The sequence below is a fragment of the Streptomyces sp. NPDC030814 genome, assembly GCF_055572155.1.
Window position 1 is genome coordinate 171,758 of record NZ_JBVIDX010000007.1, and the last position, 230,686, is coordinate 402,443.

A 230,686-nucleotide genomic window follows, 5' to 3' on the forward strand; every position below is an offset into this window, starting at 1 on the left:
CGCCGCACGTCCGCGAGGAACTCCGTCGACGTCAGATGCGCCGGGGTGCGTGCCCCGCTGAACACATCCGCGATGACCAGATCCGCCCAGCCGTCCGGCACCTTGGCCAGGCCCTCACGCGCGTCCGTCGACCGCACCCGAACCCGCGCGTTCGGATCCAACGGCAGCTCACGCCGTACGAGTTGCACGAGTGCCGCGTCGCGTTCGACGATCTGCTGGGTGGACCGGGGCCGGGTGGCGGCGACATACCGGGCGAGCGTGAAGCCGCCCCCGCCGAGATGCACGGCGTGCACGGGCCGCCCGGCCGGGGCGACGAGATCGATGACGTGCCCGAGCCGCCGCTGGTACTCGAACGACAGATACGCGGGGTCGTCGAGGTCGACGTGCGACTGCGGGGCCCCGTCCACGAGCAGCGTCCAGCCCCGCGGCCGGTCGGGATCCGGCACCAACTCGGCGAGCCCCCCGTCGACCGCTTCCACGACGACGTCGGCTCCCCGTCCCCGCCCCTTCTTGGACCTGCCCATACGGCCATTATCGACGGTGAGGAGCGGGGTGCGCTGCGACGGACCGCGGGCCCCGAGGAAGGGCCGCGGGGACGGCATGCCCGACCACCGCGAACCGTCGGCCGCCACGGCACGGACACTCCGGGAGGACGGAGGCCCGCCGCCTCTCAGCGGCAGTTGTCCGCGGCCTCGATGAGCCGCGCCGCCTCGCCCAGCGCCGCCCGAAGGACCGCCGGATCCGTCGCCAGGTCCGCCTCCCCCGGCGGCAGCAACCAGTCCGCGCCGTCCGCGGGAGCCAGTACCGCCCCCTGCCCGTCGCTCTGCGTGCACGTACTGCCCGGCACGTCCCACGCGTCGGCCGTACCGGGCGGGACGACGAACCCGAGGGTGTCGCAGGAGTCGTCGTGCAGGACGGGCCCCACCGTCATGACCGGCCCCACGACGTCGAGGGCACCGCGCCGGAGGATGTCGACAGCCTCCAGGCCCTGCCGCGCCGGGACGGTCACGACGTCGCACTCGGAGGCCGGCTGCGCTTCCGGGACGGCCTGCTCGGGAGCCGGCCGGCGCCCCGCGACGGGCACGTCGCACATCGGCGTACGGGGTTCGACGTTCTTCATCCGGGCCTCCAACACGTACAACCCCCTCCTCCGGCAGACGGCGTCGGGAGTTCGGGCGCTCCCGGTCCACGCTGCCCAACGCGCGGACCCGTCAAGGGCTACGGCGAAACCGGACCACAAAGGATGGCAGTTCATGGCAGATCAAGGATGAGATATCCGGTTTGTAGCCAAACCTCGCGTCGCGGCGTCGGCAGGGCGGGTACGTTCTTGCCCCGCCGGACACAGAGGAACCAATCGTCCAGGACGCGGACAACTCGGCGTGGACAAAGCCTCTGGTTCCGGCACGGTTCGACGGTTCGCGAGAGAGGGCCCGACCATGGCGTCGTCATCGGTGACCTCATCCCAGTCCCCCCGGCCACAGCGGCCGAACCTCGCCTTTCGGCGGCTGCGCGGGCAGCGCTCGCCGGGTGAGTTCGCCGCGGCGGTACGGCGGGCGGCGCATGAGATCGGTGAGCGTGTGAGCTGTGACGCGCGCTACGTCGGACGGGTCGAGTCAGGAGAGATCCGCTGCCCCAACTACGCCTACGAACGGGTGTTCCTGCATATGTTCCCGGGCCGGACCCTGACCGACCTGGGGTTCATGCCCCGCGCGGAGGTACGCGGTCGGGGGGCGCGCCCCACCGAGGAGGCGCCCTCTCCTCACACCAAGAGCCGCTCGCGCTCCTCGCTCGGTGCGAGGGGTGAGACGGAAGAGGCGTACGAGCCGTATGACACGCAAGAGACGTACGACATGCAGGACCCGCGGGGCGACACGGGCCATGTGCGCGGTCGGCGGGACACGCACCACACGTACCAGGACCACGAGGAGAGCGACGTGCAACGTCGCGCATTCATGACCGGGGGTACCGCCGCGATGGCGGCCGCCTCCTTCGGCCCCTTCGCCCTCGGCGGCACGGCCTCGGCCGCGGGCCGTCCCGCGCACCGCGCGGGTTCGTCGGAGGCGGGGGCCCTCGAAGCGGCCGTACGCAAGATCCGGCTGCTCGACGACCGCCATGGGGCCGACGGGCTGTACCGCAGGGCCTCGGCGCCGCTGCGGGCCGCGTACGCGCTGCTCGACGCGGGCACCACACGGCAGGCCAGCGCCGACCGGCTGTACGCGGGGGCCGGTGAACTCGCCATCTCCGTGGGCTGGCTGGCCCATGACTCGGGGCGCTTCGACGACGCCCGCTCGCACTACGCGGAGGCGCTCGCCACGGCCCGGATGTCCGGCGACCCGGCCCTGGAGGCCCACGCGTTCTGCAACACGGCGTTCCTCGCGCGGGACGCGGGCCGGCCCCGGGAGGCGGTACGGGCGGCACAGGCCGCGCAGCGGGTGGCGCGGCCCCTCGGTTCACCGCGGCTGATGTCCCTGCTGGCGCTGCGGGAGGCGGGCGGCTGGGCGGGGATCGCCGACCGCACCGGGTGCGAGCAGGCGCTGGCCCGGGCGCACGCCCTGTTCGGGCGGGGGGCGTCCGACGCCGACCCGGAGTGGATGACCTTCTACGGGGAGGCCGAGCTGGAGGCACTGGAGGCGCAGTGCTGGTCCACGCTCGGCGACTGGACCCGGGCGGCCCGGCACGCCCGGCGGGCCGCGCAGCTCCAGAACCCGCACTTCACCCGCAACATCGCGCTCTACACCGCCGAGCTGGCCGACGACCTCGCGCGCGGGGGGCGGCCCGACGAGGCCGCGGCGGCCGGGATGCGGGTCCTCGACCTGCTGGACGAGGTCCAGTCCTCCCGGGTCCAGCAGATGCTCGCGGGGACGGCCCGGGTGCTGCTGCCGCACCGCCGGGCCGCGGGCGTGTCGGCGTTCCTGGAGCGGCACGCGGGGGTCGCGCGCACCGCCTGAGCGCGGTCCCGGTCGTGGGCGCCCGCCCACCGCGCGCCCCGCCGATCAGCCCGCCAGGTGCCCCGTGTCGTTCCACGACTCGATCGCCGGGTCTCCGTAGGCCCAGCCGAGGACCGACAGGGAGGTCGGGTTGAGGCGGACGCGGGCGGCGAAGTCGATGTCCTGGCCGAGCCAGCGGGCGGCTATCGACCGCAGGATGTGGCCGTGAGCGAAGACCAGCACATCGCGCTCCTCGCTCCGCGCCCACTCCACCACCTCGTCCGCGCGCGCGGTGAGCTGCTGGAGGGTCTCCCCCTCCGGGACGCCGTCGCGCCACATGAGCCAGCCGGGCCGTCCGGAGTGGATGTCGGCGGGGGTGAGCCCTTCGTACGCCCCGTAGTCGACCTCCATCAGCGTGTCCCACTCGGTGGCGCGTTCGCCGAACCCGGCCAGTTCACAGGTCTCCCGCGCGCGGGAGAGGGGGCTCGTGCGGACCTCGGCACCGGGGAGCCCGTCCAGGGGCGCCCGGTGGAGGCGCTCGCCGAGCAGCTTGGCACCGCGTCGGCCCTCTTCGAGGAGGGGAACGTCCGTCCTGCCGGTGTGCTTCCCGAGCCGGGACCATTCCGTCTGTCCGTGCCGGGCCAGCAGGATGCGCGGTGCCATGGGTGACCTTCCAGGTGTCTTCCGGGAGAAGGGAGAATTACGGAGGCGGATGCGTCCATCATCGCTCACACTGCCGGGGGGCAACCCGAGGGGCGATCTCAGCGTCTTGGACAACGTCCTGCACACGGGACGACGTCCCGCGCACGACGCACAGATGAACACAGTGGACGCAGATGGGGGAGGGCGATCGGATGCCGCAGACCGAGGCGGCCGAAGCACCGGTCACCGAGAGGGCCGACGCACCGGTTACCGAGGCAGTGCCAGGCACGCACACGCGGCTCCGCTGGTGGACCGAGCTGCCGCTGATCCTGCTGGTGTACGGGGCGTACTCGGGCGGCCGGCTGCTCGCCCGGGGCGACACGTCGAGCGCCGTCGAGCACGGTCTGGCGATCCTGCGCTTCGAGAAGGCGCTGAGCCTCAACGCCGAGCATCCGCTGAACCGCCTGTTCACGCGGGAGCCCTGGATAGGGATACCCGCCGACTTCTGGTACGCGTCCCTGCACTACCTGGTCACGCCCGTGCTCCTGGTGTGGCTCTTCCGGTCCCACGCCGTGCGCTACCGCGCGGCCCGCACCTGGCTGATGACGTCCACGTTCATCGGCCTGATCGGCTTCACCCTGCTCCCGACCTGCCCGCCCCGGCTGCTCGACCCGGTGCACGGCTTCGTCGACACGATGGCCCACTACAGCTCCTGGGGCTGGTGGGGCGGCGAGGCCAGCGCGCCCCGGGGTCTGGGCGGCATGACGAACCAGTACGCGGCGATGCCGAGCCTGCACGTCGGCTGGGCGCTGTGGTGCGGGGTGGTCCTGTGGCGCTTCGGCGGCGGCTCGCGCCTGGTCAGGGTCGCGGCCGTCGGGTACCCCGTGATCACCACCGTCGTGGTGATGGGCACCGCGAACCACTACTTCCTCGACGCGGCGGCGGGCGCCGCCGTGATGGGTGTGGGTCTGCTGCTGACGCCGCTGGTGCTGCGGACCGCGGACCGGTGCCGGGCCGCGCTCGGGCCGGCGGCGTTGTCCGGCGGCCAGGTCGACCCGGGCCGCGGGGGCCAGAGCGAGGGCGTGGGCGGGCCGCGCCAGGAGGAGCGGACGAACGAGGCCGTCACCTCCGTCACGGTCGCCTCTCACGGCGCCGTGTCCCCGATTGTCAGTCCCGGATGCCAGACTTCGCCGGGTGAGCGAATTCCACGGCAGCGGATCACCGAACCCGGGCCGGGTGCCGCCCCCTCGGAAGCAGGGGACGGCGCTCCGGCAGCAGCTCGCTGAGCTGCGCGGACCCGAGGTCCCACCGAAGGCGCTGGACGCGCGCGCCCTCGCCGCGCTCGCGGCCAACCCGGGCTGCGAGCGCCGCGCGCTGCTCGACGGCGCCGGGGTGAACAAGGCGGTGCTGGCCGACGCGCTCGGCTCGCCCTCCGCCTTCGGCCAGTCCCAGTTCGCCTTCATGCGGGGCAACGCCTTCGAGGCACGGGTGAAGGCGGACGGCGGCGCGGAGCTGCTGAGACTCGTGCACGAGCAGCTGGACCCGGGCGCCGAGCCACCGGCCGGCGCGTCCGTCCCCGACCTCGCCGCCGTCGGCCCCGAGGGCCGCGCCGCCCGTACGGCGCTGGCCCTCAAGGAGGCCACCGACGCGGGCGGCTGGGCGCTGCTCGACCACCCTCTGCTCGCGCTGGACGTCGCGGGCTCCCCCGCCTTTCTGGAACCGGACGCGGTGGTGGTGCACCCGGACGGCAGTTGGACGGTCGTCGAGATCAAGTCCTTCCCGATGCTGGACGGTTCGGCGGACCCGGCGAAGGTGGGCGCCGCCGCCCGCCAGTCCGCCGTCTACGTCCTGGCGTTGGAGGAGGTGGCGGCCCGGCTCGACCCCGCGCCCCCCGTCCACCACCGGGTGCTGCTGGTGTGCCCCAAGGACTTCACCAACCTCCCGACGGCCGCCGCGGTGGACATCCGCAAGCAACGCGCGGTCACCCGGCGCCAGTTGACCCGGCTCACCCGGATCGAGGACATCGCCCGGTCCCTCCCCGAGGGCACCTGCTTCGCCCCCGGCCTCCCCCGGGACGAGCTGACGGCCGCCGTCGAGTCCCTCTCCGCCACCTATGCCCCCGAGTGCCTCGCCGCCTGCGAGCTGGCCTTCCACTGCCGGGCCCGCTCCCGCGCGGAGGGCGCGGTGACGTCCCTGGGGCGCGCCGCGAGGGCCGAGTTGGGCGGGCTCACCACGGTCGAGGACGTCCTGGCGGCGGCCCACGGCACGGCGGGTGACCCCGACGACCCGACGGTGGCGGCGCTGCGCCGGGCGGCGGAGCTGCGGGCGGAGGCCCTGGCGGCGGCCGGCGTGACCGGCCCGGTCACCGAGGGGACCGCATGTCGCTGATCGCCACCCTCGCCCGGCTCGAAGCCATCAGCACGGGCCGCGCCCAGCCCGCCGCCACCGTCCTGCACCGGCATCTGTCCGCACACCCGCTGGTGTTCGTGCCGCTCACCACCGCCGGTGAGGCCGGGGCCCCGCTCGGGGCGCTCGTCGGCACCGACCGGGACGCGCCCCGGCTGCTGGTCGTCCCCCAGCCCCGCGACCGCGACCTGCGGTTCGCGTTCCTCGCCGAGCTGGCGGACATCGTGCTGCCGTACGTGGACGCGTACGCCGACGCCGTGGAGGCGGCGGAGCGCAGCGAGACCGACCCGGAGACCGGCAGGCGCGTCAAGGTCGAGGTCGAGCTGTGCGCGGACGCCCCGCAGCTGATCGTGCCGAGCCGCACCGGCATCGACTTCGTCCGGCTCCTCGGGCGCTCCATGCGGTTCCGGCGGACGGCAGAGCAGGACCCGGAGGCGCCCTTTCCGGCCCCGCCGCGGGTGCCGTTGCTCGGGCGATGGCTCACCCACTTCGGGGAGCGCGCCCGGGTGCCCGGCTCCTCGCTGCTGCTCGCCCTGACCGATCTGCTGTCGCGGCACTGGGCGACCGGGCAGTCCGGCGTCGAGGACCAGCACCTCGCCTCGCTGCTCGCCTGGATCGACCCGCCCGAGGGCGAGTCGGGCGAGGCGGCGGCGCGGCGGGCCGAGCTGGCGCGGGACGCCGAGGGCCAGTTGCTGTGCCCGCCCGCCGGTCCCGCGACGGACCCGGCGTTCGACAACAGGCTGCTGGCCCCGGCCATCGAGCGGTACGACCGGGCGCGGCTCGCGCTGGCCGCCGCCGAGGACGGGCTGGAGGCAGACGCTCGGCTGGGCGCGCTGACCGCCGCCGAGCGCGAGATCCGTGCCCTCGTCGAGAGCCGCACCCGGCCCACCTGGGACGCCGTCTGGCACGGCCTCGACCTGCTGCGCGCCCTGCCGGAGGGCGTCCACGCGGCCGACCGGTGGACCCGCGACCGCTGGTCCTTCACCGGCCACCGGGACCGGATCGCCGCCGGGGAGCCCCCGCAGCCCCGTGTCGACGACGCGGTCACCGCCGCGAACAAACTGGCCGCGCGCGAGCGGGAACAGGCCCGGCTCGACGCCCAGGAGGCCCTCGACGACCCGCTGGTCATGGCCGGGCGGCGGCTGTCCGGGGAGGCGTTCGCCGGTGAGGTCACGGATGTCGTGATGGCGTACAGCGAGGGCAGGCGGCCGAGCCCCCGGCCGCTGGTCACCGTACGGACGCAGGACCGGCCGCATCTCGGGGAGCGTGTGAAGGTGCACCGCTCGCTGGGCGGGAGGCCGCAGACCGCCGAGTTCGTGGCGGCCGAGGAGGACGCGGAGGGCGGCGGGGTGCTCCTCGTGCTGCGGATCATGGACAAGATGGGGCGGGGCAAGGAGCCCGAGGTCGGGTCGGTCCCGGAGAAGGGCGACCGGGTCTGCTTCACCCTCTTCGAACACGACCAGCGGGGCGGCGCGAAGCTGCCCGAGCCCGAGGACACCCCGTGGACGCATGGCGGGCCGCCGGGCGAGCCCGACGCGGTACCCCTGCCGGACCCGGTGACCGAGGAGGACGTCCTGTGACCCGCGCCGAGGCAGTGCTCGACCCGGGGGCGGCGGCCGGCCGGGCCACCGAGGCGATCCTGCGCGACACCCTGCACGGCACGCACCGCGGGGTCGTGGTGGACTCGCCGCCCGGAGCCGGCAAGTCCACGCTCGTCGTCCGCGCCGCGCTGGAGCTCGCCTCTGCCGGACGCCCGCTGATGATCATCGCGCAGACGAACGCGCAGGTGGACGACCTGGTCGTCCGGCTCGCGGAGAAGGACCCCGAGCTGCCGGTGGGCCGGCTGCACAGCAGTGACTCCGACCCGTACGACAAGGCGCTCGACGCCCTGCCGAACGTGAAGAAGTCGACGAAGGCGGCCGAGCTGGCGGGCCTCGACGTCGTGATCTCCACGGCCGCCAAGTGGGCCCATGTCAAGGGTGTCGAACCGTGGCGGCACGCGATCGTCGACGAGGCGTACCAGATGCGGTCGGACGCGCTGCTGGCCGTCGCGGGGCTGTTCGAGCGGGCGCTGTTCGTGGGCGATCCCGGGCAGCTGGACCCGTTCTCGATCGTGGGCAGCGAGCAGTGGGCGGGGCTGTCGTACGACCCGTCGGCCTCGGCGGTGACGACCCTGCTCGCGCACAACCCCGAGCTGCCCCAGCACCGGCTGCCGGTGTCGTGGCGGCTCCCGGCGTCGGCCGCGCCGCTCGTCTCCGACGCGTTCTACCCGTTCACGCCGTTCCGCAGCGGTACGGGGCACGGGGACCGGCGGCTCGCCTTCGCGGTGCCGTCCGACGGCTCCGGCCCGGACCGGGTCATCGACGAGGCCGCCGAGTCGGGTTGGGGGCTGCTGGAGCTGCCGGCCCGGCACACGCCCAGGACCGACCCCGAGGCGGTACGGGCGGTCGCCCAGGTCGTACGGCGGCTGCTGGACCGGGGCGGGGCGGCGACGTCCGAGCGGGCCGAGGAGCCGGTACCGCTGACCGCCGACCGGATCGCCGTGGGCACGGCCCACCGGGACCAGGCCGCCGCGGTGCGCTCCGCGCTGGCCGAGCTGGGGGTGTCCGACGTGGTGGTCGACACCGCGAACCGGCTCCAGGGCCGGGAGTACGACATGACCGTCGTCCTGCATCCGCTCTCCGGTCGCCCCGACGCGACCGCCTTCCACCTGGAGACCGGCCGCCTGTGCGTCCTCGCCTCCCGCCACCGGCACGCCTGCATCGTGGTCTGCCGGGCGGGCGTGACCGGCCTCCTGGACGACCACCCGTCCACCGAGCCGGTGCAGCTCGGGGTGACCGTCAAGTTCCCGGACGGCTGGGAGGCGAACCACGCGGTGCTGGCGGAGCTGGGGGAGCACCGGGTGGTGTGGCGTCCCTGACCGCCGCGCCCCCGCGCGCGTGCGGTCCGGTTCCAGGGCGGGGCGCGGCGGGGTCAGGCAGGGCAGGGGCGCGTGCTGGGGCTTGGCTCATTCCTATGCCTACTTGCGCGCTCACGTGACAATGGACGGTGGCCCTCCTGGGGACACTCCCGGGGACAGGCCCAGTGCACCGTCGTACGAGGAGGAGAAGACATGGCGGAGCCCACGCCGCGTCGGCACGAACCGCGGCTACGCCCCGCGCCCCTGCTCTTCGAGCCGGCGGAGGCGGCCGGAGACCCCGAGCACTTCTTCGATCTCGAGTCGATCGACGATCCGCGGGCGTTGCTGTCACGGGCGACGGAGCTGGCGCAGGCGTTCCGGGCGGCCGCCGACCGGGCCGTGGAGTTCCAGGCGATCGCGGCGGCCCAGTTGGCCGATCCCCGGCGGTTCGACAGCCTGACCGCTACGGACATCGGGGACAGGGCGGAGTGGACCGAGGACTACGCGAAGAAGATGATCGACTTCGGCCGGGATCTGCTGCGGGGTCGGGACGCGAGCGGGCCGGACACCCTCTGAGCCACTGAACCCCGCCGGCCCGGCATGTCGCGAAACCCCTCCTGGCATATGCCGGGTGGGCAAGATACCCCACTTGCCTCGCTCGCGTACCACATTTCCGCAACCCTGGGGAATCGCATGGTGACAGGCGGTAGATCTGGGGCATGAGCGCTGGAGCTGATGCGGGCAGGTATCCACAGGACCGGGGCGACGTCACGGGGGTGACGGCGGAGGGAGCCGAGTGGCTGGCCTCGGCAGGAACGTATCCGCGGCGCTCCCCGACGGTGGGGCGGGAGGAGCGGCCGACCGCGCCGCTGGTGCTGTCGTGCGGGACGGTGTTCGACGTGGTCAGCGCGCCGGCGGTCTTCGGGCGGCGGATGCTCGACCGGTTGTGGGCCGAGGGACCGGGATCCGGTCCGGTGGCAGCACACCACGGACGCATGCTGCTCTTCGCCTCCCCCGGCACCGCCCACCGGCTGCCCACCCTCCTGGAGTGGGAGGAATGGGGTTCCCCCGGCCGCACGGACGCCGTCCCGCCGCTCCTGTGCCACGGCACCGGCGACACGGTCACCGTCCCGGCCCTCCCCGCCCCGAACCCCCACCGCGACCGAAGCGGCAAAGGCGCCGCCGAGGGCGGCAACGGCGGCCGCGCCCGCCCCGGCGGCGGCCCTGATCGCGAGGGCGGCACCCTGCCCGCCACCCGGGCCGGGTCCCGTTGGGTCGTCGCCCCCGACACGCGGCTGCCGTGGCTTCCGGGGCCCGAGGTTCTGCTCTGGGCGGCCGTGCGGGCGGCGCGGGCGAGCACCTCCGGCGCCGTGCGGATATCGATTTTTCCTCCCGCCGACCAGGGTGCTAAGGTCTACGACGTCAGCAGGCGCCGCTAGCTCAGTTGGTTAGAGCAGCTGACTCTTAATCAGCGGGTCCGGGGTTCGAGTCCCTGGCGGCGCACGACACGAAGAAGCCCCTCGCGCAAGCGAGGGGCTTCTTCGTTGCCGCCCGCCCCCTTCCCCCGCCCCACTACGTCCCCGTCGTCGTGATCTTCACCGTCCACGCCCCGGACGGCGTGCGATCCTCCACCTCGACGCGGACGCCCTCCCCGGGCACCGTGAAACTCTCGCCCGGCCGCATCGGCGCGTCCGCGAGGGGCGGGTAGACCGACCCGTCCCAGCAGCCCTCGGTGAGCGGGTGGGCGTCGAGGACCTCGATGGGGCCGCTGCCGGACTCGGCGCCGCTGCGGACCCGGTAGACGAGCACGCCCTCCGCGCAGACCGAGGAGTCGTTGCCGACGGCTCCCCGCACTTCGACGCCGAGGGCGCTGTCGGGGCCCGTACGGACGACCGCCAGCTTCTGACCGCGGCCGGCACCGAACCCGCCCGGCGCACCGGCCGACGCGGCACCCCCAAAGGCCCCGCCGCCTCCGGATGCCGCGCCGCCGTCAGCCGAGGCGAGCCACCGGCCATCGCCGGGGGCGTCCACCTCCCACCCCGCGTCCCCGGCCTGCACCGTGCCCTCCGGTGCGCGCGACGGCCCCGCTCCCACCGCCTCCAGCGTCAGACGGGTGACGCCGGCACCCCGCACGCACGCCACCTGGTGCCGTTCGAGCCACCCCAGCTTCCACTTGTGCCAGGCGAAGAAGTCCGGGGCGAGAGCGAACTGGCTGCCCATGAGGTCCCAGTCGCCGACGTGCGTGTCCCAGTCGCCCTTGCCGTCATCGGGACGGTGGTAGAGGTCGGGCAGGTCGAAGACATGGCCGGTCTCATGGGCGAGGACGAGGCGGTCCGGCGGATGCTTCTCGAACACGGTGACGACGCGACGCAGACCCTCCCCGTCGACCTCCAGCGGTGCCTCCAGGTTCACCACCTTCGTCGCGTCCGAGTCGACTCCGGGCGCGTTCGGGTCGGCGATGAAGTACACGATGTCGTAGCGGGAGAAGTCGATGTGCGGGTCGGCGGTCGCGAGGGCGTCCTCCAGATAGGCGGCCCGGTGCGGCGCATTCCAGTCACGCCGTATGGCGTAGGACGTGGAGGACCGCGGCATCTCCAGCCACTCACGACGCGGATGTGGGCGGAGTACGAACTTTCCGTAGGACGCACGTTCGAAGAACTGACTGGTGACCGGGAAGTGATCGGCGGTCAGCTGGGCCGGAGTGGTGACGGGGACGGAGTCCGGAAAGGAGAGGAACACCAGTACGGCGTCGAGGTCGCGAGTGGGGCGCGGATAGGCGGAGTTCCAGCTGTCGAGGCCCTCCGAGTGATGCGCCTGGGTCCGCCGCAGGGCGCAGGCCTCCGACAGGGGGACGGCGACTGAGGGGGCCGCGATCAGGGAGGTCGCGGCCAGGGCGGTCAGCGAGGTCAGCATGGCCGCCGCACTGCGCAGCGTGGGCACGTGGCCGTCGAGGAGCCCCTGCCGGAGAGGCCCCTTGCGGGGGTGCGGACACTGCACGGGGACCTCCGAACGCGAGTCTTGGGACACCGCGTCCAGATTTTCCGAATTGTTAACGCTTTGCCCTGTTTCTCTGCACCAGAAGAGTGAAGAACGGTCGCACAGTCCCCCGGTCCGACACCACGCGTACTCACGGAACGTCACAACTGGTCGACGATTCGGGGCAGCCGTTCAGCTCGGGGCAGAAACGATCTGTCAGATCAGGTCGTTGTTCAGGGAGACTGGAGAGTGGCTAGAAGGCCCTGAGGGCAGCCTCTATGATCGGCACACTTTCCTGCACGGACACGGCCAGAGCGCCCTTCGCACTTAGTTCGGCCGCTCCGACGACACACATGAGATCCGTACGAAAAACGAGTGCACTGCGGGAGCGAACGGTGAGCGGAACGTCCCAAGGGCCGGCGCCCGCGGCAGACCTCGTCCGGTCAGCGACTACAGAGCGTCATGCCGAAGCGTCAGATGCGTCAGCCGCGTCGGGCACGGCGGACGCGTCGTCCAGGGCGGTCGAGAGCACTCCTTCCGCCTTCTCCGCGGCGCCGCTGGCCATGGCCGTCGTCGACCGGGAGGGGCGGGTCGTCACCGCCAACGCGGCGATGGAGACGCTGCTGCGGAGCGGGGCCGGGTCCCTGACGGGGCGCGCCGCTGCCGAGTTGGTCGACCTGGCCGCGGACACCCGCACCTGGCACGCGTATCGCGAGGTGCTGCGCGGGCGGCAGGCACGGCTGCGCTGTACCCGTCGGCTCAAACGGCCCGACGGGACCTCGCTCTGGGTCCAGGTGTCGGTGGCGCCACTGCCCGAGGAGGAGGGCGCGGTCCTGCTCTCGGTGACCGACATCAGCGCAAACCGTCAACTTCAAGCCAGGTTGCAGCACTTGCAGCTGCACGATCCGGTGACCCGGCTGCCCAACCGCACCCTCTTCTTCGAACGACTGGCCGCCGCCCTGGAGCGGGACGCCTACGAGGAGTCCCGCACCGGCCGGATCGGCCTGGTCTATCTGGACCTCGACGGGTTCAAGGCGGTCAACGACACCCTCGGCCATCGTGTCGGCGACCGGCTGCTCGCGGCCGTCGCCGAGCGGCTCACCCGGTGCGCCGAGGCGGCGGCTTACAGCCGGCCGGCGGGCACGGCGGCCGCGACCCCGCTGGTGGCCCGGCTCGGCGGCGACGAGTTCGCGCTGCTGGTCGAGGACTCCACCGGCACGGAGCAACTCGCCGATCTGGCCGAGTCCGTGCTCAGGACCCTTCAGGCACCCTTCGACCTGGCCGGGCAGCGGCTGTCCGTGTCGGCGTCGATCGGGGTCGTCGAACGGCAGTCGGCGAGCACCACCGCGACGGGGCTGATGCAGGCCGCCGACACCACGTTGTACTGGGCGAAAGCCGACGGCAAGTCCCGCTGGACGCTGTTCGATCCGGAGCGCAACGCCCACCGGATGACCCGTCAGGCGCTGTCGTCCACGCTGCGGGCGGCCGTCGGGCGGGGCGAGTTCGTCCTGGAGTACCAGCCGCTGGTGGGGATGGCGCAGGGCGAGGTGCGCGGGGTCGAGGCGCTGGTGCGCTGGCATCACCCGCAGTTCGGCCTGTTGACGCCGAATCGGTTCATCTCACTGGCGGAGGAGGACGGTTCGATCGTCCAGCTCGGCCGTTGGGTCCTCGCCACCGCCTGCCGGCAGGCCCGCCGCTGGCAGCTCGACCACCCCGGCCGAGCGCCGATCTTCGTCAGCGTCAACGTCGCCGTGCGCCAGGTCTGGGACTCCGACCTCGTCGCCGATGTCGCCGAAATCCTCTCGGAGACGGGTCTCGCCCCGCATCTGCTCCAGCTCGAACTCACCGAGTCCGCGCTGATGGGCTCCGCCGGCCGCCCGTTGCAGGCTCTCAAGGCCCTCAGCGACATGGGGGTCCGCATCGCCATCGACGACTTCGGCACGGGCTACTCCAACCTCGCGTACCTGAGCCGACTGCCGGTGTCGGTGCTGAAGCTGGACGGGGCGTTCGTCCGGGGCTTCCAGTACGAGACGCCGCAGGAGGGCGGGGCCGGGGACGACGGGGTGCCCAACCCCGCCGACGAGATCATCGTCGAGGCCCTCGTCCAGCTCGCCCACCGGCTCGGGCTGACCGTCACCGCGGAGGGCGTGGAGACCGACGCCCAGGCCTCCCGGCTGCGCAGGCTCGGCTGCGACACCGGGCAGGGGTGGCTCTACTCGCGCGCGGTGTCGCCCGAACGGATCGGCGAGCTGCTGGGCGCCGCGGCCTGCCCTCAGGCCTGAGGGGTTACTTCGCCGCGGGGGACGCGCGGCAGGTCGTAGGCGTCCGCGATCAGTTCGTAGGAGCGCAGGCGCAGGTCGGGGCTGTGGGCGTGGGTGGTGAGCATCAGTTCGTCCGCGCCGGTGCGCTTGTGGAGGTCGTCGAGGCGGGTGCGGACCTCGTCGACGGTGCCGTGCACGACGTCGGCGTTCCAGGAGTCGATGAAGTCCTGTTCGACCGCGCTGAACCGATACGCCTCCGCCTCCTCGGGAGTCGGGACGAGGCCGGGCCGGCCGGTGCGCAGGCGGACCATGTTCAGGGCGGCTGCCCTGACCTGGCGGCGGGCCTCCTTCTCCTCGTCGGCGGCGAGGGCCGAGACACCGATCAGCGCGTACGGGGTGTCGAGGACGGCGGAGGGGCGGAACGTCGCCCGGTACAGGTCGAGGGCCGGGATCGTGTTCCGCGCGGAGAAGTGGTGCGCGAAGGCGAAGGGCAGGCCGAGTTCGCCGGCCAGACGGGCGCTGAAGCCGGAGGAGCCGAGCAGCCAGACCGGGGGGCGGTGCGGGGACTGCACGCCGCCGGGTGAGGTGCCCTGGATCGGGCCCGGGACCGCGTGGACACGGCGGTAGGGGTGGCCGTCGGGGAAGTCGTCGTCCAGGAAGCGGGTCAGCTCCGCGAGTTGCTCGGGGAAGTCGTCGGCGCCCGCGTGGAGGAGGTCCGAGCGGCGGAGGGCGGCCGCGGTGGCGCCGTCCGTGCCGGGGGCGCGGCCGAGGCCGAGGTCGACGCGGCCGGGGGCCATGGCCTCCAGGGTGCCGAACTGCTCCGCGATGACCAGGGGGGCGTGGTTGGGGAGCATCACGCCGCCGGAGCCGAGGCGGATGCGGGTGGTGTGGGCCGCGAGGTGGGCGAGGATCACGGCCGGGGAGGAGGAGGCCACACCGGGCATGGAGTGGTGTTCCGCGACCCAGTAGCGGTGGTAGCCGCGGTCCTCCGCCTGGCGGGCGAGGGTGACGCTCGTGCGGAGGGCGTCGGTGGCGGTGCGGCCGACGCCGACCGTGACCAGGTCGAGGACGGAGAGCGGGACCGGGGCGGTGCCCTGTGTCTTGCCTCGGATCTCGTCTGCGGTCACGGGGGGCCTCCTGCTGGTACGGCTGTTCTCGGGCTGGGCCCAGGGTTAACAGGAGGGTGTCTCCGGTTATTCCGCGCGGGTCCGGGGAGCGGGTGCGGTCGAACTCGGGGGTGCGGCTCTCATCGGCGGGTGCGGGTGATTCGTGGTTTCTCGCGCAGTTCCCCGCGCCCCTGAAGGGACGAGCCTGCGGCCCGCCCTTCATCCCACCCACCCGCACCCGTCATACGAACCCGCACCCCCGAGCTCCAAGGCGCCCCCCTCAGGGCCCGGGTACGTACCCCCGCCGCTTGTCCACCACGTGGGGGAACCGCTTGCCCGTCTCCCACAGGCCGTACAACTCCACGAACTGCGCGGCCAGCGCATCGCGCCAACCGACCGTGTCGCCACTCATGTGGGGCGAGACGATCAGGCCGGGGACGTCCCACAGCGGGTCGTCCGGGCCCAGCGGTTCACGCTCGAAGACGTCCAGGGCCGCGCCCGCGATCCATCGTCTGCGCAGGGCGTCGACGAGGGCGTCCTCGACCACGAGCTGTCCGCGGCCCACGTTGACGAAGCGCGCGGAGGGCTGCATGACGCCGAAGCGGCGGGCGTCGAACATGCCGCGGGTCTCCTCGGTCAGCGGCGCCGCCGCGATCACCCAGTCGGCACGGGCGAGCAGCCGGTCGAGGTCCTCGGGGCCGTGGACGCCGGCCCGCGCCACCCGGCCGACGAGGGCGCTGTGCACGCCGATCGCCTTCAGCGACCGTACGATCGCCCGCCCGATGGGGCCCGACCCGACCACACAGGCGCGGCTTCCCGCGACGCGCAGCGTCTCGCGGTGCCGCCACTCCCGGCGCCCCTGGAGCTCCCAGCTGCGCGGCAGGTCCTTCGCCATGCTCAGGACGAGCGCGGCGACGTACTCGGCGATGGGCTCGTCGAAGATGCCTCGGGCGTTCGTCACCACCGTGTCGGAGACGGCGAGTTCGGGGCACAGGAGGTGGTCGACGCCGGCGCTCGCCGTGTGCACCCAGCGGGGGCGGGGGCCCTCGCCCGGCCAGGCGTCCCGTACCGCGTGGGAGGTGAAGTCCCACACGAGCAGCACATCGGCGTGCGGCAGCCGCTCGGGCAGCGTCGACGCGTCGGTGTACTCGACGGTCACCCGTCCGGTGAGACGCCCGAGCCGCGGGCGCGGCTCGGCGTCGAGGACGAGGAGCGTCGGTCTGCGCGTTGCGGTCATATCGGTGGGAAACCGTCCGTCGTGCGGCCGGAGCCGAGCCCGAACCGCGGAGGGAAGCGGTTCGACGGCCCCATGGGGTGCGTGTGACACGCACTGATTGACCACGCTCGCACCCGAACCCATGGCCGTCAACACGGACTTGCGTACGTTCTGTCGAGCGTCCGTCTCATTGCGTGACGGGGGTGGGTGGCCGGAGACCTGCACCCGAGCATCCCCTCACCCGGCGCGGAACCGCGCAGCCCCGTTCTCTCGGCCAACCAGGTGAGGATGGGGGCGGCACCGCGTCACCTGGGTACCCGGGCGGTGGGTCCGTACCAGGCTCTGCTCGACGAGTCGGCCAGGCAGTCGTCCGGTGCGGGACCCGTACCGCCACCGCCGGTACTGCCGGAAGAACAGGAAGGTTGGGCATGACCGCTCTTGGATTCCTCCACCCGGGCCACTCCGCCGAGGACGACTATCCACGCATAGAGCAACTCCTGGGCAGCGACATCCGGGTCGACCTCGCGCACACCGACGTCGGCGAGGACGCGCACGGGGTGGACGCCCTGCGTGAGATGGGCGCGCCCGAGCGGCTGGCCGCGGGCTGCGAGGCCCTCCGGCTGTCCGGCGCGGAGGCGGTCGTCTGGGCGAGTACCAGCGGCAGCTTCGTCCACGGCTTCGAAGGCGCCCATGAACAGATCCGCGCCCTGGCCCGCAGCGCGGGCCTGCCCGCCTCCTCCACGTCGTTCGCGTTCCTCCACGCGGCGCGGGAGGTGCGCGCGGCCCGGGTCGCCGTCGCCGCGACCTATCCGGACGACGTGGCCCGGCTCTTCGTGGAGTTCCTGACGGCGGGCGGGCTGGAGGTGGTCTCCGTACGCGGGGCCGGTGTCGTCACGGCGGCGGAGGTGGGGACCTGGACCGTCGACGACATCCTCGCCCTCGCCCGGGACGCCGATCACCCCGACGCCGAGGCGCTCCTCCTGCCCGACACGGCCCTGCACACCGCCTCCCACATCCCCGCTCTGGAGAAGGAGCTGGGCAAGCCGGTGCTCACCGCCAACCAGGTCAGCGTCTGGGAGGCCCTGCGCCTGGCCGACCGAAGGGTGAACGCCCCAGAACTGGGCGCCCTGTTCACCAGGGAACCGATCGTGCAGGCGTGACCCGACGGAACAACCCAACGGCGCCGCGCACCGCACCAGAAGGACCCCACGCCCCACCCCCCAGGGGCGCGGGGAACTGCGCGAGCTGCCACCACGAACCCACAGTCGCCCAAAAAACCCCAACCCCAAGCCATAAGGCGCCCCACCACCCGAGGCACCCCGCGACGCCACACCTACGCGAACACGCCTCCCCCCGGCCCCCACCCACGCCACCCACGCCACCCACGCCACCCACGCCACCCAGCGCACGATCCCGCCGCAGGCGCACTCATGACCCGACGGAACAACCCAACGGCGCCGCGCACCGCACGAGAAAGACCCCACGCCCCACCCCTCAGGGGCGCGGGGAACTGCGCGAGCTGCCACCACGAACCCACAGCCGCCAAGAATCCCCATCCCCAAGCCCTGAGGCGCCCCACTGCCGGGGGCGACCCGCGGCGTTGATTCCGGCGCTCGACCAGCGATGACTCCGGGTGGCGATCGGTCATGACCCGCGGGGGCCCGCCGAGTTCGAGGGCGCACGGGCCCCCGCCCGGTGTGTGCGGGGGTCGTGAAGGGGCCACGGGTGGCCCGAATACATCGCATGGGGTCGGGTAGCCGCGCGCCCATGGCTCCAGCAACGAAGACTTCCGGAAGAACCGGCACCTCACGTGATCCCAGCCGCCGGACGCTGCTCGCCGGCGCGTCCGTGCTCGCGACGGCGGGCGTGCTGGGCGCCTCCGGGTGCAGCCGGGTCGCCTCTGCCTCCGGTGTGAAGGGGGGTGACCTGCTGGACCGACTGCGCGCACAGGGCGTCGCACGCCTCGGAATCGCCGGGGAGATCCCGTTCGGCTACATCGACACGAACGGCGAACTGACCGGCGAGGGGCCGGAAGTGGCCAGAATCATCTTCAAGCGGCTGGGGGTGGAACGGGTCCAGCCCGTGCCGACCGAGTTCGGTTCGCTCATACCTGGCCTGAACTCCCAGCAGTTCGACGTGGTGTCCGCCGGGATGTACATCAACCCCGAGCGCTGCGGGCAGGTCATCTTCTCCGAGCCGGACCACCAGATGCTCGACGCGTTCGTGGTCCGCAAGGGCAACCCCAAGGGCCTGAACGACTACGCGGACGTGATCCGCGCCAAGGCCAGGTTCGCCACCGGCTCCGGGTACGCGCAGATCGAGCACGCGGTCGAGGCCGGTTATCCCGAGAGCGACATCGTGATCGTCCCCGACCAGGTCGCGGGCATGAACGCCGTCGAGGCCGGACGTGTCGACGTCTTCGCGGGAACGTCCCTGACCACCCGTGAGGTCGTCAAGAAGTCCCGCGGGACCGAGGCCACCAAGCCCTTCGCCGCGCGCGTCGACGGCAGGCCGCGGGTGGACGGCGCGGGCTTCGCCTTCCGGCGGACCGAGACGAAGCTGCGGGACGCCTTCGACGCCGAGCTGCGGAAGATGAAGGAGAGCGGCGAACTGCTCAGGGTTCTGCGGCCGTTCGGCTTCACGGAGGTCGAGATGACCGACCTCACGATGCGGGAGCTCTGTCGCGCATGACCTCGGGCCTCTGGGAACTCGTCCTGCGCGGTGTCTGGGTCACCGTCCAACTGCTGGTGTTCGGCGCGCTGCTGGCCACGGCCGTCTCCTTCGCCGTGGGGGTCGCGCGCGTCCACCGCCGGTGGATCGTCCGCTTCCTCGCGGGCGTCTACACCGAGGTGTTCCGGGGCACCTCCGCGCTGATCATGATCTTCTGGGTGTACTTCGTGCTGCCGCTCGCCTTCGGCTGGCAGCTCGTGCCGATGTGGGCGGCCGTCCTCGCCCTCGGGCTGACCTACGGGGCGTACGGCGCCGAGATCGTGCGCGGCGCCCTGAACTCCGTGGACCCGGCGCAGCGCGAGGGCGGGATCGCGCTGAGCTTCTCCCCGTGGCAGCGGATGCGGCTGATCCTGCTGCCCCAGGCGGTCCCGGAGATGATCCCGCCCTTCGCCAACCTGCTGGTCGAACTGCTCAAGGGCACGGCACTGGTGTCGATCATGGGCATGGGCGACCTCGCCTTCAGCGGCAGCCTGGTGCGGCTGGCGCTCCAGGAGAGCGTAGAGATCTACTCGTACATCCTGGTCATCTACTTCGTGATCGCCTTCCTGCTCACCCGGGCCATGCGGTTGCTGGAGCGGCGGCTGAAGGCCGGGGTCGGCAGGGCCCCGGCGAAGAAGACGGGCGCGGCACCGGTGCGCGTACCCGAGTCGGCGGGCGCCGGAGGTGGTGCGTGATGAACTGGGACTGGAACGCGGTCGTCGACTTCCTCCCGCACTTCCGGGACGGCCTGATCGTCACCCTTCAGGCGCTGGCCCTGGGCTCGGTGGTGTCGTTCGCGCTCGGACTGGTGTGGGCGCTGCTGGTGCGGACGCCGACCCGATGGGTGAGCTGGCCGGTGGGCGTCTTCACGGAGTTCGTCCGGAACACCCCGCTGCTGGTGCAGCTGTTCTTCCTCTTCTATGTGCTGCCCGAGTGGGGCCTGACGTTCTCGGCGCTGACCACGGGCGTCTTCGCGATCGGGCTGCACTACTCGACGTACACGATGCAGGTGTACCGGGCCGGCATCGAGGCGGTCCCCGCCAGCCAGTGGGAGGCGGCCACGGCGCTGAACCTGCCGCTGGGGCGCACCTGGACGGTGGTGATCCTGCCGCAGGCGGTCCGCCGGGTGGTGCCCGCGCTGGGCAACTACGTGATCTCGATGCTCAAGGACACCCCGATCCTCATGGTGATCACCGTTCCGGAGATGCTCGGCGAGGCACGGCTCTACGCACAGGAGACCTTCCGCTTCACCGAGCCCCTGACCGTCATCGGAGTGGCCTTCATCGTCATCTCCTATCTCGCCTCCGTCCTCCTGCGAACCCTGGAGCGTCGTCTTGTCCGCTGACACCCCGCTGATGAAGGAAACCGGCTCCCGCGTCGACCGTGCCGCGGGCCACGCCGAGCTGATCCGCTTCGAGAACGTGACCAAACGATTCGGCAGCAATACGGTGCTGGACCGGCTCGACTTCTCCGTCGACGCTGGCAAGCACGTCACGCTGATCGGCCCGTCCGGATCCGGCAAGACGACGATCCTGCGGCTGCTGATGACCCTGACCAAGCCCGACGAGGGCACGATCACCGTCGGCGGACAGCGGCTGTTCCCGGCGAGCGACAAACAGTGCCGCGAGGTCCGCAAGAACATCGGGATGGTGTTCCAGCAGTTCAACCTCTTCCCCAACATGAAGGTGCTGCGCAACATCACCGAGGCCCCGGTCACCGTCCTCGGCCTGTCCAAGGACGAGGCCGAGGCACGCGCCCGGGAACTGCTGGACATGGTCGGGCTCGCCGACAAGTGCGACTCCTACCCGACCCAGCTCTCGGGTGGCCAGCAGCAGCGGGTGGCCATCGCCCGCGCCCTGGCGATGCGCCCGCAGGTGCTCCTGCTCGACGAGGTGACGTCGGCGCTCGACCCCGAACTGGTCGCGGGTGTGCTCGATCTCCTCCGGGACATCGCCCGCACCACCGACATCACGATGCTCTGTGTGACCCACGAGATGAACTTCGCCCGGGACATCTCGGATCAAGTTCTGATGTTCGATTCCGGCCAGGTCATCGAGTCGGGCAGCCCCGAGAAGATCTTCGGCGAACCCGAGCACGAACGCACGCGGGAGTTCCTCGGCGCGGTCCTCTGATTACCTGGCGTGAGCACTCGAACACGGCGGAACGTCCGAGGTAGACCCTCCGGGCCATGACTCGGGCATATGCCAGAGTGCTGATCCACCAGCTGAGAGGCCCGCAGGCGCGCGGATTTTCTCGCGAACAACCCCTGCACGTAAGCCCCTTGGGCCGTATCGTGGGACACGGCAAGCTGTCCGAAAAACGGCCCGAGAAGCGCAGGGGGAAACCGTGGCGCTCAAGCACGAGCCGACCGCGCCGAACCACTCGGCCCAGGACGCGCTGCGCGTCCTGGAGACAGTGGCACGGCACGCAGGCGGCGTCACCGACGCCGAGATAGCCCTCCGGACCGGCGTCAGCAGCGAGCGGTTGACCGCGCTCCTGCTGATGCTGCGCCGCGAGGGATACGTCGAGCAGACCATCGACGGCGCCTATGTCACCGGAGTCGCACTCGCCAGGCTGGGCTCCGCCCAGGGCCATGACCAGGCCCTGCGCGAGCAGCTCCAGCGCACCCTGGACCGACTGCGCGACTCGGTGGGCGCCGCCGTCTACATCAGCCGCTACGAGGACGGGGAGATCAAGGTCACCGGCTGCGCCGAGGGGCCGGGCACGCCCGCCGTGCACCAGTGGGTCGACTTCCGTTCCGCGGCCCATGCCACCGCGATGGGCAAGAGCCTGCTGGGCCAGCTCGACCTCAACGCCCGGCGGGACCACCTGGCCCGCCACCGGCCGGCCCGGCTCACGTCCCACACGATCACCAACGAAAGGGTGCTGCTGAGCAAACTCGACGCACAGTCGCCGACGGTCCCGGTCCTCGACCTCCAGGAGTACGCGCCGGGCACGGTCTGCGCGGCCGTCCCCATCTCCGCGGGCTCCTCCGTCGGCAGCCTGGCCCTGTCCCTACCCCTGGAACACGCGCACCGGCTCCGCCAGGCGGCGCACACCCTGAACCGCGGGGCGGCACAGGTACTGCTGTCGCTGGCGATCTGACGGTCACCGCCAGGCCAGAGATCCACGTCACGTTTACGTGGTCGAAGGCACCCCCGAGGACCAGGTAGTATTTTCTCTGTCGCCGGCCGCGAAAGCGAAAAGCGACAGAGTCTGCGCCGCTAGCTCAGTTGGTTAGAGCAGCTGACTCTTAATCAGCGGGTCCGGGGTTCGAGTCCCTGGCGGCGCACGATGACGATGGCGAGGCATGTTCGCGGAAAGCGCGAAGGTGCCTCGCCATCGCCGTTTCCGCGCGGTTTCCCCGCGCACCGTGGGGGCGTCGCCACCCTCACCCCCCCTTCCGCCGTGCGGGACTCAGGCCCGCAGATAGGCCAGTACGGCCAGCACCCGGCGGTGGGTGTTCTCGGCCGGGGGCAGGTCGAGCTTTCCGAGGATGTTGCCGATGTGTTTGCCGACGGCGGCCTCGGTGACGACCAGATCGCGGGCGACTGCGGCGTTGGACTTGCCCTCGGCGACCAGGGCGAGGACCTCGCGCTCGCGCGGGGTCAGCGCGGCCAGCGGATCACGCCGTCGGCGCAGCAGCTGCCGTACGACCTCGGGGTCGACGACCGTGCCGCCGGCCGCGACCCGTTCGACGGCGTCCGCGAAGTGCTCGACCTGGCCGATGCGGTCCTTGAGGAGATAGCCGACGCCGGTGCCGTCCCCGGTGTCAAGGAGCTCGGCGGCGTAAGCACGTTGCACGTACTGGCTGAGGACGAGGACGGGCAGGGACGGGTCCGCGGCGCGCAGGTCGAGGGCGGCACGCAGCCCCTCGTCGGTCAGCCCGGGCGGCATCCGGACGTCGGTGACGACGAGGTCGGGGCCGTACGAGACCACCGCCGCCTCGAGGGCCTCCGCGTCCCCGACCGCCGCGACGACCTCGTGCCCGAAGCGGGCCAGCACCCCGACGAGTCCCTCGCGGAGCAGCACACTGTCCTCCGCGAGCACGATCTTCAGCGCGTCGGGCACGGGATCTCCAGGGACAGGACGGTCGGGCCGCCGGCCGGGCTGTGGACGGTCAGTGTCCCATCGAGGACCGCGAGCCGGTCGGCGAGCCCGGTGAGGCCGGTGCCCGCGGCGGGGTCGGCACCGCCGTGCCCGTCGTCACGCACCTCCACACACAACCTCCCATCCGCGTACCGGCCGGTGATCCACGCCCGTCCCGCCCCGCTGTGCCTGCCGATGTTGGCGAGCGCCTCGCGGACCGCGAAGTACGCGGCGGACTCCACCGGCTCGGCGAACCGCGGCAGATCGGCGTCGACCGTGACGGGGACGGCGGACCGGTCGGCCGCGTCGGCGAGGGCGTCCGGCAGACCGTAGTCGGCGAGAACCTGGGGGTGGATGCCGTGGATCAGCTCCCGCAGCTCGCCGAGCACCTGGTCCGCCTCCCGGTGTGCCGCGGCGAGCCGGTCGGCCAGCTCCGGCGAGGCGTCCAGCCGGACCAGGCCCAGCGTCATGCTCAGGGACACCAGCCGCTGCTGGGCACCGTCGTGCAGATCGCGTTCGATGCGCCGCCGCTCCGCCTCGAAGGCGGCGACCAGCCGGGCCCGCGAGCGGGTCACCTCCGCGAGCCGCCGCTCCCCCTCCGCCTCACCGGGCGCGAGCAGCAGCCTGGCCACGGCGGCGCGGCCCCGGGCGTACAGGGTGAGCGGCCACAGCAGCGCGAGGAGGAGGACGAGTCCGGCGGCCGCGCACAGCAGGGCCTGGCCGTGGGTGCCGATCAGCCAGAGTTTGGCGATCCGGGTGTCGCCGCCCGAGAGGGCCAGCTGCACGGGCGCCCCGATCATCGCGCCGGGGACGGCCACCGCCGCGCACAGCGCCAGCGCGTCCAGCGGCCACAGCGCGAACCCGAGGAGCAGGGTGTACGCCAGCTCCCGCCACGTCGCCCGCTCCGTGAACCGCAGCCGGGCCCAGGCGGCGAGCCCGGGTTCGGCCGGGGTGGCGTGCGGGCCGGGCGGCGGGGGTGTGCGGGCCAGGCGCAGCCGCCGTCGCTCCAGGGCGCCGACGGGCACCCCGGACAGGGCGAGCAGGGCCAGCAGCGGAAGGCCCACGAGGAGGGGGGCCAGGGCGAGGCCGAGAGCGCCCAGGACGAGGAGGCCCGGGAACAGGGGCGCGCCCACGAGCACACCGCTCAGCAGATACACCACCGCGCCCGGTGTGTCCCGTACGGCCGTTCGGATCATGGGCTCACGGTAGGCGGCGGCGCCGGACAACGGCCATATGGGCAGGGGGCGTTCCGGGGTGGGACCAGCACTACCTCCCTGAGCGTCCGCCTGCCCGCCTACCGGGTCAGCAGTTCCTCCCGCCCCCGTGCTCGGTACTCGGTGACCAGGACCGCGAGGTCCACCGCGGTGAACCTGCGGTACGCCCACCTGCCCGGGGGCCGCCACCAGACGGGATCGGGGCAGCGGAAGCCCTCACGGCGCAGGGCGGCGCGCTGGATCTTGTTGGTGGCGGTGACCGGCATGCGGGGCACCACGCGGACGAAACGGGGGGTCATCTTGGTGCCGAGGTCGGGCTGGGCGAGGAGGAACTCGGTGAAGCGGAACGGGTCGAAGGTGCCGGCGACGGTCGCCATCACCTGGTCACCGGCGACCGGGTCCGGGACGGCGTACACGGCGACGGCGTCGGCACCCTCGTACCGGGCGAGGATGTTCTCGATGACGGCGGCGGCGAGGTTCTCGCTGTCGACGCGGAGGCGGTCGTCGGTACGGCCCGCGAAGTAGAGGAAGCCGTCCGCGTCGCGGTAGAACAGGTCGCCGGTCCAGTACCAGCCGTCGTGGCGGCGGGCCGCGTCCGCCTCGGGGTTGCGCCAGTAGCCCTCGAACGGGTTGGGGCCACGGTTGACCAACTCGCCTATCGCCTCGGTGCCGTTGAGGAGGCGGCCGTCCTCGGCGAAGACGGCCGGCGGGCACTCCTTGCGGCTGTCGGGGTCGACCACGGCGAGGTCGTCGCCGGGTGCCGCCCGCCCGATCGCGCCCGGCGGGGTCCCCGGTGTGCGCTGGATCGCGGCCCCGCCCTCGGAGGAGCCGTACCCCTCCACGAGCCGCACCCCGAAACGCCGCTCGAAGGCCGCCGCGTCCACGGCCCCCGCCTCCGTGCCGAAGCCCGTGCGCAGGGGATTGTCGTGGTCGTCGGGGCGGGGCCCGGTGGCGAGGACGTACTGCACGGCCCGGCCGACATAGGTGAAGTACGTGGCGCCGTACGTCCGCACGTCGTCCAGGAAGCCGGAGGCGGAGAACCGGCGGCGGAGCGCGACGCCCGCCCCGGCGACCAGGGCGGGTGCCCAGTCGGCGATCACGGCGTTGCCGTGGAACATCGGCATGCAGACGTAGTGCACGTCGTCCTGCCGCACGCCGAAACGGTCGACCAGGGCCCGGCCGGCCGCCGCGAGCCGCCCCTGCGAGCAGATCGCGGCCTTGGGGGCGCCGGTGGAGCCGGAGGTGAAGTAGAGGAGGAGGCGGTGGGCCGGGGTGGCCCCGGCCGGGTCGGGTTCGGCGCCCGCGTAGGGGGCGAGGAGGGCGGCGTACTCCTCGGTGTCCGTCACGAGGAGCCGTACGCCGGGCAGGGCGAGACCGTCGAGCAGCGGCAGGTGGGCGCGTTCCGTGACGAGGACCCGGCACTCGGTGTGGAGGATGTCGCGGGCCAGGTCCGGGCCCCGGCGGGTGGGGTTGATCCCGGCGACGGCAGCGCCCGCGAGGGCGGCCGCGCTCAGCCACAGGGGGTACTCGGGAGTGTTGTCGAGGAGGACGCCGAGGTGCGGCTCGGCGCCGGGTGGCAGCAGGTCGGCCAGGAGTGCCGCGCGGGCGGCGGCCTGGGCGGCGACCTCGTGGTGGGTGAGCACCTCGTCCTCGAACCACAGCCCCGGCCGGTGGTCGCCCCACCGGTCGGCGACGAGCTGTGCGACCGTACGCCTCGTGGACTCCATACGGGCGCACGGTAGTTGACGTACCGTCAGATAGGGAGACGCATGTCGGTCACGGGGTCGGGAACGAGGCGTCGGTGGAAAACTGGTGGAACGTGACCATGAAGCCGACACAGAAGACGAAGACCACCGCGAAGAAGGCGAGGAGACCCAGGCCGGCGGCGGCGTGCTTCACCCTGCCCGGCTCGTGGGCCGTGGCCGCCACCGTGTGACCCTCGGCGTAGTAGACCGTGACGAAGTCGCCCTCGATCGTCGTCATCGGGCCGTCCTGCTCCTCGAAACGGATGGCGCGACCGTCGCGTGTCGTGAACTCGTACACGTGATGGATCGTGGTGTGCACGGCGCTGCTCTCACCCGCGCCCTTGCTGACCGTCGTGAACGCCTTCAGACAGCGGCCCTCCGCCGTGAGCCCGCTGTTCCAGGCCCTGCGGATCCGCAGCCAGCGGCGCAGCACGTGGTACGCCATGACGGCGACGACGGCCATGATGATGACGGGAATGATGTAGAAGAACAGGTTCACGGCGGTCCCCCCGCTTTCGGCATACGCCCGGGTCAGTGGCGCGTGGGCAACCTACCCGTGCGGGGGCCCCGCGCAGCTCAAGGGATGCTCAGAACTCGCGGGGCCGGGTGCGCTGTCGGTCAGAACGTGACGTCCGAGCAGGCGTAGAACGCGTTACCGGTGTCGGCGATCGTCCACACCGCGAGGATCACGTGGTGGCCGCTCAGACCGGACGGCAGGCGGCCGGTGTGGGAGAGCGTGGACGGGGGGCGCTGACCGTTGTAGGGGACGGTGAAGAACGGGGTGAGGTTGAGGTCGGAACGAGCCAGGGCGTGGTTCTGGTTCCAGCCCGGTTTGGTGACGTAGTACTTGAAGTCGGTGGTGGCGTGCATGGCGGTGAACTGCCAGCGGAACGTGTAGTTCTGGCCGCCTGTCACCCTGGTCGTGGGCCAGGCGCCGCCGCCCGGCCTGGTGGGCGAGTCGAGCTGGGCGAACCGGCTGTGCCCGGCGGAACAGATCCGGCCGTCAGCCGGCCCTGAGCCCGGGAAGCCCTTCGGGCCCTCCACGCTCTGCGGCTCCCACTGGATGTCACCGCAGTTCGTGACGGTGCCGTTCTGACAGAGCTTCTGCCGGCTGACGGGAAGATCGGTGTAGCCGTGACCGGAGGCGCCGCCGCTGGAGAGGACGAGGGCCCCGGTGGTGGCGAGGCCGACGCCGGCGGCGTACCACCTGGCGCGTTTTCGGGTGAGGGTCCTTGGACGCATGCTGCCGCTCCCTGGAGTACGTGGGGATGTTCCAGGTCTAGACCAAGCATCAGAGTAGGAGCGGCAGTTGGCTGTGTCCATATCAAAGACGGGTCCCTCCCGTCGCCGGGTTACGAGGACACTTCGCGCCGTCCCGTGTAGAACGCCACCGTCAGGTCCTTCACCAGCGCCTTGCGCTCGTAGTCGTCGAGTTCGACCAGGCCGCGCATCGTCAGCCGGGCCACCGTGTCCTCCACGGAGTCGACGACCGAGGTGAGCACGGTGTCGCGATGCTGGGCGTCGAGCGCCGCGATCCGCCGGCGCTGCATCACCGCGGCGACCTCGGGCGCGTACTCGATCCGGACCGGCTGCACGGAGAACACCTCCAGGCCGACCGGTGCCGCGTCCGCGACCAGCAGCCGGGTCAGCGCCTCGCCGACCGCCTCCGTGTTGCGCAGGGTCGAGTCCCTGACCAGGGCGCCTGGGGGTACATCGGCGGGGAGCCCGGACAGCACACGGGAGAGAGCCGCCTCCACGCACTCCCGCAGGTACCGCTCGTGGTCCTCGACCCCCAGCACGGCCCGCGCGGTGTCCCGCACCCGCCAGGCGACCAGGACGACGGCCCGCAGCGCCACCCCGTTCGCGTCGACCGCCGGGATCGGCTCGCTCCGCCAGTGCCGCAGCCGCACGTCCACCCGTCGGCGCAGCATGAACGGGTTCACCCAGAGCAGCCCGGTGCGCCGGACGGTCCCCCGGTACCGCCCGAACAGCTTCAGCACGCAGGCCCGCCCGGTCCGCCCCCGTGCCAGCCCGCCGAACCCGAACAGGGTCAGGGCCCCGGCGCCGGCGTACGCGGCCCACTGCGCCGGTCCGAGTCCCCCCGCGTACGCGTCCGGCAGCCCCAACGCCCCTGCGGCCGACCCCGGCAGCACTCCGGCCCACCACGACGTCAGCACACATCCGGCCACCCCGCAGACCCCGCCCAGCACGCCCACCGCGCCGGGCAGCACCCGCGCGGGCCGCTCGGCCAGGTCGGGGTCGACCTCGACGGCGGGCCGCGGCTTCACCGAGCCGGGCCCCTGCCGCACCCGCGGCTGCTCCCCCGTCCCCCGCCGACGGCCCACGACCGCGGGAGCGACCGGCACGGGCACCGGGGCCGGGTCGTCCCGGAACAGCAGATGGACGGGGATCTCGGTGGTCGTCTCGTTCTGGATGAGCCGCGCGGGCCGCGCGACCCCTTCCGGCTCCGGTGTGGGTGAGGGGGTCGTACTCATTCGTGCCTCCATGCCTCCGCGCGGGAAGAACCGTGGTGAGAGGTGGTGAGGGGGCGAGCGCCGGGTGGGCGGCGGCCGGGCCGGGGACGAGGGGACGGGCGAGGGTGCGCGGGTGGCGCGGGGCGGTGTCAGGAGAACAGGCGGCGCCAGGTCTCGGGGCCCGGGTAGCCGTCCGCCGCGCCGCCGCGCCAGCCCTGGGCCCGCTGGAACGCCTCCACGTTCCGCCGGTCCGCCTCACTCCAGCGCGGCCCCGGCCCCGTGGTGTAGTACTTGCCGAAACCCTTCTCCACCAGCCGCTTCCCGAGCAGGGTGACATGCTCGTTGTTCGCGCCCGGCCGGAACGCGCCCCGTCCCGGATAGCCGGGCACCCCGTGCGAGGCGGGCGGCTCGGCCGGGGGGATGTCCCTGCCTTTCCCGTTCACCAGATACGACCAGGTCAAGGGCCCGGGCAGGCCGTCCGCGCCCGCGCCGGTCCAGCCCTGGGCCCGCTGGAACGCCTGGGTGGCCCTGCGGTCCGCCTCCGTCCAGCGCGGCCCCGGACCCGTGGAGTAGAAGCGGGCCCCGCCGCGTTCCACCAGCATCTGGCCGAGCCGTGTGACGTACCCGTTGTCCGCGCCGGGCCCGAAGTACGCGGCACCCGGGTACGTGTCGCCGCTCGGCGTACCGCTTCCCCCGGGGGATCCGGGGGTAGTGCCGTCCGTCCCCCCGCCCGGGGAACCCCTGACGTCGTCGACCAGGCCCTTGTAGCGGTAGGGAACATAGCGGGTCGGGGAGGTCCAGTAGGCGTACGGGGTGACCTGTCGACGGGCATGCGGGAAGGTCAGCTCGTAGGCGACGTAGTTGGTGTGCGCGGAGTTCGTCCAGCCACCGAAGATGACCACATGCGATCCGTTGTGCGGGTCGCTCGGATTGTGGAAGAGAAGCATGTCGCCGGGCTGGAGCAGCTCCTCGGAGATGCGGTCGCCGAACGCGGCCAGGCTGCCCGTCCACTCGTTTCCGGGCAGATGCCAGGCCATGGAGACGAATCCCGAACAGTCCTGGCGGTATCCGTCCGTCCAGTACTTGGTCGTGCTGTACGGCACCTTGGCGGTGACCCAGGTCATGGCCCGCCGGATGATCTCCGCCCGGGTGATGGGCGGCGTCCTCACCTCTTCGGACAGCGTCTGCCCGTCACCCGGCCGCGCCGCCGGTCCGTACAGCGGGGCCTTCTCCCCCTGCGGCGTGTCGGACCCCTCACCTGCCGGAACGTCTCCGGGGAGCGTGGGGGCGTGGGCCGCCGCGAGCACCGGTGCGGCATGCCCGACGCCGAGCGCGGCGCCGGCCGCCGTGGCCACGACGAGAGCGCGCCTGGCCGCTGTGGCGGCGGGGTGGCCGAGGTCGTATACGGCCGAGAACGGCATCACTCGTCGCCAGTGGACACAGCCGGGGCATGCGCAGGCGTCCCCCGGATCGATCTCCTCGAATGCCGGAGCGTCCATGCGGTTCCCCTCGCGGGCGGGGCGGAGTTTTCCACGGTTCTGCACAACGTCAATTTTCCCAAGTGTCACGTAATGTCGCATGCTGACGGTCCAAACGATGTACGGGGCGATGCCGGGAGAGACGACGGCCCGGCGGCGGCCGCGAGCGAGCGGGGGTCGTTCGCACGGTTCCCCGCACCCCTGGAAAGCAGGGGGCGCTCGATGCTTCACAGGGGCGCGCGCAACCGCGCATGCAACCACTCGCGTCCCGCACACCACGATCGACGACGCACCGGCACCCGGGCCCGGCACGGTGGTCAGAAGCACCCTGGCCCCTCCGGTAAACTTTCATCGCACGCGCCGCTAGCTCAGTTGGTTAGAGCAGCTGACTCTTAATCAGCGGGTCCGGGGTTCGAGTCCCTGGCGGCGCACCACCGAAGAGGCCCCTCGCAGCAGCGAGGGGCCTCTTCGTGTCCTCCGGCACCCCCGTTGAGCACCACTGTTTCACCGATCCTCCACCAATGCCCCAATCACCGTGTATGACCGGTAAACGCCGCGTTTCGCATCTTGCGATCAAGATGGGCGCCATAGAACCCTGCCGGTAAGAGGCTGCGCGTTCATGGCAGTTGGGGGACTGTGGGCGATTTGCGCCCGGGGATGGGGATCATAGCCTCCCGCCTTCGCCGCGTTGCGCACTCTCTCGAACGGATGCCTGGGGGGCACCAAAAGAACCGGAAGGCCGCCGCCCTGTGTCCCCATGGTGTAGATCACATGGTGGCGGCGATCCGCCACTGATGCGTCCGTAACGGTCGAGGGGGACCGAAGCGGGCGGAAGACCGACTAACACACACGAACGTGTGTGCGGGGGGAATGACTCATGACGCCGACGGGCGCCCGGCATAACTCCGACCCGTCCGACACGCCGCATCCGAAGGTTCCGTCGCACCGGACCGGCACCTTCCGAAAGTTGAGGAAGACGCTTCCCAGATACGACTACGAGCACTACAGCCGACTCGCGGGGCCACTCACTCAGCCCGATCCGAGCAAGCCCTACACGGTGCAGTACCGCTCCCTGATCTCCCAGGAGCCGCACCGCATGAGGGTCGCCCTGATGCTGGCCGCCGCCCCGCTGCTCTCGCTGGTCCTGCTCACCTGGCTGCTCCAGCCCGAGCACTGGACCAGGCGCGACTACGTCGAGTACGAGTTCCTGCCCGCTCTCGACATGGTCATGCTGGTCTCGATCGGCCTGATCGAGTTCTTCCGCTGCATGAACGTGCTGTCCAACGCGCACGCCACCCTGGTCGCCCGCGACCCGGTCCCCGTGGTGCCCGAGGTCGGCACCAGAGTCGCCTTCCTCACCTCCTTCGTGCCCGGCAAGGAGCCGCTGGAGATGGTGACCAAGACCCTGGAGGCCGCGGTCAGGCTCCGCCACCGAGGACTGCTGCACGTGTGGCTCCTCGACGAGGGCGACGACCCGGAGGTGAAGGCCGTCTGCGCACGCCTCGGCGTGCACCACTTCTCCCGCAAGGGCATCGCGAAGTGGAACCAGCCCAAGGGCCCGCACCGCGCCAGGACCAAACACGGCAACTACAACGCCTGGCTCGACGCACACGGCGACGACTACGACTACTTCGCCTCCGTCGACACCGACCACGTACCGCTGCCCAACTACCTGGAGCGGATGCTCGGCTTCTTCCGTGACCCGGACGTCGGCTTCGTCATCGGCCCCCAGGTGTACGGCAACTACGACAACTTCGTCACCAAGGCGGCCGAGTCGCAGCAGTTCCTCTTCCACGCGCTCATCCAGCGCGCCGGCAACCGCTACGGCGCCCCGATGTTCGTGGGCACGTCGAACGCCGTGCGCATCAAGGCCCTCAAGCAGATCGGGGGGCTCTACGACTCGATCACCGAGGACATGGCCACCGGCTTCGAGATCCACCGCCACAAGAACCCCGCGACGGGCCGGAAGTGGCGCTCGGTGTACACACCGGACGTGCTCGCGGTGGGCGAGGGGCCGAGCGCCTGGACGGACTTCTTCACCCAGCAGATGCGCTGGTCGCGAGGGACGTACGAGACGATCCTCAAGCAGTACTGGAAGGGCTGGTACTCGCTGCCGCCGACCAAGCTCTTCAACTACACCATGATGATCATCTTCTACCCGATGTCGGCCCTCAACTGGATCCTCGCCGCGCTGAGTTGTGCGCTGTTCCTGGGCCTCGGCGCCTCGGGCGTGAACATCGACCCGACGGTGTGGCTGATGCTCTACGGGAACGCCTCGGCGCTCCAGATAGGCCTGTACGTCTGGAACCGCAGGCACAACGTCTCCCCGCACGAACCCGAGGGCTCCGGCGGTGTGGCCGGCATGGTGATGTCCGCGCTGTCCGCGCCGCTGTACGCGAAGGCGCTGATCGACTCGGCGCTGCGCCGCAAGAGCAAGTTCGTGGTCACGCCCAAGGGCGACTCGGCGAGCCCCGACCGGTGGTTCGGCACCTTCCGGTACCACTGGTACTTCATCGTGATCTTCGGTGGCTCGATCGTCGCCGGCTTCGTCTACGGGCACGCGCATCCGGCGATGATCATCTGGGCCACGTTCGCCATGCTGATCACCGCCCTGCCCATCTTCGTCTGGCGTCACATGCTGCGCCAGGACAAGAAGAAGGCCGCCGCCGCGGCCGCACTGCAGGGGTCGATGGTGGCCCCGCCCGAGTCGGCCCCCACTCTGTCCACGCCGCCCCACGCACCGCACACCGCACAAGGGCCGCACGCTCCCCAGCACAAGCCGAGCTGGGCCGCGTCCGGTTCGGGGGGCGGGGGTGGCGACCAGACCATGCAGATCGCACTGGGCGGACACGGGGGACGTAAGGAATGAGCGACCGTGCAGGCCGCCGTCGCGCCCGTCGCCTCGCGATCGGCGGGGCGGTGGTCCTCGCGCTGGCCGGGATGAACGGGCCGTGGCTGTACCGCTTCGGTACCGAGCAATACCACCAGTACAAGATCAACAGACCTGAGTACAAGGCCGCCAACGGGCACTGGCAGATCGTGGAGTTCCCCGAGGAGTACCGGCAGAACACCATCCACGCCGCGCTCCTGCACACCGGCAAGGTCCTGTTGATCGCGGGGTCGGGCAACGACCAGGACAACTTCGACAAGAAGAAGTTCGACACCCGCATCTGGGACCCGGTCAAGCAGACGATCAAGCGTGTGCCGACCCCGGCCGACCTGTTCTGCACCGGGCACACCCAGCTGTCCAGCGGCCGGCTGCTGATCGCGGGCGGCACCAAGCGCTACGAGAAGCTCAAGGGTGATGTCACCAAGGCCGGCGGCCTGATGATCATCCACAACGAGAACCCCGACAAGACGATGGAGTTGAGACCGGGGACGAGGTTCGTCGGCAAGGAGAACGGCAAGACGTTCGTCCTGAAGGACGAGGTCGAGATCAAGAAGGCCACCAAGACCTTCGACCCGGACGGGAAGTTCACCGGCAACAAGCCGGGGATCGCGCGCGCCTACGTCGAGGCCGAGAAGAGCGGCAAGCGCTACGAGACCGGCACCGAGGACAACTACCGGATCATGGGCCTGAAGGGCGCGGACGCCCGCAACACCTACGGCATCGCGCAGAAGCTCGCCCTCGACAAGAAGGACTTCCAGGGCATCAGGGACGCCTACGAGTTCGATCCGGTCGCCGAGCGGTACATCAAGGTCGACCCGATGAACGAGGCCCGCTGGTACCCGACGCTGACGACCCTCACCGACGGCACGGTCCTCAGCCTCTCCGGGCTGGACGAGATCGGCCAGCTGGTCCCGGGCAAGAACGAGATCTACGACCCCGCGACGAGGAAGTGGACGTACGCCAAGGGCGTCCAGCAGTTCCCGACGTACCCGGCGATCTCCCTGATGCAGAACGGCAAGCTGTTCTACTCGGGCGCGAACGCCGGGTACGGCCCGGACGACGTGGGCCGTCAGCCGGGCGTCTGGGACCTGAAGACCAACAAGTTCACCAAGGTTCCCGGCATGAGCGACAGCACCTTGCTGGAGACCGCCGGCACGGTGCTGCTGCCGCCGGCACAGAAAGAGAAGTACATGGTGATCGGCGGCGGCGGGGTCGGCGAGTCGGAGAGGTCCAGCAGGAAGACACGGATCGTCGACCTGCTGGACGAGAACCCGCGCTTCGTGGACGGCCCGGAGCTCGACAAGGGCACCCGGTATCCGCAGGCCTCGATCCTGCCCGACGACACGGTCCTCATCTCCGGCGGTTCGCAGGACTACCGGGGCCGTGGCGACTCCGACATCCTGGAGTCACGCATCTACGACGCGCGCACCGGCGAGATGCGACGGGTCGCCGATCCGCTGGTCGGCCGCAACTACCACTCCGGGTCGATCCTGCTGCCCGACGGGCGGGTCGTCTTCTTCGGCTCGGACTCCCTCTACGCCGACAAGGCCAACACCAAACCGGGGGAGTTCGAGCAGCGGATCGAGATCTACACCCCGCCGTACCTGTACCGGGACGCGCGGCCGACGCTGTCGGGCGGGCCGAAGACGGTCGCGCGCGGCCAGAAGGCGACGTTCGGGACGCGGCACGCGTCGTCCGTCAAGTCGGCGCGGCTGATCCGGCCGAGTGCGTCGACGCATGTCACCGATGTCGACCAGAAGTCCATCGCGGTGGACTTCACGACGTCCGGTGACAGGATCACGGTGAAGGTGCCGAAGAACCGGAACCTCGTGCAGTCCGGGTGGTACATGCTGTTCGTGACGGACGAGGCGGGGACACCGAGCAAGGCGCGGTGGGTGAAGGTGCCGTAGGGCTCCGCCGGGTTCTGTGGTCCGGGTGCGGGTGAGTGGGGGCTGGTCGCGCAGTTCCCCACGCCCCTGAAAAGCGACCGGGGCTGCGCCCCGTGCGTTTCATGAAGGGGCGGGCCGCAGGCCCGCTCCCTTCATGAAACGCACGGGGCGCGGGGAACTGCGCGAGAAACCACGACGGACCCGCACCCGCCCACGAACCCCGGGCCCCGAGCTATGAGGCGCCCGACGCTCAGTCAGACGCCTTGGCCAACGCCAGCGCGTACTCCGGCCACCACTCCCCCGCCTTCGGCCCGCCCTTGCACTCCCCGTCCGACTCGCCCGGCCGCTTGACCCACAGATACGCGTCCACCAGCGGATCCGCCGTCTTCGTCGTCGGCGTCTCCCCCAGCGCCCGCCCCGGCGGGTTGCACCACTGTTCGTCCTTCCGGCCCCCGGTGTAGGGGCCGTTGCCGTTGCGGCTGGTGTCGACGACGAACGGCTTGTCGCCGATCTTCGCGGAGAGCTGCTTGCCGTAGGCGATGGAGTCCTCGGTGGTGTAGAAGTTCGAGACGTTGACGGCGAAACCGTCGGCTTTGTCGACGCCGGCCCACTTCAGCGGCTCGGCGATCTTGTCGGCCTCGCTCCACCCCGCGTTCCCGGCGTCCAGATACACCTTCGTGTTCTTCAACGCGCCGAGCTTGTCGATCGCGCCCTTGAGCAGGTCGTACCGCTCCTCGTGGAACTCGCCCGGGGTGCAGCCGTCCACCACGTGGAGGACCGCGTCGGGTTCGAGGACGACCGTGGCCGGACGGTCGCCGATGCCCTGGGCCACGCCGTCGATCCACGCCCGGTACGCGTCGCCGTCGGCCGCGCCGCCACCGGAGTACTGGCCGCAGTCGCGGTGCGGGATGTTGTAGAGGACGAGGATGGCGTCCCGGTCGGCCTTCTCCGCCGCCTCGGTGAAGCCCCTGGCCTCCCGCTGAGGGTTCTCGGGGCCGATCCACTCGCCCGTGGGCTGTTCGGCGATCTTGCGGATCAGCTCGGCGTCCTCGTCCTTGCCCGCCTTCTCGTAGGCGGCCACCTGGGCCGCCGCGTTCCCCTCCGGATTGACCCAGAACGGGCCCTTGCCGCTTGGCTGTTGGGTGATCCCGGAGTCCGTGGTCTTGTCGTCCTCGCCGTCACCGTCTCCCCCGAAACAGCCTGCGAGCAGCAGCGTGGCCCCCGCCACCGCCACGGACGCCCGGACTCCGGCCCCCCTGCTGGCGTACATCCAACTCCCCCTTGGGTGCACCGTGTCGTAAGCCTCAATCCTGGCATATTTCCCGCCTCGCCCACGCGGATGGTGCCCCCTTGACCGAGAGCTGTTGTCTCCTGATCGCGTCGGACGGAAACCACGTACCAACGGGGGCGCGAGCTGCCCGGATGGCCGGGCCCCATGAACTGACTTCACGTCACATCACCTCTGGCCCATCCCGTCCATCCGGTCTACAGTCGCTTCTCCCTCCCGCGCGGCGCCGGGTTACTCCCGCGGCCCGGGCGCGCGCGGTCGAGGACCGGCCCGGTCGGCGGCTCCCGGGGGAGCGGGCCGCCGACCGGGCCGGCATGCCGTACCGGGTCGCAACACCCCTCGACGGCTCAGGGTCGGGTGCCGCTGAGGTACGCGGAGACGACGACGTTCGCCGTGTAGGTGCGGCTCCGCTTGTCGAAGGTCCCGCCGCAGGTGACCAGGCGGAGTTCGGCGCGGCCCGACTGCCGTACGCCGTACGCCTGTCGGGCGTCGAAGTCGTCGCGGCCGACGACCTGCACGTCGTCCACGGTGAACTCGGCGACCGTACCGTCGTCCCGGGCCACCCGGATCAGCTGGCCGAGTTTGAGGGCGCTGAGCTTGTAGAAGACGGCGGGGCGGGTCTCGGTGTCGACGTGCCCGACGAACAGCGCGGTCCCGGTGGCGCCGGGCCGGGTTCCGGCGGCGTACCAGCCGACGACGCCGGGCTGGTCGTAGGAGGGCGGGTCGATCGCCCCGTCGGCGTCGAGGCCGCGTGCCACGACAGGGGCCTGCACCCCCATGGCGGGGATGTCGAGGCGCTGCGGGCGGGCGCCCCGCAACGGCTCGACGGCGGGCGGGAGTTCGGCCTGCGCCGGCCTTCCGACGGCGGCCACGTCGCCGGTGGTCGGCGCCGATATGCCGTGCCGGACGTCGGTGGCCTCGCGGCCCCAGAGCCACAGGCCGAGCAGCAGTACGGCCCAGGCGACACCGGTGGTGAACCGGCCGGCGCTCGTACTGCCGCCGCTCTCGCCGATGTCGGAGTAGTCCTGACCGGACACGGCGTCCCCTTACTCCGTGCCCCGGCGTCGGCGGGCGCCGCGCACCACCACGACCGCGGCCGCGACACCGGCGAGGACCAGGCCCACGACCGCGTGCCGGGCGCCGGGACCGGTGCGCCGGGCGTCCATGGAGTTGACGCCGTCCGCCGAGGCGGCGGCGTCCGCGGATGCCGCCGGTTCCGCCGCCAGCCGGGCGGCCGCTCCGCCGCCGCCCGCACGTACGGGGGCGACCGGGGAGGCGGGTGCCGATGGCCGCTCGGTGGGCCGGGACGAGGCGGAGGGCCGCCACGAGGCGGAGGGCCGGGCCGGGGACGACTTGCCGTCGCCGACCTTGATCACGCCCTTGACCTTGTCCTCCTTGCCGTCGCAGGAGACCCGTACGTCGTACTTCCCGGGTTTCAGCGTGGACCGGACCCTGGTCTCGCCGGACACGGTGCCGGCATCCCGGCCGTCGAGTGCGGTCAGCTGCGCGTCCGCGACGAACGCCTTCGAGGCGGCGGTGCCCGACTTGCCCCCGCAGCCCTTGGCCCGCACCTGGATGTCGGTGCCGGGTGCCGGCGCGGCCGGCACCACCGAGATGTCTCCGGAGTCGGCCGCGTGGACCGTGGATGGCGAAGCGGTCAGCGCGGCGGCGACCACCGCACCGGCACACAGAGTGAGTCGCAGTGAGCCCATGGTGAACCTCCAGACTCCCTGAGACTCCCCCGCCGGGAGCCGGGCCGCATCCGGGGCGGGCCGCTGACTGCTCCGTCCGGGTGTCCGGGGGTTTACCGCCGGGGCCGCCCCCCGCATGGGGGCATGGGAGGCGGGCGTCAGATGCGGTCGACCAGGTCCGCGATGGAGTCCACGATCTTCGACGGCCGGTAGGGGAACTTCTCCACCTGGTCGGGGGTGGTCAGACCGGTGAGCACCAGGAAGGTCTGCATCCCGGCCTCCATACCGGCGAGGACATCGGTGTCCATGCGGTCGCCGATCATGGCGCTGGTCTCGGAGTGGGCGCCGATCGCGTTGAGGCCGGTGCGCATCATCAGCGGGTTCGGCTTGCCCGCGAAGTACGGCTTCTGCCCGGTCGCCTTGGTGATCAGCGCGGCCACGGCACCGGTCGCGGGCAGCGGGCCCTCGGTGGAGGGGCCGGTCTCGTCCGGGTTGGTGGCGATGAAGCGGGCGCCGGCGTTGATCAGCCGAACCGCCTTGGTCATGGCCTCGAAGGAGTAGGTGCGGGTCTCGCCGAGGACCACGTAGTCGGGGTCGTGGTCGGTGAGGACGTAACCGATGTCGTGCAGGGCGGTGGTCAGACCGGCTTCGCCGATGACGTACGCCGTGCCGCCGGGTCGCTGGTCGTCCAGGAACTGGGCGGTGGCGAGGGCCGAGGTCCAGATGTGGTCGACGGGGACGTCCAAGCCCATGCGGGACAGCCGGGCGTGCAGATCGCGCGGCGTGTAGATCGAGTTGTTGGTGAGCACCAGGAAGGGCCGGCCGGACTCCCGCAGCTTCTTTATGAAGGCGTCGGCGCCGGGAATCGGCACGCCCTCGTGGATGAGCACCCCGTCCATGTCGGTGAGCCACGACTCGATGGGCTTGCGCTCTGCCATGTGCGATCTCCTGCCGTACGTGCGGATCCGCTCCCAACCCTAGTGAGACATGGCTGGAAAGAGGAGGGCGGTCCTGGCCGCTGAGACCGCCCGCCCGCTCACCGCCGACGTCGGCGCGCCCCGGCCGCCAGTGCCCCTCCGGCACCGAGGACCAACACCCCGACGGCGTACGGCAGGACGTGTCCGGCGCCGCTCTCGGCCAGCTCCCCGGGGTACGGCCCGGCGCCCCGCGCTCCCTCGGGCTCCGCGCTCGCCCGGCCACCGTCGGCCCGCTCGCTCTCACGCGTCCCCGGGGACTCGCCCCTGGCCTTGCGCCCGCCTTCGCCTTCGCCCTTTGTCCTGCCCTCGCCCCGGTCCGCGTTCTCGCGCTCGCGCTCGTCCTCGCCCTCGTCCGTGTCCTCGTCGGTGATCCGGAAGCGGTAGTCGTTCGACTCCCCCACCCACTCGCTGTCGTCGCCGCGCCGCTGGACGACGGCCGCGTTGGCCACGACGTCGTTGGGAACCGCCGCGTCCGAGGTGACGGAGAGTCGGACCTTGACGGTGAGGGTGCGGCCGGCGGGCACGGTGAAGCCGTCGCCGTCCTCATCGAGCACCCCGACCAGTTCGTCCGCGTCGGTCTCCTCGAAGGTGACCGGCCGGGAGGTGGTCTCCTTGGCGTCCTCGAAGTACTCCATCTGCGGCTGCCACCGCTTGAGCGCCCGCCCGTCGTCGACCAGCACGACCACCGGGTGGATGCCCCGGCACGTCCGGTCCGTGGTGTTGGTGAGCTCCACCGCCCAGTTCCGGAAGCCCCCGCCGGCGACATACGTGGCCGGTCCCCCGTCGATACGGGTCCGGATCGGGAACTCCGCGCGGTCGGCTCCCACGCAGCCGGGGGCCGCACTCACCGCCGCGACCGCCGCTCCCGGACCACCGCCGAGGCCGGCTCCGAGGGCGAGGACAAGGACCAGACAAGTAGACAGTCGCATGAACACATGACCGTGCCAGCGCCTCCGGCGCAGCCGAGAAGCCACGCCCAGGGCCGGCGAGAAGACCGGGAAACTCCGCTCGATCAGCGGAGGAGGGGCACCTGTGCGGCTCCGCCCGGCCGGTCTTCACCCGGGGCGCCCCTGCGGCCCGGCGGACCTACCCGTCGGCCCGCCCGAACAACGGCGCCAGCAACAACTGAGCCGCCCCCTCGGCAACTCCCAACGCCCCGCCGGAGGCGACCCGCACCGGCACATACGGCTCCTCCCCCTGCAGTCGGGCCCACTCGTCCAGTACGGCCCCGACCCCCCGGACGAAAACATCGGGCCGCTGCTCGACCGTGCGCCCCCCGAGCAGCACCAGCTCGATGTCCAGCAGCCCGACGAGGTTCGCGGCCCCCGCCCCCAGCACGCGCGCGGCCTCGTCCACGTCCCCCCGCGCGACGGCAGCGAGGCACAGCGCCTCGATGCACCCGCGGTTCCCGCAGCCGCACAGGGGCCCGTCCAGCTGGATGATCTGGTGCCCGAACTCCCCGGCGCGGGTCCGCGCCCCCCGGTGGACGGCCCCGCCGAACACGAGTCCGGCACCGAGGCCCGTACCGAGGTGGATGTACGCGAAGGAGCCGTGCGTCCCGAGAGCCACGGCGAGCCGCAGCGCCGCCGCGTTGGTGTCCTTGTCGACGACCACGGGGGTCCGCAGCCGCCGGGCGAGGGCCGCCCGCAGAGGGAACCCCTCCCATTCCGGGAACCCGGTGACCCGGTGGAGGATGCCGTGCAGATGGTCGAGCGGGCCGGGCAGGGCGACACCGACGCCGAGGAGGGGGGCGTCCTCCCCGGCGAGCAGTCCCTCCACCTCCCGCGCCGCGCTCTCGACGACGGCGTCCGCGCCGGCCCCCAGGTACAGCGGGGCGCGCCGCTCGCCGACCACCGTGCCGGTGAGGTCGCAGACCACGGCGGTGAGCGCGTCGCGGTCCAGGTGGAGCCCGACCGCGTGACCGGCCTCGGGGACGAGCCGCAGGACGGTGCGCGGTTTGCCTCCGGTGGAGGCGCGGTAGCCCGCCTCCGTCACGAGTCCGTCGACGCGCAGCCGGGCGATGATCTTGCTGACGGCCTGCGGGGTGAGCCCCGTCCGGTCGGCCAGTTCGAGGCGGCTTATCCCCGCCGCCCCCGCGGTCCGCAGCAGGTCGAGCACCAGCGCCCCGTTGTGGCTGCGCAGCGCCAGGAGGTTTACGCCCGTCGCTCCCGCGGCGCGCCCGTTCCGGTTGCCGGTGCCGTTCCCATTGCCGTTCACACTCCCATTGTCCCCCGTGCTTGCACTTAAGCAACAGCGTTGCTTAAGTGGGTGCATGACTGGCACCACGAACGGCACGGACTTCACCGGTACGGCCCCCTCGGCCCTCCACGCGCCCGGTGCGGCCCCCGCCGCTCCCCTGCGCGTGGCCCTGGTCGGCTACGGCCTCGCCGGCTCCGTCTTCCACGCCCCGCTGATCGCCGCGACAAAGGGCCTGGCCCTCGACACGGTCGTCACCTCGAACCCGGAGCGGCAGGCGCAGGCCCGCGCCGAGTTCCCGGACGTACGGCTCGCGGCCTCCGCGGACGAGTTGTGGGACCGGGCGGACGACCTGGACCTGGTCGTCGTCGCCTCCCCCAACAGGACGCACGTGCCGCTCGCGACCGCCGCCCTGGAGGCGGGCCTCGCGGTCGTCGTCGACAAGCCGATCGCCGGCACGGCGGCCGAGGCCCGCGGGCTGGCCGCCCTCGCCGACTCCCGCGGCCTGCTCCTGTCCGTCTTCCAGAACCGCCGCTGGGACAACGACTTCCTGACCCTGCGCAAGCTGCTCGACGACGGCGAACTGGGCGAGGTCCGCCGCTTCGAGTCCCGCTTCGAACGCTGGCGCCCCCAACTGAAGGGCGGCTGGCGCGAGTCCGGCGACCCCGCAGAGATCGGAGGTCTCCTGTACGATCTGGGCAGCCATCTGGTCGACCAGGCCCTCACCCTCTTCGGCCCCGCCACCCTCGTCTACGCCGAGTCCGATCTGCGCCGCCCCGGCGCCGAGGCCGACGACGACACGTTCATCGCTGTCACTCACGCGAGCGGCGTCCGCTCCCACTTCCACGCCTCCGCCGTCACCCCCCAACTCGGCCCCCGCTTCCGCGTGCTGGGCTCGGAAGCCGGCTATGTGAAGTACGGCCTCGACCCGCAGGAGGCCGACCTCCGCGACGGCGCACGCCCCACGCCGGGCACCCCCTGGGGTGTGGAGCCCGAGGAGATGTGGGGCCGCGCCGGCGCCGGCGAGTCCCCCGCCACCGGCGGCGGCAGCCCGGTCCCGACCGTGCCCGGCGACTACCCCGCGTACTACGCGGCCGTGGCCGCCGCCCTGCGCGGCACCGGCGAGAACCCGGTGACGGCGTACGAGGCGGCCGCCGCGCTGGACGTCCTGGAAGCGGCCCGGAAGTCGGCGGCCGAGGGAGTGGCGGTGAAGCTCGCATGACGAACACCCCGAGCACCGAGACACCGAGCACCGAGACCCCGGGCATCGCGGAACTGCAGGCGCAGGAACGCCGCCTGGTCCTCCCGCGGTTCACCTTCGAGGACGCGTGGGCGCTGGGTTCCCTGCTGGTGGAGATGGCCCGCGAGCGCGGCGCCCCCGTCGCCATCGACATCCGCCGCGGCCCCCAACAGCTCTTCCACGCCGCCCTGCCCGGCTCGACCCCGGACAACGACGCCTGGATCGACCGCAAACGCCGGGTCGTGGAGCGCTACGGCGCCTCCTCCTACCTCGTCGGGGCCCGCTTCCGCGCCAAGGGCACCTCCTTCGAGGCCTCGTCCCGCCTGGACCCCGAGCACTACGCGGCCCACGGCGGCTCGTTCCCCCTGGCGGTCGAGGGCACCGGCGTCATCGGCACGGTGACGGTCTCGGGCCTCCCCCAACTGCAGGACCACCAGATGGTGGTGGAGGCACTGGAGCGCTTCAAGGGCGCGTAACCGCCGGCGACTCCTCAGGGGTGCGGGGAACCGCACGGCCGGCCACAACCAGCCCCCGGCCGACGACGAACCGCGGTCCCCCGCCCCTCACGCCTGTGCGAACTCCTGCCGCTGCCGCCCCAGCCCCTCGATCTCCAGTTCCACCACGTCCCCGGCCCTCAGGAACGGCTTGGGATCGGGCGCGCCCAGGGCCACCCCCGCCGGCGTGCCCGTGTTGATGACGTCGCCGGGGTGGAGCGTCATGAACTGACTGACGTACCGCACGACCTCGCCGACGGAGAAGATCTGCTCGGCGGTCGTCCCGTCCTGCTTCAGCTCGCCGTTGACCCACAGCCGGAGCCCGAGCTTCTGCGGGTCCGGCACCTCGTCCGCCGTGACCAGCCACGGCCCCAGCGGGTTGAACGTCTCGCAGTTCTTGCCCTTGTCCCAGGTCCCGCCGCGCTCCAGCTGGAACTCCCGCTCGGACACGTCGTGCGAGACGGTGTACCCGGCGACATGCGTGAGCGCGTCCTCGCGGGACTCGACATAGCGCGCCGTACGGCCGATGACGACCGCGAGCTCGACCTCCCAGTCCGTCTTGGCCGACCCACGGGGCACCAGCACCGTGTCGTGCGGCCCGACGACGGTGTCCGCCGCCTTGAAGAAGATCACCGGCTCGGCGGGCGGCTCGGCTCCCGTCTCACGGGCGTGGTCGTGGTAGTTGAGCCCGATGCAGACGATCTTGCCGATCCGGGCGAGCGGCGGCCCCACGCGCAGTCCGGCCGCGTCCAGCTCCGGAAGCTCTCCCGCCCCGGCCGCCTGCCGGATCCGGCCGAGCGCCGCCTCGTCCGCGAGCAGCGCGCCGTCGATGTCCGGCACGACCCCCGAGAGGTCCCGCAGGACACCCTCGGCGTCGAGCAGCGCGGGCCGTTCGGCACCCGCCTCACCGACGCGCAGCAGCTTCATGATCACCATCTCCCTCGATCGCCGACCGCCCGACCGACGGGTGCAGCCATCGGAGGACTGGTCGATCGTCCAAGGGCCACCATCCACTCCGCAAGACCCGGTTCACGGACTGGACTTGCTACTCGACGGTAGGGGGCGTGGGCTCCTCGGCGGCGCTCCGCAACGGGTGGCTACCTGGCGCTGGGGGCCGGGGTGGCCGCGGGGGGCACCGGGTAGAGCGCCGCCCGCTCGATCGCGCTCCACGTCGTGCTGGTCACCACGTACAGCGCGGCCGCGAGCGGTACCACCGCCACGGTGAGGAGGGTGAAGAAGGACATGAACGGCATGATCTTGCCGACGGCTCCCATGCTCGTCGCCAGCCCCGGCACCTGGTCGTCCCCGACGGCCGGCATCCCGGCCGTCCCCGCCGCCATCATCCGCTTCGTACGGCGGAAGTTGAAGGCGGCGACCCCGGTGACGATCACGAACAGCCCCACGTAGACGAGGCCCTGCGCCCCGAGGAGGCCGCCCGCGCCCAGCGCGTCGGCGAAGCGGTCGCCGAGCGGTGCCGCGAAGAGCCGGTGGGTGAGGAGTTCGTTGGCCTCACCGCCGATCTCCGTGTTGGAGAACAGGTGGTAGAGCAGGAAGAACGCGGGGAGCTGAAGGAGGCTGGGCAGGCACCCGGACAGCGGTGACACCTTCTCCGCGGCGTGCAGTTCCAGCACCGCCTTCTGCAGTTCCTCCGGGTTCTTCGCGTGCTTCTTCCGCAGCTCGGCGATCTTCGGCTGCAACGCGATCCGGGCCCGCTGCCCCCGTGCCGCCGCCCTGGACAGCGGGTGCACGAGCAGCCGTACGAGCGCGGTGAACAAGATGATCGCGACGGCCGTGGCGGAGGCGTGGAACAGCGGGTCGAGCAGATCGGCGAGACGCGCGACAAGGTCGGCGAAAACGGACATGGGTGGGAGCCCTCCAGGGGTCTCGTCGTGCCAGGAGTGGTCCGGAACAGCCCGGTGACCGGGACGTCCGATGACGGGGAACTCGGCGCGACGGCCCGCGTGAGGGGCACGGGGTCGTTCGAAAAGGAGGTGGCGTGCCCTACGCGGTGACCGTCAGGAGGGCATGTCCGGGCGCCCGGGGTCGCGTACGGCCGCGGGCGTCGGGATCACGTTGGGCGAGGAACGCCGTACGGCGCTCCCGGTCTCTGATCGCCGTCCGTACGCGCGTACGCGGGACGACGGGTGCGCAGCGCGAGGCGATGACCGCGCAGGCGGCGAAGGCGGACCCGGCTGCGGCGGTGGCCGCGAAGGCGACGGCGGCGGAGAGGGTACCGGCGTCCAGCACGGACAGCTCGAAGAGGACGAGGAGCAGGACGGCGACCGGACGCAGAGGTGCCCAGGCACGGATCACAGCTACTCACTCCCCCTTCCGGTGTGGTGCGGGCTCCCTCCCGTTTATACAGGACGCCCCGGACGGCGATGCCGATCCGGGGCGCCCGGTACGACTCACCCGGTCCCGAGCGGGGCTCGACGGGACGTCACCGGACGTCAACGGGCCTCGCCGGCGTCCCGCCGGGAGCCCGGCCCGGGGTCACTGGACAGGGGAGTCGGGTGGGGGCAACCGGACGGACCGCTCCCGGTCGAGGGCCTCGACGCCGTCGACGGCCTGCAGGGCCGCGATCCGGTCCTGCGGGACCGTTCCGGAGAGCGTGCCGAGGACGGGCTGTTCACTGGTGACCGTCAGTCCGGCGCGCCGCAACGCCTCGACGATCTCCGCGAACCGGTCGGGGTCGACCGCGAGGATGACCCCGACCGGCGCCGACGCGGCGGGCTCGCTCACGGGGCCTGGAGCAGACCGTGGCCGACGTCCCGGACGGGCTGCGCCAGCGGGAACGCGCCCGCCTTGAGGCGGGCCACGAGGTCGGCCGCGGACACGTTCGGGTGCGCCTCGCCGAGCAGGGCGAGGACGCCCGCGACATGCGGTGTGGCCATGCTCGTGCCGCTCAGGTTCTGGTAGCCGCCGCCGGGGGCCGCCGAGCGTACGTCCCTGCCGGGCGCGGCGAGGTTGATCTCGCCGCCCTGGCCGTTGATACCGCCGTTGGAGAAGAACGACGGGGTCAGCGCCCGGTCGAGGGCGGCGACGGCGAGGATGGAGGGACAGTTGGCGGGCCGGCCGACGGGCCGGATGACCGGGGGCCGGTCGCTCTCGTTGCCCGCCGCGGCGACGATCACCGTCCCGCGCTCCAACGCACGCTGGGCCAGGATCTCGTACGTCTGCGGGAACAGTTCGCCCGGCCGGACCGGGGCACCGAGCGACATGGAGATCACCCGCGCGCCCCGGGCGACGGCCCAGGCCATGCCCGCCAGGATCTGGCCGTCCGCGCCGCTGCCCCGGTTGCTGAGGACCTTGCCGGCGAGGATCCGGGCGTCACAGGCGACGCCGTAGCGCGGGCCCTGCTGAGGCCTGGCCGGGCCGGCGACGGTGCCGATGCAGTGGGTGCCGTGGCCGTTGCCGTCCTCGACGGTCTCGCCGAGCACGAAGGACATGGTCTCCTCGATGCAGCCGACCAGGTCGGGGTGGTCGGTGTCCACACCGGTGTCGAGGACGGCGACCTTCACACCGCGTCCGGTCAGGTGGGACAGGTTCGCCCGGATCGCCTGGAGACCCCAGGTGAAGCTCTGCTCGTCCATGGCCGGGCCCTGCGCGGCGGCGATCTCGGCCCTGGTGTGGCGGTCGACGACCTCCTCGTCGCTGCGGTAGGCCGGGAAGAACTCCGTCGGCGCCTGCGTCGGGGCGGTGATCGGCATGGCGTACACCATGCGCTCGGGCTCCGCCGCGATGATCGCCGGGTCGGCCTCGGCCGCGGTGACCAGCGCGTGGCGCTGCTCGGGCCGCACCTCGACGACGGCGGCGGCGAGCTCCTCGAAGTGCACGGAGACGTCGGGGCGCTCCAGCAGTTCGGAGATGTTGCCCACGTCGCCGCCGCGGACGCGTTCGACGGAGGCGATGTCGGCGGAGGAACGCAGTGCGTTCAGTCCGCTCTCCTGGTTGCCCGGATCGAGCAGGACCACGTACCGCCCGGTGTACTCCGCGTCCTGGGGGGCGGCGGAGCCGTTGGTCCGATAGGGCTGCCCGTCGTGGCCACGCCTGTCCATGGGGCCGTTCGCCATTGAATTTCCCGCTTTCTGTGCACTGCCCCCGAGGGTTCGTGGACGCGCGTCGGTTCACGGAGCGCTGGTGGCCGAGACGGCACGCTGATGTGCCGGGACGGCGCAGAGTCGTGTGGGTGCGGCCGGAAGAGCCGCATGCCGACGCGCGGCGGCCTCGCCTGTGGCAAAGCGGTCCCGTACCGGGCCGTCGCCTGTGCGGGGCGCCTCGAACACCGTCGCACCGGGTGCGGGGGTCGGCAACACAGCGCAGCCGCCCGGGGCAGCCACCGGGGCAGCCGTGGCCGCCGACCCGGGAGACCACGCCCGCCGCCACCCCGCCTCATCCGAGCCGCACGGACCGGAGCTTTCCCCACACCACGAGGCGGTAGGTGGAGGTGTAGGCGGGGGTGCAGGTGGTGAGCGTCAGGTAGTGCCCGGGCGTGTCGTACCCGTACGACGGCAGCACACCGCTGCGCGGCACGGCCCGCAGGACGCCCCCGTCGCCGGGTGTGGTCCGCGGGAGCGTCCGGTCGACGACGTACGTGTAGAGGGCGTCCCGCGTCTCGACCCGTATCTCGTCGCCCCGGTCCAGTCGGTCGAGGTGACGGAAGGGCTCACCGTGGGTGTTGCGATGCCCGGCGAGGGCGAAGTTCCCGGGCCGCCCCGGCTGCGCGGTCCTCGGGTAGTGGCCGACGTAGCCCTTGTCCAGGACGTCCGCCCGCCCGACCCCCTCGGCGACGGGCACCCGGAGGCCGAGGCGGGGGATGGCGAGGACGGCGTAGGCCTCGGTGGGGCGGGGCCGGGTGGGGGCGGGGGTGACCGTGGGGGCGGAGGGGCGCACGGGCGCCGTGTCGAGCTCCGGCGCCGAGGCACCTGGGCTCGACGCCGACCCTTCCCCGGGCCCGGCGGCCCACTCTCTCTCCAACGCCTCGACCTGACGCCGCGCGCCCTCCTGGGCCTGCCGGTTGGTCCACCACAACTGGTGCACGACGAAGAGGAGGAGGACCAGGCCGACGGTGACGGCGAGTTCGGCGGCGGTCCAGAGCGCGCGGGCGTACGCGGCACGACGGCGCCGGCCGCGGTGGTGGACGACCCGGGGTGTCCTCACGGCCCGAACGATAGGGCGGGGCCCGCGAAGTGGCCAGGCCGCACGGTGCGGCACGTGAACCTCCGCGCCCGGCGCCCCCAGGCACCCGACCCCTTTCGCATCCGCATCCGCATCCGCCACCGCATCCGCATCCGCCACCACATCCGCATCCGCATCCGCATCCGCATCCGGACGATCACGGACCCGCAAGGCTTTTATCTGCCCTTCTCACAACCCCTGAAGGAAATCGGAGAAAGCGCTGTCAGACCTCTCGACAACCCCATGGTTCACCCCTGACTCTTCCGTTGGCCCTCATTACGTCTCTCCACCTCCCCTGGGGTCTCCCCGCCCCGCACCCGCATCCCGGAGCTGACATGACCGCTTCCTCACCTTCCTCACCCGAACCGCAGAACCCCAGGAACGCCCACCGCCCCGAACCACGCACCCATGCCTCCCCGGTGCTCGGCCGCAGAGCCCTGCTGGCCGCGGCCGGCGGCGCGGTCGCGGGCACCGCCCTCGCCACGGGCACCGCGCACGCGGACGCGACCATTGCGATCAACCCGGCGATGAAGTACGGCACCTGGGAGGGCTGGGGCACCTCGCTCGCCTGGTGGGCGAACGTGTTCGGCGCGCGGGACGACTTCGCCGACCTGTGGTTCACGACGAAGACGACGACGTACAACGGCACGGCGCTGCCGGGCCTCGGCATGAACATCGCCCGCTACAACCTGGGCGCCTGCAGCTGGAACACGGTGAACGGCGAGGCGATGGTCAAGTCGCCCAACATCCCCGCGTTCAAGCAGATCGAGGGCTACTGGCAGGACTGGAACAACGAGGACCCGGCGTCCTCGGCCTGGAACTGGACGGCGGACGCCAACCAGCGAGCCGCGCTCACCAAGGCGGTCGCCCGGGGCGCGACCACCGAACTCTTCGCGAACTCGCCGATGTGGTGGATGTGCAGCAACCACAACCCGTCGGGCGCGTCGGGCGGCGGCAACAACCTCCAGACGTGGAACTACCGCCAGCACGCCTCCCACCTGGCGGCGGTGGCCCTGCGCGCGAAGAACAACTGGGGCGTGAACTTCGCGACGGTCGACCCCTTCAACGAGCCGGCGTCGACGTGGTGGACGGCCACCGGCACCCAGGAGGGCTGCCATATGGACCCGTCGGTCCAGGCAGCCGTACTCCCGTACATGCGAAGCGAGTTGGACAAGCGCGGCCTGCAGTCGGTCCGTATCTCCGCGTCCGACGAGACGAACTACGACACGGCCCGCTCGACCTGGAACTCCTTCAACGCCACGACGAAGGGCCTGGTCAGCCAGGTGAACGTGCACGGCTACCAGGGCGCGAACGGCCGTCGCGACCTCCTCTACACGGACGTCGTGACGACCGCGGGCAAGAAGCTGTGGAACTCGGAGACGGGCGACAGCGACGGCACGGGCTGGACCCTCGCCCGCAACCTCTGTTACGACTTCCGCTGGCTGCACCCGACGGCCTGGGTCTACTGGCAGGTGATGGACCCGACGGCGGGCTGGGGCATGATCAAGTACGACGCGAACACGCTCCAGCCGGGCGCGATCGAGACGAAGCACTACGTGATGGCGCAGTTCAGCCGTCACATCCGACCGGGGATGACGATCCTGGACGCGGGCTCCAGCTACACGGCGGCGGCGTACGACGCGGCGGCCCGCCGCCTGGTGATCGTCGCGATCAACACCGCCACGTCCGCCCAGACCCTGACGTTCGACCTCTCCCGCTTCACTACGGTCACGGGCGGCACCAACGGCCTGGTCCCCCGCTGGAACACCCACACCTCGGGCGGCACCGACCGCTACCGCGCCTACTCCGACATCCGCCTGAACGGCAAGTCGGTGGCGGTCCCGTTCGCGGCGGGCGCGGTCCAGACGCTGCAGATCGACGGGGTGACGATCTAGGGGGTGTTGTGAATGTCCAGTGCGGTGCCCGCGGTGTCCGGTGCGTGGCCTCGGCGTGCCGGACGAAGGCCCTCGTAGCGGCGCTACGTGGGTCTTGGCCGGTGCGGCGAGGGTGCGTGCCGGGCGCCGCGGGTGCTGTGCGGGACATTCACAGCACCCCCTAGGCGCCGCCTACGGCACCCGGAGACGGTCCGCGCCGGGGCGCGAACGACGAAAGCCGCGCCCTGGCCCGCACCCCCACCCGCAACCGGCCGGAAGCACGGCGCACCACGAGCCGTGCCTCCCCCCTGGGCAGTACGGTGTCGTCCATGCGCCCCGACACGCCTGCCGAGAACGTCGACCACCCCGCCGAGGCGGCCCGCCTGGAGCGGACCGCGGACCTCTATCCGGAGGACGCGGAACACCTCCTCATCCAGGCCGCCGCCCACCGCGAACTCTCCGGCGACCGCCCCACGGCGACCGCCCTCTACGACCGTCTGCTCTCCTCCACCACCCCCCTGGAGAACCCCCACCTCGTACGGGCCCTGAAGGCGTCGAACCTCTGGGAGTACGGCCACGAGGCCGAGGCGAGGGCGATCATCGACGGCATCCGAGCGGCCGCTCCCCGGGACCCGGCGCCCTGGGTGATCGTGGCGGAGGCGCTGGAGGCCCACGACGAGCTGGAAGCGGCCCAGGACACGTTCACGGCGGCCGCGCTGCTCCTGCTGACGGACGTGGCGGAGCCCCCGTACGCGACCCGCCCCCTCCTCTTCGGCCGCCACCGGGTGCGTCGGATGCTGGGCGCCCCGCACGACGACTGGGACGCCCTGGCGGACACCCTCCACTCGTCGTCGGTGTCCTTGGACGAACTGCACGACCCGAAACGGGTCTGGTCCCTCGGCTCGGACAACCCGGCGGAGCTCCAGGCGGAAATCTCCCGCCTGCGCGCGGAGTTGGGCACGTACAGGGAGGCCCTGTCCCGCCCGTTCCCGGTGGCGGTCCTCCACTGGCCGGCGGCTGAGCTGGCGGAACTGGTGGCGGCGTACCCGGGCCTCCTCTCGGAGTACCCGTCGCACGAAGATCACCTGGCGACGATAGAGGCGTCGCTGAGGGAACTGGCCTCCTCCGGCACCCCGAACCTGGGCATCGTGACGGGCACGGTCCCGTCCTACGAGGCCTTCGCAGCCTCGGAGGGCTCCTCCCCGGACGACGCGACCCTCCTCCCCCAGTACGCGACGACGCTGGCGGCGCGGGGGCTGGCGGTGGAGTGGCCGCCGCAGAGGGGAAGCGCGTGCTGGTGCGGGTCGGGCGAGGTGTATGAGGGGTGCCACGGGGGGAGGTAACCCAGGTATCCAAGGCTGAAACCGGACCACCCACCGCCTCCGGCCGCTGAGGAAACCCGGCGTGCGGGCGAGCCGTGACCACGCCCGCACACCACCGGCCGACAGCCGAGCCGACTGAGTGCCGACCCCGTCCCGGCCACCCACCCCTCCGGACCGCCCGCTCGCTTCTCCCCCGTGCCGGAGCGGCCCGGGTCATGGGTGGCCCAGAGGACGCCGCAGGCGACGCGCAGCGCCCTTGACGCCGGCCACGGGAGCACCTGCCGAGAAGCGAGTGGCCCTACCACAACGAGGCCGAGCGCACGGTCGGCATCGCAACAGCCTGACCGTTGCCGCCGGCCGTGGCTGCCACTGCCGGCGAGGCCGTACTGCGGGATCACCAAGCAGAAACACCCGAAGAGCCGCGGGACGAGGGCTGGCACAATTTGCTTGTGTCCAACGCTGTCCCGTCCTCTGCCGCCGTCTCCGCCCGCATGAGTCGACAAGGCTCCCGTGACACGGCACCCGAGGTGGCGGTCCGAAAACTCCTGCACGCTGCAGGGATGCGCTACCGAGTCAATGTGCCGGTGCCCGGTATGTCCCGGCGGACAATCGACATCGTCTTCACCAAGGCCAAGATCGCGATCTTCATGGACGGGTGTTTCTGGCACGGCTGCCCAGAACACGCCACCCACCCCAGGGCCAACGCGGAGTGGTGGCGCGCAAAGCTGGACAGAAACATCGTGCGTGATCGCGAGACGACCGCGCACCTCGAAGCGGAGGGGTGGACGGTGCTGCGCTTCTGGGAGCACGAATCTCCGGAACAGGTGGCAAATGCCGTCGCGCAAGCCCGGAGACTGGCGAGCGGATGAGCCGCTGGTCGAGGGCCGGTGACGGACGGACGCTCGCGAGCGCGAGCCAGCCACGAGCATGGCCGCGCGATCCACAACTTCCACCCACCCAGGCGCATTCCCTAGAGCAAACAAAAATCGTCGCTCAGCATGATTTATGCAGATCAAGAACGGAAGTTGTAGCGACTTCAGCCTGAAAAGAGTTTGCGATCGTGATTCCATGACCTCTTGAACGGTAGTCCACCGCCCACTCGACCACCTACCGGACCGCCCCCTCCTCACCTTCCTCACCCACGACGCCATCAAAGACGTCAGCGACACCGAGATTGAGCTCGCCACCCTCGGTGGTGATCCTCACCAAAGTCCCCGACGGATTGACGACAAACTCGACCGAAAAGGACTTGTCGTCGGGATACTCCGCGAAGATCTGGCGCTTGGGGGACACGGAACCTCCATGATTCCAAGATCGGCCAGGCGAGCGCCGACCGGTTGAGCTGCGGAAACGAGCAGAGCACACCACCAACACCCAAAGGTGGGCGGCACTTACGACGGGACGCGCTGAACGATCGGAGCGGGTGCCCGTGACGGGAGGGCGGCCAGCGTGCATCGAACTGGCCACCACGAACGACAGTTCAGAGCACCCGCACGGATCACAACGTCATGCTACGGTACCACCACACAACCCGATCGAGTGAATAGTATGGGCGGTATGCCCGAATCTTCTTAAGAAATGTTAAACAGCCGAAGGTCAATTAACTGATTCGGAACGGTGGACACGGGGATCGTGAGAGAGTTCAGCGACTGGCTTGGCGAGATGCTGAGGCAGCGTGGGATGAGCCAGAAGAGGCTTGCCGAGCTGACCGAAGTAACCGGGGCCGCGGTGAACGGGTGGGTGAACGGCCGGTCGGAGCCCCGTTACGAGAAGATCTCGGCCATCGCCGAAGCCCTGGGCGTCGACATTGAGGATGCCGTCAACCGCAGGACACCGCTAGCCACGTCCAACGATGTGAAGTGGATCTTCCGCGTAGCTCCGGAGGACGGCGGCCGGGAAGGCGGCAACGCCGCCACCTTCGCTTTCTCCCCGAGTCTGGAGGTGCTGGCGCGCGAGGCAACACAGAACAGCCTCGACGAGCAACTGCGGGACAACGAACCGGTGATCGCTCGGTATGTACTGCACGAGTTGACCGGACAGCCCCTGCGGGACTTCATGATCGCCATCGGTTGGGAGTCCATCGAGAGGCATGTCGAAGCTGCCGCAGACGTTCGGCAGAAGGTCGGCCGTGTACTGCGGGACGGGCTCCAGGAGCTGCAACGCACTCAGCGGCTCATTCTGCTTCGGGTGGACGACTACAACGCCACCGGGCTGACAGGACCCGAGTTCGACGACGGGCGCTTCGCACGCGTCGTTCGCCGAACGCTGGACAGCGGAAAGGCGGGCGCTCAGGGCGGTTCGTACGGTTTGGGGAAGGCTGCACTGTGGGCAACCAGTAGATTCGGTCTGGTGCTTGTGAACAGCACGCTGTCCGTACCCGAGGGCGGGCGTACACAGCGTCGCATGGCTGGGCGTCTCGAACTTCCCTGGCACAGGCTGGACGGTGTGGAATACGCCGGTCCCGGTTGGTTCGGCACGGTCGACCCCGAGCGCCAGAACACCGCGCAGTCGTGGTGGGGGGACAGAGCAGCAGCGGAAGCGCTGTACCTGGAACGCGACAACCCGAGCCCCGGAACGACGTTTCTCGTCGTCGGTGCCTTCGACGGCACGGGGGAGACCGAAGACCTTGAGGACATGCACGACCGACTGGTCACGAGTCTTGCACGCAATTTCTGGGGCTCGATGGTAGGGGGAAGGCATGAGGAGGCGAAGCTTCGCGTCTCGGTGGCGGCCTTCCGTAACGGCGAGCGCGTGAAGCCGGAGAAGTTCATCGATCCCCACGTCCACGAGCCTGCGCGCTCAAGGGCCGTGCAGGCCTTCCTCGATGGGCAGACGGTTGAAGAACTCACGGACCGAACCCAAGTGCTCCGCGCTTCGGTGCCCCTGGAATTGCGTCGCCGTAAAGACGATCCGAGCCCCGACGATCCCGGAACACACGACGCTGTGCTCCTCGTCACGCCAGCCGATGACGAGGACGACCAGCCCGACTGCATCGCCTATATGCGCGCCACGCGGATGGTTGTGAAGTACAAACGCGTCGGCGATCTACCTCTCGGTCATCGGCCGTTCCAAGCGGTACTCCTTGCCGGCGCCGCGACGCGCAGTGGGACTCCGGACGCCGCTGCGGCCGAGCAACTCCTACGTACCGCGGAGCCGCCGGACCACAACGACTGGGAAGGCACCGAGGATCTCACGGCAACCTATGAGCGCGGAGCACGCCAGAAGATCATCGACTTCAAGAGGCTGGCCGAGCAAAGAGTGCGGGAAATTCTGCGCGGCCAGCAGGACGAAGCGTCCGCGGACGATGGGCCGGAGGTCCTACGCGAGTTGCTGCGCCTGGATCCGCCAAAGACAACACGCGCGCAGGGCTTCCCCACTGTCAAGGGCATCGTTGGAGCCATTGATGACTTGGGCGCGTGGGACGTGACCGTGACGGTGAAGCTTCCGAAAAGGGAGGAGCCCTGGTTGCTCACTGCTGTGCCCAGGTTCCTCACCCGCTCATCGGGGCCAGTGAGTGTCGAGTGGAGCAAGGTGATTCCCATGGAGGGCTGCGAATTGACGCCCCATGGCAACCTCGTGTTCCGCGGCGGAGCGGTCCACGGAAAGTTCCGTGGCATCACCGATATTTCGAGTCATCCTGTGTCGGCCGCCATGTCGCAGGTGATGGTGGATGTGCGGCGGGCCAAGGAGGAGCTGTCGTGAAAACCGTCTTCCCCTACGAGGTGCTCAGCGGTGACATCACCCTTCGAGTAGAAAGACTGTTTGTCGACAACAAACCCAAAGCATTGGACAGGATCAACGATCGGGCTCAGGTAGTAGCTCTTGAGGACATCGATGAGACGAATCGACGCTGGTCCGAGATTCGACTCAATGTGTCTGTGAGTGCCGATGCCGCCGAACTCACTTCCGGCCCGTGGGAGACCCCGCAGTGCGTTGTCGTACTCGCCAACCGGCGGACCAACGTTTATCAAGCCTTCCCTCTGCATCTTCAAAGCGACGGAATGTGGGCCGGCGATGTCGAACTCCGACGTGAGGAGCACGTCGGCCGCAGTCAGTTGACTGCGCGGATCGCCGCCTCCGTCGACGGTGTGGAAGGGCGACTGATCGGGACCTCCGAAGCGGCTTGGGACATAGACTTCGAGGCCAAGGTGCCAGCCACGGAACGCTCCGTGAAGATGCGCTGGATCGACTTCTCCGAGCAGGACCATCTCAAGGAATACCGTGACGACCCCTGGTTGCTCGACTCCGAGGCCGGCGAGCCCGTACTCCTCCTCAACTCCTCGGTGGACGGTCTTCGGGGCGTGTTGGAGAACGCCGCAAGCGCCGAGCAGAAGCTGGTGCGGGAGATCATGGCATCCCAGGTTGCATCCGAGTCATGGAGTGCCATGTTCAACGCAGCCGTCTACGCATGCGACGTGATCGATGGCGAGCCGCAGTGGCCGGGGGGGTGGCATGAGGATGTGCTGCGCAGGATGATCCCTGACCTCTACCCCGACCTATCACCGGAGGAAGCGCTCATAGAACTTGTGGAGGCACGCTCACAAGGTGAGAACGGAAGCGATCTGCAGAGGCGCCTGATGCATGGCTCCGGGGTGCAGTCGCGCAAGCCGAGAAAGGTGTCCACTGCCCTGCGCGATCTGCGGCGCATGGCAAGCAAGAGGGAGACGCAGTGACCACAGGGAACCAGTTCGAGACTCCGGCGAGGCTGGGCCGAATCTCGGACTCCGTTGCCGCCAAGGTGCTGACTCCAAGTGTGGTGAATGGTGCTCCCCTGCCGCAGACGATCCTGGTCAGCAACTCGATTGAGCCTGTTGATGATTCCCCTCGGTGGAATGCTCATGAACTGCGCGCGCTCATAGAGGAAGCCAAGGATCGATTCATGAGCGAGCGTCCCACAGCCTCTGACGCCTGGCTCGCCCCGCGCCTGCACTACACGCTGCGGATGACTCGTGCAGAAGCCACCGACTCGGGGCTATGGAACTTCGTCGCCCTCCGAGTCGCACCGGACTATGTGCGTTGGCGTTGGGGCCAGGAGAAGGACGGCCGAATGGCCGTGGGTCAAGCAGCTCGATTCAGCGGCCGTTGGGACATCCAGTGCTTCTCGCGCCTGTGGTGGGCTGCCGAGCTCTTCCGAGACGGCGAGGACTATCGCCCCGTATTTACCGCATGCAGCAACCAGGACGTACTCAATACCGCCCTTCGTCTGGACATGAACCACCATCGACCGACTGCCCAGGCTCTGGTGGAACTCCTCGAGAAGGGGACTATCCGTACGGGGCGAGACGTGAACGGTCTGGTCAAGGCAGCCGGAGCAGCGGGCAGCACTCTGGTGTACGAGGTCATCGCCAACGACGAGCCTAGGGACTACGAAGCGCTCCACCAGTGGATCGAATCCGTTGAATCGGATCCTGTTTGGAACCCGAACACTCTGCCCCAAGGTCCCGTTGATGGAAGCGTTCCCCATCACTCCGTACAACGCCTAACAGAGTGGTTCGAGCAACTTTTCGAGACAGCGCCAGTACGCGGCAAAGAACTAGGGGAAGAGGCTTAGAAGGACTTCGTCAGCTCCTAAGCGCCTTGTACACCATTCCGGCCAGCGCACGGGATAGGCCAACGGGAACGGCGTTGCCGATCTGTCGACCGATTTGAATCTTGCTGCCGCTCCACCTGAAGGTGGGCGGGAATCCCTGGATGAGGGCGGCCTCATAGTGGGTGATCGGGCGATGCGCCCGAGGGTGGAGGTACCGCCCTTTTTCGGGCTTGTAGAACTCGGTCCTGATGGTGACGGATGGCCTGTCCCAGTACATGCGGCCCATAACATCGTGAGAACCAGTCCTGTGCGCCATCCACTTCGCCGTGGATAGTTCCGGCGGAAGGTCGTGACGGTTCCCCCCTTCTGGAATGGCCCGGTACCGCCTCTTGGACAAGTCCGTCGGATTTCGACCGAAGTGCAGATCCGTTGTGAGGAATTCCCCAGGGAGGGTCATCTTCAGCGGGTCGCAGGTTCTTCCTTCCGGAAGTTCTGTGGTGAGCGTTTCCGCAGGCGTGTGCTCGAAGACAGTCGGCCCTACAGCCAACCACTCCTTGGGGCCCGCACCGGGAAGAAAATCGTTGGCATTCTTGGAGTGAGTCGCTTCCGGGTAGTCCAACTCGGCAAGGTGCTCGAGGTCGCGACGCACGGCGACCACAATCGCTCGACGTCTGGCTTGCGGAACTCCGTAGTCAGCGGCGTTCAGAACAGAATGCCGGACCAGCATGTAGTCACGCAACATTCCATCCGGCTTCTCTGTGGCCTCATAAAGCAAGGTGAACTCCGGAGACCGCAGAAAGCGATCGACATTCTCAATAATGAAAAGCTTGGGCTTGATCGTATTGACGACCCGCGCATACTCTCGCCACAGCTTGTTGCGCGGATCGCTCTTGTCCTCTTTCCCCAAGCCCGAGAAGCCCTGGCACGGGGGGCCTCCCAGGACGACCTCGGCCTGCACCTCATGCGCGTCGGGCTCCCAGGCCTCGATGTCCTTGGCATGGATGTGATCCACGCCTCCGGCCTCATCCGCGAAGTTCAAGGCATAGGTGGACGCGGCAGCGATGTCGTGTTCCACTGCCGCCACCGTGCGGAATACGGATGAATCGACACCATCCGGTCGGAACTCGTGAAAGCCTTGCGTGAAGCCACCGCAACCAGCAAATAGATCAACGATGTTGATGGGCGCTGTGTGTTCGGTGGCGTTCATGCGGCCCGATCTTAGACGGCAGGTCGAGGTTGCGGCGAACCGGACACCGAGCCGGTCAGCGCAGCAGCGATCTGTAGGCCAACGGCCGCAGCAAGGGGCGGAGGCACCGCCTGGCCAACCTGTCGATATCCCCGCGTCTTCCTGCCGGCGATCTTCCATGTCGGAGGGAACCCCTGAAGCAGGGCTGTTTGGGCCACAGTCAGGGCAGGAAGGCCCTTCCTGTCGCCCCCCAGTGCCCAACCGTCCTCAGGCCCGGGTGGCGCGTCGGCGAGTGTGCCGCCATTGATGCCGATCTTCTCCCAGATGGCCTTGGCGCGTTCGGGGCCCAGGTCGGGCCCCCCACGCTTGTCGGACCCACCGACCAGCGTCGGCGCCACGATCCTGGCTTGCTGAGCCCATGCCTGCGCTTGCGGCCAGCCCCGACTGGCCATGGACGGATAGAGGACTTCTCCAACATGGGGCGTTGGCACAGCAGATGGTTGCGGCCATACAAACGACTCAGCGTAGGGCTCCCGCAATGCGACGAAGAAACCATGCGGTCGATTTTGCGCAACGCCAAAATCTTTCGCGTTCAGGACATGACTGAAGAGCCGGAACCCAAGATGGCTCAACTCGTCTTCGATCTCGGTGCGAACCGCGGAGAACTCATCCTTGTTGACCAGTCCGGGAACATTCTCCAACAGCACCGCTCGCGGCCTGACCACACCTACGAGATAGAGGGCAGCCTTGACCAGCCCTCTCTCAGAATGATCATCCTTGCGATTAATGGTCGCCATCGACTTCACCCGAGGTGTACCAGCGGATAGCAGGTCCACATCGTAGGTCTCAGGGTAGTGCTCCGGGTCGAAGGTGTTGAGGTCCTCCTCCACAAGGTTCCACTCGGGCCGGTTGGCGAAGAGCGTGGCGAGTGCCTTCTCGTCGGTGTCCAACAGTGCGACCGGTGAGAACCCGGCAGACTCCAGTCCGAGAGCAAGCCCTCCCGCGCCGGCGCAGATCTCGACAGAACGGAGGGACTGTGAGGACGACATTCGGCTCCTTGGTCGACGATACGTATTCGTAAGGTACGCCAAGTGACGCCGTAGGGTTACGGCTCGTCGGCCATCACTTCGGGATGAAGGTGAACTCCCTCCGCCAGGGAGCCGCCCCTTGAATCCTCGACATGACCGTCGACGGACGAGACGAGTCCTGGGACAACTTTCACCGGTTGACCAGTAGTTCGACAAGGACACGGCCCACGGGGCAAGGGGCGCGGTCCGCCGCCGGCCACGACGACATCCACGGCGAACAGCCCGGGACGGGTACGACAAGCGCGGGCTGCTCGGGCCGTGACCCCATCCACACGGCCGCCGCTACGAAGCGACGGCCGCCTCAGCGGCTCGGTGCAGGGCCGATGGTCTTACGGAGGAGTCACCTCGGTGTTGTGAGAGCCTCTCGAAGCCTCCGGTTCGCGAGGGCAGCCACGAGCAGAGCAAGTGCCTGCCGGACGGAGACCGGTTGCGGTGCTGAGCAGCATCCAATCCGCAGCGGCAGAGGACAGTGTGTGCCAGGCCTGTAGGCGGGCCGAGCTGCTGCATCTGGTGACCATGCGGCACCGCACCGGAGGAACTGGCACAGATGTGCGTGCCAATGTGGTTGTCCCCCAACCTGGCTCACGTGGAGCGTGCACCGTCTCCACCGCTACACCCCTCATATCTCGTTACGGTCCTGTTCTCACTGGCGTCCGGCGAGCGAGCTGGACGTGACATCCGTCGGCGTGACGGCGCAGTCCCGGTGAAGGCGCGAAGCGCCGTTTGTGGCTCCTTCTACGTCACCAACGCCCCCGCCTCCCCCAATCGCCCCGCCGCCGTACGCCAAGCCGCCGTCACCGCGCCGTGCGCCTGCTTCGTGCTCGCGGTGTGCTCACCGATCAGCCTCAGCGGCGCGCCCACGTGGACGTGGAGGTTCGGGCGGCGGAGCGGGGCCGTGGCGAGGCCCGCCAGTTGTTTCGCCGGGTTGCCCGAGGTGATGCGGCGGGCGCCGGCCTGGCCCACCGGGATGACCGGGGCGCCGGTGCGTTGGGCGAGGCGGGAGAGGCCGGTGCGGAAGGGGGCCGGGGCCGCTTCGGACGCGTCCTTGCGGGTGGGGATGCCGCCCTCGGCGTAGATGAGGATCAGGCGGCCCTCCCGCAGCGCGGCTGCGGCGCGGTCCAGGGCCTGGGCGGCGCGGGGGTCGTTGCGGTGGACGGGTATGTGCCCCTCGCTGGCGAGGGCGCGGCCCAGCAGGGGGATGCGCCACAAGCCCGCCGCTGCCATGACGACCGGGTGGACGTCGAGGCGGTGCAGCGCGGCCAGGACGACGGCCGGGTCGGCGAGCGACGTGTGGTTCGCGACGATGACGCTGCCCGGTGCCAGCACGGCGTCGGCGTCGGTGGTCACCGTGAGGCGTCCCACGGTCGGTACGAGGACGTCGGCGAGGCGGCTGAGCATGCGGGTCTCCCGGACTTCGGCGATGGTGGTCCTCATCGTCGGCGGTGACCCCGCGGCCGGACTTGAGTGCTTGTACTCAACTGCCGGTGTGCGGTACCCAGATGGCCCGCGGTACCCGAGCGGTGCCCGGACGGGCCGGCCTCCCGGGTTCGGGGTTCGGTCGTCGGTGTTCGAGGTGCTGAGCACTCCCGTCGTACGGACCCGCGGGGCCCGGCGTCAATTCGGTAGCGGGACGCCGCCCGCTCCGCCACGCTCACCCGCATGACCTCGGTACTGGAGAACGTGGCGATCGACTGTGCGGACGCCTACGAGTTGGCTCGGTTCTGGAGCGCGGTGACCGGTTGCCCGGTACATCCTGATGTGCGGCCGGGCGACCACGAGACTCAAGTGATGCTGCCCGAGGGGCCGGTCCTCTACTTCAACCAGGTGCCGGAGCCCAAGATTGTCAAGAACAGGCTGCATCTGTGCCTGCGGCCGACGACTTCGCGGGAGGCGGAGATCGAGCGGCTGGTGGGCCTCGGAGCGACGTTCGTCGACGATCACCGGAAGCCGGACGGTGCCGGCTGGGCCGTCCTCGCGGATCCGGAGGGCAATGAGTTCTGCGTCCTGCGCAGCGAGTCCGAGCGCGCCGCGATGAGCGAGGGGGGTTCGGTGACGGGAGCGGATTCCGCGGCGCACGCGGAGCTCGGCTCCATGCCCACCGCCGAGTTCGCCTTTCCCGGTCCGTTGCGGGATCGGCTCGTCGCCGCCATCCTCGACGGGGCCAAGACCTCCACCACCGGGCTCGTCGTCGACTACGAGAACGAGGGGGAGGCCCTGCCGGCCGTCGGGGACCGTTCCGTGGTCGTGGACTCCGACGAGCGGCCCGTCGCCGTCATCGAGGTGACCGGTGTACGGGTCGTGCCGCTGGCGGACGTGGACCTCGCCCATGTGGTGGACGAAGGGGAGGGGCACGCCAGCGTGGCCGCATGGCGGGAGGGCCACGAGCGGTTCTGGCACAGCGAGGAGATGCGTGCCGCGTTGGGGGATCCCGGGTTCACCGTGGACGACACGACGCCGGTCGTCCTGGAACGGTTCCGGCTCGTCGCCGACCTTCGACCCGACCACCTTCGTCCCGACCACCTTCGTCCCGACCACCTTCGTCCCGACCACCCTCGACCCGACCACCTTCGCCCCGCCGAGCCGCGGCCCACGTGACCCGTCGGTATCCCCCTGGCTCCCGCGGGGGAACGGCCCCTACCAGTCCCTCAAGTCCACCCGACGCCAACAATGCGGGTCCCCCTGTCCTTCCGTCGGCGTTCCTTCTCGCGGAGCAGGGAAGGGAGCACCGCCTCGATCGCCGTCAGGGGGCCGGAGAGGCGTACGTCCGCTGCCACGATGCCCGGCGCCGAGGGCGGGGCCAGGTAGAGGCGGACGGTGCCGGGGGTCGTGGGAAGGAAGCCGACCAGGGGCAGGAAGGCAGGTCGTCCGTCGCGGGGCAGGTCAGGGACGTGAGAAGGGAGAGCCGGCGGTGGGCGGCGGGTTCCTTCGCCGTCGGGTCTTCCGACGGGGCCAGGTGGATCACCGTCATGCCCATCGTCTCCTCGATGCGGCTCGACGAGTACAGGCGGGTGCCTCGGTGGGCCGCGCGGAGGAGCGCGAGCATGTGGTGCGGGGTGATGGGCTCCCCGGCCTGGGTCAGCGGGATCTCGTAGAGGCGGAAGTCGGGGGGCGCGGCCTTGCGGCGGCCCGTCGCGAGGCGGAGCGCGGGGCGGCCTTCGGGGGCGGGGAGGACGCCTCGTACGTAGTGCTGGAGCCGAAGGGGAGGTGGAGGTAGTGGAGGAGGGTGCGGACCGTGGAGGCCTGGGCCTCCGCCGTCTCGGGGGTGGGGCGGGTCACCGTTTCGTCCGGGGGGCGTTCTGGCGCATGGCGTCACCGTAGTCAAGCCGTCAGGAAGCGGTGAGCCGTCGACGGTCCGCGTGGACCGACCCCGCTCCACGGCCGACCCGAAGTCGGCAGCGCGCGAGGGCTCTTGGCCGACGCCCCCGGATGTCCCCCACCATCCGATCGGCACACACCACGGCCAAGAGCCCCCTTGGAGGCAGGCGGACGAAGGCTTACGCCGTCGCCACCTCGCCCTTCGTCAGCAGCCACTCCTTGTGCAGGGCACCGAGCGGGATCTTCTTCTGGAAGATCGGGGTGCCGAAGATGGAGAGTTGGAGGTTGAGGGTGCCGGTGAGGTCCACGCCGCCGTGGAGGGCCCAGGAGCCCTTCGCCGAGCCGGTGCCGGTCGCGGAGCCCTCGGCCGTGGCGTCGGCCTCGGCGCGCAGGTACGGGGCGAGGTCGGCGGTGACGCCCACCGTGCCGTACAGGCCGATGGTGGCCTCGGCGCCCAGGGCCGCCTTGACCTTGCCGGTGGCGGTGACGGTCGCCTTCAGGGGCTCACCGGTCATGTCGGACTCGCTCACGCCTGTCCAGCCCTTGGCCCAGGTGAAGTTGCCGCCGACGCGGAAGTCGCCCTTCAGGTCCTGTTCGACGTCGACGGTGACGCGGCCGTCGGCGTCCACCTGGAAGTAGCAGACGAGGTCCAGGTTGACGACGATCGGGACGGGGCCGACCTGGATGACGGGGTCGGCGTGGAGTTCGGCGAACGGGACGCGGACCGGCTTGCCGTCGGTCGTACCGGCCGCGCGGCCCTTGAGTGACCACTTCGACGCCCACTCGCCGGTCAGGCCGAGGAACGCACCGCCGGGCGCGGCACCCGTACCGGCTCCGGAGCCGTCGTACGAGAAGGCGACCTCGGGGGCGAGCTGCACGAAGCCCTGGACGGACGCGGCGGCCGAGGCGGGGGCGCCGGCCGCGGTTTCCACGGCGGCGCCCACGTCGATGCGCAGGCTGCCGAGCGGGAGTTTCGCGCCCTTCGGGCCGAAGGTGAGGTCGCCGGTCTTCGCCCAGGAGACCTTCACGCCCTGGACGAGCGGGTCGACGTCCATGGTGGAGGGGTCGACGGGGACCGTGCCGTCCGCCTTGCTCTCGCCCAGGACGGAGTTGAGCTCGGCCGGTTCGGTCTGGACGGTCGTACCGTTGCCGTCCTCCGTCGTGCCGACGATGTCCGTCACCTTGGCGAGCAGACCGTCGGGGGCGCCGGGGGCGGGGGCGCTGGCGATGACATCGCCCACGGCGACGGAGCGCGTACCGGCCGCCGGGGCCGTAGCCGACTGGGAGCCCCGATCCGAGCCCGAGTCCTGCTCCGAACCGGAGTCCGGGTCCTGCTCCGACCCCGAGTCCTGCCCTGACCCCGGGTTCTGCGCCGACCCCGGGTCCCTCTCCGCTCCCGAGTCCCTCTCCGCCCCGGGTCGCGTGGCGTCCGACTTCGACGGTGACGGGCCCGCCGTCGGCTCGGTGTCCTGCGCGGGCGGTGCCGCGATGACCGCGCGGCCGGTCTTCCTGTCGTAGGACGCGACCTTGAGCGTGGACTTCTTCGCCTTGCCCTGGTCTGCGGCGTTCCCGTCGGCCACGGCGGTGGGGGTGGCCCCGTCGGTCGGGGCGGAGACGACGGCGAGTTGTTCCTCGGCCGCCGCGGCCTCGGGGGTCTCGGCCACCGCCGCGCGGGCCTTGTCTGCGGTGGAGGACGAGTCGTGGGAGCAGCCGGTGGCCACCAGGGTGGCGACGGTGATCGCCGAGAGGGCCGAGAGCAGGGCATGTCGTCTGAGCTTGTGCACGCGTGATCCTCGGGATCGGTGTGGTGGGGGGTGCGCTTACACGGGGGCGGCATGACGGCAGGGCCGCGCGCATGACACGGCGACGGCAGATGACCGACGGTTACCGCCCAGTAGCTAAGCATGAGCATGCCAGTCCTGGCGGACGCCGCCATCCACTTCCGGCGGCTCCATGCAGTGATGTGAGTCACACTCGCTGGACAGGGCGGCCCGCACCCTGCCGGATGCCTGGAAATCGGCCGTGAAACGTCTGTCCCCGGTTCCTCACCGCCCTGTTTCCTGAACGGTGGACCCACACGACCAAGGGGACGCAGGGGGACGGACGTATGAGTGAGCTGATAGCCGGGGAGATGCGCAGGCTGAAGAAACAGTCGGGACTCAGCTTCGCCAAGTTGGCGGCGCGGACGCACTACAGCCGGTCGTCCTGGGAGCGGTTCCTCAACGGCAAGAAGCCGGTACCCAGGGAAGCCGTCGAGCAGTTCGCCTCCGTGATGGGGGACGGGGCGGGGGCCCTGCTCTTGATGGAGGGACCCGAGGACGCCGGGCAGGCTGCACAGGCCGGGCCGGCCGCACCGGCCGCACCGGCCGGAGGGCTCTGGCAGTTCGCCGGGTCCGGGGAGTCCCCGGAGTCCGTCGCCGCCGAGGCGGGGTCGGCAGGGGCACGGGTCCACGCGTTGGGGCGGTGGCCGTCCTCCCGTCGGCCGTCACCGGCGGAGTGGTTCGCCGCGGGGATGGCCGTGGGGGCGTTGGCCGTGGCGGCGGCCGGGTGGTGGGCGGAGCGTGCGGGCGGGGCCCGTGGGGCGTTCGGGCGCTGTGCATGTGCCGCCGACGCGGCGGGAGTTCCCCCCGTCGTGTCCCACCGTGTCCCGCATGCCGTCCCCGGCGTCCCGAAGTGGTGGGACGGCGCGTACGACAGGTGAGGCGGGCGGGGTCGCCGTGTCCCACGCCGTCCTGTCCCCTTCCTCTCCTCTGACGGGACGCCTGGTCCCTGCGTGAGGCTGCTGCCGCATGAGCGCCACAGGCCCGGTGGTCACCGGGTGGTGGCGTGGCGCCGCCGCGACGAGTTCGACGCGGGGGTGCGCAACGAGTCCCAGCAGTGCTTCGCAGAGTGGAGGAACTCGGAATGCATCGGATGCTCGTCCGGGGCGGCATCGCCCTCGGTGGCCTGGCGATGGCCGCCGTCGGCACGCTGGCCACGGCCGGCCCCGCGAACGCGGCGTGGTCGGACTGTCCCGCCGGGGCGTTGTGCGCGTACCTCGGCACCAACGGCGCGGGGGACCCCGGCACCGTGTACGGGGACAACAACAACCTGCTCCAGTACAACAAGTTCAACAACGCCGAGTCGCTCTACAACCACGGCAACAACTGCAACGTCCGCATCTTCTCCGGCCTCAACAAGACGGGCTCCAGCTACGTCCTCGACCGCGGCTGGACGAACCCGACCCTCGCCAACACCGTCTGGTGGCACAACGTGGCCTCCAACGACTGGTGCGTGTGAACCACGACGCCGACGCGCCCCGCGAGCGCCGTGGACTCCGCACCGCGGACGCCGTACGGGCCACACGTCTCGTGCACGCCGCGGTGTTCGTGGCGCTGACCGTGGCCGGCTGCTCCCTCCCGGGGGCGGCCGGTCACACCCCGGCGCGTGCGCCGGAGCCGCCCGATGTGCGGCCGCTGTCGGGGGCCGCGTCCTTCCGTCACAGCGAGGCCGTACGCCTGCACGACCTCCAGGAGAAGGCGATCGTGCGGTGCATGGCGGAGCGTGGCCTGCGGTACACGGCGCGGCCCCGGACGGCGTCCGCGCGCGGCGAGGAGACCAACCCGTACGGGCTGCTGGGCGCCCGGCGGGCGAGCACCGACGGGTACGGCATCGTCGGGGAGTTCCTGCATCTGCGGTCCTCGCCGCCCCCGGACGACGAGCCCCGTGACCCGGCCTGGCAGCGGGCCCTTCTCGGGACCGCCGAGCACAAGGTGTCGGTGACGCTCCCGGACGGCTCCCGGCTGGAGTATTCGTCGGACGGCTGCGTCAACGAGGCCCGCGTCGGTGTCTACGGCGCCGGCTGGAACCGGACGGAGCCGGTGGTCGCCGCGCTGTCGGCACGCGTACTGACCGCCGTGGAGAAGCATCCCGACTACCGTGCGGCTGTGCGGCGTTGGTCCTCCTGCATGAGGGAGGCGGGGTATCGGGCGGCCGATCTCCAAGCGGTGCGGAAGCGGTTGAACGACCGGCTGCCGAAGGTCTCCGGCGATCCCTCCGCCCTGAGGGCGCTCGCCCGCGAGGAGATCCGTACGGCGGAGGCGGACGCGCGGTGCCAGGCGGAGACGAAGCTCGCGAGGACCGTGGGCGACGTGCAGCGCGCGGTGGAGAAACGAGTCCTGGGAGCCGACGACCGCAGGGTGGTCGAGCGTCATCTCGCGGCGAAGCGCGCGGTGCTGGGAAAGGTGGGCGCCGGCGGGTCCCACCGGAGGTCAGGAACCGGCGCGCCGGACGTCGACCCGTAGCAGGCGACGCCCGCTCACGGGAAGGGAAGGCGGGGGCACCGGACGACCGTGCCGTCAGGCGGCACGGACCGGTGCCCCCGTGGTCGGGCCGGTCAGCGGTCGAGCTGGCGCCGTTCGGACCCGCCGCTGATCTGGATCTTGCGCGGCTTGGCCTTCTCCGCGATGGGGATGCGCAGCGTGAGGACGCCGGACTCATAGGAGGCGTCGACACGGTCGGCGTCGAGGGTGTCACCGAGGAAGAGCTGACGGGTGAACGTCCCCGTCGGACGCTCGGCGGCGATCAGCTCGGCCCCCTCGGGAGCCGGGGAGCGGCGCTCGGCCCGGACGTTCAGGACGTTGCGCTCCACGTCCAGGTCGATGGTCTCCGGGTCCACGCCCGGGAGGTCGAAGTGGACGATGAAGTCGTCGCCGGCCCGGTAGGCGTCCATCGGCATGACGGCCGGCCGGTTCTCGGTCCCGAACACCTGCTGCGCGAGCCGGTCGAACTCACGGAACGGGTCGGTACGCATGAGCATCACGGGTCACTCCTCTCATCAGGCGCTGGATGCGATGCCCGGAGATGTCCTACACCTTCTTATATAACTCCGGAGAGGAAAGTTGACAAGCCACGACTCAGGTTCAGCGAGCGGAGTGTTAGAAGGGTTAGCCTCGGGGCGGCAGCGGACACAGCTGACGGTGCGACGAGCCAGGAGGCAGAGGATGGCGAAGGTTCCTGCGGCGGCGGTGGCCGCGAGCGGGCTCATCGGCGGGTACGCGGTGGCCCGCTGGACGAAGAAGCGGCAGCTGGGCGGGGCCGTGCTGGCGGTCGCCGGCGTGGCCGCGGCCCAGCAGTGGCAGCGCGCCGCCGGGGGCAGGGCCGCGGGCGCCCTGACCGCCGGGTACGTCGCGGCGTTCGCCGGGTCGCATCCGCTGGCGAAGAAGGTGGGCGCCTGGCCGGCGGTGTTCGGGGTGGCCGGGGCGATGGCGCTGGCGTCCTGGGTGGTGGCCGACCGCCGGGGCTGACGCGAAGCCGCGGAGACGCCGCACAGCAACACACGGAGCCGCGGAGACGCCGCCACGGCGCCACGGCGCCACGGCGCCACGCGGAGCCGCGGAGACCGGAGGGGGGCCGTGCGGGCCGTCGGCTGAGTCGCCTCGTCGTGCGGCTACTCCCCCCGAAAGGCGCGCCGGTACGCGTACGGGCTCGTGCCGACCACCCTCTTGAAACGGTCACGGAAGGCGGTGGGGGAGCCGAAGCCCGCCTGGGTGGCGATGCGGTCGACCGTGTGGTCGGTGGACTCCAGGAGGTACTGGGCCCGGCGGACCCGCGCCCGGTGCAGCCACTGCAGCGGCGTCGTGCCCGTCTGCTCCCGGAAGCGGCGGTTCAGCGTACGGGCGCTGGTGCCGGCGTGGGCGGCGATGTCGTCCAGCGTGAGATCCCGCTCCACGTTCGCCTCCAGCCAGCGCAACAGCGGCTCCAGGGTCGCGCCGGCGGGGGCCGGGGGCTGGTCCTGGACGATGAACTGGGCCTGGCCGCCCTCGCGCTCCAGGGGCATGACGCACATCCGCGCGGTGAACGCGGCGACCGCCGAACCGTAGTCCTTCCTGATCATGTGCAGACACATGTCCAGCGCCGCGGCGGCGCCCGCCGAGGTCAGGAACTGGCCGTTGTCGACGTAGAGGACGTTCGCGTCGACGGTCACCGCGGGGTGCCGGGCGGCCAGGTCGGGGGCCGCGATCCAGTGGGTCGTCGCGCGCAACCCGTCCAGCAGGCCCGTGGCCGCGAAGATGAACGCGCCGACACAGACCGAGGCGATGCGCGTACCGTTCGCCGCCGCCGCGTGCAGCGCCTCCGTCACCCCCGGCGGAAGCGGCGCGGTCGGGTCCGCCGTCCCCGGCAGGATGATCGTGTCGGCCTCCGTCAGCGCCTCCAGCCCGTACGGCGCCCGCACGGTGAACGGCCCCGCCGGCACCTCCGCCTCCCCCGTCGGCGAGCACACCCGCACCCGGTACGCCTCGCGGCCGTCCGGCAGCCGAGCCCACCCGAAGGTGTCGATCGGGGCGGAGAGGTCGAACGGGATGACCTGGTCGAGCGCCAGTACGGCCACGGCGTGCATGGCGGAAGCGTAGGGTTCCGCCGGATTCTCGCCAAGCAGAGGCCCACTGTCCCCGTTCATCACGCGCATCCCTGACGAGAATCCGTTGAGCCCTGGCAATCCCGCCACTTCTACCGGCTCGCCGCGCCCCCTAAGGGCTGTCCCGTAATCCGCGGTGGATCAGCGCACGGCGTCGGATGCGGTGCATCGCAAGGCGGAGGGGCGTCCGCATACTGGATGTATGCGGGCGTTCCGACAACGCGGCGAGGTGCCGTAGCCGGCGTCGTGCGCCCGCCGGGGATTACGGGACAGCCCTTAGCGTCCCAGCGTGACCAAGTTGCTGCTCTCCCTCCACGTCCTCGCCGCGATCGTCGCCGTCGGGCCGATCACGGTCGCTGCCAGCATGTTCCCGCCGAGCGCGCGCAAGGCGCTGGCCGAGCCCGGCAGCGAGCGGGCGGTGTCGTCCCTGCGGCTGCTGCACCGGATCTGCCGGGTGTACGGCGGTGTCGGCATCGCGGTGCCCGCGCTCGGGTTCGCCACGGCGATGAGCATGGGGGTGCTCGGCGACGCCTGGCTGATCGCGTCGATGCTGCTGACGGCGCTCGCGGCGATGGTGCTGCTGGCGCTGGTCCTGCCTCGGCAGGAGGAGATCCTGGAGGAGGTGGCGGCGGCCGAGCCCGTGACCGGCGACAAGGCGGAGGGCAGGAGCGAGGCGGGGCTCGTGGTCGAGGGTGCGGTCACCGTCGGGTCGACGGTGAGCGTGAGGACCACGGCGCGACTCGCCATGTTCACCGGTGTGTTCAACCTGCTGTGGGCCACCGTGACCGTGCTGATGATCGTGCGGCCCGGTTCCACGACGGGGCCCTAGGGGGTCGTGAGAGCCCCGCACAGCCCCCTGGCTCAACCTTGGCCTCACCCCGGCCTTTCGCGATCCGGCCAGGTCGGGGCATGATCCGGCCATGCATCCACAGCAGTCCGCCTCGCAGGCCTACCTCGCCTCCCTGGGGGCCCGTCTCGCCGCCGATGAATGCCGTACCTGGTGGGAGGACTGGGCCGGAGTGCCCGTGCTCGTCGGGCGGCGGGCCGATTTCAAGTGGAGGTGGATGGGGACGAAGCTCCACCTGTTCACCGTGGCGGCGGCCGTCCCGGAGATAACCATCCCGACGATCGCGACGTTCACCGATCAAGTGCTGTCGTACGCGAAGAAGACGAAGGGCGGGCTGCCGGCCGGGCTGCAGAACGGGGTCGCCGCGTTTCCCGTGCTGGTCAGCGATCGGGTGGATCCGGCGGCCGTGCGGTGGGCGGAGGCCGAGCAGCGCAACAAGTGGGCGTGCATGGCCCGCCCGGTCGTGGTGGACAGCGCGCAGCAGTACGTCGGCACGTACCGGGGGACGCCGGCGATCGGGCTGGTGTACTCGTCGCACTTCGAGCGCAAGGCGGCGCAGTACTTCTACGGGTGAAGACTTCTACGGGTGAGCCGGGGGCGCCTGGTAGCTCGGGGGTGCGCGGTTCGTCGGCGGCTACGGGTCCTTCGTGGTTTCTCGCGCAGTTCCCCGCGCCCCTGAAGGCATGGGCCTGGCGGCCCAGCCTTCATCCCTAAAAGCGCCCGGGGCTGCGCCCCGTGCTTTTCAACGGCGCCATCCGGCCGCAGGCCCACCCCTTCCGGGGGAGGGCGGGCCGCAGGCCCGTCCCTCCAGGGGCGCGGGGGGCGCGGGGAACTGCGCGAGAAACCACAGCGCACCCGCACCCGCCGACGAACCGCGCCCCCACGAGCTATAAGGCGCCCGGCCCTCACCCCGCCGCGGACAGCGGCTGCGCGATGTCCTCCAACGACTTCCGCTCCGCCCGCACCGCGAGGAACGCCGCCACCAACCCCGCCGCGCACATCAGCCCCGCGCCGATCTGGAACGCGAGAACCGTGTCGCCGACGGCGCCGGACTCCGTCAGGCCGGCGAAGATGAGCGGCCCGCTGATGCCGCCCGCCGCCGTGCCGATCGCGTAGAAGAAGGCGATGGCCATGGCCCGCGTCTCCATGGGGAAGACCTCCGAGACCGTCAGGTACGCGCTGCTCGCGCCCGCCGACGCGAAGAACAGCACCACGCACCAGCACGCCGTGAGTGTGACCGCGTCCAGGGCACCCCGGTCGAACAGCCAGGCCGTGCCGAAGAGGAGCACGCCCGACAGCAGATACGTCGACGAGATCATCACCCGGCGGCCGACCGTGTCGAAGAGCTTGCCGAGGAGCAGCGGGCCGAGGAAGTTGCCGGCGGCGATGAAGGCGAAGTAGTAGCCGGTGTCGGAGGTCGGGACGTCGTAGAACGTGGTGAGGATCGCGCCGAAGCCGAAGGTGATCGCGTTGTAGAGGAACGCCTGGCCGATGAAGAGGGAGAAGCCGAGGACGGCGCGGCGGCGGTAGCGGGAGAAGACGGTACGGGCGATGGTGCCGAAGCCGACGGTCTCGCGCTGGTGGATCGTCATTTCCCGGGTGGCCGACGGCAGTCGCCGGCCCTTCTCGCCCTCGACCTGCCGCTCGACGTCCGCCACCAGCCGTTCCGCCTCCTGTTCCCGGCCGTGGATCAGCAGCCAGCGGGGGCTCTCCGGCACGTTCCGGCGGACCAGCAGGATCACCAGGCCGAGCACCACACCGAGCGCGAACGTCAGCCGCCAGCCGACGTTCGCCGCGAACAGGTCCGTGTTCAGGGCGACGATCGACAGCAGTGAGCCGCCGATCGCGCCGAGCCAGAAGCTGCCGTTGATGACGATGTCGACGCGGCCCCGGTACTTGGACGGGATCAGCTCGTCGATCGCGGAGTTGATGGCCGCGTACTCGCCGCCGATACCGAAGCCGGTGAGGAAGCGGAAGAGGAAGAACCACCAGGAGGAGAAGGAGACGGCCGTGAGCGCGGTGGCGCCGAGATAGACCGCCAGTGTCACCATGAACAGCTTCTTGCGGCCGAAGCGGTCGGTGAGACGGCCGAAGAAGAGGGCGCCCGCGCAGGCGCCCGCGACGTACAGGGCCGCCGCCGTGCCCGTGACCTGCGCGGAGCTGATCGGCAGACCGCTGCCCCGCTCGGAGAGCCGCCCGGCGATATTGCCGACGACGGTGACCTCCAGGCCGTCGAGGATCCACACCGTGCCGAGTCCGATCACCACCATCCAGTGCCAGCGCGACCAGGGCAGACGGTCCAGGCGTGCGGGTACGGCGGTGGTGATGGTGCCGGATCCCCGCGCTGACTTCCGGTCGGTTACGGCCATCTGTGCGGCTCCCTCCTCCTCGAGCGAACCGCGTTCGAGTGCCCGCCCGAGGGGGGACTACGCACCGCAGCCGGACGTCACACCAACGGTGCACACCCCCCGCTCCCCGCCCGGCGGTTGGCGCCACCCGGCCGGGTTACGCCGCCCGGCGGTTTGCGCCACCCGGCCGGGTCACGCCCCCAGAGCCCGCGACACCGTGTAGATCAGCAACCCGGCCAGCGAACCCACCACCGTGCCGTTGATGCGGATGAACTGCAGGTCACGGCCGATGTTGGCCTCGATCTTCCTCGTGGTGTGCTCGGGGTCCCACGCGGCGACCGTGTCGGTGATCAGGGAGGTGATCTCCTTGCGGTAGGTGGTGACGACGTGGACGGCCGCGTCCTCGATCCACTTGTCGACCTTGGCCTGCGCCGACGGCTCGGTGGCCATCCGCGTGCCCAGCGACAGCAGCGACGCCCGTACCCGCAGCCGCAGTTCGCTGCGCTCGTCCTCGGCCGCGGACACCACCATGGAGCGTACGGCGGTCCAGGCTGAGGCGATGAGATCCTGGACCTCGCCCCGGTCGAGCGCCTCGCTCTTCAGGCGTTCCACCCGCGCGCGGGTGTCGGTGTCGGACTGGAGGTCGGTCGCGAAGTCGGTGAGGAAGCGGTCGAGGGCGCCGCGCGCCGGGTGCGTGGGCGAGTCGCGCATCTCGGTGACGAATCGGAGCAGTTCCTTGTAGACCCGCTCGCCGATCCGCCTGTCGACGAAGCGCGGGGTCCAGCCGGGAGCGCCGCCCTCGACCGCGTCCATGACCTGGTCGTCGTGGAGGATCAGCCAGTTCTGGGCGCGGGCGCAGATCAGATCCACGGCCCGTCTGTGGCCGCCGTCGGCGACGAACCGCTCCAGCATCTTGCCTATGCCGGGCCCGATCTCCTGACCGCTGACCCGCCGGGTGATGGCCTCGCTGACCACGGCCTGGACGTCGGTGTCGCGCAGCACGGTGAGGGCGCCGCGCAGCGCGGTCGCCAGCTCCGCCGTCACCCGGTCGGCGTTCTGCGGCTCGGCGAGCCAGGCGCCGAGACGGCTGCTGATGCCGACGGCCCGCAGCCGCTGCCGTACGACATCCTCGGAGAGGAAGTTCTCCCCGACGAACTCACCGAGGGTGACGCCCAGTTGGTCCTTCTTCCTGGGGATGATGGCGGTGTGCGGGATGGGCAGGCCGAGGGGGTGGCGGAACAGGGCCGTGACGGCGAACCAGTCCGCCAGCGCACCCACCATGCCCGCCTCGGCCGCCGCCGCGACATAGTCCGCCCAGGCTCCCGCGCCCGCGTGCGAGGCCCACTTCGCCAGGACGTACACCACGGCCACGAACAGCAGCAGTCCGGCGGCGGTCACCTTCATCCGCCGGACGCCCCGCTGTTTCTCCTCGTCGGCTGGGCTGAACGTGGTCATCGTGCGATGCGACACACGGGACCCGCCGGAACCGCCCGGAGCGTGCGTCGACGCCCGCGCGCCCGGCGTGGTGTCCGTCACCTGGTTCACGGGGGCGCCAGGGAGGCCACGCCGCCCTGGCGTTCCGTTGTCTTCCGGTTTCGTACGGTCCATTCACTCCACCCGTTCCTGTCCCCCGTACACATTGTCCCTTTCTCGGTCCCTTGGTGACCTACTGCACGATCTACTCCTGGAACGCAACAGGAGTTCCCCGCGTCTGTCCGGACGGGGGAACCGATGGGGGTTCTCACTGACCGCCCCCATCCCATGCCGCATCATGGGGTGATCACATCGGAGCCTCGGGGCTCCACTGCCCGAGGAGCCACACACCGCATGACCAAGCGTCACGGTTATGCACTGCTGGCGGCCATGGCCGCCCTGATCGTCGCCATCTCGGCGGCCATATACGCCGGAGTCGGCATCGACGACGGCACCCGGCAGCGGGAGACCTACACCCGCGCCGAGCGCAACCCCGTCGCCCCCGCCTCCACCGGAGTGTGGGTGGGCGCCTGGTCGGCCTCGCCGAGCGGGGCGGAGCCGGGCACCGAGACAGCGGGCCTCGCGGGCCGCTCGGTGCGCAACGTGGTGCACACCTCCGCCGCCGGTACGAGTGCCCGCGTCACGCTGTCCAATCTCTACGGCCAGCAGCCGCTGACCGTCACCCACGCCTCGCTCGCGCTCGCCGCCGCCGTGAACAGCCCGGCCGCAGCGGCCGACACCATGCGCCGGCTCACCTTCGGCGGACGTACGACCGTGGTCATCGCCGCCGGTCAGCAGGTGGTCAGCGATGTCGTACGGATCGCGATCCCGCACGACAGCGATGTCCTGATCACCACCTACTCGCCCACCCCGTCCGGGCCCACCACCTATCACGCGCACGCCCGGCAGATCTCGTACACCGCCGAGGGCAACCAGGCCGCGGACGTCACCGGGACGCCGTACACCACGCAGACCATGCACTGGCGGTACGTCACCGCGCTGGATGTGCTGAGCAAGGAGTCCGAGGGCACCGTCGTCGTCCTCGGCGACTCGCTGACCGACGGGATCACCTCGACCGTCGGCGAGAACCGCCGCTGGACGGACGTCCTCGCCGGCCGGCTCCGGGCCGCCGCCGGTTCCTCCGACGTGCCCCGCTACAGCGTCGTCAACCAGGGCATCAGCGGCAACCAGGTCCTCGCCAACGGGCGCGGCCGTCCGGCCGACAACCCCAGCGGCCTGTCCCGCTTCCCGCGTGACGTGCTCGGCCGTACCGGCGTCAAGGCCGTCGTCATCGACCTCGGCGTCAACGACATCCTGAAGAACCCCGGCCAGGCCGACCCCGACGCGATCGTCGCCGGCCTGCGTGACCTCGTCGAGCAGGCCCACGCCCGCGGCCTGCGCGTCGTCGGCGCCACCCTCATGCCGTTCCACGGCCACCGCGGCTACACCGAGCAGCGGGACGCCGTGCGCCAGGCCGTCAACGACCGCATCCGCTCCGGCAAGGTCTTCGACGCGGTCGTCGACTTCGACAAGGCGCTCGGCGACCCGTACGCCCCCCGCCGCCTGCGTTCCGACTACGACTCGGGGGACCACCTCCACCCGAGCGACAAGGGGTACGAGCGGATGGGGCAGGTCTTCGACCTGAAGACACTGAAGGGCGCGGTGCCGGCGGAGCTGTAGGCCGGCCGCCTCCCCGGTGCGGGGCGGCCCGGTCGCCTCAGTGCCCCCTGCCCAGCTCTCGACGGGCCTGGCGGCGCTCCAGCCGTTCCTGTCGCCGGGCCTCCTTCAGCCGTTGCCGCTCGGCCTTGGGGAGCTTGCGCTCGACGCCGACGCCGCCCCAGAAGGCGAACCCGGTGATGATCACGCGAGGGGCGCCTGGCTGGCCCGGTTCGCCCTCCTCGCGGTGGTCGAAACCGCCCATGATGCCGATGCCCCGGACGACGACCTCGACACCGGGCGGCACGATCACATTGATCCCGCCCATGACGGCCACGCAGTTGATGGTGACCTCACGCTCGGCGAAGCAGGCGTCCCGCAGGTCGAGTTCACCGCCGCCCCAGAACGCCAGACAGTCGAACCGCGCGGGCACCGTCCAGCTGCCCTTGCGTTCGAAGCCGGACATGATCGCCACGCCCCACGTGGACGAGCCCTGCCCGCCGACGATCCGCTCGGCCCAACCGCCGCTCTCCGCGGTCCCCTTCACCAGGGAGACCGACGGCGGCGCGACCGTCCCGGCGCCCGGCAGGTCACGGGTGATCGGCGCCAGCTCGCCATAGGTGCGCGCCTTGTAGGTCGCGTCCAGCCGCTCCCCGAACTCCTCCATGTCGAGCCGCCCCTCCGCGAGGGCGTCCCGCAACTGCTCGGCGACCCGTTCGCGGTCGGCGTCGGAGGCACGAAGGTCCGCGGCGGCAGGCAGGTCCGGGAGATCGTCCGTCATACGCCTCAGCCTACGAGGAACCCCGGCCCCCGGCTACGAGACCGACTGCCCCGTCTCCCCCACCCGCTCCGCCTGCTGCGCGTACATCTGGGCGATCACCGCCTCGATGTCCGGCTCCCGGACCGACAGGTCCACCAGCGGATACTCGGACGCGATCCGCGCCACCAGCGGCGCCGCCGACTCCGACGCCGGGAACGCCAGCCACTGCCGGGGCCCCTCCACCCGTACGACACGGGCGGGCGCCGCCTCGATCGGGGGCAGCTCACGCTCCAGGTCGACGACGAGGGTCCGCTCGCTCTCCCCCACCTCGTGCAGCCCCGTCAGCGGACCGTCGTACATCAGACGGCCGTGGTCGATGACCATCACCCGGCGGCACAGCTGCTCGATGTCCTGGAGGTCGTGCGTGGTGAGAAGCACGGTCGTGCCACGCTCGGTGTTGAGGTCCCTGAGGAACTCACGGACCTTCGCCTTGCTGATGACGTCGAGCCCGATCGTCGGCTCGTCCAGGTACAGCACCTCGGGGTCGTGCAGCAGCGCGGCCGCGATGTCGCCGCGCATGCGCTGGCCGAGGGAGAGCTGCCGGACGGGCACGTCCAGCAGGGCGCCGAGTTCGAGGAGTTCGACACAGCGGTCGAGGTTCTCCCGGTAACGGGCGTCGGGGACCCGGTACATACGGTGCATCAGCCGGTACGAGTCGATGAGCGGGAGATCCCACCAGAGGGTCGTGCGCTGCCCGAAGACGACACCGATCCGGCGGGCGAGGCGCGTCCGTTCACGGGACGGGTCGATGCCCGCGACCCGCAGCCGGCCGCCGCTCGGGGTCAGGATGCCCGTCAGCATCTTGATGGTGGTCGACTTCCCGGCGCCGTTCGGGCCGATGTACCCGACCATCTCGCCGCGCGGCACGGTGAAGGAGATCGAGTCCACGGCCCGCACCTCGCGCCGCTCCCGCCGCAGGAACCCGGTCTTCCTGCGGACGTCGAAGACCTTCTCGACCCGGTCGAGTTCGATGAACCGGTCATTCATGTCGGGTGCGTGCCCCTGTCGCTCGTCGGTGTGCTCGCGCCGGTACCCGTCCTTGTCCCGGCCCCTGTCCACATGTCCTCAACTCCCCGTGCTCCGGTACGAACGCAGCCCCGCCCGCCACGCCGCTCCGGCGAGCGCGCAGCAGCCCGCCGCCACCAGCACAGGCGCGAACGCCAGCCAGTGGGGCACGTCCAGCGGGTAGGGGCGGCCCAGGACGTACAGCCCGGGCAGCCAGTTGACGAAGGCGAGCGGCAGCACGAACGTCACCCCGCGCACCAGGTCCTTGGCGAAGAGGGCCGGCGGGTACTGCAGGAGCGTGGCACCGCCGTACGTGAAGGCGTTCTGCACCTCGGAGGCGTCCTGCGCGACGAACTGGAAGGCCGCGCCCCCGACGAACACCGCCGCGAAGATGGCCCCGCCGCTGACCACCATCATCGGCAGCATCAGCACCTTCAGCGGCGTCCAGGCGATGTCGAGCGTGGCCAGGGCGTAGCCGAGGACCAGGGCACCCTGGGTGACCCGGCCGAGGCGCCGCAGCGCGAACTTGTCGGCGGCGACCTGGGCGAGCACCGGAGCGGGCCGGACGAGCAGGGTGTCCAGCGTGCCGTCCCGGACCCGGCGCCCGAGCCGGTCCATGGAACCGATCATCAGGTCGGCGAGACCGAAGGCCATCGCGGAGGTGCCGTACAGCAGGGCGATCTCGGACAGGGCGAAGCCGCCCAACTCGTCGACCTGGGAGAACATCAGCAGGATCGCGACGAAGTCGAAGGCGGTGGCGGCGAAGTTGCCGAAGGCCGTCATCGCGAAGGAGGCGCGGTAGGCCATCGTGGAGCGGATCCACATGGCGGCGATCATGCGATAGACGCGCAGCCCGTCCCGTAGACGGCTGTACGGGCCGTACGCGCCGAACGGGTCCTCCGCGGCCCTCGTCACCGGGCGCTCGTCGAGGTCAGCCACCCTGGACCACCACCTTCCGAGTCGCCGCCGACTGGATCAGCCGCCCCACCGCCAGCAGGACGACCGCCCAGCCGGCCTGGAACGCGAACGTTCCCCACGCGTCGGCCTCGCCCAGCAGCACGTCGGCGGGCGCCTGGAGCAGCGCGGACCACGGCAGGAGGCGGGCGAGGTCGCCGAGGACGCCGGGGAAGACGTTCAGCGGGAGCAGCATGCCGGAGAAGAAGACGCCCGTGAGCCAGGTGATCTGCATCGCTCCGGCGCCGTCGAGGAGCCAGAACGCCCACAGGGCGACGATGTATCGGATCGCGAAGCTGACGAGGGCACCGAGGGCGACCGCGACGAGGCAGGCGAGCCAGGGCAGGGCACTGGACGGCAGCGCGAGATCGAAGAAGAGGGCGCCGCACAGCATGGGGACGACACCGCGTCCGAGCAGTTGGAACAGGGCCCGGCCCAGGTCGGCGGCGAGCCACCACAGCTGGAGGTCGGCGGGCCGGTACAGGTCGACCGCGATGTCGCCCGTACGGATTCGCTCGATGAGCTCCTCCTCGAAACCGGCGCTTCCCAGCACCATGACCGCGAACATCGCCTGGCCGACCCACACATAGGTGAGTGCCTGCGCCTGGTCGTAACCGCCCAGGTGGGGCTTCTCGTGCCAGAGGGCGATGTAGGTGTATGCGAGGATGAAGCCGAAGACGGTGTTGGTGAACACCCCAGCCGCGGTGGCCACCCGATACGTCGCGTACCGCCTGAAGCCACCGGCGGCGACGGCGGCGTACAACCGCCCAGTGCCCACGAGGAAACCCCCATCCGCTGCGAGAAGTCAGGCGAAAGACCCAGGCCACGGCCGATCCGGGCCGAAGCGCGAAAGCCTAGTCCGCGGCCGGAGCGGTGTGCCAGGCGTTTTCGGGCCGGGTGGTGGTGCCCCCGGGGCGTACGGGGCGCGTGCCGGCATTCGGGAACGGATCGGCCGGTACGAGAGTCTTCACTCAGGGGCGCAGAACTTGCCCGGAGCGGGCGCAAAGCGTACGAGGCCGTACGGAAATGAACGTACGACGCGGAAACAGGAGCACGGCAGCACGATGAGCGACGAGCCGCAGCCGAAGCGGAACGGCCCGGGCTGGGCACCGAGAGAACCGGAGCGCCGGACCCCGGGCACGCCCCCGGACCCGGCCCGGCCCCGCCCGGGTACGACACCGGAGCCCACGACGCCCGGCCCCAGGCCCGGCCCGGCCAGCGGCGGACAGCCGGCCTCGGCACCCGGCGACAACCGCTCGACGGCAAGCGACGCGAAGCCCGGCCGCCAGCCCGGCGACGGACCGACCCCGGCCTCGGACGACGACCGCAGTGACGGGCCGTCGGCGACGAGCGGCGCATCCGGCGGACGGCCGGACTCCACGGACGGCGGGCGCCCCGGCCGGCCCACCGGCAGTCGGCCGGACTCGGCTTCGGCCAACGGCCCCTCCCGGCCCTCGGGCGGACGACCGGACTCAGCACCGGGCGGACGCTCCGGCTCGGCGAGCGACGGAAGGCCCGGCGGCGTGGACTCCGCGACGCCCGCAGGCGGACGGCCGGGCTCAGCACCGGGCAAGCAGTCCGGCTCGGCGAGCGACGGACAGCAGACCTCGGCAACGCAGGGCGGCCCCGGCCGCCCCTCAGCCGCACGGCCGAACCCGGCGGCAGACGGCCGGCCCGGCCGTCAGACCGACGGACGGCCGGACTCCGCGGACGGCGGACGCCTCGGCGGCCCCGCCGGCACACGCCCCGACCCGGCAGCGGGCAGCGCGCCAGGCGGACAGACCGGCGGACGGCCGGACTCGGCGGACGGCGGGCGTACCGGCCGGCAGACCGGCGGACAGCCCGACTCGACGAACGGCGGGCGTACCGGCCGGCAGACCGGCGGACAGCCCGACTCGGCGGACGGCGGGCGTACCGGCCGGCAGACCGGCGGTTCACCGGTCTCCGGGGCCGAGGGTGGCGACGGCGGCCGGCGGGGCGGCTCCGCGGGCCGGGGGAAGTCGCTCTCGCCCGGCGCCGGGGCATCCGCAGGCGGCGCGGCCGCCCGGACCTCCGGCGGGGCCGGGGCCCCGGAGAGTGACGCCGAGCTCACCATGCCGCTGAGCCTCACGCGTCCCGGGAAGTCCGGTTCTGCGCCCGGCGGGAAGCCCGGCGCCGCGGGCGGTGGCAAGTCCGGTGCCGCGGGCGCCGGGGCATCCGGCGCAGCCGGTTCCAAGGCTTCCGGCGCCACCGGTGCCGGCACCTCCGGTGCCGCGGCGGCCGCGCGTACGGCCGGTGGCCCGGCGGCGGGCGACGCCGAGATGACCATGACCCTGGGTGTCACGCGCCCGGGTGCGAAGCCCGGCGGCAAGCGGCCCGGAAAGCCCGGTGACGCGGCGGCAGCCGGCGCGACCGGGACGGCTGCCGCAGCCGGTGCGGCCTCGGCGGCGGCCGGCGGTGTGCGTGGGGGGAAGACCGGTGTCACCAGTGGCCTGGCGGCAGCCGGGGCCACGGGCGGCGCCGCCGGCGCGGCAACCGGTGGCGGCACGGCGACCGCCGTCATCCCCGCTGTCGCACCCGAAGCCACCCCGGCCGGCGGCGGCAAGGGGAAGAAGCCGAAGCGGCCCAAGCGGACCGGATGGCGGCGGCTGTTCCCGACCTGGCGCATGGTGCTCGGCAGCTTCGTGATCGTGACCATGCTGATCATCGGCGGTTTCGTGCTGGGCTACAACCTGGTCCACATCCCGAAGCCGCAGGAACTCGCGACCAAGCAGAGCAACGTGTACCTGTACGCGGACGGCTCCCAGATCGCCCGTGACGGCGAGGTCAACCGCGAGAACGTCCCCCTGTCGAAGGTCTCCAAGGCCGCCCAGCACGCCGTACTGGCCGCCGAGGACCGCGACTTCTACACCGAGTCCGCCGTCGATCCCAAGGCGATGATCCGCGCCGCCTGGAACACCGCGACCGGCAAGGGCAAGCAGTCCGGGTCGACGATCACCCAGCAGTACGTGAAGAACTACTACCTGGCCCAGGACCAGACCGTCACCCGCAAGGTGAAGGAGTTCTTCATCGCGATCAAGCTGGACCGCGAGGTCACCAAGGACGAGATCCTGGAGGGCTACCTCAACACCAGCTTCTTCGGCCGCAACGCCTACGGCATCCAGGCAGCGGCCCAGGCCTACTACGGCGTCGACGCCGACGAACTCACCCCCCAGCAGGGCGCCTACCTCGCCGCGCTCGTCAACGCGCCGAGCATGTACGACGTCGTCGCCCACCCGGAGAACAAGGGCGCGGCCGTCGCCCGCTGGAACTACGTCCTCGACGGCATGGTCAAGGAGGGCTGGCTCAAGCAGTCCGAGCGCACCGGCATGAAGTTCGAGATGCCGAAGCAGACCACCACGTCGACCGCCTTCTCCGGGCAGCGCGGCTACCTGGTCGAGGCCATCAAGTCGTACCTCATCGAGCACAAGATCATCGACGAGGAGGCGCTGGAGAACGGCGGTGGCTACCGCATCACCACCACCATCCAGCCGAAGATGCAGGACGCGTTCATCAAGGCCGTCGACGACAACCTGATGGACAAGCTCGACAAGAAGAACCGCAAGGCCGACAACTACGTCCGCGCCGGCGGTGTCTCCATAGACCCGAAGACCGGCAAGGTCATCGCGATGTACGGCGGCATCGACTACACCAAGCAGTACGTCAACAACGCCACCCGGCGTGACTACCAGGTCGGTTCGACGTTCAAGCCGTTCGTGTTCACCGCGGCCGTGGAGAACAACTCCAACACCCAGTCCGGTCAGGCGATCACCCCGAACACCATCTACGACGGCTCCAGCGAGCGCCCGGTGGTCGGCTGGCCCGGCGAGGCGTACGCCCCCGAGAACGAGGACTACGTCGACTACGGCAACATCACGGTCCGCCAGGCCACCGACAAGTCCGTGAACTCGGTGTACGCGCAGATGGCCGTGGACGTCGGCCCGGACAAGGTCAAGCAGACCGCGATCGACCTGGGCGTGCCGAAGAGCACCCCGGACCTGAACCCGTACCCGTCCATCGCGCTGGGCACGGCCACCGCGAGCGTGCTCGACATGGCGGAGGCGTACGCCACCCTCGCCAACCACGGCCGGCACGGCACGTACACGATGATCGAGCGGATCAGCAAGGACGGCCAGCAGATAAAGCTCCCCTCGACGGACCCACAGCAGGCCGTCAGCCGTCAGGCCGCCGACACCACCACGTCCGTCCTGCGGAGCGTGGTCCAGGGCGGTACGGCCACCGCCGCGCAGGCGTCCGGCCACCCGGCCGCCGGCAAGACCGGTACGGCCGAGGAGGACAAGGCGGCCTGGTTCGCCGGCTACACCCCGGACCTCGCCACCGTCGTCTCCGTGATGGGCCAGGACCCCAAGACGGGCGTCCACAAGCCGCTGTACGGGGCCATGGGCCTGCAACGCATCAACGGCGGCGGGGCGCCCACGGAGATCTGGGCGCAGTTCACCAAGGCGGCCCTGAAGGGCAAGAAGGTCAAGGACTTCGACCTGGAGCTCCAGGAGGGCGCGGACGTGGTCGTGGTGCCGCCGAGCACCCCGCCGGACGAGCCCGGCGCCACCGGTGACGAGGGAGACGGCGGCACCACGGGCGGCGAGGAGACGGCCGGCCAGACGGACGGCGGCACCACGGGCGCCCCCACCGACCCGGGCGCCACCACGGGCGGCGCCGACACGACGACGACCGGCGGCGCGACCACCGGCGGCGGAACCACGACCGGAGGCGGAACCACCGACGGCGGTACGGACACCGGGGGCGGAGGCACGACGGACGGCGGGACCGCCACCGGAGGGGGCCCGACCACCGGGGGCGGCACGACCGACGGCGGTGGAGCGGCCAACGGAGGCGGTACGTCGGAGGGGACGATCCCATGACGGCGGGCCGCCGGGGCCGATAGCGGCGGGAGGGGGCTGGTGACGTGGTCACCAGCCCCCTCCCGTGTGTCGCGGGTGCCCGCCGGGTGCGCTACAGATACAGGCCGGTGGAGTCCTCCGAGCCCTCGAACCGGTCCGCGGCCACGGCGTGCAGGTCGCGCTCGCGCATCAGGACGTACGCGACGCCCCTGACCTCGACCTCGGCCCGGTCCTCGGGGTCGAAGAGGACACGGTCGCCCGGCTCGACCGTCCGGACGTTCTGACCGACCGCGACGACCTCGGCCCAGGCGAGCCGCCGGCCGACCGCCGCCGTCGCGGGGATCAGGATGCCGCCGCCCGAACGCCGCTCGCCCTCGGCGGTGTCCTGCCGCACGAGCACCCGGTCGTGCAGCATCCTGATGGGCAACTTGTCGTGTTGGCTCTTCTCGCTCACGCCCCCGAACCTACCTGTCTTCGTCAGCCCCTGCGGCGTCGAGTGCCGAGGGCGAGCAGGCCCACGACGCCGACGACGACGAGCGCGACCGGGACGATGCGCTCCAGCCGGGGCGCCCCGTCCTGGTCGACGAACCGGCCCTTCGCATCGCTGACCACCCGGTTGACCGAGACGTAGGCCTTGCCGAGGGTGTGGTCGATGTTGGAGACGACCTTCGCCCGGGCGTCACCGACGATGGTCTTCGGGTGCACCCGGACGCCGATCTCGTCGAGCGTCTCGGCGAGGGTGTCGCGGCGGCGCTTGATGTCCGCCTCGATCTCGGCCGGGGTTCTGGTGTCCGAGGTGTCCGCCACCGCGCTGCCTCCCGCTGTCCGTCATTCACTGTTTGCGGACAGTCTGTCAGCTCCGCCGAGGACCGCGGCGTCAGGGCCCACGGTTACGCTGGTCCGATGAGCGAGCGACTCCAGCCCGGGGACGTGGCCCCCGCCTTCACCCTCCCGGACGCCGACGGCAACGAGGTGTCCCTGTCCGACCACAAGGGCCGCAAGGTCATCGTCTACTTCTACCCGGCCGCCCTGACCCCCGGCTGCACGAAGCAGGCCTGCGACTTCACCGACAACCTGGACCTGCTGGCCGGCGCCGGGTACGACGTCATCGGCATCTCCCCCGACAAGCCGGAGAAGCTGGCCAGGTTCCGCGAGAAGGAGTCCCTGAAGGTCACCCTCCTCGGCGACCCCGACAAGGCGGTCCTGGAGGCGTACGGCGCCTTCGGCGAGAAGAAGCTCTACGGCAAGGTCGTCACCGGCGTCATCCGCTCGACGATCGTCGTCGACGAGGAGGGCAAGGTCGAGCGCGCCCTCTACAACGTGAAGGCGACCGGCCACGTGGCGAAGATCATCAAGGACCTGGGCATCTGAGCCCACCCGACCGCCCGGGAACGGCTCGCACCGGAACCCCCGGTACGAGCCGTTCCGCATATCGGTCGTGACTGTGCGATGAGCGGTTCGTTACTCCGTACGAGGTCACGAACAGGTGGCCGGAACGGAGGGGACGCGGACGTGCCGAGCACATCGCAACGATCGGACGCATACAGCAAGGAACGGCTTGAGCCGGAGGTTGCCGCGGCCCGTAACTGGGTCGATCTGATGCGGCGGCTCGGCCTCAAGCCGAGTGGCGGCCAACGGCGGGTGCTGCAGGAGCACGTGGCCCGCCACGGATTTGACACAAGCCACTTCACCAAGCGCAGCCCTTGGCGCAAGTACCCCGACGCCGCCATCGCGGAAGCAGCCGCGTCATCGTCCTCGCTGCGGGAAGTAGCCCTGAAGCTCGGCGCCACACCGGCCACAGGGACTCTGTCCCACATCCGGCGCCGCATCCACGCCGCCGGCATCGACATCGGTCATTTCCCCGGCATTCATCGCCCCGAATTGGACCTGCCCTTCACCCCGGAAGAACTTCGGACGGCCGCAGCCGCAGTCACGAGCTTGCGTGGCCTGGCACGGACGCTCGGCGTTCCCGATGACAGCCGCTCCCGGGCGACACTGAGTCGCATACTGGCGGACCAACATATCGACATCGGTCACTTCTCTTACCGACGGGCAGTCATTCCCGAGGACGAGTTGGCGAACCTGGTACGGACTGCCACCAGTTACGCCGACGTCATGCGCGGTCTCGGCATGGAGGTCAACGACACGAATCACCGACGTGTACGACGCGCCGCCTCCCGCCTCAATCTCGACACCAGCCACTTCAAGCGCCGGTCCTGGGGACAGCCCGATCGCCCGGCGCCCGCACCCACCGCGCATCGGGTGCTGGTAGTCCTGCCCGAGCAAGCTGGACGGACGAACAGGACCCGCCTCCACCAGGCTCTGTCTGAGATCGGGGTGCCCTACGCATGCATGGAGTGCGGTAACAGCGGGGAGTGGCGGGGACGCCCCATCACCCTGCAGATCGACCATGTCAACGGGAATTGGCGGGACAATCGCCGGGAGAACCTGCGCTACCTCTGCCCCAACTGCCATGCCCTGACAGAAACGTGGTGTCGCCAGAAGAGCAGAGTCCCCCTCGCCGGGCAGCCCGACAGCCCCGTACACTGAGTGCCGCCGGTCGAGCATGATGACCGTTTTTGAGCGGCCGTGATGGAATTGGCAGTCATGCTGGGTTTAGGTCCCAGTGGGTTCATACCCGTGTGGGTTCGAGTCCCACCGGCCGCACACGCAGAGAGGACCGCCCAACCGGGCGGTCCTCTCGTGCCATCAGCCCAGCAGCTCCCGCACCACCGGCACCAGCGCCCTGAACGCCTTGCCGCGGTGGCTGATCGCGTTCTTCTCCTCGGGTGTCAGCTCGGCGCAGGTGCGGGTGTCGCCGTCCGGCTGGAGGATCGGGTCGTAGCCGAAGCCGTTCGTGCCGGTGGGGGTGTGCCGCAGTACGCCCCTCAGCCGTCCTTCGACGACTCGTTCCGTGCCGTCCGGCAGGGCGAGGGCGGCGGCGCAGGCGAAGTGGGCGCCGCGGTGCTCCTCGGCGATGTCCGAGAGCTGGGCGAGGAGCAGTTCGAGGTTGGCTCGGTCGTCGCCGTGCCGGCCGGCCCAGCGGGCGGAGAGGATGCCGGGGGCGCCGCCCAGGACGTCCACGCAGAGACCGGAGTCGTCGGCGACGGCCGGGAGGCCGGTGGCCTGTGCGAGGGCGTGCGCCTTGAGCAGGGCGTTCTCGGCGAAGGTGACGCCGGTCTCCTTGACGTCGGGGATGTCCGGGTAGGCGTCCGCGCCGACGAGGTCGTGGGTCAGACCTGCGTCGGCGAGGATCGCCTTCAGCTCGGTGATCTTTCCGGCGTTGCGGGTGGCGAGGATCAGGCGGGTCATGCTCTCAGTATCCCGGCCCCCGTCGCCTCGCCGGTCACCGGTCGCGGGCCGGCAGGTCAGGAGGTGCAGACGTTCGTCAGTTCCTTGGCCGCGTCCGTGATCCCGCTGATGTCGGGGGTGGCGTCGCCCTTGTCGACGGAGGTCTGGACGTTCTCCACGGCCTTCTGGAGGTCGTCGACGGCCTTGTTGACGTCGGCGTCGTCGGTCTTGTCGCCGATCTCCTTGAGGTTCTCGTCGATGGAGTTGAGCGACTCCTCCAGCTGTGCCGGGTCGTTGGACGCGTTCTCGACGGCCTGCTGGAGGTCGGACACGCTGCTGGCGATGGCCTCGGCGGTCTGGACGCAGTCCAGGGCCTTGTTCACGGCGTCGCAGCCGGTGGTGAGGCCGGCGGTCAGCGCGACGGCTGCAACGGCTCCGGCGATGGCGGTCGTACGACGTCGGCGGCTCGCGGCCATGGAACGGTCCTCCTACTGTCTGCAGGCCTGACGGCCTCCGGTGGTGGTGCGGATACGGCTTGCGCCGGTGTGGCCGGGCGCACGGTGGTGTGCCGTGCGCCCGTACTCCTAGGGACGCGGCCGGGTGCGGTGTGGTTGCGGCCGACGGACGGTGTCCTTGGGGTGCCCTTTACCTTTCGAGGACCGAGTCGAGCGTCTTGCTCTGCAGGGCGGCCAGGTCCGTGCAGCCTGCGACGGCGAGGTCCAGCAGGGCGTTGAGCTCCTCGCGGGCGAAGGGTTCGGCCTCGGCGGTGCCCTGGACCTCGACGAAGCGGCCGTCGCCGGTGCAGACGACGTTCATGTCGGTGTCCGCCTTGACGTCCTCCTCGTAGCAGAGGTCGAGCAGCGGGACGCCGCCGACGATGCCCACGGAGACGGCGCTCACGGTGCCGGTCAGCGGTCGGCGGCCGGCCTTGACGAGCTTCTTGCGCTGGGCCCAGGCGACGGCGTCGGCCAACGCCACGTACGCGCCGGTGATCGCCGCCGTTCGCGTGCCGCCGTCGGCCTGCAACACGTCGCAGTCGAGGACGATGGTGTTCTCGCCGAGCGCCTTGTAGTCGATGACGGCGCGCAGGGAGCGGCCGATGAGGCGGGAGATCTCGTGGGTACGGCCGCCGATCTTGCCGCGTACGGACTCGCGGTCGCCGCGGGTGTTGGTGGAGCGGGGCAGCATGGAGTACTCGGCGGTGACCCAGCCCTCGCCGGTGCCCTTGCGCCAGCGCGGGACGCCTTCGGTGACGGAGGCCGTGCAGAAGACCTTGGTGTCGCCGAAGGAGATGAGGACGGAGCCCTCGGCGTGCTTGCTCCAGCCGCGTTCGATGGTGACAGGGCGGAGCTGTTCGGGCGTGCGGCCGTCGATTCGAGACATGGCGATGAGCCTAGCCGCATGGGCGGAAGGGGCCGCTCCCGCATCGGGAGGGCCCCGGCGCATGCGCCGACGGGGACCGTCGTGGGCGGTCCCCGGGTCGGCGGTGGATCACATCATGTCCTCGATCTCCGCGGCGATCGGGTCGGCGTCCGTGCCGATGACGACCTGGACGGCCGTGCCCATCTTGACGACGCCGTGGGCGCCGGCGGCCTTGAGGGCGGCCTCGTCCACGAGGGAGGGGTCGCTGACCTCGGTGCGCAGCCGGGTGATGCAGCCCTCGATCTCTTCGATGTTGTCGAGGCCGCCGAGCCCGGCGACGATCTTCTCAGCCTTACTGGCCATGGCGATTCTCCCTGATATGCCTGATCCATGCCGCTTTGCCGTGCGGGATCGTTCGCGACTGGTCTACACCACCTTGCGGGTCCTCGCCAAGCGGAGAGCGGCGGCGACGGTCGGGCGAACGCCGGATGCCCGCCGGACGGGCCTGACATCACGAAGGCATAAAACGGGAATCGCGGGTTCCTAGGCCCACCTCCAGCGTGCTACAACAGGTCTACACCACTGACTGGTGTAGACCTCTCCCGTGCTGCCCTCCCCCACACTCCCGTCCCTGGGCGGCGCCCTGCCTACTGGAGGAAGTTGTGACCACGGCCAGCGCCGCTCCCGCGGCCGCAGAGAACAAGGGCCCGACCTGGGGCTCCCGCACCATGGCGGTGCTGCAGCGCATCGGGCGCAGCCTGATGCTGCCGGTCGCCGTCCTGCCGGCCGCCGCGCTGCTCGTCCGGCTCGGCAACACGGACATGCTCGGGCGCGAGTCGTTCCCCGAGTTCATCACCAAGTTCGCGAGCTTCATGTCGGCGGGCGGCGGCGCCATCCTCGACAACATGCCGCTGCTGTTCGCCGTCGGCATCGCGATCGGCTTCGCCAAGAAGTCGGACGGCTCGACCGCCCTCGCCGCGGTCGTCGGCTACCTCGTCTTCCAGAAGGTGCTCGGCACCTTCACCGACCCGAACCTGCCCCAGGTGGCCACCGTCGTCGACAACAAGGTCGTGATGGTGGACAAGGCGGTCAACGCCGGGGTCCTCGGCGGCGTGGTCATGGGCCTGGTCGTGGCCCTGCTCTACCAGCGCTTCTACCGCACCAAGCTGCCCGACTGGGCCGGCTTCTTCGGCGGTCGCCGTCTGGTGCCCATCCTGGCCGCCTTCGCGGGCCTGTTCATCGGCATCGTCTTCGGCTACATCTGGCCGGTCCTCGGTGCGGGTCTGCACAACTTCGGTGAGTGGCTGGTCGGTTCGGGCGCCGCCGGGGCGGGCATCTTCGGTGTCGCCAACCGCGCGCTGATCCCGGTCGGCATGCACCACCTGCTGAACTCGTTCCCGTGGCTCCAGGCCGGCTCGTACGAGGGCAAGAGCGGTGACATCGCGCGCTTCCTCGCCGGTGACCCGACCGCCGGGCAGTTCATGACCGGCTTCTTCCCGATCATGATGTTCGGTCTGCCGGCCGTCTGCCTCGCGATCTACCACACGGCCCGCCCCGAGCGCCGCAAGGTCGTCGGCGGCATGATGTTCTCTCTCGCACTGACCTCGTTCATCACGGGTGTGACCGAGCCCATCGAGTTCACGTTCATGTTCATCGCCCCGGTGCTGTACGCCCTGCACGCCGTCCTCACCGGCCTTTCCATGGCCCTGACCTGGGCCTTCGGCATGAAGGACGGCTTCGGCTTCTCGGCCGGCGCCATCGACTTCGCCCTCAACCTGGGTATCGCCACCAAGCCGTGGCTGCTGCTTCTGGTGGGCGTGTGCTTCGGCGCCGTGTACTACGTGGTCTTCCGTTTCGCGATCATCCGCTTCAACCTGCCGACCCCTGGCAGGGAGTCCGACGAGGAGCTGGCCGAGCTCCAGAAGGCGGAGGCCAAGTAGCGGAGGCAGCGGTTCGGCTCGGCACATGAGAGGCCCCCGGGGATCATCGCGATCCTCCGGGGGCCCTCTCGTGCGTACGTGCGGGTGTCAGATCACCGTGCGGGTGTCAGATCTCGTACGTCGTCCGGGGCGCGGCGAGCTCCACGGGGCCGTCGTACACCGCGCGGGCGTCGTCGAGGTTGACCCGGGGGTCCGTCCACGGCGGGATGTGGGTGAGCACGAGGCGGCGGGCGCCGGCGCGGGCGGCCGTCTCACCGGCCTCGCGGCCGTTGAGGTGGAGGTCCGGGATGTTCTCCTTGCCATGGGTGAACGCGGCCTCGCACAGGAAGAGATCGGCGTCGCGGGCCAGTTCGTCCAGGGTGGCGGTCACGCCGGTGTCCCCGGAGTACGTCAGGGTCCGGCCGCCGTGTTCGATGCGGATGCCGTACGCCTCCACGGGGTGGGCGACCCGTTCGGTGTGGACGGTGAAGGGGCCGATGTCGAAGGTGCTCGGCTTGACCGTGTGGAAGTCGAAGACCTCGCTCATGGAGGAGGCGGACGGGGTGTCGGCGTACGCCGTGGTCAGGCGCTGCTCGGTGCCCTCGGGGCCGTAGACCGGGATCGGGTCGCAGCGGCCGCCGTCGTGCCGGTAGTAGCGTGCGACGAAGTACGCGCACATGTCGATGCAGTGGTCGGCGTGCAGATGGCTGAGAAAGATCGCGTCGAGGTCGTAGAGACCGCAGTGGCGCTGCAGCTCGCCGAGGGCACCGTTGCCCATGTCGAGAAGCAGCCGGAAGCCGTCGGCCTCTACGAGGTAGCTCGAACAGGCCGATTCCGCGGAGGGGAACGACCCCGAGCAGCCGACGACGGTGAGCTTCATGAGAGCTGGAACCTCCGCGCTGGCGTGAAGTCGTGACAGTCGTGTTGGTCAGTCGTGTCAGTCGGTCGTGACGTACGGACGGGGCGCGCCGACCACGTTGTGCAGTCAGCGGGCTTGCGGATGGCGGACGGGGGTGCAGGAAGGTGGTGCGGTCCGTCGAGCGTAAGGCGCAAAAGGACGGGTCGCTCCTCCGCCAGGGGCCGTTGTGGGCGAACTCACCTGTGCTGTCACCGGTTCGGCTGGTGGGAAGGCCGTTGGGCCGCGCGTGAGCCGGGGTGAGGCTATACAGGGGGGCGCAGGGGCGCGCGGCAGGGCGGGCTTCGACTGGAGTGCGCCGGTACGGTCGTGCTCATGGACATGTCCTGGTGGTCGGCGCTCGCGGTGGTGGTGGCGCTCGCGCTCGTCGCGACGCTGGTCGACGGGTGGGGCCGGTCCCGTCGACCGGGTCGGCGGACGAGCGGACCGAAGGGGCGTACCCGGCCGCCCGGACGGCCGGGTGACCGGGCCGGTGCGCGGGCGCCGCTGCCGCGGCCGTCGGAGATCTGGTGGGCGAGCGTGCCCTTCGAGGACGGGCCCGGAGGCAAGGACCGGCCCTGTCTCGTGCTGGCGGTACGGGGCGACCGGGCGCGGGTCGTCAAGATCACCAGCAAGTACCGTGACGCTCGGTTCGGGGTGATTCCGCTGCCGCCGGGGGCCGTGGGGGACGCGCGGGGGCGGCCCAGCTTCCTGGAGACGGAGGAACTCCGGGAGGTGCCGGTACGGGACTTCCGCCGGAAGGCGGGGGTGGTGGATCCGGTGCTGTGGGACCAGGTACGGCACCTGTCCGGCTGACGGAGGTTCGTGGTACGTACGGGTGGCTGGGGGCTGGTCGCGCAGTTCCCCGCGCCCCGGAAAACCGACCGGGGCTGCGCCCCGTGCTCTTCGACGGCGGCACCCGGTGAAGGCAGGGCCGCAGGCCCAAGCCTTCAGGGGCGCGCGGGGAAGCGCGAGAAAACTACTCCCCCCCGCACCCGCCCACGCACCCTTCGGCCCCGACTCACCAGGCGCCCGGCCCTAAGGGGTCCTCGGGTCCTTTCCCTATGCCCAGAGCTGCCCCTGCAACGTCTCGATGGCCTCCTCCGTCGTCGCGGCCGTGTACACGCCCGTCGACAGGTACTTCCAGCCTCCGTCGGCCACCACGAAGACGATGTCCGCGGGCTCCCCCGCCTTCACCGCCTTCCTGCCGACGCCGATCGCCGCGTGCAGCGCCGCTCCGGTGGAGACGCCGGCGAAGATGCCCTCCTGCTGGAGCAGCTCCCTCGTCCGCGTCACCGCGTCGGCGGAGCCGACGGAGAAGCGGGTGGTGAGGACGGACGCGTCGTACAGTTCCGGCACGAACCCCTCGTCGAGGTTGCGCAGGCCGTAGACGAGGTCGTCGTAGCGGGGTTCCGCCGCCACGATCTTGACGTCCGGCTTGTGCTCGCGCAGATAGCGGCCCACGCCCATCAGCGTGCCCGTGGTGCCGAGACCCGCCACGAAGTGGGTGATGGAGGGGAGGTCCGCGAGGATCTCCGGACCCGTGGTGGCGTAGTGCGCGCCCGCGTTGTCGGGGTTGCCGTACTGGTAGAGCATCACCCAGTCGGGGTGCTCGGCGGAGAGCTCCTTCGCGACGCGTACGGCCGTGTTGGAGCCGCCCGCCGCCGGGGAGGAGATGATCTCCGCGCCCCACATGGCCAGCAGGTCACGCCGCTCCTGGGAGGTGTTCTCGGGCATGACGCACACGATGCGGTAACCCTTGAGCTTGGCCGCCATGGCCAGGGAGATTCCCGTGTTGCCCGAGGTGGGCTCCAGGATCGTGCAGCCCGGGGTCAGCCGGCCCTCCTTCTCCGCCTGTTCGATCATGTGCAGGGCAGGGCGGTCCTTGACCGAGCCGGTGGGGTTGCGGTCCTCCAGCTTGGCCCAGATCCGGACGTCCTCGGACGGCGAGAGCCGCGGCAGGCGCACCAGAGGGGTGTTGCCCACCGCGGCGAGCGGGGAGTCGTAGCGCATGGGTGGTCAGCGGGCCTCAGGCCATGCCGCCGGCCACGGCCGGCAGGATCGTCACGTTGTCGCCGTCGGAGAGCTTGGTGTTGATGCCCTCCAGGAAGCGCACGTCCTCGTCGTTCAGGTAGACGTTGACGAAGCGGCGCAGCTCGCCGCCGTCCACGATGCGGGCCTGGATGCCCGTGTGCCGGGTCTCGAGGTCGGCGAACAGGTCGGCGAGGGTGTCGCCGGCTCCCTCCACCGCCTTCTGACCGTCGGTGTACTGGCGGAGGATGGTGGGGATGCGGACCTCGATGGCCATGGTGTGCGGCTCCTGTCGGGAGTAGTCAGGTCGGTGGGCGCGCGGCAGCGCGGAGTGCGGGGTCACACGGGTGAGGGCGCCGCGGCTCACGGCCGTACGGCGGCAGGGTCGGCGTCAACAGATGGCGCTGGCAAGCCTGCACAGGTCGACGTGCAGCCGCGCCACGAGCAGTGCGCCCGGCGTCTTCTCGCTCACGTCGTCAAGAACCATGGGCTCATCGTATCGATTCCCGGTCCGGGTCCCGGAATGTGATCCCACATGCCGGACGGTTTCGGGCCGGGGAGTGAGACCGCACAGGTCAGCCGGACCCGCACCGGCTCCCTGCCGGGCCGGCGCCGGTGGCGGCAGGGGTGCGACACGGGGGCGGCACGGGGGCGTTCAGGCCGAGTGCCGGGCCACCAGGCGGGTGGGCATGACCACCGACGACAGGGCACCCGGCTCCGGTGCGCGCGGCTCGGGCACGGCCGCATCCTCCGTGCGGCTGAACAGCAGGCGGGCCATCAGCCGGCCCATGCCCTCGATGTCCTGGTGCACGGTGGTCAGCGGCGGGTCGGTGTGTTCGGCGATCGGGGCGAGGTCGTCGAAGCCGACCACGGCGATGTCGTCCGGGACCCGCAGTCCGCGCTCGCGCAGCACCTGAAGGGCTCCTGAGGCCATGAGGTCGGAGGCGACGAACACGGCGTCGAGGTCGGGGCGCCGGTCCAGGAGCGCGGCCATGGCCCGGGCGCCGCCCTGCCGGGTGTAGTCGGCCCGTTCGATCAGCTCGGGCGAGGCGCCGTCGAGGAGGACGTCCCGGTAGCCGTCCAGGCGGTCCACCGCCGAGGCCTCCTGGTCGTACGGGCCGGTGACGGTGGCGATGCGCTCGCGGCCGAGGGAGACCAGATGGCGGACGGCCTCGCGGGCGCCGCCCCGGTTGTCGGCGTCGACGTAGACGCACTCCCGTACGGTCTCGCCGCCGCGGACCAGGGGGCGGCCGCCGAAGACGGCGGGCAGGCCGAGGCGCTCGATCATGCCGGGCAGCGGGTCGCAGGCGCGCAGCGAGAAGAGCAGGGCGCCGTCGACGTGGCCGCCGCCGAGGAAGTCGCCGACGCGCGGGTACTCCTCCTCTTCCTCCAGGAAGAGGAGGACCGGCTGGGCGCCGTGGGCCACCAGTTCCTTGCGGATGCCCCGCAGATGGAGGTCGAAGAAGGGATCGATGAAGAGACGGTTCTGCGGCTGGCTGGCGACGACCGCGATGGCGTTGTTGCGGCGGGTGACCAGTTGCCGGGCCGCGGAGTTCGGTACGTAGCCCAGTTCGGCGACGACCTCCCGGACGCGTTCGACGACCTCCGCGCGCACCTTCCCCTCGCCGTTGATCACCCGTGACACGGTGGACTTGGAGACCCCCGAGCCGCGTGCGACGTCCTCCAGGGTGGGCCGCTGTCCGTTCATTCGTCGTGTCCGTGCCGTCGGCTGCGTCAACACCGTCTCCGTAGTGGGCAGTTGAGTTGGGTGGGCCTGCCCGGCCACGGTAACGTCGAAAGCTTTCAGTACGCCTCCACGATATGGACTTCCTCCTCCGTCACCTCGCCCTCGACGATGCGGTACGAGCGGAACTGGAAGTCGCCGAGCCCGTCGGTGTCGGCGGTGGAGACGAGGACGTAGTGGGCGCCCGGCTCGTTCGCGTAGGAGATGTCGGTACGGGAGGGGTAGGCCTCGGTGGCGGTGTGGGAGTGGTAGATGACCACCGGCTCCTCGTCGCGGTCGTCCATCTCGCGGTAGAGCTTGAGCAGGTCGCCCGAGTCGAACTCGTAGAAGGTGGGCGACATGGCCGCGTTCAGCATCGGGATGAAGCGCTCGGGGCGGTCCGAACCCGCCGGGCCCGCTACGACGCCGCACGCCTCGTCCGGGTGGTCCTTGCGCGCGTGGGCGACGATCTGGTCGACGAGGGCCTGGGTGATGGTCAGCATGCTCGTCAGGATAAGCAGAGGGCCGCCGCGTACCGAAGGGTGGTACGGGGCGGCCCACATGCCGGGCAGGAGGCCGGTGGGCCTCCCGGGCGGAGCGGTCAGCCGACCTTCTCCAGGTCCGGGTCGCGGCGGGCCGTGACCTCGGGGTTGCGGGACTTCAGCACCAGCCAGCCGACGCCGAGGGCGGCCGCCCAGCCGGCCATGACGTAGAGGCTGACGCGGGCCTCGTGGTCGTAGGCGATGAGGCCGGTGACGAAGAGGAGGAAGACGATGGCGATCCAGCTGCCCGTCGCGCCGCCCGGGGCGGGGAAGGAGGAGGCGGGCAGTCGGCCAGCGTCGACCGCGCGGCGGTAGCGGACGTGGCTGACCAGGATCATCAGCCAGGTCCAGATGCCGGCGCCGGTGGCGACGGAGACGACGTACTCGAAGGCCTTGTCGGGGACGACGTAGTTGAGGACCACGCCGATGCCCATGAAGAGCACCGAGACCCCGATGGCGAGCGCGGGCGTCTTGGTGACGGACAGCTTGTTGAAGGCCTTGGGGGCCTCGCCGCTGTCGGCCAGGGTGCGCAGCATGCGGCCCGTGGAGTACATGCCGGAGTTGCAGGAGGACAGGGCCGCGGTCAGGACCACGAAGTTGACGATCGCGGCGCCCGCCGGGATGCCGATCTTCGCGAAGGCGGCGACGAACGGGCTCACGCCCGGCGCGAACTCGGTCCACTTCACCACGCACAGGATGACGGTGAGGGCGCCGACGTAGAACAGCGCGATACGCCAGGGCAGGGTGTTGATCGCCTTGGGGAGGGTCTTCTCCGGGTTCTCGGACTCACCGGCGGTGACGCCGACCAGTTCGACGGCGAGGTAGGCGAACATCACGCCCTGGAGGGTCATCAGGGACGAGCCGATGCCCTTGGGGAAGAACCCGTCGAAGGCCCACAGGTTGGAGACGGCGGCGGTGTCGCCGGCGGCGCTGAAGCCGAAGGTGAGGACGCCGAGGCCGATCACGATCATGCCGATGATGGCGGTGACCTTGACCATCGAGAACCAGAACTCGATCTCGCCGAACAGCTTCACCGAGATCAGGTTGGCCACGAACAGGACGACCAGGAAGACCAGCGCCGAGACCCACCGCGGGATCTCCGGGAACCAGTAGTTGATGTAGATCGCGGCGGCGGTCAGCTCCGCCATGCCGGTGACGACCCACAGCAGCCAGTACGTCCAGCCGGTGAAGTAGCCGAAGAACGGGCCGAGGAACTCGCGGGAGTACTCCGCGAAGGAGCCCGAGACCGGGCGGTACAGGAGCAGCTCGCCGAGCGCCCGCATGATGAAGAAGATGATGACGCCGGCGACGGCGTACATCAGGATGAGGCTCGGTCCGGCCTTGGCGATGTTCGCACCTGCGTTGAGGAAGAGCCCGACGCCGATGGCGCCGCCGATCGCGATCATCTGGACCTGGCGGCTGCCGAGCCCGCGCTCGTACCCCTCTTCGGAGGCCTCGCCGCGCACGGCGTCACTGCCGTTGTTGTCGACCTGAGCGGAGGTCATGTGTTGTGCGCCTTTCTCCACGCTGGGCCGATCCGAGCCGTTCGTCGACCCCGGATCGGGTTCCGATCCCCCCGGATGTGATGGAGCTGAGCTGGTTCGCTCGTGCCTGGCCGACGGTCGTCGGCTGGTGGCGCACCCGGCGGACAAGGGTGGCGTCCGGCGGGCGGTCGTGAAGATCTATCACGGCCGCAATCTTGATCGGCGAGGCGTTTTGTGGCGCACAACACAGGAAGAAGCGGACAAAGAACACCCCTGAGGGCATCCCTCACCGCTGTGGTGACACGATCGTTATCCGGATTTGAGTGTCCTCTGAGCGAACACGAAGCCAACCCGGAGGGGCTCCGGAGGGAACTCGGGGTTCCGTCCGGGCCCCCTGCGCTCATGGCATCAGCGTCGCGACCAGCGTCTCCTGAAGTCCGCCCAGCCACAGGTACGCCATCACCATGGGCTTGCGCGGGTCCTCGTCCGGCAGCCGGTAGAGGAGGTCAGTGTCCTCCTCGTCGACGACGTCGAGCCGGGACCCGATGGCGAGGCGCAGGTCGTTGAGGCAGCCGAGCCAGCGCCGGGACTCCTCCGCCGACAGCTTGAGCACGGCCCCGCCCTCACCGGCCGCCGACAGGCCGTCCAGCGAGTGGATCACCGCGAGGGCGTTGTCACGTTTGGCGGCCCGCAGGTCGTTCTCGGTGAAGCGCCGGAACTCGGCGGAGTACGCCCGCTGCTCCTCGGCCTCGGCGGCCGTCGGGGTGCCCTCGGGGTCGCTGTAGGCGTCCGGGAAGAGCCGCCTGAGCACGGGGTCCTTGGGGGGCTCGCTCGGCCCCTCTGCGAACAGCTCGGCGAGCGGGTCGTCGGGGGCGTCCTCGGCGGGGCCCGGACCGATCAGCTCCAGCAGCTGGACCGCGAGCGAACGGATGATGGAGATCTCGACCTCGTCGAGCGCGACGGCCGCGCCGCCGCCGGGAAGCGGTTCGAAGGTTCCTGGCATCGGGTAGGTCGTTCACTCCGGTCCTGTTACGTCAGGCCAGGTCTCCCGGCCTGCGACTGCCGTCCGTGGCTACTTCCGGTCCTGCTGGAGCGTGGCCCACAGACCGTAGCCGTGCATGGCCTGTACGTCGCGCTCCATCTCCTCGCGTGTTCCGCTGGAGACGACCGCGCGACCCTTGTGGTGGACGTCGAGCATGAGCTTGGTGGCCTTGTCCTTCGAGTACCCGAAATAGGCCTGGAAGACATAGGTCACGTAGCTCATGAGGTTCACCGGGTCGTTGTGGACGATCGTCACCCACGGCACGTCGGGTTCGGGTACGGCGAAGACCTCCTCCGCCGACTCGGTCTTCTCGATCTCCATGGGTGCGGCTGCCGTCACACGGCCCATGCTGCCACCACAGGGGGGTCCGCGCACAAACGGGGACCCGTGCGACGGAGGGTCCGTCAGATAAGGGACCCGGAAATCGTCAGATTGACGAAATGGGAGTACGATCCCCTGCCATGAACACAGCGGACCTTGGTTTGCCGGTGGATGTCCCCTCGACCGCGCTCTTCACGGACCACTACGAACTCACGATGCTGCAGGCCGCGCTGAAGGCGGGCACGGCCGAGCGGCGGTCGGTGTTCGAGGTCTTCACGCGGCGGCTGCCGGAGGGGCGGCGGTACGGCGTGGTGGCCGGAACCGGGCGGGTGCTGGACGCGGTGGAGAACTTCCGCTTCGACCCCGGCGTGCTCGGCTTCCTGCGCGAGCGCTCCGTCGTCAACGCGGAGACCCTCGACTGGCTGGCCGGCTACCGCTTCGGCGGCGACGTCTGGGGCTACCGGGAGGGCGAGGTGTACTTCCCCGGCTCGCCGATCATGCGGGTCGAGGGCACCTTCGCGGAGTGCGTGCTCCTGGAGACGGTGATCCTCTCCGTCCTCAACCACGACTCGGCGATCGCCGCCGCCGCCTCCCGGATGGCCAGCGCCGCCGGGGAGCGCCCGCTGATCGAGATGGGCGCCCGGCGCACCCACGAGCTCGCCGCGGTGGCCGCCTCGCGCGCCGCGTACGTGGGCGGCTTCACCTCCACCTCCGACCTGGCGGCGGGCTTCCGCTACGGCATCCCCACGGTCGGCACCTCCGCCCATGCCTTCACCCTGCTCCACGACCGCGAGCGGGACGCCTTCCAGGCGCAGGTGGACTCCCTCGGCCGCAACACCACGCTGCTCGTCGACACCTACGACGTCGCCGAGGCCGTACGGACGGCCGTGGAGATCGCCGGCCCCGAGCTCGGCGCGGTCCGCATCGACTCCGGTGACCTGCTGCTGGTGGCCCACCGGGTGCGGCAGCAGCTGGACGAGCTGGGGGCGACCGACACCCGGATCATCGTGACCTCCGACCTCGACGAGTACGCGATCGCCTCCCTGGCGGCGGCGCCCGTGGACGCGTACGGGGTGGGCACCCAGCTGGTGACCGGCTCCGGTCACCCGACCGCCTCCATGGTCTACAAGCTGGTGGCCCGGGCGGAGTCCGCCGACCCCACGGCCCCGCTGGTGCCGGTGGCGAAGAAGTCCAGCGGTGGCAAGACGTCCGTCGGGGGCCGCAAGTGGGCGGCCCGGCGCATGGACGAGCACGGTGTCGCGGAGGCCGAGGTCGTCGGCACCGGGCCCGTCCCGGCGGAGCTGGAGGAGCACCAGCTCCTGGTCCCGCTGATCAGGGACGGCCGCGTCCTCGCCCGCGAGCCCCTTGACGTCGTACGGGACCGCCACACGGCCGCCCGCGCGAGGCTGCCGCTGTCCGCGACCCAGCTGTCACGCGGGGAGCCGGTCCTTCCGACGGAGTACGTCTGAGAGCGGGCGGATGCGGGCGCACACTGGGAGCGGGCGGGTGCGGGGGCGCCCCCTGTGCCCGGGTGTGAGCCGGTCGGCGCCCGCGTGCTCGGCCCGTGCCCCGGTCCGCGCCTCGGCCGAGCGCCTGATGCCCCCTCCCGAACGCCTCCGGAAGTCTCTAGGCTCGGAAGTTCGTAGTCCAGCAGATCGGCCGGGCCCGCACGCTCCCCGCGTCAGAACCCACCCCACACCGACCCAGCGTCGAAGAGTCGAAGGACACCGACACCATGCGCCGCGCCTTGATCGTCGTTGACGTGCAGAACGACTTCTGCGAGGGGGGCAGCCTCGCGGTGGCCGGCGGTGCCGATGTGGCCGCCGCCATCACCGAGCTGATCGGCCAGGCGGCCGGCCCCGGCTACCGGCATGTGGTCGCGACCCGCGACCATCACATCGCTCCCGGCGGCCACTTCGCCGACAACCCGGACTACGTCCACTCCTGGCCGGCGCACTGCGTCGCCGGCACCGAGGGCGTGGGCTTCCACCCGAACTTCGCCCCCGCGATCGCCTCCGGCGCGGTCGACGCCGTGTTCGACAAGGGCGCGTACGCCGCCGCGTACAGCGGTTTCGAGGGCGCCGACGAGAACGGCGTCTCCCTGGCCGACTGGCTGCGCGCCCGTGACATCGAAGAGGTCGACGTCGTAGGTATCGCCACCGACCACTGCGTGCGGGCCACCGCCCTGGACGCCGCGAGAGAGGGCTTCCGCACCCAGGTCCTGCTGGACCTGACCGCGGGCGTCGCCGAGGAGACGACGGAGCGGGCCCTGGAAGAGCTCAGGGAGGCGGGCGTGGAGCTGTCGGGCAAGCCGGTGGTGTGAGCCGCGCGCGCCCCGCTTCCAGCCCGCGCGCCCTCGCTCGCGGCATTCCCGGCCGGCTCGCACACTCCCGGTGCTCCCCGCAGGCTCAGACGTGTGCCCGGGGCCTCCTCAGAAGCGCCCGGATCGGGTGCCAGAGTTCCGGGGTCGTGGACGTGGCACAGACCGCCGAGGTGCGCCATATCAGCCCGTCGGGGTGGTGCAGCACCGCCGTGATCTCGTCCGGCGTCGGAGGCGCCGCGTTGCCGCGGAGGTAGATCGCGCGCAGCCCCAGGTTGCGCAGCCGGGTGAGGGCACGGGCCCGGTTGGCGGCCAGCACCAGCACCCGGACCGAGCCGTCGTGCGCCGGGGAGACCCCGGAGAGCCCCGCCGGCGGGGCCGGCACGGCCCGCGCGGGTGCCTCCAGCCGGGTGGTCGGACCGGCCGGGACGGGGTCCCGGGGCGCCGGTGCGGGCAGGTTCAGGGCGACGACGACATTGCCGTCCGGCAGCTTGCAAAAACCTCCTGCGGCCATGCAGGTCACACCCCCGTGCGCGTCAGTGTCAATAAGAAGGCCACAGCACGCACCTAAACACGTCCGGCCGCGACCCGCCAAGGGGGTCGCGGCCGGATATGGTCTGACCTGCGGAAATGCTGGTTACTTCACCGCGGGGCCGACCAGGAGCGAGATCGTGGAGCCGTCCTTGGCCTCCTTGACGATCTTGATCTTGGTGTTGGTGTCAGTGATCTTGACACCGCCCGTCGGGTTGGTCTCGTCGTAGTAGGAGCCGGTGTGGTCGTTGAACGTCGACACACCCTTCGACGACGGGATCGTGGTCAGCACGTCGGCCTTGTGCAGCTTGAGGCCGTCGGTGCGGTACAGGCTGAACGGCGAGTCGTAGGACTGGATGCGGTTGCGCATCAGCGTGCCGTCGGCCCACTTGAGCGCCTTCGGGTGGGAGTCGATCGGGAGGACCAGACCGACACCCGGGTGGACGCTGGTGTTGTTGTCCGCCTGCGAGGTGTCCCACTTCCAGATCAGCAGACCGTTCTGGTACGGGTAGTGCTCCACCCAGTCCGGACGCGTGGTCGAGAAGCCGAAGTTGTACGGGCCGACCTTGAGGGTCTTGTCGTACGAGACGTACTGGCGGTTCTCCGCGATGTAGTACTGGGCGTAGTCGTCCGTGATGGACGCGCCGATGCGGGAGAAGCCCTTCGCGGCCCAGGCCGCGTCCGTGCTCTCCGCGTTGTCGGTGAACAGCGCGCCGCCGTCGGCGACCACGGAGATACGGTCGGCCGCGAAGCCCTTGGGGGCCACGCCGCCGTCCGTCTGGTAGCGGAAGCGGAGGTCGAACTTCTTGCCCGCGTAGGCGTCCAGCGAGTACGAGAGCTTCTTGTAGGCGCCGGAGGAACCGGTCAGCGCCGGCTTGCCGCTGGCGTCCTTCGGGATCGCCGCACCGTCCACCGTGCCGTCGACGGCGGTCCAGTTGGCGCCGCCGTCCGTCGACACCTCGGTGTAGAGGTAGTCGTACTCGGCCTCGATGTCGTACCAGCCGTCGAGGGTGAGCGCGGCGGACGACTTGCCCGTGAGGTCCACGGAACGGGTCAGGGTGTTGGAGAGGTTGTCACCGCTGCCGCTCCACCACTGACCGGAGCCCTCGGCGGGCTGGACGATCTCGGTGGTGACCTTCTTCCGGGGCAGCTCGACCACGAGGGCCTGCTTGTCCCAGGTGTTGTACTCGGCGAGGCCCAGCTTGTGCGTGGACTGCTTGCCGGCCTTGGCGGTGTCGTAGTTGAGCCAGCCCAGCTGCAGCTTGTCCCAGGCGGTCATGTCGCCGGGCAGGTCACCGATCTCGTTCTTGCCGGTGCCGAGCCAGGAGCCGGACGACATCAGGGTCCAGAAACCGGTGGAGTTGTCGCCGTTTCCGGTGGTGTCGTAGTGGTCCGGCAGACCGAGGTCGTGGCCGTACTCGTGGGCGAAGACACCGAGGCCGCCGTTCTCCGGCTGGATGGTGTAGTCGCCGACCCAGATACCCGTGTCGCCGACCTTGGCGCCGCCGAGCTTGTTGCCCTCGGGGCCGCTCACACCGGCGTCGGTGCCGAACGCGTACCAGCGGTGGGCCCAGATGGCGTCCGTGCCCTGCGCGCCGCCGCCGGCGGACTCGTCCTCACCGGCGTGCACGATCTGGAAGTGGTCGACGTAGCCGTCGGGCTCGTTGAAGTCGCCGTCGCCGTCGAAGTCGTAACGGTCCCATTGGTCGTACTTGGCGACCTCGGCCTTGATCTGCGCGTCGGTGCGTCCGGCCGCCTTCTGCTGGGCGACCCAGGAGCTCAGACCATCGCTGACGACGTTCCACACGCTGGTGCAGTTCGACTGGCCGCACTTGTTGTTGCCGTAGCGGGCCTCGTTGTAAGGGACCTTCACCCAGTCCGAGACCGTGCCGTCGACGGAGTAGCGGCCCGAGGACTGCTTCTCGTAGTACTTCTTCATCGACTCGGTCTTCTTGCCGGTGCCGAAGTACATGTCCTGGAAGTGCTTGCGGTTGTAGTCCGCCTGCCAGGCCGTGGAGTTGTCCTTCTTGCGGTTGGGCTTGGCTATCTGGTTGTGCAGCGGGCCGGGCGTGCCGCCGAAGCGGCTGTCGATCTGGTCGCCGAACTCGACGAGGATCGTGAAGATCTTGTCGGTCTTCTCGCGGCCGAGCTCGACGTACTTGCTCTGGCCCTTCTTGCTCTTGAGCTTCACGACCTTCGAGCCGTCACGGTTCTTGACCGCGGCATCGCCGGATATGACCTGCTCAAGGGCTTCCTCGCGCTGGGCTTCCTGGGTCTTGCTCAGGGGGCCGTCGAGGTCATGGTCGAGCTCGCCACGCCCGGCGGGGTCCGCCGGGTCCTGACGGTTCGCGGCGGCCGCCGACTTGCCGTCCCCGTCCTGCGCCATCGCGTAGGTCGAGAAGGTGGCCGCGGCCGTCGCAACGGCGACACTGATCGCCGCTGCCCTGAACGTCCAGGGTCTACTGGTCACTTGAGGTCCTCCCCCGCGCCCGTCCGCGCGGAGGGGATGTCCTGGTCGTGGAGGAAGTCCGCGCGCGGTATACGCGTGTAGTCAAGTGACGACATTCGACTGGAGTTTCGAAAGAAAAAACAGATCTTGACTTGCACAGATCAAGGCGCTAACGCCGTCCAGGGGAAGCGCTTGTTCGTTATACGGACGTTATGTGCACCCACCAACCGGCGCGCATATGCGTCCACTTCGTGGACCTCATGACTCGGTGCGCCCCCCGTGCCCCGTCCCCGTGGGTCAGGTCACGCTTACCCGTCGTTCCCCTCGGGCACCCTGGCGAATAGAGTCGATTGGCGGAGCGCCGGACGTCGGCGGAAGTCAAGCCGACAGCACTGCTTCACCTTTGATTCGTATCCGTAACCTCCCCTCAGCGCGAGAGGCACGGGGAGACCCCACCCGAGGACACGATTGCCATGCCTCGTCCGACGACCGCACAGCTCGCCTACGGCTCCTGCACCGTGATCCTGTCCACCCTCGCCATGCTGCTGCTGTCACAGACGAGTTCCGGCGTGGGGATCGCGGTGATCGCCCTCTCCGCCCTCGCCCTCGGCCTGCTCGTCTCGCTGACCGTGCCGCTGCCCGGACCGGCCTCCGCCAGGGCCTCAAGGGTCACCGCGGCCGGCCGGGCCCAGGCCCCGGCGCCCGTTTCGGCCGTCGCCGCACCCGAGCCGGTACGGGAGCGGGAACCGGTGCACGAGCCGACGGCTTCCTGAACACGGCCACGGGGCCGCCCGGCCCGCCGCCTCAGCCGGTGCTGACCACCACCGTCTTGGCCGCCTTGTCGTGCAGGCCCTGCTTGTAGGGCTTGTCGAAGAAGCTCCAGCCGCCCGCGATCGCCGTCCAGACACAGGCGCAGCAGAAGGCGAAGGGGATCCACAGCACCGCCGCGCGCAGCAGCGCGGTCTGCGTCGAGGGCGTGGAACCGTCGTTGAGGTTCGCCACCCGCAGCTTCATCAGCCGCTTGCCGAGGGTCTGGCCGTTCCTGACCGTGAGAATGGTGTCGTACGCGATGTAGAGGACCGCGGCGAGCACCTCCTGGCCCAGGGAGCGGCTGAACTCGATGTCGTCCGTGTCGACCGTGTACTGGCTGACCCGGAAGGCCCACGCCAGCAGACCCACCACGATGCCGACGAGGATCATGTCGATGAGGCGGGCGAGCACCCGTTTGCCGCTGTCGGCGAGCGGCGGCATCCCCATGAGCGGGTCGTTGGGAAAGGGTCCGCCGCCGTAGGGGTCGCCCCCGAGGGGTCCGCCGCCGTAGGGCGGCGGTTCGTTCCCGTACGGGGACTGCCCGGGCGGGGTGCCGTACGGGGAGCCGCCGCCCTGGTCCGGCGGGGGCTGCTTCCTGAACGGGTCGTCGTCCGGGGACTGACCGGAGCCGTAGGGCGGCGGTTCGGTGCTCATGGCCCGAGTCGACCGCGAACCCCCCGGCTCCGCATCCGGCGCGGGGCCGTCCGGAGTACCGCGAGACCGTGCACCTTTCCGGTCACAGGATCAGGGGCCGGCCACGAACGTGCGCGCCGCCTTGTCGTGCCAGCACTGGCGCCACGGCTTGTCGATCACACACCACAGGACGCCGATGACGCCGATGCCGAGCAGACCGGGGACGGTGTGGGCGAGCCAGCGGCGCAGCGACCCGCCGAACGACGGCGGTTCGTGGCCCTCGATGTCCCGGACGTCCAGGCCGAGCAGCTTCTTGCCGAGGGTGCGGCCCCATTTGGCGGTGGGCAGGACCTCGTAGAGGGCGCTGACGACGAACAGCACGCCCAGGACGATGCCCAGGTACACCGAGGTCGTGCCGTCGAGCAGCCAGACGGTGACCTTCTCACCGGAGAGCCTGGCCGCGTCGATCTTCTCGTTGATGTGGTCGAGCGCCCTGGTGCCGTACGGGACGGCGGCCACGGCCGTGACGGAACCGACGATCGCGCTGTCGACGAGCCGTGCCACCAGCCGTCTGCCGAGTCCGGCGGGTCTGGCCTCCGCCTGCCGTCGGGCGGCCGCCTGGAAGGGGTCCTCCACCACCGGCTTCCACGGTGCGACCGGCTGCTCGCTCTCCCCGCCGGCCAGCCGGTGCACCTGCTGCGCCCAGGAGGGCTGTCCGCCGCCGGCCCCGACGGCCATGGGGGTGTCGGTCGACTGCCGGGGCGCGGTGGGCTGCTGGGGCAGGCCCGCGGCGGGCTGCCCGGTCGGCGGGACCTGCGGTGTCTGCGCGAAGGAGCCGCCGACCGCCGGTTGCTGCGGCTGTCGCGGGGGCGGGGCGGTCGGGGTGAGAGGGGCCGCGGGGGCGGCGGCCGCCGAAGGCGCGGCGGGCGACTGCGGGGGCGGGGCGGCCTGCGGGCCCTGCTGTGGCCCGAAGGGCGGCGTGGGCGTCGGGGCGGGGGCCGGCGGTGCGGCCGGTGCGGTCGGGGACGATGCCTGCGGGGCGAGCCCCAGGGCCTGTTGGGCGGCGGCCTGGGCGCTGGTCAGCGGCGCGCCGAAGACACCGGGGGCCGGGCTCGGGCCCTGTTGTCCCGCGCCCGGGGGGTCCTTACGGAACGCCATGGTGCCGTCGGGCCGCGACGGCTCGGCGCCCCCGGCCGCGCCGGTACGGGGGCGGCGGAAGACCACCGTGCCCTCGGGCGCGCCGGTGTCGTCGTCCGCCGGGGGGATCGTCGCGGTGCCGTCCGTGCTCGCCGTGCGCCCGGACTCGCCCGCCTGGTCGCCCGTGTCCGCCGCGAGCGAGACCCGCGGGTCGGGGCCCTGGGCGGCCGGGGTCGCCGGCCGGGGCGAACCCCAGGAGACCCGGCGGTCGTTGTCGCCGCCGAAGCCGGTCTGCCGGGAGCGGTCGGCGCCCCACGCGGAGGCGGGTTCGGGTCGGTTGCCGTGCAGGGAGTCGGCGGCCGGCCGGCCGGCGGAGGCACCCGGCTGGTCGGCGGGCTCGGGGTCCTCGTCGAAGAAGTGCGGGCCCGTCTCCTCCACGGCGGCGGGGGAGCCTGGTGGCGGGGCGAGCGGTTCGCCGTCGGTGGGCGCCGGACGGCTCGTACCCGGCACCCAGGCGGCACCGTTCCAGTACCGGACATATCCAGGAATGGACGGGTCCGGGTAATACCCTTCGCGGGGCCTGTCGTCGCCGGGGGCCGGGGTTGGGGCGCTCATGTCCGTCGTCCCGTATCTGCTCGGGGGTTGATGAGGGGGCATCCACATCTACCAGACGGGGGCAAGTCCCATGACCGCTGCCGCCGGACCCGCCCCTTTCGAGCACGCGATCTGCTAGGGGGTGGCGTGGAAGTCCAGTGCGGTGCCCGCGGTCTCCGGTGCGTGGCCTCGGCGTGCCGGACGAAGGCCCTCGTAGCGGCGCTACGTGGGTCTTTGGCCGGTGCGGCGGGGGTGCGTGCCGGGCGCCGCGGGTGCTGTGCGGGACTTTCACACCACCCCCTACGGGCCGAGGGCTCCGCGCCAGGGCCGGCCACCGGTCGGCGGGCGCTCGGGGACCTCCGACGGCCGGGTACGAGACCCCGTGTTCGGGCGCCCCGTGACTCCGTCGGCGAACCCGTCGGAAAAAGTTCCGCGAACCCGCGTAATGAATCGGGGCCCGCTGCCCTCTCACTCGTACGGGCCCGCATCCGGGCCCCCGTACCGGAGAGGAATGACCACCATGAGGCACACCGTCGTGGAACGCGAACTGGAGCTGCGGCTCGTCCTGTCGCCCGAGCGCAGCATCCCCGTACCGGCCAAGCTGGGCTACCGCAGCGACGACCCGTACGCCGTCCACATCACCTTCCACATCAACTCCGAACGGCCGGTGCACTGGACGTTCGCGCGGGAGCTGCTGGTGGAAGGGGTGTTCCGGCCGTGCGGGAACGGGGACGTACGGGTGTGGCCGACGAAGGTGTCGGGGCGCAGCGTCGTGCTGATGGCGCTCAGCTCACCGGACGGGGACGCGCTCCTCGAGGCGCCGGCCGCCGCCGTGTCGGCCTGGCTGGAGCGCACGCTGCGGATCGTGCCGCCGGGCTCGGAGTTCGACATGCTGCGGATCGACGACGGGCTGGCCGAACTGCTCGCCCAGTGAGGCGGGTGTCTCAGAACAGCTTGCCCGGGTTGAGGATGCCCAGCGGGTCGAAGACGGCCTTCACCGCCCGCTGCATCTCCATGCCCACGGGGCCGATCTCCCGCGCCAGCCACTCCTTCTTCAGGATGCCCACGCCGTGCTCGCCGGTGATGGTGCCGCCGAGTTCCAGGCCGAGGGCCATGATCTCGTCGAAGGACTCGCGGGCGCGCCGGGACTCGTCGGGGTCTGTCGCGTCGAAGCAGACGGTCGGGTGCGTGTTGCCGTCGCCGGCGTGCGCGCAGACCCCGATGGTCAGGTCGTACTTCTCGGCGATGCGCTCCACGCCGTCGAGCATCTCGCCGAGCCGGGAGCGCGGCACGCACACATCGTCGATCATCGTCGTGCCCTTGACCGCCTCCAGCGCGGTCAGCGACATCCGCCGCGCCCTGAGCAGGAGTTCGGACTCCGCCGCGTCGTCCGCCGGTACGACCTCGGTGGCGCCCGCGGCCTCGCACAGCTCCGCGACCGCGGCGAGGTCGGCGGCCGGGTCCGGGGTGTCGAAGGCGGCCAGCAGCAGCGCCTCCGTGGTCTCCGGCAGGCCCATGTGGCCCAGCTCGTTGACGGCCCTCACCGTCGTACGGTCCATCAGTTCGAGCAGCGAGGGGACGTGTCCGCCGGCCATGATCCGGCACACCGCGTCGCACGCGGCCGCCGCCGACGCGAACTCCGCGGCGAGCACCAACTGCCGGGGCGGCTTGGGCTTGAGGGCGAGGACCGCGCGGACCACGATGCCGAGCGAGCCCTCCGAGCCGACGAAGAGCCGCGTGAGGTCGTACCCGGCGACGCCCTTGGCGGTGCGCCTGCCCGTCGACATCAGCCGCCCGTCGGCCAGCACGACGTCCAGGCCGAGGACGTACTCGGCGGTCACCCCGTACTTCACACAGCACAGGCCGCCGGAGGCCGTGCCGATGTTGCCGCCGATGGTGCACATCTCCCAGCTGGAGGGGTCCGGCGGGTAGGAGAGCCCGTGTTCGCCGACCGCGCGGGAGAGGGCGGCGTTGACGACGCCCGGCTCGACGACCGCGATCCGGTCCACGGGGTTGATCTCCAGGATGCGGTCCATCTTGGTGAGGGACAGCACGACGCCGCCCTCGGAGGCGTTGGCTCCGCCCGACAGGCCCGTACGGGCGCCCTGCGGGACCACCGGGACGCGCAGCTCGGTGGCGGTGCGCATCACATGCTGCACCTGCTCGACCGTCCGCGGCAGCACCACGACCGCCGGGGCACCGGCCTCGCAGAAGCTCGCCATGTCGTTCGCGTACGAGGCCGTGACGTCCGGGTCGGTGAGCACGGCCTCCGGCGGCAGGCCGCTGAGCAGTCGGTCGACGAGGTTGCCGGTCGCTTCGTCGCGCGGGGCTTCGATACGGCTCATGATCACAGGTTCGCACTCGCGGCCATCGGTGTGAAGGCCGTCGCCGCGAGCCGCCGGGTACGGGATGTGGTCGTCATATCGACGCACAGTGATCGATATGAGCGGTGTGAAGAACGGGAAGTCGGTGCTGCCGGGGGCGGACCGGGTGCGAGGGAGCGGCGAGGACGGGCGGGCCGGGCGGGCCGGGCGGTGGTGGAACGCCGATCGACTCCGTCTGGCACGGTGGCGGGACGGCAGGGCCGGCCGGGTGACGCGGAGGTGGGGGCGTCGGGTGGTCGGGGCGGCCGTCGGGGGCTTCGCCCTCGGCGGCGCGCTGTTGGTGGTGGCGCCGGACGTGGGCCGGGGCGGCGGCGGGGTGGCCGCGCGGGACGGCGGAGACGCGGGGCGAGGGGCGCGGGTCGTGGGCGCACCGGGCGCCGAGGCGCGCGCCGGGGCGCGTGGGGCGGGGGCGGAGGTGCGGGCTCGGGCGGGGGCCGGGGTGCTGGCGGCCGGGGTGCCGGTCGGCTCGGACGAGCTGGCGGTGCTCATCACTGACCGGGAGGAACGGGTGAGGGCGCGGCCCCGGGACAGCGGGGCGTGGGCAGTGCTGGGGGCGGCGTACGTCGAGCGGGCGCGGCGGACGGGCCGCGTCCTGGACTACCCGAAGGCGGAGAAGGCCCTGCGTGCCTCGCTGCGCCTGCGCCCGCGCGGCAACGCCGACGCGCTCGACGGCATGACCGCGCTCGCGAACGCCCGGCGCGACTTCCCGGCGGCGCGGGTCTGGGGCGAGCGGGCCGTGGCGGAGTCGCCGGGGCGCTGGACCTCGTACGCGCTGCTCCTCGACGCGTACGACGGGCTCGGCCGCTACGACGCCGTGCGCAGCACCCTGGAGCGGCTTCTGGAGGCCGACGCGGGCCCGGCGGCACAGGCCTGGGCCGCCCGTGTCTACTGGGACCAGGGCCGACGTGAGGATGCGGCCGTCACGCTCGCCGACGCGGCCGCCGCCGCGGGGCCACCGGCTGAGGAGGCCGCGTTGTGGGTGCGGGCCGGGGAGTTGGCCCGGGAGCGGGGGGAGCCCGCCGAGGCGTTGCGCTACTTCACGGCGGCGACACGAGCCGACGCCGGCGCCGCCGACGCGCTCGCGGGACGTGCGCGGGTGCTGGCGGCGGTGGGGCGGACGGCCGAGGGGGTACGGGCGTACCGGGCGGCGCTCACCCGGCGGCCGTCGGCCCGAGTCGCTCTGGAACTGGGCGAGTTGTACCAGTCGCAGGGGCGGGCCGGGGCGGCGGCGAAGCAGTACGGGGTGGTGCGGGAGCTGGTCCGGCGGTCCGCCTCCGCCGGGGTGAACGAGGCGCTCGTCCTCGGCGCGCTGGAGGCGGACCACGGCGATCCGGGGAAGGCGGTTCGGCTGCTGCGCGCGGAGTGGCAGCGGCAGCCGGGGCTGCGGGTCGCCGACGCGCTGGGGTGGGCCCTGCACCGGGCGGGCGCGGACGAGGAGGCACTGGGGTACGCGAGGCGGGCGACAGATCCTGCGCGGGGTGGGGAGGTGCGGTCGGCGGTGTACATGCACCACCGGGCGGAGATCGAGCGGGCGCTGGGGTTGTCGGCGTCGGCTCGGCGGCACGCGGAGGAAGCGCGGCGGATCAATCCCCACGTCGTGCCGGGGGGCGGGGCGCGTTAGAGCTCGGGGGGTGCGGGTGCGCTCCGCGGGTGCGGGTGGGTGGGGGCTGGTCGCGCGGTTCCCCGCGCCCCTGAAGGAAACGGCCCAGCGGCCCGCCCTTCATCCTGAAAAGGACGGGGCGCAGCCCCGGCCGCTTTTCAGGGGCACGGCGAACTGCGCGAGAAACCACAACGCACCCGCACCCGCCAACGAACCAGTACCCCCGAGCTATGAGGCGCCCTAAAGGTTGCCGCGCTTCTCCTGCTCCCTCTCGATCGCCTCGAACAGCGCCTTGAAGTTGCCCTTGCCGAAGCCCATGGAGCCATGCCGCTCGATGATCTCGAAGAAGACCGTCGGCCGGTCCTGGACCGGCTTGGTGAAGATCTGCAGCAGGTACCCGTCCTCGTCCCGGTCCGCGAGGATCTTCAGTTCGCGCAGGGTCTCGATGGGCACCCGGGTGTCGCCGACCCACTCGCCGAGCGTGTCGTAGTACGAGTCGGGCGTGTTGAGGAACTCGACCCCGGCCGCCCGCATCGTCCGTACGGTCCGCACGATGTCGTTCGTGTTGAGGGCGATGTGCTGGACGCCCGCGCCGCCGTAGAACTCCAGGTACTCGTCGATCTGGGACTTCTTCTTGGCGATGGCGGGCTCGTTGATGGGGAACTTGACCTTGAGCGTGCCGTCCGCCACGACCTTCGACATCAGCGCGCTGTACTCGGTGGCGATGTCGTCGCCCACGAACTCCTTCATGTTCGTGAAGCCCATGACGCGGTGGTAGAACTCCACCCACTCGTTCATGCGGCCGAGTTCGACGTTGCCGACGCAGTGGTCGATGGCCTGGAACGTGCGGTGGGCGGGCGGCTCGACGATGGGGTCGGCGGCGACGTAACCGGGGAGGTAGGGGCCGTCGTAGCCGATGCGCTCCACCAGGGTGTGCCGGGTCGTGCCGTACGTGGCGATCGAGGCCAGGACGACCGTGCCGTGCTCGTCCTTCACCTCGTGGGGCTCGGCGACGGAACGGGCGCCGTGCTCGATGGCGTAGGCGTAGGCGCGGCGGGCGTCGGGAACCTCGATCGCGAGGTCGATGACGCCGTCGCCGTGCTCGGCGACATGCTCGGCGAGGAAGTGGCCCCACGGGGTGGCGGCCTTGACGACCGAGGTGAGGACGAACCGGGCCGAGCCGTTCTCCAGGACGTAGCTGGCCGTCTCACGGTTGCCGGTCTCGGGGCCGGAGTAGGCGACGAGCCGCATGCCGAAGGCGGTGGAGTAGTAGTGGGCGGCCTGTTTGGCGTTGCCCACGGCGAAGACGACAGCGTCCATTCCCTTGACCGGGAAGGGGTCGGCCTGCCGGGCGGTGTCCGGGACGGGGTGCGTGTGCGCAGAGGTAGCTGCCATGGCCGCAGGCTCCCTCTGATCCCGCAAGGTGCGCAATAGTTCGCTTGTGTGCTGGACAATCTGCACAGACGAGGGCCCATACTCGGGCTGGTTCTGTACAGGATGCTCACCTCGGGAGGGCTCATGGCGATCGATCATCTGGACGGGCGGCTGATCGTGCTGCTGGCGCGCGAGCCGCGCATCGGGGTGCTGGAGATGTCGCGGCGGCTGGGGGTCGCGCGGGGCACGGTGCAGGCGCGGCTGGACCGGCTTCAGTCGAATGGAGTCATCCGGGGGTTCGGTCCCCAGGTGGACCCGGCGGCGCTCGGCTACCCGGTGACGGCGTTCGCGACGCTGCAGATCCGGCAGGGTCAAGGCGCTGATGTGCGGGCGCACTTGGCGACCGTGCCGGAGGTGCTGGAGCTGCACACGACGACCGGCAGCGGCGACATGCTGTGCCGGCTGGTGGCCCGTTCGAACGCCGATCTCCAGCGGGTGATCGACCGGGTCGTCGGTTTTGATGGCATCGTCCGGGCCGCCACGGCGATCGTCATGGAGAACCCCGTTCCGCTGCGGATCATCCCGCTGGTGGAGCAGGCGGCGGAGGACCGGGAGACGACGACGTAGCCGACCTGGGGGTACGTGCGGTGAGTTTCTGGGACTACGTGGACAGCTACCGCGAGAAGTTGCTGTTCGACGCCTACCAACACGCGAGCGCCGTTCTTCAGTGCATGGTCGTGGCGACGGTCGTCGGGGTGTCGATCGGGGTCGTCACCCATCGGCGGGAGTGGGCCGCGGGCCTCGCCACCGCCACGACCTCCGCCGTGCTCACCGTTCCCTCCCTCGCCATGATCGGCCTGCTGGTCCCGGTGGTGGGGCTGGGCGTGGCCCCCACGGTGATCGCGCTGACGCTGTACGGGCTGCTGCCGGTCACACGGAACACGATCGTGGGGCTCCGCCGGGTCGATCCGACACTGGTGGACGCGGCGAAGGGCGTCGGGATGTCCCGGTTCCACCGGCTGCTGCGGGTGGAGCTGCCGCTGGCCTGGCCGCCGATCCTCACCGGCATCCGGGTCGCCACGCAGATGCTGATGGGTATCGCCGCCATCGCCGCGTACGCCTCCGGGCCGGGCCTCGGCAACGAGATCTTCCGTGGCATCGCCTCCCTGGGCAGCGCCAACGCCCTCAACCAGGTGCTCGCGGGCACCCTCGGCATCGTCGTCCTCGCGTTGCTGTTCGACGCCGCGTACGTGCTGCTCGGGCGGCTGACGATTCCGAGGGGGATCCGTGGCTGACACCGGCGCGACCATTGAGCTGGTCAACCTCACCAAGCGCTATCCGGGCAGCCGTCATCCCAGCGTCGACGGCGTCAGCATGCGCATCGACGCCGGCGAGACGGTCGTGTTCGTGGGGCCGTCGGGGTGCGGCAAGTCGACAACACTCAAGATGATCAACAGGTTGGTCGAGCCGTCCAGCGGGTCCATCCTGATCGACGACGAGGACGTCACCGGACTTGATCCGGTCGGGCTGCGCCGCAGGACCGGCTATGCGATCCAGTCGTCCGGCCTCTTCCCGCACATGACGGTCGCCCAGAACATCGCCCTCGTGCCGCGGATGGCGGGCTGGTCCGCGCAGCGGGTCAGGGCGCGGGTCGCGGAGATGCTGGAGCTGGTCGGGCTCGATCCCGGCGAGTTCCGCGACCGGTATCCGCGCAGCCTCTCCGGTGGTCAGCAGCAGCGGGTGGGCGTGGCACGGGCGCTGGCCGCCGATCCGCCCGTGCTGCTGATGGACGAGCCGTTCGGCGCGGTGGACCCGATCACCCGCGGGCACCTCCAGGACGAACTGCTCCGGCTCCAGCGCGAGCTGCGCCGGACCATCGTGTTCGTCACCCATGACATCGACGAGGCGATCAAGCTCGGCGACCGGATCGCGGTCCTCAGGGAGCGGTCGCACATCGCCCAGTTCGACACCCCGGAGGCGATCCTCGCCCGCCCCGCCGACGACTTCGTCTCCGGCTTCGTGGCGGGCGCCTCCCTGAAGCGGCTCGACCTCACCCGCTTGAGCGACATGGGGGTCACCGGCTGCCCGACGGCGCATCAGGGTGAGCCGATCCAGCAGATCCGCAACCGGCTGCGGGCGAACGCCACCGACGAGGTGCTGCTGCTGGACCGGCGCGGGCGGCCGATCAGATGGCTGCGTGACGCCGACCTGCTGCGCGCCGAGGGGTCGCTCGCGGAGGCCGGGACACCGGTCGACGGGACGGTGAGCAGGGACGCCACGCTTCGGGAGGCTCTGGAGGCCGTACTGACCGACAGCGCGGACCGGGTCGTGGTCACCGGCCCGAACGGCGTGTACGCGGGCGCCGTCCACCTGGCGGGCCTGCTCGACTCCGTGCGCGGACTGCTGGCGGCCGACCGGAGGCGCGCGCTGGAACACCAGCACGAGCTGGAGGCGGCCAGGACCGGTCTCACGCACCCAGAGCAGGAGCGTGCCCCGGCGCAGGGACCGGAGGGTGACCCGTCGGGCCGGCCGGAGCGTGACCCGGCGGGGAGGGCGGGGTGAGCGCGCCGCCGGACGCGGCCCCGGAGGCGGACGCGTCGTCCACCGCCGCCGGGACCCCGGTCCCGCCCGCGTCACCCCACGCGTCCCGGTCCCCGGACGGGCCCCCGGGCGGAACTCCTTCCCCGTACGGGGCCCACGCGCCCAAGATCACCTGGCGGAAGCTCACCCTGCTCCCGAGTCTCCTCGTGGTGGTGCTCCTCGGGACCCTGGTCTGGTTCCGGCAGGCGGAGCTGGACGCGATCTCCGCGAACGCCCTGGCCGACGGGCAGGTGTGGCTGGCCCTGCGGCAGCACATCGCGCTGACCGCCGTGTCCACGTTCTTCGTGCTGGTCATCGCGGTCCCGCTGGGCGTCCTGCTGACCCGGCGGAGGTTCCGCGCGGCCACGCCCGTCGTGAGGGCCGTCGCCAACGCGGGCCAGGCCACCCCGGCCATCGGTCTGCTGGCGCTGCTGGTGATCTGGCTCGGCGTCGGACGCCGGGCGGCGCTGATCGGCATGATCGCCTACGCCGTCCTGCCGGTCCTGTCGAACACGATCGCCGGCCTCGGGGCGAACGACCCGACGCTCCTCGAAGCCGCCCGGGGCATCGGCATGTCACCGGCGGAGATGCTCGCCCGCGTCGAACTCCCGCTGGCGGTACCGCTGATCCTCGCGGGCGTCCGCACGGCCCTCGTCCTGAACGTCGGCACGGCCACCCTCGCCGCCTTCGGCGGAGGCGGCGGCCTCGGCGTACTGATCACCACCGGCATCACCAACCAGCGCATGCCCGTGCTCGTCCTGGGTTCGGTCCTGACGGTCGCCCTGGCCCTGCTGGTGGACTGGCTCGCCTCGCTCGCGGAGGTACTGCTCGTGCCGCGGGGCCTGCAGGAGGGCCCGTGAGACCGGTCGGGTCGCCGCCGCGGACGGCCCTCCTGCTCTGCGGGCTGCTGGCCGCCACCGGTTGCGGGCTGACCAGCGGCTCCCCCATGACGGACGACGTGCTGCCGGGCTCCGTCGGACGGGGCCGGCCCCTCGAGGGCGCCGAGCTGACCGTGACGTCCAAGGACTTCACCGAGAATCTGATCCTCGGCGCAATCATGGGCATCGCCTTCCAGGCGGCCGGCGCGGAGGTGCTCGACCGCACCGGCATCCAGGGGTCCTTCGGCGCCCGGGAGGCGGTCAGGAGCGGGGAGGCGGACGCCATGTACGAGTACACGGGCACCGCCTGGATCACGTACCAGGGCAACAGCGCCCCCATCGCCGACCCGCGCCGGCAGTGGAAGGCGGTGCGCGACGCCGACCTGCGGAACGGCGTGACCTGGCTGCCGCCCTCGGCCCTGGACAACACGTACGCCCTCGCCCTGAACCGCGCCAACGCCGCCAGGTACGGCACGAGGAACCTCTCCGAGGTGGCCGTCCTCGCGGCGCGGGACCCCGGCGCCGTCTCCCTCTGCGTGGAGGGCGAGTTCGCCAACCGCGCGGACGGGCTGCCGGGCCTGCAGAAGGCGTACGGGATGGACCTGCCCGCCGGGAACATCACGCAGATGGACACCGGGATCATCTACACCCAGGCGGCGAAGGGGAGTTGCGTCTACGGGGAGGTCTTCACCACCGACGGGCGCATCGCGTCGATGCGGCTCACGGTGATGGACGACGACCGGCGGTTCTTCCCGCACTACAACGCGGCCCCCGAGATCAACTCGGCGACCCTGAGGAAGTGGCCGGAGATCGCCGACGTCCTCGCCCCCGTCACGGCCGAGCTGAACAACGAGGTGGCCCGGAAACTGAACTCCGCGGTGGACGTGGACGGTGAGGATCCGCACCGGGTGGCGCTGGAGTGGATGGTGGAGCGGGGGCTCGTGAAGTCGCCGGAGTGAGCGGACCACGCCATCACGTCGCGGTCAGCAGCTCGGAACCGACCCCTTGCCCGACTCCAGGGCCACCAGGGAGCTGACCGCGTTCTTCAGCGTGGTCACCGGGATGAGCCTGAGCCCCTTCGGCAGCTCGGCCTTGGCGTCGGCGCACTCGGCCTTGGGGACCAGGAAGACCGTGGCGCCGTCACGGCGGGCGGCCTGCGTCTTGAGGGGCACTCCGCCGACGGCGCCGACCTTGCCGGAGCCGTCGATGGTCCCCGTACCGGCGATGACCCGGCCGCCGGTGAGGTCGCCGCCGCTGCCGTCGCCGTCGAGCTTGTCGATGATGCCGAGGGAGAAGAGCAGACCGGCGCTGGGACCACCGACGTCGGCGAGCCGCAGGGTGACCTCGACGTCGTCGGCGTCCTCACCGAGGTACGCGAGGGCCGCCTCGGTGGCCGTGTCCTGGGACTCCTTCATCTCGGCCGCGTTGTACTCCTCGATCTCCTTCACGGTCTCGCCGCTCGGGTAGACGGCGTCGCGGGGCATGACGGCCCGGTCGGTGCGGAACCAGTTGTCCAGCACGTCGCCGAGGCCGACGTCGGCGTCCGGGCCCGTCGCCACGATGGTCGTCATGCGCAGTTCGCCGCTGGTCCGCCGCGTTTCCGCGCCGGAAACGGTGATCACCGGCTCGCCCTTGTTCTCTCCGAGGACGTTCGCCGTCATTCCCGGCTGCGCGATGGTGAACGGCAGCGGTGCGAACGCGACCGTCGCGAGCAGACCCACGACGGGCACGGCCCAGGCGGCTACGGCGACGGGACGCGAAAGACGGGAGAGGCGAGAGAGCACGGGGTCAATCTAACGCGACGGTCGGTTTTGGCCAGGGGGCGGTGGGGGCCGACCGGGCCCGGGTGCCGAACGTCACTTCCCGTCCGCGTCCTCGAAGACCGCCAGCATATGGGTGAGCACATGGACGCAGGTGTCGATGTCCGCGCCGGTGATGTCGCCCCCGACCCGCGCCATCAGCCGGCTCTCGCGGGCGATGAGGTCGTCGATGGCTGTGCGGCCCGTGTCCGTCAGCCGGATCAGGGACGACCGCTGGTGCGCCGGGTTGGGGACGGCCTCCACGAGCTCGCCGTCCGCCGCCTCGTTGACCATCCGCTGCACGAACTGCCGGCTCACCGCGAGGGCCCGCCCCATCTGCGGAACGGTCAGCGGCCCTCTGGCACGCAGCAGCTCCAGCACGGCCCGTACGCCGATGGAGAGCCCCACGGTCGGCGCCTTCAGCTCCACGGCCTTGGTCACCCGGCGGTAGAGGGGGCCGAGGACGGCGAACACCTCGTACAGGCGCCCGGCCAGGACCTCGGGCGGAAGTGGCCGGTCCTTGTCGGTGCCGTGGGTGGCCGGGTCGGTGTCGTGGGCGGCCTGGTCGGTCTCGTTGTCGCTCTCGTTCTGCGTCACCGGACCAGGATGACACCTGGGTTGCCATTCCACCCGCATGATGACACCTTAGTTGTCATGACTGATGCCTCGCAGGTGTTCATGTTCACGTCCGACGACGGCCCGCTCGCCTATGGCGACACCGGCACGGGCCTCCCTCTGGTCCTGCTGCACGGCGGCTTCACCGACCGCCGCATGTGGCGCGACCTCGTCCCGCCGCTCGCGGCCCACCACCGCGTGATCACACCGGACGCCCGCGGCCACGGGGCCTCCGCCAACGCGAGCGGGCCGTTCCGGTTCACCGACGACCTCGCCGCGCTGCTGCGCCACCTGGACACCGGCCCGGCCGTGCTGATCGGCATGTCGATGGGCGGGGGCATCGCGGTCGACACCGCGCTGGAGCACCCCGACCTCGTACGCGCCCTCGTCGTCAGCAACGTCGGCACCAGCGAACCGGAGTTCACCGACCCCTGGACCAAGGACTCGGTCACCCGCTACTACGGCGCGCTGATGTCCGGGGACATCGAGACCTGGCTCGACGTCGCCGCCGAGGCGGTCATCGGCCCGTACCGCACGGCGGACGACGTGGACGCCGAGATCGTGCACCGTGTGCGGGAGATGAACCGCGACACCGTCTCCAAGCACACCCTCGGCGAAACGGACTGGCACGTCCCGGTGACGGACACCTGGGCCCGCGCCGCCGCCATCACCGCCCCGGTCCTCGCGATCAACGGCGCCTTGGACGCCCCCGACCTCATCGGTATGGCTGAACGCCTCACCACCACCACCGCCGGCCCAGGCCGCGCCACGTCCATCGAGGGCACGGCCCACTACGCCAACATGGAACAGCCGGAGACCTTCGCGAAGCTGGTCCTGGAGTGGCTGGAGACCCTGGAGGACGAGCGCCTGTCGTAGGAGAAGCGGGGGCGTGGCCCGGCAAGGCGCATCTGTTGCGGCGCCGCGGGGCACGGCGTTGCGGTCAGCTGGGGCCGCGGGGGTGCCTCAGCTCGCCCCCTCAGCCCCGCCCGGGCCCTCACCGGCGTCAGCGGAGCGCGTCGGCCACCTCCCGGGCCGCGTCCATCACGCGCGGCCCCACCCGCTCCGGCACCGCGTCCGCCAGCATGACGACGCCGACACTGCCCTCGACACCGTTCACCCCGAGCAACGGGGCCGCGGCCCCGCTCGCCCCGGCCTCCAGTTCACCGTGCGTGAGGGCGTACCCGGGCCAGTCCCCCGGCTGCTGGCGGGCCGACAGGATCGCGCGCCCGGCGGCCCCGCGGTCCAGCGCGTGCCGGAATCCGGCCCGGTAGGCGACGTGATAGTCGGTCCATGTCGGCTCGACGACAGCCACGGCCAGTGCCTCGGTGCCGTCGACGAGGGTGAGATGCGCGGTGGCGCCTATGTCCTCCGCCAGGGACCGCAGCGCGGGCAGCGCGGCCTCCCGCACCAGCGGATGCACCTGGCGCCCCAACCGGAGCACACCCAGCCCGACCCGGGCACGTCCGCCCAGGTCACGTCGTACGAGGGAGTGCTGCTCCAGCGTGGCGAGCAGGCGGTACACAACGGTCCGGTTGACCCCGAGCTTGGTGGACAGCTCGGTGACGGTCAGCCCGTGGTCGGTGTCGGCGAGAAGTTTGAGGACACGCAGTCCCCGGTCAAGCGTCTGAGAGGTCTCCGCGGTCACGACGCCCACTCCTTCGTGGTGAGGGCGGCGGCCCCCTTCGCGAGGGATGCGTCACCGGTCCCGTCGACGACGCGCTACAGAGGCCGCCGATCGGCTGGACCCGGTTGGCTTCCCGGGCGGAGTCGCTTCACGGCTGCGCTCCGCGGCGGCGCTGCCACGGGGCGTTTGCGTAGCGGGACAGTAGACGAGCGGGTTCGCTGAGCGGAAGACTCCGTCCAGAATCCGGTCAAGGACCGATACGGGCTACTTGGATTTGTCGCGAAATGTAGGGGCGCACCGCACCCGGCACACACAGCGCGCCGCCCGGCGCGCGGGCACCCCCACGCGCCGTCCGGGCGGCCCTACCCTCCTGGGCGAGGCCGTCACCTCACAGGGGCGGCCGTCACCTCATACGGGTGGCCCACTCCTGCACCTTGGCGATCCGCTGCCGCAGTTGCCCCGCCGTGGCCTCGGCGCTCGGCGGTCCGCCGCACACCCGCCGTACCTCGGTGTGGATGACGCCGTGCGGCTTGCCGCTCTGGTGGGAGTAGGCACCGACCATGCTGTTGAGCTGCTTGCGCAGTTCGAGGAGTTCCTTGTGGGTGACGACGGGCCGCCGGTCGGCCGGGAGCTCGACGAGGTCGGCCTCCGCGTCCGGCTTCTTGCGGCTGTGCGCGATCTGCCGGGCCTGCCGCTTCTGCAGCAGCAACTGCACCTGGTCGGGTTCGAGGAGCCCCGGGATCCCGAGGTAGTCCTGCTCCTCCTCGCTGCCGGGGTGGGCCTGCATACCGAACTCGGCGCCGTTGTACATGACCCGGTCGAAGACCGCGTCGGACTCGAGCGCCTCGAACGGCAGCATGTCCTGCTCGCCGGTGTCCTCGTCCTGCTGCCGCTCCGCCTCCTGTAGGAGCTTCTCCTCCTCGGCGTACGGGTCCTCCTCGCCGCCCTTCTTGGGCTTGTCGAGGACGTGGTCCCGTTCGCGCTCCATCTCGTTGGCGAAGCCGAGCAGGTCGGGCACGGTCGGCAGGAACACGGACGCGGTCTCGCCGCGCCGCCGGGACCGTACGAAACGACCGACGGCCTGGGCGAAGAACAGCGGCGTGGAGATCGTGGTGGCGTACACGCCGACCGCGAGGCGGGGCACGTCCACGCCCTCGGACACCATGCGGACGGCGACCATCCACCGGTCGGTGTTGTGGCTGAACTCGTCGATGCGGTCCGAGGCACCGGCGTCGTCGGACAGGACGAGGGTCGCCGAGTGACCGGTGATCTCCCGGATGAGCTTGGCGTAGGCGCGCGCCGAGTCCTGGTCGGAGGCGATGACGAGCGCACCGGCGTCCGGGATGGACTTCCTGACCTCGGTGAGCCGCTGGTCGGCGGCGCGCAGCACGCTGGGCATCCACTCACCGCGCGGGTCGAGAGCGGTGCGCCAGGCCTGCGAGATGGCGTCCTTGGTCATGGGCTCGCCGAGCCGCGCGGCGATCTCGTCGCCCGCCTTGGTCCGCCAGCGCATGTTGCCGCTGTAGGAGAGGAAGATGACGGGCCGCACGACGTGGTCGGCGAGCGCGTTGCCGTAGCCGTAGGTGTAGTCGGCGGAGGACCTCCGGATGCCGTCCTGGCCCTCCTCGTACGTCACGAACGGGATGGGGTTGGTGTCGGACCTGAAGGGCGTACCGGTGAGGGCGAGCCGCCGTGTGGCCGGTTCGAACGCCTCCAGGCATGCCTCGCCCCAGGACTTGCTGTCACCGGCGTGATGGATCTCGTCGAGGATGACGAGGGTCTTGCGCTGTTCGCTGCGGTTGCGGTGCAGCATGGGCCGCACGCCCACACCCGCGTAGGTGACGGCGACCCCGTCGTACTCCCGGCCGAGCGGCCCTGCGCTGTACTCGGGGTCCAGCTTGATCCCTATCCGCGCCGCCGCCTCCGCCCACTGCTTCTTCAGGTGCTCGGTCGGCGCCACGACGGTCACCTGCTGCACGACATGGTGGTGCAGCAGCCAGGACGCGAGCGTCAGCGCGAAGGTGGTCTTCCCGGCGCCGGGGGTCGCGACCGCGAGGAAGTCCCGCGGCTGTTCCTGGATGTACTTCTCCATCGCCCCCTGCTGCCAGGCACGCAGCTTGCTGGCGGTACCCCAGGGGGCGCGGCCGGGAAAGGCGGGCGAGAGGTGGTGGTTCGAGGAAGCGATCATCGAAGCGGGCCCGGAGGGCCCTCCGTTGAGGGTGGTGGTGAGCGACGGGCGGGAGGTAGTCACGATCTCCGGTCTGTGGTCTGTGGTCGGGCGGCTCGGCGGAGTAGCGGCGAGCCGGCCCTGCCACAGCGGCTCGGCCGGCTCGGCTACGTATGACAACCGGGCCACCCTACCGGCGCCGGGACCGGGTCAACGCGCGTACGACACCCACTCCCCCGGCGATGGGACCCACCTCACAGAGACCTCAGCGGCCCCGCGATCACCTCGACGTCTCCCTCGTCCCCGGAGGCGACATCGATGACCAGGTCGTACGCCCGGTCCTGGTCCACGTCCGCGAGATCGACGCCGTTGACGGCGAGGAACGTGGCCGCCGCGAGCCAGGCCGTGCGCTTGTCCCCGTCGACCAGGGGGTGGTTCGTGGCGAGGGCGTGCAGCAGCGCGGCCGCCTGGTCGTTGAGGTGCGTGTAGGCGGCGGTCCCGAACAACCGGGAGCGCGGCCGGTGGACGGCCGACTCCAGCAGGCCGGGGCTCCCGCTGCTCGGGCGCCCGCCCGCCGAAGGCGGCCTCGGCGACGGCGGTGACGGTCAGATGACGGCTCACTCCCCCAGCCTCCGCAGCAACTCGGCGTGCGCCGAGGCGAGCCGCTCGGCATGCCCCCGCACGAGCGCCCCCTGCGCCCGCACATATGCCTCCAGGGCCTCCCTCACCACATCCTCCGGCCCGCGCCCCTGTGCATCGGCGAGGTCGGCGAGGTCGGCGAGGGCCCGTCGGCGTACGGGGTCGAGTCGGAGGGTGATCTCGGTCATGGGGCGAGGGCAGAGGGAGAACTCATCACGGTCCCACCGGTTTGCGAGCCGCCAGCCACGACCTGCGTGAGGGGGTCCGGCGACGGCCCATCCCCCCGCAACCGCCCTTCCTCGCCCTGTCATCCCTCACACAGCCGCGTCACCGCTCCCGCAGACGCGTCGTCACCCAGGCCCCCAGGAGCGCCACGCCCGCCATCGGCAGGAACACCGCGGTGAAGGCGGACGGGTGGGAGACGGCGCCGGAGGCGGTGGTGGCGGCGTGGCCGGCCGCGCCGCCACCGAGCGCGGCGAAGGCCGCGCCGCCGGCGGCGAGCAACAGCGCGTTGGAGAGGCCGTCGGAGATCTGCAGCGCGGCGGAGTTGGAGCCGGCCTCCTCCGGCGCGGAGAGCTTGAGCAGCAGGACGCCGGTGGAGGAGATGACAAGGCCCATCCCGAAGCACCCGAAGGCCCACGCGACGGCCACGGTCCATACCGGCACCGTCTCGACCAGCACACTCGGCACCGTGGCGATCGCCGCCGCGACCACCACCATCCCGGCCGTCATCAACCGCTCCCGGTACGGCTCCACACGCGCCCGCGCCTGCACCCACGACCCCAGCGCCCAGGCCCCGCCGCCCGCCGCGAGCGAGAACCCGGCGAGCGTCGGCGACAGACCGCGCTCGGTGACCAGCATCAACGGCACGAACGACTCGGCCGCGATGAACGACCCCGCCGCGACCCCGCGCAGCAGCACCACGGACGGCAGCCCGCGCACCGCCCGGTACGTCCCCCTCGGCAACAGTCCCAGCACCGCCGGCACCAGCAGCCCCGCCCCGACCGCCGCCGGTACGACCGACAGCCACCGCAGGTCCTGGGCCGCGTACTGCAGGAACCCGGCACCCAGCGAGATGCCGAATGCGAGCCGAATACGGCGGCGGTCCCAGGAAGGGGACACGGCAGAGCCCGCCTCGGCAGGGGAGCCCTCCGGGGAGGGGGACACCCCGGAGCGAGCCTCGTTCGGGGAGCCCTCGGTCACCGCGCCGCCGACCGGCCCCGCCGCCCGCCTCCGTATCTGGGGCAGCGCCAGCCCCAGCGGCAGCACGACCAGGACCGGTATGCCCACGAAGACCCAGCGCCAGCCCAGCTGTTCGGTGACCGCGCCCGCGGCGAGCGGGCCGACGACGGAGGGGATGATCCAGCTCGCGGCGAACCCCGCCATGATGGACGGCCGCAGCCGCTCCGGGTACGCCCGCCCCACCACCACGTACAGCGCGACGATGACCAGACCGCCGCCGAGTCCCTGGACGGCCCGGCCGAGGATGAACAGCCACATCGCGCCCGCGGTGCCGGACAGCAGCAGTCCCGCGGCGAAGGCGGCGATGCCGGTGGTCAGCGGTCCCAGCGGCCCCCTCAGGTCCGACCACTGCCCGGACAGCACCATCCCGAACAGGCTGGTCGTGAAGTACGCCGAGAACACGAAACCGTACGCCGAGACCCCGTCCAACTCGCGTGCGGCGACCGGCATCGCCGTCCCGACGGCCATCGCCTCGAACGCGATCAGCAGCACCACGGAGACGATGCCGACGCTCAACGCCCGGTAGGAGCGCCCCAACACCCCCTCCGCACGCTCGTCGACGACAACCGGATCAGCGTCCTGCGCAACGCCCGTACCACGCGGCCTCAGAGCACCCATGCCCGCCAGCGTAAGGGGCATGCCTGATATTGACCCCTGTCCGGAGTCCCGCACTCCTTGCGACCTTGGTCGTACGCCCCATCCCCTTTCATGAACGGCACATGGCAGTCCCATTGCAGCCCCGGCCCACCCCTTGAGCCCCGCCCCACCCCCCGCCTACGGTCTACACATCGAGTTCGGAGCAATCCCCCAAAGCACCACGATTGCCCCGACCCGGCCGTGTGCCCGAGTGGTTCAGGGGCTCGCCTGCAAAGCGAGTTACGCGGGTTCGAATCCCGCCATGGCCTCCACTGCTTCACCCCGGAAAGGAAAAGGCGGCCTCCTCCCGAAAGGAGACCGCCCTTTTCTTGTGAGGACCCGTCACCGAATTCATCTCTGCGACGACGTTCAGCCTCAGAAGGCGTTGACGCTGTCGATCAGAAGATCGGCACTCGGGTTGTCCAGGTAGAACTCGACCCGCACCGTTTTACTGGCGTTCACGTCCGTGAGATCCAGCGTGGATGTCACAAGCGTCCAGTCGGAACTGCCGGCCCTGAAGCGCGCGGGCATTGCCCGGTCCGGAGGACCCAGCTGCCACAGTGCGAGCGTGCCGCTCACCGGACCCACTCGACCGCGCACCCAGGCGAACGCCGAGATGCTCCTGACACCCTGCACCGTGAAGTCCTGGGCGATCGAGCCGCCCGGCACCGTCGATCGAACGGCGAGATAGTGGTCCCCCGACCTCGCTGGAACCTGCGCGGAACCGAGAATGATTTCGAAGCTGACAGCCTCCTCGATATTCACACGCTTCCAGTTGGCCTTGTCTGTCTCAAAGCTCGGATTCAGCAGATACGACACAGGCCCCCCTTCCTGTTCGGCGTGACGCGGAAGTTACTCTGCCGATCAACCCCCAACAACCCCCGGAACCGCATCGAACTACAGTTCAGCTGTGGTGGTTGCCGGCATTCCGTCACGGAAGAACAGTCGCGGAACGCCCGCCACAGAAGAGCGGATTCTCACTTGCCATGTCGCGGAATGCGTACGACGAGCTTCGTAGGCTCATCTCAGGCGTCGAAGCCAGGCGAGCGCGACCGTCAGAGACCCGCGCACGCCTCGTTGCGCAGCGTTTCCACCCAGCAGCCCGTCGCCGTCTTCTCGCGCTTCTCCCGCTGGAGCAGCCAGAGGGTGAAGGCGAAGGTGGAGATGTCGGCGTTGAGCGGGCAGAGGGTGGATTCGGGCTCGCTCCAGTTGAGGGCGGCGCCCGTCATGCCGTCGAGGACGACGCTGTTGCCCTCGACGAAGTGGCCGAGGCGGATCAGGCGGGTGGCGTCGGCGGGGAGTCGGTCCGCCGGGAAGCCGGGGCGTTCGTGCGCGTAGTACTCGGCGAGGGTCGGCAGCGGGACGTCCGTGTCGAGCTGGAAGAGCGCGTGCTCCTCGGGCAGGCCCATGTCGCGCAGGAAGCGGCGGGTCGGCTCGTGCGTGAGCGTCGCCGGGAAGTCGAAGTCCTCGAAGCGCCACACCTTGCTCTGGCCGAACTCCTCGTCCAGCAGCAGGGCGGGCAGGTCCAGCGCCAGTCCCGACAGTGTCGCCGGTCCGGCGGTCACGGTCAGGTCCGTCAGGTCCGTCAGGTCTTTCAGCTCGTTCAGGTCCGTCAGGCCCATGTTCCCCATCGTCATCGTGTTCTTGGCTCCCCCGGCACATGGTTCGCAGCGTGCTTCCCCCCGGAAAGGGACAACACCCCGCCGCTCAGCGGCCGTTGTCGTCCCACTGCCAGAACCATACGCCGCCCCACTGACAACGCCCGCCTTACACGCGAACACACATGCCGACGGGCGTGAGGGGTCCTTTCACCGGTCCCCTGAGGGGACCGCTACGCCCCCGTCACCACCGCCGCCTGCGGGCGGATCGGCAGGCGGTTCACGGGACGGCCCGTCGCCGCCCGCACCGCCGACGCGATGGCCGCCGGGGAGGTGACCACCGGCACCGCGCTGGCCGCCTTCGCGCCGAACGGGGCCACCACGTCCCGCTCCTCCACCAGCTTGACGATCTGGATGTCGGGGGTGTCGAGGGCGGTCGGCAGCGAGTATCCGGTCAGGTCGGGGTGGCGGATCAGACCGCGCGGGGTGCGGAGGTTCTCCGTCAACGCGATGCCCACGCCCTGGGTGACGCCCGCCTCGATCCGCGCCGCGAGCTGGGCGGGGTTGAGGACCCGGCCGACGTCCTGGGCGACCGCCAGCTCCACGACCCGTACGGAGCCGAGTTCGATGTCGACGTCCACGACCGCGCGGATCGCGCAGAAGGCCATGCCCACGAACGCGTCGCCCTGACCCGCGCCGTCCAGTGGCTCGGTGGGGTGCGGACGGCACTGCGCGGTGGCCCACAGTTCCTTGCCGTCCAGCGCCTCGGCGACCGTCGTCGACAGGACACCGTCGTACGACGTGATCTTGCCGTCGGTGATCTGGAGCAGCTCCGTGGACATGCCGAACTTGTGGGCGAGGGGCTGGAGCAGCTGTGTGCGGACCATCTTCGCCGCGCGTTCCACCGCGCCGCCCGAGACCCAGGTGTGGCGGCCCCGGCAACCGGCGCCGGCGGGTGGCTGGTCGGTGTCGACCTGGGCGATGTGGACCTCGTCGATGCCGAGGGTCTCCTGGACGATCTGCCGGGCGAGGGTGGAGAAGCCCTGGCCGGTGTCGACGGCCGCGCACAGCACGGTCGCGATGCCGTCGTGGACCTTCACGGTGGCGGTGGAGACCTCGTCCGCGCCCTCCGCTCCGAGCATGTGGACCATGCCGAGGCCGTAGCCGACGCCGCGCCGGACCGCGCCCGGCTCGCCCGCGCCCTCGGGGCCGCCCGGCAGCAGCCAGTCCTCCTCGGGGGTGTCCTTCGGCAGTGGCGGGAGCGGGAACTCCCGGACCGCCTCGAGGAGTTCGGCGACCGGGGCCGGGCAGGTCACGGACTGCCCGGTCGGCAGCACGTCACCCGTGGACATCACGTTGCGCATGCGCAGTTCGGCCGGGTCGAGGCCGAGCTTCTTGGCGAGCTTGTCCATCTGCGCCTCGTACGCGGCGCACACCTGCATGGCGCCCTCGCCGCGGACATGGCCGGAGGGCGGGTTGTTGGTGCGGACCGCCCAGCCCTCGATGAAGGCGTTGGGGACGATGTACGGGCCGCAGGCGAACGACACGGCCGCCGCCAGCGCCTCGGACGAGGTGTCGGCGTACGCGCCCGCGTCCAGCAGGATCTGGGCCTCGACCTTCACCAGTCTGCCCTCGGCGTCCGCGTGGTGGCGGTATCGCAGGAGCGTCGGATGCCGGTGCGCGTGGCCCAGGAAGGACTCCTCGCGCGTGGCGGTCAGCTTGACCGGGCAGCCGGTCTTCAGCGCCAGCAGGCCGAGCGGGAGCTGGAAGCCCTGGTCCTCGCGGTCCGCGGTGGCTCCGGGCACACCGGTGACGACGATCTTCACGCGGTCGGGGGCCAGGCCGTACACGGCGGCGGCGGTGTCGCGGTCGGTGTGCGGGTCGGTGGAGCCGAGATACAGCTCGACACCGCCGTCGGGGCGGGGCACGGCGAGGCCGGCCTCGGCGCCGATGGGTGCCGGGTCCTGACGGCCGATGCGGTACTGCCCCTCGACGACGATCTCGCCGGAGGCGTTGGGGTCGCCGTGGCGCAGGGGGATGTGCCGGATCAGGTTGCCGTCGGGGTGCAGGGGCTCGGCCTCGAAGGCCTGCTCCGGGTCGATCACCGGGTCGAGCACCTCGTACTCGACGATGACGGCGGCTGCGGCCATCCGCGCGGTGTCGGGGTGGTCGGCGGCGACGGCCGCGATGGGTTCGCCGTGGTGGCGGACGACCTCGGAGGCGAACACCGGCCGGTCGATCCTGCCGCGGCCGTGCAGCGGGGTGCCCGGCACGTCCTCGTGCGTGACGACGGCCCGGACGCCGGGCATCTCGCGCGCGTGGGAGGTGTCGATGGACACGATGCGCGCGTGGGGGTGCGGTGAGCGCAGGACGGCGGCCCACAGCAGGCCCTCGGCCCACAGGTCGGCCGCGTACGGGAACGTGCCCTCGGACTTCGCGCGGGCGTCGGCGGACGGCAGGGACGCGCCGAGCCCGTGCGGCAGTGGCTCCGGGGCGGGCGCGGCCTCCCCCGCGCCTCCGGCGACCGCGGGCGTCGCGGTGGCTGCTTCGTTGCTCACGCCTGGCCTCCGTCCTGGCCGAACGACTGGTCCTGATTGCCGAAGGTCTGGCCGTGACCGCCGTAGGTGTCGTCGTGCCCCCCGAAGGTCTGGCCCTGACCGCCGTACGTGTCGTCGTGACCCCCGAACGACTGCCCCTGACCGCCGTAGGAGTCGTCGTGACCCCCGAACGACTGCCCCTGACCGCCGTACGTGTCGTCCTGCCCCCCGAACGACTGCCCCTGACCGCCGTACGTGTCGTCCTGACCGCCGAAGGACAGCCCCTGACCGCCGTACGACTGGCCGGGATCGTGGGGGGCCGTGGGCGGTGCTCCCTGGGCCTCGTATGCCGCCGGGTTGACGCCGCCCGCGCCGGGGGCCGCCTGGTGCGGGATGCGCGCGGCATCGGTGTCGGCGCCGGTCTCGCCGTCGGCGCCCGCGTGCGCCTCGCGTTCGGCGACGACCTCGCGTACGGCCGCGAGCACGCCGCGGTAGCCGGAGCAGCGGCAGAGGTTGCCGCACAGCGCCTGGCGGGCCTCCAGCTCGGTGGGCGCCGGGTTGCCCTCCAGGAGGTCGTGCACGGTCATCGCCATGCCGGGCACGCAGAAACCGCACTGGACGGCACCGCAGCGGGCGAGCGCGCGCTGCACGTCGGAGGGCTGTCCGTCGACGGCGAGGCCCTCGACGGTGCGCACCTCGCTGCTCGCGGCGGTGACGGCGGGCACCAGGCAGGAGGCCACGAGCCGGCCGTCGACCTGGACGTTGCACGCGCCGCACTCGCCCTGCGAGCAGCCGTCCTTGGCGCCCGCGAGGCCGAGCCGCTCGCGCAGCACGTAGAGCAGCGACTCGCCGATCCAGGCGTCGGTGACGGGCCGGTCGGCGCCGTTGACGCGCAGGACGTACGAGGCGAGGGGGTGGTCGTCGTGCGGGGGCGGGGTGGGTTCGGCGGCCGGGTCCGCGTCGCCCGCGTCCTCGGCCTCGGGGGACTCGGCGTCGGCCGCCTCGGCGGGCGTCCGTGCCTCCTGCGGGCCCGCGGGGTCGCCGTCGGCCTCGACGTCCGGCTCGGCGGCCTCGGCGGCCTCGGCGGGCTCCTGGGCGGCCTCGGGGGCCTCTTCGGCGGTCTCGGGAGCCGGAGCCTCCCCGGTGGCGCCGGAGGGCTCTCCGGGGGCCCCTGCGGGCTCCGCGGCGGGCTCCTCGGGCCGTGCCGCGGGCGGCGGCGCGGTCCACGCCGTGCCGATCTGCTCGGTCGCCCAGGGCGCGGGGGCGCCGCCGGGCAGAGTGGCGGGCGGGGTGCCGCCCCACTGCTCGACCAGGGCGGATGTGCTGAACTCGCCCGACTCGTCCGGGAGGTCGCCCCCGGCGACCGGAATCGACCACTCGCCGGTCACGTCGTGACCGGGTGCGGTGCCTTCCTGGGCGGCCGGGTCCTCGAACGTCCACTGCCCGGTCGAGTCGGGGTTGTACGTGAACCCGTGCTGCGTCTCGGGCTGCTGCTGACCGGCGTTCGGGTCGTGCCACTGGGCGCCCTCGGCCGGCATGGCCCAGGAGCCCGTGCCGGACGGGTCGGTCCCGGCGGAGGTGGCCGGGTTGACCGCTATGGGCGGCGGCACATAGCCGTGGCCGGGCGCGGCGAGCGGGGTGTCGGCGGCGAGCAGGGCGTCGATGCCCCCCTCGGGGAGCTGGACGAAGGTGGTGGCGCCGTCGTCGTAGTCGCCCGGCAGTCGCTCCCAGCCGCTCTGGCCCCCCTGCTGCGGGGTGCCCTCTCCGTGCTGGTCGTCGGTCACGACAGCGCCCTCCCCAGTGCTCGTCGGGCCAGCGCGGCGACGGTGCGCCGCAGGTGCAGTACGGCGGGCGGAAGCGGTGGCACGGTGCCGTCCACCTCGGGGGCCGGGTCCGGGATGCAGGCGGCGGCGACGTACTCGCCGAAGGCCTGCAGCGCCTCGGGGACCAGGGTGCGCTCGCCGTCCCAGTCGATCAGCCCGGCGACCCACGCCTCGGCGTCCAGCGGGCGCAGCGGCATCGGCGCTATGGCTCCGACGGCGCACCGCACCCCGCGCCGGGCGGGATCGAGGACGAGCGCGACCGAGGCGGCCGCGCGGCCGGGGCCGGTCCGCCCGGTGGCCTTCAGGAAGACCTGGGGGGCGTGCAGGAGCGGCACGCGCACGTACCCGATCAGTTCGCCGGGGCGCAGCATCTCCATCCCGGCCAGCAGGTGCGAGACGGGCATCTCACGGCGGGCCCCGCCCGGGCCCGCGATGATCAGCGTGGCCTCCAGGGCGGCCAGCACCGGCAGCGCGTCGCCCGTGGGAGCGGCCGTCGCGATGTTGCCGCCCAGGGTGCCCGCGTTGCGGATCTGCGGTGGCCCGGCGGCACGCGCGGCGGCGGCGAGCGCCGGGATGAGCGCCGCGAAGTCGGGGCGCCCCATCCGGGCGTGCGTCAGTCCGGCGCCGAGCAGGGCGTGTCCGTCCTGGTACTGCCAGCCGCGGATCTCGCTGATCCTGCCCAGCCCGACCAGCGCGGCCGGCCTGAGCTGCCCGGAGTTGACCGCGGTCATGAGGTCCGTGCCGCCCGCCACCGGAACCGCCCAGGGCATGGCGGCGAGGGCCGCCACGGCCTCGTCGAGCGAGCCGGGCAGGGTCACGGCCTGCGCCGCCTGCGGTGCGTGCGTGGTCAAACCGGCTGCCCCTTCCCGCTGCCCCACTGAGGACCTGTTGTTCGGATCACGCCGGGGTCGCGGGGGCCCGGTCCGCGCACCTGCGGCGTTGTCGTCGGTCGCCGACGCTCCGCGTCGACGCCCTCCTGCGCCTTCAGTTGCACGTACCAAGCCCCGCTCGCCGGCATTCATCCAGCACCGTTACCCGAAGCCGGCATGATCCCAACGACAGGTCCCTGGTCCGCCTGTGTTGCCGTACGGTACGTGCTGACAGGGCGGACGTGGCAACTCTGGCACATTCTCGCGAGACCCGAACGCGGGGGTCCGCTAGGAGGCATTCGCCCACCTCAGACCGGGGATAGTCCGTTTTGACGCGACTTCTCCCACAGGCACGTTTTGACGGCCTTCGGCGTTTCTTGCGCCTCTTGTTCCAGGTGGGGGCCACGGTCGCGGGGCACCCGCTTTCGGACGCGCGGTGCGCCGACGCCTCACACGTTCGGGGGCGCCCCCTCGATCGGGCGTCCGATCACTCCGGGGCGCCGCTGCCACGGACGGGGTCCGCCGGGCGGCCGATAACCGACTCCCAGGGCGTCAAGTCGGCGATAGTGGACGGTCATCCGGCGTTCGAAGCCGGCGAAGTCCCGTTCGGCCGGCGGGGGCAGCCGGCTCCAGGCCACCTCCGCGAAGGCCGCGAGCCGGGGAAACGCCTGGTAGTCCACGCGCGCGGGGTCCTCCATCGTCTCGGTCCACACGTTGGCCTGCGTGCCCAGCACGTGCCGCGCCTCCTCGGGCGTCAACTGCGGTGGAACCGGCTCGAACCGGAAGACGTCCTCCAGGGTGCGCACATGGCCGATCGGCACCGGTTCGTCGGGACCGTCGTGCTGCCGGTGGTCCAGGTACACGTGCTGCTCGGGGCACATGACCACGTCGTGGCCCGCGCGGGCAGCCGTGACGCCGCCCGCGTAGCCCCGCCAGGACGACACGGCCGCACCCGGCGCGAGGCCGCCTTCCAGGATCTCGTCCCATCCGATCAGGCGACGCCCGCGCGCCGTCAGCCAGTTGTCGAAGTGCCGGACGAACCACGACTGCAGGCCGTCCTCGTCCCTGAGCCCGAGCTCCCGGATGCGCGCCTGTGCCGTGGCCGACCGCTTCCACTGGTCCTTGACGCACTCGTCACCGCCGAGGTGCACAAAGGCCGACGGAAAGAGTTCCAGGACTTCCTCCAGGACCCCCTCGTAGAAGCGCAGGGTGTTGTCCGTGGGGGCGAGTACGTTCTCGTTGATGCCCCAGGTGTCCCAGACGGTGAGGGCGGTCGTGTCGATGACATCGGTGTTGCCCAGTTCCGGATACGCGGCGATCGCGGCCTGGCTGTGTCCCGGGATGTCGATCTCGGGGACCACGGTGATATGCCGCTCGGCGGCGTAGGCGACGATCTCGCGGATGTCGTCATGTGCGTAGTGACCGCCGTGCGGTTTCTCCTCCCACAGGGGTGACGCCCTATGGCCGAATTTCGTGCGGGCCCGCCATGATCCGACCTCCGTCAGCCTCGGGTATCGCTCGATCTCCAGGCGCCATCCCTGGTCGTCCGTCAAGTGGAAGTGGAGGACATTGAGTTTGTGCGCGGCCATCAGATCCAGATAGCGCAGCACCTGGTCCTTGGACAGGAAGTGACGGGCGACGTCGAGCATGAGGCCGCGCCAGGCGAAGCGGGGGGCGTCCTCGACGGTGACCTCGGGGAGGTCCCAGTCCTGGCCGGGCCGCACGGGGGCCCGCCGGTAGGCGTCGGGCCCGAGCAGCTGCCGGAAGGTCTGCGCGCCCCAGAAGACGCCTGCCGCACTGCCGCCCTGGATCAGGTGGTCGGCGCTGCCGAGGACCATGCGATAGCCCTCCGGCGGCAGGTCCGGCTCGATGCTCAGGGCGAGCCGGCAGCCGGACCCGCCGCCCTCCGGAAGCGGGTAACCGGTCGCCGCGCCGACCGCCGCCCGCAGCCAGCGCGCGACGCCCTCGGTACCGGGGCCGGCGACCAGCTGTGTCTCCTCGTCGAGGCGACCGCGGCCGGGGTGGTTCCGGAAGAGGCGGCCGGGGGCCGGAATCAGTTCCGTTCCGTCGAGATCAGTCATGTCAGTCCTTGACCGCTCCGCCCAGTCCGGAGACCAGCCGTCGCTGCACGAGTACGAAGAAGACCAGAACCGGAATCGTCATCACGGTGGACGCCGCCATCACACCGCCCCAGTCCGGCTCTTCCGGCTTGAAGAACACGAGCAGGGCCATCGGCAGCGTCGACCGGGAGGTGTCGCTGATGATGAAGGACTTGGCGAACAGGAAGTCGTTCCAGGCCGAGATGAAGGAGAAGACGCTGGTGGCGACCAGCCCCGGCAGCACGAGCGGGAAAAGGATCTGCCACAGGAACCGGGAACGGCTCGCCCCGTCGAGATGAGCCGCCTCCTCCAGGGACTCGGGTACGGCCTTCACAAAGCCCCGCAGCATCCAGATCGCGAAGGGCAGGGAGAAGGCGATGTGGGGCAGGATCAGCGCACCTAGGGTGTTCAGTTGACCGGTGTCCCGCATCAGGAAGAACAAGGGGATGGCCAGTGCCTCCACGGGCACCATCTGCGCGATCAGGAACATGATCAACAAGGTGGTCCGGAAACGGAAGCGGAATCGTGTCACCGCCGTCGCCGCGAGAAACGCGATGAGCGCGGAGACGATCACTACGGCACAGGCGACGACAAGGCTGTTGAGGAAGTAGCGGCCGAATTCCTGCTGCCCGAGGACCCGGCGGAAGGAATCCAGTGTCGGCTTGAGCGTCCAGGGCCGGACCACGACCGACTCGATCTCGCCCGCGGGTCTGACGGCGCTCAATACCATCCAGTACAGCGGGAACGCCACCACGGCCGCGATGACCAGGGCGGACGCCTCCGCCGCGAGCCGCCAGGGGCGCCGCGGGAAACCTGGCGAATTCACAGTTCCTCCCCCTGCCCGCGGAGCAGTCGCACATGGACCAGGGTGATCGCCAGCAGAATCACCAGCGTCACCACGCCGATCGCCGAGCCGAGGCTGTACTGGGAGGACGCGAAGGCCTTTTGGTAGGCGTACACGTTCAGTACGAGGTTCTGGCCCGCGATACCGCCGCCGCCCGTCATCACATAGATCTGGGTGAAGACCTTGAAGTCCCAGATGATCGACTGAATGGTGACGACGACCAGGATCGGGCGGAGCATCGGCGCGAGCACCGACCGCCAGATCCGCCACTGCGAGGCGCCGTCGAGGGCCGCCGCCTCCAGGACCTCGGACGGCACGGCCCGGATGCCCGCGTAGACCGTCACCATCACGAACGGGAAGGAGCACCACACCACTTCCAGCAGGACGAGGAGGAAGGCGCTGTACCGCCCGTACGTCCACGAGTGGTCGCCCAGTCCGAGCATCCGGTTGACGGGCCCGAAGTCGGGGTCGAACAGCAGCAGCCACACCGTCGAGCCGGTGACCGCCGGGGTGGCCCACGCGCCCAGCGCGGCCAGCATCAACGCCAGCCGGGGTACGACCCGCACCCGGGTCAGCAGGACGGCCAGGGCGCAGCCGACGGCCAGTGTGGACACCACGCAGGCCGCCGCGAAGACGACGGTGGCGAGCAGCACCCGCCAGAACTGGGCGTCCCCGAAGAGTTCGGCGTAGTTCCCGGCTCCCCGGAAGGAGGTCGGTTCACCGCCGCTGACCTGCGCCTGGGTGTACTCCAACAGCGAGATCAGGCCGAGCTGGTAGACGGGATAGACCAGCAGCCCGCCGAGCACGGCAAGCGCGGGGGCGAGGTAGAGCCAGGGAGTCCACGCCGCGGCTCCGCGACCCCGCGGGCCGGCACAGAGGGTGCGCGGGGAACCGAGCGCGGGACCAGGAACGCCGCGCTTCCGTGAACGCGCGCCGCCCGACCTGGTGGGCACAGGCGTCACCCGACGGAGGTGAACGCGTCGTTCATCCGCTCCGCCGCGTCCTCGGACGCCTCCTCCACGTCCTTCTTGCCGCTGACGACCTCCTGGAACATCGTCGGCAGCACCAGCGACGCGTCGATCCGGGCCCACGCCGGCGAGACGGGCACGAACCTGGTCCCCGAGGACAGCGTCTTCACGAACGGCTCGATGAACGGCTCCTTCTTCGCCGCCTCGGCCCGTACGTCGGTATAGGTGGGCAGGAAGCCCATCGCGTCGAAGAGTTGGCCCTGCGTCTGCTTGGACGCCAGCCGCTTCATGAGGTCGACGGCGAGCGTGCGGTGCGTGGTGCTCTTCAGTACGCCGATGTTGTTGCCGCCCGCGAAGGCCGGCGCGACCGAACCGGACTTCACACCCGGCAGCGGGACGACCGCGTACTTGCCCTTGACCTTCCCGGCCTCCACGGCGGCATGACTGAAGTCACCGCCGATGGCCATGCCGGCCTTGCCCGCGGCGAACGCGGTGACCGTGTCGTTGCCGCCCATGCCCGCGCACTTGGCGGCGGGGCAGTTGTCGTCGCCGAACAGCGAGGTGTACGCCCTGATGCCCTTCTGGGCGGCCGCGCTGTCGATGGTGGCGGAGTACGAGCCTCCCTTGCCCTCGGCCATGTCACCGCCGTTGGCCCAGACGAACGGCATCGCGCCGTAGGTGTAGGCGCCGCCGACGGCGAGGCCGTACAGCTCGGGCCTGGCCGCGCGTATCCGCTGGGCGGCGGTCGTCAGCTCGTCCAGCGTCCTGGGGGGTTCGAGGCCGAGTTCCTCGAAGACGTCCGTGCGGTAGTACAGGGCGCGGACGCCCACGAAGAAGGGCGCGCCGTAGACCTTGCCGTCGACGGTGACGGAGGTCCTGGCGGTCGGGTCGGAGTCCTTGGAGTCGGACCAGCCGTGGAAGTCGGCGGTGACGTCGGCGAGCCCGCCGTCCTTGACGTAGCCGGCCGTGTCCGTGTTGCCGTACTCGATGACGTCGGGGGCGCTCTTCGGGTCGTTGAAGGCGGCCTTCATCCGTTCGGCGCGGGTCTCGACGGGGATGTACTCGACCTTGGCCTTCGCGCCCTCATGCGCCTTCTCGAAGCCCTCGACGACCTTGCCGACGACCTTCTCCTTCGGCTCGTTGCTCACCTCCTGGAAGAGCCAGACCCGCAGGGTGCCGGTCCTGTCGTCCTTGGCGGCGGAAGAGTTGTCGGAAGTCTCGGGGGCGCAGGCGGTCAGTCCCGCGAGTGCGAGGGCCGCCACGGGGGCGACGAGTCGTGCGGCGAGCTTCATGGCGCGGGGTCCTCCGGAGGGGGGAGCGGAGTGTTGCATTCTCTGCAACGGGCGTTCTGCTCTCTACAACACAACCGGAGGCTATGGAGTACATGGACATGACCACAAGAGGTCTCGACCACGTTGTGGCCGAGACCGGGCGCCCATTGACTCGGAGGCCCCTGTTGTCGGGCGACTGCGGTCGGGTGGGGGTTGTTCGCGCAGTTCCCCCGCGCCCCTGGAAAGCGACCAGGGCTGCGCCCCGTGCTTTTCAACGGTGCCTGTCCGATCACAACGGTGCCACCCGATGAAGGCCGGGCCGCAGCCCCATGCCTTCAGGGGCGCGGGGAACTGCGCGAGAAAGCACGCACCACCCGCACCCGCAGACGAACACCAACCCCCGAGCTACTAGGCGCCCGGCGCAGCAAAGACCGCGGTACCCGCTTCCGGGGTACCGCGGTCACATCATCCGGCCGCTACTTCTTGCCGCCGCCGTCGTCGTCCCCGCCGCCCGCGCCGAGCGAGTCGAAGATCTCCTTGCACATGGGGCACACGGGGTACTTCTTCGGGTCACGACCCGGTACCCACACCTTGCCGCACAACGCCACGACGGGCGTGCCGTCGAGCGCGCTCGCCATGATCTTGTCCTTCTGGACGTAGTGGGCGAAGCGCTCGTGGTCACCGTCGCCGTGCGACACCTGCGGCGTCGGCTCGACGAGGGTCCCCGTACCAGTACCGCGCTCGGGCTCAAGAGTGCTCATGACGCCAAGGGTACTGGGGCACGCACGCATCAGTTGAGCGAAGGGTCGTCCGGGTACGTGGCCACCATCGCGAGTTCGCTGCGCTGGCGGCGCAGGACCTCCCGCCACAGCCGTTCGGGTGACGGGGACGACACGTCGCCGGGTTCCGACTCGACGACGTACCAGGCACCCTCGACCAGTTCGTCCTCCAACTGGCCCGGACCCCAGCCGGCGTATCCGGCGAAGATGCGCAGCGAGCCGAGCGCGGAGGCGAGGAGCTCCGGCGGGGCCTCCAGGTCGACGAGCCCGATCGCGCCGTGGACACGCCGCCAGCCGAGCGGGGCCCGGTCGACGGGGCCGCCGCCGGGTATCACCGCGACACCGAGCGCCGAGTCCAGGGACACCGGGCCGCCCTGGAAGACGACCCCGGGTTCACCGGCGAGTTCCGCCCAGCCCTCCAGGATGTCTTTGACGTCCACGGGCGTGGGGCGGTTGAGGACCACCCCGAGCGAGCCCTCCTCGTCGTGGTCGAGGAGCAGCACCACAGCGCGGTCGAAGTTCGGGTCCGCCAGGGCGGGCGTGGCCACGAGCAGCCGCCCTGTGAGCGAGGACACCTCGGTCATGCCTGACATGATCCCGCATCCTGCCCCCGCGCGGGGAGCCAATCCCGGGAGCGGTGTGCGCGCAGCTCAGGGCGCACCGGTGCGGACCCCGCGCACGGCCGGGGTCGGTGACCCCATGTGCCCGGCGGTGAACCGTTCGTGTTGTGGCGAACCCATGACGTGGCTGAGAAGTACTCGGGCTTACGGAAGGGGGGTGGGCGGCGTTTACGCTAGCCCTTCCGGCCCACGCCGAAACGGCTCCCGCACAACGGGAAACCGGTCGGTCCCCCACGCCGTAAAGCCCTGCCCTACTCCACGGAACGCGAGATTCATGACCGTCAACGGCTCTGACGACGTACTGCTTGTACACGGCGGCACCCCGCTCAGTGGCGAGATCCGTGTCCGCGGTGCGAAGAACCTCGTACCCAAGGCCATGGTCGCCGCACTGCTCGGCAGTGGTCCGAGCCGGCTGCGCAACGTCCCCGACATCCGCGATGTGCGGGTGGTGCGCGGGCTGCTGCAGCTGCATGGCGTGACGGTCCGCCCGGGGGACGAACCGGGCGAGCTGGTGATGGACCCGACGAACGTGGAGAGCGCGAACGTCGCCGACATCGACGCCCACGCGGGTTCCTCGCGCATCCCGATCCTGTTCTGCGGTCCGCTGCTGCACCGGCTCGGCCATGCCTTCATACCCGGTCTCGGCGGCTGCGACATCGGCGGCCGGCCGATCGACTTCCACTTCGAGGTGCTGCGGCAGTTCGGCGCGAAGATCGAGAAGCGGGAGGACGGCCAGTACCTGGAGGCGCCGCGGCGGCTGCGCGGTACGAAGATCCGGCTGCCGTACCCGTCGGTCGGCGCGACCGAGCAGGTGCTGCTCACGGCCGTCCTCGCGGAGGGCGTGACGGAGCTGTCGAACGCGGCGATCGAGCCGGAGATCGAGGACCTCATCTGCGTCCTGCAGAAGATGGGCTCCATCATCGCGATGGACACCGACCGCACGATCCGCATCACCGGTGTGGACTCGCTCGGCGGTTACACCCACAAGGCCCTCCCGGACCGTCTGGAGGCCGCCTCCTGGGCGTCCGCCGCGCTGGCGACCGAGGGTGACATCTACGTCCGGGGCGCCCAGCAGCGCTCGATGATGACGTTCCTGAACACCTACCGGAAGGTGGGTGGCGCGTTCGAGATCGACGACGAGGGCATCCGCTTCTGGCACCCCGGCGGCCAGCTGAAGTCGATCGCCCTGGAGACGGACGTCCACCCCGGCTTCCAGACCGACTGGCAGCAGCCCCTCGTGGTGGCCCTGACGCAGGCCACGGGTCTGTCGATCATCCACGAGACGGTCTACGAGTCCCGGTTGGGCTTCACGTCCGCGCTGAACCAGATGGGCGCGCACATCCAGCTCTACCGCGAGTGCCTCGGCGGCTCCGACTGCCGCTTCGGACAGCGGAACTTCCTGCACTCCGCGGTCGTGTCGGGCCCGACGAAGCTCCAGGGCGCCGACCTGGTCATCCCCGACCTCCGTGGCGGCTTCTCCTACCTCATCGCCGCCCTCGCGGCCCAGGGGACGTCCCGCGTCCACGGCATCGACCTCATCAACCGAGGCTACGAGAACTTCATGGAGAAGCTCATGGAGCTCGGCGCGAAGGTCGAACTGCCGGGCAAGGCCCTCGGCTGACCCGACGCCCGGCAAGGCCCTCGGCCTGGGTGGGCGGACCCGTGATACGCCGATGGGGCGGTCTCCCGAAAATCGGGGAGACCGCCCCATTGGCGTCACCGGGCCTCGTGCGCCGTCCCGCGGCGTACGGGCGGCGGGGTCACTTGCCCTTGGCGGCTTCCTTGAGCTTGCTGCCCGCGGAGACCTTCACGCTGTAGCCGGCCGGGATCTGGATCGGGTCGCCGGTCTGCGGGTTGCGCGCGGTGCGAGCGGCACGGTGGGTGCGCTCGAAGGTCAGGAAACCGGGGATGGTGACCTTCTCGTCGCCCTTGGAGACGATGTCACCGACGACGTCGGCGAACGCGGCCAGCACGGCGTCGGCGTCCTTGCGGGTCACCTCGGCGCGGTCGGCCAGCGCGGCCACCAGCTCACTGCGGTTCATGTTGTTACTCCCGTGTTCTTCTTGCCGTTGAGGCGGACCCGGGTCCGTCGTCAGACCCTCGCGCCCAGGGACGCATCCTGCACTCACCTGCGGCGGGAAAGCCAATCCGGCACCCATGGGAGTCACACGAACACCCATGGGAGTCACACGAAAAGCGCCATGTCCACGCCGGTCCCGCTCGGGCCCGCCTCGGCGGCGGACTGGCCGCCACCCTAGGCGTACGTACGGCCCTGACCCCCGCGACGCGCCGGGGCCCGGGCCCATCGTGGTGACCGTCACAGTCGGCCGGAGCCGCTGCCGGGCCCCCGCCCGCCGGGGGTCAGGCCGTGGCGCCGGCGGCCTTCGCGGCCTCGCGGACCGCTCCGGCGACCGCTCCCGCGACCTTGTCGTTGAAGACGCTCGGGATGATGTAGTTCGGGTTCAGCTCGTCCTCGGTGACGACGTCGGCGAGGGCCTTCGCGGCGGCGAGCATCATCTCCGTGTTGACCGTGCGGGACTGGGCGTCGAGGAGACCGCGGAAGACGCCCGGGAAGACCAGCACGTTGTTGATCTGGTTCGGGAAGTCGGAGCGGCCGGTGGCCACGACGGCCGCCGTCTGACGGGCCACCGCCGGGTCGACCTCGGGGTCCGGGTTCGCGAGCGCGAACACGATCGCGTTGTCGGCCATGGCGGCCACGTCGTCGCCGTCGAGGACGTTCGGGGCGGAGACGCCGATGAAGACGTCCGCGTCGCGCACGGCCTCCTTCAGCGTGCCGGTGAGACCCTCGGGGTTGGTGTTGTCGGCGATCCAGCGCAGCGGGGAGTCGGCGGCGGCGTCGACCAGGTCCTCGCGGTCGCAGTGCACGACACCGTGGATGTCGGCGACGACGGCGTTCTTCACACCGGCCGCGATGAGCAGCTTGAGGATGGCCGTACCGGCCGCGCCGGCGCCGGACATGACGACGCGGATGTCGCCGATTCCCTTGCCCGCCACGCGAAGTGCGTTGGTGAGCGCGGCGAGCACCACGATCGCCGTGCCGTGCTGGTCGTCGTGGAAGACGGGGATGTCGAGGGCCTCGCGCAGCCGGGCCTCGATCTCGAAGCAGCGGGGCGCGGAGATGTCCTCCAGGTTGATGCCGGCGAAGCCGGGGGCGATCGCCTTGACGATCTCCACGATCGCGTCGGTGTCCTGGGTGTCGAGGCAGATCGGCCAGGCGTCGATGCCGGCGAACCGCTTGAAGAGGGCCGCCTTGCCCTCCATGACGGGCAGCGCGGCCTTGGGGCCGATGTTGCCGAGGCCCAGCACGGCGGAGCCGTCCGTCACGACCGCAACGGAGTTGCGCTTGATGGTGAGACGGCGGGCGTCCTCGGGGTTCTCGGCGATCGCCATGCAGACGCGGGCCACACCGGGTGTGTAGACCATGGACAGGTCGTCACGGTTGCGGATGGGGTGTTTCGACGCCATCTCGATCTTGCCGCCGAGGTGCATCAGGAAGGTACGGTCGGAGACCTTGCCGAGCGTGACGCCCTCGATGTGGCGCAGCTGCTCGACGATCTCGTCGGCGTGCGCGGTGGAGGTGGCCGCGATGGTGACGTCGATGCGGAGCTTCTCGTGACCGGAGGCGGTCACGTCGAGGCCGGTCACCGAGCCTCCGTTGGACTCGACGGCCGTGGTGAGCTGGGAGACCGCGGTTCCGCTCGCGGGCACCTCCAGGCGGACCGTCATCGAGTAGGAGACGCTGGGCGCCGTTGCCATGGCCGACTTCCTCTGCTTTCGCTACTGCGTTTGCTGCATTTTGCCGTCCGATCGTCGCACCTACCGCCCAGTAGGCGTTAGCCCGGCGGGATTGAGAACGTTTTGTTCTCAACAGAAAGAGGCCCACGTCACAGCGACGTGGACCTCTTCGTGAAGCTGACGTTCAAGTGGCACCGACCCGCCATGCTCGCCTCGCGGCAAGTGGTCGCTCTAAGCGACGAAGGTTGGGCCCGGGGGCTTGGATCGAGCCGGTGCCATCACCCAGGCTAACAGGCGCCCAGGCGTTCTGGGAGTTGACGATGCGTCGGCGGGTGCGGGTGGTTCGTGGTCGCTCGCGCGGTTCCCCGCGCCCCTGCAAAGCAGGGGCTGCGGCCCGTGCTTTTCGCCTCAGTCCCGCAGCAGGTCCGGCACTCCCGTCGCGTCCGGGTCGTCCCTCTCCGCCGATACGACCGTCAGCTGCTGTGTCGCCCGGGTCAGGGCCACGTACAGAACCCTGAGGCCCGCCGGTGACTCGTCCGCGATCTCCGCCGGGGAGACGACCACCGTCGCGTCGTACTCCAGGCCCTTCGCCTCCAGGCTGCCGAGGGCCACGACGCGGTCCCCGAGGCCGGCCAGCCAGCGCGTGGCCTCCTCGCGGCGGTTCATCGCGACGACGACACCCACCGTCCCGTCGACGAGGTCCAGCAGCCGCGCGGCCTCCGCGCGGACCGTGCGGGCCAGGGTGTCGCGCTGGGCGGTGACGAAGCGGGGCCGGACGCCGGTGGAGCGGACCGCGGAGGGGGACTGGGAGCCCGGCATCGCGAGCGCCAGCACTTTCGCCGCCAGCTCGGCGATCTCTGCCGGGTTGCGGTAGTTGACGGTCAGGGTGAAGCGGCGGCGGGGCCGGGTGCCGAGTGCCTCGTCCCGCGCCTCGGCCGCCTCGTCCGGGTCCGACCAGGACGACTGCGCGGGGTCGCCGACCACCGTCCAGGTGGCGTGCCGGCCGCGGCGGCCCACCATGCGCCACTGCATCGGGGTGAGGTCCTGCGCCTCGTCGACGATGATGTGCGCGTACTCGGTGCGTTCCTGGGCCAGCCGCTCGGCTCGCTCGCGCTGGGTCTCCTCCCGCACGGGCATCAGCTCCTCCAGGCCCGTGAGCTGGTCGAGCGGGTCGAGTTCGCGCTTTTTGCGGGGGCGGGCGGGCAGGCCGAGGATGGCCTGGAGCTCGTCCAGCATGGCGACGTCGTGGACCGAGAGCCCGTCCCGCTTGAGGGAGCGGGCGACCCGGCGGACCTCGCCCGGGTTGAGGATGCGCCGGGCCCAGCGCCCGAGCCGGCGCTCGTCGGCCATGGCGGTGAGGACCGCGCGCGGTGTCAGCTCGGGCCACCAGGCGTCGAGGAAGGCGATGAAGGCGTCCTCGCTCGTGATGTCCTCGTCGAAGGAGGAGCGGAGTTCGGCGGCGAGTTCGGGGTCCGTGTGGCGGCCGGCGGCGCCGGAACGGTCCCACAGGGCGTCGAGCAGGAGCTTGCGGGCGCGGGGGCGCAGCAGGTTGACGGGGGCCGTGCCGCCGAGCGCGTTGCGGCGGATGCGGTCCAGTTCCCCGGCCTCCAGCTCCAGCCGGCGGCCGAACGCGACGACGCGCAGGCGGGTGGGCGCGTCGCTCAGCTCCAGGGCGCCCCGGGCGGCCTTCCGCAGCACCTTGAGCATGCGGTACGAGCCCTTGGCGCGGGCCACGGCCGGGGAGTCGTACAGCGTGGCCTCGGCCCCGTCGACGAGGGACCCGATCGCGCGGATGGCGACCTGGCCCTCCTCGCCGAGGGAGGGGAGGACGCCCTCGGTGTACGCGACGAGCAGCGGCGTCGGGGAGACGATCAGGATGCCGCCCGCGTACCGGCGCCGGTCCTGGTAGAGGAGGTACGCGGCGCGGTGCAGGGCGACGGCCGTCTTGCCCGTGCCGGGCCCGCCCTCGACGTATGTGACGGAGGCGGCGGGGGCGCGGATCACCAGGTCCTGCTCGGCCTGGATGGAGGCGACGATGTCCCGCATGGTGTGGCTGCGGGCCTGGCCGAGGGCGGCCATGAGGGCGCCGTCGCCGATGACGGGCAGTTCGTGGCCGTCGAGGTACGCCGTCAGCTCGGGGCGCATCAGGTCGTCCTCGACGCCGAGCACCTTGCGGCCCTTGGAGCGGATGACGCGGCGGCGGACGACGCGCCCGGGGTCGACCGGGGTCGAACGGTAGAAGGGGGCGGCGGCGGGGGCCCGCCAGTCGATGACCAGCGGCGCGTACTCGGCGTCGAGGACACCGATGCGGCCGATGTGCAGGGTCTCGGCGATGTCGGCGGTGTTGTCGGGGCGGACGGCGCCCTCGGCGGGTTCGACGGCCGTGTACGCGCCGTCCGGGCCCTTCTTGCCGTCCTTGCCGAGGAGCAGGTCGATCCGGCCGAAGAGGAAGTCCTCGAACTCGTTGTTCAGCCGGTTCAGGTGGATGCCCGCGCGGAAGACCTGGGCGTCCCGCTCGGCGAGTGCGCCCGGGGTGCCGACCTGGCCGCGCTTGGCCGCGTCGTTCATCAGGAACTCCGCCTCGTGGATCTTCTCCTCGAGGCGCCGGTACACCCGGTCCAGATGTTCCTGTTCGACGCCGATCTCCCGCTCACGGACGGAGTCATGAGCGGAGTCGAGCGTTTCCTGCTGAACCTGAGCGGCCACCCGGGCCCCCTTCTGACGTGCTGGGCAGCCGTCCACCGTACGCGACGGTGGCCCTCCGGGGGAACAGCCGGTGCCCCGCGCCCCCGAAAGACGGGGGACGCGGGGCACCGGTCGGTTACGCCTCGACCTGGACCAGCTTCTTGCCGGAGAAGGTCAGGACCTCGAAGTGGTCGATCTCGTCCGGGGTGAAGGCGGCGCCGCCCTCGACGTAGAGCGGGTTCTTGGCCTGCTCCGTCTTGGCGTCCTTGATGCCGTAACCCCAGGTCGGGACGGACCAGGAAGTGACCGTCTCCCGCTCGCCGTTCTTGCCGACGGCGATCAGCGAGCACTTCTCCGGGCCCTTGACGTTCTTCAGTTCCAGGACGGCGTGGGTGCCCCACGCCTTCTCCTGGGTGGCGACCGTCGCGCTGACCTGGCTGGCCGCGTCCGTGGACGAGACCTTGTCCTTGGCCCTGATCCCCATGAAGGCGTCCTTGGCCGGGTTGTCGATGACCGTCCGGTTCGCCTGCGCCTTGCCGTCGTCACCCCCGCCGGTCGTCGCGAACACCGCGCTGGGACCCGCGACGATCGCGGCGATACCGGCCGCCAGCATGAAGAAGTTGCGCCGGCTCTTCTTGGCCCGGTGCTGGACGACCTCGCCGACCAGCCGGTCCGAGAGCTTCGGGCTCGGTTTCGCCGCCAGGGACTCACCGATCGCCGGTGTCCCCTGGGCCGCGGGCAGATCGGCGAGGGCGGCCAGCATCGGTTCCATGCCGGCCAGTTCGTCGAGCTGCTGACCGCACCATTCGCACGTGGCGAGATGGGCCTCGAATTGTGTGGCCTCGGCGTCGTCCAGTATCCCGAGGGCGTACGCGCCGACGGTTTCGTGGATGTTGTCGCCGGAACCTTGGGCTCCTTGCACAGACCCGGGCATTCCCGGTCCATACCCCCCGTAGATGTTGCTCATGCCGTCACCCCGCGCTCCTCCAGAGCCAGCTTCATCGACCGCAGGGCGTAGAACACCCGGGAGCGGACGGTTCCACTGGGGATGCCAAGCGTCTCGGCCGCCTCATTGACCGTACGCCCTTTGAAATAGGTCTCGACCAGGACTTCCCTGTGGGCAGGGGTCAGGTCGTCCAGCGCGTCCGACAGTGTCATCAGCCACAACGCCTTGTCGATCTCGTCCTCCGCGGGGATGACCTCCAGCGGCGACGGGTCGACCTCCTGCGGCCGGGCCTGCCGGCTGCGGTGGCCGTCGATGACGATGCGGCGTGCGACCGTCACCAGCCAGGGGCGTACCGATCCGGTCGCTCGATTGAGCTGACCGGCGTTCTTCCAGGCCCTGATGAGAGTTTCCTGCACGACGTCCTCAGCGCGTTGGCGGTCGCCCGCGACCAGACGCAGCACGTACGCGAGCAAGGGTCCAGCATGCTCGCGGTACAGCGCGCGCATCAGCTCCTCGTCTGGCTCTGAGGGCTGTGATGCGCGATGTCGTGCCCTGTGCGGGCGGTCATCGGCCACAGCGGAATCCTTGCGCACGGCTACCTCCGGTGTCCGGGGGTTCCCCCAGTCGGTCGCTCACATCGGGATACGTAGGTAATCAGTTGTGTGTTCAGAGTTGAGCCACAACTTTCTCGATTCAACTTGGGGTTGGTGGGACTCCTGAGGGACAAGCGCACCCAAATCGGTTTCAAAACCGGCACGGGAGGGCGGGAATTGTGAAGATGTGGATCTCACGGTGTGAAAAACAGCACTGCTGCTTCTTTACGGGAGCGGGGCCGTTGCCCAACTGCTAGGCACCGCAGGGGAGATGGGCAATACGCTGCCAAGCGGGGGGAATCGGGGCGGAAGGTACGCGGTCTACGCGCGTGAAAGGGCCGCGCGGCGGCGGTGGCGGGCCACACGCTCGCGGTTGCCGCAGATCTCGCTGGAGCACCAGCGGCGGCGTCGGCCCCGGGACGTGTCGACGTACACGAGGGGGCAGTTGTCGCCGGCGCACTGGCGCAGGCTCGCGCAGGCGACGGGGTCGGTGAGCAACTCCACGGTGTCGCGGGCGATGACGGCCACGAGGGCGACGCGGTCGGGGGTGTCCGCGAGGACGCGGGTGAGGGTGCCGGTGTCCGTGCGGACGGCTCGGGGGGCGGGGGGTGCGGGTCTCGCCAGGTCGTTGATCCTGGCGAGGGAGGCGTCGTATGCGTGGGGGTCGGGCCGGGTGGTGGGGGACGCGGCCGGGTGGACCAACCGGGCTATGTGGCCGCGTACTTCCTGGAAGGCGGGGAGCCAGTCGGGGGTGATGTGGTCGAGGGGGGTGTCCTCGGGGACGAGGGCGGCGGCGGTGATCCAGCGGCGCAGGTGCGCCGGGGAGGTGAGTTGTTCCTCGGGGTGGGTGGTGGCGAGGAGGTCGAGGCAGCGATGGCCGCAGTCGAAGCGGGGGGTGTAGGACATGGGCCTGTCACCGCCTAGGGGTTCACCGCGTCGGGGGGCTCAGGTGTTCGTACCCGTTACGGTGCCGGGTCGCACGTGGCCGGGCGCCTCATAGCTCGGGGGTGCGCGTGGTTCGGCGGCTGCGGGTGGTGTGTGGCTATTGCGCAGTTCCCCGCGCCCCTGAAGGCATGGGCCTGCGGCCGGCCTTCATCGCACGGCGCCGTTGACATCGGATGGGCGCCCCTGAAAAGCACGGGGCGCAGCCCCGGTCGCTTTGCAGGGGCGCGGGGAACTGCGCGAGAAACCACGAACCACCCGGACCCGCCGAACCACGCGCACCCCGAGCTACTGGGCGCCCGGCGACGCGTCGCCGTACTTCGTGTCCGCCGCCGGGTCCAGAGCCAGCCGGTAGCCGCGTTTGACGACCGTCTGGATGAGTTTGGGCGCGCCCAGCGCCGTGCGCAGGCGGGCCATGGCCGTTTCGACGGCGTGTTCGTCGCGGCCGGCGCCGGGCAGGGCCTTGAGGAGTTCGGAGCGGGGGACGACCCAGCCGGGGCGGCGGCACAGGGAACGGAGCAGGGACATGCCGGCGGGCGGGACGGGGCGCAGGGCGCCGTCGACCAGGACCGCGTGGCCGCGGATCTCCACACGGTGGCCGGCGATGGGGAGGGTGCGGGCGCGGGAGGGGAGTTCCTGGCAGAGGAGTTGGACCAGAGGGCCGAGGCGGAACCGCTCGGGCTGGACGGTGTCGATGCCGCGGGCCTGGAGGGGAAGGGCCGTCACCGGGCCGACGCAGGCGGGGAGTACGTCGTGGTTGAGGGCGTTCAGCAGTTCCGGGAGGAGTCCCCTGTCCTCCGCGCGGGACAGCAGGGACGCCGCCGCGGGCGCGCTCGTGAAGGTGAGCGCGTCGACGCCGCGGCCGACTGTCGCTTCGAGGAGGCGGTCGACCGGGGTGAGGTCCTCCGGCGGCAGCCAGCGGTAGACGGGGACGCCCACGACCTCCGCTCCCGCCTCCCGGAGGGACTCCACGAAGCCGGGCAGGGGTTCGCCGTGGAGCTGGACGGCGATGCGGCGGCCCTCGACACCGTGGTCCAGCAGGCGGTCCAGGACCTCCGCCATCGACTCGGAGGAGGGCGACCACTCCTCGGTGAGGCCCGCGGCTCGCACCGCGCCCTTCACCTTCGGTCCGCGCGCCAGGACTTCGACGCCCCGCAGGCGGTCCAGGAGTGCCTCGCCGAGGCCCCAGCCGTCGGCCGCCTCGATCCAGCCGCGGAAACCGATGGCGGTGGTGGCCACCACGATGTCGGGCGCCTGGGCGAGAAGCTCCTTGGTGGCCGCGAGCAGTTCGCTGTCGTCGGAGAGCGGCACGATGCGCAGGGCCGGCGCGTGGAGGACGGACGCCCCGCGACGCTGGAGCAACGCCCCCAGTTCGTCGGCGCGGCGCGCGGCTGTCACGCCCACCGTGAACCCCGCCAGTGGGCCGTGTTCTGGTCGCTGCTGTTCGTCGTACATGGTTCTCGTCCCGCCCGAGTCGTAGTACCTGGCTCTGGCACCTACATGCCGAACGAGCCTGTCAACGCTGCGTGACAGGCTCGGTTCGGGTTGATGTCGCTGGTGTTACGTCACTCGTGTCACGCCATGGGCGATGTCACACCTCGGCGTAGCTGAGCTGCGGCTTCGCCTCCGTCTCGGCCGTCGCCGTGACCGCCTTGGCGGCCGGCCTGCGAAGGTATACGGCCCAGGTCACCGCGAAGCAGAGCCCGTAGAAGGCGAGGAAGCTGACGAAGGCGCCGGTGCCGGAGCCGACCGTGAGGAAGGACTGGCGGAAGGCCAGGTTGATGCCGAGGCCGCCGACCGCGCCCACCGCTCCGATGATGCCCATGGAGGCACCGGACAGGCGCCGTCCGTAGGCCGCGGCCTCCTCGCCCTCCATCCCCTTGGCGTATGCCTTGGCCTGGAAGATGCCCGGGATCATCTTGAAGGTGGAGCCGTTGCCGAGGCCGCTGAGGACGAACAGCGCGATGAACGCGGTGGTGAACAGCGGCAGCGACTTCTCCATGGAGGCGAGGACGATGACACCGGTGGCGCCGGCCATGGCCACGTAGTTCCACAGGGTGATCTTCGCGCCGCCGTACTTGTCGGCGAGGGCGCCGCCCACGGGCCGGATCAGCGAGCCGAGCAGCGGGCCGATGAAGGTGACGTAGGCGGACTGCAGCGGCGTACGGCCGAACTGGGTCTGCAGGACGAGACCGAAGGCGAAGCTGTAGCCGATGAAGGAGCCGAAGGTGCCGATGTAGAGGAAGGACATGATCCAGGTGTGGGCCTCCTTCACGGCGTCCTTGGCGGCACCGGTGTCGTTCTTCACGGAGGCGATGTTGTCCATCTTGAGCCAGGCGAGGGCCGCGGCGATGACGATGAACGGGATGTAGATCCCGAGCAGGACGCGCGGACCGCCGCTGGCGCCGATGACGGCGAGACCGATGAGCTGCACGACCGGGACACCGATGTTGCCGCCGCCCGCGTTGAGGCCGAGCGCCCAGCCCTTCTTCCTGAGCGGGAAGAAGGCGTTGATGTTGGTCATGGAGGAGGCGAAGTTGCCGCCGCCGATACCGGCGAGCATCGCGCAGATCAGGAACGTGGTGAACGACGTCCCCGGCTCCATCACGACGAACGCCGCGACGGTCGGGATGAGCAGCAGGCTCGCCGAGACGACCGTCCAGTTCCGTCCGCCGAAGATCGCCACCGCGAAGGTGTACGGGATGCGCACGACGGCGCCGACCAGGGTGGCCATCGACACGATGAAGAACTTGTCGGCCGGGGTGAGCCCGTACTCGGGGCCCATGAACAGGACCATCACCGACCAGACGGTCCAGATGGAGAAGCCGATGTGCTCGGAGAGGACGGAGAAGATCAGGTTGCGGCGGGCGACCTTCTCGCCGGTCTCGTTCCAGAAGGTCTCGTCCTCCGGATCCCAGTGCTGGATCCAGCGGCCTCCCCTACTGGCAGCGGGGGCTGTGCTCGGGGCTGTCATGACGCCTCCACGGTTCTCCGGGCTCGGATTCTTGCTGGGGGGTGATGTCTTATGAGTCCCGAAGGTAGGGAGGGCGCGTTTCCGCGCTGTGGCACCGGGTGACCACAAAGGAACTTTGCTCTCACGCCGCCGTGGGCCCGCCGGTGAGGAAAGCGCTCACGCGGCCGGGCCCGGCGGCGAGGCCGCTGGGTCGGCCATGGCCCCCGCCTCCCCGTCCGTACAGAGCGTGCGCCGTCCCCGGGAGAGGGGGACGGACGGCCGGCGGCCCGGGGGCGCCGGGCCGGGCCGCCGAACACGCTCGGGCCCCGCCGTCGCTGTGGTGGCTGCGCGGCTACCTCGCTTGCTCGCAGTGCCGCCGTTGTGATCCGCGAGCCGCGTCACGCCGTCTTCGGGGCCGCCCTCATGCCGATGTACGCGCACTTCGTGCCGTCGTTCAGGGTGGAGAAGACAACGGGCATCCAGTCCTCGGCGAAGGAGGCGCCGCCGCCCGCACCGGCGAAGACCGTGTCGGAGAGAGGGACCAGTTCCATCTCGAGGTCCGGGGAGTAGCCGGCCATGCCGTCGACGAAGGCGTACACCAGGTGCGGCTTGCCGTCCCGCTCCGAGACGGTGATGAGGACGCCCTCACGCTTGTAGGTGCCGGCCCAGGGGGTGATGTCGACGGCGGGCGGCTCCTCGGCGGGGGCGAACGGGGCCGGCATGGTCACGCCCGCGAGGTCGGCGAGGAGTTCGCGCAGCAGGTCGGCGTAGAGGAGGCGGGAGCCGCCGCCGTTGGTGAGGAGGGCGACCGCGACACCGGCGCCCGGCACCACGCGGAGGTAGGCGTACTGGCCGATGGAGGCACCGTCGTGGCCGAAGCCGGGCACGCCGTCCCAGTCGTAGAGGGTCCAGCCGAGGCCCCAGCCGTCGGCGCTCACCGTCCACTTGTCGGGCACGTCCGTCTCGCGCCGCTGCATCGCGGCGACCGAGTCGGGGCCGAGGACCGGTGTGCCGTCGGCCGCGCTGCCGCCGGCGAGGTGCAGCTTGGCGAAGCGGACGAGGTCACCGGCGGTGGCGCAGACACGGGCGGCGGGCCCGGCGGCGCGCGGCATCAGGTCCCAGGCCGGGGCGAGCGCCTGCTCACCGTCCGGCCCGGCGAGATGCCCCATCGCCGCGCGGAACGGCAGGACCTCCTCGGGAAGCGTCATCGTGTGGGTGAGGCCGAGCGGGGTGAGCAGCCGGTCCTTGAGCGCCTGGTCCCAGGTCGTGCCGGTCAGCACCTCGACGATGCGGCCGAGCACCACGTACCCGATGCCGCTGTACGACACGGCGGTGCCCGGCGGGCAGTCCATCGCCACGCCCTTGGCGGCTTCGACGTACTTGGCCAGGCTGTCGTCGCCGCGCCCGGTGTCGAGGTGGAAGTCGCAGGTCAGACCGCTGGTGTGGGACAGGAGCATCCGGGTGGTGATGACCTTGGTGGCCTCGGGGTCGACGGTCGCGAACTCCGGCAGGACGGAGACGACGGGGGCGTCCAGGTCGAGGGCGCCGGACTCGACCAACTGCATGATCAGGGCGGCCGTGTAGACCTTGGCGATCGAGCCGAGCTGGAAGACGGAGTCGGTGGTGGCCTCCACGCCGGTCTGCCGGTTGAGGACACCGCTGGCCAGCTCCTGCACCTCGTCGTCGACCACGAAGGCGAGGGTCGCTCCTGGTACGTCGTGCTGCTCGCGCAGCTCGTCGAGACGGCGCTGCCAGTGGCCGAGGTCCACCCGGCGGCCGGTGGCCGGCTCGATCACATCGGCGACGGCGGCGGGGGCCTCGGTAGCGGTGACGGGGGCCGCCGCGGGCTGCGGCTCCGACGCCGGTGCCGGATGCGGCCTGCCGAAGGTGTCCTGTGCGGCGTCCCAGGAGCCGGAGGCGCCGTCCATCCGCCAGGTCCCGGTCAGGCCCCAGCTGTCACTGGCCTCCCAGCTTCCGGTCGCCCTCCAGGTGCGGATGTCGTTCCACTTCGAGCCCTGCGTCTGCTGCGCCTTCTTCGACATGGCGTGTCCTTAGGAGGGTTGGGATACCGATGGCCTCGGCCAGACCACACATTGTGCGGCGTGATGAACACCGTACGGAGTGCGAACAGTGTGCGCAAGTCCGTACGGCGTTCATAACCAGCCAATGAAAAACCGCCCACGGCCGGGGTGTGACGCCGTGGACGGTGGGTCGAAAGTGCAGGTCAGAAGCCGGTCAGCCGGTCCCCGACCCCTTCCGTGAGCCCTGGCCGAGGCGCGACTGGAGGCCGTCCAGAACCCAGTCGAGGCCGTAGCCGAAGTTGTCCACGAGGACCTCGGACGAGCGGCCGCCTTCCTGCGCGACGTAGCGCCGACGCAGGTGCGGATAGTCACGCGTGGCCTGCTCGACGGCCGGCCACACCTTGCGCGTCCAGTCCTCCTGACTCTGCCCGCTACGGGCGAGCATGGTGAGCCAGGCGGCCTCGCTGGTGGTCATGCCGATCACATAGGCGAAGAGGATCCGCACCACATGGTCGGCCTGCTCCAGGTCGAAGCCCGCCTCCTCCAGCACGGCGAGCATGCCCTCGGTGAGCCGCATCGAGTTCGGCCCCAGGGAGACACCCACCTCGCCCAGCATCGGGGCGATCCAGGGGTGGCGCAAGATCGTCGAGCGAACACTGTGGGCACAGCCCGACGCCGCCGCCCGCCAGTCCTCCGCCGCGTCCGGACCGGGGACCTCCATCTCGCCGTAGACATGGTCCACGACCAGCTCGATCAGTTCGTCCTTGCTCGCCACATGCGAGTACATGGAGGTCGCGCCCGCGTTCAGCCGGGTACCGAGGCGGCGCATGCTCAGCGCGGCGGCACCCTCCTCGTCCAACAGGCGCACCGCCTCGGCCACGATCGCGTCCCGGCTCAGCGTGGGCTGCTCGCGCTTCTGGCGGCGCGGGCGGGTCCACACCGACTGGATCACCTGGTTCTCGGACATGCGGCCTCCTCGTCTCTCCCGGGCTACAGGGTAACGGCATCGGGAAACAGCGTACGGGGCTTGCGAACAGCGTACGCTCTTCGTACGGTGTTCGGCAAGCGCACGTCGTTCGTTCGGCGAGCGCACGTCGTGCGGACACCCGAGCGTTCGGCGAGCGCACGTCGTGCGGACACCCGACGGAGGGCACCGGAGGGTGACGGCACGCGCGGCTCGAAGGCGTCCGGCACGGGCGGCGTGAAACCGACTGGATAACAAACCGCCTTGTTGGTTTCATGCTGCACTCGCCAAGAAGATCGGCAACCGGGCGCTCGCCGTCTCCGGTCTGCTGGTCATCGCCGGCGGATTCGCCACCCTGTCCACGCTGTCCCCGGGGGACGGCTTCGGGACGCTGTCGGTGGCGATGGTGCTGATGGGCGCGGGTGCGGGTCTCGCCATGCCGGCGGCGATCGCGGCGCTCATGGGGGCGGTTCCGCAGGAGCACGCGGGTGTGGGCTCGGCCCTCAACGACACCATCCAGCAGGCGGGGGCGGCGTTCGGTGTGGCCGTGCTAGGTGCGGTGCTGTCCAGCACGTACACCTCCGAGATGCCGGCGTCCGCGCCGGCCGCCGCGCGGGAGACCATCGGCGAGGGGCTCGCCGTGGCCGCGCGGACGAACGACGCGGGGCTCGTCGCCACCGTGCACGAGGCGTTCACCGACGCGGTGTCCAGCAGCTTCACCGTGGGGGCCGCCGGGGTCGTGGGAGCGGCCGTGCTGGCCCTGTTCCTGATGAAGGGGGCGGGCAAGGGCGAGGCGACGGCGCCCGCGGGTGAGGAGAAGACGCCGGAGGTGGTGGGGGTCCACTGAGGCGATGAACACGTGATGACGGCGGGGCCCCGCCGCTGTTTCCTCGGGGGCGCACGCCCGGGAACTCGGCGGCCCCCAGGAGTGGCGGCTGCGGGTTGTTCGTGGCGTGTCGCGGTGGAACCGCAGAGCCGGACCCGCGCACATGTCGTGTCCGGCCTGCGGCGGCGCCCCGAGGCCACGCCGAGGATCAGGCGCTCAGCCCTGTACGGATTCCTTCCCCGCCCGGCTCTGTGCCCGCGCGTCGTTCCACACGCGTTCCGCCCTTGCGGGCGAGAAGTCGAGGCGTACGAGGACGCCGGGGACCGCGATGGAGGAGATCAGATGCCGGTACAGATCGGAGACCCGCTCCACCATGTCCTGATGCCGGGTCAGGATGTGCGACAGTACCTGGACTCCGGTGAAGGCACCCACGAACACCTTCGCGATGGAAGCCACATCCGTGTCGGGCAGCAGTTCCCCGTCCGTCTTGGCCCGCGTGAACATCTCCTCCGAGCGGTCCACCCAGCTCTGCATGGGCGACTGGCGGTCCAGGCCGTCCAGCGCCCCCTTCTCGACCGTGAGCCGGACACTGCCCCGCACCAGCGGATCACCGGTGCTGAGCAGATACGCCAGCAGCAGCGCCTCGTCGATCGCCGACTGGAGCGTCAGGTCCTGTTCCCGGACGGCGGGCACGGCACTTACCTGCTGGGCCAGGACCTCCTGCGCGAGTTCCTCCTTGGAGGCGAAGTGGAAGTACAGCGCACCCTTGGTGACTTCGGCCTTCTTGAGAATCTGGGCGATGGTCGCCGCCTCGTATCCGACTTCGTCGAACACCGCGGCCGCCGCGACCACGATCTTCTCCCGCGTCCGGATCGCTCGCTCCTGCAGCGCCACCACGCACCTCCCTACATCCCGTCGGCAAAAAATACCGTCTGGTACGTATAATACCCGCGCCCAGCGGAAGCCATGCGGCATCCATGACACCTGAGGCGCTCTCATAAGCAAGGGCGTTCGCCTGCTCTGCCGATCCTCCCCGAGGCCGTCACGCGACCTCCCGCCACGGCTCCGCCCGCTCCCCGCCCACCTCGAACCACATCAACTTCCCCCCGCCCCGCCCGAGGCTCCCACCCTCCAGCGGCCAGCACCCCCACCGGTCCGCACACTGCCGCACCAGGAAGAGGCCCCGCCCGTGCTCGACGTCCACCGCCGGCGGCGGCGAGGGCGGGACCGGGACGACGTCCACATCCCCGAACGAGGGCGGAACCTGTGGGCTCCTGTCCCACACGAAGACCCGCAGCCGCCCGCCACGCAGGGCGACCAGGCGCACCGACGAGGGCCCCTTCGTGTGCCGGTACGCGTTGCCGACCAACTCCGACGTCAACAGCTCGGTCACGTCGACAAGTTCGTCACGGCCATGGCTCGCCAGAATCGCCCGCACCGTCACCCGCGCGATCCGGGCGGCTCTGGGGTCGTACGGCAACCGCAGGGAGTACTGCCAGCATTCGGGCGAACGGGAGTCGGACGGGGATACGGTGACCATGAACGCCTCCGGGGAGAAAGGGGACTTGCTCCGCTCAGGGCCGCGGCCAACGGTGGCAATGCCTGGTTCGGTGCGCTTCCGGCTTAGGGCTGGGCCGAGTTGAGCGGGTACGGGCAACACCGTAGCGCCGCTCAATGTAAGAATTAACACCGAACGGGCGATAGGGTTAACAATTACCCCTTGTGGGTGACCCGCGAGGAACGACGTGGACGGAGAAGGCCGAGTGCCAGCCAGCACCCCCACGCTGCGACAGCAGCGCCTGGGCGCCGAACTGCGCAAGCTCAGGGAGCACGCGGGACTGACGTCCAGCGCCGCCGCAGGGCTGCTGGGGCTCAAGCAGGCGCAGATCAGCAGCATCGAGGCGGGCCGCTACGCCGTGAGCGCCGACCGCGTGCGCACCTTCGCCCGCACATACAGCTGCGCCGATCCCGCGCTCGTGGACGCCTTGGCCGCCATGACCGGTGGACGCACCCGTGGCTGGTGGGACGAGTACAGGGACCATCTCCCCGTCGGTTTCATCGACCTCGCGGAACTGGAGCACTACGCCACCGAGTTGCGGGTTGCCCTGGTCATCCACATCCCGGCCCTGCTCCAGACCTCCGACCATGCCCGAGCGCTCTTCCGCGGTGTCTTCCCACCGCTCCAGCAGTACGAGATCGAGCACCGTCTGACCCACCGCATGAAGCGGCAGGGCATCCTCCACAGGGACGAGCCCACGCCGTACACGGCGACGATCCACGAGGCGGCCTTGAGAATGGGCTTCGGCGGCCGGGACGTGGCCGTAAAGCAGCTGCGGCACATCATCGACACGAGCGAACTCGCCCACGTCACGGTTCGCGTGGTGCCCTTCGGCAGGGAGAGCTTTCACGGCACAGGCCAGGGCATCGACTACGTCTCAGGAGCGGTCCCCCAGCTGGACACCGTTCAACTGGACACACACCACGGGGTCGAGTTCCTGGACGGTGAGGCCCAGTTGACCAAGTATCGGGCCGTGATCAACCACATGGAGGCGAATGCCCTGAGCCCCGAAGCCTCGCGCGACTTCATCCATCGCGTAGCCCAAGACCTTTGAGAGGCCGCAGCATGTCCATGCACCACTGGCAGAAGTCCACGTACAGCGGCGACGCCTCCAACTGCCTCCACGTCGCCGCCAACCCCACCACCGGCGTCGTCCTCCTCCACGAGAGCGACGCCCCCGGCACCGTGCTCACCACGAGCGCGGCGCCGCTCGGTCAGCTCATACGCGCGCTCAAAGAGACGCGGGGCGGTCAGCCCGACGCCTCGCCCACGTAGCTCAGGGTGTCCGTGCCGCCGCCGTCCTCCCAGGTGATGACGACGTCGTCGCCGGAGCGGCGGACCGTGGCGAAGGTGATGTCCTTGTCGTCGACGTCCTCCGAGGCCATGGGCCGCAGCGCCATGCGGAAGTTGTTGTCGTCGCGGTACTTGCCGACGCCGGTCATGATGCCCTTGCCGCCGATCATGTCGATGTAGGAGAGCGGGTGCTGGCCCTGGAGGTCGCCCGAGGACTGCTCCTCACCGATCGTCAGGGTCCGCGCCTCGTCGTCCTGCCACTGGCCCTCGACACCCTTGCTGGGCGGGGTGGACGCGTCCCCTCCGGTGTCGGTGTCCTCCGGAGTCGGCGTGTACTTCTCGGTCGGCTCACCAGTCGGCGTCTTGGACTCGTCGGCCCGCGCCGACACGCTCTGCCGGGGCTTGGCCGAGGTGTCGTCGCCGTCGCCGGAGGTGAGCAGGAAGATCCCGCCGCCGATCACCGCGAGGGCCGCGACCGCGGCGACCACGATCAACGCGATCTTGCCGCCGTTGCCCCCGGAGGGCGGAGGCGGCGGATAGCCGCCGTACTGCTGGCCGTAGTTCGGCACACCGGGAGCACCGCCGTAGGGGGGCTGCCCGCTGCCGTACGGCTGCTGCGGGGCCGTCGTGTACGGGTTGGGCGGCGGGCCGGGCTGACCGGGAGCCTGTCCGCCCGCCCCGGGCGGGGGCCCGTACGGCCCCGGGTACGGCGGTTGGTGCGGCTGCTGGGCCCCGTAACCGTCGTACGGGGGCTGGCCGGGAGGCTGAGTCATCGGCGGGTGTCACTCCTCGGGTCGCTTCGGCGAGGCAAGGAACACCTGCCTCAAGCGAGCCCAACATCCATCACCGGTTCAGTCGTACGCAAGTGCGTATCCCGGTTGGTTACGGGGTCAGTACATGACCGGGCGGCGGCCGCGGTGCCGCCGCCCGCGGGACCGTTCACTGCCTGCGCGCGCTCCGCCCGGACCGCCCGCCGTTCGGCCACAGCCTCGGCCGGCGCCGGGCCGCCAGGTCCTCCGCCCAGCCGAAGGCGACGACGCAGCCCACGATCAGCACCCAGGTGACCGCCAGCACGGGCCAGGGGCTCTCCAGCAGCCAGGGGACGTTCTGTTCGAGGACCACCACGGACCAGAGCCGGTCCCACTGTGTCGCGGCGACGAGGATGCACGTGTTGTGCCAGAGGTAGATCGTCACCGCGCGGGAGTTGAGAAAGGTGATCAGCGCGTCCCAGCGGCGCAGCCGGCGCGGCCACTCGGCCCACGAGGGGCTGATGTGGAGCAGCAGCGCCACCGTGCCGAGCGACCACAGCGCCTGGGCGAACGGCATGCTGTCCAGGTCGTTGCCATTGCCGAAGTCGTGGTTCAGGGCGTACCAGAGGCCGGTCAGGGCCACGGCCGGGGCGAGGGAGGGAACCAGGTACCGGGGGAGGCGCCCGAGGATGCCCTCCTGGTGGGCCATGCCGAGGATCCAGCACGCGCCGAAGGTGCTGAAGTCCGTCAGGCCCGACGCGAACCGCTCCCCGGGCAGGGCCAGATAGCCCAGTTCGAACAGGGCCGACAGGACGACCGGCGAGAGGAGCGTCACCACGGGCACCGCGCGCAACGCGCGCAGCAGCACCGGGGACAGGACGACGTACCAGAGGTAGGCGCGGACGTACCAGAGGGGTCCCGCGAGGTCCACGGCCCAGTCGGCGCCGATGAAGCCGTGCACGCCGGGCAGGCCCTCGGCATACGGGGGATCGCTGATCGGGAGGATCCAGAAGGTGAGGTGGAACCACCACCACGCGGGGTGCCCCTCCGCGTCCGGCCCCCAGCCCTGGGCCACCATCCCGGTCACGCCGATCACGCCCAACAGCCATACGGGCGGCAGCAGTCGGCGGAGCCGGCCCTTGACGACCCGGACGGCCGGGCGTTTCAGCGAGCGGGCCATGAGGTTGCCGGCCAGCGCGAACATCACGCCCATGGAGGGGAAGACGAGCGGCAGCCAGGCCCAGCCGGTGAGGTGGTAGAGGACCACGCGGAAGAGGGCCAGGGCCCGCAGGAAGTCGAAGTAGCGGTCGCGGGTGGGCGCGGGCGGCGGTGCCTGCGGGGTCTCTTCCCCGGACGTCCGTGTCAGGGTGCTCATCCGACCGGGCTCCCTTCGCGCGGCTGCGTCCCGGCGTCGGGGGTGCCCGCGCCGCCGGTCCCTCCGGGATCACCCGGAAGTCCCACCGCGCCCGTCCGTCGCAGCTTCTGCCAGCGCAGCCGGCCGCCGGTCAGGGCGGTGATCCAGGACTGGAGCAGGACGACGTACATCAGCTGCCGGTAGAGGAGTTGCTGGAGCGGCAGGGAGATCAGATGGGTCAGGCGTTCCTTGTCGAGGTGGAACGCGTAGGCCGCGCACACCGCCTGGACGGCCAGGACGCCGAACCACGCGCCGATCGTCTGCTCGGTGGGCCCGAACACCAGCCCGTACAGCAGGAACACGTCGATGAGCGGGGCCAGCAGGGGCGCGACCACCATGAACAGCGACACCAGCGGCAGGCCCACCCGCCCGAAGCGGCCCGAGGGCCCCCGTTCGAAGAGCGCCCCGCGGTGCTTCCAGATCGCCTGCATGGTGCCGTAGCACCAGCGGTAGCGCTGCGACCACAACTGCTGCACGGACTCCGGTGCCTCGGTCCAGGCGCGGGCCTTCTCCGCGTAGACGACGTGCCAGCCGTCGCGGTGCATGGCCATGGTGATGTCGGTGTCCTCGGCGAGGGTGTCCTCGCTCATCCCGCCGACTCGTTCGAGGGCCTCGCGTCGGAAGGCCCCGACCGCGCCGGGGATGGTGGGCATGCAGCGCAGGACGTCGTACATACGGCGGTCGAGGTTGAAGCCCATCACGTACTCGATGTGCTGCCAGGCGCCGATCAGGGTGTCCCGGTTGCCGACCTTGGCGTTCCCGGCGACCGCGCCGACGCGCGGGTCGGCGAAGGGCTGGACCAGTTCGCGGACGGTGGACGGTTCGAAGACGGTGTCGCCGTCCATCATCACGATGAGGTCGTGCCGGGCGTTGGCGATGCCCCGGTTGAGGGCTGCGGGCTTGCCCGCGTTGAGCTGCCGTACGACCCGGACGTCCGGCAGGTCCCGGCTCAGCTCCTCGACGATCCGGGCGGTGCCGTCGCTGGAGCCGTCGTCGATGACGAGGACCTCGATGGGATGGTCACTGGCCACCAGCGACCGGACGGTCTTCTCGATGCACTTGGCCTCGTTGTACGCCGGGACGAGGACGGACACCGGTTCGGTGACGGGGCCGTCCGGTCCCCAGCGGAAGTTCCGCCTGCGGACCTTGCGGGCGTGGCAGACCGAAAGGATCAGCATCAGACCGAAGCGGGCGAGGACGAGGACGCCGACGACCGCGAGGGCCACGACGAGGATGCCCGTGATCCGCTCCGAGGCCTGGACGAGCGCCACCCATGCCTTGCCCTTCCACAGGCCGACGCCGGTGACCCCGGTGTGCGCGCTGGGTGCGTTCAGCGCCCCGGTCAGGTTGGGGAACTCGTAGCCCTGGTCGCGCAGTTGGACGATGAACCGGTCGAGCGCGGCGAGGGTCTGCGAGCGGTCGCCGCCGGAGTCGTGCATCAACACGATCGCGCCCTTGCCGTCCTCGGGCGTGGCGCGGCGGATGATCTCGTCGACGCCGGGCCTGCTCCAGTCCTCGCTGTCGGTGTCGCTGACGACGGTGATGTAGCCGCGGCTGCCGATGTACTTCGTCACAGGCCAGGACCGGTTGTCCATACGGCCCGAGAACGACGAGTACGGCGGCCGGAACAGCGAGGTCCGGATGCCCGCGGCGCCCGCGAGCGCGAGCTGGTTCTGGGACAGCTCCCAGTCGATACGGCGCTTGGACTGGAGCGAGAGGTCGGGGTGGTTGAAGGTGTGCAGCCCGATCTCGTGGCCCTCGTCGACCATGCGCCGCACCAGGTCCGGGTAGCGGGAGGCCATGGTGCCGGTGATGAAGAAGACGGCCCGCGCGTCGTGCTTCTTCAGCACGTCGAGAACCTTGGGCGTCCACGTGGGGTCCGGGCCGTCGTCGAAGGTGAGGACCACTTCGCGGTCGGGCACGTCGAGGCTCGTCTCACGGCCCGAGCGGGTGTCGATCACCGGTCCGCCGTCGAGGATCTGCTTCGGCACCCGGTCGTTCGACACGGGCGGCCGGACCCGGTGGTCGGCGAGGATCTCGCTGTGCACGTACCCGCGCAGCATCAGCATCGCCATCAGGGCGACGAGGACGAAGCAGGGCAGGATGTGGCGCAGCGGCAGCCGCACGGTCCGGCGCCCGGGTGTGCCCTTCGGGCGGTTCCCGGCCCTGCCGTCGGCGGCCTCGGACGAACGTGATGTGCGGGTACGTCGCTTGGCGGCGGCACGCCGAAGCGTGCCGCCGCGCGGGGAGCGGGTCATCAGGCGGGGTTCTCCGGGGTCTGCGGGTCCTGCGGGTTCTCCGGCGCCGCGGGGCCGGGCTCGACCGGTGCCGGGGTCGGCGGGCCGTCGGCGACGGTGTCCGTGTCGGATCCCGGGCCGGGAGCGGCGCCGCCGGACTCGGAGGGCGTGGGCGACGGGGTGGGCGAGGGGCTGGAGCCGCCGCCCGACGGCTGGGACGCGGAGACCGAGGGCTCGGGCTCCTGCACGCCGCTGCTCGGCTTCGGCTGCGGCCCGGCGCTCGCGCCGGCCGTGGGCCCGGCGCTGGCGGAGGCCTCCGGGGACTCCTCGTTCCCGTCCCGGCGGGCGCCGCCGCGCGAACCGCCGCGGCCCGGTGGGAGTGTCGCTCCCGGCGACACCGATCCCGCGCTCGGCGGCGGTACGGCGCCGTCCGCCGTGTCGGCGACGTCGGCCGACTCGGCCGGCAGCGGCGGGGAGTCCACCTTGTCCGCCGGCGCCTCGTCCTTCTGCATGGGCATCGGCAGCCAGGGTGCGTCCGAGTTGCCCGACACCAGCGTGCCGACGATGACCACGGCGTACGCCGCGCAGGTCGTGCCGACCGCGATGCCGAGCTTGCGGTACCGGTTGCGCCGGCGCCCCGACTCGTCCACGAAGACCGGCCCGTCCGGCTGAGCCCCGGCCGTCTTGTCCGCGTCCTTGCCGGCGTGCTTGCCCGGCCCGTCCAGTTCCCTTCCGACGCCGTCCAGTTGGACGGTCACCTCGTGCGGGTCGTGGTTGCGGCCGGGCTGGTCGGGCTGCTCCCAGGGGTCCGCCACGGCGGTGGGCCGCCCGGCCTCGCGCCCGTCGGGCTGCCGGGGCACACCGGCGAAGGCGCTCGGCTGCCGGGGCACGGACCCCGCTCTGTCGGCGGCCCTGGGCCGGACCACCTCGTCTCCGGCAGAGATGCCGGTCCGGGCGAACGGGTCGGCACCGATGCCGCCCCCTGGTCCACCACGGTGTTCGTCACGGCGTTCGCCGTCGGACCGCTCCGGCTGGACGCCCTGCGGCCACTTCTCCACGTGCACGCGCTTCCCCCCACGGGTTGCGGATGCATGTTCGATGCCGGACTCTCGCACTTTCCTGTACCGGACCGGGCCCCCACCCGATCCGGGGCGCCCCGCCCATCACACGCACCCGGAGGCCCGAATGTAGAGGTGGGAGAGATGTACATGTGTGTGCTGTCAGGGGAAACTCATCATGATGAGTGCATCTGTGGCCGGAATCCACCCGTCCTGGGGATGTGAGAGCCATACTTCCGCCCCCGCTCGTTCGGCCGCGGCCCGCCGCAGCGCGTCGAGTCCCGGATGCGTGAACCCCTTCCGCCACACCAGCGAGACGGGTGACAGCGGTACGGGGTCGACGAGCGGCCGCAGCACACTGTGCGGCATGGGCGGGAAGTCCACCACCGCCAGCACGGGGGTCCGCGTCTTGGCCATGACCCGCGCGAACTCCTCCTCCCCCACCACGAGCGGAGCCGCGGGCGCGATCTCGATCCCCCGCCCCTCGAACAACTGCCGGGCCAGCTCCGTCCACTCCGGTGTACGGGGGTTGCCGGCGCCCGCGTACACGGACTCGCCCTTCAGCTCCGCCAGCGGCACGGCGTCCAGCGCGGCCAGCCGGTGGTCCTCGGGCAGGATCACCGCCATCGGCTCGTACCGCACGGGCTGCTGCTCCAGCCGCGCCCGCACCGCCGGGGCCAGCCCCGCGAACCTCCCGAACGACACATCCAGCCGCCCGGCGAGGATCTCGGCCGCGGCATACGTCAGCCCGCTCTCGTAGCGCGCCAGCAACTCCACGTCGGGCACCAGCTCACGGGCCCGCCGCAGCACCCGTACGCCCGTGGCGAGCCCCGGCGAGTTCAGGTCCACCAGCAAGGGCCGGGCCTGCCGAAACGCCCCCACCAACGCGTCCTGCGCCTCCAGCACCCGCCGCGCGTACGGCACCAGCCGCTCCCCGTCGGGCGTGAGCACCACCTGCCGGGTCGTCCGCACGAACAACTCCGCCCCCAGCTCCCGCTCCAGTCGCCGCACGTCCCGGCTCAACGCCTGCTGCGCGACATAGAGCCGAGCGGCGGCCCGGGTGAAGTGCAGCTCGTCGACCACTGCGAGAAAGGCACGCAGAAGCCGCGGCGCGACGGCATCGGGAGCGATGGACATCCGCCGAACTTACAACCGGGGTGCGTGAATCACCACGGAGTAGGTGTTGGACGGTGGATCATGGACCGGGCGACGGTAGGACGCATGCCGCAACGCTCGACACCTCTGCTGACCGTGACCGCCGACCAGCTCGTGGCAGCCGACTTCACCCCCCGCCGGCCCAAGGGATACGAAAGAGCCGACCCGGGCCCCGGCCGACCTCAGGGGCGCGGGGAACCGCGCGACCGGCCCCGACGAACCGGCACCCGCACCCGCACGAGCACCCCCGATCCCTCGGGCGCACCCAGCCCCTCGGTCACCGCCTCCTACCGCCACCTCTTCCAACGCCCCGCCACCCGCGCCTTCACCATCGGCGCCCTCCTCGCCCGCCTCCCCATGGGCATGTTCAGCGTGAGCGCGATCCTGATGATCGCCCCCGCCCGCGACTCCTACGCCCTCGCCGGCGCCGTCCTCGCCACCGGACTCGCCGCGACCGCCCTGGTCGCCCCCTACACCGCCCGCCTCGTCGACCGCCACGGCCAGGCCCGCGTCGCCGTCCCCGCCACCGCCCTCGCCCTCCTCGGCGGTCTCTCCCTGATCGCCTGCGTCCACTGGAACGCCCCCGCCTGGACACTGTTCGCCTCCTACGCGGCCACCGCGACCGCCCCCAACACCGGCGGCATGGCCCGCGCCCGCTGGGCCCACCTCCTGAAGGACGACCCGGCGGCCCTGCACACCGCGAACTCCTTCGAACAGGCCGCGGACGAACTGTGCTTCATGGTCGGCCCCGTCATCGCCGCCTTCCTCTGCACCTCCCTGTTCCCCGAGGCGGGCACCCTGATCGGCGGTCTCGTCCTCCTGACCGGCGTCCTGGTCTTCGCCGCCCAGCGCGCCACCGAGCCGCCACCGAGCGGCCGTACGACCGCGAAGTCCCCCGTCCGCGCCCCCGGCGTCCCCGCCCTCCTCGCCGTCTTCCTCGCCATGGGCGCCGTCTTCGGCTCCCTGGAGGTCGTCACGATCGCCCATGCCGACGCGCGGGGCGACGCCTCCGCGGCGGGGCTGATCCTCGGCCTCCAGGCGGCGGGCTCCTGCGCCGCGGGCCTGGCGTACGGCGCGATACGGGTGACCCGATCCGCCGAGCGCCGGTTCCCCCTCTGCCTGGCGGCCATGGCGGCCCTGATGACCCTGCCCTGGCTCACCGCCTCGGCCACCGGCTCCCTCCTCCCCCTCGCCCCGGCCCTCCTCGTGGCCGGCATGGCCACCGCCCCCACCATGGTCACGGCGATGTCCCTGATCCAGGAGCGCACTCCCGAGGGCCAGTTGAACGAGGGCATGACCCTCGCCGTCACCGGCCTCCTCGGCGGTATCGCGGGCGGTTCCGCGCTCGGCGGCTGGATGGTGGACCACGGCCCGGGCCCGGTCACCACCGGCTTCGCCGTGCCGGTGGCAGCCGCCACGCTGGCCCTGCTGCTCTCCCTGGCCGCGTCGAAACGGCGCCCGGCCGATTTCCCCGCGCCCCATTGACGTGTCTACGCCCCACCCTTACCGTCGCCCGTCGAAGCGCTTCGACGTGCGTCGTCGAAACGATTCGACTGCGCAACGCCCCGAAACCCATCCGACTCCCCCGGAGGCACTGGATGTTGACGGCACGACGGCGTGGGACAGCGGCAGCACGGCGCGGAGCGAAGGCCCAAGGACACGGAACAACCCCCGCCACGGCGGCGGGACGACGCCGCACGGCGGTGGCGGGGACAGCCCGTAGCGGCGCGCTGCTCCTCGCCTCCTGCGGCGGCGCGGACGGCGGCGCCGCCGACGGCAGGACCCTCCACCTGTGGCACGGCCTGGACGTACGGCGCCAGGACCTTCGCCGAGTGGGTGGACAAGGGGTACATCGACGGGAAGTCCAGCGGGACGAAGTCCGAGGACGCCGGCGTCTCCTTCATCCGGGGCAAGGCACCGATCCCTGATGGACGCCACGATGACCAATGCCGCCGCCCTTCTCTGTGTCCTGCCCGCGCTCGTCTTCTTTCTCGTCTTCTTCCTCGTCTTCCAGCGCACCCTCACCCGCGGTATCGCCGTGGGAGCCGGGAAGCAGGCCGTGACGTAAGGAGAGTCCCCCTCACATGAAGTTCACCGACGGCTACTGGCTGCTGCGGGAGGGCGTCACCGCGGCCCACCCGGCCCAGGTCCTCGACGTCACCGCCACCGACGCGGGCGCCCTGGAGATCCATGCCCCCACCCAACCCGTCCGCCACCGCGGTGACCTGCTGAAGGGACCGGTCGTGACGATCAGCGCCCACGCCCCGATGCCCGATGTCATCGGAGTCACCCTCACCCACTTCGAGGGCGAGCGGCCCCGCGGCCCCGAGTTCGAGCTCACCGCCGAGGAGTTCACCCCGCACACCTCGTACGACGACGAACACGCCACCCTCACCGCCGGTGCCCTCTCCGTCCGGGTGGCCCGCACCGGCCCCTGGCGCGTCGACTTCCTCGCCCACGGCCGCACCCTCACCACCAGCGGCCCCAAGTCCATGGGCATCATGCGGGACGGATCCGGCGCCCACCATCTGCGCGAGCAACTGAACCTCGGCGTCGGCACCTCCGTGTACGGCCTCGGCGAACGTTTCGGCCCGCTCGTGAAGAACGGCCAGGTCGTCGACGTCTGGAACGCGGACGGCGGCACGGCCACCGAACAGGCCTACAAGAACGTGCCGTTCTATCTGACGGACGCGGGTTACGGCGTCTTCGTCGACCACCCCGGCAAGGTGTCCTTCGAGGTCGCCTCAGAGGTGGTCTCCAGGGTCCAGTTCAGCGCCGAGACCCAGCGGCTGACGTACTACGTCGTCTACGGCCCCACCCCGAAGGAGATCCTCCGCAAGTACACGGCCCTCACCGGCCGCCCGGCCCTGCCCCCCGCCTGGTCGTTCGGCCTGTGGCTGTCGACCTCCTTCACCACCTCCTACGACGAGGAGACGGTGACCTCCTTCATCGAGGGCATGCGGGAGCGCCGGCTGCCCCTGTCCGTGTTCCACTTCGACTGCTTCTGGATGCGCGAGTTCCAGTGGTGCGACTTCGCGTGGGACCCGAGGGTCTTCCCCGACCCGGAGGGCATGCTGGCCCGCCTCAAACGCCGGGGCCTGCGGATCTGCGTCTGGATCAACCCGTACATCGCCCAGCGCTCCCCGCTGTTCGCCGAGGGCAGGGCGCTCGGCCATCTGCTCCGCAGACCCGACGGCGACGTCTGGCAGTGGGACCTGTGGCAGCCCGGCATGGCCCTCGTCGACTTCACCAGCCCGGCCGCCCGCCAGTGGTACGCGTCGAAACTCCAGACGCTGCTCGCCCAGGGCGTCGACTGCTTCAAGACCGACTTCGGCGAGCGGATCCCACTGGACGTGACCTGGTCCGACGGCACGGACCCGGAGCGGATGCACAACTACTACACCTACCTCTACAACCGCACCGTCTTCGACGTCCTGCGCAAGCACCGCGGCGAGGGCGAGGCGGTCCTCTTCGCCCGCTCCGCGACCACCGGCAGCCAGCGCTTCCCCGTCCACTGGGGCGGCGACTGCGAGTCGACGTACGAGGCGATGGCCGAGTCGCTGCGGGGCGGGCTGTCGCTGGGGCTGTCGGGCTTCGGGTACTGGAGCCATGACATCGGCGGCTTCGAGGGCACCCCGACGCCCGCCCTGTTCAAGCGGTGGATCGCCTTCGGCCTGCTCTCCTCCCACAGCCGGCTGCACGGCTCGTCGTCGTACCGCGTCCCCTGGCTCTTCGACGACGAATCGGTGGACGTCCTGCGGACGTTCACCCACCTCAAGCTCGGCCTGATGCCCTACCTGTACGAGGCCGCGCGCGCCGCCCACGAGGAGGGCGTGCCCATGATGCGCGCGATGGTCCTGGAGTTCCCCGACGACCCGGGCTGCGCCCATCTGGAACGCCAGTACATGCTCGGCCCCGACCTCCTGGTGGCGCCGGTCTTCAACGACGAGGGGGACGTTTCGTACTACGTCCCCGAAGGCACCTGGACCCACTACCTCACCGGCGGGACGGTCACCGGCCCCCGCTGGGTCCGCGAACGGCACGGCTTCCTGAGCCTGCCGCTGCTGGTGCGTCCGGGCGCGGTGATCCCGGTGGGCGCGGTGACGGACCGACCGGACTACGACCACGCCGCCGGAGTCACCCTGCACGCGTACGGCCTCGCTCACGGCGCCCAGGTCACCGTCCCGGTGGGTGACGTGACCTTCACCGTCGCACGGGAGGGGCATGCCCTGCGGGCCTCGTGCAGCGACCCGAGGGCGGCGTGGGGCCTGGCGGTGGACGGCCGAGAGGTCCGGGCGGAGTCCGGCACGGGCTTCCTGACGATGGACGGGGAGCCCGACCCGGAAGGCAGGGGATCGCGGTGACGGTCAAGATCACGGATGTGGCGCGGCACGCGGGCGTCTCCCCCAGCACCGTGTCGTACGCGCTGAGCGGCAAGCGCCCGATCTCTGCGGAGACCAGGGCGCGGGTGGAGGCGTCCATCCGTGAGCTGGGCTACCGCCCGCACGCGGGTGCCCGCGCCCTGGCCAGCAGCAAGTCGAACGTGCTGGCGATGGTGGTGCCTTTGCGGGCCGGGATCCATGTGCCGGTGATGATGGGCTTCGCGGTGTCGGTGGTGACGTCGGCCCGCGCCCACGACCACGATGTGCTCCTGCTGACGCAGGAGGAGGGCGAGGAGGGGCTGCGACGGGTCGCGGACACCGCCCTCGTCGACGCGTTGATCGTGATGGACGTCCAACTCCACGATCCCAGACTGCCGTTGCTGCGCATGCTGGACCGGCCCTCGGTGCTGATCGGCTTCCCCGCCTCGGCGGACGGCCTGACCTGCATCGACCTGGACTTCAGGGCGGCGGCCGAGCTGTGCGTGGACCACCTGGCCCGTCTGGGCCACCGTGTCGTGGGCCTGATCGGCTCGCCGCCCGAGGTGTACGTCCGCCAGACCTCGTTCGCGCAGCGGGTCCTCCAGGGCTTCACCGCCGCCGCCACCCGGCACGGCATGACGTCCACGGTCCACCCCTGCGACGCCACGCCCGCCGCGGCCCGCGAGGTCGCCGAGCGGCTGCTGCGCGAACACCCCGCCCTCACCGGCGTGGTGGTCCACAACGAAGCCGTCCTGGATCCCCTGCTGGACGCCTTCGAGCACCTCGGCCTCCGGATCCCGGCCGACCTCTCGGTCACGGCCCTCTGCCCCGACGACCTCGCCCTGTCCCTCCGGGTCCCTCTCACGTCGATCGCCATCCCGTCGACGGAGCTGGGCGAGCAGGCCGTGGATCTCCTGATGAGGAAGCTGACCGGCACCCCCGCCCCCCAGGCCACCTTGCTCCCGCCCCGTCTGACGCCGCGAGCGAGCACGGCCCGCCGGCTGTCAGGTTGAGGGCGGAAGACGGAGGACGGAGCGCTGAGGCACAACACAGCGGGGCCCGGTGGTCTGGTCGACCACCGGGCCCCGCTGTTCATGCGTCACATGGGAATTGTGGAGATGGCGGGAATCGAACCCGCGTCCAACGGTGCGGAACCAGGGCTTCTCCGTGTGCAGTTCGCTATGAGTTTCTCAGCCCCGGCGATCACGCGAACAAGTCGCCGACGGGCTCAGTCACTGTTTGATTTCCCTCTTCACCCCGTGACCGGGATCGAGGTTTAGTCCCCTAGCTGATGCCAGGATCCGGGTCGGGAACAGCCCCGGGCTGACACTCCCTTTAAATGAGAGGCTCGGTCTCGCTACCTGAGATCAGGCGGCGAGAGCGAAGCGCTGCTCGGGAGAATCGCTCTTAACAGTGGCGATTATTTTTTTCGGCCTGTGGTTTACGAGATCATGGCCGCTTCCTCGACACGCTTCCCCTGCTTCGACATCCGCTGTCGAAACCGATCATCCCCATGTTGTGTTTTCAACCCCTCCGGAGAGGGCGCTCGCACCCGCTGTGAGGTGCGGATGCCATCGTACGTGACCAACGCGAGCGCATGCCACTGTATTCCCGGCGGCGACGCGCACGTCACCTCGGCTAGGGCGTGTTGTGAAAGTCCAGTGCGGTGCCTGCGGTGTGCGGCGAGGGTGCGTGCCGGGCGCCGCGGGTGCTGTGCGGGACTTTCACGACACCCCCTACGCGCGCTGCCTCCGCTTCGCCGCCGCGATCGCGCGGTCCGACTCCCGCCGGTCCTGCTTCTCCCGCAGGGTCTGCCGCTTGTCGTACTCCTTCTTGCCTCGCGCGAGCGCGATCTCCGCCTTGGCGCGGCCGTCCTTGAAGTACAGGGCGAGGGGCACGATCGTGTGACCCGTCTCCTGGGCCTTGGCCTCCAGCTTGTCGATCTCCTCGCGGTGCAGCAGCAGCTTCCGCTTGCGGCGCGCGGAGTGGTTGGTCCAGCTGCCCTGGTGGTACTCGGGGATGTGCGCGTTGTGCAGCCACGCCTCTCCCCGGTCGATCTGGACGAAGCCGTCGGTCAGCGAGGTCCGTCCCTCACGCAGCGACTTGACCTCGGTACCGGTGAGGACGAGCCCGGCCTCGTAGGTGTCGATGATCGCGTAGTCGTGGCGGGCCTTCTTGTTCTGGGCGACGATCTTGCGCTTGCCGCCCTTCTCGCCGTCCCTCGCCTTGGCGGCCGCCCCGCCCTGCTTGGGCTGGGACTCCTTGGGTACGTACATTCCCTTGCTCATAGTGCCGTCCATTTTCGCACTACGGAGGGGTGGCGGGGAAAGCCGATTACTCGTACTCGCCGAGCCCGCTCAGCACCGTCTCGGCCCGCTGCAGGGCGTCGTCGCCGGCGTCCAGGTCGGGGGTGATGCCCCGGCCGTCGACGCCGCGGCCGGACGGGGTGCGGTAGTGACCGACGGTCAGCTCGGCGACGGACCCGTCGGGGAGGCGGCTCGGCATCTGCACGGAGCCCTTGCCGAAGGTGCGGGAGCCCACGACCACCGCCCGGCCCCGGTCCTGGAGCGCTCCGGTGAGCAGCTCGGCCGCGCTCATCGTGCCCCCGTCGACGAGCGCGACCAGGGGTCTGGTGCTGTCGCCGCCGGCTTCGGCGTGCAGGGCGCGCTGCTCTCCGTTGACGTCGTAGGTGGCGACGAGGCCACCGTCGAGGAAGGCGGAGGAGGCGGTGACGGCCTCGGTGACCAGGCCACCGGAGTTGCCACGGAGGTCGAGCACGAACCCGGTCGCGTCGGCGGCCTGCTCGACGGCCGCGCGCACCATGTCACCGGAGCCCTTGGTGAACGCGTCGACCTTGATCACGGTGATCCCGCCGGCGAGACGGCTGACGGTGACGTCCTCGGTGGACAGGCGGGCCCTGCGCAGCGTCTCCTGCCATGTCCGGGTGCCGCGCCGCAGGCCCAGCGACACCTTCGTACCGGCGGCGGCGTCCTCGGCGGTCTCGTCCGCCCCGCCGAGCGCGTCGCCGCGCAGTAAGGACATGACGTCCGTGACGGGGCGGCCGTCGACCTTCTCGCCGTCGACACTGACGAGCCGGTCCCCGGCACGGATGCCTACGGCGGCGGCGGGCGAGCCGTCCTGGACCCGGGTGATCTCGACCCGGCCGTCGCGCTCCAGCCGTGCCCACAGCCCGACACCGGTGTACTCGCCGTCGAGGGCCTCCTCGAACTCCTCGTACTCGCCCTCGGAGTAGACCGCGCCCCAGCGGTCGCCGCTGCGGCTGACGGCGCGCTCGGCGGCCTCCACGGGGGACTTGCCCTCGGCCATGGCGTCGGCGGCGGCCTCGGCGACGTCCTGCTGCTGGGCGGCCGGGACGGGGCGGGGTGCGCCGGAGGCGCTCTCCTTGCGGTACAGGTCGTCGAAGGAGCCGGTCGCGGCGCCCGTGGCGAGCACGCTCGCGAAGACCAATGTCAGGGCCGCCCCGCGGCGGATGCGGCGGGGCTGGGAGAACAGGTCGCGGCCTGACATGTCGGCGAGTCTAGGACAACGGGAGGGGCCGTACCGGCCCTTGCCGGTACGGCCCCCGTTGGCGTGCGTCACACCATCAGACATGCCGTGACGTGCGGCACATTCTCTTCCCGGCCGGTCACACCAGGTTGTACTCGGCGGCCTTGGCCAGGTTCACCGCGTACGCGCCCCACATGCCCCTGGCGAAGAGCCGGTTGGACTTGTCGGTGGTGGGGTGCTTCTGCCAGACGGCCTTGGGGCCGTGGGCCGACACGTCGAGGACGAGGTAGCCGTTCTTCTTCACCAGCTTGAAGGTGATGATCTTGCCGGCCCCCTCCAGATGCCCGGGGAGGGACTTCAGCGTGAAGTAGGTCTTGCCGACCGCGGTGACGCGCACCGGGTTGCAGTCCTTGACCATCTTCAGACAGATCTTCTGATTCTTCTTGACCGTCTTCGGCATGCCCTTGATCGGGAACACACCGTTCATGATCTTGTTCATCTTCTTGAACGACACCTCGGCGGGCGTCGTCTTACGGATGACCCGGTACGTGTAGTGGTACTTGTACTCGCCGCCCTTCGCCGCCACGGCCGAAGCCGCCGGCGCCTGGGCCGCCTGGGCGGCAGCCGCGCTCCCGGCACCGGCGGCCGAGGCGGGCACGGCGGGCAGCAGCAGGGCCGCCCCGATGGCGGCCGTCACCGCCGTACCGGCCATCCGCTTCCCTGCTCCCCCGTTGAGTGCATGCATGATCGCTTGTTCCCCTCGTTCACAGTCGTTGCCCCGGGAAACTCGTGGCCCACCGGGAGCGCGATCGGTCGAGAAGAGCTTAACGATCAAGGATCGCGCAGGTAATCGCTGTTGTGTCCCTAGATCGTCATGATCACGCAACGAGCGTCAGACCCTGAGGTACTTCCGCAACGCAACGAACGCGGCCATGGCCGGCATGAGCAGCCCGATCGCCAGGACCAGCGGCAGCTTGGTCAGCACGACGTCCCAGCCGATGAAGTTGACCAGCGGGATCTTCTCCGCGAGCCACTGGTCGACCAGGAAGTACTTGCCGCCGACGATCAGCGTCCCGGCGAAGCCCGCGCCGATCAGGCCCGCGATCGCGGCCTCCATGATGAACGGCGCCTGGATGTAGAAGCCGGACGCGCCCACCAGTCGCATGATGCCGATCTCCCGCCGCCGGCTGAACGCCGAGACACGCACCGTGTTGACGATCAGCAGCAGCGCCACGACCAGCATCAGGCCCATCACACCGAGCGCCGCGACGTTCATGCCGCCGAGCAGGTTGAACAGGTTCTCCAGCACGTCCCGCTGGTCCTCGACCGACTGGACACCGGCCCGCCCGGAGAACGCGGTGTCGATGACCTTGTACTTCTCCGGGTCCTTGAGCTTGATCCGGTACGACTCCTGCATCTGGTCCGGGGTGAGGGAGGCGGCCAGCGGGGAGTCCTTGAACTGCTCCTTGTAGTGCTTGTAGGCCTCGTCCGCCGACTCGTAGTAGACCTCCTCCACGATGTCGAGCTTGCCCAGGTCGCTCTTGATCTGCCGCTTCTGCTCCGAGGTGACGGCACCCTTGGAGCAGTTGGCGTCCGCCTCCGCGTCCGCCTTGTTGCACAGGAAGATCGACACCTGGACCTTGTCGTACCAGTAGCCCTTCATCGAGCTCACCTGGTCCCGCATGAGCAGGGAGCCGCCGAACAGGGCGAGGGACAGGGCCACCGAGATGACGACCGCGAAAGTCATCGTGAGATTGCGGCGGAGACCCACACCGATCTCCGACAGGACGAACTGCGCGCGCATGGCGTCTGGTCAAGCCTTTCCGTGGACGGTCGTCGAGCAGTGGTCAGTGCTGGTAGCCGTAGACGCCGCGCGCCTGGTCGCGGACGAGACGGCCCTTCTCCAGCTCGATGACGCGCTTGCGCATCTGGTCCACGATGTTCTGGTCGTGGGTGGCCATGACCACGGTCGTACCCGTCCGGTTGATCCGGTCGAGCAGCTTCATGATGCCGACGGAGGTCTGCGGGTCGAGGTTGCCCGTGGGCTCGTCGGCGATCAGCAGCTTGGGCCGGTTCACGAAGGCCCGGGCGATGGCGACGCGCTGCTGCTCACCGCCGGACAGCTCGCCCGGCATCCGGTCCTCCTTGCCGCCGAGGCCGACCAGCTCCAGCACCTGCGGGACTGACTTGCGGATCTCACCGCGCGACTTCCCGATGACCTCCTGCGCGAAGGCGACGTTCTCGCCGACGGTCTTGTTCGGCAGCAGCCGGAAGTCCTGGAACACCGTCCCGAGCTGGCGGCGCATCTGCGGCACCTTCCAGTTGGACAGGCGGGCGAGATCCTTGCCCAGCACATGCACCTGCCCCTGACTGCACCGCTCCTCCCGGAGGATCAGCCGCAGGAAGGTGGACTTTCCGGAGCCGGAGGACCCCACGAGGAACACGAACTCGCCCTTCTCGACCTCCAGGGACACATCCCTGAGGGCGGGGCGGGTCTGCTTCGGGTAGACCTTGGACACGTTGTCGAATCGGATCACGGATGCACCACAGGCCGTCGGGGAATGGATGGTCGAGACTGTACCGCTACCCGTCCTCGTCAGGGGCGCGGGGAAGTGCGTCGGTGACCTCGCCGGGGATTGCGGGACAGCCCTTACGGCACCCGCCCCTTTCTCGGGCGCCCGCGCACGCTCCGGAGGAACCTGGCACAGTGGAGGAGGAGGGGACCGGCGAATCAGCGGAACGCACCGGTTCCGCGAAGCGTTGAGGTGTGTGTGAGGCCATTGCAAGGAGGGCGAGGCGCATGACGTACGACCGGTTGGTGTGCGCGAACTGCGCGTCGCCCGTCGCCGAGGGCCGCTGCCATGTGTGCCGGGCCAGTCGCGAGCGGCTCCAGCAGGAGAACCCGTTCGCGGGCCTGAGCCCGATGACCCTGATCGCCCTCCTGGCGATCCTGATAACGGCTCTGGCGCTGCTGGCGCACCAGACGACCGCATAGGGCGACAGAGCGCCGGCAGCGGACGCATGAGCGACCGGCGGTCACCACCCGCCGGCGCGACGGACACGACGAAGGCCCGGGGCCGGCTGCCCCGGGCCTTCATCCGTGTGCGTCGCCGTGCGTGACCGTCTGGGATCAGGCGGCGGCGCCGCGGCCGGCCATCAGGCGCGGCAGCAGCCGGAAGCCGATACCACCGACGATCATCGTGGCGGCGCCGACCAGCAGGAACGTGGTCTCGGCGGCACCCGTCTCGGCCAGCTCACCGGTACCGGAGCCCTGAGCCTCGGTCTCGGAACCGGTGTCGGTCAGCTGCGAGGAGCCCTCTTCCTGGACGACCTCGTCGTTGCCGCCGTCGGGCTCGGTGCCGCCGGAGGTGGCGTCACCGCCACCGGTGGTGGAGGAGCCGCCGCCGGTGGCGGAGCCGCCGCCCGTCGAGGAGTCGCCGCCGGTGGAGCTGTTGCCGCCGGAGTTGCCGTTGCCACCCGTGGAGCTGTTGCCACCCGAGTTGCCGTTGCCACCCGTGGAGCTGTTGCCACCCGAGTTGCCATTGCCACCCGTGGAGCTGTTGCCACCCGAGTTGCCATTGCCACCCGTGGTGCCGGTCGTACCCGTGGTGCCGGTCGTGCCAGTGGTACCGGTGGTGCCCGTGGTACCAGTGGTACCGGTGGTGCCAGTCGTGCCAGTCGTACCCGTGTCACCCGTGGTGCCGGTGGTACCAGTGTCACCCGTCGTGCCGGTGGTACCGGTCGTACCCGTGGTGCCCGTCGTACCGGCGGTGCCGGTGGTGCCCTGTGTGGCACCGATGGACGTGCCGTCCGTGTCACCCTCCGTGTCGACCGAGACGCCGACATCGGCGGAGACACCGTTGCCGGTGTTGACACCGATACCGACACCGAGGTCCAGCGCGGAAGCGGCACCCGCGGCGGTCAGCGACGCGCCGGCGGCGATCACGGCACCCGCGGCGATTCGCGCCACGCGGATCCGCGTCTTCTTCGTCATATGGCTGCTACCCCCAGTAGCTCATCAGTAAATGGAGCAGCGCCCGGGGCCGCGATCAACGGGGGCAGTCGGTAGCTTGCGAAGTCCCCCGGTTCACATGCGTCCCAGTAATGCGCATGCCATCCGCCAGCCTTCCCAGTTTTCGATGCAACGTCAAGGTCGTTGCGTACGCGATGTCCTGTTCATCGGATTTGACCGCGGTAACGTCGTGTGAGTGTGACGTAAAACCCAGACATCCCCCCACAGACAAGGCAACTGCCGTCCGATGGACGGCAGTTGCCTTGTCGATAAAGCGCTGAAATTGTCCGGGGTTCTGCGACAGGGTCGCTCCCCTTACTTCTCCTGCTGCTTGCGCCAGCGAATTCCGGCCTCCAGGAAGCCGTCGATCTCGCCGTTGAACACGGCCTCGGGGTTGCCGACTTCGTAGTTGTTCCGCAGGTCCTTGACCATCTGGTACGGGTGCAGGACGTACGAACGCATCTGGTTGCCCCAGGAGTTGCCGCCGTCGCCCTTGAGTGCGTCCATCTTGGCCTGCTCCTCCTGGCGGCGCCGCTCGAGCAGCTTCGCCTGGAGGACGTTCATGGCCGTGGCCCTGTTCTGGATCTGCGAGCGCTCGTTCTGGCAGGAGACGACGATGCCGGTCGGCAGGTGCGTGATGCGGACGGCGGAGTCGGTGGTGTTGACACCCTGGCCGCCGGGGCCGGAGGAGCGATAGACGTCGACGCGCAGCTCGGACTCGTCGATCTCGACGTGGTCGGACTGCTCGACGACGGGGAGCACCTCGACACCGGCGAAGGAGGTCTGGCGGCGCCCCTGGTTGTCGTAGGGCGAGATCCGGACGAGGCGGTGCGTGCCCTGCTCGACGGAGAGGGTGCCGTACGCGTACGGCGACTGCACGGCGAAGGTGGTCGACTTGATGCCGGCCTCTTCCGCGTACGACGTCTCGTAGATCTCGGTCTTGTAGCCGTGCTGCTCGGCCCAGCGCAGATACATCCGCTGGAGCTTCTCCGCGAAGTCGGCGGCGTCGACACCACCGGCCTCGGCGCGGATGTTGACGAGCGCCTCACGGGAGTCGTACTCGCCGGAGAGGAGCGTGCGGACCTCCATCTCGTCGAGGGCCTTCTTCACGGAGGCGAGCTCCGCCTCGGCCTCGGCGCGGGTGTCCGGGTCGTCCTCCTCCTCGGCCATCTCGAAGAGCACGGCGAGGTCGTCGATACGACCGCGCAGCGCCTCCGCCTTCCTGACCTCGGCCTGGAGGTGGCTCAGCTTGCTGGTGATCTTCTGCGCCTCGTCGGGGTTGTCCCACAGGGACGGCGCGGCCGCCTGCTCCTCGAGCACGGCGATCTCTGCCCTCAGCTTGTCGAGGTCCAAAACGGCCTCGATCGACTCCATGGTCGACGAGAGGGACTTCAGCTCTTCGGATACATCGACGACTGCCACGCCCCCAGCGTAACGGCTACGGCAACGTATCCCTCCCGGGTGGTTGCGAGCGCCTCATGGCTCGGGGGTACGGGTGGTTCTGGCGGGTGCGGGTGAGTGGGGGCTGGTCGCGCAGTTCCCCGCGCCCCTGAAAAGCGGCCGGGGCTGCGCCCCGTGCTTTTCAGGGGCGCCACCTGATGAAGGCCGGGCCGCAGGCCCAAGCCTTCAGGGGCGCGGGGAACTGCGCGAGAAACCACACACCACCCGCACCCGCCGACGACCCGCGCACCCCCGAGCTGTGAGGCGCCCCGTCAAGGAGAACCCGGCGCTGAGTTCTTCGTGTCGGACGGCGCCCCGCCCTCCTCGTCCCCGGAGGTGACCGCCCACGTCCCCAGCCCCACCACGGCGATCAGCGCGACAGCCGCCGCACCCAGCGTGATCCGGCGGCGGCGGGCGGTCGCCCGGTTCCGCGCGGACCCCGGCCGGGGCGCCCCCGCCGCCCGGGGCGCCCGCGCGGTCCCCCGCGCACCCCCGGCCAGCTCGTCGGGCCCCGGCACCCGCATCGACGTGTGGGTGTCCCGGTTGGAGTCCGGCTTGGCCCCCGGCACCAGCGGTACGGCACCGCGCCGTACCCGCTCCCGCGGGGCGGCGGCTTCCGCCGGCGTCTCCTCGTACGCGTCCTGCGTCTCCGTCCCGGGCTCGTCGACGTCCAGCGGCGGCATCCCGGCCAGCAGCGGCAGCTGCTCCCGCAACCGTGCCGCCAGCTCCGAGGCCCGCAGCCGTGAGGCCGGGGCCTTCGCCAGACACTGCACGAGAAGCTGCCACAGCTCCTCGGGGATGCCGGGCAGGGGGACGACCGTCTCGGTCACATGACGGCGCAGCACCGCGCCCGGGTGGCCCCCGCCGAACGGGGTGAAGCCCGCCAGCAGCTCGTACAGGACCGTCGCGAGGGCGTAGATGTCCACGGCCGCCCTCGGCGGCAGGCCCTCCACTATCTCGGGCGCGAGATAGTCCGGCGTCCCGATGATCTTCGTCGCGCGGGTCCGCCGCGGGGAATCGATCAGCTTCGCGACGCCGAAGTCGGTCAGCAGGGCCGGGTGGGAGCCGCCGGGGCCGAGCGGGCCCTGCATGTCCAGCAGCACGTTCTCCGGCTTGACGTCCCGGTGCACGATCCCGGCGGCGTGGGCCGCCGCGAGGCCGTCCGCGATGTCGGCCACGATGGCGACCGCCGCCTCGGGGGCCATACGGCGCTCCCGGTCCAGCCGGGTGCGCAGGTCGGTGCCCCGGACGAGGTCCATGACGAGGGCGAGGTCGTTGCCGTCGACGACGAGGTCGCGCACGGACACCACGTTCGGGTGGTCGAGACCCAGCAGCGCCGTGCGCTCCTGGACGAAGCGGCCGACGAGCTCCTGGTCGGACGAGAGGTCCTCGCGCAGCAGCTTGATGGCGACGGGACCCTCCGGGCCCTCACCCAGCCACACCGTGCCGGCGCTGCCCCGCCCCAGGATCTGGTTCGCGGTGTACCGGCTTCCGATCTTCCGTCCCAAGACTGCTCCTACAGGCCGCGTGTTGGCGACAAAGCTACGCGCCCGAAGAGCCAACCTTCCCCGCCGAGGCGGAAATCACCCCTCAGATGTCGACAAATCCCCAACCTCGGCATGATGCCGGGCAGTGGTCGCTGTCACGGTCGTCACTGACCGGAACCGGAACCTCCGGAGCCCGAGTCGGCGAGGTCGCCGATCCACTTGGTCGCCGTGTCGAACCAGTCCGTCAACTGCTCCCAGTAGCCCTTGCCGGTGCCGATCCACTGCTGGACCGGGGTGAACTCCCAGATCAGCCAGCCACCGACGAAGAGCAGGACGATCATGAAGAGACAGCCCTTGAGGCAGCCGAGCCCCGGGATCTTCATGGGGTTGGCGCTGCGGCGGCGCGGCTCGCGCGGCGGCCTCGGCTCGCGCTGCGGTCGCGGCGCGGGCTGCTGGGGCTGCGGCGCGGGCGCGTACCGCTGCGGCTGCTGGTGCTGCGGGGCGGGGGCGTACGGCTGCTGCTGCTGCGGCTGGCCGTAGCCGGGGCCGGGCTGCTGGGGCCGGCGCTGAGGGGGCTGCTGCCCGCGGGGCGGCTGTTGCGGCTGCGGGGGCTGCTGCGGCCGCTGGGCCTGCCGCTGGGGGCGGCGGCGCAGCGGGTCGTCGCCGGGGTCGAGGTACTGGATCTGGGTCTGCTCGTTGCGGTCGCGGGCCGCGCGCAGCTGGTTCTGCCAGGGGTGCGGCTGCTCCGGCCCGGCCGGGTCGTGCGGCGGCACGGGCGGCATGACGGAGGTCGGGTCGGCGCCGCCGGTCTGCGGGAGGACCGCGGTGGGGTCGGCCGCGCCCGCGGGCTGGTTCCCGGGCCCGGAGGTGTGCGGGAGCACGCTGGTCGCCGCGTTCGGGTCGTAGGAGCCGGCGCCGTGCGGCAGCACCTGGGTCGCGTCGGAGGAGCCGAACGGCTCGGGGGCGCCTCCCGGCACCGGTGCGGGGGCCGCATCGGGGGCGAGGAGGTGGCCCACTCCCTCGGCGGCGGCGATCTGCATCGAGTTGGCGTGCACACCGATGCCCTCGGCGACGACGCGGAGCGCGCGGGCGAGGTTGACGGCGCTCGGCCGTTCGTCCGGGTTCTTCCGCAGACAGCGCTCGATGACCGTCCACAGCGGGTCGGGGACGGTGGACGGGCGGCGCGGCTCGGCACTGAGGTGCTGGTGCAGCACTTCGAGGGCGCTCTGGCCGGCGAACGGCGGGCGTCCGGTGACCAGTTCGTACAGCAGGATGCCGGCGCCGTAGATGTCGACGGCGGAGGTCTGCGGCCGGCCCTCGGCGGACTCGGGGGCGATGTACGCGGGCGTGCCGACGAACTCGCTGGTCCGGGTCAGGCCCGGGGAGTCGGCGAGGCGGGCGATGCCGAAGTCGGTCAGCATCGGGTGCATCTGCCCTGCGTCCTGCTGGAGCAGCACGTTGGCGGGCTTGAGGTCGCGGTGGACGACGCCGTCGGCGTGGCTGGCGGCGAGCGCGTCGGCGATCTGCGCGGTGAGCAGCGCGGCGGCGACGGGGGTGAAGGGGCCGTTCTCGCGCAGGTAGCGGTGCAGGTCCGGGCCGTCGATCAGGTCCATGACGAGGGCCAGCAGATCGCCCTCGACGACGAGGTCGCGCACCCGCACGATGTTCGGGTGGGTGAGCCTGAGGAGGACGGAGCGCTCCCGAAGGAACCGCATCACGATGTCCGCGTCGCCGGCGAGCTCCTCCTTGAGGACCTTGATCGCCACGGTCTCCCCGGGGTGGCCCGGCACGGCCGCCTCGGCGCCCGCCGTCTCCCGCTGGCTGGCACGCCAGACAGTGCCTGTGGCGCCGCGTCCCAGCGGCTCCTCAAGGAGGTACTTGCTCCCTACCGGCCGCACGTCATGCGCTCCCTGCTGCTTGCTTGCCCGACCCTGTCCCGCGGGTGTTCCGACCCACTGTAGTGCGGCCGTCCCCGGGACCAGGGGTCCTGTCGTCCTGCGCCTGCTGTGGCTTGCCGTGTGTTCCCTGTCGGCCCCGCTTACGCGGATACGTACGGGTTCCCCCGTGCGTTCGATGGAAAGACGCTCTTCCCCGGGCGCTCGGTTGCCCGGAACGGACGCGACGCGGACGTGACCGATCTCAAGTGATCGATTGACGGGCACTGGTCAGGCACTTTTGGGGGCAGAGCCGACCAATCAAGATCACTTGACGGTGGGCGGCGGGCGTGTTGTCGGCGGCAGGTGCGAGGATGCCTCCAGTACTGGCCGACGTGCCCGTGAGCGGTGGGGGAAGTCTGCGGTGGGGACCGCGCAGTCTCGTCCTCGTCGTCGCGGGTGCCCGCGCGGAAGGGACCGCTGACGGCGATGCAGATCCGGCTGACCGTCGTAGACCCGCTGGGACCGACCTCGGAGCCGCGAGGGCGTGCCACGGCCTGCGACGTGCTGGTCACGGCGCCCGCCGGGACGGCTCTCGCGGCGGTGGCGTCGGGCCTGGCCTCCGCGGTCGGTGACGGCGGCGCCGCGCAGCCGGAGCGCGGCCGGGAGGCCGGCGGCCAGGTCGTGCTGTACGCGGGTGCCGAGCGCCTCGACGCCCAGCGCTGCACCCTCGGCGAGCCACCCCTGATCGACGGCGCCGTGCTCAGTCTGGGCGCCCCCTCCGAGCCGGGCCCCGAGGTCGACGAGGCCGCCGCCCAGCTGCATGTCGTGGCCGGTCCCGACGCCGGCGGCGTCCATCTGCTGCACGGCGGCAAGATCCACATCGGGCGCTCCGCCGACGCGGACGTACCCCTGGACGACCCCGACGTCTCCCGCCTGCACTGCGCGGTCACCCTCACCTCGGACGGCCGCGTCACGGTGGTCGACCTCGGCTCCACCAACGGCACCACGCTCGACGGCGAACCCGTCGGCGACCACCCGGTCCGCCTGGCGCCGGGCGCGCTGCTGCGGATCGGCGAGTCGGCACTCCGCCTGGCCTCCTCGTCCGGCACACGCGGCGTCGCGACGACCCCCGACGGCGAGGGCCACGTCCGGGTGACCGCGCGGGCCGGAGGCGGCACGGGCCCCGTGGGCTCGGCGGCGTCCGCGGGCGCGTCCGGCGGCACGGCCTCGGGGGCGAGCTGGGCGGGCGGCACGGTCTCAGGGACCGGCACCGGCTTCGCGGGCGGCTTCGAGGGCCTGTCCGAAGACCGTTCCGGGGGCTTTTCCCGGGGTGACGGAGCGGGGGGAGCGGCGCGGGACGCGGTGCAGGAGCGCACGGGGCACAGGACGGTGCCCGGCCAGGGCGGGGCACCGGGCATCGAGCGGGTCGCGGGGAGCGCCGGGCCGGGGACCCCCGGGTTCGGGCGCGAGGCGACGGCGGCAGGCGGGACCGGGTCCGGCGGCCGGGGTCCGGGGACTGAGGTCTTCGGCGGTGCCGACGGCCCCAGCGGCTCCCGCGCCTCGGACAGCGCCGCCGGCCCCGACCGGTACGACGGCTCCGCCGACGGCCTCGGCGGTCCCGGCGGATCCGGGCACCACGGTGATGACGCCGACATCCCCGGTTCCAGCAGCCGCAAAGGCACGCCCCTGCGGGGGACGGACGTGCCGCGCGGGGTGCGCAAGCGGGGTGGGTTCGGGGCATGGGCGCGTCGGCTGACCGGAGGGCGCGGGCAGACGGGAGCAGAGCACGACCCGTACGAGTACGACACGGAGTACGACGAGGACGAGCGCGGCGCGGCGGCGTCGGTGCTCCCCACCGGGGGCGAGCGGCTGCCCGAGACCTGGCCGGATCCGGCCGCGCTCCTGCTCACCGCGCTGGGCCCCGGCCCCCGGCTGTGGGAGCGGGGACCGGGCCACCCGGAGGCGCTGTCGGTGCGGCTGGGCACGGCCGACCGGGCGACGCCGGACGGTTCGGGACTGCTGCCGGCGGTGCCCGTGACCACCGGGCTGCGTGAGGTCGGCGCACTGGGCCTGGCCGGGCCGCGCCCGCGCCTGATGGGGCTGGCCCGTGCCGTCGTGGCCCAGCTCGCCGCGCTGCACTCCCCCGAGACTCTCGAACTGGTCCTGATCAGTGCCGACCGCTCCCGCCCCGCGGAGGAGCGCACCGCCGACTGGTCCTGGCTCGGCTGGCTCCCCCATCTGCGCCCCGGCCACGGCCAGGACTGCCGGCTCCTCCTCGCCTACGACCGCGAACAGGCCACGGCCCGTGTGGACGAGCTGCTCCGCCGCCTGGCGGACCACGTGGCGGACACGGCGGACACGGCGGACACGGCGGTTCCCGGCGCCGAGGACCTCCCTCGCGGACGACCCGCCCGGCGGCCGTCGTGGGCCAGGGAGGACCGGGCGGCCGGCGGCTTCCCGGGGCCGTACACGGTGGTGATCGTGGACGGGGACCCCGGCGGTGCCGATGTGCGGGAGGCCGTGGTGCGGCTGGCGCAGGACGGGCCGGTCGCCGGGATCCATGTCGTGTGCCTCGCCGAGGCCGAGGCCGCGTCGCCCGCCTCGCCGGTGGCGGAGACGTACGCGGCGGCCTGCGCGATCTCACCGGCGTTCCGGGCGTGCGGGGCCGTCGCCCTGCTGAGCGGTGACGTCGCCACGGCGCTGCGGCTGCTGCGCGTCGCACCCGGACACATGCCGGCGAGCGGCGCCGTACGAGGCGAGGCCGAGCGCCTCGGCCCCGTCGACCACGCGCGCGGGAGCGGACCGGCTCACCCCGGCTCCGAGGCCGTGCCCAGCCGGCCGCGCTCCGACCGCCCCGGTGTCCCGGGCCAGGCCGCCCGCCCGGCTCGCCCCGAACACTCCGGCCGTAGCGGCGGGCCGGACTCCGGTTCCGCGGGTCGCACCCACCCGCACATCGACCTCACGGGGGCCGTGCGGTCCGGCGCGCACGACCTGCCCTCGCCCGACCCGAACCCGCCCGGGCTGCTGAACCACGGCACGGTCGCCACGCTGGACGCGGTGTCGGCGGCGTGGGCGGAGCGGTTCGCCCGGGCGCTGGCGCCCTTGCGTACGGACGGTTCGGCCGGGGACCGGCAGGCGCGGGTGTCGGCGCCGTTGCCGCAGTCGGCCCGGCTGCTGGACGAGTTGGGGCTGGCGCGGGCCACCCCCGCCTCGCTGATGGCACGTTGGGCGGACGCCGCCGACGACACGACGGCGCTCGGCGGCCGGGTCTGCGCCGTGCTCGGCGCGGGACCACGCGGTCCCGTGTCCGTGGATCTCGTGGCCGAGGGCCCGCATCTGCTGATCGAGGGGCCTTCGGGCAGCGGGCGTACGGAGTTGCTGCGCTCCGTCGCCGCGTCCCTCGCCGCCGCCGAGCGGCCCGACCGGCTCGGCATCGCCCTGGTGGACGGGCGGGACGGGGGCGCGAGCGCGGGCGGTGGCCCCGGCGGGGCGGCGGGGCGCTCCGGGGACGGGCTGGGTGTCTGCACCGACCTGCCCCACGTGGGCACGCATCTCATGGCCAACGACCCCGTCCGGATGCGCGAGTTCGCGCAGTCGCTGAGCGCCGAGCTGAAACGGCGGGCGGAGTTGCTGGGCGGGCTCGGGCTCGGGTTCGCGGAGTGGCACGCGCGGCGTGAGGTGTCGGGCCGGATCGTCCCCCAGCGCTCGGCGGGATCGGTGTCCCGGTTCGGGGCGGGCTCGACGGGTTCCGCGGCGGCGGGCGCCAGGTCGGCGGTCGGCGGACCGGAGGGCGCCGGCCCCACTGCGGGCGGTCCGGCCGGGAGCGGTGGTCCGGCGGGTGGGGGGGCCGCCGACCTCGACTCGTCCTCCAGTTCCACGCTGCGGCTCAGGCCGGGTGCGGGGCGCAGGGCCGCCGAGCAAGCCGGGCAGACGGGCGGCAGGGGCTCCGAACTGCCGCGGCTCGTTGTGATCGTCGACGACCTCGACGCACTGCTGTCGCCACCGCTGGGTTCCACGGGCCGCCCGGCCGCCGGGTCGGTCGTACGGGCGTTGGAGGCCGTGGCACGGGAGGGCGAGCAGCTCGGTGTGCATCTCGTGGCCGCCGGTGCGGGGGGCCGGGTCGGCGAGAGTGAGCTGGGGCGGGCGGCCGGAGGTCGGATCGTCCTCAGCGCGCCGGTGTCGGGGCCGGACGAACCGGCGCCCGGCCGGGGCGAGCTGGCCATCCAGGGCCGTACCACACCCACGCCGTTCCAGGCGGGCCGGGTGACGGGGCGTATCCCCCGCACGGCCACCCTGCGGCCCACCGTCGTCCCCGTCGACTGGGCCCGTATGGGCGACCCACCGGCCCGGCGTCAGGTCCGCGAACTGGGCAACGGCCCCACGGACCTGGCCCTGCTCGCGAGCGCGCTCGACCGTGCGGCGAGAGAGGTGTCGGCAGCGGGGGTGCCGTCCCTGCTGTAGGCCAGCGACGGGGCGGCACGGACGGACGCGGCGAGTGGAAGGTCCACTGTCGAGGACGCGCCCCGATGGGCGCGGGGGCCGCGCGAGCGACCGCGTACGACCCGCAGTCGCCCCCCCCTGACAAGCCACCCCATGGCGCACAGGCGCCCGGCGCCGCCCCCGACCCCCACGCCGAGCCCACTCATGGTCACGACGCGGTCACGATCGCGGAGTTGAGGGTGCAGGCGCTCTTGCCGCCCCAAGGCGCGCGGCGTAGACCAGAGCGCACGGGACAGCGCCTCTACGTTCGACGACGCACGGAGAACGGGGTCAGTGATGCGCAGCATGCTTCGTACACGCAACGCGAGCACCGAGCACAATCCCTCACCCACCGCCAGGTCGAGATCGACGACCAAGGCCCTCGCCGCCCTCGCCGCGGGTCTCCTCGCCGTCTCCCTGTCCGCGTGCGGCGGGGACGACGGCGGTGACGACGGCGACAACGGGACCGGTGGCAACGGCGGCGGCAAACCCACTGTCCAACTCCCCAAGCTCGACGGCCAGAAGCTGGAGGTCGCTGCGGTCTTCACGGGCCCGGAGCTGGACAACTTCCAGAAGGTGCTGGACGAGTTCGAGAAGCGCACCGGCGCCACGGTGAGCTTCGTGCCGACCGGCAACAACACCTCCACCTTCCTCGGTACGAAGATCGAGGGCGGCAAGCCGCCGGACGTGGCGTTCCTGCCCCAGGTCGGTGTCCTGCACCAGTTCGCCGAGAAGGGCTGGATCAAACCGCTCGGCAGTGAGGCCCTGGCCCAGCTCGACAAGAACTTCTCGGACGGCTGGAAGGACCTGGGCGCGTACGAGGGCAAGCAGTACGGCGTCTACGCGAAGGCCGCCAACAAGTCCCTCGTCTGGTACAACAGCGCGGCCTTCGAGGCGGCGGGCATCACCGAGGAGCCGAAGACCTGGGACGAGTTCCTCCGGACGGCGCAGACGCTGTCCGACGCCGGCTCCCCGGCCGTCTCCATCGGCGGCGCCGACGGCTGGACCCTCACCGACTGGTTCGAGAACGTCTATCTCTCGCAGGCCGGCCCCGAGAAGTACGACCAGCTCGCCAAGCACGAGATCAAGTGGACGGACCCCTCCGTCAAGGAGGCCCTCACCACGCTCGCCGAGCTCTGGGGCAAGGACGAGCTGATCGCGGGCGGGGCCTCCGGCGCACTGCGGACGGAGTACCCGAAGTCGATCACGCAGACGTTCAGCGGTGACACCCCGGCCGGCATGGTCTTCGAGGGCGACTTCGTGGCCGTCACCATCAACGGCGACACGGACGCGAAGATCGGCTCGGAAGCGAAGGTCTTCCCGTTCCCGGCGGTCGGCGACGACTCCCCGGTGGTCACCGGCGGCGACGCGGCCGTGGCACTCAAGGACGGCAAGGGCGCGCAGGCGCTGCTCACCTTCCTCGCCTCGACCGACGCGGCGGAGATCTGGGCGGCGCAGGGCGGCTTCCTCTCCCCCAACAAGGAGATGGACCAGGCGACCTACAAGGACGATGTCACCCGGGAGATCGCCAAGGCGCTGCTCGCGGCGGGCGACGACTTCCGCTTCGACATGTCCGACCAGGCGCCGGCGGCGTTCGGCGGCACGCAGGGCGTCGGTGAGTGGAAGGACCTCCAGGACTTCCTGAAGAACCCCGACGACGTCGCCGGCGCCCAGAAGCGGCTGGAGACGGACGCGGCCAAGGCCTACGGGAACGGCTGACGTCAGCCATGTCGTCCGCCGTGGCGAAGACGGCGGGGGGCGCCGGCGCACTGCCGACACCCCCCGCCGCACCGCGCAAGAGCGTGACGGGTACCCGGCTGTGGGTGGCGGCGCTGTTCCTGCTGCCCGCGCTGGTGCTGCTCGGCGCGCTCGTGGTCTACCCGATCGGGTACTCGATCTGGCGGAGCCTGTTCGACGCGAGCGGCTCGGGCTTCGTCGGCCTCGACAACTACGCGGAGATCTTCACCGACGACGCCACCCTCGTCGCCGTGCGCAACACCGCGATCTGGGTCGCGGTGGCCCCGGCCCTCGTCACCGCGCTCGGTCTGATCTTCGCGGTGCTGACGGAACGGGTGCGCTGGGGAACGGCGTTCAAGCTGATCGTCTTCATGCCGATGGCGATCTCGATGCTCGCCGCGGGCATCATCTTCCGGCTGGTCTACGAGCAGGACCCGGACCAGGGCGTCGCGAACGCGGTCGTGACGTCCGTGCACGACGTGTTCGCGGACGAGTCCGTGTATCCGAAGGCACGCCCCAACGCCCAGGTCAGCGATCTACGCCCGTCCGGCGGCGGGTCGTTCACCACGGAGGGCACCGTCCGCGCGGGCTCCCCGGCGCTGCTGCCACTCGTCGGTATCGCGCCGAACCGGCTGCCGGGCGACCCGGAGGACGCGAAGGCGCCCACCGGAAACGGCGTCACCGGCACCGTCTGGCTGGACTTCAAGCTCGGCGGCGGCGGAGAGAAGGGTGCCGTCGACCCGGGGGAGAAGGCGCTGGAGGGCGTCAGGGTGGAGGCGGTGCGGGACGGCGAGGTCGTCGCCACCGCGACCAGCGGCGCCGACGGCACGTTCCGTCTGCCCGAGTCGGCCGACGGGGCCCGACTGCGGCTGCCGGGCTCGAACTTCGCGGCGCCGTACAACGGCGTCGACTGGCTCGGCCCGACCCTGGTGACACCGGCCGTCATCGGCTCGTACGTCTGGATGTGGGCCGGGTTCGCGATGGTGCTGATCGCGGCCGGGCTGGCCGGGGTCGACCGGAACCTGCTGGAGGCGGCCCGGGTGGACGGGGCGGGCGAGTGGCAGGTGTTCCGCCGCATCACGGTGCCGCTGCTCGCGCCGGTCCTGGTCGTCGTCCTCGTCACTCTCATGATCAACGTGATGAAGATCTTCGACCTCGTCTACATCATCGCGCCCCAGCCGACCCAGGACGAGGCCAACGTCCTCGCCCTGCAGCTCTACTTGGCGTCGTACGGCGGCGGGGGCGACTTCGGGCTGGGCAGCGCGATCGGTGTGGTGCTGCTGTTGCTCGTGCTGCCGGTGATGTGGGTCAACATCCGGCGACTGCGGAAGGAGCGCCAGCGGTGACCGCCCTCGAAAACCCGGCCCCGGCCCCGGAGAACCCCGCACGCGAGACGCACGTACAGGCCAGGCGCTCGGTCGCCGGCCGGATGGCGAGCGGTGTGGCGGGCGGCGCGCTGCGGATGTTCCTGCTGCTGGTGGCGTTGTTCTGGCTGGTGCCGACGTTCGGTCTGCTGGTGTCGTCGTTCCGTGACCCGACCGACATCGCCACGTCCGGCTGGTGGAAGGTGTTCTCGGCACCCGCCCAGCTCACCACGGAGAGTTACCAGTCGCTCCTGGAGAACGACGGGATCACCGACGCCCTGTTCAACACGGTCTGGATCACGCTCCCGGCCACGCTGCTGGTCGTCCTGATCGGCGCGATGGCCGGATACGCCTTCGCGTGGATGGACTTCAAGGGCCGGGACTGGTGGTTCATGGTCGTGGTGGGGCTGCTGGTGGTGCCGGTGCAGGTGGCGCTGATCCCGCTGTCGGGGCTCTTCCGGGACCTCGGGATCTTCGGCGACATCATCGGTGTGGTCCTCTTCCACGTCGGCTTCGGACTGCCGTTCGCGATCTTCCTGCTGCGGAACTTCTTCGCGGAGATCCCGCGCGAACTGCTGGAGGCGGCGCGGCTGGACGGGGCGGGCGAGGTGCGGCTGTTCGTGACGGTCGTCCTGCCGCTGGCCGCGCCGGCGCTCGCGTCCCTCGGGATCTTCCAGTTCCTGTGGGTGTGGAACGACATGCTGGTCGCGCTGGTCTTCTCCAGCTCCGGCTCCCAGCCGCTGACGGTCGCGCTCCAGCAGCAGGTACGGCAGTTCGGCAGCAACATCGAGGTCCTCGCGCCCGGGGCGTTCATCTCGATGGTGATCCCGCTGGCCGTGTTCTTCGCTTTCCAGCGGCAGTTCGTGTCCGGGGTGATGGCGGGGGCGGTGAAGTAGACGTCGGGCGCGTTCCAGTTCGTGGGCGGGGGGGTCCACCCCGCGCTTTCAGGAAAGGCCGGGCCGCCAGGCCCATGCCTTCGGGGGCGCGGGGAACTGCGCGAACACCCCCCGCTCACCCGCAGCCAAAAGACGAACGCACCACCCAGTTCGCACCGACGCGCCCCCTCCCCCCGCAGATTCCCCCGTATGGAACACGGACCGTAACCAAATCATCCCATCGGCCGTTTCCGGGCAGTATGCCCGCGCCGACCCATGGATGTCCCCCTTGCCCAGGTTCAGTGTCATCGTTCCCGTGTACAAGGTTCAGGCGTACCTGCACGCATGCCTGGATTCGGTGCTGTCCCAGTCCTTCACCGATCTCGAACTGATCGTCGTGGACGACGCCTCCCCCGACGGCTGCGGGGCGATCTCCGACGAGGTCGCGGCCCGCGATCCCCGCGTACGACACCCCGTGCGGCTGCGGGAGAACGCGGGGCCCGGCGCCGCCCGCAACAAGGGGATGGAGCTGGCGAGGGGCGACTACCTCCTCTTCCTCGACGGCGATGACACGCTCGCGCCGGACGCGCTCCAGGCGATCGCCGACCGTGTCAAGGAGACCGGCGAACCGGACGTCCTCGTCCATGACTTCGCCGGGACCACCTGGGCGGGCGAGCCCGTCCGCGGCCCACGCGACCGCCGGCTCACCGAAGCGGGTGCGGCCCCCTTCCGTCTCCACGACCGCCCCGGTCTGCTGGGTGTCCGCCCGGCCGCGTGGAACAAGGCGTACCGGCGGGAGTTCGTGGAGCACCACGGCTTCCGTTTCCCGCCAGGTGTCCACGAGGGAGTGGCCTGGACGTACCCGGTGCTGATGAGCGCCGAGTCCGTCGCCACGCTCGACCGGGTCTGCGTCCACCTCCGCAGGCGCCGCCACGGTGGTCTGCTCGACCGGCCCACACGGGCGCACTTCGACGTGTTCGAGCAGTACGACCGGCTGTTCGCGTACGTCGACGAGCGCCCGGAGCTGGCCGAGTGGCGTCCGCAGCTGTTCGGTCACATGGTCGACCACCTCGGCGCCGTGTACTCCCGGCGCGACTGGCTCCCGCGCGCCGCGCGCGCCGAGTTCCTGCGCACCGTCCGCGCGTACTGCACCCGCTATCGCACCCCGGGCGCCCCTCTCCGCGCCCGCGCCCGGCTCCGGCACGCGCTGCTGCGGCTGGGCAGCCACCATCTGTACGGCGCGCTGCGGGCGACGGCACGCGCGGGCCGGGGCGCGGGCCGCCTGGTGCGGGGCCTGGGCCGGCTGGTGCGTGGCGCGGGGCTCCGCCTGCACTACCGCGTTCAGCGCCTGCTCCCGCTGCGGGCCGACCGGGCGGTGTTCGCCGCGTACGACGGCCACGGCTATGTCTGCAACCCGGCCGCGCTGGAGAGGGCGTTCCGCAGCTACGTGCCGGGCATGCGCACCTCCTGGGTCGCCCGGCCGGAGCACCACCACACACTTCCGGTGCCCACCCGACGGGTGCTGCCCGGCTCGATGGCGTACTGGACGGCGCTCGCCCGCTCCAAGTACCTCATCAGCAATGTCGACTTCGACCGGCGGCTGGTCAGACGCGGCGGCCAGGTGCTGGTGCAGACCCGGCACGGCACCCCGCTCAAGCGCATGGGGCTCGACCTCCAGGACCGTCCGGCCGCCGCGCGCGGCACGGACTTCGACGCGGCACTGCGAAGCAGCGACCAGTGGGACTACGTCCTGTCCGGCAACCGCCACTCCACGCTCGTCTGGGAGCGCGTCCACCCGTCCCCGTACACGACCCTCGAATACGGTTCGCCGCGCAACGACGTGCTGGTGCGGGCCACCGCGGCGGATGTCGCGCGGATCCGCGAGCACCTCGGGATCCCCGAGGGCGCGGTCGCCGTGCTGTACGCCCCCACGTACCGCGACTACCGCCACTCCCAGCGCCCCCATCTGGACCTGGAGCGGGTGCTGCGCAAGCTCGGGCCGCGCTTCGTCGTCCTCGCCCGGGCGCACCACGCGTACGACGCGCCGCTGACGGATCTCGCCCATGGCCGGCTGCTGGACGTCACCGGGTGTCCGAGCGTCGAGAGCCTGTGTCTGGCGTCCGACGCGCTCGTCACCGACTACTCGTCCCTGATGTTCGACTACGCCAACCTCGACCGGCCGATCGTGATCCACGCGGAGGACTGGGAGGCGTACGAGGCGGCGCGGGGGACGTACTTCGACGTGCGGTCCTTTGCGCCGGGCGCGGTGGCACGCAGCGAGGACGAACTGATCGACATCTTCGCGACGGGGCACTGGCGGGGGTCGCGGTCGACGCAGCTGCGGGCGGCGTTCCGGGAGCGCTTCTGTCAGTTCGACGACGGGAGGGCCGCGGAGCGGGTGGTGCGGCGGGTGGTGTTCGGGGAGGCGGGGGTGCCGGCGGTCGTTCCGCTGGCCGAGCGTCGGCCCGTGCCGTCGGCCGCGGCGGGGCGGGCGTCCTTGCCGCTGACGTCGGTGCCGGGGCAGCCGTATCCGGGGCTGGACCTTCCGTTGCGCACGTAACCGCCGGGGTCTTCCGCGCCCCCGCCGCCCCTTCCCGTGCCCATCCCCAGGGGCTGCCGCCCCTGCGACCCCGCTTCGGCGCCTCATGGCTCGGGGGTGCGGGTTTCGTCGGCGGGTGCGGGTGGGTGGGGGCTGGTCGCGCAGTTCTCCGCGCCCCTGGAAAAGCAGGGGCCCAAGGCCCCGTGCTCTTCCGAGGAAGGGCGGGCCGCAGGCCCGTCCCTTCGGGGGCGCGGGGAACTGCGCGCGACACCCCGAACCACCCGCACCCGCCGACCCACCCGAACCCCCGAGCCACCAGGCGCCCCGAAAGGACAGAATGCCCCGCTTCAGCGTCATCGTCCCCACGCACGGTGTCGAAGGGCGCCTCCCCCTCGCCCTGGACTCGGTGCTGACCCAACCCTTCGGCGACTTCGAGCTGATCCCGGTGTACGACACCGAGGACTCCCCCGCGGGCACCGTCACCGCGGCCTACTCCGGGCGGGACACCCGGGTCGCCCCCGCGGAGTCACCCCCGGCCGCCGGGCTCGACGGCGCCCGCAACACCGGACTGGCCTCCGCCCACGGCACCTACGTCCTGTTCCTCGACGGCGACGACACCCTCGCGCCGGGCGCCCTCCAGCGGATCGCGGACCGGCTGCGGGAGACGGCCGACCCGGACGTGCTGTATCTGTCGCACGAGCGGGCCCCCTGGTGGGAGGGCGGTACGACCGTGGTCGGCCCCTCCGGTGTCCTGACGCCGGCGTGGAGCGCCGCCTACCGCCGGGACTTCCTCACGGAGCACCGGCTCGCCTTCCCGTCCGGTCACTTCACGGACCTCGGCTGGAGCGGCCTGGTCGCCCTCGCCGCCGACCGCACGGCGGAACTGCGCGGCACGGTCTGCGTACGCCATCTGCTGCGCCGCCAGGGCAGCCGGCTCCACGCACCCGGCGAGCACCAGCTCGACCTCCTCGACCAGGTCGAGCTGGTGCTGGCCCGGGCCACCGCCGAGCGCGGCCTTTCGGAGGCGATGTTCGAGCAGCTGTTCGCTGTCGTGCTGCGGACCGCGGCGCACCCGGAGCGGCTGCCGGCGCGCCTGCGACGCGGCTTCTTCCGCCGGGCCACCCATCTCTACCGCCACTACCGCCCGACCGGTTTCCGCCCGCCCTCCGGGAGTATCGGCGTGCAGCACCTTCTGCTGGCGACCGGCTCGTACGCCGTCTTCAGGGCGCTGCGCGCCGCGCGCCGGGCGGCGGCGCGGGCCATGGCGGCGGTCCCCCGTCCCCACGGGTCCCTGACCCGCGCCCTCTACGCGGTCCGGCGCCGCCTCCCGCTGGACGAGAACCTCGCCGTGTACTGCGCGTACCGGGGGCGCGGCCACACCTGCAATCCGGCCGCCATCCACCTGAAGGTCCGTGAACTGGCGCCGCACATCCGCTCGGTGTTCCTCGTGGAGCCCGACGCGGTGGCCCGGCTGCCGGAGGACGTCGAGTACGCCGTCATCGGCAGTCGGCGGTACTGGCAGGTGCTGGCCCGCGCCAAGTACCTCGTGGACAACGCCGGCTTCGCGGACCCGGTCGTCAAGCGCCCCGGCAGCGTTCATCTGCAGACCCGGCACGGCACCCCGCTGAAGGCCATGGGTGCGGACCAGTCCCCCTACCCGGTGGCGGCCGCCACGTCCGGCGGCTTCGCGGGTCTCCTCGCGTGCGTGGACCGCTGGGACTTCAGCCTCTCCGCCAACCGGCACTCGACGGAGACCTGGGAGCGGGCGTTCCCCGGCGCGTACGAGCAGCTGGAGTACGGCTTTCCGCGCAACGACGTCTACTACACGGCGACGGCCGCCGAGGTGGCCCGTGCCCGGCGGGAGCTGGGCGTCCCCGAGGGCAAGACGGCCCTGCTGTACGCCCCCGCCCACCGCGACGACGCCTGCGGCCACGAGGCGCGGCTCGACCTGGAGGCGTTGTGCAGGGCGATGGGCGAGCAGTTCGTGGTGCTGCTGCGGGCGCACTCCTTCCACGGCCTGGACCGCGGCCTCGCCGAGGACGCGGTGCGCGGCCGTGACTGCCGGGTCATCGACGTCACCGGGCACCGCTCGGTCGAGGACCTCTGTCTCGCCTCCGACGCCCTGATCACCGACTACTCGTCCCTCATGTTCGACTACGCCAACCTCGACCGGCCCATCGTGATCCACGCCGACGACTGGGACGTCCACCGCGAGACTCGGGGCGTCTGCTTCGACCTGCCGGCCGCGCCGCCCGGCCATGTGGCCCGTGACCGGCGAGAGCTGGCCAACCTTTTTCGCGACGGTGCGTACGCCGACGCGGCGGCGGACGCGCTGCGGGCCGCCTTCCGTGAGCGGTTCTGCCAGTTCGACGACGGGAGGGCCGCCGAGCGGGTCGTACGGCGGGTGTTCCTCGGCGAGCCTGCGGAGGCTCTGCCGCCCGTCACCCCGCTCGCCGATCGCACCCCGGCCCCCCGCCCCACGGTCACCCTCGTTAGGAGCTGACGGACGTGCCCCGCTTCAGTGTCATCGTCCCCGTGTTCAAGGTCCGGGGCTTCCTGCGCGAGTGCCTCGACTCGGTGCTGGAGCAGTCGTACCGGGACCTGGAGGTCATCGCCGTCGACGACTGCTCGCCCGACGGCAGCGGCGAGATCCTCGACGCGTACGCCGCCCGCGATCCGCGGGTCCGGGTGCTGCACCTGCCGGCGAACGTGGGCCCCGGCCACGCCCGCAACGCCGGGCTGCCGCACGCCACCGGGGACTTCGTCCTCTTCCTCGACGGCGACGACACCTTCACCCCGGGCGCCCTGCGCGCGCTGGCCGACCGGCTGGACGAGGCCGGCGACCCCGATGTGCTGGTCTTCGACTACGCCCGCACGTACCTGTGGGGCGGCACCCGCCGCAACTCCCTCGCTCATGTGCTGAAGGACGTCGGCGCCGGCACCTTCACGGTCGCCGAGCACCCGGAGATCCTCGAACTGCTGACGGTGGCGTGGAACAAGGCGTACCGGCGGGAGTTCGTCGAGGCGCACGGCTTCCGGTTCCCGCAGGGCTGCTACGAGGGCACGCCGTGGACGTTCCCGGTGCTGCTGAGCGCGGAGCGCATCGCGACCCTGGACCGGATCTGTGTGGCGTACCGGCAGCGGCGCCAGGGCAGCGTCCTGTCCACCACGAGCCGCCGGCACTTCGATGTGCACGACCAGTACGAGCGGGTCTTCACCTTCCTGGACTCACGGCCGGAGCCGGCACGCTGGCGCCCGTACCTGCGGCACAAGATGGCGGAGCACTGCCTGGGCATCCTCGCCGAGCCGGACCGGGTGCCGTCGCGGGACAAGGGCGAGTTCTTCCGGCGGACGGCGGGCCTCTACCAGAAGTACCGCAGGCCGGACGAGGTGCCGGTGGCACCCGAGTTCCGTGCTCTGGAGGGTGGTTGGGCCGCGTTTCGGGCCCGTCGGCAGGCGGCCCGGCTCCGGGCGGCGCTCACCGCGCGCGGCGAGCGGGTGCGGGCGGCGGGTGCGGAGCGGATCCGGCGGAGCTGGTCGCTGGTGCACGAGCGGCTGCCGCTGGACCCGCGACTCGCGGTGTACTCGGCGTTCTCGCACCGGGGCATGCTCGGCGACCCGGCGGCGATCTACCGGGCCGCGCGGGATCTCGCGCCGCACATCCGGGGCGTGTGGGTGGTGCGGCCCGAGCTGGTGGGGACGCTGCCGGTGGACGTGGAGTACGTGACGCCTGGCTCGCCCGAGTTCCAGCGGGTGGCCGCGCGGGCCACGTACTTCGTCAACAACGTGAACTGCCCGGGCACCCCGGGCCGGCGTCCGGGCAGCGTGCACATCCACACCCATCAGGGCACGCCCCTGAAGTTCATGGCCGCCGATCTGCTGCGCAAGCCGGGCGCGCGGCTCGGTGTGGACGTGCCGCGGATGCTGCGGCGGGCCGACCGCTGGGACTACAGCCTGGTGGCCAACCGGCACTCGGAGCTGGTGTGGAGCAGGGCGTACCCGTGCGGGTTCGTCTCGCTGCGCACCGGCAGCCCGCGCAACGACGTGCTGGTGAACGCCAAGCCGGACAGCGGCGCGGCGGTCCGGGAGCGGCTCGGCATCCCGGCGGACCACACGGTCGTGCTGTACGCGCCCTCGCCGCGCGACTACCGGCGGGGTGGGCACGTCGAGCGTTTCGACCTGGCCCGGTTCGCCGAGGATCTGCGCCGCAGCCTGGGCGAGCGCCACACCCTCGTCGTGCGGCTGCATCCGTCGCTCGCGCACGGGCCGGCGCGTGGGTTCGGGCTCGCCGAGCTGCACCGGCGGGGCGTGCTGGTGGACGCGACGGACGAGCCGCATGTCGAGGAGGTGATGCTCGCCTCGGACGTCCTGGTCACGGACTACTCGGCCCTCATGTTCGACTACGCCAACCTCGACCGGCCGATCGTGATCCACGCGGACGACTGGGGCGCGTTCACCGCCAGCCGGGGCGCGTACCTCGACATCACCGCCGAGGGCCCCGGCCATGTGTCCCGCTCGTCCCGTGAGCTTGCCTGGCTGTTCGAATCGGGGCAGTGGCGGGACGCGGAGTCGGCGCGGCTGCGGGCGGCGTTCCGCGAGCGGTACTGCGAGTTCGACGACGGGAGGGCCGCCGAGCGGGTCGTCCGGACGCTGATGTTGAGGGAGGCGGTGCCGGAAGTGCCCACCCCGGGCGCTCAGCGCGCCTCGTTCCTCGTCTCGTCATGAGGGAGCGCGCGTTCACGATCGGGGGGCGCGCGTTCGCGGTGAGGGCGCGTACCTGGGTGGTGGTGCTGGCCGTGGGTTTCGCTCTGTGCCAGTTCGCGGGTGTCACCGGGCGTGCCACCCCCGACACCAAGAACTACGTCTCGTACGCCCTCACCCTCGGCGGGGCGGGCGTGCGGGAGTCGGCCGCAGGGGCCATCGACCACTACTGCGAGAGCCGGGCGGCCACCGCGGAGCGGAACCGGCGCGTGGACGTGGTGCGCTTCCGGGCGGCCGGCCCGGCCGGGCGGGTGGCCGAGGAGTGCCGCCGGGAGCTGTGGCGGAAGGTGGACCGGCGGCTGGCGGCCGGGCAGGGCGACGGCCCGATCGCGCCGTTCACCTCGGAGCGGTTCCAGCGGATCTTCGAGGTGCGGCCCGGCTATCCGGTGCTGCTGGTGCCGTTCGTCACGGTGTTCGGGGTGACGTGGGGGGTGTGGCTGGCGAGCGTGCTGATCGCGGCGGCCGGGGGCGTACTCGCCTTCCTGGTGCTGCGGGCGGTGCGCGCGCCGGTTCCCGTGGCCCTCACCGGTCAGGCCCTGTATCACGTCCTGCCGTGCGGGGCGACCGCCATGCGCCCCATGACCGAGGGAACGCTGCTGGCCCTGACGCTCGCGGCGCTGTGGGGGTGCGCTCTGGCCGCGCGGGGGCGGGTGCGGGCGGGGGCGCTGCTGGTGGGCGGTGCCTCGGCGGCGTTGTTCACGGTGAAGCACTCCCAGGCGCTGTTCCTCGGGGTGTGTCTGGCGGGGGCGTGCGCGGTGGTCGCCGTACGGGGTGCGCGGCGCGCACGGCGGGCGGGCGGGCCGGGCGACGGCGCCGCGGTCAGTGACGCCTCGGCGGAGCATGGTCCCGGGGCCGAGCCGTGGGTGCGGGTGATCGGGGCGCTGTCGGCGGGCGTGGTGGTGTGCACGCTGCTGGCGGCCCGGCTGCTGCACTACCCGACCGCCACCGAGAGCCTCCAGGACCTGCTCACCGACCACTTCACCCGGCCGGACCGGGCCCGTCCGTGGCCGGAGTTCCTGCGGCTGGAGGTCGACTTCTGGGTGGAGTGGGGCCGTCGTCAGCTGACGCAGCCGTTGTTCCCGGCCGCGCTGGCGGCGGGGGCGTGGGGGGCGCTGCGGCAGCGGCCGGAGTACGGCTGGTTCGTGCTCGCCGGTGCCGGCACGGGCATCCTCAACCAGGCGGGTCATCCCGACATCACCATCTGGGGGGACCGGCTGATCGTGGTGGCGTGGCTGTTGCCGGTGCTGGGACTGCCGCTGCTGCTGGAACGGGTCACCACCACCCGGGCTTCACTCGATGTGGTGACGGCCAGCTAAGCAGATGACCTGATCCGGGAAGGGACGGCAAATGCCCTGCACCGGATCTGGTTCCGTCCCCCTGGACGGCGGCGCCCGCCCCCGACGCCGCCCGCGCGGCGCACTCGGCGCCACCGCGCTCCGCGGCGGCCGTACCCGGCTGACCCGACGGCCGAGCCCGTACGTCGTGGTGGGCGGGCTGTTCTGGCTGGTGATGACACTCGCGTACTGGCGGGTGTCGCTGTGCTGCGACGCCGGCCGGCACGCGGCGGTGATCGAACGCCTCCGCTGGGACCTGTGGCACCCGGCGCATCCGACGGCGGACCTGCCGGGCGCGGGCAGCCCGTACTACTCCCCCTACACGGTCACCCAGGGTGCCCTCGCCCGGCTGACCGGTCTGGGCGGGTGGGCGCTGCTGAAGCTGGCCGGGCCGCTGAACCTGCTGGTGCTGCTCACCGGGATCGGCCGCTTCGTCCGGGTGCTGACGGCCCGACCGTGGGCGCCGGTCCTCGCGCTGCTGTCCGTGACGCTGCTGTGGGGCACCGAACCGATCCTGTGGAGCGGCCACCTCGGGCTGATGTCGATGACGACGACCCTCGGCTATCCGTCGGCGTTCGCCATCGGTCTGACGTTCTGGGCGTGGGCGTGGACGGGTGCACGCGCGCGTGGCGGCGGTCTGCCGCGCGGGGTGCGGTACGTCGGGCCGAGCGGTCTGGGGAGTGTCTGGGCGTACGCCGGACTGGGGGCCCTGTACGGGCTGATCGTGCTGGCACACCCGATCACGGCCGTGGCGGCGCTGGCCGGGGCCGTCGCCGTGGTGGCGGGCTGGCAGCGCGGGTGGCGGGGACCGGTGGTGGGGCGTTGGGCGCTGGCGGGCGCGGTCGCCCTGACGGTCGGGGTCTCGTGGCCGTACTACAGCGTCCTGTCGCTGGCCGGGAACACCAGCGTGGACGGCACGCACCGGCTCCTGTACGAGCACATGGGCGGGTATCTGTGGCTGACGCTGCTGGGGCTGCCGGCGCTGTGGGCGCGGGCGCGCAGGTCACCACGGGATCCGTTGGTGCTGGTGTTCGCGGCGGAGTGCCTGGTGGTGGCGTACGGCTGGGTCAGCGGCCACTACACGTACGGCCGGGCCCTGGGGCTCGCCGCCGTGCCGGCGCAGTTCGCCCTGGCGGTCGAGCTGGCGGCGCCCCGGCCGTGGCGGTGGGGACGGCGGGCACTGGGCGCAGTCGCCGCCGCGGGGGCCTGCACGGGCTTGCTGACGGTGCAGGCGGGGGCGGTCGTGCCCCGGTCGCTGGACCCGGTCGGCTTCGAGCAGCCGCCGCGCTGGCCCGCGTACGCGTGGGCGGCGCGGCATGTGGCGGCGGGCGAGGTGCTGATCACCGACGGGTACTTCGCGGGGCGCGCGATCGCCGGGTACGGGGTGAACATGGCCGCGCCGCCCTGGCCCGATCCGGCGCTGGACGAGGCGGAGCGGAGGCGGCGGCAGGCGGATGTCCGGGCGTATCTGGATCCGGCGGCCACGCGCGCGGAGCGGGCGGGCATCGCCCGGCGGTACGGGGTGAAGTGGCTGCTGCTCACCCGATGGCGCGAGGCGCCGGAGGAAGCGGTGGTCGTGGACTGGAGTCCGCGGACCGGGGAGGTGCTGGCGCGGATCGCTCCGTAGGGGTGAGGTGGAGCGATCCGCGTCCGACGGCCGGTGGCGCCCGCAGCGGGGCCACGCTTCGGACTGCCGCGCACGCAAGGGCGGACCCTTCCGGGACCGGGTGACTACTCGATGACGAGCTCGACCGGGATGTTGTTGCGCGTGGCGTTGGAGTAGGGGCAGACCTGGTGGGCCTGCTCGACGAGCTTGCGGCCGGTGGCCTCGTCGACGGTTTCGGGGAGCTCGACGCGCAGGGTGGCCTTGAGGGCGAAGCCCTCGCCCTGCTTGCCTATGCCGACCTCGGCGGTCACCGCGGCCTCGCTGACGTCGACCTTGGCGGCGCGGCCGACCAGGCCGAGGGCGCTGGCGAAGCAGGCGGCGTAGCCCGCGGCGAACAGCTGCTCCGGGTTGGTGCCCTGGCCGTTGCCGCCCAGCTCCACCGGGAGGGCCAGGTCGAGGTCGAGCTTGCCGTCGCTGGTGACGGCGCGGCCCTCGCGACCGTGGGTGGCGGTGGCGACAGCGGTGTAGAGCGCGTCCATGGGAAACCCATCCCTTTCACAGTTCACGTCACGTCCGGCGATCCGTCCGACCGCCGTTCACGGGCCTTAGTAGAGCACACAATTCAATTGGACACAACTAAATGGCGAGCGGCGCGGTACTCTGGGGGCATGACCAGCGCCATCCCATTGCCCGAGGGGGTCTCCGAGGAGGAGTTCCTCCGCCTGGACCGGCAGATCTGCTTCTCCCTGCACGCCGCCTCGCGCGCGTTCAACAGCGTCTACCGGGTGGTCCTCAAGGAGCTGGGGATCACCTATCCGCAGTACCTGGTGATGCTGGTGCTGTGGGAGCAGGGCGAGCTGCCCGTGAAGAAGCTGGGCGAGTATCTGCGGCTCGACTCCGGGACCCTGTCCCCGCTGCTGAAGCGCCTGGAGGCCGCAGGTCTGGTCCGGCGCGAGCGCAGCGCGCGCGACGAGCGGTCGGTCGAGGTGCGGCTGACGGAGGAGGGCACCGCCCTGCGGGAGCGCGCCCTGGCCGTGCCGCGCCGGATCGTCTCCGCGACCACCTTCGACGTCGACGAGATCCGTGACCTGCGCGACCGCCTGGACCGCCTCACGGCCGCCCTGGACGAGGCGGCGCTCCAGGACCCCGCGGGCCACTGAGGCACCTCCCGTCAACAGCCGGAAGACCCGATCAGGTCCATGGCATGCTGCCCATCGGTCCGCCTCGACCACTCTTGACGCCATGTGACGGCGTAGCGCCGCTTCCACGGCTTTCGATCACCTTACGATCCGGCCGATGAGACCTCTCACCGTCGGCCGGCCCACCGCCCGCGCCCTGCTGCTGCGGCTGCTCGCACACCACTACCTCGGCCCGCCACCCGGCGCGGGCGGCGGGCCTGCCGTTCGCCCGGCTTTGGCGAGGTACCACCGGGAATCCACACCCGTCCGACACGAACGACGCCGACGATCCGACGGAATCCCCCACACCCGAACGGAACCCCGATTCAGTGCGGGCCATCTTCCCCACGGGGCCGCGAAGTCCCTCTTAAGGGAAGATTGCACACAAACCTCTCATAGGTCCGGGGCAACCATGCTTCTTCAGCAGGCACAGGTCACCGTCGTCGTCATCGGGTACGACGACGCCGCTCATGTGGCGGACGCGGTGCGCTCGGCCCTCGCTCAGGGGCCGGCCGTCCGTGAGGTGATCGCGGTCGACGACTGCTCGACCGACGGCAGCGGCGAACTGCTGGAGGAGCTGGCCGCCGCCGAACCCCGCCTGAAGGTCGTCCGGCGCCGGACCAACAGCGGCGGCTGCGGCACCCCGCGCAACGACGGGCTGGACGCCGCGACCGCCCCGTACGTGATGTTCCTGGACAGCGACGACGTGCTGCCGCCGGGTGCCGTTGACGCGCTGCTCGACGCGGCCGTGGAGCACGACGCGCCGGTGGCGGCCGGGCTGTGCGTCCGCGAGGAGCTGCCCTCCGGGCGCGAGACCCCCTGGCAGCCCGAGGTGTACGCCCAGCGCATGCTGGTCACCCATCCGGCCCTGCGCGAGCGCCTCGTCCACGACACGCTCTGCGTCAACAAGCTCTACCGGACCACGTTCCTGCGCGACCACGGCATCCGCTTCCCCGAGGGGCGCTTCCCGTACGAGGATTTCGTGTTCGTCGCACGCGTGCTGGCCGCCGGGCCACGCATCGCGCTCGTCCCCGACCCCGTATACGTCTGGCGGGTACGCCGTTCGGCGGCCCGGCTCTCGCTCTCCCTCGACCGCGCCGACATCGCCAACTGGCGGGCCCGTATCGAGGCGGACCGCCTGTCGTGCGACATCCTCCTCGGCGCCGGGGAGAAACGGCTGGCGCGGGCGACGCGGACCCGCTTCCTCGACCACTCGCTGCGTATGTACGCACGCGAGCTGGACCTGCGCGGCGCGCACTACCGGCGCGAGTGGTGGACTCTCACCCGCGCGTACCTGCACTCCTTCGACGAGGGCGACTTCACACCGGCACCCGCTCCCGGCCGGATCGTCGCCCGGGTGATCCTCGCCGCCGAGGAACCGCGCGACCTGGGCCGCCTCAAGGAGATGGCGGCCCGGCCGGCCCGGCTGAACCCGCCGTACGCGCGCGCGGACGACGGCACGCCCGTCTGGTCGGCGGACCTGCCGCAGGTGGAGCTGGAGCACCTCCTCGTCCGCCCCGTCCATCTGCTGCCGGCCGCCGTCGACGCGGAACTGCGGCCACGCGCGCGGGGCACCGTCCTGCGGCTGCGCCTGCACGAGCTGTACGGGCGGATGGCGGACGCGGGCCCCGAGACGGTGGAGGTCGAGTTCACCGAGCGGAACGACGGGCGCGTGGGCTTCGCGTGCACGGCGCCCTTAGCCGCCTGCCCCGGGTTCGAGCACTGGGCGGCCGAGGTCCCGCTGGACCTGGCGGCACTCGGCAGCGGCACCTGGGACCTGCGGCTGAGGCTGCTCTTCCAGGACGGCAGCCGGCGCGAGACCACCGCCCACGCGGTCGCGGGCGCCGGTCTGCTGCGCCGTCGCGCCCTCCTGAGCACACGGCACGGGGTGCTCCTGGTGCAGCCGTACGCGACCCACGCAGGGGCGCTCGCACTGCGCCTCGCGCCCGGTTTGCGCGGTTTGACCGAAGTGATACGCCGTCGCCTCAAACGCCTGCTTCACTGAGGGCCGACCCGGTCACGCCCTCGCCCGTCACCGAACCCGCGCGGGCACGCCACGAAAGGGGCCCACGGGCCCACCGAAGGGACACGCGGGCTCCCGAGGGGCTCGGGGGCCCACCGACAGGACCCACGGGTCCATCGACGAGGGGACGGTCGTCCATGACCTGGCTGATCACCGGTGGCGCCGGCTACATCGGAGCCCATGTGGTGCGCGCGATGCTCGACGCGGGCGAGGAGGCCGTCGTCTACGACGACCTGTCCACGGGGATCGCCGAACGGGTGCCCGACGGCGTGCCGTTGGAAGTCGGCTCGATCCTCGACGGTGAGCTGCTGGCACGGGTGATCCGCAGCCACGGCGTCACCGGGGTCGTCCATCTGGCGGCGAAGAAGCAGGTCGGCGAGTCGGTCGAACTGCCCCTGCACTACTACCGGGAGAACGTCGAGGGCCTGCGCACCCTGCTCTGCGCCGTCACGGACGCCGGTGTCCCCTCGTTCGTCTTCTCGTCCTCGGCGGCCGTGTACGGGATGCCGGACGTGGACCTGGTCACGGAGGAGACGCCGTGCGTGCCGATGAGCCCGTACGGCGAGACCAAGCTGGCCGGGGAGTGGCTGGTGCGGGCCACGGGCCGTGCGACGGGCCTGTCGACGGCGTCACTGCGGTACTTCAACGTGGCCGGGGCGGCGGCGCCCGAACTGGCCGACACCGGCGTCTTCAACCTCGTACCCATGGTGTTCGAGAAGCTCACCGGGGCGGCCCCGCCGCGGATCTTCGGCGCCGACTACCCCACCCCCGACGGCACCTGCGTCCGCGACTACATCCACGTCGTCGACCTGGCCGAGGCCCATGTCGCCGCCGCCCGGCGCCTGCGCGAGGCCCCCGGCACCGACCTCACCCTCAACATCGGCCGCGGCGAGGGCGTCTCGGTCCGGGAGATGATCGACCGCATCACCACCCACACCGGCCACGCGCTGCCCCCGGTCGTCGTGGAACGGCGACCGGGCGACCCCGCCCGGGTCGTCGCCTCCGCGGACCGCATCGCCACCACGCTGGGCTGGAAGGCCAGGCACGGTGTCGACGAGATGATCGCGTCGGCGTGGGAGGGCTGGAGACACCACCGCGCCGTGCGGTGAGGATCGCGGACCACCCCGGCCGGCCCTGCCCGTGAGTCACCCCCACATTGCCGTTGCGCCCGTAACCACCCCTTTGGTAGCAACGATTGACGTGCGCGCCCGTGCGACGGTCGTGAAGTCCCGCTGCCCGGCGGGAACCGAACGGTGCCGGTTGCGCGTGTGTACTGAGGGAAGCGAACGTTACGGGGGTAACGACGATGCCGGCTTGGGACATCGATCCGGTCAACGTGCAGAGCACGCTGAACTCGACCGGTGAAGCGGCGGGCGGTCTGGAGAAGGCCGCCAACTCACTGGTGACGAACATGGCGAGCGCGGCCGAATCGGCCGGTACGGCCGTGCCCGGTGGGCAGTTCAGCGGCCCCATGATCGGGCCGGTCGCCGCCGGTACCCCGCGCGTGCCGGTCGGCCCGGTGGCGGCGGCGCTGAGCAAGTACCTGGAGGAGCGCCAGAACAAGCTGGCGTTCATGGCGCAGCGCACCATCGACTCCGTACAGGGCGCCGCCAAGGCCACCACCGCGTACGTCACCGGTGACCTGGACATGGCCGCCCAGCACCAGGCCAACGCGCTCAAGGCGACGGTGGTGCCCCCGCCGCCGGGCGTGGGCGGCAACGGCGGGCAGGGGCCGAAGTGAGCGACGACATCCCCGTCATCCCGGAGGAGGTCCCCGAGTTCACCGGCAACCTGGAGCTGCTGGACCAGCACATCAGCGGCATCCGGTCGGCCGGGACCTCACTGAAGGACTCGGGCTCGGCGATCCACACCCGCTTCGGTGGTCTGTCGGCGTACTACAAGGCGCCGGAGGCCGACCAGTTGTTCGCGACGACGGCGCCGGTCGCGGCGAAGGGCGAGGAGTTCTCCACCGAGCTGGGGACCGTGGCTTCCGCCCTCGACGACTACGCGGCGGCGGTCGGCCCGCTCAAGCAGAAGTTCGAGCAGCTCCGCCGGGACGCCATCGCCTTCCGCGAGAAGATCGCGGACGATGACGAATGGCGTGCCGACGGCGACCTCGTCGAGGAGAACAACAACCGCCGTTCCGACATCAATGCCGCGTACGCCGCGTTCCAGGCGGCCGAACGGGACTGCTACAACAAGATCGTCGCCCTGGTCGGCGGAGAGCCGCTGATCGTCAACGACGGCTCCGACAAAGAGAACATGTACGGCTACCGCGGCGAGGACCTGAACAACGCCGGCGGACTGCCCTGGGGCGACCCCGTCGAGGAGTCCAACCCCTGGTACTACATCCACGAACACGTCTGGGACTTCGCGGTCGGCTTCGTCGTGGACGGCGTGTGGGGCACCATCAAGGGCCTCGGCACACTGGTCGGCTTCAACGGCTGGGACGCGGCCGGGCAGGCCTGGACGGGCCTGGGCAAGCTCCTGACCGGCATCGCCATCACCGCGACCCCGCTGGGCGCAGCGTACTGGCTGACCCCGGCGGACAAGCTCCCCTCCTGGCTGCGTGACTCCCGCACGGCCGTCGTCGAGACCGGCAAGGCACTCATCGCCTACGACGAGTGGGGCAAGAACCCCTCCCGCGCCGCCGGCGCCGTCACCTTCAACGTCGTCACCACCATCTTCACGGGCGGCGCCGGCGGCGCGGTCTCCGGCGCCGGCAAGGCCGGAGCCATCGCCAGGGCCATCTCCTTCGCCGGCAAGGCCGGACGCATCGTCGACCCGATGACGTACATCACCAAGGGCGTCGGCGCGACCGCCGTGAAGATCAGCGACGTCATGGCCGGCCTGCGCGGCATCACCGACGGCACCCACATCCGCCTCGGCGAGGGCACCTACCGCATCGCCGACACCCCGAACCTGACGGACGAACTCCCCGCCGGCCTCACGCCCGAGAACAGCGTCCGCATGGAAACCCCCCAGGGCGACGTCGTCTACCTCGACACCAAGACCCTGGTCATGCACAACGCCGACGGCACCGTCCGCGAATCCCTCGACGGCATCAAGCACGAAGGGACGGCGGCGGAGCGGGGCGCCGACGTCCACCAGCCGCAGCCCGACCTGGTGGGCGCGGGCGCGAGGACGAGCGACGGTGCGGGGGCTGTGGGGCGGGTCGGGGACAACGGTCTGCCGTCCGCCACCCACGAGACGCCGGGCGGCACCGGAGGGACGCACGGCGGCAGCCACACCGAGACACCGGGCAGCGGCCGCACGGACACCACCGGCGGCGGGCACACGGACACCCCGGGCGGCCACCACGAGACGTCCTCGGGTGGGCACGGTGGAACGGGTGGCGGGCACGGTGGCACGCCCGGTGGCGGCCACCACGAGACTCCTACGGGCGGCCACGGCGACACCCCGGACGACGGCGGTGGGTCGCCCCGTGATCCCTCGGAGGGGACGACGGCACCGGAGCGGGTCAACGAGCCACGGCCGGAGCTTTCCCCCGAGGAGAAGGCGGCGCACTGGGGCCACCTCGACGAGGTCGAGGCCCGGAGCCCCGAGGAGTTCGACCACCTCCAGCGGGACCCCGACAAGAACGGCGGCATCTCCGAGCCGTCCAAGGACGAGGCCCGGGTGGGTCTCGACCTCAGCGAACAGGGCCGTCTCCCGGATGACATCCAACGTCCCACGGAGGCGGACCGCGGCGAGTTCTACTCACCGAGCACGGGGCGGTACTACGACATCAAGGGCGTCCATTCCGACTGGCCTCCCTTCAACAACGTGCGCGACAAATCCCAGCCGTTCAAGGGGGCTTACAACCCGGCGAACAACGGCCGCTGGGTGAAGAAGCTGTCGGAGCAGATCGTCGAGAAGCAGCGCATCGTTATCCTGGACATGAGGAATGCGAATCAGGCGGCGATCGACGACATCAAGTCCATCGTCGAGAAGAACGGCTGGGAAGACGATGTCATCTGGTACCCGTAAGAACTGGGCGCCCCGCGCGTTTCCCACGGACCCACGGGCAACGGCCCGTCTGCGGGAATGGCTGGAGTCCGGAGCAGAGGGAAAGCTCGACGTCATCGGGCTCGATCTGAGCGACGCCGATCTGTCCGGTGGGGACTTCTCGGAATCCTGGTTCAGCGACTCGAAGCTCCGCAACGCGAAACTGGTGGGGGCGGAGTTCTACCGCTCGGACGCGGAAGGCGCCGATTTCTCCGGGGCCGATCTGACGCAGGCGTCACTGGTGCGCGGAAACTTCGACGACGCCGTCTTCCGCGGAGCCGTTCTCGACGGTGCTGACATGGTCAAGGCCTCGTTCTACGACGTCGACGCCTCACACGCGTCCCTGCGCGGAGCGCGCATCATGGGCGCCTCACTGGTCGACGTCGATCTCCGTGGCGCGGACCTCTCCCATGCCGTTCTCCGGGAGAACTCCTTCAAGGTGACGGTCGATCACCGCACAAAGGTCGAGGGGCTTTCGGGAACCGTCTTCGGCCCGGTGCAGGTGATCGACGACCAGGCCCTGAGGCATGAGATCGGCGGCACGGAACTGGAGCGCTGGGTGCGCGAACGCGGCGGTTCCATCGAGGTGCTTCCCCTCGCCGACGGACAGCGCGAGACATAGAAGTTCACGGGCACCCCGCCGACCGATGACAACTGGATCCCGCAATGACGCCGGTACCACGAATCGACATCGACGACCCCGAGGTCGATATGGATGACGAGCAACGTCTGCTGTATCGGGGGCGCCCCATCACCGGAGAAGTCGAAGAGCGCTCAGGCGGTGTTGTCATCAGTCTGGACTCGTACGTCGACGGCCTCCAGGACGGTCGCAGCCGCGAGTGGTACAAGGACGGCACCCTCCGCTCCGAGGCGACGGTACGCAAGGGGCGCCCGGTCGGAGTCGCCAGGGAATGGCACCCCAACGGCACGCTCGCCTCGGAACAGGTTTTCGCCGAGAACGGCCTGACCATGCTGCAGGACTTTCACTGGGACGAGAACGGGCAGCCCGCCAAGATGTGACGCAAGGAATCCGAATGACCCTTCCGGGCATCGGCGTCGATGGCTCCGAGGTGCGTTCTGACCACGAAGAGCGCCAGACCGACCTCAAGGACATGCTGTGAGCGAGCACATGCACGCCGGCATGACCGTCGACCCGCAGCGCGCCCTCGGCACGGTCCTCGGCTCCGCCGTGGGCGACGCCCTGGGCGCCCCCTTCGAGTTCGGGCCCGAAGGCGCGTTCTCGGCGCGGTTCCCCGTGGCAGGGTGCGGCGGTGAGATGTGCGGGGGCGGCGGCTGGGACCCCGGCGAGGGGACCGACGACACACAGATGGCCGTGCTCGTCGGGGAGTCACTCGTCGAGTGCGACGGACTCGAACCGCCCGACGTGTTCCGGCGGTTCCAGCGGTGGGCCGCCGCCGACCCAAAGGACATCGGGCTCCAGACCGAGGACGTCCTCACCAACGGCGAGCCCTGGGACCGTGCCGCCGGCGCCCACTTCGAGGTCAACCTCCGGGCCGCCGGCAACGGCGCGCTGATGCGGGCGTCCACCTCCGCCTTGTACTTCGCGCGGCAGGGTCGGGAGGCGACGATGGACGCCGGGCGGTGGCTGTCCGCGCTCACGCACGGGGACCCGGCGGCGTGGGAGGGCACGGCCGTCCTCCACGAGCTGGTACGGGTCGCGCTGGGCGGCGGCGACCCCCTTGCCGCCCTTCCCCGGACGCTGGAGGAGGTGACCACCGCGCACCGGCCCCGGTACGCCACCGTCCTCTCTCCCGACTGGCACCCCGACCTGGCCACCGAGTTCAACGGTGCCGTCTGGCCCTGCTTTGGCTCCGCCGTGTGGGCGGTGCGCACGACCGACTCGTACGAGGACGCCGTACGGGCCGCCGTCGACCTCGGCGGCGACACGGACACCGTCGCCGCCGTGACGGGAGCGCTCGCGGGCGCGGTGTACGGCGTCGACGGCATCCCACAACGCTGGCTCGACCCGCTCCACGTACCGCTGCCGGGCTTCGGCGGGCGGGTGCTGCGCGCGGCGCAGCTGGCGGAACTCGCCATGCGGTTGGCTGGGTAGAGCTGCTCGGTGAGCCGTGTCCGGCGATATTCGCTTGCGCGGGCCTCCCGGTCGGGGAACCGTCGACGGCGACCGAGCAGGGCGGAGAAGAGGACCATGCACACCGACGACGTCGACCACGAACTGATCCGGGCGGCGGCGCACGTCGCGCGCACTCGCTGCCGGGGCGACAACCACACCATGGCAGCGGCGGCCCGCGCCCGGGACGGCCGGATCGTCACCGCGGTGAACGCCTACCACTTCACCGGCGGCCCCTGCGCCGAGCTGGTCCTCATCGGCGCGGCGGCCTCCCAGGGCGCCTACGAGCTGGACACGATCGTCGCCGTCGGCGACCGCGACCGCGGGGTCGTGCCGCCGTGCGGCCGGTGCCGTCAGGTCCTGCTCGACTACTTCCCCACACTCAAGGTCATCGTCGGTCAGGGCGACCGCGTCCGCGCCGTCCCCATCACCGACCTGCTCCCGGTGAGCTACGTCTGGGCCGACCACCAGCTCGACACCTACTAGGGCCCGCGGGCCTTCCGGGGCGCGGGGAACCGCGCGACCCAGCCCCACTCAGCCGCAGAAAACCACGCGCCGGAGCCACCCCTCACCCGGCCGGCCGACCGCCTACAACGCCCGCAGCGCCGCCGCCGTCGCCCGCGTCAGCCCCTCCAGATACCCCTTCGGCAGCTTCGGCGTGCGGACCACCACCGACCGCCAGTACAGCGGCCCGGAGATCAGGTCCAGCGCGAGGTCCTCGTCGACGCCCTCGCGCACCTCGCCCCGCGCGACCGCCGCCCCGACGATGCCCATGGCGACGCTCTGCTGACCCTCCCGCAGCGCCTTCTGCATGGCCTCGGCGATGTCGGGATTGCGGGCGGCCTCGGCTTGGAGGTCGGGGATGATCTGGCCGGCCACCGGGTGGCGCAGGGCCCGGGACGTGACCTCGTAGAGCAGCCTGAGGTCGCCCTCCAGCGACCCGGTGTCCGGGGTCGGCAGCCCCTGGACCGCCACGGCCGAGACGAGGTCCAGCACGAGGTGCAGCTTGGAGCGCCAGCGGCGGTACACCGCCGTCTTGCCGACACCCGCCCGCCGCGCGATCCCCTCGATGGACATCCGGGCGTAGCCGACGGCCGCCAGCTCCTCGAAGACCGCCGCGCGGATCGCCTCGGTCACGTCCTCGCGGAGCACGGCCGCCCCTGCGGGCGCCCGGCGGCGCGGCCGGGGCGGCGGCCCGGCCGCGGAGGGGTCGGCGTTCGTCGTCATGCGGACCAGCATAGGGGCGTCACGACGAAACGGTTGCGTTGCGACGTCCGGTCGGCTTACGCTCACGTAACGACGATACGGTTCCGTCCCGACGTACAAGCGGGGCAGGAAGCGCTCGGCCGCAAGGCCTGCGTCGCCCCCGCCGCCCCATGGCCCCCACCTACCGAAAGCAGCGGATGTGAGCCAGGTCCTCGACACACCGCCCCCGACCGCCACCGGCACCCGGCCCCTTGCCGAGTCCCCGGCGCAGCTCGCCGCGCGCCACGGCCTCAGCGTCAGCGGGGCCCGCCCCTCCCTGGGCGCGTACGTGCGGCAGCTGTGGGCGCGGCGGCACTTCATCACGGCCTTCGCCACGGCGAAGCTCACCGCGCAGTACAGCCAGGCGAAGCTCGGGCAGCTCTGGCAGATCGCCAACCCGCTGCTCAACGCGGCGGTGTACTACTTCATCTTCGGCGTGCTGATGAACACGAAGCACGGTGTCCCGGACTACGTGCCGTTCCTCGTGACCGGCGTGTTCGTGTGGACGTTCACCCAGAGCTCGATCATGGCCGGCACCCGGGCGATATCCGGCAGCATCGGCCTCGTCCGCGCCCTGCACTTCCCCCGGGCCTCGCTCCCGGTGTCCTACTGCCTCCAGCAGCTCCAGCAACTGCTGTTCTCCATGGCGGCGCTGGTCGTGATCCTGCTGGCCTTCGGGGTGCCGGTCGCCCCCTCCTGGCTGCTGATCGTGCCCGCCCTGGTCCTGCAGTTCGTGTTCAACACCGGCGTCGCGATGGTCATGGCCCGGATCGGCGCCAAGACCCCCGACATCTCCCAGCTGATGCCGTTCGTGCTGCGCACGTGGATGTACGCGTCGGGCGTGATGTTCAGCATCGGCGACAAGCTCGCCAACCGCGATGTGCCGTATGCCCTGCGCCTGTTGCTGGAGTACAACCCGGCGGCGCTCTACATCGACCTCATGCGGTTCGCGCTCATCGACAGCTTCGAGGGCGGCCAACTCCCCCACCACGTCTGGGCGGTCGCGGTGGGCTGGGCGCTCCTCGCGGGCGTCGGCGGATTCATCTACTTCTGGAAGGCTGAGGAGACCTACGGCCGTGGCTGACACCACCATCCTCCCGGGCGCCCGGCGGGACACCCCGGACGCCACCGACGCGTCCGCCCCCGCCGCCGAGCACGAGCACGCTCCGGCCGTCCAGGACGAGCCCGTACCCACCGTCGTCGTCGACGGCGTCGACATCGTCTACCGGGTCAACGGCACGGGAGCCGGGCGCGGCAGCGCCACGGCCGCGCTGAACCGCATACTCCGGCGGAAGAAGAGCGAGAGGGCGGCCGGTGTGCGCACGGTGCACGCCGTGCGGAACGTGTCCTTCACCGCGTACCGGGGCGAGGCCATCGGGCTCATCGGCACCAACGGATCCGGCAAGTCGACGCTGCTCAAGGCGGTGGCGGGTCTGCTGCCGGTGGAGAACGGCCGGATCTACACCGACGGCCAGCCCTCCCTGCTCGGGGTGAACGCGGCACTCATGAACGACCTCACCGGAGAGCGCAACGTGCACCTCGGCGGGCTCGCGATGGGGATGTCCCGTGAGCAGGTCCGTGAGCGGTACCAGGAGATCGTCGACTTCTCCGGCATCAACGAGAAGGGCGACTTCATCACGCTGCCGATGCGGACGTACTCCTCCGGCATGGCGGCGCGGCTCCGGTTCTCCATCGCCGCGGCCAAGGACCACGACGTGCTGCTGATCGACGAGGCGCTGGCGACGGGGGACAGGTCCTTCCAGAAGCGGTCCGAGGCACGCATCCGCGAGCTGCGCAAACACGCCGGGACCGTGTTCCTCGTCAGCCACAACAACAAGTCGATCCGCGACACGTGCGACCGGGTGCTGTGGCTGGAGCGCGGCGAGCTGCGGATGGACGGCCCGACCGACGAGGTGCTGAAGGAGTACGAGAAGTTCACGGGCGGGAAGAAGTAACCGCCTGACCGCCGCCTCTTCGGGCCCGGGCCCTCAACTGCCCGGGCCCCTCCGGCCCGCCCGCCGTCACCTCTCCAGGAACGCGAAGAGGTTCTCCCACCTGTCCACGATCGCGTCCGTCCCGTAGCGCCGAATGTTCTCCCTCGCCCTGTCGCCCATGCGGTCCCTCAGTGCCTTGTCCGACATCAGCAGGTCCAGCTTGCGGGCCAGGTCGGCGGTGTTGCCGGGTGGTGCGAGCAGGCCGTCCTCACTGTCCGCGACGATCTCGTGGACGCCGGGCGCACAGTCGAACGCGGCACATGGGACCGCCATCGCCATCGCCTCCATGAGGGCGAGCGGGAAGCCCTCGCCCCGCGAGGAGAGCGCGAACACGGAAGCCTCTCGGAGGGCGCCCGGGACGTCGGCCGTACGGCCCATCCAGGCCACCGAGTCGTCGAGGCCGAGTGCCGTGCACTGCTTGCGCAGGATCTCCTCGTCCTCACCGGACCCGTAGATCCGCAGGGTCCAGTCGGGGTGGGCCGGAGCGACCTCCGCCCAGGTGTCGAGGAGCATGTCGACCCCCTTCTCGTCGCTCAGCCGGCCGATGCTGACGACGGCCTTCCCGGTGCGCGGGGAGGGGACGTCCGGCAGCCAGGGCACGGCGTTCGGCATGAACGAGGCGTTGTTGAGGCCCTCGCCGATCCACAGGTCGGCGTCCTCGCGGGTGAGGACGAGCATGCGGTCGACGTCCCGGTAGTACTTCAGGACGCGGCGGAAACGGGAACTGGCCTTCGCCGTCTCGTACGACTCGTGGCTCATGCCGATGACGGTCAGTCCACGGGTGACGGCGTGCCGCACCCACTCCATCGCCCACACCTGCGTCACGATGACGACCCCTCCGGGTCGTGCGGCGCCGAAGAGCCGCGTCAGCCGGGCGGCCCGGTCCCGCATGCTCGCCTCCCGCGCCCGACCGGGGGCCGGCGGCTGACCGTCGTACAGCCTGGTCGTCGGGTAGGGGAGTTCGCCGAGGTCGTGCGGGTCCTCGGGCGTGGTGATGCCGATGACGTGGACGCGGTGGCCGCGCTCGGTGAAGAGCCGGGCCATCTGGTGGGTCCAACTGGTCACCCCGCCCAACTCGTCGACACTGTTGGCGACGAGGAAGATGTCGCGCTGCCCGGTCACTTGTGCCTCCACTCGGAGAAGAACTCGTCGACGATCCGCCGCGCCGCCGTGCCCTTGTCGTACTCGCCGAAGTCGGACACGAACCGCTCCCGCGCGGCCGCGTACTTGACGGACTGCTCCTCCAGCGAGGAGCCGGCGAGGACCGCGTGCAGTTCGTCCTCCGTGCGGACCACCGGGCCCGGCGCCCGTTCCAGCAGGTCGAAGTAGGTGCCCCGGCCCTCGTGCACGTACGCGTCGTAGTCGTACGTGAAGAAGAGCATCGGCCGGTCCAGGAGCGCGTAGTCGAACATCACCGACGAGTAGTCCGTGATCAACGCGTCCGCGAGGGCGAGGACGGGCGTCACGTCGTGGTGGTCGGAGACGTCGATGACGCGGCCCCGCACGGAGGGCGGGAGCACGACGTGGTTGAGGTAGTGGGCGCGGACGAGGAGGACGTACTCGTCGCCGAAGGTGTCCGCGAAGCGCTCCACGTCGAAGGGCAACGCGAACCGCTTCTGCCCGGACTGACGGAACGTCGGCGCGTACAGCAGGACCTTCTTGTCGGCCGGGATGCCCAAGTCGGCGGCCAGCGGCGGGCGTTCGGTGGCGCCTCGGGCCTGGACGAGTACGTCGTTGCGCGGGTAGCCCACCCTCAGGAGCGCCTTCTCACGCAGCCGGAAGGCCTTGGCGAGGGTGCGGACGTCGTGCTCGGAGCGGATCAGGAAGCGGTCGAAGCGGTCCAGGGTGCGCTGCTGCTCCGCCTGCGCGGCACGGGACTTGAGCTTCCAGCTCGGCTCGTCGAAGCCCATGCGCTTGAGGGCGGAGCCGTGCCAGGTCTGGAGGTACGTCGTACCGGGCCGCTTGGTGAGTTTCAGCGGATAGCTCTGGTTGTCGATCCAGAACTCGGCGCGGGCCAGCGCCTTGAGGTAGGGCAGTGACCAGCGGCGTACGAGAGTGGCGTCCGAGGGGAATCCGTCCGGGCGGCCCGCGTACGACCACACCGCCTCGAAGTCGAGGCCCTGCCGGCGCATCTCCTCGTAGATCGCCCGGGGGCTGTCGCTGTACTGCCGGCCGAGGTGGCTCTCGAAGACCACCAGCCGCCGACGCACAGGCAGCCGCAGGAACGCCTCGTGATAAAGGCGGATTTTCGTGTCTCCGGAAGTTGCCTTCTTGCGCAGCGCCTTGGCCTTGCGATAGCCGGTCTTGGCCAGTCGCCCGGGAGTGCCGCGCAGACCGCGGACGACGAGCTCGTTGGCCTTCTTGTCCGGGACCAGCCGGAAGGCGAGGTGCCCGCGGGCGGAGATGTGCGGCTCGACGCGGTCGGCGACCAGGCGGGTCAGGCGGGGGCGGACCGGCAGTTCCCCGGCCGCGAGGCCCGGTTCGGCGGCGGTCAGCCGTGTCGTCGTCCGCTCGCCGTCGACGCCGAGATGGAGGCGGACGTCCCACACCGCGTCCACGATGCCGAGCGGCCGGAGGACCTTCGCGATGTCGGCCGTGGCCTCCCACGACACGTACGGGCCCGTGTGCCGTACGGCGGTCACCGGCACACGATACGTCCGAAAACGCACGCCGGGGCGGCGGGCGTAGAACTCCAGCTCGGCGGTGAGCCGGGCGGAGGGCGGGATCACACCGAGGGGGTTGGTGACGCGGCCCGCGAGCCGGACGACTCCGGCGCGCCCCGGCTGTGCGTACTCCGTCAGCTCGTTGCGCAGGAACATCTTCCCGACCGGGCGGGCGTGGTAGCCGAGCTCGGTGACGTCCAGGATCCGGCGCGCGAAGGGGTCCTCGTCGATGTGTTCGGCGCACCAGTAGATCCGCCCGTCGCGCTCGACCATCGGGGCGGACACCTTGTCGCGGTTGGTGAGGGTGTCCACGGCGGGCAGCAGGTTCTCCCAGTCGCCCTCGCGCAGCAGATAGGCGCAGATCGCGTGGACGGGCTCGACCTCGTCGTACGCGGCCGGGTCGATCGACGCCAGATAGGCGTTGGCCAGCGCGGCGAACTCCCGGCGGTAGGAGGCCTCCCGGAAGGGCAGGTCGCGCAGATGCAGCACCAGGTCGTGCTTGAGGAACTTGACGTCCTTGGCGAACTTCAGCTCCAGCAGACCCTGGTCGGCGAGGAGCCGGTCGACCCGGCGGTGGATCTCCATGCGGTGCGCGAAGTTGGCGATCTCGGCCCGCCGGTTGCTGATCGACTTGGCCTCGGACCGCTCGACGACGTTCCAGTCGTAGACCCGGTTGGGGATGAGGGTGATCCGGCGGGCGGCCGCGTACACCTGGGCGGAGAAGAACAGGTCCTCGTAGTGGATGCCCACGGGGAACTCCAGGCCGCGCTCGACCAGGAAGTCACGCCGGTAGCACTTGTTGGTCGACAGGGTGTCGTAGACCAGCAGGTCGGGCAGCTCGCGGACGGAGTCGAGGGTGCGCGTGCGGGTGTACAGCCACGGGTACCACTTGACCTCCTTCCTCGTACGGGTGTCCACGTGGACGCGGACGCAGAGCCCGGAGACGAGGTCGGCGCCGGTGTTCTCGGCCGCCTCCAGCATGTTGCGGCAGGCGTTGCGCTCCAGGACGTCGTCGCTGTCGAGGAACAGGACGTAGTCGCCGCGGGCCCGCCGGATCCCCTCGTTGCGGGGCGCGCCGCAGCCGCCGCTGTTCTCGGGGAGCCGGTAGGCCCGTACGCGGTCGGGGTGGCGGGCGGCGAGCCGGGCGGCCACCTCGTACGAGCCGTCCGTGCTGTGGTCGTCGACGATCACGACCTCGGCGCTCCGCAGCGTCTGTTCCAGGACCGAACGCACGGCCGTGGGCAGTCTGGCCTCGTCGTTGTAGACGATGACGACGACGGACACGGCCGGCCGGGCGGGCACGGCCGGCCCGGCTGTCGCTGGTTGCGGCTGCTGCTCCACGTTCACCCCAAACATCATGCTTTGTTCCCTCTATAAGGCATCCCGCCGTTGAGGGCCACTCAGGTAGAGGTCGTGGGAGGTGCCCGGGTTGCGTCCGGGACGGGGTGGGGCCGCGTCCCCCGCGATACCCTCCGAGGGGGACTCGGGAGCGGGAGCAGAGGGGGCCGGTCGATGCGCGGGGTGGTGCCTGGGCCGCTGCGGGCGGATGATCCGCGGGAGATCTCCGGTTATCCGCTGTACGCCAGGATCGGCGAGGGCGGCATGGGCACCGTGTACCTCTCCCGCAGCCGGGGCGGCCAGCCCGTCGCGCTGAAGTTGGTCCGTCCGGAGTACGCCGACAGCCCGGCCTTCCGTGAACGCTTCGCCCGCGAGGTGGCCGCCGGCCGCCGGGTCTCCGGCTACCACCTGGTGCCGATCGTCGACCACGACGCGGGAGCGGAGCGCCCCTGGCTGGCCACGCGGTACATCCCCGGCGTCCCGCTCGGCGAGGCCCTTCAGACGCACGGGCCGCTGCCCATGCCGACTGTCCTGCAGCTGCTGGCCTGCGCCGCCCACGCGCTGGACGCCGTGCACACCGCCGGGGTGATCCACCGCGACATCAAGCCCGCCAACCTGCTGCTCGCCACCGACGGGCCCTGGCTGCTCGACTTCGGCATCGCCCGTGCCGCGGGCGCCGCCACGCTCACCACCGCCGGCCGTCTCCTCGGCACTCCGCGCTACATGTCCCCCGAGCACGCGCTGGGCCGCCGGGTCACCTCCGCGTCGGACGTGTTCGCCCTCGGTCTGGTCGCCGCGGTCGCCGCCACCGGACGGCACCCGTACGGCCGGGGCAATCCCCTCGCCATCGCGACGCGCATCGCCGCCACCGACGTCGACCCGCCCGCCCTCGACGGCATCGACCGCCCCCTGCTCGACGTCATCCGCCGCTGCCTCACCGCCGACCCCGTCACCCGCCCCTCGGCCGCCGACATCGCCGAACACTCGGCGGGAGCGGCCCGCCGGGAGGTCCGCGACTTCACCGGATGGCTCCCGGCCCCTTTCGCGACCTCGGTGGCCATCATCGAGGCGGCCTTCCACACCCTGTCGCTCACCGAGGCCCCGACGGCTCCGGTGCCGCCGCGCCTGGCGGAGGCACCGACGGTCCGCAGGCTTCCGGCGACGGCGCCGATCACGGTGCGGGACGAGGAGTGGCAGCGGCGAGTGCGGCGCGAACCGTAGGCCCACTACAGCACCACGTACCGGTACCCACACGGAACCGTAACGCCAGCTCCACGTGTCGTAAGTGCCGTATAAGCTTCGGAACCGCTTCAAGTGCCCGCTCGCGGCACAGGAGTTCGGCACCGTACCGGGGGAGGCTCCCATTACCACCAGCACTGGCGACATCCTGAGCCCTCTGGGACCGCAGGACCCACGAGAGACCGCCGGCTACCACCTGCAGGCCCGCATCGGTGAGGGCGGCATGGGCACGGTCTACCTGTCGCACACCCGCGGCGGCCAGCCGGTCGCCCTGAAGGTCATCCGCCGGGAGTACGGCCAGGACGCGGACTTCCGCCGCCGCTTCGAGCAGGAGGTCCAGGCCGCCCGCCGCGTCCAGGGCTACCACATCGTCCCGGTTGTCGACCACGACACGACCGGCGAACTCCCCTGGCTGGCCTCGGCGTTCATCGCAGGTATCCCCCTGCACGACGCCCTCGTCGCGTTCGGGCCGCTGCCACTGCCCGCCGTCTTCCAGCTGGTCGGCTGCGCGGCCCGCGCCCTGACGTCGATCCACGCGGCCGGCGTCATCCACCGCGACCTCAAGCCCAGCAACATCCTGCTGGGCACCCAGGGCCCGTACGTCATCGACTTCGGTATCGCCCGTGCCGCCGACGCCACCCAACTCACCCAGTCGGGCGGCCTGATCGGCACCCCGCAGTACATGTCCCCCGAGCACGCGCTCGGCGAGCGGGTCACCCCGGCGACCGATGTCTTCTCCCTGGGCCTGATCGCGGCGGTCGCCGCCACCGGCCGCCACCCGTACGGCGACGGCGGCGCCATCACGATCGCCGCCCAGATCGCCAACACGGCCCAGCGCCCACCGCAACTCGACGGGTATGACGAGCAGTTGCGGCCCCTGCTGGAGCGATGCCTGACCGCCGACCCGGCCGAACGCATCGGCACCGAGGAACTGGCGGCGCTCTGCCAGGAGTTGACGGGCCGCGGCCTCAGCGACTTCAACGGCTGGCTGCCGGAGCCGCTCACCGCCGAGATCGCCCGGCGCGAGCAGTCCGCGCAGACCCCGCCCCAGCCGACGGCCCCCCAGATGCCGCCCGCGCCCCCTGCCACCGCTCCCCCGACGGCGCCCCCGACCACGGCTCCGGCCGCCGCTGTGACGCCCCCGCCGCACGACCCGGCGCCGGGCACCACCCAGGGCGTACCGCAGGCGACCCCGATGACCGGCTTCGGCCCCGCCGCCCAGGGCCCGGCCCCGGGCTACGGCTACCCGCAGCCCGCCGCCCAGACGTACAACCTCACCCCGCAGGCCCCCGCGCCCGCCCCGACGCCGCCCAGGAAGAGCCGCCGCGGCCTGAAGGCCGGCCTCATCGCCCTCGTCCTCGTCCTCGCGGTCGGCTCGGGCGCGGCGGCCGCCGTGTACCTGATGGGCGGGAAGGACGACGACAAGAGCGCCAGCAACACGGCGGACGGCGACAAGAGCAAGAACGAGGGGAAGGACAAGGCGAGCCCGGCACCGACCGAGTCGGAGACGGGAACGGACGACGGCCAGGGCTCCGGAGACACCACCGGGGGCACCGGTACCACCCCCACCGGCTCCGCCCCGCCCGCCGAGGGCGCCAAGTACACGAAGATCGTGGACAGTGTGCCGATCACCGTCCGGGGCCCGGACTCGGGTCTGGACACCACGTACGTGGACCTCGACCAGCCGCTGGTGGACCCCACCAGCTCCCAGATGGACTACGAGGACGCGGAGCTGCGCATCGACGGCTCGGCGGTGTCGTTCGGCACCTCCGTGGGCGAGGCCGACGGATCCGGTGAGCAGGCGTGCCGCGCGGGAGCCGACCAGAACCCCTACACCGACAGCCTGTCCGCCGAGTCCATCAACCGGGACGAGCAGATCGCCAAGGGCGACTACCTCTGCACGATCACGAGTGACGGCAACCTCGCCCTGTGGGAGATCACCGAGGTGAAGTCGCCCCAGGACCAGGACTACATGCCCGACATCCGCGGCACCGTCACGGTGTGGAAGATCACCACCTGACCAGTCCGGCAGAAGGGGGCGCCCCCGGGTTCCGATGAACCCGGGGGCGCCCCCTTTCTGCCGTATCCCTACGAGTGGCTGCGCAGCAGCGTCCTCATCGTGCGCATGGCCACCGACAGGTTGGCCAGGTCGAACGCGTCGGAGCCCTGGATCTCCTCCAGAGTCGTCCGTGCCCGGCCCAGGATCGCCGCGTTCTTCTGCTCCCACACCTTGAACCGCTGCTCCGGCGTGGACGTGCCGTTCCCGGCGGACAGGACGTCCGCGGTGAGGGAGGCGTGCGCCGCGTACAGGTCCTCGCGGATCGCCGCGCGGGCCATGGACTGCCAGCGGTCGGCGCGCGGCAGCTCGATGATGCGGTCCATGAGCTGGGTGATGCGCAGCCGGTCGGCGAGGTCGTAGTACACCTCGGCGACCTCCATCGGCGTCCGGCCGACCCGGTCGGCGACGGCGACGATGTCGAGCGTCGGGAACGCCGAGGAGAAGCCCGCGACTCGGGTGGCGAGTTCCTCCGGGACCCCGGCGCCGGCCAGCTCGTCGTAGATCTGCTGGTACCACTCCAGGTCCGCGCCGCGCAGCAGCTTGGGCAGCTCGCCCCAGACGAGCTCCACACCGTCCTTGAAGAAAGCGATGGTCTCGCTCAGCTGCAGCGGCTGCGGCCGGTTGTTGAGCAGCCAGCGCGTACCGCGTTCGACGAGGCGGCGGGAGTGGAGGCGGATCCGGGTCTGGACCTCCGCGTCGACCTTGTTGTCCAGACCCTCGACCGCGTCCCACACCGCGCCCGACCCGAAGATCGCGCGGGACGCGGTCTGCGCCCGGACGACCTCCTCCAGCGAGGCTCCGGTCTCCTCCCGCAGCCGGTGCAGGAAGCTCGTACCGCCCGTGTTGACGGTGTCGTTGACGAGCAGGGTGGTGATGATCTCCCGGCTCAGCGGGTGGCTGTCGATGTGCTCGGAGAACTCCTGGCGCAGCGCGGTCGGGAAGTACGTGTGCAGCAGGGTGCGCAGGTAGGGGTCGTCCGGCAGCGAGGTGTGCAGCAGTTCCTCGGCGACGGTGATCTTCGTGTACGCGAGGAGGACGGCCGTCTCGGGGCCGGTGAGGCCGTGCCCGCTGTTCAGCCGCTCACGGATCTGCCGGTCGGAGGGCAGGAACTCCAACGCCCGGTCGAGGTGGCCCTCCCTGACCAGGTGGCGCATGAAGCGCTGCTGGGCGTGGAGCATGTCCTTGGACTGGGCGAGCGCGTTGGCGATGGCCGTGTTCTGCGCGTAGTTGTTGCGCAGGACCAGCCGGCCGACCTCGTCGGTCATCTCGGCGAGCAGCTTGTTGCGCTGCTTGACGGTCATGTCGCCCTCGGCGACCAGGCCGTTGAGCAGGATCTTGATGTTCACCTCGTGGTCGGAGGTGTCCACGCCCGCGCTGTTGTCGATGGCGTCGGTGTTGACCCGTCCGCCGTTCTGCGCGAACTCGATCCGGCCCAGCTGGGTCAGGCCGAGGTTGCCGCCCTCACCGACGACCTGGACGCGCAGGTCCCGTCCGTCGACGCGGATGGCGTCGTTGGCCTTGTCGCCGACGTCGGCGTGCGACTCGGCACTCGACTTGACGTACGTCCCGATGCCGCCGTTCCACAGCAGGTCGACCGGTGCCTTGAGGATCGCCTTCATCAGGTCGGCCGGGGTCATCTTGGAGATCTTCTCCTCGATGCCCAGGGCGTCCCGGATGTGGCCGTTGACCGGGATGGCCTTGGCGGTGCGCGGGAAGACGCCGCCGCCGGTGGAGATCAGCTCGGCGTTGTAGTCCTCCCAGCTGGAGCGCGGGAGTTCGAAGATGCGGCGCCGCTCGGCGTACGAGGTGGCCGCGTCCGGGTTGGGGTCGATGAAGATGTGCCGGTGGTCGAAGGCGGCGACCAGCCGGATGTGCTCGCTGAGCAGCATGCCGTTGCCGAACACGTCTCCGGACATGTCGCCGATGCCGACGACCGTGAAGTCCTCGGTCTGGGTGTCGACGCCCAGCTCCCGGAAGTGCCGTTTGACCGACTCCCAGGCGCCCCGGGCGGTGATGCCCATGCCCTTGTGGTCGTAGCCGGCGCTGCCGCCGGAGGCGAAGGCGTCACCGAGCCAGAAGTTGTACGACTCGGCGACTTCGTTGGCGATGTCGGAGAAGGTGGCGGTGCCCTTGTCCGCGGCGACGACGAGGTAGGTGTCGTCCTCGTCGTGGCGGACGACGTCGGCGGGCGGGACGACCTCTCCGGCGACCATGTTGTCGGTGATGTCGAGCAGCGCGGAGATGAAGGTCCGGTAGCTGCGGATGCCCTCGGCCATCCAGGCGTCGCGGTCCACCGACGGGTCGGGCAGCTGCTTGGCGACGAAACCGCCCTTGGCGCCGACCGGCACGATCACGGTGTTCTTGACCATCTGCGCCTTGACCAGGCCCAGGATCTCCGTGCGGAAGTCCTCACGCCGGTCGGACCAGCGCAGACCACCGCGGGCGACCTTCCCGAACCGCAGGTGCACGCCCTCGACGCGCGGCGAGTACACCCAGATCTCGAACGCCGGGCGCGGGGCCGGCAGGTCGGGGATCGCCTGCGGGTCGAACTTCATGGAGACGTAGTCGTGCGGCTTGCCGCCGACCGCCTCCTGGAAGAAGTTGGTGCGCAGCGTCGCCTTGATGACGGTGAGGAAGGACCGCAGGATGCGGTCCTCGTCGAGCGAGGCCACCTGGTCGAGCGCGGCGTCGACCTCTTCGAGGAGCGCGTCGACGATCTCCCGGCCGGCCCGCTGCCGGTCCGGCGACATCCGCGCCTCGAACAGCGACACGAGCAACCGGGTGGTGTGGACGTTGTTGCGGAGGGTGTCCTCCATGTAGTCCTGGCTGAAGGTGGACCCGGCCTGCCGCAGGTACTTGGCGTACGCGCGCAGCACCATGGCCTGCCGCCAGGTGAGCCCGGCGCTCAGCACCAGGGCGTTGAACCCGTCGTTCTCGGCCTGCCCGGTCCAGGTGGCGGCGAACGCCTCCTGCACCCGCTCCCGGGCGTCGTCCGCGAGGAAGTCACCGGCCGCCGACCGGGGCATGCGCAGCCCGAAGTCGTAGATCCACGCGGTCGTACGGTCCGCGCAGCGCAGTTCGTAGGGCCGTTCGTCGATGACCTCGACGCCGAGCCGGTTGAGGACGGGCAGCACCGCGGAGAGCGAGACCGACCCGCCCTTGCGGTAGATCTTGAACCGCCGCTCGTCGGGCGCGGCGCCCACGGGCTCGTACAGACTGAGCGCGAAGTCCTGCGCCTCGTCGAGCTGCTCGAGGTTGACGAGGTCGGCGACGGCGGCACGGGGGTTGTGGTCGGCCTTGTAGCCCTCGGGGAAGGCGTTGTTGTACCGGCGCAGCAGCTCGGCGGCGCGCTCCTCGCCCAGTTCCGCGTTGAGCGCCTCGCCGAAGCCGTCGGCCCAGGAGCGGGCGGCCTCCACCAGGCGTGCCTCGACGCGCTCCTTGTCGGCGTCGGTCAGCTGCGGCAGTTCGGTGCCCTGCGGGACCCGGACCACGAAGTGCAGCCGGGAGAGGATCGATTCGGTGTTCCAGGCGGTGAAGTCGACGCTGATACCGCCGAGTTCCTCCTTGAGGATGTCGATGATCCGCAGCCGTACGCCGGTGGTGTACCGGTCGCGGGGCAGGTAGACGAGGGCGGAGTAGTAGCGCCCGTACTCGTCCTGCCGCAGGTAGAGCCGCAGCCGCCGGCGCTCCTGGAGGTAGAGCACGGAGGTGACGATGGACCGCAGCTCGTCGGCGGGCGTCTGGAACAGCTCGTCGCGCGGGTAGGTCTCCAGGATCTGGAGCAGGTCGCGTCCGTCGTGGCTGTTGGGCGAGAATCCGGCGCCCTTGAGGACCTCGTCGACCTTGCGCCGGATGACGGGGACGCGGCGGACGGACTCGGTGTAGGCGGCCGAGGAGAACAGCCCCAGGAACCGCCGCTCACCGACGACGTTCCCCTCGGTGTCGAACTTCTTCACGCCCACGTAGTCGAGGTAGGACGGCCGGTGGACGGTGGCGCGGCTGTTGGCCTTGGTGAGGACCAGGAGCTTGTGCTCGCGGGCCTTGGCGCGGGCGTCCGCGGGCAGCCGCTCGAAGGAGGGGCTGACGGGGTGGTCGTCGGGTCCGGTGTGGTGCGGGTCGGACCGCAGTATCCCGAGCCCGGTGCCGGCCACGGCGGCGAGCGTGTCGTCGGAGCGCAGTTCGTACTCGCGGTATCCGAGGAAGGTGAAGTGGTCGTCGGCGAGCCAGCGCAGCAGCTCGCGGGCCTCCTCGACCTCCTGGTCACGCAGATCGTCGGCGGTGGGTTCGGTCGGCAGTCCATCGGCGATCCGCAGCGCCGCGTCCCGCATCTTCTCCCAGTCCTCGACGGCTTCCCGCACGTCGGACAGCACGCGCAGCAGATCGTTGGTGATCTGCTTCAGGTCGGCCCGGTCGGTCTCGCGGTCGATCTCGACGTGGATCCACGACTCGATGTGCGCGTCGTGCGGAAGCGTCTCGCCCGCGGCCACGGCCGCCGCGGCGGCGGCGACGGCGGTCGGCTCACTGACCAGCTCGACCAGCTTGCCGGTCACATCGCGGCGGACGACGACCTGCGGGTGGATGACGACATGGATGCCCCGCCCCTGCCGGGACAGCTCGTTGGTCACGGAGTCGACGAGGAAGGGCATGTCGTCGGTGACGACCTCGACGACGGAGTGGCTGCAGGTCCAGCCGTTCTCCTCGACGGTCGGGGTGTGGACCCGTACGTTGGCCGTGCCCTGAGGGCGGTTCTCGGCCAGTCGGTAGTGCGAGTAGGCGGCTCCGAAGACGTCGACCGGGTCGCGGCCGCTCAGGTCCTCCGGGGCGGTGTGCAGGTAGTAGCGCTGGAGGAACGCGAGCACGGTGTCATGGTCCGGGGTGTCCGGGGCACCCGCGGCACTCTCGCTCGTCGTCCCAGTCGGTAGGTGCCCCCCGACCGGGCTGTTCTCAGCTACCCGGGCGGCCCTCTCGAGCAACTCGGCCTTGGCTTCGTCCAGCTTGGTCTGCATTGTCCTCTGGCTCCTGTCGCGCGCCGTTGCGTGACGTAGAAGGAAGTACGGCCTCGTTCCCACCGACGCGACGCCACGACACGGGGTGTCCGGTCTGCTTCGACGCTATGCCGCGGGGTGAGGTGAGCGGGGGGTAATCGGCCATTCCGGCCATGGAACAGGCGTGTGACGCTGCTCTCGGCGCCGCCGGCCCACTGGCTTCACTCGGCACCTCGGGGGCTTTCAGAGCCCCCACCCGCCCGCAAGGACCAGCGACCGCCACCCGGTCACGGATGTCGTCCGTGCTCACCGGGCGCGGGGCAGGGACGACGGCGTCCCCGCGAGCTATCGCGCTGATCACGCCACCAAGGCTATCGCTCCTTACAGGCCCCCCGTCATGAGCCGTATGTGTACAAAACCAGGGCCAGAACTTTGACATTCCACACAGAGACAACTGCCCGACCTTCACACTCACCCCGCCCACCCGAGCATACTCCCGCTCAACTGTGCCGCTCGGGCAGTGGCACGCGTAGGGTTTTGCGCTGAACGGACCGTCTCGCCAGAGCCGGTGCACCCGACGAGTGACCGGAATGCACCGGAATACTCACCGGAAGCGGCAAACAAAGGATGAGGCTGCCGCCAAGCAGGTGGCGACACGCCCGCGTCGGCACCGCATCACCGCACACCCCCTTGGCAAACCCCCACCCTGGATGCACGTTGTTGCCCAGGACGCCCCGACGAGACGAACCCGACCACGACGCCGAGGGGAACCCGCCATGACAGTCAAGATCCTCATCATCACCGGTGACGCGGCCGAGTCACTGGAGGTCCTGTACCCCTACCAGCGGCTGCGGGAAGAGGGCTACGAGGTCCACATCGCCGCCCCGTCCCGCAAGCAGCTCCGCTTCGTCGTCCACGATTTCGAACCCGGTTTCGATACCTACACGGAGAAACCCGGGTACACCTGGCCCGCGGACCTCGCCTTCTCCGAGGTCGACCCGGGCCAGTACGCGGCCCTGGTCATCCCCGGCGGCCGGGCCCCGGAGTACCTCCGCAACGACCCTGAGCTCCGCAAGATCCTCAAGTCGTTCTTCGACACCGACAAGCCGGTCGCCCAGATCTGCCACGGGCCGCTGCTCACCGCCGCCGTGGACGGGCTCCACGGCCGCCGCGTGACGGCGTACCCCGCCCTGGAACTCGACATGCAGTCCGCCGGCGCGACCTTCCAGGACGCCGAGACCGTGGTCGACGGCACCCTCGTGTCGGCGCGCGCCTGGCCGGACCACCCCCGCTGGATGCGCGAGTTCCTGAAGGTACTGCGGGCGAAGGCACCAGCGACCTGACCGCTTCCTTGCTCAGAAGCGGGCGCCGTCGGGCCCGGCCCTTCCGTCCGGGCCCGGCTCCCCCGCGTCGGCGACCGCTAGAACTAAGGGCTGTCCCGTAATCCCCGGCGGGCGCACGACGCCGGCTACGGCACCTCGCCGCGTTGTCGGAACGCCCGCATACATCCAGTATGCGGACGCCCCTCCGCCTTGCGATGCTCCCCCACTGCCTGAACGGCCTGGGAGGTGCCCCCAGCATCCGACGCCGTGCGCTGATCCACCGCGGATTACGGGACAGCCCTTAGGCCGCCAGCCGCTCGGCCTCCACGACCGCCTCCTCCAGGGTGTCCACCACGGGCACCCCGGGCACGCTCTCCAGACTGGCCCGGCTGTGGGACCCCCCGGTGTAGAGCACGGCCCGCGCCCCGACGTGCCGGGCGGCGACGGCGTCATCCGCGGCATCCCCGATCACCACCGTCCGCTCCGGCTCCACCCCCACGAGCCGGCGCAGATGCCGCACCATGTGCTCGGCCTTGCTGCCCCCGGACGGCCCCCTCCGCCCGTCGACCCGTATGAAGTGCGGCTCGATCCCGAACCCCCGTACCAGCGGCACGAGTTCCTCATGCACGTACATGCTGAGGATCGACTGGCTGTGCCCCTCGGACCGCCAGTCGGCGAGCAGCGTGGGCACCCCGTCGGTGAGCCCGCACGCGACCCGGTGCTCCGCGTAGTACCGATGGAAGACGGCGTCCATGGCGTCCCACTCCTCATCGGTGGGCAGCCGCCCGATCAACCGCTCGTAGAACTTCGGCACCGGCACGCAGTACAGCTCCCGGTACCGCTCCAAGGTGAGCGGCTCGATCCCCAGCTCCGCGAACGCCGCGTTCGTCGCCCCGATGATCGCCTCGTTGTCGTGGAACAGCGTGCCGTTCCAGTCCCAGACGATGTGCGCCCCAGCGCCCTGCTTCCCCATACCGAGAAAACTACCCCTCACCACTGACAACGCACCGTGACCCTGAGTACGCACCCCGCACGCACGTACGACTCGCTGACTGGGGCCGGGCCACGGGCCGCCCGGACACCGGACCACCGGACCACCGGACCACCGGACCCTGGTAACGGTCACCGGTCACCTGCCACGCGCCGCGGACGTCACTCCCCGAGCCCCACCAGGTTCGGGATCTCCTGCGTCGCGTACCACAGCAGCTCGTGGTCGTCCGCCCCGTCGACGATGAACTGGGCGTCGTCGTCCCCCTGGTCCGCCGCACCGAGCGCGTCCGCCGCCTCACCCACCTCGGCCTCGGCCTCCGCCGAGTCGACGTGCACGGCCGCCGCCTTGGTGAGGGGCACCGGCCCGGCGACCCGCACCTCGCCGAGCGCCGCCGGGTCGAGCCCCCGGTCGGGATCGGCGACGGCGTCCCGGTCGGCCACGTCCACGGCCACGACGACCCGGCGCCGGGCCGCCCCCGGCTCCACGGCGACCAGCCGCAACGAGGCGAGCGCGGCCCGGTTCAGCGCGGCGTACTCCAACTCCTCGATGTCGTCGGACAGGTACCACTCGCGCAGCGCCGGCGTCACGGCGTACGCGACGAGCGGACCCTCTCCCAACTGCCCCGTCTTGTACGCCTCGGCGAGCCCGGGAAGGGTCAGGGGGACGTAGACGCGCATGGCAGGCCGCTTTCGTAGTCGTGTTCGCTGTCAAGGCTCCGCGGAGGGCTCCGGCGAGGACGGTCCGCCCCGCCGGGAACGATCCGTACCCCGACGGGAACGCTCCCGCACCCCGGAAGGGGCCCGAGGCCGTTCGAGGAGTCCCGACGGGCCTTCAGGATACGTGCGGGCGTCCCCTTTCGAGCCCCCGCCCGACCCTCCGGTCCCGTCCACCCCATGACCACCGCCTCACCCGGTACAGCCCCGCCACACCGGCCCGGAGCCCCGTCCCCGCCACCCTGATAGGTGAACATTCCGGGCCCTGCTCCGAGCGCCGCCCCTCCTTGCGAGGCCCGCCCCCCGCCTCGTACAAGATCCCCAACAAGAAGTTACCGACTGGTACCAACGGCTCACCGACACCGACGAACGGGGACCCCGATGAACAAGGTCATGACCAGGACCCAGCGCCGTCCCGGCACCCGCCCGCCCGTCCGCCACGACACGCGCCGCCCCGGCCGTACCCCCGCCCGCACCACGCCCGGTGGCGGCCGCTCGTCGGCCACCGCCCGGAGCAGGGCCGCCACCCTCCTCACCGGGATCCTCACCGCGCCGGCCCCGCAGCCCCGCCCCACCGACCGCTTCGCGGACCTCCTCCTGGCGGTCCTGAGCGGCCGCCGCCCGGTCCACAGCATGCTGCGCCACACCGCGGGCCGGGCCTACGACGAACTGGCCTGGCTCGCCGAGCGAGGCCCCCTGCGCCCCCTCCAGGACACCGACCCGGTCATCCGCGACATCGGCTACTACGTGGCCGCCCCGGGCGCCCTGGAGGTCTTCGCCCGAATCGGCGCGGGCGACCGTCTCAGCGCCATGGCCTTCCGCCTGGAACACGGCTCCGACCACCGCTGGCGCTGCACAGCGGTGGAACTGGGCGGCCCGAGGCGCCCCCACACGGACGACGACTGAAGCACCCCGGCACACCTGGCCGTACGCCCCCGATCCGGCCCGTACGCCCCCTTCCGCATCCCGGCCGACCGCCGGACCGCCGGACCGCCGGAGCAGCCGTACCTGGCACACAGAAGGGCCGGGCACCCGAAGATGCCCGGCCCATCCCTGTCTCACGGCCCACGGCCGCACAGCCCTCGGTGCCGGCGCTGCGGGCCAACCACGCCCGCTCGCCGGTACGCCGGACAGCTCGGCGACCCTACGGCCCCTCGCCGCCCCGCTTCGCGCGGAGCGGCGAGCGACCTCACTTCTTGCGGCGACGGCCGCCCGCCCGGCCCTGCTGCTTGCGGCGCTCCGCGCGGGTGAGGCCGTCGGCCTCGGAGCGGATCGGCTCGTCCTCGGGGAGGTCGCCCTCGACGATGCCGCCCTCGCCGTCGACGGTCGGCGCGGAGAAGTGCAGGCGGTCCCGGCGCTGCGGGGCCTCCAGTCCCTTCGCCCGGATCTCCGGCCGCGAGGCACCCGCCTGGGCGGGAACCGCGTCGCCCTTGTCCAGGGTCGGCCTGGCGTCCTCGACCGGAACCTCCTCGACCTGCTGCTCGACCTGGACCTCCAGGTTGAACAGGTAGCCGACGGACTCCTCCTTGATGCCCTCCATCATGGCGGTGAACATGTCGAAGCCCTCGCGCTGGTACTCGACCAGCGGGTCCTTCTGGGCCATGGCGCGCAGGCCGATGCCCTCCTGGAGGTAGTCCATCTCGTAGAGGTGCTCACGCCACTTGCGGTCCAGGACGGACAGGACGACCCGGCGCTCCAGCTCACGCATGATCTCGGAGCCGAGCTGCGCCTCACGCGCCTCGTACTGCTCGTGGATGTCGTCCTTGATGGACTCGGCGATGAACTCCGGGGTCAGCCCGGCCCGGTCGCCGGCCGCCTCCTCCAGCTCCTCGATGGTGACCTTCACCGGGTAGAGCTGCTTGAAGGCGCCCCACAGCCGGTCGAGGTCCCACTCCTCGGCGAAGCCCTCGGCGGTCTCGGCGGCGATGTACGCGTCGATGGTGTCGTCCATGAAGTGCTGGATCTGCTCGTGCAGGTCCTCGCCCTCCAGGACGCGGCGGCGCTCGCCGTAGATGACCTCGCGCTGGCGGTTGAGGACCTCGTCGTACTTCAGGACGTTCTTGCGCGTCTCGAAGTTCTGCTGCTCGACCTGCGACTGGGCGGACGCGATCGCACGGGTGACCATCTTGTTCTCGATCGGCACGTCGTCCGGCACGTTCGCCATGGACATCACTCGCTCGACCATCTGGGCCTTGAACAGGCGCATCAGGTCGTCACCGAGGGAGAGGTAGAAGCGGGACTCGCCCGGGTCGCCCTGACGGCCGGAACGACCGCGCAGCTGGTTGTCGATACGGCGGGACTCGTGCCGCTCGGTGCCGAGGACGTAGAGACCGCCGAGGGCCTCGACCTCCTCCTTCTCGGCCTTGACCGCCGCCTCGGCCTTCGCGAGGGCCTCGGGCAGGGCCGAGGCCCACTCCTCGATGTGCTCCTCGGGGTCGAGCCCGCGCTGGCGCAGCTCCGCCTCGGCGAGGTCCTCCGGGTTGCCGCCGAGCTTGATGTCCGTACCGCGGCCGGCCATGTTGGTGGCGACCGTCACGGCGCCCTTGCGGCCGGCCTGGGCGACGATGATCGCCTCACGGTCGTGCTGCTTGGCGTTCAGCACCTCGTGCTGGACACCGCGCTTGCTCAGCTGCTGGGACAGGTACTCGGACTTCTCGACCGACGTCGTACCGACGAGGATCGGCTGACCCTTCTCGTGCTTCTCGACGATGTCGTCGACGACCGCCTCGAACTTCGCGACCTCGGTGCGGTAGATCAGGTCCGACTGGTCCTTGCGGATCATCGGCTTGTTGGTGGGGATGGGGACCACGCCGAGCTTGTAGATCTGGTGGAACTCCGCGGCCTCGGTCATGGCCGTACCGGTCATGCCGGACAGGCCCGGGATCTCCTTGCCGTTGTGGTCCCGGCGCTTGTAGAGGCGGAAGAAGTTCTGCAGGGTGATCGTGGCGAGCGTCTGGTTCTCGTCCTTGATCGGCACCCCTTCCTTCGCCTCGATCGCCTGGTGCATGCCCTCGTTGTAGCGGCGGCCGGCGAGGATACGGCCGGTGTGCTCGTCGACGATCATGACCTCGCCGTCGATGACGACGTAGTCCTTGTCCTTCTTGAAGAGCTCCTTCGCCTTGATGGCGTTGTTCAGGTAGCCCACCAGAGGCGTGTTCACCGACTCGTACAGGTTGTCGATGCCCAGCCAGTCCTCGACCTTGGAGACCCCGGACTCGTGGATGGCGACCGTGCGCTTCTTCTCGTCGACCTCGTAGTCGCCGGTCTCCTCGATGCCCTTGAGGGGGTTGCCGGGCTCACCCTTCTTCAGGCGCGTCACCAGCTTGGCGAAGTCGCCGTACCACTTGGTGGCCTGGTCGGCGGGGCCGGAGATGATCAGCGGGGTACGGGCCTCGTCGACGAGGATGGAGTCGACCTCGTCGACGATCGCGAAGTTGTGACCGCGCTGGACGAGCTCGTCCTGGGACCACGCCATGTTGTCGCGAAGGTAGTCGAAGCCGAACTCGTTGTTCGTGCCGTACGTGATGTCGCAGTTGTACTGCTCGCGGCGCTGGGCCGGCGTCATGTTGGCGAGGATGCAGCCGACGGACAGGCCCAGGAACTTGTGGACGCGACCCATCATCTCGGAGTCGCGCTCGGCCAGGTAGTCGTTGACCGTGATGAGGTGGACGCCCTTGCCGGACAGCGCGTTCAGATACGCGGGCAGGGTGCCGACGAGGGTCTTGCCCTCACCGGTCTTCATCTCGGCCACATAGCCGAGGTGGAGGGCGGCTCCGCCCATGATCTGGACGTCGTAGTGACGCTGACCGAGGGCGCGCTTGGCGGCCTCGCGCACGGTGGCGAACGCCTCGGGGAGCAGGTCGTCCAGGCTCTCACCGTCGGCGTACCGCTGCTTGTACTCATCGGTGAGGGCTCGCAGCTCGGCGTCGGAGAGGTCGACGAAGTCCTCTTCGATGGAGTTGACCTGGTCCGCGATGCGGTGCAGCTTGCGCAGGATCTTGCCTTCGCCTGCACGCATGATCTTCGAGAGGACGGACACGGGGGTTTGTCTCCTTGCCGGTCGGGCCTGGGACGGTCGGTTTCAATTGACAGTTTCAAATCACAGCTTGAGCAACGGCCATCGTAAGCGAGGACCCCGCCGTGCCGGGAGGTCTGGCCCTGACAGCCACTAGGACAACGGGCGGGCGTCACCGATGGTGCCGCGTTCCGCCCACGAAATGCACGAATTGCGACCGCCTGTCCCGGCGGCGCCCCGGACCCGTCCACAGAACAGACGCAAATGAGATGGCGCCCTTCCGCCGCCCCGAGCACAATCGCCCGATGGACCCCGTCACCCTGACCACCGAGCGCCTGCTGCTGCGCGCCGTGGACGCGCGCGACACCGACACGGTGTACGCCGCCGCGCAGGACCCGGACATCCAGCGCTGGACCACGATCCCCTCGCCGTATCTGCGCGAGCACGCGGTGACCTTCGTCGAGCACGCGGTCCCCGAGGGCTGGGCCCACGCCTCCATGTTCACCTTCGGCGTCTTCCTCCCCTCCGGGGTGCTGACGGGCATGCTCGGCATCACCATGCGTTCCCTCGGCGCCGCCGAGATCGGCTTCTGGACCGCCAAGGAGCACCGCCGCAACGGCTACACCACCGAGGCGGTCCGTGTCGCCGCCCGCTGGGCGTTCACCGCGCTCGCCGTCGACCGCCTCGAATGGCGCGCCGAGGTCGGCAACGCCGCGTCCCGGGCGGTCGCGGCGAACACCGGCTTCACCCTGGAGGGCACCCTCCGCTCCGCCCTCAACAACAACGGCACCCTCCGCGACTGCTGGGTGGGCTCCCTCCTCCCCTCCGACCTGAGCCTGCCCTCCACGTCCCCCTACCTGCCGAGCCCACGCTGACGCCCGGCGCCCTCGCTGCGCCCGATCGGCGGTTCTCCCAGCTCAGCCCCGCTTGTCAGTGCCCTGGCCTACCCTGCGGACCATGACACCCCTGCCGCCCCCCACGACAGAACTCACCGCGGACGAGGCCCGCCGCATCGCCCTGCGGGCCCAGGGCTTCCTCGGCGCCCCCGACCGCAGGTCCGGCGTCCGCGGCGTGCTCCGCCACCTGGGCGCGGTCCAGCTCGACACCATCTCGGTCCTCGCCCGCTCCCACGAACTCGTCCCGTACGCCCGCCTCGGCGCCATAGGCCGCACCACGGTCGACCAGGCCTACTGGGCCACCGCCCGCGGCGCGGCTCCGGCACGGCCCCACGCCTTCGAGTACTGGTCCCACGCCGCCTGCATCCTCCCCATCGAGGAGTGGCCCCACTTCGCCTTCCGCCGCCGCGCCTACCGCGCCCGCCCCCAGTGGGGTCACGAACTGCCCGACGGTGCCTACGACCGCGTCATCAAACAGCTCCGCGACGAGGGCCCCCTCACCGCCACGGAACTGGGCGGCGCGAAGCGCACCAGCGAGTGGTGGGACTGGTCCGGCGAGAAGGTCGCCGTCGAACGCGCCCTGATGTACGGCGAGGTCGTCTGTGTGGAGCGCCGCGGCTGGAAGCGGGTGTACGACCTCGCCGAGCGCGCCGTCCCCGCCGAGCTGCTCCATGACGAGCTGGACG

At 71.1% G+C, this 230,686-nt stretch carries 194 protein-coding genes, 5 tRNA genes, 1 other RNA gene and 4 pseudogenes (2 of these 204 cut by a window edge); 91 read left to right on the plus strand and 113 right to left on the minus strand.

The genetic code is table 11. The features are described from left to right. Both ACZ43N_RS17450 and ACZ43N_RS17455 read right to left on the minus strand, forming a co-directional pair. Window positions 1-524: the 5' portion of a spermidine synthase gene (locus ACZ43N_RS17450; RefSeq protein ID WP_468098363.1), read on the minus strand. It extends 340 nt beyond the left edge of the window; only the first 524 of its 864 coding nucleotides appear in the window; its start codon is at window positions 522-524; its stop codon lies beyond the left edge, outside the window. 146 nt (window positions 525-670) lie between these two features. Then, window positions 671-1,093, minus strand: coding sequence for a hypothetical protein (locus ACZ43N_RS17455; protein ID WP_468098626.1), 423 nt, complete (start codon window positions 1,091-1,093; stop codon window positions 671-673). Window positions 1,094-1,436: 343 nt separating this feature from the next. On the opposite strand from ACZ43N_RS17455, the gene ACZ43N_RS17460 reads away from it, so the two are divergent. Next, complete coding sequence (locus ACZ43N_RS17460) at window positions 1,437-2,948, plus strand: hypothetical protein (protein ID WP_468098364.1); 1,512 nt, start codon at window positions 1,437-1,439, stop codon at window positions 2,946-2,948. A 45-nt stretch (window positions 2,949-2,993) separates the two neighbouring features. Here ACZ43N_RS17460 and ACZ43N_RS17465 read toward each other — a convergent pair whose 3' ends face one another. Then, entirely contained in the window at window positions 2,994-3,590 is a 597-nt protein-coding gene (locus tag ACZ43N_RS17465; RefSeq protein WP_468098365.1) for a histidine phosphatase family protein, read from the minus strand. 191 nt (window positions 3,591-3,781) lie between these two features. On the opposite strand from ACZ43N_RS17465, the gene ACZ43N_RS17470 reads away from it, so the two are divergent. The 7 genes from ACZ43N_RS17470 (at window position 3,782) to ACZ43N_RS17500 (ending at window position 10,377) form a co-directional block, all read left to right on the plus strand. After that, window positions 3,782-4,855, plus strand: a complete 1,074-nt coding sequence (locus tag ACZ43N_RS17470) for a phosphatase PAP2 family protein (RefSeq protein ID WP_468098367.1) — start codon at window positions 3,782-3,784, stop codon at window positions 4,853-4,855. Continuing rightward, a complete protein-coding gene (locus tag ACZ43N_RS17475; protein WP_468098627.1) occupies window positions 4,806-5,957 on the plus strand; it encodes a hypothetical protein in 1,152 nt (383 codons plus the stop codon). The genes ACZ43N_RS17470 and ACZ43N_RS17475 overlap by 50 nt, the downstream gene beginning before the upstream one ends. Further along, entirely contained in the window at window positions 5,948-7,555 is a 1,608-nt protein-coding gene (locus tag ACZ43N_RS17480) for a hypothetical protein (protein WP_468098368.1), read from the plus strand. Before ACZ43N_RS17475 ends, ACZ43N_RS17480 begins: the two co-directional genes overlap by 10 nt. Next, complete coding sequence (locus ACZ43N_RS17485) at window positions 7,552-8,895, plus strand: AAA domain-containing protein (protein WP_468098369.1); 1,344 nt, start codon at window positions 7,552-7,554, stop codon at window positions 8,893-8,895. The genes ACZ43N_RS17480 and ACZ43N_RS17485 overlap by 4 nt, the downstream gene beginning before the upstream one ends. A gap of 192 nt (window positions 8,896-9,087) precedes the next feature. Continuing rightward, window positions 9,088-9,450, plus strand: coding sequence for a hypothetical protein (locus tag ACZ43N_RS17490; RefSeq protein WP_468098370.1), 363 nt, complete (start codon window positions 9,088-9,090; stop codon window positions 9,448-9,450). Between the two features lie 143 nt (window positions 9,451-9,593). Continuing rightward, on the plus strand, window positions 9,594-10,313 hold the full coding sequence (locus ACZ43N_RS17495; RefSeq protein WP_468098371.1) for a hypothetical protein: 720 nt from the start codon (window positions 9,594-9,596) through the stop codon (window positions 10,311-10,313). After that, window positions 10,304-10,377 (plus strand) — tRNA-Lys (locus tag ACZ43N_RS17500). Before ACZ43N_RS17495 ends, ACZ43N_RS17500 begins: the two co-directional genes overlap by 10 nt. 69 nt (window positions 10,378-10,446) lie before the next feature. On the opposite strand, the gene ACZ43N_RS17505 is transcribed toward ACZ43N_RS17500, so the two are convergent. After that, window positions 10,447-11,901 (minus strand): M6 family metalloprotease domain-containing protein, encoded by a 1,455-nt coding sequence (locus ACZ43N_RS17505; RefSeq protein WP_468098372.1) that lies wholly within the window; start codon window positions 11,899-11,901, stop codon window positions 10,447-10,449. 344 nt (window positions 11,902-12,245) lie between these two features. Between ACZ43N_RS17505 and ACZ43N_RS17510 the strand changes: the two genes are divergently transcribed. Beyond that, on the plus strand, window positions 12,246-14,132 hold the full coding sequence (locus ACZ43N_RS17510; RefSeq protein WP_468098373.1) for a putative bifunctional diguanylate cyclase/phosphodiesterase: 1,887 nt from the start codon (window positions 12,246-12,248) through the stop codon (window positions 14,130-14,132). On the opposite strand, the gene ACZ43N_RS17515 is transcribed toward ACZ43N_RS17510, so the two are convergent. Both ACZ43N_RS17515 and ACZ43N_RS17520 read right to left on the minus strand, forming a co-directional pair. Then, window positions 14,123-15,238 (minus strand): LLM class flavin-dependent oxidoreductase, encoded by a 1,116-nt coding sequence (locus tag ACZ43N_RS17515; RefSeq protein ID WP_468098374.1) that lies wholly within the window; start codon window positions 15,236-15,238, stop codon window positions 14,123-14,125. The genes ACZ43N_RS17510 and ACZ43N_RS17515 overlap by 10 nt on opposite strands. Window positions 15,239-15,497: 259 nt before the next feature. Beyond that, window positions 15,498-16,454 carry a D-2-hydroxyacid dehydrogenase gene (locus ACZ43N_RS17520; RefSeq protein WP_468098375.1) on the minus strand — a complete coding sequence of 319 codons (957 nt, stop codon included), beginning with the start codon at window positions 16,452-16,454 and terminating at the stop codon, window positions 15,498-15,500. A 210-nt stretch (window positions 16,455-16,664) separates the two neighbouring features. Between ACZ43N_RS17520 and ACZ43N_RS17525 the strand changes: the two are divergent. The 8 genes and pseudogenes from ACZ43N_RS17525 to ACZ43N_RS17560 all read left to right on the plus strand — a co-directional run. Continuing rightward, window positions 16,665-16,865, plus strand: a pseudogene (locus tag ACZ43N_RS17525) (maleate cis-trans isomerase family protein); the annotation flags it as partial. Further along, window positions 16,862-17,593: a maleate cis-trans isomerase family protein gene (locus ACZ43N_RS17530; protein ID WP_468098376.1), complete on the plus strand. Its 732-nt coding sequence runs from the start codon at window positions 16,862-16,864 to the stop codon at window positions 17,591-17,593. The pseudogene ACZ43N_RS17525 and the gene ACZ43N_RS17530, both read left to right, overlap by 4 nt. A 607-nt stretch (window positions 17,594-18,200) precedes the next feature. Continuing rightward, window positions 18,201-19,124, plus strand: a complete 924-nt coding sequence (ehuB, locus tag ACZ43N_RS17535; RefSeq protein WP_468098377.1) for an ectoine/hydroxyectoine ABC transporter substrate-binding protein EhuB — start codon at window positions 18,201-18,203, stop codon at window positions 19,122-19,124. Beyond that, window positions 19,121-19,837, plus strand: a complete 717-nt coding sequence (gene ehuC, locus ACZ43N_RS17540; protein ID WP_468098378.1) for an ectoine/hydroxyectoine ABC transporter permease subunit EhuC — start codon at window positions 19,121-19,123, stop codon at window positions 19,835-19,837. Before ehuB ends, ehuC begins: the two co-directional genes overlap by 4 nt. After that, entirely contained in the window at window positions 19,837-20,487 is a 651-nt protein-coding gene (ehuD, locus tag ACZ43N_RS17545) for an ectoine/hydroxyectoine ABC transporter permease subunit EhuD (protein WP_468098380.1), read from the plus strand. The genes ehuC and ehuD overlap by 1 nt, the downstream gene beginning before the upstream one ends. A gap of 10 nt (window positions 20,488-20,497) precedes the next feature. Beyond that, entirely contained in the window at window positions 20,498-21,274 is a 777-nt protein-coding gene (ehuA, locus tag ACZ43N_RS17550) for an ectoine/hydroxyectoine ABC transporter ATP-binding protein EhuA (protein ID WP_468098628.1), read from the plus strand. 214 nt (window positions 21,275-21,488) lie between these two features. Then, window positions 21,489-22,247, plus strand: coding sequence for an IclR family transcriptional regulator (locus ACZ43N_RS17555; RefSeq protein ID WP_468098381.1), 759 nt, complete (start codon window positions 21,489-21,491; stop codon window positions 22,245-22,247). A 113-nt stretch (window positions 22,248-22,360) separates the two neighbouring features. Then, window positions 22,361-22,434 (plus strand) — tRNA-Lys (locus ACZ43N_RS17560). A gap of 125 nt (window positions 22,435-22,559) precedes the next feature. Here the strand turns inward: ACZ43N_RS17560 and ACZ43N_RS17565 are convergent. The 7 genes from ACZ43N_RS17565 to ACZ43N_RS17595 form a co-directional block, all read right to left on the minus strand. Then, window positions 22,560-23,213 carry a response regulator gene (locus ACZ43N_RS17565; protein WP_468098383.1) on the minus strand — a complete coding sequence of 218 codons (654 nt, stop codon included), beginning with the start codon at window positions 23,211-23,213 and terminating at the stop codon, window positions 22,560-22,562. Next, a complete protein-coding gene (locus tag ACZ43N_RS17570) occupies window positions 23,198-24,427 on the minus strand; it encodes a sensor histidine kinase (RefSeq protein WP_468098384.1) in 1,230 nt (409 codons plus the stop codon). Before ACZ43N_RS17570 ends, ACZ43N_RS17565 begins: the two co-directional genes overlap by 16 nt. A 98-nt stretch (window positions 24,428-24,525) precedes the next feature. Continuing rightward, complete coding sequence (locus ACZ43N_RS17575; RefSeq protein ID WP_468098386.1) at window positions 24,526-26,172, minus strand: long-chain-fatty-acid--CoA ligase; 1,647 nt, start codon at window positions 26,170-26,172, stop codon at window positions 24,526-24,528. A 49-nt stretch (window positions 26,173-26,221) separates the two neighbouring features. Beyond that, window positions 26,222-26,689, minus strand: a complete 468-nt coding sequence (locus tag ACZ43N_RS17580) for a hypothetical protein (RefSeq protein ID WP_468098388.1) — start codon at window positions 26,687-26,689, stop codon at window positions 26,222-26,224. 119 nt (window positions 26,690-26,808) lie between these two features. Next, window positions 26,809-27,432 (minus strand): lytic polysaccharide monooxygenase auxiliary activity family 9 protein, encoded by a 624-nt coding sequence (locus tag ACZ43N_RS17585; protein ID WP_468098390.1) that lies wholly within the window; start codon window positions 27,430-27,432, stop codon window positions 26,809-26,811. Between the two features lie 110 nt (window positions 27,433-27,542). Continuing rightward, window positions 27,543-28,685, minus strand: a complete 1,143-nt coding sequence (locus tag ACZ43N_RS17590; protein WP_468098391.1) for an SPFH domain-containing protein — start codon at window positions 28,683-28,685, stop codon at window positions 27,543-27,545. Window positions 28,686-28,813: 128 nt separating this feature from the next. Then, the gene (locus ACZ43N_RS17595) at window positions 28,814-30,163 is read right to left on the minus strand and encodes a peptidoglycan-binding protein (protein WP_468098392.1); all 1,350 of its coding nucleotides are present in this window, start codon (window positions 30,161-30,163) and stop codon (window positions 28,814-28,816) included. A 336-nt stretch (window positions 30,164-30,499) separates the two neighbouring features. Between ACZ43N_RS17595 and ACZ43N_RS17600 the strand changes: the two genes are divergently transcribed. The 3 genes from ACZ43N_RS17600 to glxA all read left to right on the plus strand — a co-directional run bounded on the left by ACZ43N_RS17600 (window position 30,500) and on the right by glxA (window position 34,942). Further along, a tRNA-Lys gene (locus ACZ43N_RS17600) sits at window positions 30,500-30,576 on the plus strand. 443 nt (window positions 30,577-31,019) lie between these two features. Further along, window positions 31,020-33,011 carry a glycosyltransferase family 2 protein gene (locus tag ACZ43N_RS17605; protein WP_468098393.1) on the plus strand — a complete coding sequence of 664 codons (1,992 nt, stop codon included), beginning with the start codon at window positions 31,020-31,022 and terminating at the stop codon, window positions 33,009-33,011. After that, window positions 33,008-34,942 (plus strand): radical copper oxidase GlxA, encoded by a 1,935-nt coding sequence (gene glxA / locus ACZ43N_RS17610; protein ID WP_468098395.1) that lies wholly within the window; start codon window positions 33,008-33,010, stop codon window positions 34,940-34,942. The genes ACZ43N_RS17605 and glxA overlap by 4 nt, the downstream gene beginning before the upstream one ends. A 229-nt stretch (window positions 34,943-35,171) precedes the next feature. Here the strand turns inward: glxA and ACZ43N_RS17615 are convergent, their stop codons facing one another. From ACZ43N_RS17615 to ACZ43N_RS17640, 6 genes are all read right to left on the minus strand, one after another. Continuing rightward, on the minus strand, window positions 35,172-36,191 hold the full coding sequence (locus ACZ43N_RS17615) for a glycoside hydrolase family 6 protein (protein WP_468098396.1): 1,020 nt from the start codon (window positions 36,189-36,191) through the stop codon (window positions 35,172-35,174). A gap of 365 nt (window positions 36,192-36,556) precedes the next feature. After that, window positions 36,557-37,246 carry a class F sortase gene (locus tag ACZ43N_RS17620; protein WP_468098398.1) on the minus strand — a complete coding sequence of 230 codons (690 nt, stop codon included), beginning with the start codon at window positions 37,244-37,246 and terminating at the stop codon, window positions 36,557-36,559. 9 nt (window positions 37,247-37,255) lie between these two features. Beyond that, window positions 37,256-37,921 (minus strand): hypothetical protein, encoded by a 666-nt coding sequence (locus ACZ43N_RS17625; RefSeq protein ID WP_468098400.1) that lies wholly within the window; start codon window positions 37,919-37,921, stop codon window positions 37,256-37,258. 137 nt (window positions 37,922-38,058) lie between these two features. Next, the gene (locus tag ACZ43N_RS17630; protein ID WP_468098402.1) at window positions 38,059-38,838 is read right to left on the minus strand and encodes an HAD-IIA family hydrolase; all 780 of its coding nucleotides are present in this window, start codon (window positions 38,836-38,838) and stop codon (window positions 38,059-38,061) included. 98 nt (window positions 38,839-38,936) lie between these two features. After that, entirely contained in the window at window positions 38,937-39,806 is an 870-nt protein-coding gene (locus tag ACZ43N_RS17635; protein WP_468098403.1) for a cell wall protein, read from the minus strand. Between the two features lie 157 nt (window positions 39,807-39,963). After that, a complete protein-coding gene (locus tag ACZ43N_RS17640) occupies window positions 39,964-41,151 on the minus strand; it encodes an ROK family transcriptional regulator (protein WP_468098404.1) in 1,188 nt (395 codons plus the stop codon). Here ACZ43N_RS17640 and ACZ43N_RS17645 point away from each other — a divergent pair. Next, complete coding sequence (locus tag ACZ43N_RS17645) at window positions 41,150-42,295, plus strand: Gfo/Idh/MocA family oxidoreductase (protein ID WP_468098405.1); 1,146 nt, start codon at window positions 41,150-41,152, stop codon at window positions 42,293-42,295. The two genes, ACZ43N_RS17640 and ACZ43N_RS17645, sit on opposite strands and share 2 nt — an antisense overlap. Next, the gene (locus ACZ43N_RS17650) at window positions 42,292-42,789 is read left to right on the plus strand and encodes a heme-degrading domain-containing protein (RefSeq protein WP_468098406.1); all 498 of its coding nucleotides are present in this window, start codon (window positions 42,292-42,294) and stop codon (window positions 42,787-42,789) included. The genes ACZ43N_RS17645 and ACZ43N_RS17650 overlap by 4 nt, the downstream gene beginning before the upstream one ends. Window positions 42,790-42,876: 87 nt before the next feature. Here the strand turns inward: ACZ43N_RS17650 and ACZ43N_RS17655 are convergent, their stop codons facing one another. The 6 genes from ACZ43N_RS17655 to ACZ43N_RS17680 form a co-directional block, all read right to left on the minus strand. Next, window positions 42,877-43,734 (minus strand): fumarylacetoacetate hydrolase family protein, encoded by an 858-nt coding sequence (locus ACZ43N_RS17655; protein WP_468098408.1) that lies wholly within the window; start codon window positions 43,732-43,734, stop codon window positions 42,877-42,879. Between the two features lie 170 nt (window positions 43,735-43,904). Next, window positions 43,905-44,669, minus strand: coding sequence for a YidC/Oxa1 family membrane protein insertase (locus ACZ43N_RS17660; RefSeq protein WP_468098410.1), 765 nt, complete (start codon window positions 44,667-44,669; stop codon window positions 43,905-43,907). 139 nt (window positions 44,670-44,808) lie between these two features. Further along, window positions 44,809-45,120: a DUF6412 domain-containing protein gene (locus ACZ43N_RS17665; RefSeq protein WP_468098412.1), complete on the minus strand. Its 312-nt coding sequence runs from the start codon at window positions 45,118-45,120 to the stop codon at window positions 44,809-44,811. A 180-nt stretch (window positions 45,121-45,300) separates the two neighbouring features. Further along, window positions 45,301-45,549 carry a hypothetical protein gene (locus ACZ43N_RS17670; protein WP_468098414.1) on the minus strand — a complete coding sequence of 83 codons (249 nt, stop codon included), beginning with the start codon at window positions 45,547-45,549 and terminating at the stop codon, window positions 45,301-45,303. Continuing rightward, on the minus strand, window positions 45,546-46,880 hold the full coding sequence (locus tag ACZ43N_RS17675) for a S8 family peptidase (RefSeq protein ID WP_468098415.1): 1,335 nt from the start codon (window positions 46,878-46,880) through the stop codon (window positions 45,546-45,548). Before ACZ43N_RS17675 ends, ACZ43N_RS17670 begins: the two co-directional genes overlap by 4 nt. A gap of 319 nt (window positions 46,881-47,199) precedes the next feature. Further along, window positions 47,200-47,967: a class E sortase gene (locus ACZ43N_RS17680; RefSeq protein ID WP_468098417.1), complete on the minus strand. Its 768-nt coding sequence runs from the start codon at window positions 47,965-47,967 to the stop codon at window positions 47,200-47,202. A 54-nt stretch (window positions 47,968-48,021) separates the two neighbouring features. Here ACZ43N_RS17680 and ACZ43N_RS17685 point away from each other — a divergent pair, with 54 nt between their 5' ends. The 4 genes from ACZ43N_RS17685 (at window position 48,022) to ACZ43N_RS17700 (ending at window position 52,050) form a co-directional block, all read left to right on the plus strand. Beyond that, window positions 48,022-48,243: a hypothetical protein gene (locus ACZ43N_RS17685; RefSeq protein WP_468098418.1), complete on the plus strand. Its 222-nt coding sequence runs from the start codon at window positions 48,022-48,024 to the stop codon at window positions 48,241-48,243. Between the two features lie 161 nt (window positions 48,244-48,404). After that, a complete protein-coding gene (locus ACZ43N_RS17690; protein ID WP_468098629.1) occupies window positions 48,405-49,880 on the plus strand; it encodes a glycoside hydrolase in 1,476 nt (491 codons plus the stop codon). 308 nt (window positions 49,881-50,188) lie between these two features. Continuing rightward, window positions 50,189-51,202, plus strand: coding sequence for a tetratricopeptide repeat protein (locus ACZ43N_RS17695; RefSeq protein ID WP_468098419.1), 1,014 nt, complete (start codon window positions 50,189-50,191; stop codon window positions 51,200-51,202). Window positions 51,203-51,672: 470 nt separating this feature from the next. Next, window positions 51,673-52,050, plus strand: coding sequence for a very short patch repair endonuclease (locus tag ACZ43N_RS17700; protein WP_468098631.1), 378 nt, complete (start codon window positions 51,673-51,675; stop codon window positions 52,048-52,050). 238 nt (window positions 52,051-52,288) lie between these two features. On the opposite strand, the gene ACZ43N_RS17705 is transcribed toward ACZ43N_RS17700, so the two are convergent. Next, complete coding sequence (locus ACZ43N_RS17705; RefSeq protein WP_468098421.1) at window positions 52,289-52,474, minus strand: hypothetical protein; 186 nt, start codon at window positions 52,472-52,474, stop codon at window positions 52,289-52,291. 339 nt (window positions 52,475-52,813) lie between these two features. On the opposite strand from ACZ43N_RS17705, the gene ACZ43N_RS17710 reads away from it, so the two are divergent. Genes ACZ43N_RS17710 through ACZ43N_RS17720 form a run of 3 tightly spaced genes read left to right on the plus strand, consistent with a single transcriptional unit; the run spans window position 52,814 to window position 56,732 of the window. Continuing rightward, window positions 52,814-54,883: a helix-turn-helix domain-containing protein gene (locus ACZ43N_RS17710; protein ID WP_468098423.1), complete on the plus strand. Its 2,070-nt coding sequence runs from the start codon at window positions 52,814-52,816 to the stop codon at window positions 54,881-54,883. After that, on the plus strand, window positions 54,880-55,854 hold the full coding sequence (locus ACZ43N_RS17715; protein WP_468098424.1) for a hypothetical protein: 975 nt from the start codon (window positions 54,880-54,882) through the stop codon (window positions 55,852-55,854). The genes ACZ43N_RS17710 and ACZ43N_RS17715 overlap by 4 nt, the downstream gene beginning before the upstream one ends. Next, complete coding sequence (locus tag ACZ43N_RS17720; RefSeq protein ID WP_468098426.1) at window positions 55,851-56,732, plus strand: DUF6339 family protein; 882 nt, start codon at window positions 55,851-55,853, stop codon at window positions 56,730-56,732. The genes ACZ43N_RS17715 and ACZ43N_RS17720 overlap by 4 nt, the downstream gene beginning before the upstream one ends. Before the next feature lie 10 nt (window positions 56,733-56,742). On the opposite strand, the gene ACZ43N_RS17725 is transcribed toward ACZ43N_RS17720, so the two are convergent. The 3 genes from ACZ43N_RS17725 to ACZ43N_RS17735 all read right to left on the minus strand — a co-directional run bounded on the left by ACZ43N_RS17725 (window position 56,743) and on the right by ACZ43N_RS17735 (window position 60,383). Then, window positions 56,743-57,918, minus strand: coding sequence for a DNA cytosine methyltransferase (locus tag ACZ43N_RS17725; RefSeq protein WP_468098427.1), 1,176 nt, complete (start codon window positions 57,916-57,918; stop codon window positions 56,743-56,745). A gap of 11 nt (window positions 57,919-57,929) precedes the next feature. Then, on the minus strand, window positions 57,930-58,946 hold the full coding sequence (locus ACZ43N_RS17730) for a DNA cytosine methyltransferase (RefSeq protein WP_468098429.1): 1,017 nt from the start codon (window positions 58,944-58,946) through the stop codon (window positions 57,930-57,932). Between the two features lie 774 nt (window positions 58,947-59,720). Continuing rightward, window positions 59,721-60,383, minus strand: coding sequence for a lysophospholipid acyltransferase family protein (locus tag ACZ43N_RS17735; RefSeq protein ID WP_468098632.1), 663 nt, complete (start codon window positions 60,381-60,383; stop codon window positions 59,721-59,723). Between the two features lie 261 nt (window positions 60,384-60,644). Between ACZ43N_RS17735 and ACZ43N_RS17740 the strand changes: the two are divergent. Continuing rightward, window positions 60,645-61,019, plus strand: a pseudogene (locus tag ACZ43N_RS17740) (VOC family protein); the annotation flags it as partial. Further along, a pseudogene (locus ACZ43N_RS17745) lies at window positions 61,017-61,481 on the plus strand (ASCH domain-containing protein); the annotation flags it as partial. The pseudogenes ACZ43N_RS17740 and ACZ43N_RS17745, both read left to right, overlap by 3 nt. A 998-nt stretch (window positions 61,482-62,479) precedes the next feature. Here ACZ43N_RS17745 and ACZ43N_RS17750 read toward each other — a convergent pair. After that, entirely contained in the window at window positions 62,480-64,084 is a 1,605-nt protein-coding gene (locus ACZ43N_RS17750) for a hypothetical protein (protein ID WP_468098430.1), read from the minus strand. 323 nt (window positions 64,085-64,407) lie between these two features. Between ACZ43N_RS17750 and ACZ43N_RS17755 the strand changes: the two genes are divergently transcribed. The 3 genes from ACZ43N_RS17755 to ACZ43N_RS17765 all read left to right on the plus strand — a co-directional run bounded on the left by ACZ43N_RS17755 (window position 64,408) and on the right by ACZ43N_RS17765 (window position 66,583). Further along, complete coding sequence (locus tag ACZ43N_RS17755; RefSeq protein WP_468098432.1) at window positions 64,408-65,001, plus strand: helix-turn-helix domain-containing protein; 594 nt, start codon at window positions 64,408-64,410, stop codon at window positions 64,999-65,001. Window positions 65,002-65,204: 203 nt separating this feature from the next. Further along, window positions 65,205-65,579: a peptidase inhibitor family I36 protein gene (locus tag ACZ43N_RS17760; protein WP_107464305.1), complete on the plus strand. Its 375-nt coding sequence runs from the start codon at window positions 65,205-65,207 to the stop codon at window positions 65,577-65,579. Then, window positions 65,576-66,583, plus strand: coding sequence for a hypothetical protein (locus ACZ43N_RS17765; RefSeq protein WP_468098434.1), 1,008 nt, complete (start codon window positions 65,576-65,578; stop codon window positions 66,581-66,583). Before ACZ43N_RS17760 ends, ACZ43N_RS17765 begins: the two co-directional genes overlap by 4 nt. Window positions 66,584-66,675: 92 nt before the next feature. Here the strand turns inward: ACZ43N_RS17765 and ACZ43N_RS17770 are convergent, their stop codons facing one another. Next, the gene (locus ACZ43N_RS17770) at window positions 66,676-67,098 is read right to left on the minus strand and encodes an Hsp20/alpha crystallin family protein (protein WP_468098435.1); all 423 of its coding nucleotides are present in this window, start codon (window positions 67,096-67,098) and stop codon (window positions 66,676-66,678) included. A gap of 184 nt (window positions 67,099-67,282) precedes the next feature. Between ACZ43N_RS17770 and ACZ43N_RS17775 the strand changes: the two genes are divergently transcribed. Further along, window positions 67,283-67,585: a hypothetical protein gene (locus ACZ43N_RS17775; RefSeq protein ID WP_468098437.1), complete on the plus strand. Its 303-nt coding sequence runs from the start codon at window positions 67,283-67,285 to the stop codon at window positions 67,583-67,585. 143 nt (window positions 67,586-67,728) lie between these two features. On the opposite strand, the gene ACZ43N_RS17780 is transcribed toward ACZ43N_RS17775, so the two are convergent. Next, on the minus strand, window positions 67,729-68,679 hold the full coding sequence (locus ACZ43N_RS17780) for a GlxA family transcriptional regulator (RefSeq protein WP_468098439.1): 951 nt from the start codon (window positions 68,677-68,679) through the stop codon (window positions 67,729-67,731). Window positions 68,680-68,986: 307 nt separating this feature from the next. On the opposite strand from ACZ43N_RS17780, the gene ACZ43N_RS17785 reads away from it, so the two are divergent. Both ACZ43N_RS17785 and ACZ43N_RS17790 read left to right on the plus strand, forming a co-directional pair. Beyond that, complete coding sequence (locus tag ACZ43N_RS17785; protein ID WP_468098441.1) at window positions 68,987-69,526, plus strand: protease; 540 nt, start codon at window positions 68,987-68,989, stop codon at window positions 69,524-69,526. A 91-nt stretch (window positions 69,527-69,617) separates the two neighbouring features. Further along, window positions 69,618-70,118, plus strand: a complete 501-nt coding sequence (locus tag ACZ43N_RS17790; protein ID WP_468098442.1) for a levansucrase — start codon at window positions 69,618-69,620, stop codon at window positions 70,116-70,118. A gap of 331 nt (window positions 70,119-70,449) precedes the next feature. Here the strand turns inward: ACZ43N_RS17790 and ACZ43N_RS17795 are convergent, their stop codons facing one another. Both ACZ43N_RS17795 and ACZ43N_RS17800 read right to left on the minus strand, forming a co-directional pair. Beyond that, window positions 70,450-71,913 carry an MFS transporter gene (locus ACZ43N_RS17795; protein ID WP_468098444.1) on the minus strand — a complete coding sequence of 488 codons (1,464 nt, stop codon included), beginning with the start codon at window positions 71,911-71,913 and terminating at the stop codon, window positions 70,450-70,452. A 171-nt stretch (window positions 71,914-72,084) separates the two neighbouring features. Then, window positions 72,085-73,347, minus strand: a complete 1,263-nt coding sequence (locus ACZ43N_RS17800; protein WP_468098445.1) for a DUF445 domain-containing protein — start codon at window positions 73,345-73,347, stop codon at window positions 72,085-72,087. A gap of 372 nt (window positions 73,348-73,719) precedes the next feature. On the opposite strand from ACZ43N_RS17800, the gene ACZ43N_RS17805 reads away from it, so the two are divergent. Then, complete coding sequence (locus tag ACZ43N_RS17805) at window positions 73,720-75,045, plus strand: SGNH/GDSL hydrolase family protein (protein WP_468098447.1); 1,326 nt, start codon at window positions 73,720-73,722, stop codon at window positions 75,043-75,045. A gap of 37 nt (window positions 75,046-75,082) precedes the next feature. Here ACZ43N_RS17805 and ACZ43N_RS17810 read toward each other — a convergent pair whose 3' ends face one another. The 5 genes from ACZ43N_RS17810 to ACZ43N_RS17830 form a co-directional block, all read right to left on the minus strand. Beyond that, on the minus strand, window positions 75,083-75,802 hold the full coding sequence (locus tag ACZ43N_RS17810; RefSeq protein WP_468098448.1) for a DUF1707 SHOCT-like domain-containing protein: 720 nt from the start codon (window positions 75,800-75,802) through the stop codon (window positions 75,083-75,085). 33 nt (window positions 75,803-75,835) lie between these two features. Further along, window positions 75,836-76,828, minus strand: coding sequence for an ABC transporter ATP-binding protein (locus tag ACZ43N_RS17815; protein ID WP_468098450.1), 993 nt, complete (start codon window positions 76,826-76,828; stop codon window positions 75,836-75,838). Between the two features lie 78 nt (window positions 76,829-76,906). Next, on the minus strand, window positions 76,907-77,761 hold the full coding sequence (locus ACZ43N_RS17820) for an ABC transporter permease (RefSeq protein ID WP_468098633.1): 855 nt from the start codon (window positions 77,759-77,761) through the stop codon (window positions 76,907-76,909). A 16-nt stretch (window positions 77,762-77,777) separates the two neighbouring features. Next, entirely contained in the window at window positions 77,778-78,578 is an 801-nt protein-coding gene (locus tag ACZ43N_RS17825) for an ABC transporter permease (protein WP_468098451.1), read from the minus strand. Between the two features lie 189 nt (window positions 78,579-78,767). After that, window positions 78,768-79,238: a hypothetical protein gene (locus tag ACZ43N_RS17830; protein ID WP_468098452.1), complete on the minus strand. Its 471-nt coding sequence runs from the start codon at window positions 79,236-79,238 to the stop codon at window positions 78,768-78,770. A gap of 862 nt (window positions 79,239-80,100) precedes the next feature. Here ACZ43N_RS17830 and ACZ43N_RS17835 point away from each other — a divergent pair. Further along, window positions 80,101-82,701: a transglycosylase domain-containing protein gene (locus tag ACZ43N_RS17835; RefSeq protein ID WP_468098634.1), complete on the plus strand. Its 2,601-nt coding sequence runs from the start codon at window positions 80,101-80,103 to the stop codon at window positions 82,699-82,701. A 91-nt stretch (window positions 82,702-82,792) separates the two neighbouring features. Here ACZ43N_RS17835 and ACZ43N_RS17840 read toward each other — a convergent pair whose 3' ends face one another. After that, the gene (locus ACZ43N_RS17840; RefSeq protein ID WP_055513294.1) at window positions 82,793-83,095 is read right to left on the minus strand and encodes a GroES family chaperonin; all 303 of its coding nucleotides are present in this window, start codon (window positions 83,093-83,095) and stop codon (window positions 82,793-82,795) included. Window positions 83,096-83,157: 62 nt separating this feature from the next. Further along, the gene (locus tag ACZ43N_RS17845) at window positions 83,158-83,487 is read right to left on the minus strand and encodes a DUF3618 domain-containing protein (RefSeq protein ID WP_468098453.1); all 330 of its coding nucleotides are present in this window, start codon (window positions 83,485-83,487) and stop codon (window positions 83,158-83,160) included. Between the two features lie 96 nt (window positions 83,488-83,583). Here ACZ43N_RS17845 and bcp point away from each other — a divergent pair, with 96 nt between their 5' ends. From bcp to ACZ43N_RS17860, 3 genes are all read left to right on the plus strand, one after another. Beyond that, window positions 83,584-84,051, plus strand: coding sequence for a thioredoxin-dependent thiol peroxidase (gene bcp, locus ACZ43N_RS17850; protein ID WP_468098454.1), 468 nt, complete (start codon window positions 83,584-83,586; stop codon window positions 84,049-84,051). Window positions 84,052-84,192: 141 nt separating this feature from the next. Beyond that, a complete protein-coding gene (locus ACZ43N_RS17855) occupies window positions 84,193-85,230 on the plus strand; it encodes an HNH endonuclease (RefSeq protein ID WP_468098455.1) in 1,038 nt (345 codons plus the stop codon). Window positions 85,231-85,263: 33 nt separating this feature from the next. Beyond that, window positions 85,264-85,347, plus strand: a tRNA-Leu gene (locus ACZ43N_RS17860). A gap of 42 nt (window positions 85,348-85,389) precedes the next feature. Here ACZ43N_RS17860 and rdgB read toward each other — a convergent pair. The 4 genes from rdgB to ACZ43N_RS17880 all read right to left on the minus strand — a co-directional run bounded on the left by rdgB (window position 85,390) and on the right by ACZ43N_RS17880 (window position 87,696). Further along, the gene (gene rdgB / locus ACZ43N_RS17865) at window positions 85,390-85,992 is read right to left on the minus strand and encodes an RdgB/HAM1 family non-canonical purine NTP pyrophosphatase (RefSeq protein ID WP_468098456.1); all 603 of its coding nucleotides are present in this window, start codon (window positions 85,990-85,992) and stop codon (window positions 85,390-85,392) included. A gap of 56 nt (window positions 85,993-86,048) precedes the next feature. Beyond that, window positions 86,049-86,447 (minus strand): hypothetical protein, encoded by a 399-nt coding sequence (locus ACZ43N_RS17870; RefSeq protein ID WP_468098458.1) that lies wholly within the window; start codon window positions 86,445-86,447, stop codon window positions 86,049-86,051. A 169-nt stretch (window positions 86,448-86,616) separates the two neighbouring features. Then, complete coding sequence (gene rph, locus ACZ43N_RS17875) at window positions 86,617-87,354, minus strand: ribonuclease PH (RefSeq protein WP_468098459.1); 738 nt, start codon at window positions 87,352-87,354, stop codon at window positions 86,617-86,619. A 108-nt stretch (window positions 87,355-87,462) separates the two neighbouring features. After that, entirely contained in the window at window positions 87,463-87,696 is a 234-nt protein-coding gene (locus tag ACZ43N_RS17880) for a PTS sugar transporter subunit IIB (protein WP_468098461.1), read from the minus strand. 299 nt (window positions 87,697-87,995) lie between these two features. Between ACZ43N_RS17880 and ACZ43N_RS17885 the strand changes: the two genes are divergently transcribed. After that, entirely contained in the window at window positions 87,996-89,273 is a 1,278-nt protein-coding gene (locus ACZ43N_RS17885) for a PTS transporter subunit EIIC (protein ID WP_468098462.1), read from the plus strand. Window positions 89,274-89,379: 106 nt separating this feature from the next. Here the strand turns inward: ACZ43N_RS17885 and ACZ43N_RS17890 are convergent, their stop codons facing one another. Further along, window positions 89,380-90,132 carry an MBL fold metallo-hydrolase gene (locus ACZ43N_RS17890; RefSeq protein ID WP_468098463.1) on the minus strand — a complete coding sequence of 251 codons (753 nt, stop codon included), beginning with the start codon at window positions 90,130-90,132 and terminating at the stop codon, window positions 89,380-89,382. Window positions 90,133-90,483: 351 nt separating this feature from the next. Between ACZ43N_RS17890 and ACZ43N_RS17895 the strand changes: the two genes are divergently transcribed. Continuing rightward, window positions 90,484-90,963, plus strand: a complete 480-nt coding sequence (locus ACZ43N_RS17895; RefSeq protein WP_468098465.1) for a type II toxin-antitoxin system PemK/MazF family toxin — start codon at window positions 90,484-90,486, stop codon at window positions 90,961-90,963. Between the two features lie 246 nt (window positions 90,964-91,209). Here the strand turns inward: ACZ43N_RS17895 and ACZ43N_RS17900 are convergent, their stop codons facing one another. The 8 genes from ACZ43N_RS17900 to clpS form a co-directional block, all read right to left on the minus strand. After that, window positions 91,210-92,160, minus strand: a complete 951-nt coding sequence (locus tag ACZ43N_RS17900; protein ID WP_468098467.1) for a PLP-dependent cysteine synthase family protein — start codon at window positions 92,158-92,160, stop codon at window positions 91,210-91,212. Window positions 92,161-92,176: 16 nt separating this feature from the next. Then, window positions 92,177-92,455 (minus strand): MoaD/ThiS family protein, encoded by a 279-nt coding sequence (locus tag ACZ43N_RS17905; RefSeq protein ID WP_055541406.1) that lies wholly within the window; start codon window positions 92,453-92,455, stop codon window positions 92,177-92,179. Window positions 92,456-92,569: 114 nt separating this feature from the next. Then, window positions 92,570-92,665 carry a putative leader peptide gene (locus tag ACZ43N_RS17910; RefSeq protein ID WP_309474684.1) on the minus strand — a complete coding sequence of 32 codons (96 nt, stop codon included), beginning with the start codon at window positions 92,663-92,665 and terminating at the stop codon, window positions 92,570-92,572. A gap of 168 nt (window positions 92,666-92,833) precedes the next feature. Further along, complete coding sequence (locus ACZ43N_RS17915; RefSeq protein ID WP_468098469.1) at window positions 92,834-93,886, minus strand: LacI family DNA-binding transcriptional regulator; 1,053 nt, start codon at window positions 93,884-93,886, stop codon at window positions 92,834-92,836. A 95-nt stretch (window positions 93,887-93,981) separates the two neighbouring features. Then, window positions 93,982-94,404, minus strand: coding sequence for a M67 family metallopeptidase (locus ACZ43N_RS17920; RefSeq protein WP_055541407.1), 423 nt, complete (start codon window positions 94,402-94,404; stop codon window positions 93,982-93,984). 98 nt (window positions 94,405-94,502) lie between these two features. Next, complete coding sequence (locus ACZ43N_RS17925) at window positions 94,503-95,948, minus strand: amino acid permease (RefSeq protein ID WP_468098470.1); 1,446 nt, start codon at window positions 95,946-95,948, stop codon at window positions 94,503-94,505. A 379-nt stretch (window positions 95,949-96,327) separates the two neighbouring features. Then, complete coding sequence (locus ACZ43N_RS17930; protein WP_468098471.1) at window positions 96,328-96,930, minus strand: DUF2017 domain-containing protein; 603 nt, start codon at window positions 96,928-96,930, stop codon at window positions 96,328-96,330. 69 nt (window positions 96,931-96,999) lie between these two features. Beyond that, window positions 97,000-97,317: an ATP-dependent Clp protease adapter ClpS gene (gene clpS / locus ACZ43N_RS17935; protein WP_055520955.1), complete on the minus strand. Its 318-nt coding sequence runs from the start codon at window positions 97,315-97,317 to the stop codon at window positions 97,000-97,002. Between the two features lie 113 nt (window positions 97,318-97,430). Here clpS and ACZ43N_RS17940 point away from each other — a divergent pair, with 113 nt between their 5' ends. Continuing rightward, a complete protein-coding gene (locus tag ACZ43N_RS17940) occupies window positions 97,431-98,759 on the plus strand; it encodes a nicotinate phosphoribosyltransferase (protein ID WP_468098472.1) in 1,329 nt (442 codons plus the stop codon). Window positions 98,760-99,025: 266 nt separating this feature from the next. After that, on the plus strand, window positions 99,026-99,613 hold the full coding sequence (locus ACZ43N_RS17945; RefSeq protein WP_468098473.1) for an isochorismatase family protein: 588 nt from the start codon (window positions 99,026-99,028) through the stop codon (window positions 99,611-99,613). Window positions 99,614-99,698: 85 nt separating this feature from the next. Here ACZ43N_RS17945 and ACZ43N_RS17950 read toward each other — a convergent pair whose 3' ends face one another. Continuing rightward, a complete protein-coding gene (locus ACZ43N_RS17950) occupies window positions 99,699-100,124 on the minus strand; it encodes a hypothetical protein (protein ID WP_468098475.1) in 426 nt (141 codons plus the stop codon). Between the two features lie 123 nt (window positions 100,125-100,247). Further along, window positions 100,248-102,611 carry an immune inhibitor A domain-containing protein gene (locus tag ACZ43N_RS17955; RefSeq protein WP_468098476.1) on the minus strand — a complete coding sequence of 788 codons (2,364 nt, stop codon included), beginning with the start codon at window positions 102,609-102,611 and terminating at the stop codon, window positions 100,248-100,250. A gap of 452 nt (window positions 102,612-103,063) precedes the next feature. Here ACZ43N_RS17955 and ACZ43N_RS17960 point away from each other — a divergent pair, with 452 nt between their 5' ends. Further along, window positions 103,064-103,363 (plus strand): hypothetical protein, encoded by a 300-nt coding sequence (locus ACZ43N_RS17960; protein ID WP_468098478.1) that lies wholly within the window; start codon window positions 103,064-103,066, stop codon window positions 103,361-103,363. 31 nt (window positions 103,364-103,394) lie between these two features. On the opposite strand, the gene ACZ43N_RS17965 is transcribed toward ACZ43N_RS17960, so the two are convergent. Next, window positions 103,395-104,054: an RDD family protein gene (locus ACZ43N_RS17965; protein ID WP_468098479.1), complete on the minus strand. Its 660-nt coding sequence runs from the start codon at window positions 104,052-104,054 to the stop codon at window positions 103,395-103,397. Between the two features lie 90 nt (window positions 104,055-104,144). Continuing rightward, entirely contained in the window at window positions 104,145-105,785 is a 1,641-nt protein-coding gene (locus tag ACZ43N_RS17970; RefSeq protein WP_468098480.1) for an RDD family protein, read from the minus strand. A gap of 499 nt (window positions 105,786-106,284) precedes the next feature. On the opposite strand from ACZ43N_RS17970, the gene ACZ43N_RS17975 reads away from it, so the two are divergent. Then, entirely contained in the window at window positions 106,285-106,698 is a 414-nt protein-coding gene (locus tag ACZ43N_RS17975) for an SsgA family sporulation/cell division regulator (protein ID WP_468098482.1), read from the plus strand. A gap of 10 nt (window positions 106,699-106,708) precedes the next feature. Here the strand turns inward: ACZ43N_RS17975 and ACZ43N_RS17980 are convergent, their stop codons facing one another. Further along, window positions 106,709-108,115, minus strand: a complete 1,407-nt coding sequence (locus ACZ43N_RS17980) for an FAD-binding oxidoreductase (protein ID WP_468098636.1) — start codon at window positions 108,113-108,115, stop codon at window positions 106,709-106,711. A 91-nt stretch (window positions 108,116-108,206) separates the two neighbouring features. Here ACZ43N_RS17980 and ACZ43N_RS17985 point away from each other — a divergent pair, with 91 nt between their 5' ends. Continuing rightward, complete coding sequence (locus tag ACZ43N_RS17985) at window positions 108,207-109,769, plus strand: tetratricopeptide repeat protein (protein WP_468098483.1); 1,563 nt, start codon at window positions 108,207-108,209, stop codon at window positions 109,767-109,769. A 219-nt stretch (window positions 109,770-109,988) separates the two neighbouring features. On the opposite strand, the gene hppD is transcribed toward ACZ43N_RS17985, so the two are convergent. Beyond that, window positions 109,989-111,143: a 4-hydroxyphenylpyruvate dioxygenase gene (gene hppD, locus ACZ43N_RS17990; protein WP_468098484.1), complete on the minus strand. Its 1,155-nt coding sequence runs from the start codon at window positions 111,141-111,143 to the stop codon at window positions 109,989-109,991. A gap of 123 nt (window positions 111,144-111,266) precedes the next feature. Here hppD and ACZ43N_RS17995 point away from each other — a divergent pair, with 123 nt between their 5' ends. Genes ACZ43N_RS17995 through ACZ43N_RS18015 form a run of 5 tightly spaced genes read left to right on the plus strand, consistent with a single transcriptional unit; the run spans window position 111,267 to window position 115,539 of the window. After that, a complete protein-coding gene (locus ACZ43N_RS17995; RefSeq protein ID WP_055520818.1) occupies window positions 111,267-111,749 on the plus strand; it encodes an Lrp/AsnC family transcriptional regulator in 483 nt (160 codons plus the stop codon). 20 nt (window positions 111,750-111,769) lie between these two features. Continuing rightward, window positions 111,770-112,417: an ABC transporter permease gene (locus ACZ43N_RS18000; RefSeq protein ID WP_468098486.1), complete on the plus strand. Its 648-nt coding sequence runs from the start codon at window positions 111,770-111,772 to the stop codon at window positions 112,415-112,417. Continuing rightward, entirely contained in the window at window positions 112,410-113,684 is a 1,275-nt protein-coding gene (locus ACZ43N_RS18005) for an ABC transporter ATP-binding protein (RefSeq protein WP_468098487.1), read from the plus strand. Before ACZ43N_RS18000 ends, ACZ43N_RS18005 begins: the two co-directional genes overlap by 8 nt. Beyond that, on the plus strand, window positions 113,681-114,562 hold the full coding sequence (locus tag ACZ43N_RS18010; protein ID WP_468098489.1) for an ABC transporter permease: 882 nt from the start codon (window positions 113,681-113,683) through the stop codon (window positions 114,560-114,562). Before ACZ43N_RS18005 ends, ACZ43N_RS18010 begins: the two co-directional genes overlap by 4 nt. Beyond that, on the plus strand, window positions 114,559-115,539 hold the full coding sequence (locus ACZ43N_RS18015) for a glycine betaine ABC transporter substrate-binding protein (protein WP_468098490.1): 981 nt from the start codon (window positions 114,559-114,561) through the stop codon (window positions 115,537-115,539). Before ACZ43N_RS18010 ends, ACZ43N_RS18015 begins: the two co-directional genes overlap by 4 nt. A gap of 24 nt (window positions 115,540-115,563) precedes the next feature. Here the strand turns inward: ACZ43N_RS18015 and ACZ43N_RS18020 are convergent, their stop codons facing one another. After that, window positions 115,564-116,364 (minus strand): S16 family serine protease, encoded by an 801-nt coding sequence (locus ACZ43N_RS18020; RefSeq protein ID WP_468098492.1) that lies wholly within the window; start codon window positions 116,362-116,364, stop codon window positions 115,564-115,566. Between the two features lie 72 nt (window positions 116,365-116,436). Next, the gene (locus ACZ43N_RS18025; protein WP_468098637.1) at window positions 116,437-116,874 is read right to left on the minus strand and encodes a MarR family winged helix-turn-helix transcriptional regulator; all 438 of its coding nucleotides are present in this window, start codon (window positions 116,872-116,874) and stop codon (window positions 116,437-116,439) included. Window positions 116,875-117,033: 159 nt separating this feature from the next. On the opposite strand from ACZ43N_RS18025, the gene ACZ43N_RS18030 reads away from it, so the two are divergent. Continuing rightward, window positions 117,034-117,870 carry an alpha/beta fold hydrolase gene (locus ACZ43N_RS18030; RefSeq protein WP_468098493.1) on the plus strand — a complete coding sequence of 279 codons (837 nt, stop codon included), beginning with the start codon at window positions 117,034-117,036 and terminating at the stop codon, window positions 117,868-117,870. Window positions 117,871-117,997: 127 nt separating this feature from the next. On the opposite strand, the gene ACZ43N_RS18035 is transcribed toward ACZ43N_RS18030, so the two are convergent. The 5 genes and pseudogenes from ACZ43N_RS18035 to ACZ43N_RS18055 form a co-directional block, all read right to left on the minus strand. Then, complete coding sequence (locus ACZ43N_RS18035; RefSeq protein ID WP_468098495.1) at window positions 117,998-118,639, minus strand: IclR family transcriptional regulator; 642 nt, start codon at window positions 118,637-118,639, stop codon at window positions 117,998-118,000. Window positions 118,640-119,021: 382 nt separating this feature from the next. After that, window positions 119,022-120,806, minus strand: coding sequence for a DEAD/DEAH box helicase (locus ACZ43N_RS18040; protein ID WP_468098639.1), 1,785 nt, complete (start codon window positions 120,804-120,806; stop codon window positions 119,022-119,024). Window positions 120,807-121,039: 233 nt separating this feature from the next. After that, a pseudogene (locus ACZ43N_RS18045) lies at window positions 121,040-121,406 on the minus strand (type II toxin-antitoxin system death-on-curing family toxin). Continuing rightward, window positions 121,403-121,612, minus strand: a complete 210-nt coding sequence (locus tag ACZ43N_RS18050) for a hypothetical protein (RefSeq protein WP_468098496.1) — start codon at window positions 121,610-121,612, stop codon at window positions 121,403-121,405. Before ACZ43N_RS18050 ends, ACZ43N_RS18045 begins: the two are co-directional and overlap by 4 nt. Before the next feature lie 139 nt (window positions 121,613-121,751). Next, window positions 121,752-123,284, minus strand: a complete 1,533-nt coding sequence (locus ACZ43N_RS18055; protein WP_468098498.1) for an MFS transporter — start codon at window positions 123,282-123,284, stop codon at window positions 121,752-121,754. Window positions 123,285-123,499: 215 nt separating this feature from the next. On the opposite strand from ACZ43N_RS18055, the gene ACZ43N_RS18060 reads away from it, so the two are divergent. Further along, a tRNA-Cys gene (locus ACZ43N_RS18060) sits at window positions 123,500-123,574 on the plus strand. A 103-nt stretch (window positions 123,575-123,677) separates the two neighbouring features. On the opposite strand, the gene ACZ43N_RS18065 is transcribed toward ACZ43N_RS18060, so the two are convergent. The 11 genes from ACZ43N_RS18065 to ACZ43N_RS18115 all read right to left on the minus strand — a co-directional run bounded on the left by ACZ43N_RS18065 (window position 123,678) and on the right by ACZ43N_RS18115 (window position 136,674). Continuing rightward, window positions 123,678-124,121 (minus strand): hypothetical protein, encoded by a 444-nt coding sequence (locus ACZ43N_RS18065; protein ID WP_468098500.1) that lies wholly within the window; start codon window positions 124,119-124,121, stop codon window positions 123,678-123,680. Window positions 124,122-124,357: 236 nt separating this feature from the next. Continuing rightward, window positions 124,358-124,939: an SUKH-4 family immunity protein gene (locus ACZ43N_RS18070; protein ID WP_468098502.1), complete on the minus strand. Its 582-nt coding sequence runs from the start codon at window positions 124,937-124,939 to the stop codon at window positions 124,358-124,360. 194 nt (window positions 124,940-125,133) lie between these two features. Then, window positions 125,134-127,458 (minus strand): xanthine dehydrogenase family protein molybdopterin-binding subunit, encoded by a 2,325-nt coding sequence (locus ACZ43N_RS18075; protein ID WP_468098503.1) that lies wholly within the window; start codon window positions 127,456-127,458, stop codon window positions 125,134-125,136. Then, window positions 127,455-129,221, minus strand: a complete 1,767-nt coding sequence (locus ACZ43N_RS18080) for a (2Fe-2S)-binding protein (protein WP_468098505.1) — start codon at window positions 129,219-129,221, stop codon at window positions 127,455-127,457. Before ACZ43N_RS18080 ends, ACZ43N_RS18075 begins: the two co-directional genes overlap by 4 nt. Next, window positions 129,218-130,111, minus strand: a complete 894-nt coding sequence (locus ACZ43N_RS18085) for an FAD binding domain-containing protein (RefSeq protein WP_468098507.1) — start codon at window positions 130,109-130,111, stop codon at window positions 129,218-129,220. The genes ACZ43N_RS18080 and ACZ43N_RS18085 overlap by 4 nt, the downstream gene beginning before the upstream one ends. A 467-nt stretch (window positions 130,112-130,578) precedes the next feature. Beyond that, window positions 130,579-132,210: a beta-N-acetylhexosaminidase gene (locus ACZ43N_RS18090; RefSeq protein ID WP_468098508.1), complete on the minus strand. Its 1,632-nt coding sequence runs from the start codon at window positions 132,208-132,210 to the stop codon at window positions 130,579-130,581. A 1-nt stretch (window position 132,211) separates the two neighbouring features. Then, window positions 132,212-133,054, minus strand: coding sequence for a carbohydrate ABC transporter permease (locus ACZ43N_RS18095; RefSeq protein WP_468098510.1), 843 nt, complete (start codon window positions 133,052-133,054; stop codon window positions 132,212-132,214). After that, complete coding sequence (locus tag ACZ43N_RS18100; RefSeq protein ID WP_468098512.1) at window positions 133,051-134,025, minus strand: carbohydrate ABC transporter permease; 975 nt, start codon at window positions 134,023-134,025, stop codon at window positions 133,051-133,053. The genes ACZ43N_RS18095 and ACZ43N_RS18100 overlap by 4 nt, the downstream gene beginning before the upstream one ends. A gap of 5 nt (window positions 134,026-134,030) precedes the next feature. Further along, the gene (locus tag ACZ43N_RS18105) at window positions 134,031-135,332 is read right to left on the minus strand and encodes an extracellular solute-binding protein (protein WP_468098514.1); all 1,302 of its coding nucleotides are present in this window, start codon (window positions 135,330-135,332) and stop codon (window positions 134,031-134,033) included. Window positions 135,333-135,787: 455 nt separating this feature from the next. After that, a complete protein-coding gene (locus ACZ43N_RS18110; protein WP_079049583.1) occupies window positions 135,788-136,072 on the minus strand; it encodes a DUF3039 domain-containing protein in 285 nt (94 codons plus the stop codon). Window positions 136,073-136,101: 29 nt separating this feature from the next. After that, complete coding sequence (locus ACZ43N_RS18115; RefSeq protein WP_468098515.1) at window positions 136,102-136,674, minus strand: YqgE/AlgH family protein; 573 nt, start codon at window positions 136,672-136,674, stop codon at window positions 136,102-136,104. Window positions 136,675-136,984: 310 nt separating this feature from the next. Here ACZ43N_RS18115 and murA point away from each other — a divergent pair, with 310 nt between their 5' ends. Beyond that, window positions 136,985-138,331: a UDP-N-acetylglucosamine 1-carboxyvinyltransferase gene (murA, locus tag ACZ43N_RS18120; RefSeq protein WP_468071505.1), complete on the plus strand. Its 1,347-nt coding sequence runs from the start codon at window positions 136,985-136,987 to the stop codon at window positions 138,329-138,331. Window positions 138,332-138,470: 139 nt separating this feature from the next. Here the strand turns inward: murA and ACZ43N_RS18125 are convergent, their stop codons facing one another. The 10 genes from ACZ43N_RS18125 to ACZ43N_RS18170 form a co-directional block, all read right to left on the minus strand. Next, window positions 138,471-138,752, minus strand: a complete 282-nt coding sequence (locus tag ACZ43N_RS18125; protein WP_055512725.1) for an HU family DNA-binding protein — start codon at window positions 138,750-138,752, stop codon at window positions 138,471-138,473. Window positions 138,753-139,071: 319 nt separating this feature from the next. Then, window positions 139,072-140,487 carry an NAD-dependent malic enzyme gene (locus ACZ43N_RS18130; RefSeq protein WP_468098517.1) on the minus strand — a complete coding sequence of 472 codons (1,416 nt, stop codon included), beginning with the start codon at window positions 140,485-140,487 and terminating at the stop codon, window positions 139,072-139,074. Between the two features lie 387 nt (window positions 140,488-140,874). Next, entirely contained in the window at window positions 140,875-143,172 is a 2,298-nt protein-coding gene (locus tag ACZ43N_RS18135; RefSeq protein WP_468098518.1) for a HelD family protein, read from the minus strand. 115 nt (window positions 143,173-143,287) lie between these two features. Continuing rightward, a complete protein-coding gene (locus ACZ43N_RS18140; protein ID WP_468098520.1) occupies window positions 143,288-144,085 on the minus strand; it encodes a zf-HC2 domain-containing protein in 798 nt (265 codons plus the stop codon). Window positions 144,086-144,114: 29 nt separating this feature from the next. After that, complete coding sequence (locus ACZ43N_RS18145; protein WP_079049401.1) at window positions 144,115-144,690, minus strand: sigma-70 family RNA polymerase sigma factor; 576 nt, start codon at window positions 144,688-144,690, stop codon at window positions 144,115-144,117. Window positions 144,691-145,011: 321 nt separating this feature from the next. Further along, window positions 145,012-145,596 carry a CGNR zinc finger domain-containing protein gene (locus ACZ43N_RS18150; protein ID WP_468098521.1) on the minus strand — a complete coding sequence of 195 codons (585 nt, stop codon included), beginning with the start codon at window positions 145,594-145,596 and terminating at the stop codon, window positions 145,012-145,014. 324 nt (window positions 145,597-145,920) lie between these two features. Next, entirely contained in the window at window positions 145,921-147,087 is a 1,167-nt protein-coding gene (locus ACZ43N_RS18155) for a uroporphyrinogen-III synthase (protein WP_468098523.1), read from the minus strand. A gap of 136 nt (window positions 147,088-147,223) precedes the next feature. Continuing rightward, window positions 147,224-148,606 (minus strand): nitrate/nitrite transporter, encoded by a 1,383-nt coding sequence (locus ACZ43N_RS18160; protein ID WP_468098524.1) that lies wholly within the window; start codon window positions 148,604-148,606, stop codon window positions 147,224-147,226. Window positions 148,607-148,983: 377 nt separating this feature from the next. Next, the gene (locus tag ACZ43N_RS18165) at window positions 148,984-150,627 is read right to left on the minus strand and encodes a serine hydrolase domain-containing protein (RefSeq protein ID WP_468098526.1); all 1,644 of its coding nucleotides are present in this window, start codon (window positions 150,625-150,627) and stop codon (window positions 148,984-148,986) included. A 193-nt stretch (window positions 150,628-150,820) separates the two neighbouring features. Further along, entirely contained in the window at window positions 150,821-151,573 is a 753-nt protein-coding gene (locus ACZ43N_RS18170; RefSeq protein ID WP_468098528.1) for a TetR/AcrR family transcriptional regulator, read from the minus strand. A 244-nt stretch (window positions 151,574-151,817) separates the two neighbouring features. Between ACZ43N_RS18170 and ACZ43N_RS18175 the strand changes: the two genes are divergently transcribed. After that, complete coding sequence (locus ACZ43N_RS18175; protein WP_468098640.1) at window positions 151,818-152,417, plus strand: MFS transporter; 600 nt, start codon at window positions 151,818-151,820, stop codon at window positions 152,415-152,417. Window positions 152,418-152,612: 195 nt separating this feature from the next. On the opposite strand, the gene ACZ43N_RS18180 is transcribed toward ACZ43N_RS18175, so the two are convergent. Both ACZ43N_RS18180 and ACZ43N_RS18185 read right to left on the minus strand, forming a co-directional pair. After that, the gene (locus tag ACZ43N_RS18180; protein WP_468098529.1) at window positions 152,613-153,290 is read right to left on the minus strand and encodes a ScbR family autoregulator-binding transcription factor; all 678 of its coding nucleotides are present in this window, start codon (window positions 153,288-153,290) and stop codon (window positions 152,613-152,615) included. A gap of 148 nt (window positions 153,291-153,438) precedes the next feature. After that, on the minus strand, window positions 153,439-153,936 hold the full coding sequence (locus ACZ43N_RS18185) for an ATP-binding protein (RefSeq protein ID WP_468098531.1): 498 nt from the start codon (window positions 153,934-153,936) through the stop codon (window positions 153,439-153,441). Window positions 153,937-154,159: 223 nt separating this feature from the next. On the opposite strand from ACZ43N_RS18185, the gene ACZ43N_RS18190 reads away from it, so the two are divergent. Together ACZ43N_RS18190 and ACZ43N_RS18195 are read left to right on the plus strand one after the other, a co-directional pair. After that, the gene (locus ACZ43N_RS18190; protein ID WP_468098533.1) at window positions 154,160-155,008 is read left to right on the plus strand and encodes a helix-turn-helix domain-containing protein; all 849 of its coding nucleotides are present in this window, start codon (window positions 154,160-154,162) and stop codon (window positions 155,006-155,008) included. A gap of 11 nt (window positions 155,009-155,019) precedes the next feature. Beyond that, window positions 155,020-155,229, plus strand: a complete 210-nt coding sequence (locus tag ACZ43N_RS18195; protein ID WP_468098534.1) for a DUF397 domain-containing protein — start codon at window positions 155,020-155,022, stop codon at window positions 155,227-155,229. Here ACZ43N_RS18195 and ACZ43N_RS18200 read toward each other — a convergent pair. The 5 genes from ACZ43N_RS18200 to ACZ43N_RS18220 form a co-directional block, all read right to left on the minus strand. Continuing rightward, window positions 155,205-156,020, minus strand: coding sequence for a hypothetical protein (locus ACZ43N_RS18200; protein WP_468098535.1), 816 nt, complete (start codon window positions 156,018-156,020; stop codon window positions 155,205-155,207). The two genes, ACZ43N_RS18195 and ACZ43N_RS18200, sit on opposite strands and share 25 nt — an antisense overlap. 166 nt (window positions 156,021-156,186) lie before the next feature. After that, complete coding sequence (locus ACZ43N_RS18205; RefSeq protein ID WP_468098536.1) at window positions 156,187-157,371, minus strand: acyltransferase family protein; 1,185 nt, start codon at window positions 157,369-157,371, stop codon at window positions 156,187-156,189. Further along, a complete protein-coding gene (locus ACZ43N_RS18210) occupies window positions 157,368-159,668 on the minus strand; it encodes a glycosyltransferase (RefSeq protein ID WP_468098538.1) in 2,301 nt (766 codons plus the stop codon). The genes ACZ43N_RS18205 and ACZ43N_RS18210 overlap by 4 nt, the downstream gene beginning before the upstream one ends. Beyond that, window positions 159,668-160,711, minus strand: coding sequence for a hypothetical protein (locus ACZ43N_RS18215; RefSeq protein ID WP_468098539.1), 1,044 nt, complete (start codon window positions 160,709-160,711; stop codon window positions 159,668-159,670). Before ACZ43N_RS18215 ends, ACZ43N_RS18210 begins: the two co-directional genes overlap by 1 nt. Before the next feature lie 156 nt (window positions 160,712-160,867). Further along, window positions 160,868-161,842 carry a LysR family transcriptional regulator gene (locus ACZ43N_RS18220; RefSeq protein WP_468098540.1) on the minus strand — a complete coding sequence of 325 codons (975 nt, stop codon included), beginning with the start codon at window positions 161,840-161,842 and terminating at the stop codon, window positions 160,868-160,870. A gap of 84 nt (window positions 161,843-161,926) precedes the next feature. Here ACZ43N_RS18220 and ACZ43N_RS18225 point away from each other — a divergent pair, with 84 nt between their 5' ends. The 4 genes from ACZ43N_RS18225 to ACZ43N_RS18240 all read left to right on the plus strand — a co-directional run bounded on the left by ACZ43N_RS18225 (window position 161,927) and on the right by ACZ43N_RS18240 (window position 167,234). Then, a complete protein-coding gene (locus ACZ43N_RS18225) occupies window positions 161,927-163,345 on the plus strand; it encodes an MFS transporter (protein WP_468098541.1) in 1,419 nt (472 codons plus the stop codon). A 442-nt stretch (window positions 163,346-163,787) separates the two neighbouring features. After that, window positions 163,788-163,928 (plus strand): hypothetical protein, encoded by a 141-nt coding sequence (locus ACZ43N_RS18230; RefSeq protein ID WP_468098647.1) that lies wholly within the window; start codon window positions 163,788-163,790, stop codon window positions 163,926-163,928. 16 nt (window positions 163,929-163,944) lie between these two features. Beyond that, entirely contained in the window at window positions 163,945-166,224 is a 2,280-nt protein-coding gene (gene yicI, locus ACZ43N_RS18235) for an alpha-xylosidase (protein WP_468098543.1), read from the plus strand. Next, window positions 166,221-167,234 carry a LacI family DNA-binding transcriptional regulator gene (locus ACZ43N_RS18240; protein ID WP_468098544.1) on the plus strand — a complete coding sequence of 338 codons (1,014 nt, stop codon included), beginning with the start codon at window positions 166,221-166,223 and terminating at the stop codon, window positions 167,232-167,234. Before yicI ends, ACZ43N_RS18240 begins: the two co-directional genes overlap by 4 nt. Before the next feature lie 97 nt (window positions 167,235-167,331). Here the strand turns inward: ACZ43N_RS18240 and ssrA are convergent. The 6 genes from ssrA to ftsE form a co-directional block, all read right to left on the minus strand. Then, window positions 167,332-167,734, minus strand: a transfer-messenger RNA (tmRNA) gene (gene ssrA / locus ACZ43N_RS18245). Window positions 167,735-167,957: 223 nt separating this feature from the next. Then, complete coding sequence (gene smpB, locus ACZ43N_RS18250) at window positions 167,958-168,497, minus strand: SsrA-binding protein SmpB (RefSeq protein ID WP_468098641.1); 540 nt, start codon at window positions 168,495-168,497, stop codon at window positions 167,958-167,960. 58 nt (window positions 168,498-168,555) lie between these two features. Beyond that, window positions 168,556-169,749, minus strand: coding sequence for a S41 family peptidase (locus tag ACZ43N_RS18255; RefSeq protein WP_468098545.1), 1,194 nt, complete (start codon window positions 169,747-169,749; stop codon window positions 168,556-168,558). A gap of 118 nt (window positions 169,750-169,867) precedes the next feature. Continuing rightward, window positions 169,868-170,473 carry a hypothetical protein gene (locus ACZ43N_RS18260; RefSeq protein ID WP_468098546.1) on the minus strand — a complete coding sequence of 202 codons (606 nt, stop codon included), beginning with the start codon at window positions 170,471-170,473 and terminating at the stop codon, window positions 169,868-169,870. Window positions 170,474-170,620: 147 nt separating this feature from the next. Next, entirely contained in the window at window positions 170,621-171,532 is a 912-nt protein-coding gene (ftsX, locus tag ACZ43N_RS18265; protein ID WP_468098547.1) for a permease-like cell division protein FtsX, read from the minus strand. 43 nt (window positions 171,533-171,575) lie between these two features. Continuing rightward, window positions 171,576-172,265: a cell division ATP-binding protein FtsE gene (ftsE, locus tag ACZ43N_RS18270; protein ID WP_468071591.1), complete on the minus strand. Its 690-nt coding sequence runs from the start codon at window positions 172,263-172,265 to the stop codon at window positions 171,576-171,578. Between the two features lie 263 nt (window positions 172,266-172,528). Between ftsE and ACZ43N_RS18275 the strand changes: the two genes are divergently transcribed. Next, a complete protein-coding gene (locus ACZ43N_RS18275) occupies window positions 172,529-172,723 on the plus strand; it encodes a hypothetical protein (RefSeq protein ID WP_055518486.1) in 195 nt (64 codons plus the stop codon). Window positions 172,724-172,858: 135 nt separating this feature from the next. On the opposite strand, the gene ACZ43N_RS18280 is transcribed toward ACZ43N_RS18275, so the two are convergent. From ACZ43N_RS18280 to ACZ43N_RS18295, 4 genes are all read right to left on the minus strand, one after another. Continuing rightward, a complete protein-coding gene (locus tag ACZ43N_RS18280; protein WP_468098548.1) occupies window positions 172,859-173,722 on the minus strand; it encodes a hypothetical protein in 864 nt (287 codons plus the stop codon). Window positions 173,723-174,055: 333 nt separating this feature from the next. Then, window positions 174,056-175,162, minus strand: a complete 1,107-nt coding sequence (gene prfB, locus ACZ43N_RS18285; protein WP_468098549.1) for a peptide chain release factor 2 — start codon at window positions 175,160-175,162, stop codon at window positions 174,056-174,058. 290 nt (window positions 175,163-175,452) lie between these two features. Beyond that, window positions 175,453-176,688 (minus strand): serine/threonine-protein kinase, encoded by a 1,236-nt coding sequence (locus tag ACZ43N_RS18290; protein WP_468098550.1) that lies wholly within the window; start codon window positions 176,686-176,688, stop codon window positions 175,453-175,455. A 143-nt stretch (window positions 176,689-176,831) separates the two neighbouring features. Beyond that, a complete protein-coding gene (locus ACZ43N_RS18295) occupies window positions 176,832-178,565 on the minus strand; it encodes a serine/threonine-protein kinase (protein WP_468098551.1) in 1,734 nt (577 codons plus the stop codon). Window positions 178,566-179,030: 465 nt separating this feature from the next. On the opposite strand from ACZ43N_RS18295, the gene ACZ43N_RS18300 reads away from it, so the two are divergent. From ACZ43N_RS18300 to ACZ43N_RS18340, 9 genes are all read left to right on the plus strand, one after another. Then, a complete protein-coding gene (locus ACZ43N_RS18300) occupies window positions 179,031-183,005 on the plus strand; it encodes an FHA domain-containing protein (RefSeq protein ID WP_468098553.1) in 3,975 nt (1,324 codons plus the stop codon). 324 nt (window positions 183,006-183,329) lie between these two features. After that, on the plus strand, window positions 183,330-184,742 hold the full coding sequence (locus ACZ43N_RS18305; protein WP_468098554.1) for an ABC transporter substrate-binding protein: 1,413 nt from the start codon (window positions 183,330-183,332) through the stop codon (window positions 184,740-184,742). An 8-nt stretch (window positions 184,743-184,750) separates the two neighbouring features. Then, entirely contained in the window at window positions 184,751-186,106 is a 1,356-nt protein-coding gene (locus ACZ43N_RS18310) for a carbohydrate ABC transporter permease (RefSeq protein WP_468098555.1), read from the plus strand. After that, the gene (locus tag ACZ43N_RS18315; protein WP_468098557.1) at window positions 186,103-187,020 is read left to right on the plus strand and encodes a carbohydrate ABC transporter permease; all 918 of its coding nucleotides are present in this window, start codon (window positions 186,103-186,105) and stop codon (window positions 187,018-187,020) included. The genes ACZ43N_RS18310 and ACZ43N_RS18315 overlap by 4 nt, the downstream gene beginning before the upstream one ends. Before the next feature lie 259 nt (window positions 187,021-187,279). Beyond that, on the plus strand, window positions 187,280-189,559 hold the full coding sequence (locus ACZ43N_RS18320) for a bifunctional glycosyltransferase/CDP-glycerol:glycerophosphate glycerophosphotransferase (RefSeq protein ID WP_468098558.1): 2,280 nt from the start codon (window positions 187,280-187,282) through the stop codon (window positions 189,557-189,559). 316 nt (window positions 189,560-189,875) lie between these two features. Continuing rightward, on the plus strand, window positions 189,876-192,041 hold the full coding sequence (locus tag ACZ43N_RS18325; protein ID WP_468098559.1) for a bifunctional glycosyltransferase/CDP-glycerol:glycerophosphate glycerophosphotransferase: 2,166 nt from the start codon (window positions 189,876-189,878) through the stop codon (window positions 192,039-192,041). Between the two features lie 5 nt (window positions 192,042-192,046). After that, window positions 192,047-194,263 carry a bifunctional glycosyltransferase/CDP-glycerol:glycerophosphate glycerophosphotransferase gene (locus ACZ43N_RS18330; RefSeq protein WP_468098560.1) on the plus strand — a complete coding sequence of 739 codons (2,217 nt, stop codon included), beginning with the start codon at window positions 192,047-192,049 and terminating at the stop codon, window positions 194,261-194,263. Beyond that, window positions 194,260-195,615, plus strand: a complete 1,356-nt coding sequence (locus tag ACZ43N_RS18335) for a hypothetical protein (protein WP_468098562.1) — start codon at window positions 194,260-194,262, stop codon at window positions 195,613-195,615. Before ACZ43N_RS18330 ends, ACZ43N_RS18335 begins: the two co-directional genes overlap by 4 nt. Window positions 195,616-195,646: 31 nt before the next feature. Then, window positions 195,647-197,260, plus strand: a complete 1,614-nt coding sequence (locus ACZ43N_RS18340) for a hypothetical protein (protein WP_468098563.1) — start codon at window positions 195,647-195,649, stop codon at window positions 197,258-197,260. Window positions 197,261-197,364: 104 nt separating this feature from the next. On the opposite strand, the gene ACZ43N_RS18345 is transcribed toward ACZ43N_RS18340, so the two are convergent. Then, window positions 197,365-197,778 (minus strand): organic hydroperoxide resistance protein, encoded by a 414-nt coding sequence (locus tag ACZ43N_RS18345; RefSeq protein WP_468098565.1) that lies wholly within the window; start codon window positions 197,776-197,778, stop codon window positions 197,365-197,367. Window positions 197,779-197,907: 129 nt separating this feature from the next. Here ACZ43N_RS18345 and ACZ43N_RS18350 point away from each other — a divergent pair, with 129 nt between their 5' ends. The 9 genes from ACZ43N_RS18350 (at window position 197,908) to ACZ43N_RS18390 (ending at window position 207,026) form a co-directional block, all read left to right on the plus strand. Further along, the gene (locus tag ACZ43N_RS18350) at window positions 197,908-198,399 is read left to right on the plus strand and encodes a MarR family winged helix-turn-helix transcriptional regulator (protein ID WP_468098566.1); all 492 of its coding nucleotides are present in this window, start codon (window positions 197,908-197,910) and stop codon (window positions 198,397-198,399) included. A 430-nt stretch (window positions 198,400-198,829) separates the two neighbouring features. Next, entirely contained in the window at window positions 198,830-200,422 is a 1,593-nt protein-coding gene (locus ACZ43N_RS18355) for a glycosyltransferase family 2 protein (RefSeq protein WP_468098567.1), read from the plus strand. A gap of 155 nt (window positions 200,423-200,577) precedes the next feature. After that, a complete protein-coding gene (gene galE / locus ACZ43N_RS18360; protein ID WP_468098569.1) occupies window positions 200,578-201,549 on the plus strand; it encodes a UDP-glucose 4-epimerase GalE in 972 nt (323 codons plus the stop codon). Window positions 201,550-201,746: 197 nt separating this feature from the next. Continuing rightward, window positions 201,747-202,181: a DUF6507 family protein gene (locus ACZ43N_RS18365; protein ID WP_468098570.1), complete on the plus strand. Its 435-nt coding sequence runs from the start codon at window positions 201,747-201,749 to the stop codon at window positions 202,179-202,181. Next, a complete protein-coding gene (locus tag ACZ43N_RS18370; protein WP_468098572.1) occupies window positions 202,178-204,430 on the plus strand; it encodes a hypothetical protein in 2,253 nt (750 codons plus the stop codon). The genes ACZ43N_RS18365 and ACZ43N_RS18370 overlap by 4 nt, the downstream gene beginning before the upstream one ends. After that, a complete protein-coding gene (locus ACZ43N_RS18375; protein WP_468098573.1) occupies window positions 204,411-205,070 on the plus strand; it encodes a pentapeptide repeat-containing protein in 660 nt (219 codons plus the stop codon). Before ACZ43N_RS18370 ends, ACZ43N_RS18375 begins: the two co-directional genes overlap by 20 nt. A 44-nt stretch (window positions 205,071-205,114) precedes the next feature. Then, the gene (locus tag ACZ43N_RS18380; RefSeq protein ID WP_468098574.1) at window positions 205,115-205,468 is read left to right on the plus strand and encodes a toxin-antitoxin system YwqK family antitoxin; all 354 of its coding nucleotides are present in this window, start codon (window positions 205,115-205,117) and stop codon (window positions 205,466-205,468) included. Window positions 205,469-205,589: 121 nt separating this feature from the next. Next, window positions 205,590-206,522, plus strand: a complete 933-nt coding sequence (locus ACZ43N_RS18385) for an ADP-ribosylglycohydrolase family protein (protein WP_468098643.1) — start codon at window positions 205,590-205,592, stop codon at window positions 206,520-206,522. A 96-nt stretch (window positions 206,523-206,618) separates the two neighbouring features. Further along, entirely contained in the window at window positions 206,619-207,026 is a 408-nt protein-coding gene (locus ACZ43N_RS18390) for a cytidine/deoxycytidylate deaminase family protein (protein WP_468098576.1), read from the plus strand. Between the two features lie 102 nt (window positions 207,027-207,128). Here ACZ43N_RS18390 and ACZ43N_RS18395 read toward each other — a convergent pair whose 3' ends face one another. Then, window positions 207,129-207,767 (minus strand): TetR/AcrR family transcriptional regulator, encoded by a 639-nt coding sequence (locus ACZ43N_RS18395; protein WP_468098577.1) that lies wholly within the window; start codon window positions 207,765-207,767, stop codon window positions 207,129-207,131. 178 nt (window positions 207,768-207,945) lie between these two features. Here ACZ43N_RS18395 and ACZ43N_RS18400 point away from each other — a divergent pair, with 178 nt between their 5' ends. Together ACZ43N_RS18400 and ACZ43N_RS18405 are read left to right on the plus strand one after the other, a co-directional pair. Next, window positions 207,946-208,869 (plus strand): ABC transporter permease, encoded by a 924-nt coding sequence (locus tag ACZ43N_RS18400; protein WP_468098579.1) that lies wholly within the window; start codon window positions 207,946-207,948, stop codon window positions 208,867-208,869. Then, complete coding sequence (locus ACZ43N_RS18405) at window positions 208,862-209,740, plus strand: ABC transporter ATP-binding protein (RefSeq protein WP_468098580.1); 879 nt, start codon at window positions 208,862-208,864, stop codon at window positions 209,738-209,740. Before ACZ43N_RS18400 ends, ACZ43N_RS18405 begins: the two co-directional genes overlap by 8 nt. Window positions 209,741-209,806: 66 nt before the next feature. On the opposite strand, the gene ACZ43N_RS18410 is transcribed toward ACZ43N_RS18405, so the two are convergent. Further along, the gene (locus tag ACZ43N_RS18410; RefSeq protein ID WP_468098582.1) at window positions 209,807-210,901 is read right to left on the minus strand and encodes a glycosyltransferase; all 1,095 of its coding nucleotides are present in this window, start codon (window positions 210,899-210,901) and stop codon (window positions 209,807-209,809) included. Beyond that, a complete protein-coding gene (locus tag ACZ43N_RS18415) occupies window positions 210,898-213,801 on the minus strand; it encodes a bifunctional glycosyltransferase/CDP-glycerol:glycerophosphate glycerophosphotransferase (protein WP_468098583.1) in 2,904 nt (967 codons plus the stop codon). The genes ACZ43N_RS18410 and ACZ43N_RS18415 overlap by 4 nt, the downstream gene beginning before the upstream one ends. A gap of 153 nt (window positions 213,802-213,954) precedes the next feature. Here ACZ43N_RS18415 and ACZ43N_RS18420 point away from each other — a divergent pair, with 153 nt between their 5' ends. Together ACZ43N_RS18420 and ACZ43N_RS18425 are read left to right on the plus strand one after the other, a co-directional pair. Next, window positions 213,955-215,001, plus strand: a complete 1,047-nt coding sequence (locus tag ACZ43N_RS18420) for a serine/threonine-protein kinase (protein WP_468098585.1) — start codon at window positions 213,955-213,957, stop codon at window positions 214,999-215,001. A gap of 214 nt (window positions 215,002-215,215) precedes the next feature. Beyond that, entirely contained in the window at window positions 215,216-217,039 is a 1,824-nt protein-coding gene (locus ACZ43N_RS18425) for a serine/threonine-protein kinase (protein WP_468098644.1), read from the plus strand. Window positions 217,040-217,107: 68 nt separating this feature from the next. On the opposite strand, the gene ACZ43N_RS18430 is transcribed toward ACZ43N_RS18425, so the two are convergent. Next, window positions 217,108-222,084 (minus strand): NAD-glutamate dehydrogenase, encoded by a 4,977-nt coding sequence (locus tag ACZ43N_RS18430; RefSeq protein WP_468098587.1) that lies wholly within the window; start codon window positions 222,082-222,084, stop codon window positions 217,108-217,110. A 755-nt stretch (window positions 222,085-222,839) separates the two neighbouring features. On the opposite strand from ACZ43N_RS18430, the gene ACZ43N_RS18435 reads away from it, so the two are divergent. Then, window positions 222,840-223,406 (plus strand): DJ-1/PfpI family protein, encoded by a 567-nt coding sequence (locus ACZ43N_RS18435; protein WP_468098588.1) that lies wholly within the window; start codon window positions 222,840-222,842, stop codon window positions 223,404-223,406. Window positions 223,407-223,686: 280 nt separating this feature from the next. Here ACZ43N_RS18435 and ACZ43N_RS18440 read toward each other — a convergent pair whose 3' ends face one another. Further along, a complete protein-coding gene (locus ACZ43N_RS18440; protein ID WP_468098590.1) occupies window positions 223,687-224,358 on the minus strand; it encodes an HAD family hydrolase in 672 nt (223 codons plus the stop codon). A gap of 179 nt (window positions 224,359-224,537) precedes the next feature. Then, window positions 224,538-225,053, minus strand: a complete 516-nt coding sequence (locus tag ACZ43N_RS18445; RefSeq protein WP_468098592.1) for a DUF6912 family protein — start codon at window positions 225,051-225,053, stop codon at window positions 224,538-224,540. A 417-nt stretch (window positions 225,054-225,470) separates the two neighbouring features. Between ACZ43N_RS18445 and ACZ43N_RS18450 the strand changes: the two genes are divergently transcribed. Beyond that, complete coding sequence (locus ACZ43N_RS18450) at window positions 225,471-225,995, plus strand: Rv3235 family protein (RefSeq protein ID WP_468098594.1); 525 nt, start codon at window positions 225,471-225,473, stop codon at window positions 225,993-225,995. A gap of 283 nt (window positions 225,996-226,278) precedes the next feature. On the opposite strand, the gene secA is transcribed toward ACZ43N_RS18450, so the two are convergent. Continuing rightward, complete coding sequence (secA, locus tag ACZ43N_RS18455) at window positions 226,279-229,128, minus strand: preprotein translocase subunit SecA (protein WP_468098595.1); 2,850 nt, start codon at window positions 229,126-229,128, stop codon at window positions 226,279-226,281. Between the two features lie 281 nt (window positions 229,129-229,409). On the opposite strand from secA, the gene ACZ43N_RS18460 reads away from it, so the two are divergent. Both ACZ43N_RS18460 and ACZ43N_RS18465 read left to right on the plus strand, forming a co-directional pair. Beyond that, on the plus strand, window positions 229,410-229,979 hold the full coding sequence (locus tag ACZ43N_RS18460; RefSeq protein ID WP_468098597.1) for a GNAT family N-acetyltransferase: 570 nt from the start codon (window positions 229,410-229,412) through the stop codon (window positions 229,977-229,979). Between the two features lie 82 nt (window positions 229,980-230,061). Then, window positions 230,062-230,686, plus strand: the 5' portion of a protein-coding gene (locus tag ACZ43N_RS18465; protein ID WP_468098598.1) for a winged helix-turn-helix domain-containing protein. The gene runs 575 nt beyond the window's last position; 625 of the gene's 1,200 nt are visible here — the first part of the coding sequence; its start codon is at window positions 230,062-230,064; the stop codon falls past the right edge of the window.

Coding starts and splice junctions, on each gene's coding strand:
- ACZ43N_RS17455 (WP_468098626.1), bottom strand. CDS start 1,093: ATGTGCGACGTGCCCGTCGCGGGGCGCCGGCCGGCTCCCGAGCAGGCC.
- ACZ43N_RS17460 (WP_468098364.1), top strand. CDS start 1,437: ATGGCGTCGTCATCGGTGACCTCATCCCAGTCCCCCCGGCCACAGCGG.
- ACZ43N_RS17465 (WP_468098365.1), bottom strand. CDS start 3,590: ATGGCACCGCGCATCCTGCTGGCCCGGCACGGACAGACGGAATGGTCC.
- ACZ43N_RS17470 (WP_468098367.1), top strand. CDS start 3,782: ATGCCGCAGACCGAGGCGGCCGAAGCACCGGTCACCGAGAGGGCCGAC.
- ACZ43N_RS17480 (WP_468098368.1), top strand. CDS start 5,948: ATGTCGCTGATCGCCACCCTCGCCCGGCTCGAAGCCATCAGCACGGGC.
- ACZ43N_RS17490 (WP_468098370.1), top strand. CDS start 9,088: ATGGCGGAGCCCACGCCGCGTCGGCACGAACCGCGGCTACGCCCCGCG.
- ACZ43N_RS17495 (WP_468098371.1), top strand. CDS start 9,594: ATGAGCGCTGGAGCTGATGCGGGCAGGTATCCACAGGACCGGGGCGAC.
- ACZ43N_RS17520 (WP_468098375.1), bottom strand. CDS start 16,454: ATGACCGCAACGCGCAGACCGACGCTCCTCGTCCTCGACGCCGAGCCG.
- ACZ43N_RS17530 (WP_468098376.1), top strand. CDS start 16,862: ATGACCGCTCTTGGATTCCTCCACCCGGGCCACTCCGCCGAGGACGAC.
- ehuB (WP_468098377.1), top strand. CDS start 18,201: ATGGCTCCAGCAACGAAGACTTCCGGAAGAACCGGCACCTCACGTGAT.
- ehuC (WP_468098378.1), top strand. CDS start 19,121: ATGACCTCGGGCCTCTGGGAACTCGTCCTGCGCGGTGTCTGGGTCACC.
- ehuD (WP_468098380.1), top strand. CDS start 19,837: ATGAACTGGGACTGGAACGCGGTCGTCGACTTCCTCCCGCACTTCCGG.
- ehuA (WP_468098628.1), top strand. CDS start 20,498: ATGAAGGAAACCGGCTCCCGCGTCGACCGTGCCGCGGGCCACGCCGAG.
- ACZ43N_RS17570 (WP_468098384.1), bottom strand. CDS start 24,427: ATGATCCGAACGGCCGTACGGGACACACCGGGCGCGGTGGTGTATCTG.
- ACZ43N_RS17575 (WP_468098386.1), bottom strand. CDS start 26,172: ATGGAGTCCACGAGGCGTACGGTCGCACAGCTCGTCGCCGACCGGTGG.
- ACZ43N_RS17585 (WP_468098390.1), bottom strand. CDS start 27,432: ATGCGTCCAAGGACCCTCACCCGAAAACGCGCCAGGTGGTACGCCGCC.
- ACZ43N_RS17590 (WP_468098391.1), bottom strand. CDS start 28,685: ATGAGTACGACCCCCTCACCCACACCGGAGCCGGAAGGGGTCGCGCGG.
- ACZ43N_RS17595 (WP_468098392.1), bottom strand. CDS start 30,163: ATGGACGCTCCGGCATTCGAGGAGATCGATCCGGGGGACGCCTGCGCA.
- ACZ43N_RS17605 (WP_468098393.1), top strand. CDS start 31,020: ATGACGCCGACGGGCGCCCGGCATAACTCCGACCCGTCCGACACGCCG.
- glxA (WP_468098395.1), top strand. CDS start 33,008: ATGAGCGACCGTGCAGGCCGCCGTCGCGCCCGTCGCCTCGCGATCGGC.
- ACZ43N_RS17615 (WP_468098396.1), bottom strand. CDS start 36,191: ATGTACGCCAGCAGGGGGGCCGGAGTCCGGGCGTCCGTGGCGGTGGCG.
- ACZ43N_RS17625 (WP_468098400.1), bottom strand. CDS start 37,921: ATGGGCTCACTGCGACTCACTCTGTGTGCCGGTGCGGTGGTCGCCGCC.
- ACZ43N_RS17630 (WP_468098402.1), bottom strand. CDS start 38,838: ATGGCAGAGCGCAAGCCCATCGAGTCGTGGCTCACCGACATGGACGGG.
- ACZ43N_RS17635 (WP_468098403.1), bottom strand. CDS start 39,806: ATGCGACTGTCTACTTGTCTGGTCCTTGTCCTCGCCCTCGGAGCCGGC.
- ACZ43N_RS17645 (WP_468098405.1), top strand. CDS start 41,150: ATGACTGGCACCACGAACGGCACGGACTTCACCGGTACGGCCCCCTCG.
- ACZ43N_RS17640 (WP_468098404.1), bottom strand. CDS start 41,151: ATGCACCCACTTAAGCAACGCTGTTGCTTAAGTGCAAGCACGGGGGAC.
- ACZ43N_RS17650 (WP_468098406.1), top strand. CDS start 42,292: ATGACGAACACCCCGAGCACCGAGACACCGAGCACCGAGACCCCGGGC.
- ACZ43N_RS17655 (WP_468098408.1), bottom strand. CDS start 43,734: ATGAAGCTGCTGCGCGTCGGTGAGGCGGGTGCCGAACGGCCCGCGCTG.
- ACZ43N_RS17660 (WP_468098410.1), bottom strand. CDS start 44,669: ATGTCCGTTTTCGCCGACCTTGTCGCGCGTCTCGCCGATCTGCTCGAC.
- ACZ43N_RS17675 (WP_468098415.1), bottom strand. CDS start 46,880: ATGGCGAACGGCCCCATGGACAGGCGTGGCCACGACGGGCAGCCCTAT.
- ACZ43N_RS17695 (WP_468098419.1), top strand. CDS start 50,189: ATGCGCCCCGACACGCCTGCCGAGAACGTCGACCACCCCGCCGAGGCG.
- ACZ43N_RS17700 (WP_468098631.1), top strand. CDS start 51,673: ATGAGTCGACAAGGCTCCCGTGACACGGCACCCGAGGTGGCGGTCCGA.
- ACZ43N_RS17725 (WP_468098427.1), bottom strand. CDS start 57,918: ATGAACGCCACCGAACACACAGCGCCCATCAACATCGTTGATCTATTT.
- ACZ43N_RS17730 (WP_468098429.1), bottom strand. CDS start 58,946: ATGTCGTCCTCACAGTCCCTCCGTTCTGTCGAGATCTGCGCCGGCGCG.
- ACZ43N_RS17735 (WP_468098632.1), bottom strand. CDS start 60,383: ATGCTCAGCCGCCTCGCCGACGTCCTCGTACCGACCGTGGGACGCCTC.
- ACZ43N_RS17755 (WP_468098432.1), top strand. CDS start 64,408: ATGAGTGAGCTGATAGCCGGGGAGATGCGCAGGCTGAAGAAACAGTCG.
- ACZ43N_RS17760 (WP_107464305.1), top strand. CDS start 65,205: ATGCATCGGATGCTCGTCCGGGGCGGCATCGCCCTCGGTGGCCTGGCG.
- ACZ43N_RS17770 (WP_468098435.1), bottom strand. CDS start 67,098: ATGCTCATGCGTACCGACCCGTTCCGTGAGTTCGACCGGCTCGCGCAG.
- ACZ43N_RS17775 (WP_468098437.1), top strand. CDS start 67,283: ATGGCGAAGGTTCCTGCGGCGGCGGTGGCCGCGAGCGGGCTCATCGGC.
- ACZ43N_RS17780 (WP_468098439.1), bottom strand. CDS start 68,679: ATGCACGCCGTGGCCGTACTGGCGCTCGACCAGGTCATCCCGTTCGAC.
- ACZ43N_RS17790 (WP_468098442.1), top strand. CDS start 69,618: ATGCATCCACAGCAGTCCGCCTCGCAGGCCTACCTCGCCTCCCTGGGG.
- ACZ43N_RS17795 (WP_468098444.1), bottom strand. CDS start 71,913: ATGGCCGTAACCGACCGGAAGTCAGCGCGGGGATCCGGCACCATCACC.
- ACZ43N_RS17800 (WP_468098445.1), bottom strand. CDS start 73,347: ATGACCACGTTCAGCCCAGCCGACGAGGAGAAACAGCGGGGCGTCCGG.
- ACZ43N_RS17805 (WP_468098447.1), top strand. CDS start 73,720: ATGACCAAGCGTCACGGTTATGCACTGCTGGCGGCCATGGCCGCCCTG.
- ACZ43N_RS17810 (WP_468098448.1), bottom strand. CDS start 75,802: ATGACGGACGATCTCCCGGACCTGCCTGCCGCCGCGGACCTTCGTGCC.
- ACZ43N_RS17815 (WP_468098450.1), bottom strand. CDS start 76,828: ATGAATGACCGGTTCATCGAACTCGACCGGGTCGAGAAGGTCTTCGAC.
- ACZ43N_RS17835 (WP_468098634.1), top strand. CDS start 80,101: ATGACCATGACCCTGGGTGTCACGCGCCCGGGTGCGAAGCCCGGCGGC.
- ACZ43N_RS17840 (WP_055513294.1), bottom strand. CDS start 83,095: ATGCTGCACGACCGGGTGCTCGTGCGGCAGGACACCGCCGAGGGCGAG.
- bcp (WP_468098454.1), top strand. CDS start 83,584: ATGAGCGAGCGACTCCAGCCCGGGGACGTGGCCCCCGCCTTCACCCTC.
- rdgB (WP_468098456.1), bottom strand. CDS start 85,992: ATGACCCGCCTGATCCTCGCCACCCGCAACGCCGGAAAGATCACCGAG.
- ACZ43N_RS17870 (WP_468098458.1), bottom strand. CDS start 86,447: ATGGCCGCGAGCCGCCGACGTCGTACGACCGCCATCGCCGGAGCCGTT.
- rph (WP_468098459.1), bottom strand. CDS start 87,354: ATGTCTCGAATCGACGGCCGCACGCCCGAACAGCTCCGCCCTGTCACC.
- ACZ43N_RS17880 (WP_468098461.1), bottom strand. CDS start 87,696: ATGGCCAGTAAGGCTGAGAAGATCGTCGCCGGGCTCGGCGGCCTCGAC.
- ACZ43N_RS17890 (WP_468098463.1), bottom strand. CDS start 90,132: ATGAAGCTCACCGTCGTCGGCTGCTCGGGGTCGTTCCCCTCCGCGGAA.
- ACZ43N_RS17895 (WP_468098465.1), top strand. CDS start 90,484: ATGGACATGTCCTGGTGGTCGGCGCTCGCGGTGGTGGTGGCGCTCGCG.
- ACZ43N_RS17900 (WP_468098467.1), bottom strand. CDS start 92,160: ATGCGCTACGACTCCCCGCTCGCCGCGGTGGGCAACACCCCTCTGGTG.
- ACZ43N_RS17905 (WP_055541406.1), bottom strand. CDS start 92,455: ATGGCCATCGAGGTCCGCATCCCCACCATCCTCCGCCAGTACACCGAC.
- ACZ43N_RS17910 (WP_309474684.1), bottom strand. CDS start 92,665: ATGGTTCTTGACGACGTGAGCGAGAAGACGCCGGGCGCACTGCTCGTG.
- ACZ43N_RS17915 (WP_468098469.1), bottom strand. CDS start 93,886: ATGAACGGACAGCGGCCCACCCTGGAGGACGTCGCACGCGGCTCGGGG.
- ACZ43N_RS17920 (WP_055541407.1), bottom strand. CDS start 94,404: ATGCTGACCATCACCCAGGCCCTCGTCGACCAGATCGTCGCCCACGCG.
- ACZ43N_RS17925 (WP_468098470.1), bottom strand. CDS start 95,948: ATGACCTCCGCTCAGGTCGACAACAACGGCAGTGACGCCGTGCGCGGC.
- ACZ43N_RS17930 (WP_468098471.1), bottom strand. CDS start 96,930: ATGCCAGGAACCTTCGAACCGCTTCCCGGCGGCGGCGCGGCCGTCGCG.
- clpS (WP_055520955.1), bottom strand. CDS start 97,317: ATGGGCCGTGTGACGGCAGCCGCACCCATGGAGATCGAGAAGACCGAG.
- ACZ43N_RS17940 (WP_468098472.1), top strand. CDS start 97,431: ATGAACACAGCGGACCTTGGTTTGCCGGTGGATGTCCCCTCGACCGCG.
- ACZ43N_RS17945 (WP_468098473.1), top strand. CDS start 99,026: ATGCGCCGCGCCTTGATCGTCGTTGACGTGCAGAACGACTTCTGCGAG.
- ACZ43N_RS17950 (WP_468098475.1), bottom strand. CDS start 100,124: ATGGCCGCAGGAGGTTTTTGCAAGCTGCCGGACGGCAATGTCGTCGTC.
- ACZ43N_RS17960 (WP_468098478.1), top strand. CDS start 103,064: ATGCCTCGTCCGACGACCGCACAGCTCGCCTACGGCTCCTGCACCGTG.
- ACZ43N_RS17965 (WP_468098479.1), bottom strand. CDS start 104,054: ATGAGCACCGAACCGCCGCCCTACGGCTCCGGTCAGTCCCCGGACGAC.
- ACZ43N_RS17970 (WP_468098480.1), bottom strand. CDS start 105,785: ATGAGCGCCCCAACCCCGGCCCCCGGCGACGACAGGCCCCGCGAAGGG.
- ACZ43N_RS17975 (WP_468098482.1), top strand. CDS start 106,285: ATGAGGCACACCGTCGTGGAACGCGAACTGGAGCTGCGGCTCGTCCTG.
- ACZ43N_RS17985 (WP_468098483.1), top strand. CDS start 108,207: ATGAGCGGTGTGAAGAACGGGAAGTCGGTGCTGCCGGGGGCGGACCGG.
- hppD (WP_468098484.1), bottom strand. CDS start 111,143: ATGGCAGCTACCTCTGCGCACACGCACCCCGTCCCGGACACCGCCCGG.
- ACZ43N_RS17995 (WP_055520818.1), top strand. CDS start 111,267: ATGGCGATCGATCATCTGGACGGGCGGCTGATCGTGCTGCTGGCGCGC.
- ACZ43N_RS18030 (WP_468098493.1), top strand. CDS start 117,034: ATGACTGATGCCTCGCAGGTGTTCATGTTCACGTCCGACGACGGCCCG.
- ACZ43N_RS18040 (WP_468098639.1), bottom strand. CDS start 120,806: ATGATCGCTTCCTCGAACCACCACCTCTCGCCCGCCTTTCCCGGCCGC.
- ACZ43N_RS18050 (WP_468098496.1), bottom strand. CDS start 121,612: ATGACCGAGATCACCCTCCGACTCGACCCCGTACGCCGACGGGCCCTC.
- ACZ43N_RS18055 (WP_468098498.1), bottom strand. CDS start 123,284: ATGGGTGCTCTGAGGCCGCGTGGTACGGGCGTTGCGCAGGACGCTGAT.
- ACZ43N_RS18070 (WP_468098502.1), bottom strand. CDS start 124,939: ATGACGATGGGGAACATGGGCCTGACGGACCTGAACGAGCTGAAAGAC.
- ACZ43N_RS18090 (WP_468098508.1), bottom strand. CDS start 132,210: ATGACTGATCTCGACGGAACGGAACTGATTCCGGCCCCCGGCCGCCTC.
- ACZ43N_RS18105 (WP_468098514.1), bottom strand. CDS start 135,332: ATGAAGCTCGCCGCACGACTCGTCGCCCCCGTGGCGGCCCTCGCACTC.
- ACZ43N_RS18110 (WP_079049583.1), bottom strand. CDS start 136,072: ATGAGCACTCTTGAGCCCGAGCGCGGTACTGGTACGGGGACCCTCGTC.
- ACZ43N_RS18115 (WP_468098515.1), bottom strand. CDS start 136,674: ATGACCGAGGTGTCCTCGCTCACAGGGCGGCTGCTCGTGGCCACGCCC.
- murA (WP_468071505.1), top strand. CDS start 136,985: ATGACCGTCAACGGCTCTGACGACGTACTGCTTGTACACGGCGGCACC.
- ACZ43N_RS18125 (WP_055512725.1), bottom strand. CDS start 138,752: ATGAACCGCAGTGAGCTGGTGGCCGCGCTGGCCGACCGCGCCGAGGTG.
- ACZ43N_RS18130 (WP_468098517.1), bottom strand. CDS start 140,487: ATGGCAACGGCGCCCAGCGTCTCCTACTCGATGACGGTCCGCCTGGAG.
- ACZ43N_RS18140 (WP_468098520.1), bottom strand. CDS start 144,085: ATGCCCGGGTCTGTGCAAGGAGCCCAAGGTTCCGGCGACAACATCCAC.
- ACZ43N_RS18150 (WP_468098521.1), bottom strand. CDS start 145,596: ATGTCCTACACCCCCCGCTTCGACTGCGGCCATCGCTGCCTCGACCTC.
- ACZ43N_RS18155 (WP_468098523.1), bottom strand. CDS start 147,087: ATGTACGACGAACAGCAGCGACCAGAACACGGCCCACTGGCGGGGTTC.
- ACZ43N_RS18160 (WP_468098524.1), bottom strand. CDS start 148,606: ATGACAGCCCCGAGCACAGCCCCCGCTGCCAGTAGGGGAGGCCGCTGG.
- ACZ43N_RS18165 (WP_468098526.1), bottom strand. CDS start 150,627: ATGTCGAAGAAGGCGCAGCAGACGCAGGGCTCGAAGTGGAACGACATC.
- ACZ43N_RS18170 (WP_468098528.1), bottom strand. CDS start 151,573: ATGTCCGAGAACCAGGTGATCCAGTCGGTGTGGACCCGCCCGCGCCGC.
- ACZ43N_RS18185 (WP_468098531.1), bottom strand. CDS start 153,936: ATGGTCACCGTATCCCCGTCCGACTCCCGTTCGCCCGAATGCTGGCAG.
- ACZ43N_RS18195 (WP_468098534.1), top strand. CDS start 155,020: ATGTCCATGCACCACTGGCAGAAGTCCACGTACAGCGGCGACGCCTCC.
- ACZ43N_RS18200 (WP_468098535.1), bottom strand. CDS start 156,020: ATGACTCAGCCTCCCGGCCAGCCCCCGTACGACGGTTACGGGGCCCAG.
- ACZ43N_RS18205 (WP_468098536.1), bottom strand. CDS start 157,371: ATGAGCACCCTGACACGGACGTCCGGGGAAGAGACCCCGCAGGCACCG.
- ACZ43N_RS18210 (WP_468098538.1), bottom strand. CDS start 159,668: ATGACCCGCTCCCCGCGCGGCGGCACGCTTCGGCGTGCCGCCGCCAAG.
- ACZ43N_RS18220 (WP_468098540.1), bottom strand. CDS start 161,842: ATGTCCATCGCTCCCGATGCCGTCGCGCCGCGGCTTCTGCGTGCCTTT.
- ACZ43N_RS18225 (WP_468098541.1), top strand. CDS start 161,927: ATGCCGCAACGCTCGACACCTCTGCTGACCGTGACCGCCGACCAGCTC.
- ACZ43N_RS18230 (WP_468098647.1), top strand. CDS start 163,788: ATGGACGCCACGATGACCAATGCCGCCGCCCTTCTCTGTGTCCTGCCC.
- yicI (WP_468098543.1), top strand. CDS start 163,945: ATGAAGTTCACCGACGGCTACTGGCTGCTGCGGGAGGGCGTCACCGCG.
- smpB (WP_468098641.1), bottom strand. CDS start 168,497: ATGTACGTACCCAAGGAGTCCCAGCCCAAGCAGGGCGGGGCGGCCGCC.
- ACZ43N_RS18255 (WP_468098545.1), bottom strand. CDS start 169,749: ATGTCAGGCCGCGACCTGTTCTCCCAGCCCCGCCGCATCCGCCGCGGG.
- ACZ43N_RS18260 (WP_468098546.1), bottom strand. CDS start 170,473: ATGCATGCACTCAACGGGGGAGCAGGGAAGCGGATGGCCGGTACGGCG.
- ftsX (WP_468098547.1), bottom strand. CDS start 171,532: ATGCGCGCGCAGTTCGTCCTGTCGGAGATCGGTGTGGGTCTCCGCCGC.
- ACZ43N_RS18275 (WP_055518486.1), top strand. CDS start 172,529: ATGACGTACGACCGGTTGGTGTGCGCGAACTGCGCGTCGCCCGTCGCC.
- ACZ43N_RS18280 (WP_468098548.1), bottom strand. CDS start 173,722: ATGACGAAGAAGACGCGGATCCGCGTGGCGCGAATCGCCGCGGGTGCC.
- ACZ43N_RS18300 (WP_468098553.1), top strand. CDS start 179,031: ATGCAGATCCGGCTGACCGTCGTAGACCCGCTGGGACCGACCTCGGAG.
- ACZ43N_RS18305 (WP_468098554.1), top strand. CDS start 183,330: ATGCTTCGTACACGCAACGCGAGCACCGAGCACAATCCCTCACCCACC.
- ACZ43N_RS18310 (WP_468098555.1), top strand. CDS start 184,751: ATGTCGTCCGCCGTGGCGAAGACGGCGGGGGGCGCCGGCGCACTGCCG.
- ACZ43N_RS18320 (WP_468098558.1), top strand. CDS start 187,280: ATGTCCCCCTTGCCCAGGTTCAGTGTCATCGTTCCCGTGTACAAGGTT.
- ACZ43N_RS18325 (WP_468098559.1), top strand. CDS start 189,876: ATGCCCCGCTTCAGCGTCATCGTCCCCACGCACGGTGTCGAAGGGCGC.
- ACZ43N_RS18335 (WP_468098562.1), top strand. CDS start 194,260: ATGAGGGAGCGCGCGTTCACGATCGGGGGGCGCGCGTTCGCGGTGAGG.
- ACZ43N_RS18340 (WP_468098563.1), top strand. CDS start 195,647: ATGCCCTGCACCGGATCTGGTTCCGTCCCCCTGGACGGCGGCGCCCGC.
- ACZ43N_RS18345 (WP_468098565.1), bottom strand. CDS start 197,778: ATGGACGCGCTCTACACCGCTGTCGCCACCGCCACCCACGGTCGCGAG.
- ACZ43N_RS18350 (WP_468098566.1), top strand. CDS start 197,908: ATGACCAGCGCCATCCCATTGCCCGAGGGGGTCTCCGAGGAGGAGTTC.
- ACZ43N_RS18355 (WP_468098567.1), top strand. CDS start 198,830: ATGCTTCTTCAGCAGGCACAGGTCACCGTCGTCGTCATCGGGTACGAC.
- galE (WP_468098569.1), top strand. CDS start 200,578: ATGACCTGGCTGATCACCGGTGGCGCCGGCTACATCGGAGCCCATGTG.
- ACZ43N_RS18365 (WP_468098570.1), top strand. CDS start 201,747: ATGCCGGCTTGGGACATCGATCCGGTCAACGTGCAGAGCACGCTGAAC.
- ACZ43N_RS18375 (WP_468098573.1), top strand. CDS start 204,411: ATGTCATCTGGTACCCGTAAGAACTGGGCGCCCCGCGCGTTTCCCACG.
- ACZ43N_RS18380 (WP_468098574.1), top strand. CDS start 205,115: ATGACGCCGGTACCACGAATCGACATCGACGACCCCGAGGTCGATATG.
- ACZ43N_RS18385 (WP_468098643.1), top strand. CDS start 205,590: ATGACCGTCGACCCGCAGCGCGCCCTCGGCACGGTCCTCGGCTCCGCC.
- ACZ43N_RS18390 (WP_468098576.1), top strand. CDS start 206,619: ATGCACACCGACGACGTCGACCACGAACTGATCCGGGCGGCGGCGCAC.
- ACZ43N_RS18395 (WP_468098577.1), bottom strand. CDS start 207,767: ATGACGACGAACGCCGACCCCTCCGCGGCCGGGCCGCCGCCCCGGCCG.
- ACZ43N_RS18415 (WP_468098583.1), bottom strand. CDS start 213,801: ATGATGTTTGGGGTGAACGTGGAGCAGCAGCCGCAACCAGCGACAGCC.
- ACZ43N_RS18420 (WP_468098585.1), top strand. CDS start 213,955: ATGCGCGGGGTGGTGCCTGGGCCGCTGCGGGCGGATGATCCGCGGGAG.
- ACZ43N_RS18430 (WP_468098587.1), bottom strand. CDS start 222,084: ATGCAGACCAAGCTGGACGAAGCCAAGGCCGAGTTGCTCGAGAGGGCC.
- ACZ43N_RS18435 (WP_468098588.1), top strand. CDS start 222,840: ATGACAGTCAAGATCCTCATCATCACCGGTGACGCGGCCGAGTCACTG.
- ACZ43N_RS18440 (WP_468098590.1), bottom strand. CDS start 224,358: ATGGGGAAGCAGGGCGCTGGGGCGCACATCGTCTGGGACTGGAACGGC.
- ACZ43N_RS18445 (WP_468098592.1), bottom strand. CDS start 225,053: ATGCGCGTCTACGTCCCCCTGACCCTTCCCGGGCTCGCCGAGGCGTAC.
- ACZ43N_RS18450 (WP_468098594.1), top strand. CDS start 225,471: ATGAACAAGGTCATGACCAGGACCCAGCGCCGTCCCGGCACCCGCCCG.
- ACZ43N_RS18460 (WP_468098597.1), top strand. CDS start 229,410: ATGGACCCCGTCACCCTGACCACCGAGCGCCTGCTGCTGCGCGCCGTG.